At 66.1% G+C, this 222,802-nt stretch carries 213 protein-coding genes and 1 other RNA gene (1 of these 214 running past the window's edge); 103 read left to right on the forward strand and 111 right to left on the reverse strand.

What is annotated here, in order from left to right; translation table 11 throughout:
- Together PJW05_RS25435 and gshA are read left to right on the forward strand one after the other, a co-directional pair.
- On the forward strand, positions 1 to 161 hold the final stretch of the coding sequence (locus PJW05_RS25435; RefSeq protein WP_271409697.1) for a PaaI family thioesterase. Its footprint begins 223 nt before the window's first position; the window shows 161 of its 384 coding nt (coding positions 224-384); the start codon falls outside the window, past its left edge; the stop codon is at positions 159 to 161.
- A 148-nt stretch (positions 162 to 309) separates the two neighbouring features.
- Entirely contained in the window at positions 310 to 1,896 is a 1,587-nt protein-coding gene (gene gshA, locus PJW05_RS25440; protein ID WP_271409698.1) for a glutamate--cysteine ligase, read from the forward strand.
- A 170-nt stretch (positions 1,897 to 2,066) separates the two neighbouring features.
- Here gshA and argA read toward each other — a convergent pair whose 3' ends face one another.
- Together argA and argE are read right to left on the reverse strand one after the other, a co-directional pair.
- Positions 2,067 to 3,365, reverse strand: a complete 1,299-nt coding sequence (gene argA, locus PJW05_RS25445; protein ID WP_271409699.1) for an amino-acid N-acetyltransferase — start codon at positions 3,363 to 3,365, stop codon at positions 2,067 to 2,069.
- A 110-nt stretch (positions 3,366 to 3,475) separates the two neighbouring features.
- Positions 3,476 to 4,633, reverse strand: a complete 1,158-nt coding sequence (argE, locus tag PJW05_RS25450) for an acetylornithine deacetylase (RefSeq protein ID WP_271409700.1) — start codon at positions 4,631 to 4,633, stop codon at positions 3,476 to 3,478.
- 135 nt (positions 4,634 to 4,768) lie between these two features.
- On the opposite strand from argE, the gene PJW05_RS25455 reads away from it, so the two are divergent.
- Both PJW05_RS25455 and PJW05_RS25460 read left to right on the forward strand, forming a co-directional pair.
- A complete protein-coding gene (locus tag PJW05_RS25455) occupies positions 4,769 to 6,133 on the forward strand; it encodes a CYTH domain-containing protein (protein ID WP_271409701.1) in 1,365 nt (454 codons plus the stop codon).
- Positions 6,134 to 6,158: 25 nt separating this feature from the next.
- Positions 6,159 to 6,845, forward strand: coding sequence for a DUF502 domain-containing protein (locus PJW05_RS25460; protein WP_271409702.1), 687 nt, complete (start codon positions 6,159 to 6,161; stop codon positions 6,843 to 6,845).
- 110 nt (positions 6,846 to 6,955) lie between these two features.
- Here PJW05_RS25460 and PJW05_RS25465 read toward each other — a convergent pair whose 3' ends face one another.
- Positions 6,956 to 7,429 (reverse strand): Lrp/AsnC family transcriptional regulator, encoded by a 474-nt coding sequence (locus tag PJW05_RS25465; protein WP_271409703.1) that lies wholly within the window; start codon positions 7,427 to 7,429, stop codon positions 6,956 to 6,958.
- A gap of 126 nt (positions 7,430 to 7,555) precedes the next feature.
- On the opposite strand from PJW05_RS25465, the gene PJW05_RS25470 reads away from it, so the two are divergent.
- The 6 genes from PJW05_RS25470 (at position 7,556) to PJW05_RS25495 (ending at position 14,090) form a co-directional block, all read left to right on the forward strand.
- Positions 7,556 to 7,870: a hypothetical protein gene (locus PJW05_RS25470; protein WP_271409704.1), complete on the forward strand. Its 315-nt coding sequence runs from the start codon at positions 7,556 to 7,558 to the stop codon at positions 7,868 to 7,870.
- 103 nt (positions 7,871 to 7,973) lie between these two features.
- Positions 7,974 to 9,758: a GspE/PulE family protein gene (locus PJW05_RS25475; protein ID WP_271409705.1), complete on the forward strand. Its 1,785-nt coding sequence runs from the start codon at positions 7,974 to 7,976 to the stop codon at positions 9,756 to 9,758.
- Positions 9,759 to 9,825: 67 nt separating this feature from the next.
- Complete coding sequence (locus PJW05_RS25480) at positions 9,826 to 10,746, forward strand: SPFH domain-containing protein (RefSeq protein ID WP_271409706.1); 921 nt, start codon at positions 9,826 to 9,828, stop codon at positions 10,744 to 10,746.
- 4 nt (positions 10,747 to 10,750) lie between these two features.
- Entirely contained in the window at positions 10,751 to 11,197 is a 447-nt protein-coding gene (locus tag PJW05_RS25485; RefSeq protein WP_271409707.1) for an NfeD family protein, read from the forward strand.
- Between the two features lie 167 nt (positions 11,198 to 11,364).
- The gene (locus PJW05_RS25490; RefSeq protein ID WP_271409708.1) at positions 11,365 to 13,677 is read left to right on the forward strand and encodes a tetratricopeptide repeat protein; all 2,313 of its coding nucleotides are present in this window, start codon (positions 11,365 to 11,367) and stop codon (positions 13,675 to 13,677) included.
- Between the two features lie 104 nt (positions 13,678 to 13,781).
- Positions 13,782 to 14,090 (forward strand): DUF2388 domain-containing protein, encoded by a 309-nt coding sequence (locus PJW05_RS25495; RefSeq protein ID WP_271409709.1) that lies wholly within the window; start codon positions 13,782 to 13,784, stop codon positions 14,088 to 14,090.
- Positions 14,091 to 14,351: 261 nt separating this feature from the next.
- Here PJW05_RS25495 and gcvP read toward each other — a convergent pair whose 3' ends face one another.
- The 9 genes from gcvP to PJW05_RS25540 form a co-directional block, all read right to left on the reverse strand.
- The gene (gcvP, locus tag PJW05_RS25500; protein ID WP_271409710.1) at positions 14,352 to 17,228 is read right to left on the reverse strand and encodes an aminomethyl-transferring glycine dehydrogenase; all 2,877 of its coding nucleotides are present in this window, start codon (positions 17,226 to 17,228) and stop codon (positions 14,352 to 14,354) included.
- Positions 17,229 to 17,312: 84 nt separating this feature from the next.
- On the reverse strand, positions 17,313 to 17,702 hold the full coding sequence (gene gcvH / locus PJW05_RS25505; RefSeq protein ID WP_271409711.1) for a glycine cleavage system protein GcvH: 390 nt from the start codon (positions 17,700 to 17,702) through the stop codon (positions 17,313 to 17,315).
- A gap of 43 nt (positions 17,703 to 17,745) precedes the next feature.
- Positions 17,746 to 18,828, reverse strand: a complete 1,083-nt coding sequence (gene gcvT / locus PJW05_RS25510) for a glycine cleavage system aminomethyltransferase GcvT (protein WP_271409712.1) — start codon at positions 18,826 to 18,828, stop codon at positions 17,746 to 17,748.
- A 217-nt stretch (positions 18,829 to 19,045) separates the two neighbouring features.
- Entirely contained in the window at positions 19,046 to 20,665 is a 1,620-nt protein-coding gene (locus PJW05_RS25515) for an ABC transporter permease (RefSeq protein WP_271409713.1), read from the reverse strand.
- 73 nt (positions 20,666 to 20,738) lie between these two features.
- Entirely contained in the window at positions 20,739 to 21,740 is a 1,002-nt protein-coding gene (locus tag PJW05_RS25520; RefSeq protein ID WP_271409714.1) for an extracellular solute-binding protein, read from the reverse strand.
- Between the two features lie 98 nt (positions 21,741 to 21,838).
- Positions 21,839 to 23,053, reverse strand: coding sequence for a 2-octaprenyl-3-methyl-6-methoxy-1,4-benzoquinol hydroxylase (locus PJW05_RS25525; protein WP_271412303.1), 1,215 nt, complete (start codon positions 23,051 to 23,053; stop codon positions 21,839 to 21,841).
- A 49-nt stretch (positions 23,054 to 23,102) separates the two neighbouring features.
- Positions 23,103 to 24,287, reverse strand: coding sequence for a 2-octaprenyl-6-methoxyphenyl hydroxylase (gene ubiH, locus PJW05_RS25530; RefSeq protein WP_271409715.1), 1,185 nt, complete (start codon positions 24,285 to 24,287; stop codon positions 23,103 to 23,105).
- 1 nt (position 24,288) lies between these two features.
- The gene (gene pepP, locus PJW05_RS25535) at positions 24,289 to 25,623 is read right to left on the reverse strand and encodes a Xaa-Pro aminopeptidase (protein WP_271409716.1); all 1,335 of its coding nucleotides are present in this window, start codon (positions 25,621 to 25,623) and stop codon (positions 24,289 to 24,291) included.
- A gap of 38 nt (positions 25,624 to 25,661) precedes the next feature.
- Positions 25,662 to 26,216: a UPF0149 family protein gene (locus tag PJW05_RS25540; RefSeq protein ID WP_271409717.1), complete on the reverse strand. Its 555-nt coding sequence runs from the start codon at positions 26,214 to 26,216 to the stop codon at positions 25,662 to 25,664.
- Positions 26,217 to 26,420: 204 nt separating this feature from the next.
- Between PJW05_RS25540 and PJW05_RS25545 the strand changes: the two genes are divergently transcribed.
- From PJW05_RS25545 to PJW05_RS25560, 4 genes are all read left to right on the forward strand, one after another.
- On the forward strand, positions 26,421 to 26,630 hold the full coding sequence (locus PJW05_RS25545) for a TIGR02449 family protein (RefSeq protein WP_271409718.1): 210 nt from the start codon (positions 26,421 to 26,423) through the stop codon (positions 26,628 to 26,630).
- A complete protein-coding gene (locus tag PJW05_RS25550) occupies positions 26,627 to 26,941 on the forward strand; it encodes a cell division protein ZapA (protein ID WP_271409719.1) in 315 nt (104 codons plus the stop codon). The genes PJW05_RS25545 and PJW05_RS25550 overlap by 4 nt, the downstream gene beginning before the upstream one ends.
- A 102-nt stretch (positions 26,942 to 27,043) precedes the next feature.
- A non-coding RNA gene (gene ssrS, locus PJW05_RS25555) (6S RNA) lies at positions 27,044 to 27,223 on the forward strand.
- 9 nt (positions 27,224 to 27,232) lie between these two features.
- Entirely contained in the window at positions 27,233 to 27,829 is a 597-nt protein-coding gene (locus tag PJW05_RS25560; RefSeq protein ID WP_271409720.1) for a 5-formyltetrahydrofolate cyclo-ligase, read from the forward strand.
- Between the two features lie 49 nt (positions 27,830 to 27,878).
- Here the strand turns inward: PJW05_RS25560 and PJW05_RS25565 are convergent, their stop codons facing one another.
- Positions 27,879 to 28,010, reverse strand: a complete 132-nt coding sequence (locus PJW05_RS25565) for a hypothetical protein (protein ID WP_271409721.1) — start codon at positions 28,008 to 28,010, stop codon at positions 27,879 to 27,881.
- Between the two features lie 206 nt (positions 28,011 to 28,216).
- Between PJW05_RS25565 and PJW05_RS25570 the strand changes: the two genes are divergently transcribed.
- Positions 28,217 to 28,666, forward strand: coding sequence for an EVE domain-containing protein (locus tag PJW05_RS25570; protein WP_271409722.1), 450 nt, complete (start codon positions 28,217 to 28,219; stop codon positions 28,664 to 28,666).
- A 51-nt stretch (positions 28,667 to 28,717) separates the two neighbouring features.
- Positions 28,718 to 30,562 carry a sensor domain-containing diguanylate cyclase gene (locus tag PJW05_RS25575; RefSeq protein ID WP_271409723.1) on the forward strand — a complete coding sequence of 615 codons (1,845 nt, stop codon included), beginning with the start codon at positions 28,718 to 28,720 and terminating at the stop codon, positions 30,560 to 30,562.
- Here the strand turns inward: PJW05_RS25575 and PJW05_RS25580 are convergent.
- Positions 30,553 to 30,969, reverse strand: a complete 417-nt coding sequence (locus PJW05_RS25580) for a flagellar basal body-associated FliL family protein (RefSeq protein WP_271412304.1) — start codon at positions 30,967 to 30,969, stop codon at positions 30,553 to 30,555. The two genes, PJW05_RS25575 and PJW05_RS25580, sit on opposite strands and share 10 nt — an antisense overlap.
- A gap of 164 nt (positions 30,970 to 31,133) precedes the next feature.
- On the opposite strand from PJW05_RS25580, the gene PJW05_RS25585 reads away from it, so the two are divergent.
- On the forward strand, positions 31,134 to 32,111 hold the full coding sequence (locus PJW05_RS25585) for an NADPH:quinone oxidoreductase family protein (RefSeq protein WP_271409724.1): 978 nt from the start codon (positions 31,134 to 31,136) through the stop codon (positions 32,109 to 32,111).
- Between the two features lie 199 nt (positions 32,112 to 32,310).
- On the opposite strand, the gene PJW05_RS25590 is transcribed toward PJW05_RS25585, so the two are convergent.
- The 4 genes from PJW05_RS25590 to trxA form a co-directional block, all read right to left on the reverse strand.
- The gene (locus tag PJW05_RS25590; protein ID WP_271409725.1) at positions 32,311 to 33,276 is read right to left on the reverse strand and encodes a CDP-6-deoxy-delta-3,4-glucoseen reductase; all 966 of its coding nucleotides are present in this window, start codon (positions 33,274 to 33,276) and stop codon (positions 32,311 to 32,313) included.
- On the reverse strand, positions 33,276 to 34,742 hold the full coding sequence (ubiD, locus tag PJW05_RS25595) for a 4-hydroxy-3-polyprenylbenzoate decarboxylase (RefSeq protein ID WP_271409726.1): 1,467 nt from the start codon (positions 34,740 to 34,742) through the stop codon (positions 33,276 to 33,278). Before ubiD ends, PJW05_RS25590 begins: the two co-directional genes overlap by 1 nt.
- Before the next feature lie 130 nt (positions 34,743 to 34,872).
- Complete coding sequence (gene rho / locus PJW05_RS25600) at positions 34,873 to 36,132, reverse strand: transcription termination factor Rho (RefSeq protein ID WP_271409727.1); 1,260 nt, start codon at positions 36,130 to 36,132, stop codon at positions 34,873 to 34,875.
- A gap of 269 nt (positions 36,133 to 36,401) precedes the next feature.
- Positions 36,402 to 36,728 (reverse strand): thioredoxin TrxA, encoded by a 327-nt coding sequence (gene trxA / locus PJW05_RS25605; RefSeq protein WP_003457525.1) that lies wholly within the window; start codon positions 36,726 to 36,728, stop codon positions 36,402 to 36,404.
- 359 nt (positions 36,729 to 37,087) lie between these two features.
- Here trxA and ppx point away from each other — a divergent pair, with 359 nt between their 5' ends.
- Positions 37,088 to 38,590: an exopolyphosphatase gene (gene ppx / locus PJW05_RS25610; protein WP_271409728.1), complete on the forward strand. Its 1,503-nt coding sequence runs from the start codon at positions 37,088 to 37,090 to the stop codon at positions 38,588 to 38,590.
- 55 nt (positions 38,591 to 38,645) lie between these two features.
- Here ppx and ppk1 read toward each other — a convergent pair whose 3' ends face one another.
- Together ppk1 and hemB are read right to left on the reverse strand one after the other, a co-directional pair.
- Positions 38,646 to 40,871 (reverse strand): polyphosphate kinase 1, encoded by a 2,226-nt coding sequence (ppk1, locus tag PJW05_RS25615; RefSeq protein ID WP_271409729.1) that lies wholly within the window; start codon positions 40,869 to 40,871, stop codon positions 38,646 to 38,648.
- 20 nt (positions 40,872 to 40,891) lie between these two features.
- The gene (hemB, locus tag PJW05_RS25620) at positions 40,892 to 41,905 is read right to left on the reverse strand and encodes a porphobilinogen synthase (RefSeq protein ID WP_271409730.1); all 1,014 of its coding nucleotides are present in this window, start codon (positions 41,903 to 41,905) and stop codon (positions 40,892 to 40,894) included.
- A gap of 179 nt (positions 41,906 to 42,084) precedes the next feature.
- On the opposite strand from hemB, the gene PJW05_RS25625 reads away from it, so the two are divergent.
- Complete coding sequence (locus tag PJW05_RS25625) at positions 42,085 to 42,663, forward strand: DedA family protein (protein ID WP_271409731.1); 579 nt, start codon at positions 42,085 to 42,087, stop codon at positions 42,661 to 42,663.
- On the opposite strand, the gene PJW05_RS25630 is transcribed toward PJW05_RS25625, so the two are convergent.
- Positions 42,649 to 43,887 carry a sterol desaturase family protein gene (locus PJW05_RS25630; RefSeq protein WP_271409732.1) on the reverse strand — a complete coding sequence of 413 codons (1,239 nt, stop codon included), beginning with the start codon at positions 43,885 to 43,887 and terminating at the stop codon, positions 42,649 to 42,651. The two genes, PJW05_RS25625 and PJW05_RS25630, sit on opposite strands and share 15 nt — an antisense overlap.
- Before the next feature lie 177 nt (positions 43,888 to 44,064).
- Here PJW05_RS25630 and PJW05_RS25635 point away from each other — a divergent pair, with 177 nt between their 5' ends.
- The 3 genes from PJW05_RS25635 (at position 44,065) to PJW05_RS25645 (ending at position 46,172) form a co-directional block, all read left to right on the forward strand.
- Positions 44,065 to 44,898, forward strand: a complete 834-nt coding sequence (locus PJW05_RS25635; RefSeq protein WP_271409733.1) for a dienelactone hydrolase family protein — start codon at positions 44,065 to 44,067, stop codon at positions 44,896 to 44,898.
- 13 nt (positions 44,899 to 44,911) lie between these two features.
- Positions 44,912 to 45,568, forward strand: coding sequence for an isoprenoid biosynthesis glyoxalase ElbB (gene elbB, locus PJW05_RS25640; RefSeq protein ID WP_271409734.1), 657 nt, complete (start codon positions 44,912 to 44,914; stop codon positions 45,566 to 45,568).
- 133 nt (positions 45,569 to 45,701) lie between these two features.
- Positions 45,702 to 46,172, forward strand: coding sequence for a thioesterase family protein (locus PJW05_RS25645; RefSeq protein ID WP_271409735.1), 471 nt, complete (start codon positions 45,702 to 45,704; stop codon positions 46,170 to 46,172).
- Between the two features lie 142 nt (positions 46,173 to 46,314).
- Here PJW05_RS25645 and PJW05_RS25650 read toward each other — a convergent pair whose 3' ends face one another.
- The 5 genes from PJW05_RS25650 to PJW05_RS25670 form a co-directional block, all read right to left on the reverse strand.
- Entirely contained in the window at positions 46,315 to 46,767 is a 453-nt protein-coding gene (locus PJW05_RS25650; protein WP_271409736.1) for a YaiI/YqxD family protein, read from the reverse strand.
- 56 nt (positions 46,768 to 46,823) lie between these two features.
- On the reverse strand, positions 46,824 to 48,713 hold the full coding sequence (locus tag PJW05_RS25655; protein WP_271409737.1) for an FTR1 family protein: 1,890 nt from the start codon (positions 48,711 to 48,713) through the stop codon (positions 46,824 to 46,826).
- Between the two features lie 162 nt (positions 48,714 to 48,875).
- Positions 48,876 to 49,508: a homoserine/homoserine lactone efflux protein gene (gene rhtB / locus PJW05_RS25660; protein WP_271409738.1), complete on the reverse strand. Its 633-nt coding sequence runs from the start codon at positions 49,506 to 49,508 to the stop codon at positions 48,876 to 48,878.
- Positions 49,509 to 49,582: 74 nt separating this feature from the next.
- A complete protein-coding gene (locus PJW05_RS25665) occupies positions 49,583 to 50,122 on the reverse strand; it encodes a mechanosensitive ion channel family protein (protein ID WP_271409739.1) in 540 nt (179 codons plus the stop codon).
- Positions 50,122 to 52,032 (reverse strand): ATP-binding cassette domain-containing protein, encoded by a 1,911-nt coding sequence (locus tag PJW05_RS25670; protein WP_271409740.1) that lies wholly within the window; start codon positions 52,030 to 52,032, stop codon positions 50,122 to 50,124. The genes PJW05_RS25665 and PJW05_RS25670 overlap by 1 nt, the downstream gene beginning before the upstream one ends.
- Positions 52,033 to 52,082: 50 nt before the next feature.
- On the opposite strand from PJW05_RS25670, the gene PJW05_RS25675 reads away from it, so the two are divergent.
- Positions 52,083 to 52,547 (forward strand): TIGR02444 family protein, encoded by a 465-nt coding sequence (locus tag PJW05_RS25675; RefSeq protein WP_271409741.1) that lies wholly within the window; start codon positions 52,083 to 52,085, stop codon positions 52,545 to 52,547.
- On the opposite strand, the gene PJW05_RS25680 is transcribed toward PJW05_RS25675, so the two are convergent.
- The 3 genes from PJW05_RS25680 to PJW05_RS25690 all read right to left on the reverse strand — a co-directional run bounded on the left by PJW05_RS25680 (position 52,544) and on the right by PJW05_RS25690 (position 55,185).
- Entirely contained in the window at positions 52,544 to 53,656 is a 1,113-nt protein-coding gene (locus tag PJW05_RS25680) for an AlgP family protein (protein WP_271409742.1), read from the reverse strand. The two genes, PJW05_RS25675 and PJW05_RS25680, sit on opposite strands and share 4 nt — an antisense overlap.
- Positions 53,657 to 53,909: 253 nt before the next feature.
- Positions 53,910 to 54,380, reverse strand: a complete 471-nt coding sequence (gene rsd, locus PJW05_RS25685; RefSeq protein ID WP_271409743.1) for a sigma D regulator — start codon at positions 54,378 to 54,380, stop codon at positions 53,910 to 53,912.
- A 313-nt stretch (positions 54,381 to 54,693) separates the two neighbouring features.
- Complete coding sequence (locus tag PJW05_RS25690; RefSeq protein WP_271409744.1) at positions 54,694 to 55,185, reverse strand: disulfide bond formation protein B; 492 nt, start codon at positions 55,183 to 55,185, stop codon at positions 54,694 to 54,696.
- Between the two features lie 109 nt (positions 55,186 to 55,294).
- Between PJW05_RS25690 and PJW05_RS25695 the strand changes: the two genes are divergently transcribed.
- Positions 55,295 to 56,392 (forward strand): PQQ-dependent sugar dehydrogenase, encoded by a 1,098-nt coding sequence (locus tag PJW05_RS25695; protein WP_271409745.1) that lies wholly within the window; start codon positions 55,295 to 55,297, stop codon positions 56,390 to 56,392.
- Between the two features lie 34 nt (positions 56,393 to 56,426).
- Here the strand turns inward: PJW05_RS25695 and PJW05_RS25700 are convergent, their stop codons facing one another.
- The 6 genes from PJW05_RS25700 to PJW05_RS25725 all read right to left on the reverse strand — a co-directional run bounded on the left by PJW05_RS25700 (position 56,427) and on the right by PJW05_RS25725 (position 62,491).
- The gene (locus PJW05_RS25700) at positions 56,427 to 57,677 is read right to left on the reverse strand and encodes a heme biosynthesis HemY N-terminal domain-containing protein (RefSeq protein ID WP_271409746.1); all 1,251 of its coding nucleotides are present in this window, start codon (positions 57,675 to 57,677) and stop codon (positions 56,427 to 56,429) included.
- Positions 57,674 to 58,807, reverse strand: coding sequence for a uroporphyrinogen-III C-methyltransferase (locus PJW05_RS25705; protein ID WP_271409747.1), 1,134 nt, complete (start codon positions 58,805 to 58,807; stop codon positions 57,674 to 57,676). Before PJW05_RS25705 ends, PJW05_RS25700 begins: the two co-directional genes overlap by 4 nt.
- A gap of 16 nt (positions 58,808 to 58,823) precedes the next feature.
- Entirely contained in the window at positions 58,824 to 59,591 is a 768-nt protein-coding gene (locus PJW05_RS25710; protein WP_442969198.1) for a uroporphyrinogen-III synthase, read from the reverse strand.
- Entirely contained in the window at positions 59,591 to 60,532 is a 942-nt protein-coding gene (hemC, locus tag PJW05_RS25715) for a hydroxymethylbilane synthase (RefSeq protein WP_271412305.1), read from the reverse strand. Before hemC ends, PJW05_RS25710 begins: the two co-directional genes overlap by 1 nt.
- Positions 60,533 to 60,665: 133 nt before the next feature.
- On the reverse strand, positions 60,666 to 61,412 hold the full coding sequence (locus PJW05_RS25720; RefSeq protein WP_271409749.1) for a LytR/AlgR family response regulator transcription factor: 747 nt from the start codon (positions 61,410 to 61,412) through the stop codon (positions 60,666 to 60,668).
- Positions 61,409 to 62,491 (reverse strand): sensor histidine kinase, encoded by a 1,083-nt coding sequence (locus PJW05_RS25725; protein WP_271409750.1) that lies wholly within the window; start codon positions 62,489 to 62,491, stop codon positions 61,409 to 61,411. Before PJW05_RS25725 ends, PJW05_RS25720 begins: the two co-directional genes overlap by 4 nt.
- Before the next feature lie 218 nt (positions 62,492 to 62,709).
- Here PJW05_RS25725 and argH point away from each other — a divergent pair, with 218 nt between their 5' ends.
- The 5 genes from argH to PJW05_RS25750 all read left to right on the forward strand — a co-directional run bounded on the left by argH (position 62,710) and on the right by PJW05_RS25750 (position 68,277).
- Positions 62,710 to 64,104, forward strand: coding sequence for an argininosuccinate lyase (gene argH / locus PJW05_RS25730; protein ID WP_271409751.1), 1,395 nt, complete (start codon positions 62,710 to 62,712; stop codon positions 64,102 to 64,104).
- 13 nt (positions 64,105 to 64,117) lie between these two features.
- Positions 64,118 to 64,738 (forward strand): adenylate kinase, encoded by a 621-nt coding sequence (locus PJW05_RS25735; protein WP_271409752.1) that lies wholly within the window; start codon positions 64,118 to 64,120, stop codon positions 64,736 to 64,738.
- Positions 64,735 to 65,013, forward strand: a complete 279-nt coding sequence (locus tag PJW05_RS25740; RefSeq protein ID WP_271409753.1) for a hypothetical protein — start codon at positions 64,735 to 64,737, stop codon at positions 65,011 to 65,013. Before PJW05_RS25735 ends, PJW05_RS25740 begins: the two co-directional genes overlap by 4 nt.
- Positions 65,014 to 65,091: 78 nt before the next feature.
- Positions 65,092 to 65,334, forward strand: a complete 243-nt coding sequence (locus PJW05_RS25745; RefSeq protein ID WP_271409754.1) for a TIGR02647 family protein — start codon at positions 65,092 to 65,094, stop codon at positions 65,332 to 65,334.
- Positions 65,335 to 65,439: 105 nt separating this feature from the next.
- On the forward strand, positions 65,440 to 68,277 hold the full coding sequence (locus tag PJW05_RS25750; RefSeq protein WP_271409755.1) for a class I adenylate cyclase: 2,838 nt from the start codon (positions 65,440 to 65,442) through the stop codon (positions 68,275 to 68,277).
- Between the two features lie 83 nt (positions 68,278 to 68,360).
- Here the strand turns inward: PJW05_RS25750 and rnk are convergent, their stop codons facing one another.
- The 4 genes from rnk to PJW05_RS25770 all read right to left on the reverse strand — a co-directional run bounded on the left by rnk (position 68,361) and on the right by PJW05_RS25770 (position 70,480).
- Complete coding sequence (gene rnk, locus PJW05_RS25755) at positions 68,361 to 68,768, reverse strand: nucleoside diphosphate kinase regulator (RefSeq protein ID WP_271409756.1); 408 nt, start codon at positions 68,766 to 68,768, stop codon at positions 68,361 to 68,363.
- A 140-nt stretch (positions 68,769 to 68,908) separates the two neighbouring features.
- Positions 68,909 to 69,112, reverse strand: coding sequence for a DUF1289 domain-containing protein (locus PJW05_RS25760; RefSeq protein WP_271409757.1), 204 nt, complete (start codon positions 69,110 to 69,112; stop codon positions 68,909 to 68,911).
- Positions 69,093 to 69,425: an iron donor protein CyaY gene (cyaY, locus tag PJW05_RS25765; protein WP_442969199.1), complete on the reverse strand. Its 333-nt coding sequence runs from the start codon at positions 69,423 to 69,425 to the stop codon at positions 69,093 to 69,095. The genes PJW05_RS25760 and cyaY overlap by 20 nt, the downstream gene beginning before the upstream one ends.
- 5 nt (positions 69,426 to 69,430) lie before the next feature.
- Positions 69,431 to 70,480, reverse strand: a complete 1,050-nt coding sequence (locus PJW05_RS25770) for an AraC family transcriptional regulator (RefSeq protein ID WP_271409758.1) — start codon at positions 70,478 to 70,480, stop codon at positions 69,431 to 69,433.
- Between the two features lie 140 nt (positions 70,481 to 70,620).
- Here PJW05_RS25770 and lptM point away from each other — a divergent pair, with 140 nt between their 5' ends.
- The 6 genes from lptM to PJW05_RS25800 are packed head-to-tail and all read left to right on the forward strand — an operon-like array spanning position 70,621 to position 75,186.
- Positions 70,621 to 70,761 carry an LPS translocon maturation chaperone LptM gene (lptM, locus tag PJW05_RS25775; RefSeq protein WP_151138324.1) on the forward strand — a complete coding sequence of 47 codons (141 nt, stop codon included), beginning with the start codon at positions 70,621 to 70,623 and terminating at the stop codon, positions 70,759 to 70,761.
- Positions 70,762 to 70,775: 14 nt separating this feature from the next.
- Positions 70,776 to 72,023: a diaminopimelate decarboxylase gene (gene lysA, locus PJW05_RS25780; RefSeq protein WP_271409759.1), complete on the forward strand. Its 1,248-nt coding sequence runs from the start codon at positions 70,776 to 70,778 to the stop codon at positions 72,021 to 72,023.
- Positions 72,024 to 72,033: 10 nt separating this feature from the next.
- The gene (gene dapF / locus PJW05_RS25785) at positions 72,034 to 72,864 is read left to right on the forward strand and encodes a diaminopimelate epimerase (protein ID WP_271409760.1); all 831 of its coding nucleotides are present in this window, start codon (positions 72,034 to 72,036) and stop codon (positions 72,862 to 72,864) included.
- Entirely contained in the window at positions 72,861 to 73,562 is a 702-nt protein-coding gene (locus PJW05_RS25790; RefSeq protein WP_271409761.1) for a DUF484 family protein, read from the forward strand. Before dapF ends, PJW05_RS25790 begins: the two co-directional genes overlap by 4 nt.
- A 26-nt stretch (positions 73,563 to 73,588) precedes the next feature.
- Complete coding sequence (gene xerC, locus PJW05_RS25795) at positions 73,589 to 74,485, forward strand: tyrosine recombinase XerC (protein ID WP_271409762.1); 897 nt, start codon at positions 73,589 to 73,591, stop codon at positions 74,483 to 74,485.
- Positions 74,482 to 75,186 carry an HAD family hydrolase gene (locus PJW05_RS25800; RefSeq protein WP_271409763.1) on the forward strand — a complete coding sequence of 235 codons (705 nt, stop codon included), beginning with the start codon at positions 74,482 to 74,484 and terminating at the stop codon, positions 75,184 to 75,186. Before xerC ends, PJW05_RS25800 begins: the two co-directional genes overlap by 4 nt.
- 226 nt (positions 75,187 to 75,412) lie before the next feature.
- On the opposite strand, the gene sutA is transcribed toward PJW05_RS25800, so the two are convergent.
- The 4 genes from sutA to glnK all read right to left on the reverse strand — a co-directional run bounded on the left by sutA (position 75,413) and on the right by glnK (position 78,060).
- Positions 75,413 to 75,727 (reverse strand): transcriptional regulator SutA, encoded by a 315-nt coding sequence (sutA, locus tag PJW05_RS25805; RefSeq protein WP_271409764.1) that lies wholly within the window; start codon positions 75,725 to 75,727, stop codon positions 75,413 to 75,415.
- Positions 75,728 to 75,803: 76 nt separating this feature from the next.
- Positions 75,804 to 76,229, reverse strand: coding sequence for a secondary thiamine-phosphate synthase enzyme YjbQ (locus tag PJW05_RS25810; protein ID WP_271409765.1), 426 nt, complete (start codon positions 76,227 to 76,229; stop codon positions 75,804 to 75,806).
- Between the two features lie 138 nt (positions 76,230 to 76,367).
- Positions 76,368 to 77,687 (reverse strand): ammonium transporter, encoded by a 1,320-nt coding sequence (locus PJW05_RS25815; RefSeq protein ID WP_271409766.1) that lies wholly within the window; start codon positions 77,685 to 77,687, stop codon positions 76,368 to 76,370.
- A 34-nt stretch (positions 77,688 to 77,721) separates the two neighbouring features.
- A complete protein-coding gene (glnK, locus tag PJW05_RS25820; protein WP_003457590.1) occupies positions 77,722 to 78,060 on the reverse strand; it encodes a P-II family nitrogen regulator in 339 nt (112 codons plus the stop codon).
- Between the two features lie 410 nt (positions 78,061 to 78,470).
- On the opposite strand from glnK, the gene PJW05_RS25825 reads away from it, so the two are divergent.
- From PJW05_RS25825 to PJW05_RS25835, 3 genes are all read left to right on the forward strand, one after another.
- Complete coding sequence (locus PJW05_RS25825; RefSeq protein WP_271409767.1) at positions 78,471 to 78,734, forward strand: accessory factor UbiK family protein; 264 nt, start codon at positions 78,471 to 78,473, stop codon at positions 78,732 to 78,734.
- A 38-nt stretch (positions 78,735 to 78,772) separates the two neighbouring features.
- Complete coding sequence (locus PJW05_RS25830) at positions 78,773 to 80,269, forward strand: YifB family Mg chelatase-like AAA ATPase (protein WP_271409768.1); 1,497 nt, start codon at positions 78,773 to 78,775, stop codon at positions 80,267 to 80,269.
- Between the two features lie 409 nt (positions 80,270 to 80,678).
- Positions 80,679 to 81,491 (forward strand): TlpA disulfide reductase family protein, encoded by an 813-nt coding sequence (locus PJW05_RS25835; protein ID WP_271409769.1) that lies wholly within the window; start codon positions 80,679 to 80,681, stop codon positions 81,489 to 81,491.
- A 288-nt stretch (positions 81,492 to 81,779) separates the two neighbouring features.
- Here the strand turns inward: PJW05_RS25835 and PJW05_RS25840 are convergent, their stop codons facing one another.
- The gene (locus tag PJW05_RS25840) at positions 81,780 to 82,094 is read right to left on the reverse strand and encodes a hypothetical protein (RefSeq protein ID WP_271409770.1); all 315 of its coding nucleotides are present in this window, start codon (positions 82,092 to 82,094) and stop codon (positions 81,780 to 81,782) included.
- Positions 82,095 to 82,213: 119 nt separating this feature from the next.
- On the opposite strand from PJW05_RS25840, the gene PJW05_RS25845 reads away from it, so the two are divergent.
- The 4 genes from PJW05_RS25845 to PJW05_RS25860 all read left to right on the forward strand — a co-directional run bounded on the left by PJW05_RS25845 (position 82,214) and on the right by PJW05_RS25860 (position 87,204).
- Positions 82,214 to 82,789, forward strand: coding sequence for a fimbrial protein (locus tag PJW05_RS25845; RefSeq protein WP_271409771.1), 576 nt, complete (start codon positions 82,214 to 82,216; stop codon positions 82,787 to 82,789).
- Positions 82,790 to 82,847: 58 nt separating this feature from the next.
- Positions 82,848 to 83,567 (forward strand): fimbrial biogenesis chaperone, encoded by a 720-nt coding sequence (locus PJW05_RS25850; protein ID WP_271409772.1) that lies wholly within the window; start codon positions 82,848 to 82,850, stop codon positions 83,565 to 83,567.
- Positions 83,568 to 83,660: 93 nt separating this feature from the next.
- Positions 83,661 to 86,183 (forward strand): fimbria/pilus outer membrane usher protein, encoded by a 2,523-nt coding sequence (locus PJW05_RS25855; RefSeq protein ID WP_271409773.1) that lies wholly within the window; start codon positions 83,661 to 83,663, stop codon positions 86,181 to 86,183.
- A gap of 10 nt (positions 86,184 to 86,193) precedes the next feature.
- Complete coding sequence (locus PJW05_RS25860) at positions 86,194 to 87,204, forward strand: fimbrial protein (protein WP_271409774.1); 1,011 nt, start codon at positions 86,194 to 86,196, stop codon at positions 87,202 to 87,204.
- 174 nt (positions 87,205 to 87,378) lie between these two features.
- Here the strand turns inward: PJW05_RS25860 and PJW05_RS25865 are convergent, their stop codons facing one another.
- Positions 87,379 to 88,296 carry a LysR substrate-binding domain-containing protein gene (locus PJW05_RS25865; RefSeq protein WP_271409775.1) on the reverse strand — a complete coding sequence of 306 codons (918 nt, stop codon included), beginning with the start codon at positions 88,294 to 88,296 and terminating at the stop codon, positions 87,379 to 87,381.
- Between the two features lie 136 nt (positions 88,297 to 88,432).
- On the opposite strand from PJW05_RS25865, the gene PJW05_RS25870 reads away from it, so the two are divergent.
- Positions 88,433 to 89,830: a NorM family multidrug efflux MATE transporter gene (locus PJW05_RS25870; protein WP_271409776.1), complete on the forward strand. Its 1,398-nt coding sequence runs from the start codon at positions 88,433 to 88,435 to the stop codon at positions 89,828 to 89,830.
- A 604-nt stretch (positions 89,831 to 90,434) separates the two neighbouring features.
- On the opposite strand, the gene PJW05_RS25875 is transcribed toward PJW05_RS25870, so the two are convergent.
- A complete protein-coding gene (locus tag PJW05_RS25875; RefSeq protein WP_271409777.1) occupies positions 90,435 to 92,108 on the reverse strand; it encodes a putative bifunctional diguanylate cyclase/phosphodiesterase in 1,674 nt (557 codons plus the stop codon).
- 253 nt (positions 92,109 to 92,361) lie between these two features.
- Here PJW05_RS25875 and rep point away from each other — a divergent pair, with 253 nt between their 5' ends.
- The 3 genes from rep (at position 92,362) to PJW05_RS25890 (ending at position 96,372) form a co-directional block, all read left to right on the forward strand.
- A complete protein-coding gene (gene rep, locus PJW05_RS25880; protein WP_271409778.1) occupies positions 92,362 to 94,374 on the forward strand; it encodes a DNA helicase Rep in 2,013 nt (670 codons plus the stop codon).
- A gap of 45 nt (positions 94,375 to 94,419) precedes the next feature.
- Positions 94,420 to 94,992, forward strand: a complete 573-nt coding sequence (locus tag PJW05_RS25885) for a xanthine phosphoribosyltransferase (RefSeq protein WP_271409779.1) — start codon at positions 94,420 to 94,422, stop codon at positions 94,990 to 94,992.
- Positions 94,993 to 95,295: 303 nt separating this feature from the next.
- Positions 95,296 to 96,372: a fimbrial protein gene (locus PJW05_RS25890; RefSeq protein WP_271409780.1), complete on the forward strand. Its 1,077-nt coding sequence runs from the start codon at positions 95,296 to 95,298 to the stop codon at positions 96,370 to 96,372.
- 150 nt (positions 96,373 to 96,522) lie between these two features.
- Here PJW05_RS25890 and PJW05_RS25895 read toward each other — a convergent pair whose 3' ends face one another.
- The 5 genes from PJW05_RS25895 to dadA form a co-directional block, all read right to left on the reverse strand.
- A complete protein-coding gene (locus PJW05_RS25895) occupies positions 96,523 to 96,945 on the reverse strand; it encodes a c-type cytochrome (RefSeq protein WP_333908713.1) in 423 nt (140 codons plus the stop codon).
- A 133-nt stretch (positions 96,946 to 97,078) separates the two neighbouring features.
- Positions 97,079 to 97,627 (reverse strand): cupin domain-containing protein, encoded by a 549-nt coding sequence (locus PJW05_RS25900; protein ID WP_271409781.1) that lies wholly within the window; start codon positions 97,625 to 97,627, stop codon positions 97,079 to 97,081.
- A 200-nt stretch (positions 97,628 to 97,827) separates the two neighbouring features.
- Positions 97,828 to 98,895 carry an alanine racemase gene (alr, locus tag PJW05_RS25905; protein WP_271409782.1) on the reverse strand — a complete coding sequence of 356 codons (1,068 nt, stop codon included), beginning with the start codon at positions 98,893 to 98,895 and terminating at the stop codon, positions 97,828 to 97,830.
- A 68-nt stretch (positions 98,896 to 98,963) separates the two neighbouring features.
- Positions 98,964 to 99,317 (reverse strand): RidA family protein, encoded by a 354-nt coding sequence (locus PJW05_RS25910; protein ID WP_271409783.1) that lies wholly within the window; start codon positions 99,315 to 99,317, stop codon positions 98,964 to 98,966.
- Positions 99,292 to 100,590, reverse strand: coding sequence for a D-amino acid dehydrogenase (dadA, locus tag PJW05_RS25915; protein WP_271409784.1), 1,299 nt, complete (start codon positions 100,588 to 100,590; stop codon positions 99,292 to 99,294). Before dadA ends, PJW05_RS25910 begins: the two co-directional genes overlap by 26 nt.
- 158 nt (positions 100,591 to 100,748) lie before the next feature.
- On the opposite strand from dadA, the gene dadR reads away from it, so the two are divergent.
- Positions 100,749 to 101,237 carry a transcriptional regulator DadR gene (dadR, locus tag PJW05_RS25920; protein WP_271409785.1) on the forward strand — a complete coding sequence of 163 codons (489 nt, stop codon included), beginning with the start codon at positions 100,749 to 100,751 and terminating at the stop codon, positions 101,235 to 101,237.
- A gap of 99 nt (positions 101,238 to 101,336) precedes the next feature.
- Positions 101,337 to 102,659, forward strand: coding sequence for an NAD(P)/FAD-dependent oxidoreductase (locus tag PJW05_RS25925; RefSeq protein WP_271409786.1), 1,323 nt, complete (start codon positions 101,337 to 101,339; stop codon positions 102,657 to 102,659).
- Positions 102,660 to 102,763: 104 nt separating this feature from the next.
- Here PJW05_RS25925 and PJW05_RS25930 read toward each other — a convergent pair whose 3' ends face one another.
- Together PJW05_RS25930 and PJW05_RS25935 are read right to left on the reverse strand one after the other, a co-directional pair.
- Positions 102,764 to 103,915: an MFS transporter gene (locus PJW05_RS25930; RefSeq protein ID WP_271409787.1), complete on the reverse strand. Its 1,152-nt coding sequence runs from the start codon at positions 103,913 to 103,915 to the stop codon at positions 102,764 to 102,766.
- Positions 103,916 to 104,045: 130 nt separating this feature from the next.
- The gene (locus tag PJW05_RS25935) at positions 104,046 to 105,539 is read right to left on the reverse strand and encodes an aldehyde dehydrogenase (protein ID WP_271408604.1); all 1,494 of its coding nucleotides are present in this window, start codon (positions 105,537 to 105,539) and stop codon (positions 104,046 to 104,048) included.
- Between the two features lie 230 nt (positions 105,540 to 105,769).
- Between PJW05_RS25935 and PJW05_RS25940 the strand changes: the two genes are divergently transcribed.
- Together PJW05_RS25940 and PJW05_RS25945 are read left to right on the forward strand one after the other, a co-directional pair.
- Positions 105,770 to 107,110 (forward strand): aspartate aminotransferase family protein, encoded by a 1,341-nt coding sequence (locus tag PJW05_RS25940; protein ID WP_271409788.1) that lies wholly within the window; start codon positions 105,770 to 105,772, stop codon positions 107,108 to 107,110.
- A 14-nt stretch (positions 107,111 to 107,124) separates the two neighbouring features.
- Entirely contained in the window at positions 107,125 to 107,490 is a 366-nt protein-coding gene (locus tag PJW05_RS25945) for a cupin domain-containing protein (protein ID WP_271409789.1), read from the forward strand.
- Between the two features lie 220 nt (positions 107,491 to 107,710).
- Here the strand turns inward: PJW05_RS25945 and rpmG are convergent, their stop codons facing one another.
- Positions 107,711 to 107,866, reverse strand: a complete 156-nt coding sequence (rpmG, locus tag PJW05_RS25950) for a 50S ribosomal protein L33 (RefSeq protein ID WP_003457707.1) — start codon at positions 107,864 to 107,866, stop codon at positions 107,711 to 107,713.
- Between the two features lie 10 nt (positions 107,867 to 107,876).
- Positions 107,877 to 108,113, reverse strand: a complete 237-nt coding sequence (rpmB, locus tag PJW05_RS25955) for a 50S ribosomal protein L28 (protein ID WP_271409790.1) — start codon at positions 108,111 to 108,113, stop codon at positions 107,877 to 107,879.
- Positions 108,114 to 108,470: 357 nt separating this feature from the next.
- Here rpmB and PJW05_RS25960 point away from each other — a divergent pair, with 357 nt between their 5' ends.
- Positions 108,471 to 110,045 (forward strand): ABC transporter substrate-binding protein, encoded by a 1,575-nt coding sequence (locus PJW05_RS25960; protein ID WP_271409791.1) that lies wholly within the window; start codon positions 108,471 to 108,473, stop codon positions 110,043 to 110,045.
- Between the two features lie 54 nt (positions 110,046 to 110,099).
- On the opposite strand, the gene radC is transcribed toward PJW05_RS25960, so the two are convergent.
- The gene (gene radC, locus PJW05_RS25965) at positions 110,100 to 110,774 is read right to left on the reverse strand and encodes a RadC family protein (RefSeq protein WP_271409792.1); all 675 of its coding nucleotides are present in this window, start codon (positions 110,772 to 110,774) and stop codon (positions 110,100 to 110,102) included.
- Between the two features lie 138 nt (positions 110,775 to 110,912).
- Between radC and coaBC the strand changes: the two genes are divergently transcribed.
- The 5 genes from coaBC to PJW05_RS25990 are packed head-to-tail and all read left to right on the forward strand — an operon-like array spanning position 110,913 to position 116,647.
- Complete coding sequence (coaBC, locus tag PJW05_RS25970) at positions 110,913 to 112,121, forward strand: bifunctional phosphopantothenoylcysteine decarboxylase/phosphopantothenate--cysteine ligase CoaBC (RefSeq protein ID WP_271409793.1); 1,209 nt, start codon at positions 110,913 to 110,915, stop codon at positions 112,119 to 112,121.
- Between the two features lie 6 nt (positions 112,122 to 112,127).
- Positions 112,128 to 112,583, forward strand: coding sequence for a dUTP diphosphatase (gene dut, locus PJW05_RS25975; protein ID WP_271409794.1), 456 nt, complete (start codon positions 112,128 to 112,130; stop codon positions 112,581 to 112,583).
- Positions 112,584 to 112,621: 38 nt separating this feature from the next.
- Positions 112,622 to 115,216, forward strand: a complete 2,595-nt coding sequence (locus PJW05_RS25980) for a phosphomannomutase/phosphoglucomutase (RefSeq protein WP_271409795.1) — start codon at positions 112,622 to 112,624, stop codon at positions 115,214 to 115,216.
- Between the two features lie 21 nt (positions 115,217 to 115,237).
- Entirely contained in the window at positions 115,238 to 116,143 is a 906-nt protein-coding gene (gene argB / locus PJW05_RS25985) for an acetylglutamate kinase (protein ID WP_271409796.1), read from the forward strand.
- Positions 116,144 to 116,203: 60 nt separating this feature from the next.
- A complete protein-coding gene (locus PJW05_RS25990) occupies positions 116,204 to 116,647 on the forward strand; it encodes an acyl-CoA thioesterase (RefSeq protein ID WP_271409797.1) in 444 nt (147 codons plus the stop codon).
- Between the two features lie 22 nt (positions 116,648 to 116,669).
- Here PJW05_RS25990 and PJW05_RS25995 read toward each other — a convergent pair whose 3' ends face one another.
- Entirely contained in the window at positions 116,670 to 117,260 is a 591-nt protein-coding gene (locus PJW05_RS25995) for a DUF4124 domain-containing protein (protein WP_271409798.1), read from the reverse strand.
- A gap of 21 nt (positions 117,261 to 117,281) precedes the next feature.
- On the reverse strand, positions 117,282 to 117,923 hold the full coding sequence (gene pyrE, locus PJW05_RS26000) for an orotate phosphoribosyltransferase (protein ID WP_271409799.1): 642 nt from the start codon (positions 117,921 to 117,923) through the stop codon (positions 117,282 to 117,284).
- Positions 117,924 to 118,003: 80 nt separating this feature from the next.
- Here pyrE and PJW05_RS26005 point away from each other — a divergent pair, with 80 nt between their 5' ends.
- Positions 118,004 to 118,783, forward strand: a complete 780-nt coding sequence (locus tag PJW05_RS26005) for an exodeoxyribonuclease III (protein WP_069086259.1) — start codon at positions 118,004 to 118,006, stop codon at positions 118,781 to 118,783.
- Between the two features lie 52 nt (positions 118,784 to 118,835).
- Here the strand turns inward: PJW05_RS26005 and PJW05_RS26010 are convergent.
- The 3 genes from PJW05_RS26010 to rph form a co-directional block, all read right to left on the reverse strand.
- Positions 118,836 to 120,057 (reverse strand): IS3 family transposase gene (locus tag PJW05_RS26010; protein ID WP_271408853.1). Its coding sequence is split into 2 segments (ribosomal slippage): positions 118,836 to 119,703 and positions 119,702 to 120,057, totalling 1,224 coding nucleotides; the frame shifts between segments, so codons are not numbered across the junction.
- Positions 120,058 to 120,164: 107 nt separating this feature from the next.
- On the reverse strand, positions 120,165 to 120,530 hold the full coding sequence (locus tag PJW05_RS26015) for a DUF4870 domain-containing protein (RefSeq protein WP_271409800.1): 366 nt from the start codon (positions 120,528 to 120,530) through the stop codon (positions 120,165 to 120,167).
- A 29-nt stretch (positions 120,531 to 120,559) separates the two neighbouring features.
- Positions 120,560 to 121,279, reverse strand: a complete 720-nt coding sequence (gene rph, locus PJW05_RS26020; protein WP_271409801.1) for a ribonuclease PH — start codon at positions 121,277 to 121,279, stop codon at positions 120,560 to 120,562.
- A gap of 137 nt (positions 121,280 to 121,416) precedes the next feature.
- Here rph and PJW05_RS26025 point away from each other — a divergent pair, with 137 nt between their 5' ends.
- From PJW05_RS26025 to PJW05_RS26050, 6 genes are all read left to right on the forward strand, one after another.
- Positions 121,417 to 122,280, forward strand: coding sequence for a YicC/YloC family endoribonuclease (locus PJW05_RS26025; RefSeq protein WP_271409802.1), 864 nt, complete (start codon positions 121,417 to 121,419; stop codon positions 122,278 to 122,280).
- A 12-nt stretch (positions 122,281 to 122,292) separates the two neighbouring features.
- Positions 122,293 to 122,913, forward strand: coding sequence for a guanylate kinase (gene gmk / locus PJW05_RS26030; protein WP_271409803.1), 621 nt, complete (start codon positions 122,293 to 122,295; stop codon positions 122,911 to 122,913).
- A 178-nt stretch (positions 122,914 to 123,091) separates the two neighbouring features.
- The gene (gene rpoZ / locus PJW05_RS26035) at positions 123,092 to 123,355 is read left to right on the forward strand and encodes a DNA-directed RNA polymerase subunit omega (RefSeq protein ID WP_271409804.1); all 264 of its coding nucleotides are present in this window, start codon (positions 123,092 to 123,094) and stop codon (positions 123,353 to 123,355) included.
- Between the two features lie 60 nt (positions 123,356 to 123,415).
- The gene (gene spoT / locus PJW05_RS26040; RefSeq protein ID WP_271409805.1) at positions 123,416 to 125,524 is read left to right on the forward strand and encodes a bifunctional GTP diphosphokinase/guanosine-3',5'-bis pyrophosphate 3'-pyrophosphohydrolase; all 2,109 of its coding nucleotides are present in this window, start codon (positions 123,416 to 123,418) and stop codon (positions 125,522 to 125,524) included.
- Between the two features lie 27 nt (positions 125,525 to 125,551).
- Positions 125,552 to 125,932: a RidA family protein gene (locus tag PJW05_RS26045; protein WP_077524919.1), complete on the forward strand. Its 381-nt coding sequence runs from the start codon at positions 125,552 to 125,554 to the stop codon at positions 125,930 to 125,932.
- 56 nt (positions 125,933 to 125,988) lie between these two features.
- Positions 125,989 to 126,723 carry a hypothetical protein gene (locus tag PJW05_RS26050; RefSeq protein ID WP_271409806.1) on the forward strand — a complete coding sequence of 245 codons (735 nt, stop codon included), beginning with the start codon at positions 125,989 to 125,991 and terminating at the stop codon, positions 126,721 to 126,723.
- Positions 126,724 to 126,821: 98 nt separating this feature from the next.
- On the opposite strand, the gene PJW05_RS26055 is transcribed toward PJW05_RS26050, so the two are convergent.
- The 3 genes from PJW05_RS26055 to PJW05_RS26065 form a co-directional block, all read right to left on the reverse strand.
- Positions 126,822 to 127,448, reverse strand: a complete 627-nt coding sequence (locus PJW05_RS26055; protein WP_271409807.1) for a LysE family translocator — start codon at positions 127,446 to 127,448, stop codon at positions 126,822 to 126,824.
- Positions 127,449 to 127,517: 69 nt separating this feature from the next.
- Entirely contained in the window at positions 127,518 to 128,318 is an 801-nt protein-coding gene (locus tag PJW05_RS26060) for an AraC family transcriptional regulator (RefSeq protein WP_271409808.1), read from the reverse strand.
- A gap of 2 nt (positions 128,319 to 128,320) precedes the next feature.
- The gene (locus tag PJW05_RS26065; RefSeq protein WP_271409809.1) at positions 128,321 to 129,178 is read right to left on the reverse strand and encodes an NAD-dependent epimerase/dehydratase family protein; all 858 of its coding nucleotides are present in this window, start codon (positions 129,176 to 129,178) and stop codon (positions 128,321 to 128,323) included.
- A gap of 211 nt (positions 129,179 to 129,389) precedes the next feature.
- Here PJW05_RS26065 and exbB point away from each other — a divergent pair, with 211 nt between their 5' ends.
- The 6 genes from exbB to PJW05_RS26095 all read left to right on the forward strand — a co-directional run bounded on the left by exbB (position 129,390) and on the right by PJW05_RS26095 (position 136,144).
- Complete coding sequence (gene exbB, locus PJW05_RS26070) at positions 129,390 to 130,388, forward strand: tonB-system energizer ExbB (protein WP_271409810.1); 999 nt, start codon at positions 129,390 to 129,392, stop codon at positions 130,386 to 130,388.
- A gap of 3 nt (positions 130,389 to 130,391) precedes the next feature.
- Positions 130,392 to 130,817, forward strand: coding sequence for a TonB system transport protein ExbD (gene exbD, locus PJW05_RS26075; protein ID WP_271409811.1), 426 nt, complete (start codon positions 130,392 to 130,394; stop codon positions 130,815 to 130,817).
- Complete coding sequence (locus PJW05_RS26080; RefSeq protein ID WP_271409812.1) at positions 130,814 to 131,548, forward strand: energy transducer TonB; 735 nt, start codon at positions 130,814 to 130,816, stop codon at positions 131,546 to 131,548. Before exbD ends, PJW05_RS26080 begins: the two co-directional genes overlap by 4 nt.
- A gap of 87 nt (positions 131,549 to 131,635) precedes the next feature.
- Entirely contained in the window at positions 131,636 to 132,574 is a 939-nt protein-coding gene (locus tag PJW05_RS26085; protein WP_271409813.1) for a hydrogen peroxide-inducible genes activator, read from the forward strand.
- The gene (gene recG / locus PJW05_RS26090; protein WP_271409814.1) at positions 132,571 to 134,646 is read left to right on the forward strand and encodes an ATP-dependent DNA helicase RecG; all 2,076 of its coding nucleotides are present in this window, start codon (positions 132,571 to 132,573) and stop codon (positions 134,644 to 134,646) included. The genes PJW05_RS26085 and recG overlap by 4 nt, the downstream gene beginning before the upstream one ends.
- Before the next feature lie 91 nt (positions 134,647 to 134,737).
- The gene (locus tag PJW05_RS26095) at positions 134,738 to 136,144 is read left to right on the forward strand and encodes an HDOD domain-containing protein (RefSeq protein WP_271409815.1); all 1,407 of its coding nucleotides are present in this window, start codon (positions 134,738 to 134,740) and stop codon (positions 136,142 to 136,144) included.
- A gap of 68 nt (positions 136,145 to 136,212) precedes the next feature.
- On the opposite strand, the gene PJW05_RS26100 is transcribed toward PJW05_RS26095, so the two are convergent.
- The 5 genes from PJW05_RS26100 to PJW05_RS26120 form a co-directional block, all read right to left on the reverse strand.
- Positions 136,213 to 136,605, reverse strand: coding sequence for a helicase (locus tag PJW05_RS26100; RefSeq protein WP_271409816.1), 393 nt, complete (start codon positions 136,603 to 136,605; stop codon positions 136,213 to 136,215).
- A 136-nt stretch (positions 136,606 to 136,741) separates the two neighbouring features.
- On the reverse strand, positions 136,742 to 137,014 hold the full coding sequence (locus tag PJW05_RS26105) for an HU family DNA-binding protein (protein WP_016495401.1): 273 nt from the start codon (positions 137,012 to 137,014) through the stop codon (positions 136,742 to 136,744).
- 188 nt (positions 137,015 to 137,202) lie between these two features.
- Entirely contained in the window at positions 137,203 to 138,351 is a 1,149-nt protein-coding gene (locus tag PJW05_RS26110) for an NAD(P)/FAD-dependent oxidoreductase (protein ID WP_271409817.1), read from the reverse strand.
- Positions 138,352 to 138,424: 73 nt separating this feature from the next.
- Positions 138,425 to 138,592, reverse strand: a complete 168-nt coding sequence (locus tag PJW05_RS26115; protein WP_271409818.1) for a rubredoxin — start codon at positions 138,590 to 138,592, stop codon at positions 138,425 to 138,427.
- Positions 138,593 to 138,742: 150 nt separating this feature from the next.
- Positions 138,743 to 138,910 (reverse strand): rubredoxin, encoded by a 168-nt coding sequence (locus PJW05_RS26120; protein ID WP_271409819.1) that lies wholly within the window; start codon positions 138,908 to 138,910, stop codon positions 138,743 to 138,745.
- Positions 138,911 to 139,083: 173 nt separating this feature from the next.
- Between PJW05_RS26120 and PJW05_RS26125 the strand changes: the two genes are divergently transcribed.
- Together PJW05_RS26125 and ubiA are read left to right on the forward strand one after the other, a co-directional pair.
- Entirely contained in the window at positions 139,084 to 139,638 is a 555-nt protein-coding gene (locus PJW05_RS26125; protein WP_271409820.1) for a chorismate--pyruvate lyase family protein, read from the forward strand.
- A 27-nt stretch (positions 139,639 to 139,665) separates the two neighbouring features.
- Positions 139,666 to 140,556 (forward strand): 4-hydroxybenzoate octaprenyltransferase, encoded by an 891-nt coding sequence (ubiA, locus tag PJW05_RS26130; RefSeq protein WP_271409821.1) that lies wholly within the window; start codon positions 139,666 to 139,668, stop codon positions 140,554 to 140,556.
- A 37-nt stretch (positions 140,557 to 140,593) separates the two neighbouring features.
- Here the strand turns inward: ubiA and PJW05_RS26135 are convergent, their stop codons facing one another.
- A complete protein-coding gene (locus PJW05_RS26135; RefSeq protein ID WP_271409822.1) occupies positions 140,594 to 140,980 on the reverse strand; it encodes a COG4315 family predicted lipoprotein in 387 nt (128 codons plus the stop codon).
- 262 nt (positions 140,981 to 141,242) lie between these two features.
- On the opposite strand from PJW05_RS26135, the gene phoB reads away from it, so the two are divergent.
- The 3 genes from phoB (at position 141,243) to PJW05_RS26150 (ending at position 144,690) form a co-directional block, all read left to right on the forward strand.
- Positions 141,243 to 141,932, forward strand: a complete 690-nt coding sequence (gene phoB, locus PJW05_RS26140) for a phosphate regulon transcriptional regulator PhoB (RefSeq protein ID WP_028626921.1) — start codon at positions 141,243 to 141,245, stop codon at positions 141,930 to 141,932.
- A gap of 36 nt (positions 141,933 to 141,968) precedes the next feature.
- Positions 141,969 to 143,273, forward strand: a complete 1,305-nt coding sequence (gene phoR / locus PJW05_RS26145; protein ID WP_271409823.1) for a phosphate regulon sensor histidine kinase PhoR — start codon at positions 141,969 to 141,971, stop codon at positions 143,271 to 143,273.
- 76 nt (positions 143,274 to 143,349) lie between these two features.
- A complete protein-coding gene (locus PJW05_RS26150) occupies positions 143,350 to 144,690 on the forward strand; it encodes a hemolysin family protein (protein ID WP_271409824.1) in 1,341 nt (446 codons plus the stop codon).
- Between the two features lie 76 nt (positions 144,691 to 144,766).
- Here PJW05_RS26150 and PJW05_RS26155 read toward each other — a convergent pair whose 3' ends face one another.
- The 7 genes from PJW05_RS26155 to PJW05_RS26185 all read right to left on the reverse strand — a co-directional run bounded on the left by PJW05_RS26155 (position 144,767) and on the right by PJW05_RS26185 (position 153,896).
- A complete protein-coding gene (locus PJW05_RS26155; protein ID WP_271409825.1) occupies positions 144,767 to 145,663 on the reverse strand; it encodes a peptidoglycan DD-metalloendopeptidase family protein in 897 nt (298 codons plus the stop codon).
- A 104-nt stretch (positions 145,664 to 145,767) separates the two neighbouring features.
- Entirely contained in the window at positions 145,768 to 146,676 is a 909-nt protein-coding gene (locus PJW05_RS26160; protein ID WP_271409826.1) for a response regulator, read from the reverse strand.
- 161 nt (positions 146,677 to 146,837) lie between these two features.
- Entirely contained in the window at positions 146,838 to 147,584 is a 747-nt protein-coding gene (gene phoU / locus PJW05_RS26165) for a phosphate signaling complex protein PhoU (RefSeq protein WP_271409827.1), read from the reverse strand.
- A gap of 142 nt (positions 147,585 to 147,726) precedes the next feature.
- Positions 147,727 to 148,560, reverse strand: a complete 834-nt coding sequence (pstB, locus tag PJW05_RS26170) for a phosphate ABC transporter ATP-binding protein PstB (RefSeq protein ID WP_271409828.1) — start codon at positions 148,558 to 148,560, stop codon at positions 147,727 to 147,729.
- Positions 148,561 to 148,629: 69 nt separating this feature from the next.
- On the reverse strand, positions 148,630 to 150,300 hold the full coding sequence (gene pstA, locus PJW05_RS26175; RefSeq protein ID WP_271409829.1) for a phosphate ABC transporter permease PstA: 1,671 nt from the start codon (positions 150,298 to 150,300) through the stop codon (positions 148,630 to 148,632).
- A gap of 120 nt (positions 150,301 to 150,420) precedes the next feature.
- A complete protein-coding gene (locus PJW05_RS26180) occupies positions 150,421 to 152,406 on the reverse strand; it encodes an ABC transporter permease subunit (RefSeq protein WP_271412308.1) in 1,986 nt (661 codons plus the stop codon).
- Positions 152,407 to 152,924: 518 nt separating this feature from the next.
- On the reverse strand, positions 152,925 to 153,896 hold the full coding sequence (locus PJW05_RS26185; RefSeq protein WP_271409830.1) for a phosphate ABC transporter substrate-binding protein PstS family protein: 972 nt from the start codon (positions 153,894 to 153,896) through the stop codon (positions 152,925 to 152,927).
- Between the two features lie 159 nt (positions 153,897 to 154,055).
- On the opposite strand from PJW05_RS26185, the gene PJW05_RS26190 reads away from it, so the two are divergent.
- Entirely contained in the window at positions 154,056 to 155,360 is a 1,305-nt protein-coding gene (locus PJW05_RS26190; protein WP_271409831.1) for a PQQ-dependent sugar dehydrogenase, read from the forward strand.
- A gap of 159 nt (positions 155,361 to 155,519) precedes the next feature.
- Here PJW05_RS26190 and PJW05_RS26195 read toward each other — a convergent pair whose 3' ends face one another.
- Entirely contained in the window at positions 155,520 to 156,809 is a 1,290-nt protein-coding gene (locus PJW05_RS26195) for an MFS transporter (protein WP_271409832.1), read from the reverse strand.
- Positions 156,810 to 157,081: 272 nt separating this feature from the next.
- On the opposite strand from PJW05_RS26195, the gene PJW05_RS26200 reads away from it, so the two are divergent.
- Positions 157,082 to 157,489, forward strand: coding sequence for an acyl-CoA thioesterase (locus PJW05_RS26200; RefSeq protein WP_003457836.1), 408 nt, complete (start codon positions 157,082 to 157,084; stop codon positions 157,487 to 157,489).
- Between the two features lie 198 nt (positions 157,490 to 157,687).
- Here PJW05_RS26200 and PJW05_RS26205 read toward each other — a convergent pair whose 3' ends face one another.
- The 5 genes from PJW05_RS26205 to PJW05_RS26225 all read right to left on the reverse strand — a co-directional run bounded on the left by PJW05_RS26205 (position 157,688) and on the right by PJW05_RS26225 (position 163,401).
- On the reverse strand, positions 157,688 to 158,881 hold the full coding sequence (locus tag PJW05_RS26205) for an ABC transporter permease (protein ID WP_271409833.1): 1,194 nt from the start codon (positions 158,879 to 158,881) through the stop codon (positions 157,688 to 157,690).
- The gene (locus PJW05_RS26210; RefSeq protein WP_271409834.1) at positions 158,881 to 160,092 is read right to left on the reverse strand and encodes an ABC transporter permease; all 1,212 of its coding nucleotides are present in this window, start codon (positions 160,090 to 160,092) and stop codon (positions 158,881 to 158,883) included. The genes PJW05_RS26205 and PJW05_RS26210 overlap by 1 nt, the downstream gene beginning before the upstream one ends.
- Complete coding sequence (locus PJW05_RS26215; protein WP_271409835.1) at positions 160,092 to 160,778, reverse strand: ABC transporter ATP-binding protein; 687 nt, start codon at positions 160,776 to 160,778, stop codon at positions 160,092 to 160,094. The genes PJW05_RS26210 and PJW05_RS26215 overlap by 1 nt, the downstream gene beginning before the upstream one ends.
- Complete coding sequence (locus PJW05_RS26220; protein ID WP_271409836.1) at positions 160,775 to 161,929, reverse strand: efflux RND transporter periplasmic adaptor subunit; 1,155 nt, start codon at positions 161,927 to 161,929, stop codon at positions 160,775 to 160,777. Before PJW05_RS26220 ends, PJW05_RS26215 begins: the two co-directional genes overlap by 4 nt.
- A 377-nt stretch (positions 161,930 to 162,306) precedes the next feature.
- Positions 162,307 to 163,401: a TRAP transporter substrate-binding protein gene (locus PJW05_RS26225; protein ID WP_271409837.1), complete on the reverse strand. Its 1,095-nt coding sequence runs from the start codon at positions 163,399 to 163,401 to the stop codon at positions 162,307 to 162,309.
- A 191-nt stretch (positions 163,402 to 163,592) separates the two neighbouring features.
- Between PJW05_RS26225 and PJW05_RS26230 the strand changes: the two genes are divergently transcribed.
- The 3 genes from PJW05_RS26230 to PJW05_RS26240 all read left to right on the forward strand — a co-directional run bounded on the left by PJW05_RS26230 (position 163,593) and on the right by PJW05_RS26240 (position 166,512).
- The gene (locus PJW05_RS26230) at positions 163,593 to 164,138 is read left to right on the forward strand and encodes a TRAP transporter small permease subunit (protein WP_271409838.1); all 546 of its coding nucleotides are present in this window, start codon (positions 163,593 to 163,595) and stop codon (positions 164,136 to 164,138) included.
- On the forward strand, positions 164,131 to 165,507 hold the full coding sequence (locus PJW05_RS26235; RefSeq protein ID WP_271409839.1) for a TRAP transporter large permease: 1,377 nt from the start codon (positions 164,131 to 164,133) through the stop codon (positions 165,505 to 165,507). The genes PJW05_RS26230 and PJW05_RS26235 overlap by 8 nt, the downstream gene beginning before the upstream one ends.
- A gap of 105 nt (positions 165,508 to 165,612) precedes the next feature.
- Positions 165,613 to 166,512, forward strand: a complete 900-nt coding sequence (locus PJW05_RS26240; RefSeq protein ID WP_271409840.1) for a D-hexose-6-phosphate mutarotase — start codon at positions 165,613 to 165,615, stop codon at positions 166,510 to 166,512.
- A gap of 42 nt (positions 166,513 to 166,554) precedes the next feature.
- Here the strand turns inward: PJW05_RS26240 and PJW05_RS26245 are convergent, their stop codons facing one another.
- The 5 genes from PJW05_RS26245 to PJW05_RS26265 all read right to left on the reverse strand — a co-directional run bounded on the left by PJW05_RS26245 (position 166,555) and on the right by PJW05_RS26265 (position 170,239).
- Complete coding sequence (locus PJW05_RS26245; RefSeq protein WP_271409841.1) at positions 166,555 to 167,091, reverse strand: DUF3299 domain-containing protein; 537 nt, start codon at positions 167,089 to 167,091, stop codon at positions 166,555 to 166,557.
- An 89-nt stretch (positions 167,092 to 167,180) separates the two neighbouring features.
- The gene (locus tag PJW05_RS26250; protein ID WP_271409842.1) at positions 167,181 to 167,426 is read right to left on the reverse strand and encodes a GlsB/YeaQ/YmgE family stress response membrane protein; all 246 of its coding nucleotides are present in this window, start codon (positions 167,424 to 167,426) and stop codon (positions 167,181 to 167,183) included.
- 95 nt (positions 167,427 to 167,521) lie between these two features.
- Positions 167,522 to 168,607 (reverse strand): 5-(carboxyamino)imidazole ribonucleotide synthase, encoded by a 1,086-nt coding sequence (locus tag PJW05_RS26255; RefSeq protein ID WP_271409843.1) that lies wholly within the window; start codon positions 168,605 to 168,607, stop codon positions 167,522 to 167,524.
- Between the two features lie 4 nt (positions 168,608 to 168,611).
- Entirely contained in the window at positions 168,612 to 169,103 is a 492-nt protein-coding gene (purE, locus tag PJW05_RS26260; protein WP_271409844.1) for a 5-(carboxyamino)imidazole ribonucleotide mutase, read from the reverse strand.
- Positions 169,104 to 169,330: 227 nt separating this feature from the next.
- Positions 169,331 to 170,239: a LysR substrate-binding domain-containing protein gene (locus tag PJW05_RS26265; protein ID WP_271409845.1), complete on the reverse strand. Its 909-nt coding sequence runs from the start codon at positions 170,237 to 170,239 to the stop codon at positions 169,331 to 169,333.
- Between the two features lie 180 nt (positions 170,240 to 170,419).
- On the opposite strand from PJW05_RS26265, the gene PJW05_RS26270 reads away from it, so the two are divergent.
- The gene (locus PJW05_RS26270; protein ID WP_271409846.1) at positions 170,420 to 171,844 is read left to right on the forward strand and encodes an aspartate ammonia-lyase; all 1,425 of its coding nucleotides are present in this window, start codon (positions 170,420 to 170,422) and stop codon (positions 171,842 to 171,844) included.
- Between the two features lie 183 nt (positions 171,845 to 172,027).
- On the opposite strand, the gene pdxR is transcribed toward PJW05_RS26270, so the two are convergent.
- Complete coding sequence (gene pdxR / locus PJW05_RS26275; protein WP_271409847.1) at positions 172,028 to 173,494, reverse strand: MocR-like pyridoxine biosynthesis transcription factor PdxR; 1,467 nt, start codon at positions 173,492 to 173,494, stop codon at positions 172,028 to 172,030.
- Positions 173,495 to 173,594: 100 nt separating this feature from the next.
- On the opposite strand from pdxR, the gene PJW05_RS26280 reads away from it, so the two are divergent.
- Genes PJW05_RS26280 through PJW05_RS26290 form a run of 3 tightly spaced genes read left to right on the forward strand, consistent with a single transcriptional unit; the run spans position 173,595 to position 175,380 of the window.
- Complete coding sequence (locus PJW05_RS26280; protein ID WP_271409848.1) at positions 173,595 to 174,227, forward strand: FMN-binding negative transcriptional regulator; 633 nt, start codon at positions 173,595 to 173,597, stop codon at positions 174,225 to 174,227.
- 19 nt (positions 174,228 to 174,246) lie between these two features.
- Positions 174,247 to 174,699 carry a GNAT family N-acetyltransferase gene (locus PJW05_RS26285; RefSeq protein ID WP_271409849.1) on the forward strand — a complete coding sequence of 151 codons (453 nt, stop codon included), beginning with the start codon at positions 174,247 to 174,249 and terminating at the stop codon, positions 174,697 to 174,699.
- A gap of 12 nt (positions 174,700 to 174,711) precedes the next feature.
- A complete protein-coding gene (locus PJW05_RS26290) occupies positions 174,712 to 175,380 on the forward strand; it encodes a GNAT family N-acetyltransferase (RefSeq protein WP_271409850.1) in 669 nt (222 codons plus the stop codon).
- A gap of 118 nt (positions 175,381 to 175,498) precedes the next feature.
- On the opposite strand, the gene PJW05_RS26295 is transcribed toward PJW05_RS26290, so the two are convergent.
- Entirely contained in the window at positions 175,499 to 176,317 is an 819-nt protein-coding gene (locus tag PJW05_RS26295; RefSeq protein ID WP_271409851.1) for a helix-turn-helix transcriptional regulator, read from the reverse strand.
- Between the two features lie 185 nt (positions 176,318 to 176,502).
- Here PJW05_RS26295 and PJW05_RS26300 point away from each other — a divergent pair, with 185 nt between their 5' ends.
- Together PJW05_RS26300 and PJW05_RS26305 are read left to right on the forward strand one after the other, a co-directional pair.
- The gene (locus tag PJW05_RS26300) at positions 176,503 to 177,945 is read left to right on the forward strand and encodes an alanine/glycine:cation symporter family protein (RefSeq protein ID WP_271409852.1); all 1,443 of its coding nucleotides are present in this window, start codon (positions 176,503 to 176,505) and stop codon (positions 177,943 to 177,945) included.
- A gap of 96 nt (positions 177,946 to 178,041) precedes the next feature.
- Positions 178,042 to 179,025 (forward strand): asparaginase, encoded by a 984-nt coding sequence (locus tag PJW05_RS26305; protein WP_271409853.1) that lies wholly within the window; start codon positions 178,042 to 178,044, stop codon positions 179,023 to 179,025.
- A gap of 178 nt (positions 179,026 to 179,203) precedes the next feature.
- Here PJW05_RS26305 and PJW05_RS26310 read toward each other — a convergent pair whose 3' ends face one another.
- From PJW05_RS26310 to PJW05_RS26325, 4 genes are all read right to left on the reverse strand, one after another.
- Complete coding sequence (locus PJW05_RS26310) at positions 179,204 to 180,019, reverse strand: EAL domain-containing protein (protein WP_271409854.1); 816 nt, start codon at positions 180,017 to 180,019, stop codon at positions 179,204 to 179,206.
- Between the two features lie 109 nt (positions 180,020 to 180,128).
- Complete coding sequence (locus PJW05_RS26315; protein ID WP_271409855.1) at positions 180,129 to 180,569, reverse strand: CBS domain-containing protein; 441 nt, start codon at positions 180,567 to 180,569, stop codon at positions 180,129 to 180,131.
- Between the two features lie 354 nt (positions 180,570 to 180,923).
- On the reverse strand, positions 180,924 to 182,729 hold the full coding sequence (oadA, locus tag PJW05_RS26320) for a sodium-extruding oxaloacetate decarboxylase subunit alpha (RefSeq protein ID WP_271409856.1): 1,806 nt from the start codon (positions 182,727 to 182,729) through the stop codon (positions 180,924 to 180,926).
- Between the two features lie 16 nt (positions 182,730 to 182,745).
- Positions 182,746 to 184,161, reverse strand: a complete 1,416-nt coding sequence (locus PJW05_RS26325) for an acetyl-CoA carboxylase biotin carboxylase subunit (protein ID WP_271409857.1) — start codon at positions 184,159 to 184,161, stop codon at positions 182,746 to 182,748.
- A 201-nt stretch (positions 184,162 to 184,362) separates the two neighbouring features.
- Here PJW05_RS26325 and PJW05_RS26330 point away from each other — a divergent pair, with 201 nt between their 5' ends.
- A complete protein-coding gene (locus PJW05_RS26330) occupies positions 184,363 to 185,310 on the forward strand; it encodes a LysR family transcriptional regulator (protein ID WP_271412309.1) in 948 nt (315 codons plus the stop codon).
- Here PJW05_RS26330 and PJW05_RS26335 read toward each other — a convergent pair.
- Positions 185,252 to 185,473, reverse strand: a complete 222-nt coding sequence (locus PJW05_RS26335) for a PA3496 family putative envelope integrity protein (protein ID WP_271409858.1) — start codon at positions 185,471 to 185,473, stop codon at positions 185,252 to 185,254. The two genes, PJW05_RS26330 and PJW05_RS26335, sit on opposite strands and share 59 nt — an antisense overlap.
- A gap of 180 nt (positions 185,474 to 185,653) precedes the next feature.
- On the opposite strand from PJW05_RS26335, the gene PJW05_RS26340 reads away from it, so the two are divergent.
- Complete coding sequence (locus tag PJW05_RS26340; protein ID WP_271409859.1) at positions 185,654 to 186,034, forward strand: thioredoxin family protein; 381 nt, start codon at positions 185,654 to 185,656, stop codon at positions 186,032 to 186,034.
- A gap of 19 nt (positions 186,035 to 186,053) precedes the next feature.
- On the opposite strand, the gene hexR is transcribed toward PJW05_RS26340, so the two are convergent.
- Positions 186,054 to 186,920, reverse strand: coding sequence for a transcriptional regulator HexR (hexR, locus tag PJW05_RS26345; RefSeq protein ID WP_271409860.1), 867 nt, complete (start codon positions 186,918 to 186,920; stop codon positions 186,054 to 186,056).
- Between the two features lie 196 nt (positions 186,921 to 187,116).
- Here hexR and zwf point away from each other — a divergent pair, with 196 nt between their 5' ends.
- Positions 187,117 to 188,541, forward strand: coding sequence for a glucose-6-phosphate dehydrogenase (gene zwf / locus PJW05_RS26350; protein WP_271412310.1), 1,425 nt, complete (start codon positions 187,117 to 187,119; stop codon positions 188,539 to 188,541).
- A gap of 27 nt (positions 188,542 to 188,568) precedes the next feature.
- On the opposite strand, the gene PJW05_RS26355 is transcribed toward zwf, so the two are convergent.
- A complete protein-coding gene (locus PJW05_RS26355; RefSeq protein WP_271409861.1) occupies positions 188,569 to 191,454 on the reverse strand; it encodes a putative bifunctional diguanylate cyclase/phosphodiesterase in 2,886 nt (961 codons plus the stop codon).
- A gap of 202 nt (positions 191,455 to 191,656) precedes the next feature.
- Between PJW05_RS26355 and uvrD the strand changes: the two genes are divergently transcribed.
- The 3 genes from uvrD to PJW05_RS26370 all read left to right on the forward strand — a co-directional run bounded on the left by uvrD (position 191,657) and on the right by PJW05_RS26370 (position 195,541).
- Entirely contained in the window at positions 191,657 to 193,837 is a 2,181-nt protein-coding gene (gene uvrD, locus PJW05_RS26360) for a DNA helicase II (RefSeq protein WP_271409862.1), read from the forward strand.
- A 145-nt stretch (positions 193,838 to 193,982) separates the two neighbouring features.
- Positions 193,983 to 194,558, forward strand: coding sequence for a TetR/AcrR family transcriptional regulator (locus tag PJW05_RS26365; RefSeq protein WP_271409863.1), 576 nt, complete (start codon positions 193,983 to 193,985; stop codon positions 194,556 to 194,558).
- Between the two features lie 125 nt (positions 194,559 to 194,683).
- Positions 194,684 to 195,541 carry a Tim44 domain-containing protein gene (locus PJW05_RS26370; RefSeq protein WP_271409864.1) on the forward strand — a complete coding sequence of 286 codons (858 nt, stop codon included), beginning with the start codon at positions 194,684 to 194,686 and terminating at the stop codon, positions 195,539 to 195,541.
- Between the two features lie 133 nt (positions 195,542 to 195,674).
- Here PJW05_RS26370 and PJW05_RS26375 read toward each other — a convergent pair whose 3' ends face one another.
- Together PJW05_RS26375 and PJW05_RS26380 are read right to left on the reverse strand one after the other, a co-directional pair.
- Positions 195,675 to 196,139 carry an aminoacyl-tRNA deacylase gene (locus tag PJW05_RS26375; RefSeq protein WP_271409865.1) on the reverse strand — a complete coding sequence of 155 codons (465 nt, stop codon included), beginning with the start codon at positions 196,137 to 196,139 and terminating at the stop codon, positions 195,675 to 195,677.
- 134 nt (positions 196,140 to 196,273) lie between these two features.
- Positions 196,274 to 196,726, reverse strand: a complete 453-nt coding sequence (locus tag PJW05_RS26380) for a GNAT family N-acetyltransferase (RefSeq protein ID WP_271409866.1) — start codon at positions 196,724 to 196,726, stop codon at positions 196,274 to 196,276.
- Positions 196,727 to 196,857: 131 nt separating this feature from the next.
- On the opposite strand from PJW05_RS26380, the gene PJW05_RS26385 reads away from it, so the two are divergent.
- The gene (locus PJW05_RS26385) at positions 196,858 to 197,265 is read left to right on the forward strand and encodes an SMI1/KNR4 family protein (protein ID WP_271409867.1); all 408 of its coding nucleotides are present in this window, start codon (positions 196,858 to 196,860) and stop codon (positions 197,263 to 197,265) included.
- A 54-nt stretch (positions 197,266 to 197,319) separates the two neighbouring features.
- On the opposite strand, the gene PJW05_RS26390 is transcribed toward PJW05_RS26385, so the two are convergent.
- Positions 197,320 to 197,982 carry a GntR family transcriptional regulator gene (locus tag PJW05_RS26390; RefSeq protein ID WP_271409868.1) on the reverse strand — a complete coding sequence of 221 codons (663 nt, stop codon included), beginning with the start codon at positions 197,980 to 197,982 and terminating at the stop codon, positions 197,320 to 197,322.
- Positions 197,983 to 198,251: 269 nt separating this feature from the next.
- Between PJW05_RS26390 and PJW05_RS26395 the strand changes: the two genes are divergently transcribed.
- From PJW05_RS26395 to PJW05_RS26410, 4 genes are all read left to right on the forward strand, one after another.
- A complete protein-coding gene (locus PJW05_RS26395; RefSeq protein ID WP_271409869.1) occupies positions 198,252 to 199,643 on the forward strand; it encodes an aspartate aminotransferase family protein in 1,392 nt (463 codons plus the stop codon).
- A gap of 42 nt (positions 199,644 to 199,685) precedes the next feature.
- On the forward strand, positions 199,686 to 201,053 hold the full coding sequence (locus PJW05_RS26400; RefSeq protein ID WP_271409870.1) for a glutamine synthetase family protein: 1,368 nt from the start codon (positions 199,686 to 199,688) through the stop codon (positions 201,051 to 201,053).
- Positions 201,054 to 201,153: 100 nt separating this feature from the next.
- A complete protein-coding gene (locus PJW05_RS26405; protein WP_271409871.1) occupies positions 201,154 to 201,948 on the forward strand; it encodes a substrate-binding periplasmic protein in 795 nt (264 codons plus the stop codon).
- Positions 201,949 to 202,039: 91 nt separating this feature from the next.
- A complete protein-coding gene (locus tag PJW05_RS26410) occupies positions 202,040 to 202,522 on the forward strand; it encodes an acyl-CoA thioesterase (protein ID WP_271409872.1) in 483 nt (160 codons plus the stop codon).
- Between the two features lie 1,237 nt (positions 202,523 to 203,759).
- On the opposite strand, the gene PJW05_RS26960 is transcribed toward PJW05_RS26410, so the two are convergent.
- The 4 genes from PJW05_RS26960 to PJW05_RS26430 form a co-directional block, all read right to left on the reverse strand.
- Positions 203,760 to 203,846 carry a mannan-binding protein gene (locus PJW05_RS26960; protein WP_442969278.1) on the reverse strand — a complete coding sequence of 29 codons (87 nt, stop codon included), beginning with the start codon at positions 203,844 to 203,846 and terminating at the stop codon, positions 203,760 to 203,762.
- Positions 203,847 to 204,001: 155 nt separating this feature from the next.
- Positions 204,002 to 204,472: a copper chaperone PCu(A)C gene (locus tag PJW05_RS26420; protein ID WP_271409874.1), complete on the reverse strand. Its 471-nt coding sequence runs from the start codon at positions 204,470 to 204,472 to the stop codon at positions 204,002 to 204,004.
- Between the two features lie 102 nt (positions 204,473 to 204,574).
- Positions 204,575 to 205,948, reverse strand: a complete 1,374-nt coding sequence (locus PJW05_RS26425; RefSeq protein WP_271409875.1) for a PepSY-associated TM helix domain-containing protein — start codon at positions 205,946 to 205,948, stop codon at positions 204,575 to 204,577.
- A gap of 91 nt (positions 205,949 to 206,039) precedes the next feature.
- Complete coding sequence (locus PJW05_RS26430) at positions 206,040 to 206,423, reverse strand: DUF2946 domain-containing protein (RefSeq protein ID WP_271409876.1); 384 nt, start codon at positions 206,421 to 206,423, stop codon at positions 206,040 to 206,042.
- A 262-nt stretch (positions 206,424 to 206,685) separates the two neighbouring features.
- Here PJW05_RS26430 and PJW05_RS26435 point away from each other — a divergent pair, with 262 nt between their 5' ends.
- Entirely contained in the window at positions 206,686 to 207,090 is a 405-nt protein-coding gene (locus PJW05_RS26435; protein ID WP_271409877.1) for a DUF3301 domain-containing protein, read from the forward strand.
- A gap of 111 nt (positions 207,091 to 207,201) precedes the next feature.
- On the opposite strand, the gene PJW05_RS26440 is transcribed toward PJW05_RS26435, so the two are convergent.
- Positions 207,202 to 208,080: an alpha/beta fold hydrolase gene (locus tag PJW05_RS26440; RefSeq protein ID WP_271409878.1), complete on the reverse strand. Its 879-nt coding sequence runs from the start codon at positions 208,078 to 208,080 to the stop codon at positions 207,202 to 207,204.
- Positions 208,081 to 208,257: 177 nt separating this feature from the next.
- Here PJW05_RS26440 and PJW05_RS26445 point away from each other — a divergent pair, with 177 nt between their 5' ends.
- The 3 genes from PJW05_RS26445 (at position 208,258) to PJW05_RS26455 (ending at position 212,895) form a co-directional block, all read left to right on the forward strand.
- Positions 208,258 to 209,952 carry an ATP-binding protein gene (locus PJW05_RS26445; protein ID WP_271412311.1) on the forward strand — a complete coding sequence of 565 codons (1,695 nt, stop codon included), beginning with the start codon at positions 208,258 to 208,260 and terminating at the stop codon, positions 209,950 to 209,952.
- Complete coding sequence (locus tag PJW05_RS26450; protein WP_271409879.1) at positions 209,949 to 211,289, forward strand: sigma-54-dependent transcriptional regulator; 1,341 nt, start codon at positions 209,949 to 209,951, stop codon at positions 211,287 to 211,289. Before PJW05_RS26445 ends, PJW05_RS26450 begins: the two co-directional genes overlap by 4 nt.
- A gap of 298 nt (positions 211,290 to 211,587) precedes the next feature.
- Positions 211,588 to 212,895, forward strand: coding sequence for an MFS transporter (locus tag PJW05_RS26455; protein WP_271409880.1), 1,308 nt, complete (start codon positions 211,588 to 211,590; stop codon positions 212,893 to 212,895).
- Positions 212,896 to 213,074: 179 nt separating this feature from the next.
- Here the strand turns inward: PJW05_RS26455 and PJW05_RS26460 are convergent, their stop codons facing one another.
- A complete protein-coding gene (locus PJW05_RS26460) occupies positions 213,075 to 214,067 on the reverse strand; it encodes a CobW family GTP-binding protein (protein WP_271412312.1) in 993 nt (330 codons plus the stop codon).
- 79 nt (positions 214,068 to 214,146) lie between these two features.
- On the opposite strand from PJW05_RS26460, the gene PJW05_RS26465 reads away from it, so the two are divergent.
- A complete protein-coding gene (locus PJW05_RS26465) occupies positions 214,147 to 214,500 on the forward strand; it encodes an NADH:ubiquinone oxidoreductase (RefSeq protein WP_271409881.1) in 354 nt (117 codons plus the stop codon).
- A 33-nt stretch (positions 214,501 to 214,533) separates the two neighbouring features.
- On the opposite strand, the gene PJW05_RS26470 is transcribed toward PJW05_RS26465, so the two are convergent.
- Both PJW05_RS26470 and zigA read right to left on the reverse strand, forming a co-directional pair.
- Positions 214,534 to 215,178: a DUF1826 domain-containing protein gene (locus tag PJW05_RS26470; protein ID WP_271409882.1), complete on the reverse strand. Its 645-nt coding sequence runs from the start codon at positions 215,176 to 215,178 to the stop codon at positions 214,534 to 214,536.
- Positions 215,178 to 216,389, reverse strand: coding sequence for a zinc metallochaperone GTPase ZigA (zigA, locus tag PJW05_RS26475; RefSeq protein WP_271409883.1), 1,212 nt, complete (start codon positions 216,387 to 216,389; stop codon positions 215,178 to 215,180). Before zigA ends, PJW05_RS26470 begins: the two co-directional genes overlap by 1 nt.
- Before the next feature lie 182 nt (positions 216,390 to 216,571).
- Here zigA and folE2 point away from each other — a divergent pair, with 182 nt between their 5' ends.
- Positions 216,572 to 217,462 carry a GTP cyclohydrolase FolE2 gene (gene folE2 / locus PJW05_RS26480; protein ID WP_271409884.1) on the forward strand — a complete coding sequence of 297 codons (891 nt, stop codon included), beginning with the start codon at positions 216,572 to 216,574 and terminating at the stop codon, positions 217,460 to 217,462.
- Here the strand turns inward: folE2 and cfaB are convergent.
- The 3 genes from cfaB to PJW05_RS26495 all read right to left on the reverse strand — a co-directional run bounded on the left by cfaB (position 217,450) and on the right by PJW05_RS26495 (position 221,427).
- Positions 217,450 to 218,637 (reverse strand): C17 cyclopropane fatty acid synthase CfaB, encoded by a 1,188-nt coding sequence (cfaB, locus tag PJW05_RS26485; RefSeq protein ID WP_271409885.1) that lies wholly within the window; start codon positions 218,635 to 218,637, stop codon positions 217,450 to 217,452. The genes folE2 and cfaB overlap by 13 nt on opposite strands.
- Before the next feature lie 906 nt (positions 218,638 to 219,543).
- A protein-coding gene (locus tag PJW05_RS26490; RefSeq protein WP_271408042.1) for an IS3 family transposase occupies positions 219,544 to 220,766 on the reverse strand; the annotation gives its coding sequence in 2 pieces (ribosomal slippage) (positions 219,544 to 220,421 and positions 220,421 to 220,766; 1,224 coding nt in all).
- 67 nt (positions 220,767 to 220,833) lie between these two features.
- Positions 220,834 to 221,427: a helix-turn-helix transcriptional regulator gene (locus PJW05_RS26495; RefSeq protein WP_271409886.1), complete on the reverse strand. Its 594-nt coding sequence runs from the start codon at positions 221,425 to 221,427 to the stop codon at positions 220,834 to 220,836.
- A gap of 357 nt (positions 221,428 to 221,784) precedes the next feature.
- Here PJW05_RS26495 and PJW05_RS26500 point away from each other — a divergent pair, with 357 nt between their 5' ends.
- A complete protein-coding gene (locus PJW05_RS26500; protein WP_271409887.1) occupies positions 221,785 to 222,675 on the forward strand; it encodes a hypothetical protein in 891 nt (296 codons plus the stop codon).
- Positions 222,676 to 222,802: the final 127 nt, after the last annotated feature.

Below are 222,802 nucleotides of genomic sequence, written 5' to 3' on the forward strand. Positions count from 1 at the left end.
TGGAATGCAAGATCAACTACATCCGCCCGGTGGCGGAGGGCGAAGTGATCTGCAAGGCACGGGTGCTGCACGCCGGCAAGCGCACCCTGGTGGTGGAAGCGGATGTGCTGCAGGGCGACAAGCTGGTCGCCAAGGGACAAGGCACCTTCGCTCAGCTGTAACAGCGGGGGTGCGACGACGCTCTATTCTGGACGAAGCGAAAACCTGGGCCGGCGGCGGAAAAGTATTTCGGCCGCCGGCGAACCCGCCTCTTGTAGACAGCTCGGTCCACCCCCATATTGGGGCGACTGACGCGTGAAGGATTCCAAATTGAGCGATCTTCTTTCCCGCCGCCTGGCCTTGCTCGGCGAGCGCGCCAACCTGCCCCTGCTCACCCGCTGCCTGCACGGCATCGAACGTGAATGCCTGCGGGTGGATGGCAACGGCCAACTGGCGCTGACGCCGCACTCCCCGGCCCTGGGCTCGGCCCTGACACATGGGCAGATCACCACGGACTACTCCGAGTCCTTGCTGGAGTTCATCACGCCCGCCGAGGTCGATGCGGCGCAGACCCTGGCGGACCTGGAGAAGGTCCATCGCTTCACGGTCAGCCAACTGGGCGACGAACTGCTCTGGAGCCCGTCGATGCCCTGCCGCCTGCCGGCGGAGGAAGACATCCCGATCGCGCGCTACGGCAGCTCGCCCATCGGCCGCCTGAAATACGTCTACCGCAAGGGCCTGGCCATACGCTACGGCAAGACCATGCAGTGCATCGCCGGCATCCACTACAACTATTCCCTGCCCGAGGCGCTCTGGCCGCTGCTCAAGCAGGCTGAAGGCGATCCGCAGAACGAACGCGACTACCAGTCGGCGCGCTACATCGCGATGATTCGCAACTTCCGCCGCTACAGCTGGCTGCTGATGTACCTGTTCGGCGCCGCGCCCGCCCTGGACAAGAGCTTCCTGCGCGACCGGCCGCACGACCTCGACAGCCTGGGCGCCGACACGCTCTACCTGCCCTATGCCACCAGCCTGCGGATGAGCGACCTGGGCTACCAGAACAACGCCCAGGCCGGCCTCACCCCTTGTTACAACAGCCTCGACAGCTACCTGGCGAGCCTGCGCCAGGCGGTGTCCACGCCCTACCCGCCTTATGTCGAGATCGGCACCAAGAAGGACGGCAAATGGGTGCAACTGAACACCAACGTGATCCAGATCGAGAACGAGTACTACTCGAGCATCCGCCCCAAACGCGTCACCCACACCGGCGAGCGCCCGATCCAGGCGCTGACGGCCCGGGGCGTGCAGTACGTGGAAGTGCGCTGCCTGGACATCAACCCCTACCTGCCGCTGGGGATCGACCTGGCCGAAAGCCGTTTCCTTGACGCCTTCCTGCTGTTCTGCGCGCTGCAGGACAGCCCGCCGATGAGCGGCGAGGAATGCCGCTGCGCCACCGACAACTTCCAGCGCGTGGTCAAGGAAGGCCGTCGTCCCGGCCTGCAGCTGCTGCGTCATGGCCAGCCCATCGGCCTGAGCGAATGGGCCGATGACCTGCTCGACCGCATCGGTCGCACCGCCGAACTGCTGGACGCCGCCCAGGGCGGCCAGGAACACGCCGAGGCCCTGGGAGCCCAGCGTGCCAAGGTCACCAACCCGGAACTGACCCCTTCGGCCCGGGTGCTGGCCGAACTGCGCGAACGCAACGAAAGCTTCAGCCAGTTCGCCCTGCGCTACAGCCGCCAGCATGCCGAGTACTTCCGCAGCCAGCCGCTGAACGCGGAAGACCAGGCCCGCTTCGAAGCCATGGCCCGTGAATCCCTGGAGGAACAGACGCGCCTGGAAACCGAGCCGGAAGTGGACTTCGACAGCTTCGTCGCCGCTTACCAGGCCAGCATCCTGGGGCTGATCAGCGACTGATCGGAATGGCTCTCGCAACGGCGTGATCCTGTAGGAGCGAATTCATTCGCGAAGGGCCGCAGCGCGGCCCCGATGCCTGGTCAGGCAGCCCTTCGGGCTGCTTCGCGAATGAATTCGCTCCTACAGGAAAGCAGTCCTCGCCACATGAAGGCGAGGTGCCCGGACGAGAATCAGAGCACCTTCTCGAATATCTGCGAATTGCGCTGGTAGTTGTACAGCGACGCCCGCGCCGCCGGCAGGCGCTCGACGCCGCTGGGCTGGAAGCCGCGCTCGCGGAACCAGTGGGCCGTACGGGTGGTGAGGACGAAGAGGTGCTTCAGGCCCTGGGCACGGGCACGCGCCTCGATGCGCTCCAGCAGCTCGTCGCCACGGCCGCCATGGCGGTACTCGGGATTCACCGCCAGGCAGGCGAGCTCGCCGGCGTCGGAATCGGCGATGGGATAGAGCGCCGCGCAGGCGATGATCAGGCCGTCGCGCTCGACAATGGTGAACTGCTCGATTTCCCGCTCCAGCACCTCGCGGGAACGGCGCACCAGGATGCCCTGATCCTCCAGCGGTGTGATCAGGTCGATCAGGCCGCCGACGTCGTCGATGGTGGCCTCGCGCAGGGACTCGAACTGTTCCTGGTCCACCAGGGTGCCGCCGCCGTCGCGGGTGAAGAGTTCGGTGAGCAGCGAGCCGTCTTCGGCGTAGCTGACCATGTGGCTGCGCTTGACCCCGGCACGGCAGGCCTGGGCGGCGGCATCCAGCAATTCGGCCTGGTAGTTGTTGCCAAGGCGGCTCAGGTGCGCCGGCACCTGCTGCGGACGCAGCTCACGCACCAGCTTGCCGGACTCGTCGATCAGCCCGCGCTCGTTGCCAAACAGGATCAGCTTGTCCGCGCCCAGGTCGATGGCCACGCGGGTGGCCACGTCCTCGCAGGCGAGGTTGAAGATTTCCCCGGTGGGCGAATAGCCGAGCGACGAGAGCAGCACGATGGTGCGCTCGTCCAGCAGCCGGCCGATGCCCTTGCGGTCCACCCGGCGCACTTCGCCGGTGTGGTGGTAATCGATACCGTCGACGACGCCGATGGGGCGCGCGGTGACGAAGTTGCCGGTGCTCACACGCAGGCGCGAGCCCTGCATGGGCGAGGCGGCGATATCCATGGACAGGCGTGCCTCGATGGCGATGCGCAACTGGCCGACGGCATCGATCACGCACTCCAGGGTGGGACCGTCGGTGATCCGCAAATCGCGATGGAAGTGCGGCGTCAGCCCACGGGCGGCCAGGCGCGCCTCGATCTGCGGGCGCGAGCCGTGCACCAGCACCAGGCGCACGCCCAGGCTGTGCAGCAGCACAAGGTCGTGGACGATATTGCCGAAGTTCGGGTGGGCGACGCCCTCGCCGGGCAGCATGACGACGAAGGTGCAGTCCCGGTGGGCGTTGATGTAAGGAGACGCGTGGCGCAGCCAGTTGACGTAATCGGGCATGGTTCCGTGAGCCTGAAAATGTGGCGAATTGACGAATGCGGAGCTCGGCCGGCGAGCAGTGGGGCGGCGCGTTATCGTCGTCGCAAGAGCATCAACGGAAACCCTCCCGGTCAGGCTGTGCTGGTGGATTGCAGGCAGTAATGCTGGATGAGCTGGCGCAATAGCGCAACGGTAGGCTCGATCCGTGACAGTTCGAGGTGCTCATCCGGCTGGTGGGCGCAGGCGATGTCGCCGGGGCCGAGCACCAGCGTCTCGCAACCGAGCTGCTGAAGATACGGCGCTTCGGTACCGAAGGCCACCGCCTGCGCGGTATGCCCGGTGAGACGCTCGGCCAGGCGCACCAGATCACTGCCTGGCGCCTGCTCGAAGGGCGGCACCGCCGGAAACAGCGGCTTGAAGTCGATCTGCACCTGATAATGCTCGGCCACCGGTCGCAGGCGCTGGCGGATGACCGCGCGCAGAGTGTCGGGGCTCATCCCCGGCAACGGCCGCAGATCGAACTCCAGGCTGCACTGGCCGCAGATGCGGTTGGGGTTGTCGCCGCCGTGGATACAGCCGAAGTTCAACGTGGGTTGCGGCACGCTGAACTGCGAGTTGCGGAATTCCTGCTGCCACTCGCCACGCAGTTCGAGCAGGTCGCTCATCACCGCGTGCATGGCTTCCAGGGCGCTGTGGCCGAGGCTGGGATCGGAGGAATGGCCGCTCTGCCCGAGGATGTCGATGCGCTCCATCATCACCCCCTTGTGCAGACGGATGGGCTTGAGCCCCGTCGGCTCGCCGATCACCGCCGCGCGCCCCAGCGGCCTGCCGGCCTCGGCCAGGGCGCGCGCGCCGGCCATGGAGCTTTCCTCGTCGCAGGTGGCGAGGATGATCAGCGGCTGGCGGAACGGCTGGTCCAGCAGGCCGCGCACAGCCTCGATGGCCAGGGGAAAGAAGCCTTTCATGTCGCAGCTGCCCAGGCCGTACCAGCGGTCGCCCACCTCGCTGAGCGCCAGCGGGTCGGTTTTCCACAGCGCGGCGTCGAAGGGCACGGTGTCGCTGTGGCCGGCCAGCACCAGGCCGCCGGGGCCGCTGCCGTAGGTGGCCAGCAGGTTGGCCTTGCCCGGCGCCACCTGCTGGACTTCGCAGCGGAAGCCGAGGTCGCCGAGCCAGGTGGCCAGCAAGTCGATCACCGCCTGGTTCGACTGGTCCCAGTTGGGCTGGGTGCAGCTCACCGAAGGCGCGGCGATCAGCGCGGCGAACTGCGATTTCAGGTCTGGAACAGGCATCGGGACCTCCACGAATGAGCAACCATCATAGGCCCAGCCCGCGCGAGGCGAAACCGCTGCGGCACGGCGCGGACCTGTCCTGTAAACTTCACCGCCCTGGCAGCCGCCCCTGGCTGCGCCTGAAAGACCCCGGCGATGAACAAAGAGACCGAAATCAAGCTTCGCGCCAGCCGCGAGACCCTGGAAGCCTTGCGCGACCACCCGCTGCTGAAGAAGCGCAACAAGTCCGGCTGGGAACGCCGCGAGCTGTTCAACCAGTACTTCGACACCCCCGCGCGCGACCTCGCCAAGGCCCGAGTGGCCCTGCGCCTGCGCCGCGACGGCGAGCAGTTCATCCAGACCCTCAAGACCCGCGGCCAGAGCGTGGCCGGGCTGTCCGAGCGCAACGAATGGGACTGGTACCTGACCCGCGCCAAGCTGGACCCGAAGAAGCTCACCGACGATTGCTGGCCGGCCAGCCTGGCCGAGCTGGACAAGAACCAGTTGGCGCCCATCTTCACCACCGACTTCCATCGCGACCGGGCGGAAATCGCCTGGGGCCGGGGCAAGGCCAAGGTGGTGATCGAAGCCGCCCTGGACCAGGGCAAGGTGATCGCCGGCAATCAGGAAGAAGACATCTGCGAACTGGAGCTGGAACTGCGCCAGGGTGAGCCCGAGGCCCTGCTGGAGCTGGCCGCCGAACTGGCCGCCGACCTGCCGCTGATGCCCTGCGACATCAGCAAGGCCGAGCGCGGCTACCGCCTGTACGACGCCAACAGCTACCACCTGAGCCTGCCGGCCCCGGCGCTGGCCGTCGACATGCCGCTGGACGACGCCTTCGCCGCCCTCGCCTGGCACCTGCTGGGCGCCAGCCAGCGCCTGGCCGAGCAGTACCGTTTCAACAACCACTGGAAGCTGCTGGTGGACTGGCTGCAGCAACTGGTGGAACTGCGCGCCTTGCTCGGCAGCCTTGGCCAGGCCGCGCCGCGCGCCAGCAGCCACGACCTGCGCGAAGCCCTGGACGCCCTGCTCGAGGACTGGCGCCCGCGCATCCAGGCCGGCGAACAGGATGAAGCGGCGCGCCATGCCGCGCCGCAACAGTTCGCCGACGAGCTGGCCGGAACCCGCTGGGGGCTGTTCTCCCTCAGCGCCTCGCGCTGGCTGCTGACCCGCGCCTGGATCGTCGAGCGCAACGCCCGCGGCACCCGCCAGGGCCAGGCAGCGCTGGGCAACTGGCTGCCGCGGTTCCTCGCCGAAGAAGGCCAGGCGCTGAAGCCGGAACTCTACAAGCGCCAGCCGGAAGACCTGGGCGAGCAGTTGCCGCGCCTGGAGCGTCTGCTGGTCTGGCTGCGCCTGGCCCGCCAGGCGCTGGACGTGGTGGAAATCGACCGCGCCTACGGTGAACTGGCCAAGTTCGCCGAGCTGGCCGGCCGGCCGCTGGATGCCGAGAGCCTGGCCGCCCGCAGCGAACAGGCGCAGACGCTGATCAGCCTGCGCGGCTGGAAGGCGCTGACCCGCTGACGCGACGCCGCCGAGGAGCCCCGCCATGTTCAAGCAAAGCTTCCGCTCCGTGGTCACCACCTGGCTGACCGGCCTGCTGGCCCTGCTGCCACTGGTGCTGACCCTGGCGCTGCTGGCCTGGCTGGTCAGCCTGCTGAACCGGCTGGTGGGGCCTTCGACGGTGATCGGCCAGCTCCTCGGCGCCCTCGGCCAGCCCTTCGCCAGCAACCCGGCGCTGGCCTACCTGGTCGGCACCCTGGTGCTGCTGGGCTGCCTCTACCCCCTCGGGCTGGCGGTGCAGCTCGGCCTGCGCCGGCCGCTGGCCTGGCTGCTGGACACGACCCTGCGCCGCGCGCCGCTGGTCGGCAGCCTGTACAGCCTGGCGGACCGCTTCGTCGGCCTGCTGGACCGCAGCAAGAATGCCGATATCGCAGCCATGAGCCCGGTGTGGTGCATCTTTGGCGGCGAAGGCGCGGCGGTGCTGGCCTTGCAGCCGAACCCGACGACCGTCGAGCTGGACGGCCGGCAATACTGCGCCATCCTGGTCCCCACCGCGCCCATCCCGGTGGGGGGCGGGCTGATCTATGTGCCGGTGGAATGGCTGCGCCCGGCGGAGATGGGCGTGGAAGGGCTGACCGGCATCTACCTGTCCATGGGCCTCACCCCGCCCCATCAGGCAGGCAAGCTGGCGAAGAAGCCGGTGGTGCTGACGGACGACCACAAGGCGTCCTGACCTTGTAGGGGCGAATTTATTCGCCAAGCGGGCCGAAGGTCCGCCATTCCGCTTAACCAGACAGAGCAGCTGCGCTGCCCCTGGCGATTGAAATCGCCCCTACAAGCCTTTTACCCCTGATCGACGGGCAGGCTGGTGGTGGACTTGATCTCCGACAGCGCGACGATGGAGTTCACCTCCTGGATGCCCGGCACCAGCGACAGCTTCTCGAAGAAGAAGCGCTCGTAGGCCTCGATATCGCGGGTGACGATGCGCAGCATGAAATCCACCGCCCCCATCAGCACATGGCACTCCAGCACCTCAGGAAACTCGCGCATGGCCTCGGCGAATTCGGTGAGGTTGGAGCGGCCGTGGGCGTTGAGTTTCACCTGGGCGAAGATTTGCGCGTTGAGGCCCACCTTGCGCCGGTCCAGCAGGGTGACCTGGCGGCGGATCACCCCTTCATCCTTGAGCCGCTGGATGCGCCGCCAGCAGGGCGACTGGGACAAGCCCACGCGCTCGGCGATCTCGGCGGTGGACAGGCTGGCGTCTCCCTGCAGCAGTTCGAGGATACGTTTGTCGTAGTTATCCAGGGTGACGGACATAAAATTTCCCTGCTTTGGCGAGATGCAGGAAAGTCTATCCAAAGATCTCGCCGTTTCCCTGCAATCAGGCAGAAAAATCCCCCGACAGGCTGGAAAACTATCGGCGTCCCCACCGAGGAATCCTTCATGCTCAGCCTCCAGCCCGCCCCCACCCTGCGCGACGACCACTGGCACCCGCACGCCGCCCGGCACCAGGCCCACGAAATGCAATTCGCCATCCTCGCCGAAGCGGAGGCAGACGTGCTCGGCCGCCTGCTCGGCTTCTTCGCCCAGCTGCAACTGGTGCCGCGCTGGCTGGAAGTGCACCAGTTGGGCGACAACCTGCTGGTGCAACTGCGCCAACCGGGCCTGACCCCGCATCGCGCCGAGGTCATCGCGCAGAAGATGCGTTCGCTCGTCAGCGTCGCCTCGGTGGAGCTGGAGCACGCCTCCGTTCCTTGACCCATGGCTTAGTCGGGCCCGCGCATTTCGGGCATGCTTGTCGTTCCGCGTGAAGAGCGATTGACTACTCTTCCAGACTGAGATGCGTGACCGAGGAGCTTGCATGTCCGCCTTTGCCTCACCCGCCCAGGACCGTTGGCTGGACCTCAACGACCTGATGCGCGAACTGGTGGCCCAGGGTCGTCTGAGCCAGGACCAGGCCGAGCACTGCCTGGCCATTCGCCGTAGCGCGGTGAACAACCAGCAGCACCCCCTGGAGTTTCTCGCCTGCCAGCAGGTCGACGACCTCAAGCGCCCCGGCAAGAAGCTCGACCTGGAAACCCTCAGCCACTGGCTGGCCGAGCACGCCGGCCAGCCCTACCTGCGCATTGACCCGCTGAAGATCGACGTCGCCGCCATCACCCCGCTGATGTCCTACGCCTTCGCCCAGCGCCACAAGATTCTCGCCGTGGCCGCCGACAGCGAAACGGTGACCATCGCCAGCGCGCAGCCCTTCGTGCACAGCTGGGAGGGCAACCTGACCCATGTGCTCAAGCGCCCGATCAAGCGGGTGGTGGCCAACCCGGTGGATATCCAGAAGTTCACCCTGGAGTTCTACCGCCTGGCCAAGTCGGTCAGCGGCGCCAGCGCGGTGGACCAGAAGATCAGCGGCGTGGGCAACTTCGAGCAGTTGCTCAGGCTCGGCGCCACCGACCAGGAACCGGACGCCAACGACGCGCACATCGTCAACATCGTCGACTGGCTGTTCCAGTACGCCTACCAGCAGCGCGCCAGCGACATCCACATCGAGCCGCGCCGCGAACAGGGCACGGTGCGCTTTCGCATCGACGGCGTGCTGCACAACGTCTACCAGTTTCCGCCCCAGGTCACCATGGCGGTGGTCAGCCGCCTGAAGAGCCTCGGGCGGATGAACGTGGCGGAGAAGCGCAAGCCGCAGGACGGCCGGGTCAAGACCAAGACCCCGGACGGCGGCGAAGTGGAACTGCGCCTGTCGACACTGCCCACCGCCTTCGGCGAGAAGATGGTGATGCGGATCTTCGACCCCGAGGTGCTGCTGAAGAGTTTCGACCAACTGGGCTTCTCCGCCGACGACCTGCGCCGCTGGCAGAGCATGACCAACCAGCCCAACGGCATCATCCTGGTCACCGGCCCCACCGGTTCAGGCAAGACCACCACCCTCTACACCACCCTCAAGCAACTGGCCACCAGCGAGGTGAACGTCTGCACCATCGAAGACCCCATCGAGATGATCGAAGGCGCCTTCAACCAGATGCAGGTCCAGCACAACATCGACCTGACCTTCGCCAGTGGCGTCCGCGCGCTGATGCGGCAGGACCCGGACATCATCATGGTCGGCGAGATCCGTGACCTGGAAACCGCCGAGATGGCCATCCAGGCCGCCCTCACCGGCCACCTGGTGCTCTCCACGCTGCACACCAACGACGCCCCCAGCGCCATCACCCGCCTGCTGGAACTGGGCGTGCCCTACTACCTACTGCGCGCCACCCTGCTGGGCGTCATGGCCCAGCGCCTGGTACGCACCCTCTGTCCGCACTGCAAGGCCCCCATGGAGCTCGCCGAGGACGACTGGAGCGGCCTGACCAAGCCCTGGAGCGCGCCGATGCCCACCGGTGCCCACCGCGCCGTCGGCTGCCTGGAATGCCGCGACACCGGCTACCGCGGCCGCGCCGGGGTGTACGAGATCATGCTGCTGTCCGACGGCATCAAGCCGCTGATCACCGCCGACACCGACCTCATCGCCCTGCGCCGCGCGGCCTTCAAGGAAGGCATGCGCAGCCTGCGCCTGTCCGGCGCGCAGAAGGTCGCCAGCGGCATGACAACCATCGAAGAAGTGCTGCGGGTCACGCCACAAAGCGAACAGAAATGAAATGCTTGGCGGCTGGGGCGAGGGGCCCCGGACGCCAGGACAACAGCCAGCAAACGGAGTCTTTCCCATGGAAATCGGCAGTGTCGTCATTCTTTTCGTCGCCCTTGCGATCGCGATCGTCTTCATGGGCTTCAAGGTGGTGCCCCAGGGCTTCGAGTGGACCGTGGAACGCTTCGGCCGCTACACCAACACCCTCACGCCGGGCCTGAACATCATCGTGCCGGTGATGGACCGCATCGGCCGCAAGCTCAGCGTCATGGAAAGCGTGCTGGACATTCCGCCGCAGGAAGCCATCAGCGCCGACAACGCCATCGTCACCATCGACGCCGTGTGCTTCTTCCAGGTGGTCAACGCCGCCCAGGCGGCCTACGAGGTCAACGACCTGGAGCACGCCATCCGCAACCTGGTGATGACCAACATCCGTACCGTGCTCGGTTCCATGGAGCTGGACGCCATGCTCAGCCAGCGCGACGCCATCAACGAGCGCCTGCTGCGCACCGTGGACGAAGCCACCGCGCCCTGGGGTATCAAGGTCACCCGCATCGAGATCAAGGACATCAGCCCGCCGGCCGACCTGGTGGAGGCGATGGCCAGCCAGATGAAGGCCGAGCGCCTGAAGCGCGCGCAGATTCTCGAAGCCGAAGGCCGCCGCCAGGCGGAAATCCTTACCGCCGAAGGCGAGAAGCAGGCCCAGATCCTCAAGGCCGAGGGCCAGCGCCAGGCTGCCTTCCTCGAAGCCGAGGCCCGCGAACGCGCCGCCCAGGCCGAAGCCGAGGCGACCCGCATGGTGTCCAACGCCATCGCCCAGGGCAACGTGCAGGCGGTGAACTACTTCGTCGCGCAGAAATACGTCGAGGCCCTGGGCAAACTGGCCAGCGCCAACAACAGCAAGGTGGTGCTGATGCCGCTGGAAGCCAGCCAGGTGATCGGCGCCGTGGGCGGCATCGGCGAGATCGTCCGCGCCACCTTCGATGGCAAGAAGGGCTGAGGCCATGTGGAACTACCTGCAGCACCTGACCTACTGGGACTGGCTCGCCCTCGGCACCCTGCTGCTGATCCTCGAAGTCTTCGGTGCCGGCGGCTACCTGCTGTGGATCGGCGTCGCCGCCGCCTGCGTCGGGGTACTCACCTTCATTGCCCCGGAGCTGCACTGGGCCCTCCAGTTCCTGCTCTTCGGCGTGCTGTCGGTCTTCACCGCGGTGTACTGGTGGCGCCGCCAGCGCAGCGCCGCCAAGCCCTCCGCGCAGCCTGGCCTGAACCGACGCGGCTACGAGTTCATCGGCCGCCAGTTCGCCCTGCATGAAGCCATCAGCGACGGTCGCGGCAAGATCAAGGCCGGCGATTCGGTCTGGCTGGTGAGCGGTCCCGACCTGCCCATCGGCAGCCAGGTCAAGGTGATCGGCCAGGACGGCGTGCTGCTCAAGGTCGAGCCGGTCTGACCGGCTCGCCTCGCCCCTCGCGGGTCAACCCTCCGCCCGCACGCTCAAGGGCACCGTCATCCGGCCTCGCCGAGCCAATCGCGACATGCAGCCTTGACGGCCTCCGGGGCATTCACGGAACCTGCACGCCACCCTGAGGCACGCTCGCCAGCACAGCGGATGTCTGCATGTCGAAGCACCACAAGCCCGCTTCCGAGGCCCGCTCTTCCGTCCGGCGCCCTGTCTACCCCGTCCTCGCGGGGCTGCTGCTCTTGATCGGCCTGGGCGCCTGGTGGTTCGTCAAGGGTGGCACTGGCGCCCTGCTGGATGGGGCTCCGGCACAGGCCAATGCCCAGCCGGCGAGCCTGGTGGACGAGCGTACGTGCGCCGGCTGCCATGCCCAGCAGGTCCGGGACTGGCGAGCCAGTCATCACCGCTTGGCGATGCAGGACGCGACCGAGACCAGCGTGCAGGGGAACTTCGACGACGCGCGCTTCCAGGATGATGCCGGAGCCGCCCGCTTCTTCCGCCGCGACGGCGCCTTCTGGGTCAACGCGCCCGGCGCCGATGGCAAACCGGCGGACTTCCGCGTCGCCTACACCTTCGGCGTGGCACCCCTGCAGCAGTACCTGGTGGAAGGTTCCGGCGGACGCCTGCAGGCCCTGGACCTGGCCTGGGACGTGAACCAGCGCAGCTGGTTCCGGCCACCCGCGAGTCAAGGCCCGCAGGCCGGGGATGCGCAACACTGGGCCCGGCCGCAGCAGAACGCCAACGCGCAGTGCGTGGAATGCCACAGCACCGGCTTCCAGCGCCACTACGACCCGGCCACCGACCACTACGCGAGCCGCTGGAACAGCCTGGGCGTCGGTTGCCAGGCCTGCCACGGCCCGGCCTCCCGCCACCTCGACTGGGCGGCGAAGCAGTACAGGGCAGCCAATGCCGGATTCGCCCTCGACCTGGCCCGGGCGGATCGGATTCGCGCGGTGGAAACCTGTGCCCGTTGCCACGCCCGCCGCGTTCCGCTGGACGACGACTCTCACCACGGCCAGCGGCTGATGGACGACTACCTGCCCAGCACCCTCACCCGTGAGCTCTACGAGCTGGACGGCAAGATCAAGGGCGAGGTGTACGAGTACGGCGCCTTCACCCAGAGCCGCCTATACGCCAAGGGGGTGCGCTGCAGCGATTGCCACAACCCCCACAGCACGGCGCTCAGAGCGCCGGGCAACGGTGTCTGCCTGCGCTGCCACAACCCGTCGGGCCAGGCCGAGGTCGAGGGCATCGATGACCGGGGGCTGACGGCGAAGAACTACGACAGCCCCGAGCACCATCACCATGCCCAGGGCCAGGCCGGCTCGCAGTGCGTGGACTGCCACATGCCAGGCAAGACCTTTATGGGCAACGACGTGCGCCACGACCACGGTTTCAGCCTGCCCAACCCGGCGCGGGCCTTGAAGCTGGGCACTCCCGACGCCTGCCTTGGCTGCCACCGTGAGCAGCCCGGGGACCAGGTGGCCGAACAGTTCCGCCTCTGGTACGGCGAGGACAAGGCCACCGCGCCGCGCTACGACGAAAGCCTGTGGCTGATCCGCCAGGGCCGGCCGGGCGCCTCACGGGCACTCTTCCAGCAACTGGAGTCCCGCGAACTGCCGGCGATCCGCCGCGCCACCCTGCTGGCCGAACTGCCCACCTACCCCAGCGAGCGCGCCCTGAACGCCGCCGCGCGGCACCTGACCCATCCCGCGCCGCAGGTACGTGAGACCGCCGTCCGAGCAGTGGCCGCCCTGGTTCCCCCGGAACAGCGCCGCAACCTGCTGGCGCCGCTGCTCACCGACCCGGTACGCGCCGTGCGCATCGCCGCCGCCCACGAACTCCTGGGCTTGCGCGCCACCGGCCTGGGCAACTACGAGCAGAGCTGGAACGAGGCCATCGCCGAATACGAGGCGGTGCTACTCAGCCAGCAGGATCGCGCCGAGGCGAACCTCAACCTGGCGCGGCTCTACCAGGCCAACGGCCGCGCCGATGCCGTGGAAGCGCGCCTGCGGACGGCGCTGCGGCGTGACCCGGATTACCTGCCGGCGCGGGTCGCCCTGGTGCAGTGGCTGGACGGCAACTTCCGCTGGGAAGAAGGCCGCGCCCTGCTCGAACAGGCCCTCACGGAGCACCCCCGGGCGGCCCTGCTGCGGCATGCCAACGGCCTGATGCTACTCCGCAAGGGCGACCTGCCGGGCGCCCTCGAAGCCTTCGCCGAAGCCGTCCGGCTGGAACCGGACAACCCCCTGTATGGCTACGCCTATGCGGTCGCCCAGCATGACAGCGGCCAACTGGAAGAGGCCGGTCATCGCCTGGAAGCCTTGCTGGAGCGCGACCCCGCCAACCGCGAGGCACGCCTGGCGCTGATCCGCTACTGGCGCGAGGCCGGACAGATCCAGAAAGTCCAGGCGCTGTTCGCCGAACTGGAACAACAGAACCCGGACGATCCCGCGTTGCGGCGGGAATGAGGGGAGGCGGCCGGCGTACGTGACCGGTGGGCAGCCGGGTGGAACTTGCTGGAGCGCCGCCGAATCTGACGTTTCAGGCCCACCGCGATACGGAGTACCAGACCATGCGCACCCGCCTGTATGCAGCAGCTCTCGCAATCGCCGCCCTGCCCGCTGGCTCGGCCATGGCCGACAGCGATTTCTGGCGCGATGTGATTTCCTCCGGCGCCACCACTGCGTCCACGTACCTGACCTTCAAGGACGACAAGCTGATGGTCGCGGCCCGCGACGACGCCAGCAGCTTCGTCGCCAGTGGCGGTGAAATCCGTGGCCCCTACCTGGAAGCCGCGCTGCAGCGCATCCGCAGCGAACACCCCGGGCTCAAGGCCAGCGACAGCGAACTGGCCAGCGCGATTCTCGCCACGGAAGAGTGAGATACCGCGAGTAAACGTCCACGTTCGTAGAACGTGGACTTGCTGTCGGCTCCCTCGGACTCTGCAGGCCGGTGCCGAGCGCCCAACGCAGCCAGGTGGCCTGGAAATGTTGGGCTTAGCAGGCTCGGCGCCAGCCTACGAAATGCCTTTGCATAGGTCTTGCAGCCCGCAAGCGTCGCAACTCATGACAATGAATCCGCGCCCGCAGGCCAGCCCTGGCAGGGGCGACTTCGTTCGCGATGCGGGCACGGGCCATCCCCTCTACTCCCGATAATCCTCCAGCGGCACGCAGGCGCAGAACAGGTTGCGGTCGCCGTAGACGTTGTCCACCCGGTTCACCGTCGGCCAGTACTTGTGCGCGCGGGTGTGTTCGCTGGGGGTGACGGCTTCCTCGATGCTGTAGGGCCGTTCCCAGTGGCCGATCACGTCGGCCAGGGTGTGCGGGGCGCGCTTGAGGGGGTTGTCCTCGGCCGGCCAGTCGCCCGCCTGCACCTTGGCGATTTCCGCGCGGATGCTCAGCATGGCCTCGATGAAGCGATCCAGTTCGTGCTTGTTCTCGCTTTCGGTGGGCTCGACCATCAGCGTGCCGGGCACCGGGAAGCTCATGGTCGGGGCGTGGAAGCCGTAATCCATCAGGCGCTTGGCCACGTCCTCCTCGGTGATCCCGGTTTCCGCCTTGAGCGGGCGCAAGTCGAGGATGCACTCGTGGGCCACCCGGCCGTTGCGACCGCTGTAGAGCACCGGGTAGGCGTCGCCCAACTGCCGGGCCAGGTAGTTGGCGCCGAGGATGGCCACCTCGGTGGCATCGGCCAGGTCCGGCCCCATCATGGCGATGTACATCCAACTGATCGGCAGGATGCTCGCGCTGCCCCAGGGCGCCGCGCTCACCGCGCCGTTCTCCGGGTTCGGCCCCTTGAGTTCGATCACCGGGTGGTTGGCGACGAAGGGCGCCAGGTGCGCGCGCACGCCGATCGGCCCCATGCCCGGCCCGCCACCGCCGTGGGGGATGCAGAAGGTCTTGTGCAGGTTCATGTGGGAAACGTCGGCGCCGATGTCCGCCGGCCGCGCCAGCCCCACCTGAGCGTTGAGGTTGGCGCCGTCCATGTAGACCTGGCCGCCGTGGCTGTGGATAACCTCGCAGATCTCGCGGATGCCCTCCTCGTAGACGCCGTGGGTCGAGGGGTAGGTGGCCATCAGGCAGGACAGTTGCCCACCGGCCTCGGCCGCTTTGCGCTTGAGGTCCTCCAGGTCGACGTTGCCGCCCTCGTCGCAGTCGACGATGACCACGCGCATGCTGGCCATCTGCGCCGACGCCGGATTGGTGCCGTGGGCCGAGGCCGGGATCAGGCAGATGTTGCGATGCCCCTCGCCACGGCTCTCGTGGTAGCGACGGATGGCCAGCAGCCCGGCGTACTCGCCCTGGGCGCCGGAGTTGGGCTGCATGCTGATGGCGTCGAAGCCGGTGATGGCGCAGAGCCAGGCTTCCAGTTCGTCGATCATCAGCTTGTAGCCCAGCGCCTGTTCGCGGGGTGCGAAGGGGTGCAGGCTGGCGAACTCCGGCCAGGTGATGGGGATCATCTCGCTGGTGGCGTTGAGCTTCATGGTGCAGGAGCCCAGCGGGATCATCGCCTGGTTCAGCGCCAGGTCCTTGTTTTCCAACTGCTTGAGGTAGCGCAGCATCTCGGTTTCGCTGTGGTGGGCGTTGAACACCGGATGGCTCAGGTAGCCGCTGCTGCGCTGCAGATCGGCGGGAATGCCCGGCACCCGCACCGCCTCATCCAGTTCGGCCAGCGACAGGCCGTGATCGGCGCCGAGGAAGATGCCGAACAGTTGCTCGACGGTTTCCGCCGTGCAGGTTTCGTCCAGGCTGACCCCCAGCTTGCCGCGCCCGAGAATGCGCAGGTTGACGCGCGCCAGCTTGGCCGACTCGATGACGGCGTTCTGGCTGCCGCCCACGTCCAGGGTCAGGGTGTCGAAGAAATACTGGTTGTCGCGCTGCACCCCCTTGCGCGCCAGGCCTTCGGCGAGGAGGGCGGTGAGCCGGTGGACGCGCTGGGCGATGCGCTTCAGCCCCTCCGGGCCGTGGTAGACCGCGTAGCAACTGGCGATATTGGCCAGCAGCACCTGGGCCGTGCAGATGTTGGAGTTGGCCTTCTCGCGACGGATGTGCTGCTCGCGGGTTTGCAGGGCCATGCGCAGGGCCACGTTGCCACGGGCGTCCTTGGACACCCCGATGATCCGCCCCGGCATGGCGCGCTTGAACTCGTCGCGGGTGGCGAAGAATGCCGCATGGGGGCCGCCGTAGCCCATGGGCACGCCGAAGCGCTGGGCCGAACCGAAGACCACGTCGGCCCCCAGTTCGCCGGGCGGCGTGAGCAGCAGCAGGCTGAGCAGGTCGGTGCCGACGCAGGCCAGGGCCTGCTGGCCATGCAGGTGCTCGATCAGCGGCCGCAGGTCGCGGATTTCGCCGTGGGTGTCCGGGTATTGCAGCAACGCGCCGAAAACCTGGTGCCGCGCCAGGTTATCCACATGATCGACCACCAGATCGAAGCCGAAGGCCTGGGCGCGGGTCTGCACCACCGAGATGGTCTGCGGGTGGCTGTCTTCGTCGACGAAGAACAGGTTGCTCTTCGACTTGGCCACCCGCTTGGCCAGGGCCATGGCTTCGGCGGCGGCGGTGGCTTCGTCGAGCAGGGAGGCGCTGGCCAGGTCGAGGCCGGTGAGGTCGATGGTCAGTTGCTGGAAATTCAGCAGAGCCTCCAGCCGGCCCTGGGCGATCTCCGGCTGGTAAGGGGTGTAGGCGGTGTACCAGCCGGGGTTCTCCAGCACGTTGCGCAGGATCACCGTGGGCGTGATGGTGCCGTGGTAGCCCATGCCGATCAGGCTGGTCCACAGCTGGTTCTGCTCGGCGTAGCCGCGCAACTTCGCCAGGGCCTGCTGCTCGTCCAGCGCCGGCGGCAGCTCCAGAGGACGGTTGAGGCGGATCGCCGGAGGCACCGTCTGCACGATCAGCTCGTCACGGCTGGCGAGGCCCAGGACCTCGAGCATGGCCCGCTGTTCCGCCTCGTCCGGCCCCAAATGGCGGCGGAGGAAGGCGTCGGGCTGTTGGAGCTGGGACAGCGAGGGCATCTGGGACATGGGCGGGACCTCGTTTGGCCTCTGCGGAAAAGCAAAAAGCCTCGACTAGCGAGGCTTTTTGCTTTTTCAAGGATAGCGGGTGAATCAGCTATCGGCGTCGGCGCTCGCCTTGTAGGCGGCGGCGTCGAGCAGCTTGTCCAGCTCGGCGGCGTCGCTCGGCTTGAGCTTGAAGAACCAGGAGCCGTAGGGATCGCTGTTGACGCTCTCGGGGGCGTCGCTGACGGCTGTGTTCACGGCGACCACTTCACCGCCGATCGGCGCGTAGATGTCGGAAGCGGCCTTCACCGACTCCACCACGCCGGCTTCCTGACCGGCGGCCAGGGTCTTGCCGACTTCCGGCAGTTCGACGAAGACCACGTCGCCCAGGGCTTCCTGGGCGTGGTCGGTGATGCCCACGGTGACGGTGCCATCGGCTTCCAGACGGGCCCACTCGTGGCTGGGGGCGTAACGCAATTCGGCGGGGATGTTGCTCATGTCGAGTTCCTCAGAGACTGTGGCGGATGGCCCGCCTGAAAATTTAGATCAAGGCCTTGCCATTGCGCACGAAGTTCGGCCGCACGACGCGAACCGGGAACCACTTGCCGCGGATTTCCACTTCGGCACGCTCGCCGGTGGCCATCGGCACGCGCGCCATGGCAATGGATTTGTTCAGGGTCGGGGAGAAGCTGCCGCTGGTGATCTCGCCCTCGCCCACGCCCTCCACCCGCACCACTTGGTGGGCGCGCAGCACGCCGCGCTCCTCCAGCACCAGACCGACCAGCTTGCTGGCCACCCCGGCGGCACGTTCGGCTTCCAGGGCCTGGCGGCCGATGAAGTCGCGGGTCTCGGGTTCCCAGGCGATGGTCCAGGCCATGTTGGAGACCAGCGGAGAAATGTCCTCGGCCATGTCCTGGCCATAGAGGTTCATTCCGGCTTCCAGGCGCAGGGTGTCGCGGGCGCCGAGACCGATGGGGGCGATACCGGCGCCCACCAGTTCATTGAAGAAGCCAGCGGCCTGATCGGCGGGAAGCATGATTTCCAGGCCGTCCTCGCCGGTGTAGCCGGTACGGGCGATGAACCAGTCACCGTCGGGCAGCCCCTGGAAGGGCTTGAGTTCGTGGATCAGCGCGGCGCGCTCGGTACTCACCAGCTCCGCCAGCTTGGCACGGGCGCTGGGGCCCTGGATGGCGAGCACGGCCAGGTCGGCGCGCTCGTTCAAGCGGACCTCGAAACCCTGGCTGCGGGCCTGCATCCAGGCCAGGTCCTTGTCGCGGGTGGCGGCGTTGACCACCAGGCGATAGCCGAATTCGGTGAGGTAGACGATCAGGTCGTCGATCACCCCGCCACGCTCGTTGAGCATGGCGCTGTAAAGCGCCTTGCCGGGGACCTGCAGACGTTCGACGTCATTGGCCAGAAGCTGCTGGAGCCAGGCCTTGGCCTGACTGCCCGCGACATCCACCACCGTCATGTGGGAGACGTCGAAGACGCCGCAGTCGCGGCGCACCTGATGGTGCTCCTCGACCTGGGAGCCGTAGTGCAGGGGCATGTCCCAGCCGCCGAAATCCACCATCTTGGCTCCCAGTGCCAAGTGCTGGTCATGCAGTGGAGTGCGCTGTCCCATGGGTTTCTCCTTCCGGGCTTGGCGAGGATGCGGCGGGTCGGCGGCGTGGGATCGCCCACCGCCGCGACAGGCCGGCCGCAACGAATGGCGCGCATTGTAGCCGCAAGGTCGAACCCTGGACACTCCGGCGAATGGGGGGTGCCGATGACCGTCAGGCACGGGCGGAACGGCCCGGAGCCCTGCCCACTGAGCCCGGCGGGGCGTCCTCCGATCGTCGTCAGTGGCCGATCCGGCGTGCCGAACGGCGGATCAGGCCGATCACCGGCAGCAGTCCGACCAGCACCAGGGTCAGGGCGGGCAGCGCGGCGCGGGCCCATTCGCCTTCGCTGGTCATTTCGAAGATACGCACTGCCAGCGTGTCCCAGCCGAAGGGACGCATCAGCAGGGTCGCGGGCATTTCCTTGAGCACGTCGACGAACACCAGCAGCGCGGCACTCAGGGTGCCCGGCAGCAGCAGTGGCAGGTACACCCGGCAGAACAGCGCCGGCCCGCCCACGCCGAGGCTGCGGGAGGCTTCCGGCAGCGACGGGCGGATGCGCGCCAGGCCGTTCTCCAGCGGGCCGTAGGCCACCGCCATGAAGCGCACCAGGTAAGCCAGCAGCAGCGCGCCGAGGCTGCCCAGCAGCAGCGGTTTGCCGGCGCCACCGAGCCAACTGGACAGCGGGATCACCCACTGGCGGTCGAGGTAGCTGAAGGCGAGCATGATCGACACCGCCAGCACCGAGCCCGGCAGCGCATAACCGAGGTTGGCCAGGCCCACCGCCGCGCGCACCGGCCGGGTCGGCGCCAGGCGCCGGGCGAAGGCCAGCAGCAGGGCCACGCAGACGGTGAGCAGCGCCGCTATGCCGCCCAGGTAGAGGGTATGCAGGATCAGCCCGGCATAACGTTCGTCGAGGTCGAAGCGGCCGCGCTGCCAGAACCACACCAGCAGTTGCAGCATGGGGATGACGAAGGCGCAGGCGAATACCAGGGAACACCAGAAGGTCGCGGCCAGGGCCTTGATCCCATGCAGGTGGTAGAGCGCCTTGCCCCGCGGCCGTTCGCTGGCCGGGCGACTGGCGCCACGGGCACGGCGCTCCCCATAGAGCACCAGGCAGACGCCGAGCAGCAGCAGGCTGGCCAGTTGGGCCGCGCTGGACAGGCTGAAGAAGCCATACCAGGTCTTGTAGATGGCCGTGGTGAAGGTGTCGAAGTTGAACACCGCGACCGCGCCGAAATCGGCCAGGGTCTCCATGATCGCCAGGGCCAGGCCGGCGCCGATGGCCGGTCGCGCCATGGGCAGTGCCACCCGCCAGAAGGCCTGCCAGGGCGATTGGCCGAGCACCCGCGCGGCCTCCATCAGGCCCTTGCCCTGGGCCAGGAAGGCGGCACGGGCCAGCAGGTAGACGTAGGGATAGAACACCAGCACCAGCACCAGGATCACCCCGCCGGTGGAGCGCACCCGGGGCAGCCGCAGGCCACTGCCGAACCAGTCCCGCAGCAGGGTCTGCACCGGCCCGGAGAAATCGAACAGGCCGATGAAGACGAAGGCCAGCACATAGGCCGGAACGGCGAAGGGCAACATCAGCGCCCAGTCCAGCCAGCGCCGGCCGGGGAATTCGCAGAGGCTGGTGAGCCAGGCCAGGCTGACACCGAGCAGGGTCACCCCCACCGACACACCGGTCACCAGTACCAGGGTATTGCCCAGCAGGCGCGGCATCTGGGTGTCCCAGAGGTGGGACCAGATCTCCCTGTCCACCTCGCCCCAGGACAGCAACAGGACGCTCAGGGGCAGCAGCACCAGGATGGCGACGGCAAAGCTGATGGGGTACCAGCGGCGCTGGGCGGGATGGGCCACGCAAACCTCTCGGGGATCTAAACGGAACGCCCCGGACTGGCCGGGGCGTCGAGTATAGCGGCAGAGCGGCGGATCAGTTCCAGCCGACCCGGTCCATCATCCGGATGGCTTCGGCCTGACGCTTGCCGGCCACTTCCACCGGAATGGTGTCGGCCTTGAAGCTGCCCCAGGCGGCGACCTCGTCCGAGGGTTTGACCTGCGGGTTCGCCGGGAACTCCTGGTTGATGCCGGCGAACAGGCCCTGGGCCTCGTCGGTGGTCATCCATTCCACCAAGGCCTTGGCGGCCTCGGGATGCGGCGCGTGCCGGGTCAGGCCGATGCCCGACAGGTTGACGTGCACACCGCGATCCGCCTGGTTGGGCCAGAAGATCTTCACCCGCAGGTCGGGGTTCTCCTTGTGCAGTCGGCCGTAGTAGTAGGTGTTGACGATACCCACGTCGCACTGCCCGGCGTCCACCGCCTGGATCACGGCGTTGTCGTCGGCGAACACGTCGGTGGCCAGGTTGTTGACCCAGCCCTTGAGGATTTCCTCGGTCCTGGCCGCGCCATGGGTCTCGATCAGGGTGGCGGTCAGCGACTGGTTGTAGACCTTCTTCGCCGTGCGCAGGCACAGGCGGCCTTCCCAGTTCTTGTCCGCCAGCGCCTCGTAGGTGGACAGCTCTTCCGGCTTCACCCGCTCGGTGGAGTACACGATGGTCCGCGCGCGCAGCGACAGGCCGGTCCAGGCGTGGCTGGCAGCGCGGTACTGGGACGGGATGTCGGCGTCGATCACGGGCGAGGTGAAGGGTTGCAGGATACCCATCTGCTCGGCCTGCCAGAGGTTGCCGGCATCGACCGTGAGCAGCAGGTCGGCCACGCCGTTCTCGCCCTCGGCCTTGATGCGCTGCATCAGCGGGGCTTCCTTGTCGGTGATGAACTTGATCTCGACGCCGGTCTTGGCGGTGTAGGCGTCGAATACCGGCTTGATCAGTTCGTCGATGCGCGAGGAGTAGACCACCACTCCATCGGCGGCCTGGACTGACGTGACGGCGGCGGACAGCGCGAGGAGCGCAAAAAGGGACTGACGTACCCGCATGGCTGGAGCCTCTTGATAGCGACAAAGGCTGAATGATAGTCAACCTCAGTTGCGAACTGTAGGTGTTTTTATGTCGGAGTGTGTACCGGCGCGGCCGCTCAGGCGCGCGCCAGGTCGGGAAGGTCGCCGGAGAGGCCGAGGGCCTGGCGCACGAACAGCGCCTTGGCCTCGGGCATCCCGTCGACCCACTTCAGGCCGCTGTTGCGCAGCCAGCGCAAGGGCAGCGGATCGGCCTGGAACAGGCGCTCGAAGCCTTCCATCGCCGCCATCATCGCCAGGTTGTGGGGCATGCGCCGGCGCTCGTAGCGGCCCAGCACGCGCTCGTCGGCCAGGCGTTCGCCACGCCCGTTGGCGCGCAGCAGGACCTCGGCCAGAACCGCGGCGTCGAGGAAGCCGAGGTTGACCCCCTGCCCCGCCAGCGGGTGGATGGTGTGGGCGGCGTCGCCGATCAGCGCCAGGCCTTCTTCCACATAACGCTTGGCGTGGCGCTGGCGCAGCGGGATGCACAGGCGCGGATCGGCGCCGAGCACTTCGCCCAGGCGCCATTCGAAGGCGCGGCCGAGTTCGTTGCAAAAGCCCGCATCGTCCAGCGCCATCAGGCGTTCGGCCTCGGCCGGGGTCACCGACCAGACGATGGAACACCAGTGTTCGCCGTCCCGCTCCAGGGGCAGGAAGGCCAGCGGACCGTCGTCGGTGAAGCGCTGCCAGGCGGTGCGCTGGTGCGGCTTCGCGCAGCGCACACTGGTGACGATGGCGTGGTGCAGGTAATCCCATTCACGGGTGGCGCAGCCGGCCAGGCGGCGCACCGCGGAGTTGGCGCCGTCAGCGGCCACCAGCAGCGGCGCGCGCAGTTCGCGGCCGTCCACCAGGGTCAGCAGCCAGTCATCGCCGGAGCGGCGCAGGCGCTCCAGGCGCGCGCCGGGCATCAGGCCGATGCCGCTGTCGTGCAGCGGTTCCATAAGGGCATCCTGAATCACGCGGTTCTCGACGATGTGGCCGAGCACCTCGGCATGCACGCTCGACGCGCAAAAGTGGATCTGTCCGGTACCGGAGCCATCCCAGACGTGCATCTCGGAGTAGGGGCTGCTGCGCCGCGCGAGGACGCCGGGCCAGGCCCCCAGGCGCAGCAGGACGCGCTGGCTGGCGACGGACAGGGCGCTGACCCGGGGTTCGAAGGCGGCGGCCGGATCGAACGGCTTGACGCTCAGCGGGCTGCCGTCGATCAGCAGGATATCCAGGCCGCTGTCCTTCAGCGCCAGTGCCAGGGCGCTGCCGACCATGCCGGCGCCCACGATGATCAGATCCGCGCGCAGTTCCATATCAGGCCTTGAGGCTCCCTGTATTCGTGTGAGGCACGCCCGGTCAGTCCGGACGGGTGCCCAGGCCCATGGCCTGGCGGGCGAACCAGCGCTTGGCCGGCGGCAGCAGGTCGAGGCCGAGCAGGCCCAGGTTGCGGCCGGCGGTCAGCAGCGGTTCGGCGTTGGAGAAGAGGCGGGTCACGCGGTCGGAGAAGCCCACGGTGAGGTTCTGGTCCAGGCGCTGGCGCTGCAGGTAGCCCTGCAGGGTTGCGAAGTCGCCCGGCGTCCTGTCGCTGGCCAGCAACGCCTCGGCCAGGGCCTGAGCGTCGCGCAGGGACAGGTTGTAACCCTGGCCGGCGATGGGGTGCAGGCTGTGGGCGGCGTTGCCCAGTACGACCAGGCTGGAGCGTACCTGCTCCTCGGCTTCCACCAGTTCCAGCGGGTACAGGTGCCGTGCGCCGACCTGCTGGAAGGCCCCCAGGCGGTAGCCGAAGCTGTCCTGCAGCTCATCCAGGAAACGCCGCTCGTCCAGGTGCGCCAAGCGCTCGGCGTCGTCGCCGGGGCGGCTCCAGATCAGCGCGCAGCGGTTCTCCGGCAGCGGCAGCAGGGCCATCGGGCCCTCGTCGGTGAAGCGTTCGAAGGCCTGGCCACGATGGGCCTCCAGCGGACTGACATTGGCGATCAGCGCGGTCTGCCGGTAGGCGGTGCGGTGCACGCCGATGCCCAGTTGTTCGCGCAGGCCGGAGCGGCCGCCATCGGCCAGCACCGCCAGGTCGCAGTCGAGCTGGGTCTCGTCGTCAAGGGTCAGGCGATAGCCGCCTTCCAGCGCCTGCATGCCGACCACTTCGGCCGGGCAGTGCCAGGTCACGACCTCCGCGTCCAAGGCCTGCCACAGGCACTGGCCGAGCCAGGCGTTCTCCACCACGTAGCCCAATGCCGGCACGCCTTCTTCCAGCGCGGCGAGGCGGGCGGCGCCGAAGCGCCCGCGGTCGGAGACGTGGATCTGCAGGATCGGCTCGGCACGCCGGGCGATGGCCTGCCACAGGCCCAGGCGCTCGTAGATCTGCCGGCTGCCGAAGGACAGCGCTGAAGAACGGGCGTCATAGCTGGGCTGGAAGCTGTTGCCGGGAGCGAAGGGCTCGATCAGGACGATCTTCCAGCCCCGCGCCCGCGCGCCATCCTGCAGCGCCAGGGCGAGGCTGGCGCCGACCAGCCCGCCACCGATGATCGCGACTTGGCTGCGCTGCATGTCAGGCGGCCTGGCTGCGCGCGGCGGCCATCAGCGCCTCGATCTCGTCCACGGTCTTGGGCACGCCGCCGGTGAGAATGTCGCAGCCGCTTTTCGTGACCACCACGTCGTCTTCGATGCGCACGCCGATGCCGCGCCACTTCTTCGCCACGTCCTGGTTGTCGGCGCCGATATAGATGCCGGGTTCGACGGTCATGGCCATGCCGGGCTCCAGCACGCGCCACTCGCCGCCGACCTTGTATTCGCCGACATCGTGCACATCCATGCCCAGCCAGTGGCCAGCGCGGTGCATGTAGAAGGCCTTGTAGGCCTCGGAAGCGATCAGCTCGTCGACCTCGCCCTTGAGCAGGCCCAGGTCCACCAGGCCGGCGGTGATGACCCGCACCGTGGCTTCATGGGCTTCGTTCCAGTGCTTGCCGGGGGCGATTTCCTCGAAGGCGGCTTCCTGGGATTTCAGCACCAGCTCGTAGATGGCCTTCTGCTCGGGGCTGAATCGGCCGCTGACCGGGAAGGTGCGGGTGATGTCGCTGGCATAGCAGTCCAGCTCGCAGGCGGCATCGATCAGCACCAGGTCGCCGTCCTTCAACGGTGCGTCGTTTTCACGGTAGTGCAGGATGCAGGCGTTCTTGCCGGCAGCCACGATGGAACCGTAGGCCGGCATCTTCGCGCCACCCCGGCGGAACTCGTATTCCAGCTCGGCTTCCAGGTGGTACTCGTAGAGGCCGGCGCGAGCGGCCTGCATGGCACGTACGTGGGCGCGGGCGGACACCTCGGCGGCCTCGCGCATGACCTTCACTTCCGCCGCCGACTTGTACAGGCGCATGTCGTGCAGCAGGTGATCGAGGGCGACGAATTCCTTCGGCGGCTGGGCACCCTGGCGGGCCTTGGAGCGGATGGTGTTGACCCACTCCATCAGGTGCTGGTCGAACTCGGTGTTGGTGCCGATGGAGTAGTAGACGCGACTGCGCCCTTCGATCAGGCCGGGGAGGATGTCGTCGATATCGCCAATGGGGAAGGCATCGTCAGCGCCGAAATCACGGATGGCACCGTCCTGGCCGGCACGCAGGCCGTCCCAGAGTTCACGCTCCGGATCGCGCTCGCGGCAGAACAGCACGTATTCGCCATGCTCGCGGCCGGGAATCAGCACCAGCACCGCTTCCGGCTCGGGGAAGCCGCTGAGGTACTGGAAGTCGCTGTCCTGGCGGTAGACGTGCTCGACGTCGCGGTTGCGGATGCACACCGGCGCGGCGGGCAGGATGGCGATGCTGTTGGCTTCCATCTGCGCCATCAGCGCCTTGCGGCGGCGGGCGTATTCGGCCTTGGGGATTCGGGTCATGCGCGCTCCTTCAGGGCGGGGGGCGCCCGCCACTCGGGTCAATGCAACGAGGGTTTGGCGGCTGGCGCGGCGGGCCTGGCGCACTCGGCGAACAGCAGCAGGGGGGCGACGCGCAGGTACTCCATCACCTCCATGTAGTCGCTCTCGCCGTCGGCCGAATCTTCCAGGGCGCTCTGCACCTGGGCAATGGACGCGAGGTCCTGGAGCACTTCGACGGCTTCGCCGGACAATGCGCCTTCGCGGGCGGTCAGGCCGAAACCGCCGAGGAAGCCCTGGCACCATTGGCCAAGGGCGGCGGCGCGTTCGGCCAGCGGCGAATCGTCGCCGGGCAGCAGCAGGACCACGGCCATCTCGCTGCCGGTCAGCTCGCCTTTGACCATTTCCTGCAGGCCGATCAGGGCCTGGCGCAAGCTGTCCTGCGGGGCGCTGCCGAGCAGTTCGGCGGCGTCCTCCAGCCAGGGTTCCGGGTCGAAGCCGGCGCCGGCGCAACTGCGGCCGAGCAGCAGGCCGTGCAGTTCGGCGGGGGAAACCGGCTGGCCGGCGGAGGCAAGAAGAGCGGCGAAGGCGCTATAAGGAGAATTCGAACTGGACATAGGGATGGCTAGGCGCCAGAGGGCGCAATCACTAGAATGACGGCCTCGTATCCTAGCAGCCTGGCGCAGTGAAGGCAGCATTGGCCTCCGGCCACGAGGCCCGATCCTCGGACATGCGACAATTCGCGCCGGCGCCTGCAGGTTTGACCCTTCCCCGCGACGGTCCTATATAGTCCCGGTCACTCCCCACCAAGTAGACAGCCCATGGAAGACGCCGAACTGCATGCACTGACAGCCAGGCTGGAACTGCTGATCCAGCGCGTCGAGCAGCTCAAGGCCCAGAACCGGCTCCTGCTTGCCGGTGAAAAGGCCTGGCGTGAAGAACGCGCTCATCTGATCGAAAAGAACGAAATGGCCCGGCTCAAGGTCGAAGCGATGATTTCGCGCCTGAAAGCCCTGGAGCAGGATTCATGACCCAGTCCAACACCGTCACCGTCCAAATCCTCGATAAGGAATACTGCATCGCCTGCCCCGCGGACGAGCGCGCCAACCTGGAAAGCGCCGCCCGTTACCTGGACGGCAAGATGCGTGAGATTCGCCACAGCGGGAAAGTCATCGGCGCCGACCGCATCGCCGTGATGGCCGCGCTGAACATCACCCACGACCTGCTGCACAAGCAGCAGCGCCTGGACCAGGAAGCCACCTCCACCCGCGAGCGGGTCCGCGACCTGCTCGAGCGCGTCGACCACGCCCTCGCCGCCGACCCGGACAGCCAGCAGGCCTGAGCCCGTCCGACCGCGACAAAGTGACGCTCTGTGTCGACCTTTGACGCAGCCGGACCGACGCACAGCAGTTTCCTTAACGGTTCTTGGGGTATACTCGCCGCCAGCTCCCTGGTGTGTTGGCCAGTCGGTGATGTCCCTGAGCCGATACATGCAACCACGGGGGTTGCAAGTCGAGGCCGGTGTGCATGTCCGCCTGACGGAAAGCCTTAACGCCTCCTGCAGCCTCCACCTTGAACTTTCGGGTTCAAGGGCTAACCCGACAGCGGCACGACCGGGGAGTCTATTTTCTTCATGATCTGCGCCGGATCCCATTCCCGCCAGAGCCTGCGCCGCCTGCTCCGCCAGGCCCGCCGCGCCCTCAGCCCCTTCCAGCAGAAACAGGCCGCCCGAGCGCTCTACCGCCAGCTCGCGCAGGACCCGTTGTTCCGCCGCGCCCGGCACGTTGCCCTTTACCTGCCCACCAACGGCGAGATCGACCCACGCCCACTGCTGCGCGAAGCCCAGCGCCGGGGCAAGCATGCCTACCTGCCGGTGCTCAACGCCTGGCCACGAGAAAAGATGGTGTTCCAGCGCCTGCGGCCGGGCGAGCGGCTGCAGAAGAACCGTTTCCGCATCCTCGAACCTCGCGCCAATACGGCGCAGCAGCGCAAGGTCTGGGCACTGGACTTGGTCATGCTGCCGCTGGTGGGCTTCGATGAGTACGGCGGACGCCTGGGAATGGGCGGCGGCTTCTATGACCGCAGCCTCGCCTACCTGGCCCGCCGGCGGCAATGGCGCAAGCCGACCCTGCTGGGCCTGGCGCACGAATGCCAGAAGGTGGACCGACTGGAACTGGCCAGTTGGGATGTGGCGCTGCAGGCGACCGTAACGGACAAGGGCTGGTACTGAGACAACTGACGGCGGCACCGCGATCCCTGCGGTGCCGGTCGGTGCGGGATCAGGGCTGCTGGGTCAGATTGACGTGCGCGTTGCTCTGGCGTTCCCACAGGCTCTGCGTGTAACCGGTAGTAACCACTCCGAGGCCGAAAATGATTACCAGTACCCAGAGAATGTCTGGCTTGCGTTTCATTGATTGCCTCCCCCTTGCAGGCAAACTTCGCGCGACAACCGATGGCGAGTTGTAGTTCTGATTGTGGACCGAACGGCGGCAGCAGCTTAAAGCGCGGCATTTTCCGGCAACGTGAGCGAACACGCAATTTATGACGCCAACCGGCCGTCGGCCGGTCTCCAAGCCTGAATGCCCCGATTGAGGACGAACGTACAGGAGCAAAGTTCATGCCTTTCTGGCTGATGAAATCCGAACCCGACGAACTTTCCATCCATGACCTGCAGCGCCTGGGCAAAGCTCGCTGGGACGGCGTGCGAAATTACCAGGCACGCAATTTCATGCGCGCCATGCGCCCGGGGGAGCTGTTCTTTTTCTACCACTCCAGTTGCCCTGAGCCGGGCATCGCCGGGGTTGCGCGAATCGCCGGGGAAACCTACCCGGACCCCACCGCACTGGACCCGCAAAGCCACTACCATGACCCTAAGGCGAGCCCGGAGAAAAATCCGTGGAGCGCCCTCGACGTGGAGTTCGTCGAAGCCTTCCCCCGGGTCATCCCGCTTGGCCTGCTACGCGAGCAGACCGTGCTGTCCGGCATGCCCCTGGTACAGAAAGGCAGTCGCCTGTCGGTGATGCCGGTGACCGAGGAAGAATGGAACGGAGTGCTCGCCCTGCGTTGAGTCAGGGGTGGCACTGTGCTATGAGGGAAAGGAATCCCCCGGGGTGCATTCATGTCCCACTCTCACTCCACCTGGTTGGCCCGAACGGTGCTCGTGCTGTTCTTCCTGGCATTGTGCGGCACCAGCCTGTGGCTCTGGAAACAGTTGGAGAATGGCCAGCAGGAGCGCGTCCGCGAACGCGTCGACTATCAGGCGGGCGCCCTGGCCACCGAGCTGAAGAACAACCTGCTCGATGAAGTCGCAGCCCTGCGCCGCATGGCCTTGTCGTGGAACCATCAGGGCCGGATTCCCCGGGACGAATGGACCTTGCAGGCGAATTTCGCCCTCGCGCACTTCCCCGGCTACCAGTCGATCCAGTGGATGGGCGCCGATCTGCGCATGCGCTGGGTGCTGCCCGAAAAGGGCAACGAAGCCGCGTTCGGCTTCCGCCTGACCCGCAGCCATCCCAACTTCAACCTCGCCATGCAGGCCAAGGCCAGCGGCCAGGCCCAGATGTCCAATAGTTTTTCCCTGGTCCAGGGTGGGCGCGGCTTCGTGCTCTACACGCCGCTGTACATCCGTGACGAACAGAGCGACCGCACATTCGACGGTTTCCTGCAGGGCGTGTTCCGGGTCGAAACGCTGATGGACGAGCTGCTCGCCGGCCTCGACAGCCAGCACTTCAGCGTCCTGTTGCTGGAGTCTGGCCGGCCCATCTACCACCGGGAACAGCCTGATAGCCTGCCGTCTCTCAGCAAGCGCATTCCGCTGCACCTGCTCAACAACAGCAACTTCGTCCTGCAGCTTGCGCCGACTCGCAAGCTGGTGGAGCAACTCAGCTCGCCGCTGCCCCAGGTGGTCCTCGGCGCCGGCCTGCTCACCAGCCTGCTGCTGGTCGCGGCCCTTGCCCTGGCGCTGGATAACGCCCGCCGCGCCAGCGCCCTGCAAGCGAGCAACCAGCGCCTCAACGACGAGGTCCGCCAACGCGAGGGCGCCGAGCAGGACCTGCGGGAGAGCCGCGAACGTCTGCAGCTGGTGCTCGACCTGACCGATTTCAGCCAGGACGGACTGTTCATCGTCGACCTCGCCAGTCGCGACATCCTGCACATGAACCAGGCCACCTACGCCGGCCTGGACTACAGCGCCGATGCCTTCCGCACACGGATGAAGGAAGACCCCGAGCAATTGCTACCCGGTTTCCACGCCTGGCTGGAGCTGATCCGCCAGGCGCACCGGGATGGCGATTCGAGCATCTTCCAGCGGCAGCTGCGCCGCGCCGACGACAGCCTGCAGGCAGCGGAGATCAGCGCCCAGTTGGTCACGCTCAACGGCCGCGACTACCTGATCGGCGTCTCCCGCGACAACCGCGAACGCTTGGAACTGGAGGCGCGCCTGCAGCGGCTGTCCCATCAGGATGGCCTGACCGGGCTCTACAACCGGCGCTATTTCGATCGCCAGTTGAGCGGCGAGTGGCGGCGCCTGCGCCGACTCGGTGCACCCTTGGCGCTGCTGATGCTGGACGTGGATCACTTCAAGGCATTCAACGACCGACTCGGCCACCAGGCCGGCGACGACGCCCTGCGCCGGGTCGCCCAGTCGCTCCAGGAGAGCCTGCGCCGCGAGGGTGACGTGGCCTGCCGTTATGGTGGCGAGGAATTCGCCATCATCCTCGCCAACACGGCCGAAGAGGGTGCGCGGCATGTGGCGGCGCGGGTGATGGAAAAAATCGCGGCGCTGGCCATTGAACACCCCGCCAGTCCGGAGGGGCGGCTGACCCTGAGCATCGGCATCGCCATTTCCGACCCGGCGCGCGAGGAGCAGCCCGACAGCCTGGTATCACGCAGCGACGCCGCGCTCTACCGGGCCAAGCATGAAGGGCGCAACCGCACCTGTCTGTGGGAAAAAAGTCAGGGCTGAATAATCAGGTTGTTGAACAGCAGATCGTCCACCAGCGACTGGCCTTCCTCGCTGTGCAGGACCTGCTGCACCTGCTTGAGGGCTTCCTGGCGAAGCGTCTCCTTGGACTCGGCGGCGCCCAGGGATTCGTCGGTCTGCTGGGCGAAGAGCATCACCAGTTGATTGCGGATCAGCGGCTCGTGGCGGGTGACCTTTTCCTGGGCCTCGGGGCCGCTGACCCGCAGGGAGATATCGGCCTTGTAGTACTTCAGCCGTGGGCCGGAGCCGTAGTTGCCGACCAGCGATGGCACCAGGTCGACATAGGCGACCTTGGGCGCCTCGCCTTCCTTGGGTGCCTCCTCGGCCATGGCCAGCAGGGGTAGGGTCAGGGCCAGCAACATTGCAGTCAGTCTTTTCACCGGGATCATCCTCAGCACGAATGGCGCCTAGCATAGCCACAGCCGCGCCCGCCCCCAAGACCTCCTTATGCCGGCCCATCAGGCACAGCCATGCTGATTGACCGTCGGGGTCCCCCACCTACACTGCAAGGCCACATGCCCGGGGCCAGCGCCCCACGCCAAGGAGCCCCGTGATGAAAGCCGTCCTGTGCAAAGCCTTCGGTCCCGCCGACACCCTGGTGCTGGAAGAAGTCGCCAGCCCCGAACCGAAGAAGAACGAGGTCCTGATCGACGTACATGCCGCGGCGGTCAACTTTCCCGACACCCTGATCATCGAAGGCAAGTACCAGTTCAAGCCGCCCTTCCCCTTCTCGCCCGGTGGCGAAGCGGCCGGCGTGGTCGCCGCGGTGGGCGAGAAGGTCAGCCACCTCAAGCCCGGCGACCGGGTGATGGCGCTGACCGGCTGGGGCAGCTTCGCCGAGCAAGTGGCCGTGCCGGCCTACAACGTGATGCCGATTCCCAAGGGCATCGAGTTCAACTCCGCCGCCGCCTTCGGCATGACCTACGGCACCTCGATGCACGCCCTCAAGCAGCGCGCCAACCTCAGGGCCGGCGAGACCCTGCTGGTGCTCGGCGCCTCCGGTGGCGTCGGCCTGGCGGCGGTGGAGATCGGCAAGGCCATGGGCGCGCGGGTGATCGCCGCCGCCAGCAGTGCCGAAAAACTGGAAGTGGCCAAGGCCGCAGGCGCCGACGAACTGATCAACTACAGCACGGAAAGCCTCAAGGACCGGGTCAAGGAACTCACCGGCGGCCAGGGTGCCGACGTCATCTACGACCCGGTGGGCGGCGACCTGTTCGATGCTGCCATCCGTTCGATCAACTGGAACGGCCGCCTGCTGGTCGTGGGTTTCGCCAGTGGCCGCATCCCCGAACTGCCGGTGAACCTGGCCCTGCTCAAGGGTGCCTCGGTGGTGGGCGTGTTCTGGGGATCCTTCGCCCAACGCCAGCCCCAGGACAACCTGGCCAACTTCCAGCAGCTGTTCGCCTGGTACGCCGAAGGCAAGCTGAAGCCACTGGTATCCCAGACCTTCCCGCTGGAACGCGCTGCCGACGCCATCAACGCCCTGGCCACCCGCCAGGCCGTGGGCAAGGTGGTGGTGGAAGTCCGCTAAAGGCTGGAGGCTGGAGGCTGGAGGCTGGACAGGATTTCGCGCGCCCATCGGCACGTCCGCCGTGTAGGTTGGGCTGAGCCGGCGAAGCCCAACGGACGGACTACCCGCCGCGACGCAGGGCCTCGCTTCGCGAGGCGCCAGCCTACGGCCACACGGCATTCCTTTGTCCAGCCTTCAGCGCGCTTGATCGGCTCTTTTTCTAACGCGGCGCGTAGGCGAACACGTCGGCGCGCATCTGGTGGGCATCCATCCCCGCCGCTACCAGGGCATCGAGGGTGGCGTAGACCATGGCCGGCGAACCGCTGGCGTAGACCCGCAGCGACTTGAGGTCGGGGAAATCCTCGCATACCGCCTCGTGCAGCATGCCACAGCGCCCCTGCCAGGCATCCCCGTCGCTGACCACCTTGTGCAGGATGAGGTTGTCCAGGCTTTGCCAGGCATCCCAATGGGCCAACTGGTAAAAGTCTTCCGGCTGGCGCACGCCCCAGTACAGATGCACCGGGTGCTTGAAGCCGCTGGCGCGGCAATGCTCGATCAGGCTGTGCATCTGGCCCATGCCGGTGCCGGCGGCGATCAGCACCAGCGGCCCGTCGGGCAGTTCCGCCAGGTGGGTATCGCCGAAGGGCATCTTCACCTTGGCCATGCGGGTGCGCTGAAGCTGTCCGAGCAGGGCGATGGCGCTGTTCTCGCGGGCCAGGATATGCAGCTCGATATCCCGCCCGGCACTGGGCGCCGAGGCCATGGAAAAGGCCGAGGACTCGCCGTCGTCACGCTCGATCAACAGGTATTGCCCCGCGTGGTAGCGCGGCGGCTTGCCGGCCGGGGCGCGCAGGCGCACGCGCCAGACATCGCCGCCCACCGGCGTGCATTCACTGACCTGGCAGCTCAAGCTGCGTACCGGCAGTTCGCCCGGCGCCAGCACACCATCCCAATGCAGCACGCAATCTTCCAGCGGCTCGGCCAGGCAGGTGAACAGCTCACCCTGACTCAGCTCGGCGCCGTTCTGTCGCACCCGCCCCTCCACCAGCAGCGCCGCACAGACGTGGCAGTTGCCATTGCGACAGCTCTGCGGGCACTCATAGCCGAGGCGGCGCGCCGCATCCAGGATGCGCTCGCTGGGAGCCGTCTGGATGACCGCGCCGGAGGGTTGCAGGGTGACACGCATCAGTCGATTCCCAGAGAAGACCAGAGCTCGTCGACGCGGCGCTTGACCGCGTCGTCCTGGACGATCACCCGGCCCCATTCGCGGTTGGTCTCGCCTGGCCACTTGTGGGTGGCATCCAGGCCCATCTTCGAGCCGAGGCCGGAGATGGGCGAGGCGAAGTCCAGGTAGTCGATCGGCGTGTTGTCGATCATCACCGTGTCGCGCTTGGGGTCCATGCGCGTGGTGATGGCCCAGATCACATCGTTCCAGTCCCGCGCATTGACGTCGTCGTCGGTGACTATGACGAACTTGGTGTACATGAACTGTCGCAGGAACGACCAGACACCCAGCATCACGCGCTTGGCGTGGCCCGGGTACTGTTTCTTCATGGTCACCACCGCCATGCGGTAGGAGCAGCCCTCCGGCGGCAGATAGAAGTCGACGATCTCGGGGAACTGCTTCTGCAGGATGGGTACGAAGACTTCGTTCAGCGCCACGCCGAGGATGGCCGGCTCATCCGGCGGCCGGCCGGTGTAGGTGCTGTGGTAAATGGGTTTCTGCCGACGGGTGATGCGCTCGACGGTGAATACCGGGAAACGATCCACCTCGTTGTAGTAGCCGGTGTGGTCGCCGTAGGGGCCTTCATCGGCCATCTCGCCGGGATGGATCACCCCTTCGAGGACGATCTCGGCACTGGCCGGCACCTGCAGGTCGCTGCCACGGCATTTCACCAGCTCGGTGCGATTGTCCCGCAGCAAGCCGGCAAAGGCGTACTCGGAAAGGGTATCCGGCACCGGCGTGACGGCGCCGAGGATGGTCGCCGGATCGGCGCCCAGGGCCACCGCCACCGGGAAGGGCTGACCGGGGTGCTTGTCGCACCACTCACGGTAGTCCAGCGCGCCACCGCGATGACTGAGCCAGCGCATGATGACTTTGTTACGGCCGATCACCTGCTGGCGATAGATGCCGAGGTTCTGCCGTTCCTTGTTCGGGCCACGGGTGACTGTCAGGCCCCAGGTGATCAGCGGGGCGACATCGCCGGGCCAGCAGGTCTGCACCGGCAGCTTCGACAGGTCGACGTCGTCGCCCTCCTCCACCACTTCCTGACAGGGGCCGTCTTTCAGCACCTTGGGCGCCATGGCGATGACCTTCTTGAAGATCGGCAGCTTGGACCAGGCGTCCTTCAAGCCCTTGGGCGGCTCGGGCTCCTTGAGGAAGGCCAGCAGCTTGCCGATCTCGCGCAGTTCGCCGACATCCTCGGCGCCCATCCCCAGGGCCACGCGGCCGGGGGTGCCGAAGAGATTGCCGAGCACGGGGATGTCGAAGCCGGTGGGCTTTTCGAACAGCAGCGCCGGACCCTGCCTGCGCAGGGTGCGGTCGCAGATTTCGGTCATTTCCAGCACGGGCGACACCGGGGTGGCGATGCGCTTGAGCTCGCCGCGCTGTTCCAGGCCGCTGATGAATTCGCGCAGATCGCGATACTGCATGCGTGAGCCTCTCGAGGCGTGCAGGTCGGGGCGCAAATTTTAGCGCCGAACCGGGTTATCCAGAAGGACAAAAGGCCAGTACAGAAATGCAAAAGCCGGGTTTCCCCGGCCTTTGCGGCAACGCCAAGACTTACTTGCGCTTCATCGACATGAAGAATTCGTCGTTGGTCTTGGTGTCTTTCAGCTTGTCGAGCAGGAACTCGATGGCGGCGATCTCGTCCATCGGGTGCAGCAGCTTGCGCAGAATCCACATGCGCTGCAGCTCGTCGTCGGCAGTCAGCAGCTCTTCGCGACGGGTACCGGACTTGTTGATGTTGATGGCCGGGAACACACGCTTCTCGGCGATGCGGCGGTCCAGCGGCAGCTCCATGTTGCCGGTGCCCTTGAACTCTTCGTAGATGACTTCATCCATCTTCGAACCGGTTTCGATCAGCGCGGTGGCGAGGATGGTCAGCGAGCCGCCTTCCTCGATGTTGCGCGCAGCACCGAAGAAACGCTTGGGCTTCTCCAGGGCATGGGCGTCGACACCGCCGGTGAGCACCTTGCCGGAGCTCGGGATCACGGTGTTGTAGGCACGGGCCAGACGGGTGATGGAGTCCAGCAGGATGACCACGTCCTTCTTGTGCTCGACCAGGCGCTTGGCCTTCTCGATCACCATCTCGGCGACCTGCACGTGGCGGGTCGGCGGCTCGTCGAAGGTGGAGGCGACCACTTCGCCGCGCACGGTGCGCTGCATCTCGGTCACTTCTTCCGGGCGCTCGTCGATCAGCAGGACGATCAGGTGGCACTCGGGGTTGTTGCGGGTGATGTTGGCCGCGATGTTCTGCAGCATGATGGTCTTGCCCGCTTTCGGCGGGGCGACGATCAGGCCGCGCTGGCCCTTGCCGATCGGCGCGCAGAGATCGATCACGCGGCCGGTGAGGTCTTCGGTGGAACCGTTGCCGGCCTCCATCTTCAGACGCTCATTGGGGAACAGCGGCGTGAGGTTCTCGAACAGAATCTTGTTCTTGGCGTTCTCGGGACGGTCGAAGTTGATGGAGTCGACCTTGAGCAACGCGAAATAACGCTCGCCTTCCTTCGGAGGACGAATCTTGCCGACTATGGTGTCGCCGGTACGCAGGTTGAAGCGGCGGATCTGGCTCGGGGAAACGTAGATGTCGTCCGGGCCGGCCAGGTAGGACGAGTCGGCGGAGCGCAGGAAGCCGAAGCCGTCCTGGAGAATCTCCAGCACACCGTCACCGGAAATCTCCTCGCCGCTTTTCGCGTGCTTCTTAAGCAGGGCGAAGATGATGTCCTGCTTGCGCGAACGGGCCATGTTCTCGAGGCCCATGGCTTCGGACATTTCCAGAAGTTCGCCAATCGGCTTTTGCTTGAGTTCGGTCAGATTCATAGGAATGACGTTGGTAGAAATGAAGAAGGGAAGCGTTGAGCTTTTTGGGCCGCGCCGCAGAGAAGGCGACAGGATCGCTGTGCTTATTCGAATTAGGAGTGCGTCGGCGACGGCGTGGAGGGCTGCAAGAACGAGCAGCGGTCCGAATGTAACACCGGCACAACGGGGAGTCCAGTCCCGGCAAATGAAAAAGCCCCGCGATTTGCGGGGCTTCTTCAGACGCTTCTAATGCCGGTCCGGCGGCACTGGAGGCCGCGCGGAATCGACGATCAGATGTTGGCGTCGAGGAAAGCGGCCAGCTGGGACTTCGACAGGGCACCGACCTTGGTGGCCTCGACGTTGCCGTTCTTGAACAGCATCAGGGTCGGGATGCCACGCACGCCATACTTCGGCGGGGTGTCCTGGTTTTCATCGATGTTCAGCTTGCAGACTTTCAGTTTGCCCTGGTAGTCCTTGGCGATTTCGTCGAGGACCGGAGCAATCATCTTGCACGGACCGCACCACTCGGCCCAATAGTCGACCAACACCGCGCCGTCGGCCTTGAGCACGTCCTGCTCGAAGCTGGCATCGGTGACGTTGGTGATGAATTCGCTCATGGAAGTATCTCCGTGGTTCGGAAGCAAAAAAGTGGAGCCATCATAGCCCGGCTTTTCCGGGACCGAAAGCCAAGGGCGATTGAGCTTCGCTATAGGATGACGGGGCAAAACTGATGGATGGACGCCGCGACGTCAATCCACAAGCCGCTCCGCGAGCCGGCGAGGCGGACCACCGGCCGGACGACGCGCGCCTGTCATATCCCGCCTATAGTGTGCACAGCCAGCCTTTCGCCAGAAAACCGCCCCCGGCGCCACGATTCAGGGCCCGAGCCAGCCTGGTACGAACGTACCGCAATTCGCATTGGCTCGACCGGACAACCGTGGCAGGATTGCGCGGTTCAGCTTCGAGACTCGAAACCATGCCGCAAAAGCCCGCCGAAATCCCGTCCCTTATCGCCGCAATCGACCTGGGCTCGAACAGTTTCCACATGGTGGTGGCGAAGGCCGACCATGGCGAGATCCGCATCCTGGAACGGCTCGGTGACAAGGTGCAGCTGGCGGCGGGCCTGGATGAGGCACGCAACCTCAGCGAAGAATCCATGCAGCGCGGCCTCGACTGCCTGCGTCGCTTCGCCCAGATGATCGCCGGGCTGCCCGAAGGCGCGGTGCGCATCGTCGGCACCAATGCCCTGCGCGAGGCCCACAACCGCGCCGAGTTCATCCGCCGCGCCGAGGAGATCCTCGGGCATCCGGTGGAGGTCATCTCTGGCCGCGAAGAGGCGCGCCTGATCTACCTGGGCGTCTCCCATACCCTGCCTGACACCCCTGGCCGCCGCCTGGTGGCGGACATCGGCGGCGGCAGTACCGAATTCATCATCGGCCAGCGTTTCGAATCGCAATTGCGGGAAAGCCTGCAAATGGGCTGCGTCAGCTACACCCAGCGCTATTTCCGCGACGGCAAGATCACCCCGGCGCGCTATGCCCAGGCCTACACCGCTGCACGCCTGGAGCTGATGGGCATCGAGTACAGCCTGCGCCGACTCGGCTGGCAGGAAGCGGTGGGCGCCTCCGGCACCCTGCGCGCGGTGGGCCTGGCGATCCAGGCCGCCGGCCTGGGCAACGGCGAGATCAACCCGGAGGGCCTGGCCTGGCTCAAACGCAAGCTGTTCAAGCTGGGGGACGTCGAGAAGCTCGACCTGGATGGCATCAAGCCGGACCGCCGCCCCATCTTCCCGGCCGGCCTGGCGATCGCCGAAGCGATTTTCGAGGCTCTCGAACTCAAGCGCATGACCCACTCCGAAGGCGCCCTGCGCGAAGGCGTGCTCTATGACCTGCTGGGTCGCCATCACCACGAAGACGTGCGCGAACGTACGCTGGGCGCGCTGATGGAGCGTTGCCACGTGGATCTGGAACAGGCCGCGCGAGTCGAGGCCAAGGCCTTGTCGGCCCTGGAGCAAGTGGCCGACAGCTGGGGCCTGGACGACGACTGGCACCGTGACCTGCTGCTCTGGGCCGCGCGCGTCCACGAAATCGGCATGGACATCGCCCACTATCACTACCACAAGCACGGCGCCTACCTGATCGAACACTCCGACCTGGCCGGCTTTTCCCGCCAGGACCAGTTGATGCTCGCCCTGCTGGTGCGCGGCCACCGCCGCAACATCCCCAAGGACCGCTTCGCCGAGTTCGGTGAGGAAGGAGTGAAGCTGCTGCGCCTCTGCGTCCTGCTGCGCTTCGCCATTCTCTTCCACCATATCCGGGGCACCTCGGCGATGCCCAAGGTGCGGCTCAAGGCTTCCAACAACAGCCTGGAAGTGGAATTCCCGAAAGGCTGGCTCGAGGAAAACCCGCTGACCCAGGCGGACTTCGAGCAGGAAGCGGGCTGGCTGAAACGCATCGACTTCGAGCTGAAAGTGGGCTGAAGCTCCTGGGAAAGAAAACGGGGCCCGCAGGCCCCGTTTTTCATGGCTGCGCCATTCAGCGCACGATTGCAGGCAGGTTGGTCAGCTTGTCCAGCAGCGTGGCCTGGGCATTGCGCGAGTTCTGGTTGCCGCTCGGGCTGTTGCGCAGGTAGCGGCCGTCCGGCTGCAGCACCCAGCTCTGGGTGTTGTCGCTGATATAGGCCTCCAGCTCCTTCTTCACGCGGGTCAGCAACTTCTTGCCCTCCACCGGGAAGCAGGTTTCGACGCGCATATCGAGGTTGCGCTCCATCCAGTCGGCACTGGAAAGGTACATCTTCTCGTCGCCGCCATTGAGGAAGTAGTAGATGCGGCTGTGCTCCAGGAAGCGGCCGATGATCGAGCGCACCTGAATGTTGTGCGACACGCCGGGAATGCCCGGGCGCAAGCAGCACATGCCGCGCACCACCAGGTCGATGCGTACGCCGCTCTGACTGGCCTTGTACAGCGCGCGGATGACCTTGGGATCGGTCAGCGCGTTGACCTTGACCATGATGTGCGCCGGCTTGCCGTCACTGGCGTGCTGGGCCTCGCGGGCGATCATGTCGAGCAGGGTCTTCTTCAGGGTGAAGGGCGCATGCAGCAGCTTCTTCATGCGCAGGGTCTTGCCCATGCCGATCAGCTGGTTGAACAGCTTGTGCAGGTCCTCGCAGAGCGCGTCGTCAGCGGTGAGCATGCTGTAGTCGGTGTACAGGCGCGCGTTGCCGGCGTGGTAGTTGCCGGTGCCCAGGTGGGCGTAGCGGCGCAGCTCGCCGTTCTCGCGGCGCAGGATCAGCATCATCTTGGCGTGGGTCTTGAAGCCCACCACGCCGTAGATCACCACGGCGCCGGCCTGCTGCAGGCGGCTGGCCAGTTGCAGGTTGGACTCTTCGTCGAAGCGCGCGCGCAGCTCGATCACCGCGGTGACTTCCTTGCCGTTACGCGCCGCCTCCACCAGGGAGTCGACGATTTCGGAATTGGCGCCCGCGCGGTAGAGGGTCTGCTTGATGGCCAGGACGTTGGGGTCCTTGGCGGCCTGGCGCAGGAAGTCCACCACCGGGGTGAAAGACTCGAACGGGTGCAGCAGGAGGATGTCCTGCTTGCCCACTACGCTGAACAGGTTCTCGGCCTTTTGCAGGAGCTTCGGAATCACCGGCGTGAAGGACGGATGCTGCAGTTCCGGGTGGCTTTCCAGGCCGGTGATGCTGAACAGGCGGGTCAGGTTCACCGGGCCGTTGACTTGGTACAGCTCGCTTTCGGTCAGGCCGAACTGCTTGAGCAGGTAGTCCGAGAGGTGCTTCGGACAGGTGTCGGCCACCTCCAGGCGCACCGCGTCGCCGTAGCGGCGCGAGAAGAGCTCGCCGCGCAGGGCGCGGGCCAGGTCGTCGACGTCCTCGGTGTCCACCGAGAGGTCGGCGTTACGGGTCAGGCGGAACTGGTAGCAGCCCTTCACCTTCATGCCGGGGAACAGGTCGTCGGCGTGGGCGTGGATCATCGATGAGAGGAAAACGTAGTTGTCCCCCGCACCACCAATGTCCTCGGGCACGCGGATCACCCGGGGCAGCAGGCGCGGCGCCGGGATGATCGCCAGGCCGGAATCACGGCCGAACGCGTCCACGCCTTCCAGCTCGACGATGAAGTTCAGGCTCTTGTTCACCAGCAGCGGGAAGGGGTGCGTCGGGTCCAGGCCGATGGGGGTGATGATCGGCGCGATTTCGTCACGGAAGTAGCGGCGCACCCAGCTTTTCAGCTTGGTGGTCCAGTAGCGGCGACGGATGAAGTTGACCTGGTGCTTGGCCAGCTCCGGCAACAGGATGTCGTTGAGGATGTTGTACTGGCGGCTGACCTGTTCGTGCACCACTTCGCTGATGCGCGCCATGGCCTGGTGCGGCAGCAGGCCGTCGGCGCCGGCCTGTTCGCGGGCGAAGGTGATCTGCTTCTTCAGGCCGGCGACGCGGATCTCGAAGAACTCGTCGAGGTTGCTGGAGAAGATCAGCAGGAATTTCAGACGCTCGAGCAACGGATAGGACTCATCCAGCGCCTGCTCCAGCACGCGGATGTTGAACTGCAGCTGGGACAGCTCACGGTGGATGTAGAGGCCGCTGTCATCCAGGCTCGGGACCACCAGCGGCGCGGCAGCCGGCGGCGGGGCGACCACCACTTCGGCGGCGGGTGCCTCGGGGGCCGGCGGCGGGGTCACCGGCACTTCGGCGGCCTCCTTCAGGGGGTCGAGCAATGCGCTGGGGTTGAGTCCTTCGGTGTTCATCTGCAGTTCCTGGGGGGAGGTCAGGCTCCCGTCTTGAGCATTTCTGCGGCGCGTACGGCAAAGTACGTCAGGATGCCATCGGCGCCGGCGCGTTTGAAGGCCACCAGGGATTCGAGGATGACTGCGTCGCTGAGCCAGCCGTTCTGGATGGCCGCCATGTGCATGGCGTATTCGCCACTGACCTGGTAGACAAAGGTCGGCACGCGGAATTCATCTTTCACCCGACGAACGATGTCGACGTAAGGCATGCCCGGCTTGACCATCACCATGTCGGCGCCTTCGGCCAGGTCGGCGGCCACTTCGTGCAGCGCTTCGTCGGTGTTGGCCGGGTCCATCTGGTAGCTGGCCTTGTTGCCCTTGCCGAGGTTGGCGGCGGAGCCGACCGCGTCACGGAAGGGACCGTAGTAGGCGCTGGCGTACTTGGCCGAGTAGGCCATGATGCGTACGTTGGGGAAGTCGGCCAGTTCCAGGGCTTCGCGAATGGCCTGGATACGGCCATCCATCATGTCCGACGGGGCCACCACCTGGGCGCCGGCTTCGGCGTGGGACAGGGCCTGCTTGACCAGCGCATCGACGGTCACGTCGTTCTGCACGTAGCCGTTCTCGTCGAGGATGCCGTCCTGGCCATGGGTGGTGAAGGGATCCAGGGCCACGTCGCTGATCACCCCCAGTTCCGGGAAACGGTCACGTAGCGCGCGGATGGCGCGCTGGGCAATACCGTCCGGGTTCCACGCCTCGGCGCCGTCGAGTGACTTCTTCTCCAGCGGCGTCACCGGGAACAGCGCCAGTGCCGGGATGCCCAGCGCGACCCAGGCCTCCGCCTCCTTGAGCAGCAGGTCGATGGACAAGCGCTCGACGCCCGGCATGGAGGGCACGGCTTCACGGCGGTTCTCGCCATCCAGCACGAACACCGGGAGGATCAGGTCGTTGACGGTCAGGACGTTCTCGCGCACCAGGCGGCGGGAGAAATCGTCACGGCGGTTGCGGCGCAGGCGAGTTGCGGGGAACAGGCGGTTGGCGGGGGTAAGGCTCACAGCAGACTCCAGGGCCCGGTACGGACGCAGTGTGACAAATATAAGGGCCGATTATGACCGAATGGTAACAACGCGCGACAGCGACCCGTGGTCGCGTCGGCCGGCGGTGCGCGGGCCGAGCTTTCCCCGGAACGCCATCCCGGTTAGGCTGCGCGTTCCTTTCGCTGCGCACCCCGACCATGCTGCAACAATTTCTCCAGGATTTCGGCTACTTCGCCCTCTTCCTCGGCACCTTCTTCGAGGGTGAGACGATCCTGGTCCTGGCCGGATTCCTCGCCTTCCGGGGCTACATGGACATCAACGCAGTGGTGGCCACGGCGTTCTGCGGCAGCTATGCCGGCGACCAGCTCTGGTACTACCTGGGCCGCCACAAGGGCCGCCAGATCCTCTCCCGCAAGCCACGCTGGCAGGCCATGGGCGACAGGGCCCTGGACCACATCCGCCGCCATCCGGACACCTGGGTGCTGAGCTTCCGCTTCGTCTATGGCCTGCGCACCGTGATGCCGGTGGCCATCGGCCTGTCCGGCTACCCGCCGCTGCGCTACCTGTTCCTCAACGGCATCGGCGCCATCGTCTGGGCCCTGGCGCTGGGCTTCGCCGCCTACCACTTCGGCGCAGTGCTCGAAGGCATGCTGGGCAACCTCAAACGCTACGAACTGATGGTCCTCGGCGGCCTGCTGGTGATCGGCGGCATCCTCTGGCTGAGACGCCGCCTGCGCAATGGCAGAAACGCCAGGAACGGCTCAACGGAGAGCTAAGGCAGTCTCGCGACGTGGCAGGCCGAGCAGCGCCATCCCGCTGACCAGGCTGTAGAGCGCCAGCAGCCCCCAACCCAGCGCATCCATCGGCAGCAAGCCCTGCGCCGCCAGCGCCCAGAACGCCGGCCAGTTCAGTACCAGTCGCGCCAGCTCCAGGGCGCGCGCCCAGGGGCGGTTTTCCAGCCAAGCGCCGATCGCGTAGAGACCAAAGGCCATCCAGCCCCAGGCCAGACAGAGGCTCACCAGCGAGGCCTGCTCGCCAGTTCCCAGCAGCCAGGTTCCCGCCACAACGTAGCCGGCGAACTGCACCCCGGCGTACCACGTCTGCGCCCGGCCCAGCGGCACCTCGAACTTGACGAAGCGCGACAGGTCCGGCTTGGCCTGTGGATAACGCGCGGCCACATCCGCTGGACGCCAGCCGGTGCGCATGAACCAGATGCGCAGCTTGTCCCACCAGGACTCGGCACGCACCGCATCGCGCCAGAGCTGCACATAGAACTGCAGGTTGGCCCAGAGCGGGTTCCAGCTGGCCAGCGGGGTGGTCACGCCGAAGATCACCGGCTCCTCGTCCAACTCCTCCTGGAATGAGCCGAACAGGCGATCCCAGAGGATGAACACACCGCCGTAATTGCGATCCATGTACACCGGATTCTGCGCATGGTGAACGCGATGGTTCGACGGCGTGATGAAGACCCATTCGAACCAGCCCAGCTTGGGCACGTGGCGGGTATGGACCCAGAACTGGTACAGCAGGTTCATCGCGCCGACGCTGAAGAACACCAGGGGCGGCACGCCGGCCACCGCCATCGGCAGGTAGAAGATCCAGCCGAAGAGAAAGCCGGTGCTGGTCTGGCGCAGGGCGGTGGAGAGGTTGTACTCCTCGCTCTGATGGTGCACCGAATGGGCCGCCCAGAGTACGTTGCGCTCGTGGCCCAGACGGTGGTTCCAGTAGTAGCAGACGTCATAGAAGACGAAGGCCGCCAACCACACCCAGAGGCTCGACGCCGACAGCTCGAGCAGCGCCAGGTGCTGCCAGGCGAGGGTGTAGGTCAGCAGCCCCACCGCCTTGGTCAGCAGGCCGCTGGTGGTGGACAGCACCCCGGCGCTCAGGCTGTTCAGGGCATCGGCGGTGCGGTAGCTGCTCATCCCGCGCCAACGGTCGGCGATCAGCTCGATGCCGATCAGCAGGAAGAAGAAGGGCACTGCAAAGAGGACGTAGTTCATGGGGAGCCTTGTGGTCGTTCCTGTCCGGTGGCCGACGGGCAGCGAGCGGGATGGCGCGGTGCTCGCGGCCCGATTCCCCGGCCTGCTAGGATTGCTCGTCAGTACCCGGATGCTACTCCTGCAGCCGGCCCGGCTTCCCGGCACGGCGTGCCATCCCAAGCGGCATATGACGACAGCATGCGCACACTCCTGAAACCCGCCCTGATCGCCCTGCTCCTGCTGGCTTGCGCCGCCCTGCTCGGACTCTACCCCTATCGCGACGCCCTGCTGCCGCCGGCGATCTCCGACCTGCCCGCGGCGGAGCAGCGCCTGGCGCCCCACCTCAGCCTGTTCACGCCGGAAGGCGCCGGCCCCTTCCCCACCGTGCTGGTGTTCCACGGCTGCAGCGGCCAGAGTCCGCTGTTCGTACGCAATGTGAAGAGCTGGCTGCTGTCCGCCGGCTACGCAGCGCTGTTCGTCGACAGCCATGCCGCGCGCGGCATCGAGGACTGGCGCCCGGTATGCGACGGCAAGCGCCTGTGGGGCAACGAGCGCGCCATCGACGTCTATGCCGCCCTGGCCCTGGCGCGGAAGGTTCCTGCCATCGATGGCAGCCGCCTGGCCCTGCTCGGCTACTCCCACGGCGGCTGGACGATACTCGACGCGCTGTCCTACGACGGCGCCGCCGGCCATGGCTTTCCGGCCACCGGCAAGGGCGCGCTGGCCGGCGTGCGCGGGGTGATCGCCTACTACCCCTACTGCGGCTTCCCCGCCCACCTGCGCGACGGCCTCGGCCACGACACACCGGTGCTGATGTTTCTCGGCGGCCAGGATCACATCACCGACCACCGCCAATGCGTCTCGGCCCTCGGCAGCCTGGGTGGCCAGCGCCTGGAACTGGTGCAATACGGAAACGCCGACCACGTCTTCGACCAGCGCAGCGACCTGAATACCTACCAACCCGACCTGGCCGAGGATGCCCAGCGACGCGCCCTGGCGTTCCTGCGCGACAACCTCGCACCGGTCCATTGACCTGGAGATGTCCATGACCAAGAAAGTTGCCGTGATCCTGTCCGGCTGTGGCGTTTACGACGGCGCGGAAATCCACGAGAGCGTCATCACCCTGCTACGCCTGGACCAGCGCGGCGCGAAGGTCCAATGCTTCGCCCCGAACATTGCACAGCACCATGTGATCGACCACACCACCGGCGAGGAAATGCCGGAAAGCCGCAACGTGCTGGTGGAGTCGGCGCGCATCGCCCGTGGCGAGATCCGCGACGTGAGCGAACTGGACGCCGCCGAATTCGATGCCCTGATCGTCCCCGGTGGATTCGGCGCCGCGAAGAACCTTTCCGACTTTGCCCTCAGTGGCGCCAACTGCAGCGTGCAGCCCGACGTGCTCGCCGCCGCGCGCGGTTTTGCCGGGGCCGGCAAGCCGGTGGGCCTGATCTGCATCTCCCCGGCCCTGGCGGCGAAGATCTACGGCGAAGGCGTGACCTGCACCATCGGCAACGACGCGGGCACCGCCGCCGCCCTGGGCGAGATGGGCGCCCAGCACGTGGAGTGCGAGGTCGGCGAAATCGTCGAAGACGGGAAGCGCAAGCTGGTGACCACCCCGGCCTACATGCTGGCGCAATCCATCAGCGAAGCCGCCTCCGGCATCAACAAACTGGTGGACCGGGTACTGGAACTGGCGCACTGACGCGCCCGTGCGGGCGACACAGGCCGCCCGCCCTGTGCCAATCCGGCCAATCCGCCCGCCTCTCCGGCCGCCCCACTTGGCACCCGGTCCAGCATGCGGCAGCGTCGAGCCATCGATGCATCCAGGAGGCGCCATGACCCAGACCGATTTCGTCCTCACCCCTGAACTGCGGGAGGCCGTCGCCGGCTTCTTCGAACGCATCCCCTTCAACCGCATGCTGGGCATCCAGCTCGGCGAGATGAGCACTGAGAAAGTGCTGATGCACCTGCCGATGAAGGACGAGCTGATCGGCAATTTCGTGCAGGGCATCCTCCACGGCGGTGTGATCTCCAGCCTGCTGGACGTGGTGGGCGGCGCCATGGCGCTGATCGGCGCCTTCGAGCGGCACCAGCACCTGTCCACGGCCGAGCGCATGGCGCGGCTGTCCAAGCTCGGCACCATCGACCTGCGCATCGACTACCTACGCCCAGGCCGCGGCCGGCACTTCACCGCCACCGCCGTGCTGCTGCGTTCGGGCAACAAGGTGGCGGTGGTGCGCTCGGAACTGCATGCCGACGACGGCACCCTGGTGGCGGTGGGCACCGGCACCTACCTGTGCGGCTGAGTGGACCCGGACGGGCAACCCCGCCTGAGGGCTGGCACTGAGCCTGCGAAGACCAGCGCTCACATGATCAGATGAGCGTCGTCGGGCCTCGCGGCGCGCGGCGCCAACCTGCGGGATGCAGGTTGGTGACCGCAGCCAGCGATCAGCTCCGGCTCAGCTTCGTCAGCAGCCGGTCCAGGGAGTTGGCGAATGCCTGGCGATCCTTCTCGCCATAGGCGGCCTGGCCACCCCCCATCTGCCCCTGGTCGCGCAGGTCGGTAAACAGATTGCGCACCGCCAGGCGTTCGCCCATGTTGCGCTCGTCGAATTCGCGGCCCCGCGGGTCCAGCGCCGCCACGCCCTTTTTCACCAGGCGGTCGGCCAGCGGCACATCGCTGCAAATCACCAGCTCGCCAGGTACGGCGTTCTCCACCAGATAGTCGTCGGCCGCGTCCGGGCCGCTGGGCACCACCACCAGGCGTACACAAGCGAAGGCCGGCTTGACCTGGCTCTGCCCGGCTACCAGCACCACCTCGAATTTGCGCTTCAGGGCGAACTTGATCACCTGATCCTTGGCCGCCCGTGGGCAGGCATCGGCATCGATCCAGACGCGCATGGCATTTCCTTCCGGATAAGAAAAAGGGCGAGGAGTTTACACCCCTCGCCCCCAACTCAGGCCTGTACCGCGCGGCGTTCCCGCAACCAGCTGCGACTGTAGAGCGCGGCGATGGCCAGCAGGGCGAGCCCCTGGGCCGACAGGGTGTAGGCATCGGGGCGGATACCCAGCCAGTCGAACTCGAAGAACGGCACTGGACGGGTGCCCAGCACTCCGGCTTCCTGCAACGCCGCCACGCCATGGCCGGCGAAGACCACCGACAAGGCACAGAGAAGAATAGCGTTGGCGCTGAAGAAGGTGCCCAGCGGCAACCTGGCCGAGCCGCGCAGGATGATCCAAGCCAGGCCCACCAGCAGCACCAGGGCGGCCACCGCGCCGGCGACGACCATGCTGTGACCGGCAGCGCCGGCCTGTAGCCAAAGGGTTTCGTAGAACAGGATGACTTCGAACAGTTCGCGGTACACCGAGAAGAACGCCAGGGTGGCGAAACCGAAACGGCCACTGTTGCTCAGCAGGTGCTCCTTGATGTGGCGCTGCCAGGCGGCCGCATGGCGACGGTCATGCATCCATACGCCGAGCCAGAGCACCATGACGCAGGCGAACAGCGCGGTGAAGCCCTCCATCAGCTCGCGCTGGGCGCCGCCGACATCGATCAGGAAGGCCGCCACGGCCCAGGTGGCGAAACCGGCGACTATGGCCAGGCCCCAGCCGACGTGGACGCTGCGCACGGCATGCTCCTGGCCGGTCTTGCGCAGGAAGGCGAGGATCGCCGCCAGCACCAGGATGGCTTCCAGGCCTTCCCGCAGGAGAATCAGCAGGCTGGAGATGAAGCTCAGGGAACCGCTCAGACCGTCGCTACCCAGCAGGTCGGCGGACTTGTCCAGCTCGGCCTTGGCCCGCTCCAGCAACTGTGCCGCTTGCCCCAGGGACTGGCGGTCCTGCAGGGCTTGCCGGTAGGCCATCAACGCACGCTCCGTGGTCTTGCGCTGTACCGCGTCGAGGTTGTCGAGGGAGCTTTCCACCAGCTCGAAGCCTTCCAGGTAGGCGGCTACCGAGAGGTCATAGGCCTGGTCCGCATCACCCTCGCGGTACGCCTTCAGGCTCTGCTCCAGGGTGGCACGGGTGTGGCCGATCAGCTCCTTCGGCCCGCGCTGCTGCAACGGCGGCTGGGCGCGCTGGGCACGGAACCGTGCCTGGGCGGCGGCGCCCTGGCTGGCGCCGACCTCTTCCGGGGTGCGGCCGGCCAGCTCACCCAATGGGATCGCCTCGCCCTTCACCGCCGCGTCGGCACTGAACCCGGCGATGTAGCTGGCCAGGTCCCAGCGCTGGCGGTCGTCCAGCTGGTCGGCGAAGGCTGGCATATCGGTGCCTTCGACGCCCAGACCGACGGTGTTGTAGAGGTCGTAGAGGCTCATCCGGTCCATACGCGCCCGTTCGCGGAGGTTCGCCGGCGGCGGCTCCAGGCCCATGCCCGCCGGGCCGTCACCGGCGCCGGCATCGCCGTGGCAAACGCTGCAATGCTGGGCATAGAGCGGCGCACCGCGTGCGGGGTCGGGGGTGATGAGCGGCGCCTGGCTGACCTCGTAGGTCGCCGCCAGCCGGGTGGCCAACTGGCGGGCCTGGCGAGCCACGGCGGCGCCGTCCTGCTTGCTTTCGACGGCCTGCTGCAGGCTGGCGACGCCCTGCTCCAGGTCCTTGCGGCCATCGCGCGCCGGCAGGGCGACGATCAGGCCCTGTAGCACACCGAGGAATTCGATCTGTTCGCGGTATTCGCCGGCATCGATGACCTTGCCGTCGACCACGGTGGCGGGGTAGTCGGCCCCGATGTAACTGAGCAGATGCAGCGCCTGGGCGGCGCCATCGGCGGGGTCGGCCAGCAGGCTGAAGCTGCAGAACGCCATCAGCGGCATCAGGAGCCAGCTGAGCAATCTCGGAATGGGGAACATGAGTCAATCTCAAATGAGAATGGGGGACAGAATTGTTACCCCCCTAACGATCCAGCTCAACCCCGGTCGTTCACTTACCCTGCGTCAGCTTGCCGCACGTAGCCAACCGCCGCACTGCAACGAAAAAAGGCGGCCCGGAGCCGCCTTTCGCATGGATGGGCACTACACCGGCGCGCGGCGCACCGTGGCCAGCAGCGCCGCCGCCCCGACGAACAGCGCGGCAAAGCTGCGGTTCATCACCCGCTGCTGGCGCGGCGTGCGCAGCAGGCGCAGGACACGGGCGGCGAGGCCGGTGTAGCCGGCCATGACGATCAGGTCGACGGTGATCATGGTCGCGCCCATCACCAGATACTGCTCCACCAGCGGCGCGTGGGGATCGATGAACTGCGGCAGCACCGCGAGCATGAAGACGATCGCCTTGGGATTGCTGAAGTTCACCAGGAAGCCGCGCAGGACCAGGGTGAGCGGCCGGCCGATGGGACGCTCGGCGGAATCGCTGGCCATGTCGCTGGGCAACGCCTTCCATTGCCTGACCGCGAGGTAGACCAGGTACACCACCCCGAACCACTTGATCAGGGAGAATGCCAGGGCGGAGGTGGCGAGGATGGCGCCGACGCCAGCGGCGACGATGGCGATCTGCAGGGCCAGGCCGATCTGCAACCCCAGGGCGTTCCAGTAACCACGCAGGAAGCCGTACTGCAGGCCGGACGACATGGAAGCGATGGCACCGGCACCCGGTGACAGGCTGATCACCCAACAGGCGACCAGAAAAGCGAGCCAGGTCTGAAGTGCCACGGCATGTACCTCGGAAACCAAAAAAGGGGCAGGCCGCAGAGCCTACCCCTTCGTCCGACCGCTGCCCAGTACCGTCAGCGCCAGCGGCGCACCGCTTTCTGGAAGAACAGGCTGTTGGGCACTTGCACCAACGCGCCCTGGTTCTCTTCGCTGACATCTTCGAGGGTGGTGTAGAACAGGTTGATGGCGATCACTCGCCCCTTCACCCCCTGCTTGTCGGCGCTCTCCACCACCTCCACCTTGTCGCCCATGCGGAAGGGGCCAAGGGAGAAGATCAGCACCGCGCAGAACATGTTGGACAGCACGCTCCAGATGGCGAAGAAGGCCACCGCGGCAACGGCGGTGAAGCCGGTCAGGGCGGCCCAGAGGACTTCCGCCGACACACCGAAGCGCTCCAGTACCAACATGAAGGCGCTGCCAAGGATCATCCAGCGCATCAGGCCACGCAGCGGCAGCAGCAGCTCCTTTGGAAGCTGTGGATAACGCTCGCCGAGACGACTGATGCCACGGGTGACGATGCGCTGCACCAGCCAGGCCAGCAGGATGACGAGCAGCACCTGGGCGGCGCGGAGCAGCGGTTCGCTCCAGGCGGTGAGCAGTTGCAGGTCATCCATCAGTCCGCGGCCTCCAACTGCCGCTGCAACGCCTCCAGGGCTTCCAGGGCCAGGAGCCAGGCCTCTTCCAGTTCGGCCTCGCGGCCTTTCAGGCGCGCCTGTTCGGCCAGCAGATCGCGCAGTTCATCCTTGCGCGCCGCCTCGTAGAGAGCAGAATCGCCCAGGCGCGCCTCGACGCCGGCCAGTTGCTCATGCAGCTTGCCGAGGTCTTTCTCCAGCTTCTCGGCTTCCCGCTTGTGCGGCGCCAGTTGCTGGCGCAGGGCGGCGGCGGCCTGGCGCTGGGCACGCTTGTCGGTCTTGTCCGGGTTCACCGGCGCGCTGGCCACGGGCGCCTGGCGCGCACGGTAGTCCACCAGCCAACGCGCATAGTCGTCGAGGTCGCCATCGAAACCCTGGACGCGGCCGTCGGCCACCAGCAGGAACTCGTCCGTGGTGCTCTTGAGCAGGTGCCGATCGTGGGACACCACCAGCACGGCGCCGGCGAAGTCCTGCAGGGCCATGGTCAACGCCAGGCGCATTTCCAGGTCGAGGTGGTTGGTCGGCTCGTCCAGCAGCAGCAGGTTGGGCTTCTGCCAGGCGATCAGGGCCAGGGCCAGCCGCGCTTTCTCGCCACCGGAGAAATTGGCCACCGCCTCGTCGCAACGATCCCCCCGGAAATCGAAGCCGCCGAGGAAGTCGCGCAGGGTCTGCTCGCGTTCGCTCGGCGCGATGCGCTGCAGGTGCAGCAACGGGCTGGCCTTCGGATCGAGGGCATCCAACTGGTGCTGGGCGAAGTAGCCGATGGCCAGGTTCTCGCCACGGGCGAGGCGACCGCCGAGGGGGTCGAGGTCGCCGGAAAGGGTCTTGATCAGCGTGGACTTGCCGGCGCCATTAGGACCCAGCAGGCCGATGCGGGCACCCGGCGCCAGTTGCAGCTTGACCTGCTGCAACACGGCCTTGTCGCCATAGCCGAGGCGGCCTTCGGACAGATCCAGCAACGGGCTGGAAATCTTGTCGGCCTCGCGGAAGCTGAAGTCGAACGGCGAATCCACATGGGCAGGCGCCAGCTCTTCCAGGCGCTCCAGGGCCTTGATCCGGCTCTGTGCCTGGCGCGCCTTGGTGGCCTTGGCCTTGAAACGGGCGATGAAGCTTTCCATGTGCGCCCGCTGCGCCTGCTGCTTCTCGTAGGCCTGCTGCTGCTGCGCGAGGCGCTCGGCGCGGGTGCGTTCGAAGGCCGAATAGCCGCCGCGATAGAGGGTCAGCTTGCGCTGCTCCAGATGCGCCACGTGGTCCACCACTGCATCGAGGAAGTCGCGGTCGTGGGAGATCAGCAGCAGGGTTCCAGGGTAGCCCTTGAGCCACTCCTCCAGCCAGAGGATAGCGTCGAGGTCGAGGTGGTTGGTGGGCTCGTCCAGCAGCAACAGCTCGGATGGGCACATCAACGCCTGGGCGAGGTTGAGGCGCATGCGCCAACCGCCGGAGAAGTCGCCGACACGACGGTCCATCTGCTCGGCGGTGAAGCCCAGGCCGGCCAGCAGCTTGCGCGCACGCGCATCGGCCGTGTAGCCGTCGGCGCTGTCGAGCTCGATGTGCAGGCGGGCGATGGCGCTGCCGTCGTGACCCGCCTCGGCGGCGGCGAGGTCGCGCTGCACCTGGCGCAGGTGCTGGTCGCCATCGAGCACGTAGTCCACCGCCAGGCGCTCAAGGTTGTCCACCTCCTGACGCATGTGCGCGATACGCCAGTCAGCGGGCAGCTGGCAGTCGCCGGCATCCGGCCCCAGCTCGCCACGCAGCAGGGCGAACAGACTGGATTTGCCGGCGCCGTTGGCACCGATGAGGCCGACCTTCTGGCCGGCGTGCAGGGTCAGCTCGGCGCCTTCTAGCAGGCGCTGGGGACCACGCTGTAGAGTGAGATTTTGCAGTCGGATCATGATGGCGGCGGAGTTTATCAGCTTCGCTGCGCCGTCGCCCGGGGAGCACCATGCCTTCAGACCTGTGGACCTTTGCCCTGCGCCTCTATGCCGAACCCGGCGTCGAGCAGGCCTGCCTGCGCCTCCAGGACCAGGGCGCCGATGTGTGCCTGCTGCTCACTGCCTGCTGGCTGGGACGACGCGGCATGACCGTCGACGCAGCGCGCCTGGACACCCTGAAGCGCGTTTGCGAACCCTGGCAGACCGAGGTGGTGGAACCCTTGCGTGCGCTGCGCAGAAACTGGAGCGCGCAGGCCCGGGATGATCCAGCGCTGGCAGGGCTGCGGGAGCAGATCAAGGCGCTGGAACTGGAAGCGGAACGCAAGCTGCTGGCGCGACTGGAAGTCACTGCCGACGGCTGGGATGCAGGAGGGCTGGAACAGGTCGAGGCATGGCTGCTGGGCTGTGCCCCGCTGCGGGAGAGCCTGGACCGCGATGCGCTGGATCAACTGCGCATCGCGGCCCTGGCACTTTAGTTCGACGGCGAAGTCGGCGCGGCGCCGTTGCTGCTGGCAGGCGCGACGCTGGCCACCGGAGTGGCTGCCGGAACAGCCGGGGCGGTCGGCGCGGTTACGGCCGGCTTGGCGGCGGGTGCCGGAGCAGCCGGTTTCGCAGTGGCAGGCTTCGCGGCCGGCTTGGCCGGAACGGCTCTCTTCACTGCCGGTTTGGCGGCGGGTTTCTTCGCGGCGGGCTTGGCGGCGGGCTTCGCAGCGGCGGCCGTAGCAGGCTTGGCGGCAGGTTTCGCAGCCGGCTTGGCAGCGGGCTTCGCAGCGGGTTTGGCAGCAGCGGTCTTCGCGGCAGGCTTGGCGGCAGCAGGCTTAGCAGCGGGTTTGGCGGCCGGCTTGGCCGCTGCAGTTTTCGCGGCGGGTTTGGCGGCAGTCTTCACGGCCGGTTTCGCAACAGGCTTCGCGGCAGCCTTCACGGCCGGTTTCGCAACAGGCTTCGCGGCAGCTTTCACGGTCGGTTTCGCAACAGGCTTCGCGGCAGCTTTCACGGCCGGTTTGGCGGTAGGCTTGGCAGCCGGCTTAGCCGCGGGTTTGGCAACCGGTTTCGCAGCAACTTTCGCGGCAGGCTTGGCGGTCGGCTTCGCAGCGGGCTTGGCGGCAGCGGTTCTTGCTGCCGGCTTCGCGGCGGTCCTGGCGACCGGTTTAGCCGCCGGCTTAGCGGCTGCGGCGGGTTTGGCCTCGCGGATGCTGAGCGCCTTGCTGGCGGCTTCACGTACTTTGCCGACACCCTGGGCGAGCTTCAGGCTCTCCTGGGAATCACGCTTGAGCTGGGCGATATAGGTGCGGGTTTCGGCCTGGCGATCTTTCAGGGTATCCAGCAGGGCTTCGAGGTCGTCGATGCTGGACTTGGCCTTGGCCTGCGCCTTGGCCTTGCCGGCCTTGGCTGCGTCTTGCAGCTTGGTGCGGGCGGCGTGGAGCTTTTCCTGGGCCTTGCCGCGTTGCTTCTCCAGCTTGGTCAGTAGTTTTTCAGCGTCGACCGCGGCTTGAGCGCAGGCTTTTTCGAGGTGTTCGAGCAGGCTGTGGGACAGCTGTTGCAGCAGGTGCAGCGGGGTGCTTACGGGCTTCTTCTTGGCCGACATGGTATGCCTCCTGGCGGGCGTTATTTGGCCCATACTAGTCGCCTGTTTCGCGAGTCGCCAGAGGCCGCGCAATTCCGCCCGCCCAGGCCTTGCGACTGATTGCCGGTCCGGGGGGTTCGCGGCGTGATCCGAACCTGGAATAGGGAGGCCGAACAGCCTTCTCCGAACCGGTAGCTGGGCAACGCCAGGGAGGCTCTGGAATCAGGGAAGGTCGCATGCTTGCTCCCACGATCCCAGTACCGGCAGAAAACGATCAGGCTGGTTGCGAAGCCTGGCCCTGGTGGGCGTTGTGCAGCACTTCGATCAGGCAGTCTTCCAGCTCGAAGCGTTCGTGGAGCAACTGCCCGAGATTCTTCAGTTCGGTGGTCAGGCAGATGTCACGGCAATCGCCATTGTCGCAACGGTCGTTGAAGGCCAGGGCGACCTCGGTGATGGCTTCGATGCGCGGATAGATTTGCTTGGCGAGGTCGAGACCACGTTGATCGCCGAAAGCTTTCGCCTCGTTGAGCAGTTGCTCGTAGACCTCGAAGTGTCCTGCGGAAACGTAGTCCAGCAGAACCTCACAAAACCTTTGCAGCCCTTCTGCATTGGCGCTGGGTGCCTGGGGCTTGTTGCTCAGCGAGCTGTACACGCGAACCAGCTCATGGCGCTCCTGCAACCAGCGGTCGATCAGCTGGTGCACGCCACCCCAACGTTCCTGAGCGTTCTGGCAACTTTCGAGCATGGTGACGACCTCACTTCCCTAATTCGGTAATGCCGTTATACGTCCGCTCCGAGACGGTTTTTTGTCGACCGGTGCAAGATCCTGGGAAGGCGCCGCCAAAACGGCAATATTCCGGCGGCGCGTGCGGGCCAGATTATGCCCGCCGGGGTCGTGCCATCAAGGCGCTGCCAGGAAAAAATTCATACGAGCGTTTAATCGACAGGCCGCGGCCCGCCTGGGGGATTCCTTGCGGCCTGCGTGACAGACCGGCGCAGCGGAAACAGGCGGGAAACGGGAGGGCGAAGGGTGCACGGACACGCCGCACACCCTTCGATCAGGCGCGGCGCAGCAGTTGGAAGAGGGAGAACGCGATACAACCGGCGAAGGCCAGCAGGCTCCACTCCGGGATGCTCATGCCGAACAGTGTCCAGGTCACTGCCGCGCAATCGGCGGTGCCGTGGAGCATGGTCTTGAGGATATCCAGGAACGGCCACGCCTCGATCATGTAGTCGAAGCTCGGCAGGCAGGCGGGCAACTGATCGGCCGGCACGCTCTGCAGCCAGATCTGGCGGCCGGCGGCAGCACCGCCGGCGCCGGAGAACAGCAGTGCCAGCACCGCGTAGACACGACGGCCGGTACGCTCGGGGCCATGCAGCGCGGCGATCAGGCAGATGATGCCGAAGGCGACGATGAACACCCGCTGGACGATGCACAGCGGGCAAGGTTCGAGACCCAGGATGTGCTCGAGATACAACGCGCCGCCCATGACGGCGACGCAACCGAGGAAGGCGAACAGAAACAGCGAACGCGGGCTTGCCAGGGACATGGCGGCTCCGTTGGGTTATCGGAAAGGGCGTTACGGTAGTGGAAAGCACCTCGGCCTTTCAAGGCGACCGTCTAGGCTGGAAGAGGTTGCCTATCCGGAGAACGCTGCCATGCATCGGCTGCTCATGCTTACCCTGCTCCTCCTTCCCGGACTGGCCGATGCCACGTTGCCCCTGGAGCGCATCAGCCTGCCCGAGGGCTTTCGCATCACGCTGGTGAGCGACCGCGTGCCCAACGCCCGGGAAATGGCCTGGGGTGAACGCGGCACCCTGTTCGTCGGCAGCAACTCGGCGGGAAAGGTGTATGCGCTGGACCCCACCAGCGGCAAGGTCCGCACCATCGCCAGCGGCCTACAGCTGCCTGTTGGCGTCGCCTACAAGGGAGGTGACCTTTATGTCTCGGCGGTCAGCCGAATCCTGCGCCTGCGCGACATAGAGTCTCACCTCGATTCCCCACCCGAGCCCGAGGTGGTTTATGACAAGCTGCCGACCGAGACCCACCACGGCTGGAAATTCATCGCCTTCGGTCCCGACGGCAAGCTCTACGTTCCCATTGGCGCCCCCTGCAATGTCTGCGACGAGGACCCTGACCTCTATGCCGCCATCCACCGCATGAACGCCGATGGCAGCGGCCTGGAACTGGTGGCGCGCGGTGTGCGCAACACCGTCGGCTTCGACTGGCATCCGCAGACTGGCGAACTCTGGTTCAGCGACAACGGCCGCGACCTGATGGGCGACGATGTACCGGACTGCGAGCTCAACCGCCTGGAGCGGGCCGGCCAGCATTTCGGCTTCCCCTACTGTCACGCGGGCGACGTGGCCGACCCCCGGTATTCCGGGCGCCCCTGCAGCGACTTCATCGCACCGGTGGCCAAGCTGGGCCCCCACGTGGCGCCCCTGGGCCTGCGCTTCTATAGCGGCCGGCAGTTCCCGGCGGATTACCGGAACAACCTGTTCATTGCCGAGCACGGTTCCTGGAACCGCAGCGAGAAGATCGGCTACCGCATCAAGCGCGTCGAGTTGAACGAAGACGGCAGCCTGAAACGCCAGAGCGTGTTCGCCGAGGGCTGGCTGCGGGATGGCACGGTCTGGGGACGCCCGGCAGACGTACTGGTGACACCGGACGGCGCCCTGCTGGTCAGCGACGACCGCGCCGGGGCCATCTACCGCATCGACTACGTGGGGGATGGTCCAACCAGCCAGCCATGAAGAAGGCCCGGGGGGTTCCCGGGCCTTCTTCGCATCAGGCGATTCTCTCCGTCGGCAGCGGCAAGGCCGGCAGGCGCTGGTCGAGCAGGCCGAGGCCTTCCTGGAACAACTGGTTGCTGCGCTCCACTTCGCCCAACTGCGCCAGCAGGCGGGCCAGCTCGGCGCAGGTTTCGGGGTCGCGACGGAAGCTCAGGCTGCTGTCGAAGTACTCGCGCGCCTTGCCCCAGAGGCGATTGCGCAGGCACAGGCGGCCCAGGGTGAGCAGCAATGTGGCATCGCTGGGATGCTCCTTGAGCCACCCTTCGGCCGTTTGCAACTGGCGGGCCGGGTCGCGGCCACGCAGCAGGCCATAGAGGCGCACCAGGGCATCGTCATGGCCGCGCTTGATGGCACCGCGCACAGCCTCCTCGGCTTCTTCCTCGGCGCCCAGGCGGCGCAGTTGTTCGGCGAACGCCAACACCAGACGCGGTTCGTTGCGCTGGGCGGAGGAAAGTTGCTGCCAGGCACGGGTCAGGGGCTGCAGTGCGGTTTCGCCCTGGTTCAGGCCTTCTTCGCCAGCCTGGTGCAGGCGGGCGCTCCAGACGCGCAACTCCAGCTCCACCAGTTGGCTATCCGACAGCGCCTTTTCCTTGCGCAGAGTGGGTAGCAGCCCGACCAGGGAGGACCAGTCACCACGCACTTCATGCAGGTGCAGCAGTTGGCGCAGTACCTGGTGATGGCGCGGATGACGCTCATGCACGGCCTTGAGGGTGTCGAGCGCGGCCGTCGCATCGCCACGGTCCAGTTGGAGTTCGGCGTGGGCCAGCGCGATGGCCAGCTCGGCCTGCGGCTGGCGTTCCAGGGCCCGCTCCAGCAGCTGCTCGGCTTCGTCGGTCTGGCCGATCTTCTGCGCGGCGCGGGCTGCACCGAGGTAGTAGATCAGTGGCTGTGGGTCCGCCTCGGCGGCACGCTTCAGATGGCGCAGGGCACGGGCCCAGCGACCTTCGGCGAGGTCCAGCAGGCCCTGCTCGGACGCCAGTCGCGCCCGGCGCCGAGCATTGCGCCGCGACCAGGGATTGACCACGCCACCGGAAACCACCGCCAGCCGCAACAGGTAGCGCAGCACGACGAACAACAGCCAGAGCACCGCCAGCAGGGCCAGGGTCGCCCAGAGCGTGGACTCGTAGCGGAAGCCCTTGTAGGCCACCAGCACATAGCCCTTGTGCTGGGCCACAGCCATGCCGATCAGGGTGGCGGCCGCGCCGATCACCAGGAGAATCAGCAGTACCTTGAGCAGGCGCTTCATTGGCCGGCCTCCTCGGCCGGATCAGCGGTGCCAGGCTCCTCGGCTGCGGCGGCCGCCGCTCCCGGAGTGCGTTGCAGGTAGGCCTGCAGGGCGCTCAGGGCAGAGGCGAGGTCAGGTGTCTGGACTTCCACCGGCTGGCCGGCGAGCTCGTCGAGTCGCGCCAGCAGGGCACGGCTGTCCGGGTTCTCGCCATTGAAGTGGCTGTCCAGGATCTCACGGGCCTGGCGTAGCGACTGCTGGTAGACCTGGGTCTGGCCGTGCAGCGCGCCCCACTGGGCCTGCTCCAGGGCCAGCGAGAGGGCCAGGCGGACGCGGGACAGCTGCTGCCCGGCCAGGAGCGGCTTGATGTCCTGATCGGCATTCAGCTGGATACGGAAGTAGTGCGAGAGTCTTTCCAGCCACTCAGCCCAGGCGTTGCCGCCGTCGCCATCGGCGGCCAGGTCGAGCAGCACGCCGCCCTTGTCTTCGAAGGCCGGGACCAGCGGATCCAGCTGGGCCGACTGATCGCGCAACGCGCCAAGCTGCAGGAACAGGCCGGTGCGGTCCGGCTGGGCAGTGCCGCGCAGGGCCGCCAGGCTCTTGGCCAACTGTTCACGGGCGGCATAGGCGCTGGGGTCGTTCTGTTCCCGAAGGATGTCATCGGCGGCCTGCACCAGCGCGGTGGCGCTGTGGATGTCCTGCAGCGCGGAGAGACGCAGGGAGGCCAGGCGCAGCAGGTGTTCGGCTTCGGCCAGGCGCCAATCCTTGCGGCTGGCACCGAGGATGGTTTCCAGGCGCTGGCGCAGTTGCTGTTGATCACCCTGCAGGTCCGTCAGCAGACGGCGGCGCTCATCCAGCTCGGCGGCCGTGGGCAGCGCCTCCAGGCGTTCGGTGAGCTGCTGCTCGCGCTGGGCCAGGGCACGGGTTTGGCCACGGGCCTCTTCGACCATGCTGAGCTGCTGCTGATCACGGGCCTCCAGGCTGCGCACCTGCCAGAGGCCCCAGCCCCCCACGGCGATGCCGGCGGCACCCAGCAACAGGGCGAACAGGGCCAGGCCATTGCCCCGCGACGCAGACGGGGCGCGCGCCGGAGCGGCGGGTTCGGCGGCTAGGGTGTGTTGCTCTGGTTTGGGGGATTCTGCTTCGCTCACGTATCCATCCTTCGCTTCAAGGGGCCGGCGCCGGATACTGCCTGAGCGCCGCCAGCAAGGCCGCGGCGCTGGCGCCACGGCAATCCACAACATTCTTCGCGCCCGCCAGGGCGGCCTGCTCGGCCACCCGAGGGCTGGGTACGAACAGGGTCAGACCGGCCAGTTCGGACCAGGCATCGCCAGCCAGGCGCTGGAGGTTTTCCAGGCCCTGGCCGCTGCTGATCACCAGGCCGTTCAGGTGTTCCGACTCGACGCGCTGCAACAGGGTGCCCACCGGATACTCCGGCAGGCAACGCCGGTAGAGTTCCAGATAGTCGACCGCGACACCTTGGCCGCGCAAGCGCTCAGCCAGGAATTCTCGGCCACCCTCACCGCGCATGATAAGGACCTTTGGATCGGGAACCGCCAACGCATCGGAAAAGGCTGACAAAGCCAGTAGAGCCTCACTGTCATCCCCGTTGCCCGGCCAGGCCGCGTGCAAGCCGTAGGCGTCGAGCACTGCCCCGGTGGCGGCGCCAACGCTGAACCAGCGCTGCCCCGCCGGCGGCTGCGGCCAGTAGCGATCGAGCAACTCGAGACCGAGACGCGCCGCCGGCTTGCTGACCACCACCACGGCACAGTAGCGGTCGAGGTCAAGGATGACGCCGCGTTGCTCAGGCGTTTCCTCCAGAGGTTCGATGGCCAGCAGCGGCAGGCTGCTGCTGAAGACCTGCTGTTCGGCCAGGGTCGCGGCCAGGGCCTCGCACTCCTCGCTGGGGCGTGTCAGCAGCAACCGCCAGCCCATCACGGGTGACCGGCCTCGCCGTAGACGGCCTTGAGGATGTCCCCGGCGCCCAGTTCCAGCAGCTCATCGGCGACCCGGACACCCAGGGCCTCGGCATCGGCGACAGCGGCGCGGCCTTCGGCGCGCAGCAGTTGGCCGCCATCGGGCTGGCCCACCAGACCGCGCAGCCAGAGCTGCTCGCCTTCCAGCACCGCGTAGCAGGCGATGGGCACCTGGCAGCCGCCGTTCAGGCGCTTGTTCAGGGCGCGCTCGGCGGTGACGCGCAGGGCGGTGGCCGGGTGGTGAAGGGGGGCCAGCAGGGCATGGATTTCGCGGTCGGAAGTGCGGCACTCGATGCCCACGGCCCCCTGACCGCCCGCCGGCAGGCTGTCCTCTACGCTGATGGAAGAGCGGATGCGATCCTCGAAACCGAGGCGGATCAGGCCGGCGGCGGCGAGGATAATGGCGTCGTACTCGCCGGCATCCAGCTTGGCCAGGCGAGTGTTCACGTTGCCGCGCAGGAACTGGATTTTCAGGTCCGGCCGGCGAGCCAGCAACTGGGCCTGGCGGCGCAGGCTGGACGTCCCCACCACGCTGCCGGCAGGCAGGGCGTCAAGGCTGTCGAAGCGGTTGGAGACGAAGGCGTCGCGCGGGTCCTCGCGCTCGCAGATGCAGTACAGGCCAAGGCCTTCGGGGAAGTCCATGGGCACGTCCTTCATGGAGTGCACGGCGATGTCGGCCTCGTTTTCCAGCAAGGCGGTTTCCAGCTCCTTCACGAACAGCCCCTTGCCGCCGATCTTCGCCAATGGCGCATCGAGCAGCTTGTCGCCCTTGCTGACCATGGGCACCAGGCTGACCACGAGACCGGGATGGGCCTCCTCGAGACGGGCTTTGACGTATTCGGCCTGCCACAGGGCCAGGGCACTCTTGCGGGTGGCGATGCGGATCTCGCGGGACATGATCACTTCCGGAAACGGTAATGCCCGGAATCATAACAGGCCCGCGCACGGCAAGGGCGCGGGCGGTTGTCGCGGAGCGACACGGGTTGTCGAAGAAACGCAGCGGGCTGTCGCCAAGGCGTTCGCCGGCAGCCGGTCAGAGGTTGTTCATCAGTTTCCGCACGCCGGCGACATGACGGCGGCTGACAGTCAGGGCGTCGCCATTGAGACCCTTCAGGTACAACTGGAAGTGGCCCAGCGGCGTGCGCTGCAGGCGCTCGATACGCTCGCGGGCCACCAGCGCATTGCGGTGGATACGCACGAAACGGTCGCCGAACTCGTCCTCCAGCGCCTTCAACGGCTCATCCAGCAGCACTTCGCCATGCTCATGGCGCAGGGTCACGTACTTGTGGTCGGCGATGAAGAAGATCACCTGGTCCAGCGGGATCAGTTCGATGCCTTTCCGGGTACGGGCGCTGATGTGACTTCGGGGACCGCTCCCGCTGACCGCGGCAGGACGGGTCAGCGCAGCGAGTTGCACACGGTTGGGTCGCTCGGCCTTCTTCAGCGCCTCGGCCAGGGACTCGGAGCGCACGGGCTTGACCAGGTAGCCCACGGCGCTGACCTGGAAGGCCTCCAGGGCGAACTCGTCATGGGCCGTGCAGAAGATCACCGCCGGCGGCGCCTCCTTCTCGCAAAGCCTGGCGGCGACCTGCAGCCCGTCCAGGCCGGGCATGCGAATGTCGAGCAGGACGACGTCCGGCTTGAGGCTGTCGATCAGGGTGAGCGCCTCTTCGCCGTTGCTGGCGGCAGGCTCCAGGACACGGTACCCCTCGAGATCACCGACCAGACGGCTGAGGCGCTCGCGGGCAAGGGGTTCATCGTCGACGATCAGGACATTCATATCGCACGGGCTTCCTGCGTGAGTCTCGCACAAGGATAGCGTAGACAGGTGAAGTGGCGGCCGTCACGGCGCTCCACGCTGAGACTCGCCCGCGGCCCGAAAAGTGCCGTCAGGCGCGCATCGATATTGCGCAGAGCCTGCTGGGTTCCGCGCGATGGCGACTGTCCCTGGACCTCTTCGTACGGGTTGCTCACGCAGAGCCGGAACATGCCATCGCGGTAATCCGCTTCGATCCGGACCAGCCCCCCTTCGATGCGCGGCTGGATGCCATGGATCAGGGCATTTTCCAGCAAGGGCTGCAGCGTCAACTGGGGGATGGGCAGATCGTCCGGTACTTCATCCACCTGCCAATCCAACTGTAGCCGTTCTCCGAGACGATATTGCTCGATCGAAAGATATCGTTTCGCCAGCTCCAGCTCCTCGCCCCAATCCACCAGGGTTCCGGGCTTGGCCAGGCTGGCACGGAAGATGTCCGACAGGTCGAGCACCGCCTGCTCGGCCTTGTCCGGGTCGATCACCACCAGGCTGGCGATGCTGTTCAGGCTGTTGAACAGAAAGTGCGGGCGGATGCGCGCCTGCAGCGACTCGATGCGCGCCTTGAGCTCGGCCTGCTGTTGCTTGCGCCACTGGCTCTGCAGGTAGAAGTAGCGCAGCAGCAGGGCCGACATGATCAGGCTGATCAGGCCATGGCGCAGGTAGAGGTTGACCTCACCATCGCGCGGCAACGGCCCGCCGAGGTCGAAGTAGTCGGCCACGGCGGTGCCGGCCAGGGTCAGGCCCACCACCAGGGCGCAGCAGAGCCCTCCCGCCAGCGCTGCGCGCAGGCGCGCCAGGAGCGGTCGGAGCTGGCACAGCAGCGCGGCGGAGAGCAGCACGATCCATTGCACGAAAAGGGAGGTCAGGGCCAGGCGCACCCAGTTGAAGCTGGGCAGCATGGGCTCGGCCAGCACCAGCACCAGTACCAGCAACTCCGCCAGCAGCACCAGGCCGAGCAGGGCTTCGGGCAGGCAGAGTTCCGGCAGGAAGAAATCGTCGTTGGCGGTACTGGATCGCGCTTTCTTTTTCAGGCGCTTCGGCATCCCGGACATATCCCCAATGGCCCGGCAGGCGACTAGCCGGGGTCGCCGGGCAAAAGCCTGTACTTAACCATCAATCCCGCGACGCTTCCGTGAAGGCCACGGCAAACTGCCCACCCCCCGACCGGACAGGCCGCGCCGGTTTTTCCGGCAACACTGTTATTATCGACGGTATTTTCCGGCCCATCGGCTTTCTTTCACCATCCGCACCGAGTGAACCCATGAGCACCGACAAGACCAACCAGTCCTGGGGCGGCCGCTTCAGCGAGCCCGTCGACGCCTTCGTCGCCCGCTTCACCGCGTCCGTAGACTTCGACAAGCGTCTGTACCGCCACGACATCATGGGTTCCATCGCCCATGCCACCATGCTGGCACAGGTCGGTGTCCTCAGCGAGGCGGAGCGCGATGCCATCATCGACGGCCTGAAGCAGATCCAGGGCGAGATCGAGGCCGGCAGCTTCGACTGGCGCGTGGACCTGGAAGACGTGCACATGAACATCGAGGCGCGCCTGACCGACCGCATCGGCGTCACCGGGAAGAAACTGCACACCGGCCGCAGCCGCAACGACCAGGTGGCCACCGACATCCGCCTGTGGCTGCGCGACGAAATCGACACCATCCTCGGCGAAATCACCCGCCTGCAGCAGGGTCTGCTCGGCCTCGCCGAAGCGGAAGCCGACACCATCATGCCCGGCTTCACCCACCTGCAGACCGCCCAGCCGGTGACCTTCGGCCACCACCTGCTGGCCTGGTTCGAAATGCTCAGCCGTGACCATGAGCGCCTGGTGGACTGCCGCAAGCGGGTCAACCGCATGCCGCTGGGTTCGGCCGCCCTGGCCGGCACCACCTACCCGATCCAGCGCGAGATCACCTGCCAGTTGCTGGGCTTCGACGCCGTCGGCGGCAACTCCCTGGATGGCGTGTCCGACCGCGACTTCGCCATCGAATTCTGCGCTGCCGCGTCCCTGGCGATGATGCACCTGTCGCGCTTCTCCGAAGAGCTGGTGCTCTGGACCAGCGCACAGTTCCAGTTCATCGACCTGCCCGACCGCTTCTGCACCGGCTCCTCGATCATGCCGCAGAAGAAGAACCCCGACGTGCCCGAGCTGGTGCGCGGCAAGTCCGGCCGGGTGTTCGGCGCCCTCACTGGCCTGCTGACCCTGATGAAGGGCCAGCCGCTGGCCTACAACAAGGACAACCAGGAAGACAAGGAGCCGCTGTTCGACGCCGCCGACACCCTGCGCGACAGCCTGCGCGCCTTCGCCGACATGGTTCCGGCGATCAAGCCCAAGCGCGAGATCATGCGCGAGGCCGCCCGCCGCGGATTCTCCACCGCCACCGACCTGGCCGACTATCTGGTGCGCAAGGGCCTGCCTTTCCGCGACTGCCACGAGATCGTCGGCCACGCGGTGAAGTACGGCGTCGATAGCGGCAAGGACCTGGCCGAGATGAGCCTCGACGAGCTGCGCCGGTTCAGCGACCAGATCGATGACGACGTCTTCGCCGTGCTGACCCTGGAAGGCTCGGTCAACGCCCGCGACCACATCGGCGGCACCGCACCGAACCAGGTGCGCGCCGCCGTCCAGCGCGGCAAGGACCTGCTCGCCGCTCGCTGAGGAACCACAGGCCATGGACTGGCAGCATGACTGGCCGGGTACGCCCGGCCAGCGCATTTCCATCGTCGGCTGCTCCGGCGCCGGCAAGACCACCCTCGCACGGCAATTGGCCCACCTGCTCGACCGGCCCCACATCGAGCTCGACGCCCTCTTCCACCAGCGCGACTGGCAACCACTGCCCAGGACTGAGTTCCGCAGCCGTGTCGTCGACGCCCTGGCCGGCGAGTGCTGGATTGTGGAAGGCAGCTACGGCGCCGTGCGTCCGCAGGTGCTCGCCCGCGCCGACACCCAGATCTGGCTCGATCCGCCACGCGCCGAAGTGATGCGTAACCTGGTGCTGCGCAGCTTCGGCCGCGTGGTGCTGCGCCGGCGTCTGTGGAACGGCAACCGCGAGCGGCTCCGCAATCTCCTCAGCCTGGACCCCGAGCGCTCCATCATCCTCTGGGGCTGGACCCGTTTCGCCACCTACCGCGAACGCTTCCGCGTGGAGCACGAGAATCCGGAACTGGCGGGCATCCTCCGCATACGCCTGGGTTCGCGCCGGGAAATCCGCGCCTTCCTGGACGAACTGCGGAAGCAGGCCGCCATCGGGCATGGCACACTCCCGCCATCGCAACCGGAAGACACCCCATGACCGACGACATTGATGACGGCGAAGAGGCCTTCGCCGAAGCCACGCTGATCCAGGCCATCGAAAACCAGATCGAAGCCGACGAGCCGCCCGCCGCCCGCGCCACCTTCAACAAGCTGACCCTGGTGGGTTACGAGCGCGAGGAAATCCTCCAACTGATGGCCCTGGTGCTGGCCCACGAAATCGACGCCATGCTCGCCGCCGACCGTCCCTTCGACGGCGAATGGTACGAAAGGGCCTTGCGGGCACTGCCGGACCTGCCCGAAGATCAGGCCTGACCTCGCCTACACTCCGTAGACTCCAAACTTCGGCCGGCCCCGCCGGTCTTTGCGGTACAACAAGAACAAGGAGCGACCATGGTCTTCACCCCCGAACTCATCGCCGAATTCGAACTGCTGGCCCTGTTCAACCTGGACAACACCCAGGAAGGCATCAAGGTGCACAACTCCGCCAACCCCAGATCCCAGGCCGCCGTCATGCGACTGCACGAGAAAGGCCTGATCACCCAGCCCGATGGCGGCTACCTGACCAGCCTCGGCCTGGATGCCGCCGAACACGTCCAGGCCTTGCGCACCATCCTCCTGCCCCAGCACGCCTGACGCGGTTGCCGCTCAAGTCGGCAACCCCGCGGGCGATACAATGCGGATGCCTGCCGGCAGTGAAGGCTGCCGGCCAGGCCACCAGCCTCGGGACATGAGCAGAGCATGACGCGCACCCAGGAAATCCGCCCGGACATCGACGACGGCATCGACCGCAAGGTCCTTGCGCAACTGCGCGCGCGCTTCCTCAAGGTCAACGACGGCCGCCTGAGTCGCGCCATGCAGGTACTGTCCACGCGCCAGCAACTGGTCCTGAAGCTCCTGCCGCTGCTGTTCCACGTCAACCACCCGCTGTTGCCCGGCTATGTCTCCGGCACCACGCCGGCGGGGGTCGCCGCCTACGAACCGGATGACGAACTGCTGGCCGAAGCCCAGCGCCTGACCCGTTCCTTTTCCTACAAACCACGCCGTGGTCCACAGCCGGCGCCCATCCACGGCCTGTTCCTGATGGGCAGCCTGGGCACCATCGCCCAGGCCGAGCAGAGCGACATGGACATCTGGGTCTGCCATGCGCCGGAGCTTGATGCCGCCGCCATTGCCGAACTGCAGCGCAAATGCACGGCCCTGGAAGCCTGGGCGGACAGCCAGGGCGCCGAAGCGCACTTCTTCCTCATCGACCCGGCGCGCTTCACCCAGGGCGACCGCGAAACCCGTCTGACCTCCGACGACTGCGGCACCACCCAGCACTATCTGCTGCTGGACGAGTTCTACCGCACCGCCATCTGGCTCGCCGGGCGCACCCCGCTCTGGTGGCTGGTGCCGGTGTACGAGGAAGCGCGTTACGCCGACTACACCTGCACCCTGCTGTCCAAGCGTTTCATCCGCGCCGAGGAGGTGCTCGACCTCGGCCACCTGGCGCACATCCCGCCCGGCGAATTCATCGGCGCCAGCATGTGGCAGCTCTACAAGGGCATCGAGTCGCCGTACAAATCCGTGCTCAAGCTGCTCCTGACCGAGGTCTACGCCAGCGAACACCCACAGGTGTCCTGCCTGTCCCTGCGCTTCAAGGAGGCGGTCTACGCCAACCGCCTGGACCTGGACGAACTGGACCCGTACATGGTCGTCTACCGCCGCCTGGAGGAATACCTGCGCGGGCGCAACGAGACGGAGCGGCTGGAACTGATCCGTCGCTGCCTCTACCTGAAGGTGAACAAGAAACTCAGCCGGCCACCGCGCAACCGCAGCAAGAGCTGGCAGCGCCTGCTGCTGGAGCGCCTGACCGCCGAGTGGCACTGGCCGCAGCGCCAACTGACGATGCTCGACAGCCGCAGCCAGTGGAAGGTGCGCCAGGTGCTGGCCGAGCGCCGCGCGCTGGTCAACGAGCTGACTTACAGCTACCGCTTCCTGGCCCAGTTCGCTCGTAGCGAGCAGGCCAGCGGCACGCTCAGCAGCCGCGACCTGGGCGTCCTCGGCCGACGCCTCTATGCCGCCTTCGAACGCAAGGCGGGCAAGGTGGAGTTCATCAACCCGGGTATTGCCCCGGACCTTGCCGAGGACACGCTCACCCTGGTGCAGCACCCCAGCCCGGACAGCGTGGACGAGACTCAATGGGCGCTGTTTTCCGGCAGCCTGAATGCCCTGGAATGGCAGGACTTCGCACCGCTGAAGCGCAGCCGCGAACTGCTTCCCCTGCTCGCCTGGTGCCACCGCAACGGCGTGATCGACGCCGGGACCCGCCTGTCCCTGCATCCGGGCAGCAGCGACCTGACCGAATTCGAGCTGTCCAATCTGCTGGCCAGTCTGCAGCAGGCCTTCCCCCAGCCCCAGGGCCAGGTGGATGAGAACGCCCTGCTGAGGGCCGGCGTGGCGGCTGAAGTGCTGTTGCTGGTGAACGTCGGGATCGATCCACTGAAGCAGCACAGCCAGAAGAACGTCCACCTGACCAGCGAACGCACCGACGCCCTGGGCTATTCCGGGGTGCGCGAAAACCTGGTGGTGACCATCGATCAGGTGACCCTCAACAGCTGGAACGAAATGCTGGTCAGCCGCTACGAAGGGCCCGACGCCCTGCTCGCCTGCCTGCGCGATTACCTCAACGCCCTGCCCGCCGCAGGTGCCCGGCCCGGCCTGCGGGTCCGCTGCTTCTGCCGCAATCGTGCCCAGGCGATCGGCCAGCGGGTGGACGAGTTGTTCGGCGACGCCCAGGAGATGCTCGGAACGGCCGGCGTACCGCGCTTCCTGCTGCAAGTGCAGCAGCGCTTCCACGTGCTGCAACTGGAACCGGGACAGGTCAGCCATGCCAGCCTGGCGGACCTGCCGGCGCTAGTGGAACACCTGGGGCGCGACCTGCCGGGCTACAGCCCGTTGCAACTGGACCGACGCGCCCTGGAGGACCAGGACCTGGCGGCTATCCTGCCGCTGGGCCGACCGAACTGCATTCAGGTGTTCTATCGCCAGGAGGGCGACAGCGCCGAAATCAACCTGCTGGACGAACACAACGCGCTCTGGCGCCAGCACCTGCCCTTCCACGACGAACAGAGCCTGTTGACGCCACTGCACCGCTTCCTGCAGTCGCTGCTCTATCGGCGCAATGCCCTGCTGCCGCTGGACAGTCCGCAAACCGTACCGCTGTCGGAAATCATCTATTACGAGGTGACGGGCCAGGGCCGCCGACTGGAACGCCGCGCGGCACCTTCGGCGGCCGTCAGCCACCCCTTCTATGACGTGCAGGCGATTGTCGAACCGGCCGAACACGGCATGGTCCGCGTGACCCTGTACTGCAACCACCGGGAGTTTTCCGAACTGGAATACGGCGCCGGCCTGTTCAACGCGGTGGCGAAGCATATCCTCGCCCAGCGCCGCGAGCCGGAACGCTACCCCTGCTACATCACCGACCTCGACCTGTCGCGGATACCCGGCAAGGGGCAGGCGCAGACCGTGCACTACCTGCGCTACAAGGTCGAACTGGAAGAAAGGTTGAACCGGGCGCTGCGCGCAGGTTGATGCAACAACCCGTCCGGCTCGCTATCCCGCGGGAGCGGTCTCAATCGCGAGTGAATTCGCTCCCGCGGCATGCGTCGCGTGGATCAGCGGGCGTATTCGCCAGCCGCCTCGGGCTGGTATTCGACATCCAGCAGGGTCAGTTGGAGGGTCTTGCCGCCAGGCACCGGCCAGTCGATGTGCTGACCGACGGACAGGCCGAGCAGCGCACTGCCCACCGGCGCGAGGATGGAGACCCGCCCTTCGCCACCCACATCCTCCGGGTAGACCAGGGTCAGGTGATAATCCTTGCCGCTGCTCTCTTCGCGGCAATGGACGCGCGAGTTCATGGTGACGACGCCCGGCGGTACCTCATCATGGCCCACCACCTGGGCGCGAGCCAACTCGCGCTCCAGCGCCTCGGCGGCGGGGCCGAATTCCTCCAGGCTATCGAGCAGGCGCTCCAGGCGTTGCAGGTCGAGACGGGTAATGGTGATGGGCGGGTGGGTGTTCATGGCGAACGCGCGACTCCTTGTGCAGATGGCGAAAAAGCGAAACCCCGCCCGAAGGCGGGGTTTCAGATTTTGTCTGGCCGGACAAGATGCCCGGAAGCCCGACAGTACGTCAGGGCACAGGCCTTGGCAAGACCGGTCGGTCAGCCCGGTGGAAGCCGCCTCCGCTGCAGGGCGGCGGCGCAGATTTCACGGCGGCGCAGGTCGCTGGCCTGGTTCCACTCGCAGATTTCCGCCAGGGTGCGGCCGCAGCCTACACAGACGTCGGCATCGTCCAGACAGCAGCGTCGGACGCAGGGCGACGGGTGGCGGGCCGCAGGCGCACGGTCAGAGTTCGTCGAACTCAATGTCTTCACCCGCCTGCTCGCGGGTCACCCGATTGAGCAACTCGCCCAGGGGCTCCTCGCTGCTGTCGCAGATCCAGCGGCCGCTGGCTTCGTCATAGTCGAAGTGGAAGCCCCCCGAGCGCGCCGCCACCCAGAGCTGGCGCAGCGGTTCCTGGCGGCTGAGGATCACCTGGCTGCCGTTCTCGAAGCGCACGGTTAGCACGCCGCCACTGTTTTCCAGATCCAGGTCCAGGTCGCTGTCATCGAATACGTCTTCCACGCGTTCCTGGACCTCATCGACCAGATCGTGGAATCGGGCTTCGCTCAAACTCATCAGGTTTACCTCAGGGCATAGGGGGGTGAAGGGCGACGGTACTCGCCGAGGCTCTGTCCGGTCCAGCGGCGGAAAGCACGGCCCAGGGAACCGGGCTCGCTGAAGCCGACCAGAAAGGCGATGTCGGCCAGATCCAGGTTGGGGTCGCGCAGATGGTGCAGCACCAGTTGCTGGCGCGTCTCATCCACCAACCGGCTGAAGGATAACCCGGCCTCGCGCAAGCGGCGTTGCAGGGTACGCGGACTCAACGCCAGGGCGTCGGCCAGGCGCTCCAGGTCCGGCCCGTCGGCGGACAGCTGGGCGGCCAGCAGTTCACGGGTACGGTCCAGCACGCTGTGGCCCTGGCGCAGCTCGCCGAGCAGGCGCTCGGCATAGTCATCGAACAATCGGCGCACCTCCGCATCGGCCTGGCCGAGCGGCGTTGCCAACAGGCGCCTGGGGAAAACCAGGGCGTTGTCCGCCTGGCTGAACAGCACAGGGCAGCGGAATATCCGCTGGTGTTCGGAGGTGTCGGCCGGTGCCGGATGCTGGAAACGCACCTCGGTGGGCGGGATGTCCAGTCCCGTGATCCAGCGACCGAAAGTCACCCATCCCGACAGCGTCTCCTCCGCCAGCACCGCGCGCTGTTGTGGAAAGCGGGATTCCCAGCTGTGCGCCACCTGTGGCTCCAGTCCCTCCCGGCACGGCTCATCGGCCAGTTCGACCTGGCCCAGGTTACCCACCAGCGCCGCGTAGCGCGCCTGGCGGTGCAGCGCGTCGGCCAGGGTGGCGCAGCTCATCAGCAGAAAACCCAGCACCCCGTAGTGGCCGGGACGCACCGCCTCGCCCAGGTGCAGCCCGAGGTGCGGGTCGCCGGACAGCCGCGCGGCATGGCCGAGCAAATCCAGATAAGCGCTGGCGGCCACGCGCTGGTCGCGCTGGGCAAGGATCGCGGGTGTCAGCTGGACAAGGCCGAGCAGCTCGGCCGGGGTCACGCCAAATGGCTCGACCCGCTCGAGCAGCCCCTGCAGATAGGCAACCGAGACCGAGCCGGCAAGGGATGCGGCATTGTCCATGGGTTCTCCTTTTTTCAGCCGCCAATGCTAGCCCCGCACCGGCCCGCAAGCCACGCCAGACGGGAATTTCACTGAATAGGCAAGGCGTCGGGGGGTCGGTATACTCCGGAACAATTCACGTTTTCTGCAAGGACTCCGTCATGAAGCGACTCCACGCCCCCTTCGTCGCCCTGCTCGCTGTCGCCTGCCTGCTGGCCGGCTGTGGCCAGAAAGGCCCGCTCTACCTGCCTGACGACGAAAAAGCAGCGAAAGAACACCAGAAAGACGTGTACATTCGCTGATCGGGAGAGCAGTCATGGACGCTTTCACGTACCGCGACGGAGAGCTGTTCGCGGAGGGCGTAGCGTTGTCCAATATCGCCGCCCGTTTCGGCACACCCACCTACGTCTATTCCCGTGAAGCCATCGAGGCCGGCTACAAGGCCTATGCCGATGCCCTGACCGGTACGCCGGGCATGGTCTGCTATGCGGTCAAGGCCAACTCCAACCTGGGGGTGCTGAACCTGCTGGCGCGCCTCGGTGCGGGCTTCGACATCGTTTCCAGCGGCGAGCTGGAACGCGTGCTGGCCGCCGGCGGCGACCCGTCGCGTATCGTTTTCTCCGGCGTCGGCAAAAGCCGCGACGACATGCGCCGCGCCCTGGAAGCCGGCGTGCACTGCTTCAACGTCGAGTCGCGCAACGAGCTGGAGCGCCTGCAGAACGTGGCGGCGGCCATGGAGGTGAAGGCCCCGGTGTCCCTGCGGGTCAACCCGGACGTGGATGCCGGCACCCATCCGTACATCGCCACCGGGCTGAAGGAAAACAAGTTCGGCATTGCCATCGACGAAGCCGAGGCCGTGTATGCCCAGGCCGCCAGCCTGCCGAACCTCGACGTGATCGGCGTCGATTGCCATATCGGTTCCCAGCTCACCAGCCTGGAACCCTTCCTCGACGCACTCGACCGCCTGCTGGCCCTGATCGACCGCCTTGCCGAGCGCGGCATCGCCATTCGCCACCTCGACCTCGGCGGCGGCCTTGGCGTGCGCTATCGCGACGAGCAGCCGCCGCAACCCGGTGACTACATCCAGGCCGTTCGCCAGCGCCTCCAGGGCCGCAACCTGGAACTGCTGTTCGAGCCAGGCCGCTCCATAGTCGCCAACGCCGGTGTCCTGCTGACCCAGGTGGAATACCTCAAGCACACTGAACACAAGGATTTCGCCGTGATCGACGCGGCCATGAACGACCTGATCCGTCCGGCCCTGTACGAGGCCTGGATGGACGTGGTGCCGGTAGCGCCCCACGCTGGCATCGAGCGGACCTACGACCTGGTCGGCCCAATCTGCGAAACCGGTGACTTCCTCGCCCGCGAGCGCAATCTGGCGCTGGCCGAGGGCGATCTGCTGGCAATCCGCTCCGCCGGCGCCTACGGTTTTGTAATGAGTTCGAACTACAACACCCGTGGCCGCGCCGCCGAAGTGCTGGTGGATGGCGAGCAGGCTTTCGAAGTCCGTCGCCGCGAAACCATCGAAGACCTTTATGCCGGCGAAAGCCTGCTGCCGCAGTGAGGGCGCAACCATGCTATTGCGCTTCACCAAGATGCACGGCCTCGGCAACGATTTCATGGTCCTCGACCTGGTCAGCCAGCACGCCCATATCCAACCCAAGCACGCCAAGCAGTGGGGCGACCGCAACACGGGCATCGGTTTCGACCAGTTGCTGATCGTCGAGGCACCGACCAATCCGGATGTCGACTTCCGCTACCGCATCTTCAATTCCGACGGCTCGGAAGTGGAACAATGCGGCAACGGTGCACGCTGCTTCGCCCGTTTCGTCATCGACAAGCGCCTGACGGTGAAAAAGCGCATCCGCGTGGAAACCAAGGGCGGCATCATCGAGCTGGATGTCCGGCCCGACGGCCAGGTCACCGTGGACATGGGTCCGCCGCGCCTGGACCCGCAGCAGGTGCCCTTCATCGCCGACACCGAAGCGCTGAGCTACCCGGTCGAGGTCGATGGCCAGAGCGTCGAACTGGCCGCCGTCTCGATGGGCAACCCCCATGCGGTGCTGCGCGTCGATGACGTCGCCAGCGCACCGGTACGCAGCCTGGGCCCGATACTGGAACACCATCCGCGCTTCCCGCAGCGGGTGAACGTCGGCTTCCTGCAGGTGATCGACCGCAAGCACGCGAAGCTGCGCGTCTGGGAACGTGGCGCCGGGGAAACCCTGGCCTGCGGTACCGGAGCCTGTGCCGCCGCGGTGGCCGCCATCCGCCAGGGCTGGATGGACTCGCCGGTACTGATCGACCTGCCGGGTGGCCGGCTCTCCATCGAGTGGGCCGGTCCGGGGCAACCCGTGATGATGACCGGACCCGCCGTCCGCGTATTCGAAGGACAGGTTCGCCTATGACCGACCAGCACCAGGACCAGCCGCAGCACCTCGACGCCGAGACGGTGGCCGCCTACCTGCGGCTCCATCCGGAGTTCTTCGTCCAGCACGAGGAGCTGATACCCGAACTGCGCATCCCCCACCAGCCCGGCGAAGCGGTGTCGCTGGTGGAGCGCCAGGTGAAACTGCTGCGCGAGCGCAACATCGAGATGCGCCATCGCCTGTCGCAGCTGATGGACGTCGCGCGGGAAAACGACCGGCTGTTCGACAAGACCCGGCGCCTGGTGCTCGACCTGCTCGACGCCGCCAGCCTGGAAGAAGTGGTGGGCACGGTGGAAGACAGCCTGCGTCACGAGTTCCAGGTACCCTTCGTCAGCCTCATCCTGTTCAGCGACAGCACCCTGCCGGTGGGCCGCAGCGTCAGCGCGGCCGAGGCGCACCAGAGCATCGGTGGCCTGCTGGTCGGCGGCAAGACCATCTGCGGCGTACTGCGCAGCCACGAGCTGGAGTTCCTGTTCGGCACCGAAGAGCGCGACCAGGTCGGCTCCGCGGCCGTGGTCAGCCTGACCCATCAGGGCCTGCACGGCGTGCTCGCCATCGGCAGCCCGGACCCGCAGCACTACAAGAGCTCCCTCGGCACCCTGTTCCTCGGGTATGTCGCTGAAGTCCTGGCCCGGGTGCTGCCGCGCTTCGCCACCCCCCTGCGCTCGGTGAGATAGCCCGCACCGCGATCCAAGGAAGTCCCATGCAAGCCGACCTGGACGCCTACCTGAACCACCTGCGCAGCGAGCGACAGGTTTCGGCCCACACCCTGGACGGCTACCACCGCGACTTGCTCAGGGTCCGCGCACTCTGCGACAAGTTCGGCATCGCCGAGTGGAAGGACCTGGACGTGCGCAGCCTGCGTGGCTTCATCGCCCGGCTGCACGCGGATGGCCTGTCCAGCCGCAGCCTGGCCCGCCTGCTCTCGGCCGTGCGAGGCCTCTACCGCTACCTGATCCGCGAAGGCCGCTGCCGCCACGACCCGGCCAACGGGCTCGCCGCACCCAAGGGCGCCCGCCGCCTGCCCCGCGCGCTGGACGCCGACCGCGCCCAGCAGTTGCTGGACGGTGCCGTGGAAGACAGCTTCATCGCCCGTCGCGACCAGGCCATGCTGGAACTGTTCTACTCCTCCGGACTGCGCCTGTCCGAACTGGTGGGCCTGGACCTCGACGGCCTCGACCTCGCCGCCGGCCTGGTGCGGGTTCGCGGCAAGGGCAACAAGACCCGCGAACTGCCGGTGGGCAGCAAAGCCCGCGAAGCGCTGGAGCGCTGGTTGCCCCTGCGAGCCGCGGCCAACCCCGGCGAACGCGCGGTGTTCATCAGCCAGCAAGGCCGCCGCCTGACACCCCGCGCCGTCCGCCTGCGGGTGCGCCAGGCGGGCGTTCGTGAACTGGGCCAACATCTGCACCCGCACATGCTGCGGCATTCCTTCGCCAGTCATATGCTGGAGTCATCCCAGGACCTGCGGGCGGTTCAGGAACTGCTCGGCCATGCCGATATCTCCACCACGCAGATCTACACCCACCTGGACTTCCAGCACCTGGCCTCGGTCTACGACCAGGCCCATCCGCGGGCCAAACGACGGGGAGCAGACGAATGAGCATCCAGCTGATCACTTTCGACCTGGACGACACCCTCTGGGACAACCGCCCGGTGATCGAGGGCGCCGAAGCGGCCATGCGCGACTGGCTGATGGAACACACCCCGGCCCTGGGCACCCTGCCGGTGGAGCACCTCTGGGCCATTCGCGGCGAGGTCCTGGCCGCCGAGCCCAGCCTCAAGCACCGCCTCAGCGAACTGCGCCGCCGCACCCTGCGCCGTGCGCTGGAAGGCGTCGGTTACTCCGCCGAGGACGCCGTGGACCTGGCCGAGGGCGCCTTCCAGGCCATGCTCCAGGCCCGCCACCGCATCACCTTCTACGCCGATACGGTGCCTACCCTGGAACGCCTGGCCATCCGCTACAGCCTGGGCGTCATCACCAATGGCAACGCCGATGTACGCCGCCTGGGCCTGGCCGACTACTTCAAGTTCGCCCTGTGCGCCGAGGAACTGGGCATCGGCAAACCGGACCCGATGCCCTTCCTCGAAGCCCTGAAACGCGCAGGCGTCAGCGCCGGGGAAGCCGTACACATCGGCGACCACCCGGCCGACGACGTCGAAGGCGCCCGCCGCGCCGGCCTGCGCGCGATCTGGTTCAACCCACAGGGCAAGGAATGGAGCGGCGAACAGCTGCCAGACGCGGAGATCACTAGCCTGGCCGAACTGCCCGACATGCTCGCACGTCTCGCCCGTTGGCATTGAAGGAAGCGTTTCTCGCCTAGGGTGGATCACGCTTCACCGATCCACCATCGGTGCCCGGGCCCGTCTCGATGGGTGGGCGTAAAGGCGACACCCACCCTACGCCTGGCTCGGCATTGGAGCGATTTCAATCACGAATGAATTCGCTCCCGCAAGAGTCCTCCCCATCCCGTGTCCATCGCCCATGAAAAAGCCCGCCAATGGCGGGCTTCTTCGACGGGTGCCGGCCTCAGATGGGGCGGCTGCCGTACTTGCTGTCCGGCTTCTTTGGCGGGTCGGCTACCACGTTGGGCTCGACCTCCTGCACTTTGCCACCACGGGCCAGGAACTCTTCCATGGCCTTGGCCAGGGCATCACGCTCTTTCTGCTTGGCCTCGATGCTGGGCATCTCCTCGACCTCGACGGCGGCCTTGGCCTTCTTGCCCGCAGGGGCGGCGGCCTCGCCATCGTCGTCGCTGTCGGAATCATCGGCTGCAGCCAGTTCCTCGCCTTCGTCCTCGTCGGCCGATTCCAGCTCGTCTTGTTCCAGTTCTTCGTCGCTCATGTTCTACCTCATGCCTTGCCAAAGCAGGTTAGTTATAGCCCAGCTGCGCCAGCTTTCTAACGCTGCCGGAAAAAATTCAGGGCGACTCGCCGTGCAAGGTCGCCAACACCCGGCGGGCACCGCCCTGGTCGCGGTGTTCCCCCAGGTAGATACCTTGCCAGGTGCCCATTGCCAGTTGTCCGTCGCGGACCGGCAGGCTCACCTGGCAGCCCAGCAGACTGCCCTTGAAGTGCGCGGGCAGATCGTCCGGCCCTTCATCATCATGTTCATAGTCGCTTTCACCCTGGGGCACCAGGCGATTGAAGAACCGCTCGAAGTCCCGCCGCACGGCCGGGTCGGCGTTCTCATTCACCGTCAGGGAAGCCGACGTGTGCTGCAGCCAGAGGTGCAACAGACCGACGCGGTAACGCCGCAGTTCCGGCAACGCTGCGAGGATTTCCGCGGTGACCAGATGGAAGCCACGCGGCCTCGGACGCAAGGTGATCAGGGTCTGCCGCCACATCCGCCACTACCTGTCTCGGCTCGTACGGGCGGCATTCTAGCGCGGCCGATGAAAAAGCAAAGGGCGCCTTGCGGCGCCCTTTTCGGCTTTTCCACCGACATCCCCGCCGGCAACTGCCGAGCGGGGAATTCATCGGGATCAGAGGTTGTAGCCGCGCTCGTTGTGCTGGGCCAGGTCGAGGCCGACAGTCTCTTCCTCTTCGTTGACACGCAGGCCCATGACCACGTCCAGCACCTTCAGGATCACGAAGGTCACGATACCGGTGTAGACCACGGTCACGACCACGCCCTTGAGCTGGATGAAGAACTGGGCGCCGATGTCGTCCACGCTGCCGAAGCCACCCAGGGCCGGCGCGGCGAAGATACCGGTCAGCAGGGCGCCGACGATGCCGCCGATGCCGTGCACGCCGAAGGCGTCCAGGGAGTCGTCGTAGCCCAGCTTGCGCTTCAGGCTGGTGGCGCAGAAGTAGCAGATCACGCCGGCGACCAGGCCGATGATCAGCGCCCCCATCGGGCCGACGGTGCCGGCAGCCGGAGTGATCGCAACCAGGCCGGCGACCACACCGGAGGCGATACCCAGGGCGCTCGGCTTACCGTGGGTCAGCCACTCGGCGAACATCCAGCTCAGGGCCGCGGCGGCGGTGGCGATCTGGGTCACCAGCATGGCCATGCCAGCGGTGCCGTTGGCGGCGATGGCGGAGCCGGCGTTGAAGCCGAACCAGCCGATCCACAGCATGGCGGCGCCGACCAGGGTGTAACCCAGGTTGTGCGGAGCCATCGGGGTGGTCGGATAGCCCTTGCGCTTGCCCAGCACCAGGCAAGCCACCAGACCGGCCACACCGGCGTTGATGTGCACCACGGTGCCACCGGCGAAGTCCAGCACGCCCCAGTCCCACATCAGGGCGCCGTCGCCGCTCCACACCATGTGGGCGATGGGCGCATAGACCAGGGTGAACCAGACGGCCATGAAGATCAGCATGGCGGAGAATTTCATGCGCTCGGCGAACGCACCCACGATCAGGGCCGGGGTGATGATGGCGAAGGTCATCTGGAAGGTGATGAACACGCTCTCGGGGAACGCCGCTACGAGGCTGTCCACACCCACACCGCTGAGGAAGGCCTTGGAGAAGCCACCGAAGAAGGAGCTGAAGTTGACTACCCCCTTCTCCATGCCGGTGGTATCGAACGCCAGGCTGTAGCCGTAGAGCACCCAGAGGATGCTGATCAGGCCAGTGATGGCGAAGCACTGCATCATCACCGACAGAACGTTCTTGGAACGCACCATGCCGCCGTAGAACAGCGCCAGGCCGGGAATGGTCATGAACAGCACCAGCGCGGTAGCGGTCAGCATCCACGCCGTGTCACCGCTGTTCAGCGCAACCTCGTCGGCGGCCATGGCCAGGCCGGGGGTAACGAGGGACAAAAGGGCTCCTAGCCCTGCGGCTTTACGCAGAGTCATGTTGTTTTCTCCTGGGGCGTTGGGGTTCGGCGGCTTAGATCGCGTCTGTGCCGGTTTCGCCGGTACGGATACGGATAGCCTGTTCCAGATTGACGACGAAAATCTTGCCGTCACCGATCTTGCCGGTATTGGCTGCCTTGGTGATGGCCTCGATCACGCGGTCCAGTTGATCGTCGGCGATGGCGACGTCGATCTTCACCTTCGGCAGGAAATCGACAACGTACTCAGCGCCACGGTACAGCTCGGTGTGGCCCTTTTGCCGCCCGAAGCCCTTGACCTCGGTGACCGTAATGCCCTGCACGCCGATCTCCGACAACGACTCGCGCACGTCGTCGAGCTTGAAAGGCTTGATGATGGCGGTGACTAGCTTCATGAAACTCTCTCCCGTGTTTGGTTGACTTGCCCCAGGGAAAACGCGAACCCGGCTCAAGTCTAAGCGCAGTGTCTGGCTTTTGTAACGCGTCGGCCCGCCCACGCACGGCACCCCCGACGCCAACCAACCGCTTCTGGCGAAACACTCCCCCGCCTCGCCCGGTGCACCGGAACTGCATCGGTGCATGCGTCACCCAGCTCCAAGCAGAAATCTTGCCAGCTCCGGACAAAGTGCGTTTTTTCAAGCAGATAGAGGCCTGGTACCGTTTCGGCACAGGGGTCCCGGCCCCTCTATCGCACCAAATCGGTGCGCAACGCCCCAGGGCGCCGCTCAAAAAGTGTGCAACCTGCGCGGCCCGACACGCGGAAACCCCGTGATAGACTCCGCCCATTCACTGACGGATACCCACCATGCTGCCGCCCAAAGCCCTGCTCGATACCCTCGCCTCCACGGCCTCGCGCCTGTTCAGCAGCGACAGTCCGCTGCCCCGCGCTGAAGTCGAGACCCAGTTCAAGGCGCTGCTGCAGAGTGCCTTCGGCAAGCTCGACCTGGTCAGCCGCGACGAGTTCGACAGCCAGATGGTGGTCCTCGCCCGTACCCGCGCGCGCCTGGAAGCGCTGGAGGCAAAGGTTGCGGAACTGGAAGCCAAGCTGAACCCGCCGCCGGCGGAGTGATCCCGCTCCGGCCCGGCGGACCGATCAAGGAGTGATCAATGTCCCTGGCCATCGTCCACAGTCGCGCGCAGGTCGGCGTCGAAGCCCCTGCCGTGACCGTCGAAGCCCACCTCGCCAACGGTTTGCCGTCCCTGACCCTCGTGGGCCTGCCGGAGACCGCCGTGAAAGAGAGCAAGGACCGCGTGCGCAGCGCGATCCAGAACAGCGGTTTCGACTTCCCACCCCGCCGCATCACCCTCAACCTCGCCCCGGCGGACCTGCCCAAGGATGGCGGTCGCTTCGACCTCGCCATCGCCCTCGGCGTGCTCGCCGCCAGCGGCCAACTGCCGGCCAGCGCCCTGGAAGAGATCGAATGCCTGGGCGAGCTGGCCCTCTCCGGCGCCCTGCGCCCGGTGCAGGGCGTACTGCCCGCCGCACTGGCCGCACGCGCCGCCGGGCGCACCCTGGTGGTGCCACGGGAAAATGCCGAGGAGGCCAGCCTGGCCAGTGGCCTGAAGGTGCTGGCCGCCGGGCACCTGCTGGAACTGACCGCGCACTTCGCCGGGCACACGCCCCTGGCCCCCTACGCCGCGACGGGTCTGCTGCAGGAACGCCCGCCCTACCCCGACCTGGCCGACGTCCAGGGCCAGGCCGCCGCCAAGCGTGCCCTGCTGGTCGCCGCGGCCGGCTCCCACAACCTGCTGTTCTGCGGGCCGCCGGGCACCGGCAAGACCCTGCTCGCCAGCCGTTTGCCCGGCCTGCTGCCGCCCCTGGAAGAACAGGAAGCCCTGGAAGTGGCCGCCATCCATTCGGTGGCCAGCCACGCACCGTTGCAGGCCTGGCCGCAACGGCCGTTCCGGCAGCCGCATCACAGCGCCTCCGGCGCCGCGCTGGTGGGCGGCGGCAGTCGCCCAAAACCCGGCGAGATCACCCTGGCCCACCAGGGTGTTCTGTTCCTCGACGAATTGCCGGAGTTCGATCGCAAGGTGCTGGAAGTTCTTCGCGAACCCCTGGAAAGCGGCGAAATCGTCATCGCCCGTGCCCATGACAAGGTGCGTTTCCCTGCGCGCTTCCAACTGGTCGCGGCCATGAACCCCTGCCCCTGTGGATATCTCGGCGACCCCGGCGGACGCTGCCGCTGCACCCCGGAGCAGATCCAGCGCTACCGCACCAGGCTGTCTGGCCCGCTGCTGGATCGCATCGACCTGCACCTGACCGTCGCCCGCGAAGCCACCGCCCTGGAGCCGCCCGCCAGTACCGGCCCCGGCAGCGCGGAAGCGGCCGCCGAAGTGGCGCGGGCGCGGCGTGTGCAGCTCCAGCGCCAGGGCTGCGCCAATGCCTTCCTCGACCTCAAGGGCCTGCGCCAGCATTGCGCCCTGGCCAGCGCCGACCGCCTCTGGCTGGAACAGGCCTGCGAACGCCTCAACCTGTCCCTGCGCGCCGCCCATCGACTGCTTAAAGTGGCGCGCACCCTGGCCGACCTGGAGCAGGTCGAGCGGATCGCCCGCCATCACCTGGGAGAAGCCCTGCAATATCGGCCCGAGCCCCAGCCTTGAGCAGGCGCAGCCCACGCCCCGCAGGCAGGGGAGTGCCGCGTTCGACAAGCAAATAAAGCTATCAAGACTTCGGCCGCAATAGAGCTACCCAATATTCAGTCGTCGCGATACACCCTCAACCCGCCGGCTCTCTTCCGCTCCGCGGTGCTCGATAGCGCCCCGGCCCGCAACCGGGCCCAGGCGCTGTTCGGGCAGATTCCGTCCTGAATCCCGCAAAACGCCAGCCGGCTCTACGTCCTGCCGCGCTTCGCCAACCACGAGGGTGTGATCGGCGACCTCCTCGACCAATACGAGAACCACCTGCCCCTTGTGCGTTGACGGCTGCGAACGGAAACATTTATCCACAGCCCGGCCGCGCCGCACCGGCGTCGGGCTGCGATACTTGCCGCCTCGTTTCCCGGAGTCCGGCATGACCAGCCTCAACCTCGGCCCATTCGCCATCCCCACCCAGCACGCGCTGCTTTACCTCGGCTTCTTCGCGGCCCTGTTCGCGGGCTGGCTGGCCGGCCGCAAGCGCAAGGCCAATCCCGAGGGAGCGCTGTTCGCCATGCTGATAAGCGGCCTGCTGGCGGCGCGACTGGCTTTCGCCGGGAACTACTTCGAGCACTACAGCGCGGCGCCGCTGAGCCTTGTGGATATCCGTGACGGCGGTTTCCTGCCCTGGCCGGGACTGGTCGTCGCGGCCCTGGTGGGCGCCGGGCTCGCCTGGCGCAATCCGGGCCTTCGCCATTCGCTGGCCATCGCCCTGCTGGTGGGTGGCGGCCTGTGGGGAGGCGCCCAGGCGATGGTCTCGGCGCTGGAGCGCAGTCGGGAACTTCCGGCACTGAGCCTGATGGACCTGCAAGGTCGGCCGGTGGCGCTGCGTGAGCTGGACGGCCGCCCGCTGGTGATCAATCTCTGGGCCACCTGGTGCCCGCCGTGCCGCCGCGAAATGCCCGTGCTGGAGGCCGCGCAAAAGGCCCATCCGGACGTGCGCTTCCTGCTGGTCAACCAGGGCGAATACGCCGACGTGGTGACCCGCTACCTCACCGGACAAGGCCTGGCCCCCAGCGGCGTGCTGCTGGACAGCGGCAACCGACTGGGCCAGGCCACAGGTTCCTTCGGCCTGCCCACCACGCTCTTCTATGACCCGGACGGCCGGCTACAGCACAGCCACATGGGGGAGCTTTCCAGCGCCAGCCTCACCCATGGCCTGCGGCAACTGGCCGATAAACAGCCCTGAGGCACATCGAGCGGGGCCGCGCCGGATAAGGCGCTGTACGCGATCACTTACTTCACGGCAGTTCGCCAAACTGCCAACCGATCCCGAGTCGCATGCCGGAAGGCATGACAACCATGAGCGTCCGCCATCTGCCGGAACAGCGCGGTTTGGCCGCTGAGCGCCTACCTGCGCAACTGTGGTGGAAACTTTCACCCTCTTTATCACGGGCCGTGATATCAATTAATGAGGCGTTGAGCACACATAAGACCTGACCTCACAAACTTCATGAAATTTCCTACAACCAGAACTTCAGCCCGATTGGCAACCACCAATAAGAGCAGACTCTCGCAATGCAATGACGCGAATCAATGAAGAAAGAACCCCTTCTTCATAATGAAGTTCACCCACAACTCCCAGAAAACCTAAAAACATCGCAAGCCCCGCAAAAGTCGCTCTAGCAGAGGCCCGCCGCGATAAGCCGGCCAGACAACACATAAGAATCAATTCAAATACCGTCGCGCGCGGGCTGCCTGTCTTTATATAGACGAACGCAGCGGACTCTCCCGCGCCATGAATTGCAATTTGGCCTGCTGTATGAATTGCCCTACAAATCCGTAAGCACATTCACCCCCACCCTGCGGACTTGTATTAATTGATGCCCCTTTCAACTTCCTTGAGAATTTCCGAGTGCTCAACAGAGCGCAATCACGCAACGCCCTAATTAGCAAAAAGGAAGCTTTATAGTGAATATCTCCATGAAAGGCCTGCTGGCCGCAGCCGTATCCTGTGTACTGGCAAACAGCGCAATGGCTGCCGACGGCACCATCAACTTCACCGGTGAAATCACCGCCGCCTCCTGCAGCATGACCGGCACCGGCGTAGGTGGCAGCCAGGGCAACCAGACCATCGCCGTCAACCTGGGCAAGGTCTCCATCGACTCCCTCGGCGGCACCGCCGGCGGCGGTGTCACCGCTGCTACTGACATCAACCTGAGCCTGGACTGCGGCAACACCGGCACCGGCCTGAACACCGTCAGCCTGCGTTTCGACCCGAAAACCGGCTCCGGCATCGACGCCAACAACGTCAACCTGCTGAAAACCAACGGCACCGCCACCGGCGTTGGTATTGGCCTCTACGACAGCAACAACAAACTGCTGAACCTGACCGCCAACGAAACCATCGATGCCCCGTTGACCCAGAGCGGCTCCAACTTCAGCGCCAAGCTGGACTTCCGCGCTGGCTACGTGAAGTCCGGCTCCGCCACCCCCACGGCCGGTACCGCCAATGGCACCCTGCCGTTCACCCTGACTTACAAGTAAGTCAAGCCGTAAACAGAGGGGTATTTCCATACCCCTCTTCTCCAGACGCGAGATCAACATGAAACTACTGTCATCCAGAACTCTCTGGGCCGGCCTCCTGTTGCTGTCTTCCGGCCTGGCCAACGCGGGTATCACGCTGGGCGGCACCCGTGTCGTGCTGCAGGCCCCCGCCAAGGAAGCGTCGATCCTGGTGAAGAACCAGGCCCCCCAGGACGTCATGATCCAGTCCTGGATAGAAGCCGAAAGCGCCGCTGTCACCGCGGAAGTGCCCTTCGCCATCACCCCGCCCCTCAGCCGACTGGGGGCCAACAAGCAGCAGACCTTGCGCATCCTGTTCCAAGGCCAGGGCCTCCCGACGGACCGCGAATCCGTGTTCCGCCTGAACGTCCAGGAAATTCCGCAGAAATCGAAGTCCGACAACTCCCTGCAGATCGCCTTGCGCCAGCGCATCAAGGTGTTCTACCGCCCGGTCGGCTTGCCGGGGGCCGTCGCCGATGCGCCCAAGGAACTGCAATGGCGCCTGACCCGGCAAGGCGGAAAGGCCATGGTGGAAGTGACCAATAACTCGGCCTTCCATGTGTCTTTCGCCAGTGTGAAGTTACAGAACGGCAGCAAGTCCTACGACGTATCGGCGGATATGGTCCCGCCCAAGTCGAAGCAAAGCCTCGATATCAAAGGACTGCCCGCCAATGTTTCGGCCGGCGGTATGAAGGTTGAATTCCAGAACGTAAATGATTACGGCGCAACCGAAACGCACTCCAGCCCCCTGACTAACTGAGAAGTACCCGCAAGGCAAATCAGCCCGCGCTTACCCAGATACGAAAAGTTCTTCTCAGGTGAAGCCTGAGAAGTTAACCCAAGGAATAAACTCGTGGCCATTTTCCGGAAAAAGTTCAACTTCAAGATTGCCGCTTATTCCGGGCCATCCTGCTTAATGGCTCTGGGACTCGCACTTCCCTATATAACCCAGGCCGCGGAGTTCAACGACGAATTCCTGATTAGAAGTGGCACTCCGGTCGATCTCAAGTACTTTGAACAGGGCAGTTCGATACTGCCCGGTTCATACAGCGTCGACATCTACCTGAACCAGAGGATGTCCCGGCGCCAAGACGTCAATTTCAGCGCAAGCCCCGAAACCGGTGAAGTCCGCCCGGTCATTCAAGTGGGGATGCTCAGGGACCTCGGCGTCGACGTGCCCAGACTGATGCGGGACAACCTCATCCCGGCCAATCTCGATAACAACACGCCGCTGGACATCGCCGCACTGGTGCCCGGCGCCTCGGTGGAATTCGACGTCAACAACCTGGCCCTGCTGGTCAGCATCCCGCAGATGTACGTCCAACGGCAGGCTCGCGGTTATGTCGACCCGTCCCTCTGGGATGACGGCGTTACGGCCTTGTTCACCAACTACCAGGCCAACTTCAGTCACAACAGCAATCATGGCCAGACCAGCGACTACCGCTACATCGGCCTGCGCAACGGCCTGAACCTGTTCGGCTGGCGCCTGCGCAACGACTCGTCGCTGAGCGGCGGCACCGGCATGAAGAACAAGTTCACCAGCAGCCGCACCTTCCTTGAGCGCGATATCCGCCGACTGAAGGGCACGCTGTCCCTGGGCGAGCTGTATACCCAGGGCGACATCTTCGACAGCGTCCGCATGCGCGGCGTACAGCTCAAGTCCGACATCGGCATGCTGCCCGACAACGAGATCGGCTACGCGCCGGTGGTGCGTGGCATCGCCGAAACCAATGCCACGGTGGAAGTGAGCCAGAACGGCTACGTGATCTACTCCACCAGTGTGTCGCCGGGCGCTTTCGAGATTACCGACATCTACCCCAGCGGCTCCAATGGTGATCTGGAAGTGAAGATCATCGAATCCGACGGCCGCGAACGGACCTTCAAGCAGTCCTACTCCTACCTGCCGGTGATGACGCGCAAGGGCAGCCTGCGCTACGCCTTCTCGGCAGGCGAGTACCACACCGACGATCAACCCTCGCCCAAGTTCGTCCAGGGCACCACCGTCTACGGCTTGAGCGACAACGTCACCAGCTACGGCGGCCTGCTCGCGGCCGACAAATACAATGCGGTCAACGCCGGCGTGGGCCTCAACACGCCCTACGGCGGCGTGTCGGGTGACATCACCCACAGCCAGTCGGATACCCGCCGGGGCGGCAGGAACCAGGGCCAGAGTATTCGCTTCCTCTACTCCAAGACCATCAATGCCACCGATACCAACTTCACCATGGTTGGCTACCGCTATTCGACCGAGGGTTACCGCACCCTCAGCCAGCACGTCGAAGACCTGTCATCGCCCGAATACCTGAGCGGCCTCAGCTTGGGACGGCAGAAAAGCCGCCTTGACCTGACGGTGAACCAGACCCTTTTCCGCCGGAGCTCGATCTACCTCAGCGCGGGCGAAACCACCTATTGGAACCGCCAGGGCAACACTCGCCGCTGGCAGTTCGGCTACAGCGGCAGCGTGAAGGACGCCAGCTACAGTCTGGCCGTATCCCGTACCCAGGACACCGGTCCGGTGGGTCAATCCGACACCCAGTTCACCGCATCCATCAGCATTCCCCTGGGCAGCTCGCGCCGTTCGCACCGCGCCTTTGCCAGCGCCATCTCCTCGCAGCACGGCGACTCCAGCCTGCAGAGCGGCGTGTCTGGCTACCTGGATGAACAGAACACGGTCAACTATTCCGCCCAGACCAGCTACAGCAAGGACAATGGCGGCTCGGGCAGCCTCGGCCTCGGCTGGGACACCGCCAAAGCCTCCTTGAGCGCCAACTACAGCCAGGCACGGGACAACAAGCACATGGACCTGGGTGCCAGCGGCTCGGTAGTGCTCCACAGCGGCGGCGTCACCTTCGGCCAGCAGGTGGGTGAAACCTTCGCCCTGGTGGAAGTCCCGGACGTCGGCGGCGTCGGCCTCGACAGCTACAGCGCAATCCGTACCGACAGTCGTGGCTACGCCGTGGTGCCCTATGCCCAACCTTACCGCTACAACTGGGTGAACCTGGACACCACCACCCTGGGCACCGACACCGAGATCACCGAGAACTCCCAGATGATCGTGCCCACCCGTGGCGCCGTGGTGAAGAGCCGCTTCACCGCCGTCACGGGCCGCCGCCTGCAGTTCGAACTGGCCCTGGACAACGGCAAGAAGATCCCCTTTGGTGCCCAGGCCTTCGACGAGGAAGGCAAGAACCTCGGCATCGTCGACAACCTCTCGCGCCTGCTGGTATTCGGTGTCAAGGATGCGGGGCGGATAGACGTGCGCTGGGACAGCAGCACCTGCTCGGCCAGCTATAGCCTGCCGCCGGCGAACAAGGACCTGGCCTACGAACGGGTCGTCGCAGCCTGCCGCCAGTCACCCGCCAAGCCACCACTCTGACCAAGCCATCATGACCCGCAACGTTCTGAACAAATTGCTCCTGAGCAGCCTGGCCCTCACCGCCAGCCTCGCCTGGACAGACGCATTCGCCTCCCGAGCCAACTTCCCGAAATACTGCATTCAGAGGTCTCCCCACCCAACGGAGAAATTCGTCACGCTGCCCCCCCGTATCACCCTGGACGCTGCCCCGGTAGGCGGCGTGCTTGCAACGATTACGATACCCACTGGCTGGACGGAGAACGACCGCTTCTGGTGTTACGGCGGTCCACTGATAATGGTAGAGGTCGAAGGACTGAACCTGATCAAGAAGGATGACTTCTTCGAGACCAACATACCGGGCATCGCGCTCAGGACCGGATTAACGTTTACTGCAGATACCTACGTCGTCTACGCTCCCAGGGGTGTTTACCCAGTAGGGTCGAACGACTACAGCGTGCGCACCCTGACCATCCAACTCGTTCGCACCGATACCTCCGTATCCTCCGGAACCTTGCCCACCAATTTCAAGGTGAAGCTGAGCACGCGGGGCGACCCTACTCTACAGTACACCGTCACAGTTGGGGGCAACTCGGAGGTGATAAGCGAGTTGTTCAGCAGTTGCTCGGCGGTCAATGCCGTAGTGGATGTGCAAATGGGCAAAGAAAGCATCGAGAACCTCACGTCGGGCCGTGCCACCGAACGGCCATTCAATTTCGACGTGCGCTGTGAAGGCCTGAAACCCACCACCCCTCCCCCGGTGAGGGTCTATTTCGAGGGCAATTCCAGCGCCGACGGAATGCTCGCACTCTCCGGCGCGGGGACGCCGGGCGTGGCCAGCGGCATAGGCATTTCCCTGGTGGACAACAAGGGCGTCAAGCTACCCTTCGCCAAGGCGCGCCAGATCAAGATCGATCACCTGCGATCGGAACCACAAGGCGAGGTATACCGCTTCTCCGGCACCGCCAAATACGCCCTGACCTCCGGGCAAGTCAAGCCGGGCAAGGCGAATGCCACCATGACCTATGTGATCGAGTACAACTAGGCCGCCTGTAGGACTACGAGGTTGCTCACCTTGCAGGGGCGAATTCGCCCCCTGCAGCCGATCATGCAGCCAAGCCACTCCACTCGAAACCCGAGTGGTAGCCCGGATGGAGTCCGGGAAAAGCCCCACCACCGCTCCCGGATTTCATCCGGGCTGCGACTCCAAGCCCGGTTCCTAGCCCAACAGCTCCACCTCCGGCAACTGCATGGCCGCCACTTCCGCCTGGAGGAAGTCCCGCAGTCGACGCAGGCGATCCTGACCGCTGCGGGCGCGGGGCCAGACCAGGTAGTAGCTGTCGCCACTGGCCACCGCCGTGGGCCAGGGCAGGCCGATGCGCCCCTCGACCACGTCCTCGGCCACCATCACCAGATCACCGATGGACACGCCGTAGCCCCGGGCAGCGGCCACGATGCCCAGTTCCAGGGTGTCGAACACCTGGCCGCCCTTGAGCGACACCGCCTCTCCCAGGCCCATGCACTGTAGCCAGCGGCGCCAGTCGCGGCGGTCCGGCGTGGGGTGCAGCAACTCCGTAGTCTGCAGGCGCTCGATCGTCCAGGGCTCGGCAGCGGCCTTGGGCTCGCAGACCGGAATCAGCCATTCGCTGAACAGCAGCGTCACTTCCCAGTCCTGATGAAAGTGGCCGTCGCTGAGCAATACGGCGCAATCGAAGGGCTCGTGCTGGAAGTCCACCTTGTCCACATCCATCCAGGCGCTGGTGAGCTGCACTTCGATGTCGTCGTGCAAATGACGGAAGCGTGACAGCCGCGACAGCAGCCAGCGCATGGTCAGGGTGGAAGGCGCCTTCAGCCGCAGGGTGGCGTCATCCACGCGCAGGGTGATACACGCCCGCTCCAGGGCATCGAAGCCGTCACGCAGGCCGGGCAGCAGCATCCGCGCCGGTTCGGTGAGCTGCAGGCTGCGGCCCTGGCGCTCGAACAGGCGGCAGGAGAAATGCTCTTCCAGGGTGCGGATATGTCGGCTCACCGCGCTCTGGGTAATGGCCAGCTCCTCGGCGGCACGGGTGAACGAGGCGTGGCGGGCGGCGGCCTCGAAGGCACGCAGGGCGTAAAGGGGCGGCAGGCGTCGGGACATAAAGCCATCCATGAGTCAAAGTCATGCGTGGCATCATTTTTTTCCTTTTGTGCCCCTTGTTCAAGGCTCGGAAAATTGGCGAATCCCAAGCCGGTAGAGGGTATTCGCCGGCTCTCCAGGAGAGTGAGCCTTACTCATGCCGCAACGCATACGCAATGAACTGCTGGCCATCCTGCGCCTGGCCGGCCCACTGATCGCGGCCCAGTTGGCCCACGTGGTGATGGTTTTCACCGATACCGTGATGATGGGTCTGATCGGCCCCCAAGCACTGGCCGGGGGCGGTCTCGGCGCGGCCAGCTATTCCTTCGTGTCGATCTTCTGCGTCGGGGTGATCGCCGCCGTGGGCAACCTGGTCGCCATTCGCCAGGGCGCGAACGACAAGGCCGGCGCCACCCGGCTGACCCAGAGCGGCCTCTGGCTGGCCTTGGGCATGGCGCTGGGCGCCGGCCTGCTGCTGTGGAATCTGAAACCCCTGCTGCTCGCGTTCGGCCAGGCGCCGGAAAGCGTCGAGGGTGCCATGCAGTTCCTCTCCACCCTGATCTTCGCCCTGCCCGGCTACCTGGGCTTCATGGCCCTGCGCGGTTTCACCAGCGCCATCGACCGCCCGGGGCCGGTGATGGCCATCAGCATCGGCGGCGCCCTGGCCAACTTCCTGCTCAACTATGCGCTGATCCACGGCCTGTTCGGCCTGCCTCGCCTGGGCCTGGCCGGCATCGGCCTGGTGACCGCGGTGGTGATGAACGGCATGGCGTTGCTGCTCGCCTGGCATATCCTGCGCAACCCGGCCTATGTCGCCTATCCGTTGCTCAAGGGGTTGCTGCGGCCGTCCCGCGAGGCGCTGGGGGAACTGCTGCGCCTGGGGCTCCCCATCGGCGGCACCTACGCGGTGGAGTCCGGCCTGTTCGCCTTCGCCGCCCTGTGCATGGGCGCCCTGGGCAATGCCCCGCTGGCGGCCCACCAGATCGCTATCCAGTCGGTGTACGTAGCCTTCATGGTGCCGGTGGGGATTTCCTACGCGGTGACCTTTCGCATCGGTCAGCACTTTGGCGCCGGCCGGCTGGAAGACGCGCGCCGCGCCGGGCGCCTGGGTATCGGGTTCGGCGCGGGCTGCATGCTCGCCTTCGCGATGCTGTTCTGGGTTGCGCCGGAGCGGGTGGTCGGGTTGTTCATCGACCATGAGGCCGAGGAATTCCAGGGCATCGCGCAACTGGCCGTGAGCCTGCTGGCAGTGGCTGCCTGGTTCGAACTGTTCGACGGGACCCAGACGATCGCCATGGGTGCCATCCGTGGCCTCAAGGACGCCAAGACCACCTTCCTCGTGGGCCTTGTCTGCTACTGGCTGATAGGCGCACCGGCGGCCTGGCTGCTGGCCTTTCCCCTCGGCTGGGGCGCCGAAGGCGTGTGGTGGGGCCTGGCACTGGGTCTGGCCTGCGCGGCGCTGGGGCTGGCCCTGGGCTTCGAGTGGAAGACGGCGCGGTTGTTGCGGCCAGTGGACATGGGCACTCCAGCAAGGAGCCTGGCCGCTCGCTCCTGACTGTGGGGGCGATTTCAATGGCTATGTTCGCGTTAGCTGTTGTGGTTTCAGACGGAGGGCTCTAGCGCGGTTCGTTCAGGCCTCCGCGCCAGCCTGACACAGCCCTCACCCCCCGCCCCTCTCCCAGAGGTAGAGGGGTGACTCGCGCTGGCGAGGCACAAACAGTCCTGAAGCCACCAGCGGTCTGACACCAAGCAGAGAAAGGTGGGGCAGCGACCCCGCCCCTTCAGGAGGCCGAGCGGAATCGTTGCAGAGGGGGACGAGCGGCATGGATGCCGCGAGAGGCGTGCGGGGCCATGGATGGCCCCTCACGCCGTGCCCCCGGCGCAAGGATGCAGCGAGGGCACCCGACGCAGTCGGGCCGGATGCAGGGGCAAGCCATTTGGTTACTTTCGGCGACTGAGAAAGTGACTCGTCCGGGGGGACGAAACCAGAAACCTCAGCGGAACTCGGAAATCAGCTAGGCGCCAGAGCTGCTAGCAACACTTAACGCAGACAGAGCCATTTCAATCGCCAAGCGGACCGTAGGTTCGCCCCCCAAACCCGATGGGGACAGCTGTGCTGTCCTTCGCGAATGAATTCGCCCCCACAGACGAAGAGAGATTCAAGGCTCCTGGCTGGCGAACAGCGCCTGGCGCGAGCCGAACACCAGGAAACGCGCCAGCTCGGCCAGGGGCAGCGGGCGGCTGATCCAGTAGCCCTGGGCCTGGTCGCAACCGAACTGACGCAGCAGCGAGAGTTGCTCGGTGTTTTCCACACCCTCGGCCACCACTTCCAGCTTGAGGTTCTGCGCCAGGTTGATCATCGCCTTGACCAGTTGACGGTTTTCCGGCCGTTCGTGCATGCCGCCGACGAAGCTCTTGTCGATCTTCAGCAGGGCGATGGGCAGGCTGTTGAGGTGGACGAAGGAGGAGAACCCGGTGCCGAAGTCGTCCAGGGAGAAACGCACGCCCAGTTGACCGAGGGCGTCCATGGTCTGGCGAACCTGTTCGCTACGGCGCATCACGGCGGTTTCGGTGAGTTCGAACTCCAGCCAACGGGCGTCGACGCCGCGCTCGTGGATCAGCCGGCTGAGGGTGGACAGCAGTTGGCTGTCCTGAAACTGCCGGAACGACAGGTTCACCGCCATGTGCAAAGGCGGCAGGCCGCGCCCACGCAGCCACTGCATGTCGCGCAGCGCACGAGAGATCACCCAGTAGCCGAGCGGCACGATCAGGCCGCTTTCCTCCGCCAGGGGCACGAATTCGTTGGGGGTGAGCAGGCCGCGCTCGGCATGGCGCCAGCGCACCAGGGCCTCCAGGCCGAGGATAGTGCCGCTCTTCAGGCACAGCCTGGGCTGGTAATGCAGTTCCAGCTCGTCGCGACGGAGCGCCCGGCGCAGTTCGCTTTCCAGGTCGGCGCGGCTGCGGGCGCTGCGGTTGATGCGCTCGTCGAAGATGTGAAAGGTGCAGCCCTGGCTGGCCTTGGCCTGCTGCATGGCGATATGGGCATGCCACATGAGCGGGTCGGCGCCTTCGCTGGCCCGGGAGTGGGCGATCCCCAGGCTGCAGCCGAGCAGCAGGCTTTCGCCGTCCACCTGGTAGGGCTCGGCCAGGGCTTCGGCGATGCGTTCGGCCACCCGCTCGGCGCGGGCCAGGTCGCGGCGGGTATCCAGCAGCAGGGCGAACTCATCGCTGCCCAGGCGTGCCAACTGGTCGCCGGCACGCAGTTGCGCCTTGAGACGCGCCACCACCTGCAGGATCAGGCGGTCGCCGGCCTGGTAGCCCAGGGCGTCGTTGGCGTGACGGAAGTTGTCCAGGTCCAGGTGACCCAAGGCCAGGCCGCGCCCCTGGTACTCCACCAGGCGCGCCGCCAGCAGGGTCTGGAATCCCTGGCGGTTGGCGACGCCGGTGAGCGGGTCTTGCTCGGCCAGGCGTTCCAGCGCGCGCTGCAGGTTCCACCGCTCGCGGACATGGCGCACGGTGCGACGCAGGGTGTCGACACCGAGGTGTTCGCGCACCAGCCAGTCGCTGACGCCCTGGGGCGCTTCGACGGGTTCTTCCTCCAGCAGCAGGATGACCGGCAGCGGACAGCGTCCGGCAGCGGGCAGCAGTCGCGGGGTGCAGAAGAGCAGGGCACAGTCCAGGTCGTCCGCCAGGTTGCCGGCGGCGTCCCAGGATGCGGCGGTGATCAGGGGGGATGCGCTGCCCATCGCGGCCAGGCGTTGGCGGAGCAGTTCGGCCCAGGCCGGCGACTCTGCCAGCAGGAGCATGCTCACGGGCTCTTCGAGCGCAGACAAACGACCCCCTTGGTCGGATAAGGCGGCACTTTCGCGCCAGTTTGCGCCGTTTTTGGCGTCGTTCTCACCACGCATCCCTGTGCGGCCTTCCCCGATTCGCGGGTGGAGGCGAAACCATCGTACCGACTGTGCGGAATTTTCCAAGCGCAACCCGCCTGCAACAGGGGTTGCATCACAGTTGCCCGGAGGTACTTCGGTACGGCCGGGCCGGCCTGCTAGAATGCGCGGCCATTCGCCTTGATCCAGCCCCAGCATGTCCCGACTCAATCCTCGGCAGCAGGAAGCCGTGAACTATGTCGGTGGTCCGCTATTGGTGCTCGCCGGCGCAGGCTCCGGCAAGACCAGCGTGATTACCCGCAAGATCGCCTACCTGGTGCAGCAGTGCGGAATCCGCGCGCAGCACATCGTCGCGGTGACCTTCACCAACAAGGCGGCGCGCGAGATGAAGGAGCGCGTCGGCACCCTCCTGCGCGGCAGCGAAGGCAAGGGCCTGACGGTGTCCACCTTCCACAACCTCGGCCTGAACATCATCCGCAAGGAGCACACGCGCCTGGGCTACAAGCCGGGGTTCTCCATCTTCGACGAGTCGGACATCAAGGCGCTGCTGACCGACATCATGCAGAAGGAGTACGCCGGGGACGACGGCGTCGACGAGATCAAGGGCTACATCGGCAACTGGAAGAACGACCTGATCCTACCGGAAGAGGCGCTGGCCAAAGCGCGCAACCCGAAGGAGCAGACCGCCGCCGTGGTCTACATGCACTACCAGCGCACGCTCAAGGCGTACAACGCGGTGGACTTCGACGACCTGATCCTGCTGCCGGTGAAGCTGTTCCAGGACAACCCGGACATCCTCGAGAAGTGGCAACACCGTGTGCGCTACATGCTGGTGGACGAGTACCAGGACACCAACGCCAGCCAGTACCTGCTGGTGAAGCTGCTGGTGCAGCACCGCGCGCAATTCACCGTGGTCGGCGACGACGACCAGTCGATCTACGCCTGGCGCGGCGCACGCCCGGAAAACCTGATGCAGCTCAAGGACGACTTCCCTTCGCTGAAGGTGGTGATGCTGGAGCAGAACTACCGCTCCACCAGCCGCATCCTCAAATGCGCCAACATCCTCATCGCCAACAATCCCCACGTGTTCGAGAAGCAATTGTGGAGCGAGATGGGCGTGGGCGATCCGATCCGGGTGATCCGCTGCCGCAACGAGGATGCCGAGGCCGAGCGCATCGCCATGGAAATCCTCACCCTGCACCTGCGCACCCAGCGGCCCTACAGCGAATTCGCCATCCTCTACCGGGGCAACCACCAGGCCAAGTTGATGGAGCTCAAGCTCCAGCACCACCAGGTGCCCTATCGCCTGTCCGGCGGCACCAGTTTCTTCGGCCGCCAGGAAGTGAAGGACCTGATGTCCTACTTCCGCCTGCTGGTGAACCCGGACGATGACAACGCCTTCCTGCGGGTGATCAACGTGCCGCGCCGGGAGATCGGCTCCACGACCCTGGAGAAGCTCGGCAACTACGCCACCGAGCGCGGCATCTCGATGTATGCCGCCAGCGACGAGATGGGCCTGGCCGAGCACCTGGACAGCCGCTTCACCGACCGCCTGCAGCGCTTCAAGCGCTTCATGGACACCGTGCGCCAGCAATGCGCGCAGACCGATCCCATCGCCGCCCTGCGCAGCATGGTGATGGACATCGACTACGAGAACTGGATTCGCCAGAACGCCTCCAGCGACAAGGTCGCGGACTTCCGCATGGGCAACGTCTGGTTCCTCATCGACGCCCTGAAGAACACCCTGGAGCGCGATGAAGAAGGCGGCATGACGATCGAGGAAGCCATCGCCAAGCTGGTGCTGCGTGACATGCTCGAACGCCAGCAGGAAGAGGAGGAAGGCGCCGAAGGCGTACAGATGATGACGCTGCACGCCTCCAAGGGCCTGGAGTTCCCCTACGTCTTCATCATGGGCGTGGAGGAGGACATCCTCCCCCACCGCTCCAGCATCGAAGCCGACACCATCGAAGAAGAACGCCGCCTGGCCTACGTGGGCATCACCCGCGCGCGGCAGAACCTGGCCATGACCTTCGCCGCCAAGCGCAAGCAGTACGGCGAGATCATCGAATGCTCCCCCAGTCGCTTCCTCGAGGAACTGCCCCAGGAAGACCTGGAATGGGAAGGCATGGAAGATGCCCCGGTGGAAGTGAAGGCCGCTCGCGGCAACACGGCCCTGGCGGACATCCGTGCCATGCTGAAAAAGTCGTAATCAGAAAATCCCGGCGCAGACCGGGCCACTAAAGAGGGTAAGGGCGTGGAAGCGCTGAAACAGAAGATTCGTGACGAGGGCATCGTACTGTCCGACCAGGTACTGAAGGTCGATGCCTTCCTCAACCACCAGATCGACCCACGCCTGATGCAGCAGGTGGGTCATGAGTTCGCCGAACGCTTCCGCGGCCAGGGCGTCACCAAGATCGTCACCATCGAGGCCTCCGGCATCGCGCCGGCGGTCATGGCCGGCCTGGAACTGGGGGTGCCGGTGATCTTCGCCCGCAAGTTCCAGTCCCTGACCCTGAAGAGCGATCTGCTGATCTCCAAGGTGTTCTCCTTCACCAAGCAGACCGAAAGCACCATCGCCATCTCGGCCCGCCACCTGAGCGCCGCCGACAAGGTGCTGGTGATCGACGACTTCCTCGCCAATGGCCACGCCGCCAAGGCGCTGATCGACCTGATCCAGCAGGCGGGCGCCAGCGTCGCCGGCCTGGGCATCGTGATCGAGAAATCCTTCCAGGAAGGCCGCGCCCTGCTGGAAAGCGAGGGTTACCGGATCGAATCCCTGGCCCGCGTGGCCTCCCTGGCCGACGGCAAGGTGACCTTCCTCGACTGACCGCCCTTTCCCGTCCGGGGCTCACCCTTCGCCCCGGACACACAGCCCCCCGATCCGCGACCGCACTTCGGCGGAATCCGCAGCTACAGAGCGCCGGGCAGTCGTGCCTCCACCTCACCGCAGGCGGTGTCTTCCTGCGGCCGGTCAGCGCCTCCCCACCCAGGAACCAAGCCGGGGCGCGCATAGCCATCGCCCATGCAAGAGAGAAAACTGACAAGCCTGAAGGACGCTTCCTACAAAAAATATGGGGAAAAGAAAATAAAATAGGGAATCTTCTTTTAACTTCCCTGAAATTCTTACTCTATGAAATCGACAGACGACAGAAGTGCCAAAACACGGATTCGTTTTCCCACCAAGCCCGTGAGTCTGGGGACAGCATTTGTCCTCACGATGTTCGCGTCGGTTTACACATACGCTGCCTGCAATCCCTCGGGCGCCCTAACCGGCGGCGGTACAACGGACGGCAAGAACTACTACTACGCGACGATCAATGGTTTCAGTCCGCCGCCTTTCAGCCCCGGGGACACGCCCATTGGCGGCGTCATCTATGAAGCGACGGGAACCATAGCATTCCAGAATGCCAAGAAACTTCCGCCAGAAACCTCTTGCTCATGGTTCACATCTACCTATGTTTCCGGTATTGGCGTGCCGGATGCGAATAACGTCTACCCCACCGGCATAGCCGGAGTCGGCATGCGAATTATCGATTCGGACTCGAAGACGCCCTGGCCGTACAAAGCCAGCAGTTCCTGGCTCTCGACTAGCTGGAAACCCGACTACAAGCCAACGATCCAACTGGTCAGGACCGGAGAAATTACCGCTCACGGCACGCTTAGCGGAGCCTTCGGTCGTTACACCGCGAACACGGCATCCGGCGATCTTCTGGTCGAATACCGATTCGCCTCACCGGTCAGCGTCCTTCCCAGCGTTCCAACCTGCGAAGTTGGCACAACGAAAATCGACGTGCCGATGGGACGTGTGGTTTCCTCGACCACTTTCAGCGGGGTTGGCTCCACATCGCCCACCCAGCAGTTCGAAATCGCGTTGCGCTGTTCGGGAGGCGACCCCCAGACCGCGAGCCGGGCCTTTGTAACGCTGACGGATGCTGCGTCGCCGGGAAATACATCGAACCGACTGTCACTCTCCGGCGACTCGACAGCAAAGGGCATCGCAATCCAGATTCTCAAGGACAGTACAGTCCTGAGCTACGGCCCGGACTCCAGCGCCGCCGGCAATACCAACCAGTGGAGCGCCGGGACGATCAACCAGGGGCAGGCCGGCTTTCGCATTCCATTGGAGGCCCGCTATGTGCAGACGGAACCGGAGATCACGGCCGGCAGCGCGAATGCGAGCGCGACCTTCACCATGAGCTATCAGTAGGTCTCGCGCGCCAGGGAGCGATTCAATTGCAAACGAGCTCACGCCGACAGCTGCAGGTCAGCCTGCAAGGCATGGACTGCGACAACAGGTCGCAGCGAGCGGGCATGAAAAAGCCGCCCTCGGGCGGCTTTTTCGTCGATGACGACGCGGTTACAGGCCGGACATCTTCTTGATGGCGCCTTTCAGCTCATCATCGGTGCAGTCCGCGCAGGTGCCCTTCGGCGGCATGCTGTTGATGCCGGTGATGGCCTTGGCCAGGATACCGTCGAGACCGCCCTGGTGGTCGGCGCGCTCTTTCCAGGCAGCGGTGTCGCCGATCTTCGGCGCACCCAGGACGCCCGCGGTGTGGCAGGCGCCACAGTGCTTGGCGATGATGTCGTCCGGCGTGCGAGCACCGCCGCCAGCAGCGGCTGCTACGGCGCCAACGCCCTTGCATTCCTGACCCTGTACGCAGACCTCACCCACCGGCTTGAGGCGCTCGGCAATGGCGTCGTCGGTCGCGGCCTGGGCGCTAACAGCCCACAGGGCCAATACGGCAGCATGGGCCGCCAGCATCTTCTTGATTAGGTTCACCCTTACACCCTCATCGTGGCTAGTATCGCCCGCGGCCACGGTTTCGCGGGCGGGCGCAAGTATATACGGTTAGTCCGTCGCGCTGAAACAACCCAACTTGTCGCAGGGAAATGACCGTGGCGGCGGTGGGAACTCAGAAATTCGCCGGCGTGGTGGCGCTGATCAGGCGTGCCGGAGCGTCGAACGGGTTGCGGAAACGATGCGGTTTGCTGCTTTCGAAGTAGTAACTGTCGCCGGGCTCGAGGATGTACACCTCGCTGCCGATGGTCAGTTCCAGGCGGCCTTCCACCAGCATGCCGGCCTCTTCGCCGTCATGGGCGTACATCTCGTCACCGGTGTCGGAACCGGGCGGATAAGTCTCGTCGAGGAACGCCAGGGCGCGGCTGGGATGGGCCTTGCCCACCAGTTTCATGGTGACGGCGCCGCTGCAGATATCGGTGAGTTCGGAAGCCCGATAAACCACCTGGACCTGGTTTTCCTGCTCGAGATCGAGGGAGAAGAACTCCACCAGCGACATGGGAATGCCACCCAGCACCTTTTTCAGCGAGCTGATGGAAGGGCTGACACTGTTCTTCTCGATCATGGAAATCGTGCTGTTGGTGACACCCGCGCGCTTGGCGAGCTCACGCTGGGACAGGCCTTTCAGCTTACGGATGGCTTGCAGTCGAACACCGACGTCCAATGGCGGGCTCCTCCTTGGGGATCAGGGGTGGTCACGGTCGCCGTATCATGGCAACAGCGTTCAGTATTTACAACACGTGGGCTGTCGATACTGCGTGAACTTTCCCCGTCCCGAGAAATATCCCAGTAGAAGTAATGACTTGCCAGATAACGTCGGCGAAATGATCGATTTCCTGATCACTCCGCCATCAATCGGGCTGATCAGACGTAGACGAGCGGCACCCGGCGCAGGTTGCAGAAGATCTGGTAGGGAATGGTGCCGGCCGCGGCGGCCACGTCGCTGGCCAGTACCGCGTTGCCCCAGAGTTCCACGCGGCTGCCGAGACCGGCCTCGGGCAGGTCGGTGAGGTCGACCGTGAGCATGTCCATGGACACGCGGCCGATCAGCCGGCTCGGTCGACCGTCGATGCTCACCGGCGTACCGGTGGGCGCGTGGCGCGGGTAGCCATCGGCATACCCCATGGCGACCACGCCGACGCGGGTCGGGCGTTCGGTGACGAACTTGGCGCCATAGCCCACCGGCTGGCCGGCGGGCAGCTCGCGCACGCTGATGATCTTCGATTCCAGGGTCATCACCGGCTTCAGGCGTTCCGCCAGCGGCTGGGCCTGCTCGAAAGGCGTGGCGCCGTAGAGCATGATGCCGGGGCGCACCCAGTCGCTCGGCACCTGCGGCCAACCGAGGACGGCAGGCGAATTGCGCAGGCTGACTTCGGCTTCGAGCCCGGCGCGGGCCTGCTCGAAGACGGCGACCTGCTCGACGCTGCTGGCGCAATCCAGCTCATCGGCCCGGGCGAAGTGGCTCATCAGCACGATCTTCTCGACCTTGCCGCCGGCCAGCAGGCGCTGATGGGCGTCGCGGTACTCGGCCGGGTGCAGGCCGACGCGGTGCATGCCCGAATCCAGCTTGAGCCAGACGGTCAGCGGCTTACGCACGGCAGCGCGCTCGATAGCCTCCAGCTGCCAATTGGCGTGCACGACCGTCCAGAAGTCGTGTTCCTGGATCAGTTCCAGTTCATCGGCCTCGAAGAAGCCTTCCAGCAGCAGCACCGGCTTGCGGATGCCCGCCGCGCGCAGTTGCAGCGCTTCCTCGATGCAGGCCACGGCGAAACCATTGGCCTCGGACTCCAGGGCCTGGGCACAGCGCACGGCACCATGGCCGTAGGCGTCGGCCTTGACCACGGCGAGGGCCTTGGCGCCGCTGACTTCGCGGGCGAGGCGGTAGTTGTGACGCAGGGCTTCGAGGTCGATCAGGGCACGGGCGGGACGCATGGCGAGGGCTTCTTCTCGTTTGATCGGGCGGAAAAAACCCGGTGCGAACACCGGGCTGAGCAAAAAACTTAAGGCAGTGCGGCGATGACCGTCATTTCCACCAGCACGTCGGGCGAATACAGCTTCGCCTCGACACAGGCACGGGCCGGGGCGGCGCCCTTCGGTACCCAGGCGTCCCACACCGCATTCATCGCGGCGTAGTCGGCTTCCATGTCCTTGAGGTAGATGGTCACCGAGAGGATGCGGCTCTTGTCGGTGCCGGCCTCGGCCAGCATCGCATCGATGGCGGCCAGGGTCTCGCGGGTCTGCTGGCCGACACCCTCGCTGTGCTTCTCATCCAGTTGGCCGGCCAGGTAGACGGTGCCGTTGTGGATGACGATTTCGCTGTAGCGGGTTTCAGTGCGCAGGCGCTGGATTGACATTGTTCGGGGTCTCCTTGGAATTGCCATAACGGAAGATGTCCAGGCCTTCGGCGCTGATCTGCGGACGCTTGCGCGCCATCAGGTCGGCGAGCAGGCGGCCGGAACCGCAGGCCATGGTCCAGCCAAGGGTACCGTGCCCGGTGTTGAGGAACAGGTTGCGGAACGGCGTTGCCCCCACGATCGGCGTGCCGTCCGGGGTGGCCGGGCGCAGGCCGGTCCAGAAATTGGCCTGGGACAGGTCGCCACCCTCCGGGTAGAGGTCGGCGGTGATCATTTCCAGGGTGTCGCGGCGAGCCGGGTTCAGGTCCAGATTGAAGCCGGTGATCTCGGCCATGCCGCCCACGCGGATGCGCTTGTCGAAACGGGTGATGGCGACCTTGTAGGTCTCGTCGAGAATGGTCGAGGTCGGAGCCATGGCCGGATTGGTGATCGGCACGGTCAGCGAATAACCCTTGAGCGGATAGACCGGGGCCTTGATGCCCAGCGGCTTGAGCATTTGCGGGGTGTAGCTGCCGAGGGCCAGCACGTAGCGATCGGCGGTTTCCAGCTTGCCGTCGATCCACACGCCGTTGATGCGATCGCCGGCGAAGTCCAGGCGCTCGATGTTCTGGCCGAAGCGGAATTCCACGCCCAGTTTCACCGCCATTTCGGCGAGGCGGGTGGTGAACAGCTGGCAGTCGCCGGTCTGGTCGTTGGGCAGGCGCAGGGCGCCGGCCAGCTTGTGCTTGACCTTGGCCAGGGCCGGCTCGACGCGGGCAATACCCTCGCGGTCGAGCAGTTCGTAGGGCACGCCGGAGGCTTCGAGCACGGCGATGTCCTTGGCTGCGGCATCGACCTGAGCCTGGGTGCGGAACAGCTGGGTGGTCCCGAGCGCGCGGCCTTCATAGCTGATGCCAGTTTCAGCGCGCAGCTCGTCGAGGCAGTCGCGGCTGTACTCGGACAGGCGCACCATGCGCTCCTTGTTCACCGCATAGCGGGCGGCGGTGCAGTTGCGCAGCATCTGCGTCATCCACAGGTACTGGTCGATGTCGCTGGTGGTGCGAATGGCCAGCGGCGCGTGCTGCTGCAGCATCCACTTGACGGCTTTCAGCGGCACGCCGGGGGCGGCCCAAGGCGAGGCGTAGCCCGGGGAAACCTGGCCGGCGTTGGCGAAGCTGGTTTCCATGGCCACGGCGTTCTGGCGGTCGACCACGACCACCTCGAACCCTGCCTGGGCCAGGTAATAGGCGCTTGTCGTACCGATCACACCACTGCCAAGGACCATCACTCGCATGTCTGTCTCCAGTCGCGACGGGGAATCCGCTGCGTTTGTTATTTTGAGCGTTACTGGCGCGAAGTATAGGGAGACAGCACCAGTGATATTCACTATATAGAAAGCTATATTTGGCGATAATTCTCGGCAGAATACGCTCCAGCGGAGGGGCATCCACCATGCGCACCCAGCATCAGTCCCGGCGTGAACTGGACAAGATAGACCGGAATATTTTACGAATCCTGCAGGAGGACGGCCGCATCTCCTTCACCGAACTGGGCGAGCGCGTCGGGCTTTCCACCACACCGTGCACCGAGCGCGTCCGCCGTCTGGAGCGCGAGGGCATCATTCTCGGCTACAACGCCCGGCTCAATCCGCAGCACTTGAAGGCCAGCCTGCTGGTGTTCGTCGAAATCAGCCTGGACTACAAGTCCGGCGACACCTTCGAGGAGTTCCGCCGCGCCGTGCTCAAGCTGCCCCACGTGCTGGAATGCCACCTGGTGTCGGGCGACTTCGACTACCTGGTGAAGGCGCGGATCAACGAGATGGCGTCCTACCGCAAACTGCTCGGCGACATCCTGCTGAAGCTGCCCCACGTGCGCGAATCCAAGTCCTACATCGTCATGGAAGAAGTGAAGGAATCACTGAACCTGCCGATTCCGGACTGATTTGTTACGAGCGTTCCGAACCCCTTGGCAGGCTCGGGGGGTTCGCCTTATCCTGCCCGGGCGTTAAATTTTCCAAACAATAAAATCAGGATTTCGCACATGAACGCCCGCGTTCGCCTCCCGGTGCACACCGAACATCACGCCCCCTCCTATTACGCCGCGACCGCCAATCGGCGCATCGACTACCCGCCCCTGGCGGGCGAGGAGCTGGCCGACGTGTGCATTGTCGGTGGCGGCTTCTCCGGGCTGAACACCGCGATCGAGCTGGCCCGGCGCGGCCGTTCGGTGGTGCTGCTGGAGGCCCGGCAAATCGGCTGGGGCGCCAGCGGGCGCAACGGCGGGCAGTTGATCCGCGGCGTCGGGCATGGCGTCGAACAGTTCGAGTCGGTGATCGGCGCCGACGGCGTACGTGCCCTCAAGCTGATGGGCCTGGAAGCGGTGGAAATCGTCCGCCGCCGCGTCGAGGAATTTTCCATCGACTGCGACCTGACCTGGGGCTACTGCGACCTGGCCAACAAGCCCAGCCATCTCGCCGGCTTCGCGGAAGACGTGGAAGAGCTGAAAAGCCTCGGCTACCGCCACGAGCTGCGTCTGGTGCAACCCGGCGAGATGCGCAGCGTGGTGGGCTCGGACCGATACGCCGGTGGCCTGATCGACATGGGCTCCGGCCACCTGCACCCTCTCAACCTGGCCCTCGGCGAGGCGGCCGCGGCGCAGTCCCTCGGCGTGCGCCTGTTCGAGCATTCGGCGGTCAACCGTATCGACTACGGCGCGGAAGTGAAGGTGCATACCGCCCAGGGCCAGGTTCGCGCCAAGACCCTGGTGCTGGGCTGCAACGCCTACATGAACGAGCTCAACGCCACGCTCGGCGGCAAGGTGCTGCCGGCCGGCAGCTATGTGATCGCCACCGAGCCGCTGCCCGCCGACCTCGCCCATGAGCTGCTGCCGCAGAACATGGCGGTCTGCGATCAGCGCGTGGCACTGGACTACTATCGCCTCTCCGCCGACAACCGCCTGCTGTTCGGCGGCGCTTGTCACTATTCGGGACGCGACCCGGCGGATATCGCCGCCTACATGCGGCCGAAGATGCTCAAGGTTTTCCCCAGGCTGGAGAGCGTCCGCATCGACTACCAGTGGGGTGGCATGATCGGCATCGGCGCCAACCGCCTGCCGCAGATCGGCAGGCTGCCGGACCAGCCCAACGTCTACTTCGCCCAGGCCTATTCCGGCCACGGGGTGAACGCCACCCACTTGGCCGGCCAGTTGCTGGCCGAGGCCATCTGCGGCGAGCAGGGCAGCGGCTTCGACATCTTCGCGCGGGTGCCGCACATCACCTTCCCCGGTGGCCGTCACCTGCGTTCGCCGCTGCTGGCGCTGGGCATGCTCTGGTATCGGATGAAGGAAGCGGTGGGGGTCGTCTGATCCCCTTTGGTGGAAATCCGTCACACGGATTTCCACCCTACGATTGCGCCCCGGCCACGTTGATGGGTTTCGCAGGCTCTACCCATCCTACCTGGGCACGAATTTTAATCGGGAATTGCCTCGGCGCCGTCCTCGAATAGCTCACGGGTCCAGGCCAGCCAGACGAAGCCGGCGGCGCCGAGGGCCATCATCAGCGGCAGCGCATGGCCGGTGGCCCACTGGCTCACGGCGCCGGTCACCAGCGGCCCCACCAGGCAGCCGATCCCCCAGAGCTGGGCGATGTGGGCATTGGCCCGCACCAGTTCATCATCCCGGTAGCGCTCGCCGATCAGGATCAGCGCCAAGGTGAACAGACCACCCGCACTGGCGCCGAACAGCACCCAGACCGGCCAGATCAGCGGTGTGTGCAGCAGCAGCGGAATGGCCAGGCTGCTCACCAGCAGCAGGACGCCACAGGCGCGGAACAGATTCAGCCGCGACAGGCGATCGGCCAGCCAGCCGATGGGCAACTGCAAGGCGGCATCGCCCACCACCACCACGCTGGCCATCAGCAGCGCGACTTCCTGGGTGAAGCCCTGGCGCAAGCCATAGATCGGCAGCAGGGTCAGCATCATGGCCTCGAAGGCGGCGAACAGCACCACCGCCCAGGCGATGGTCGGCAGCCGCGCGCAGAAGGACCAGAGCCCGCGCCCCGAGGCGCTGTGGGCATCGACCCTGGGCGCACCGGTACGGCCGAGCAGCAACAGGGAGCCCCCGACCAGCAGGCCGGTGCCGGTCCAGAAGCCCGAATCGTTGCCGGTGCCGAGGGCGCTCAGCAGCAGCGGGCCACAGAGCTGGCTCAGGGCATATCCGGTGCCATACAACGCCACCAGCCGGCCACGCCACTCCTCCACGGCCAACTGATTGATCCAGCTCTCGCCAAGGATGAACACCACGGTCAGGGCGATGCCGATCAGCAGGCGCAGCACCAGCCAGACCGGGTAGGACTGCACCAGCGCCAGCAGGGCCACCGACAGAGCGCCCACCAACAGGCACAGCTGCATCAGGGTGGTGGTCCCCAGGCGGGCCGCGAGGCGCCCGGCCAATACGGCACCGAGCAGCACGCCGACGGCCGGCGTCGCCGCCATCACGCCGATGGCGAAGGTGTCGTAGCCCCAGCCTTCCAGGCGCAACGACACCAGCGGCATGGTCACGCCCAGCGCGAGGCCAATGCTGATGACGGCGCCGCAGACCGCGAAATAGGTTCCCCAACGCATGGCCGATGTCCTCCCGTTCCGTGTGGGGCTACAAAGCAAAAAGGCCGGGTTCCAAAAATGGAAACCCGGCCGCAGGCGTGGCTCGTAGAGCCGGCCCCTCGCACTGCGAGGGGCGGACCTCAGTGTGGAATCAGAGCTTGATCCAGGTGGCTTTCAGCTCGGTGTACTTGTCGAACGCGTGCAGCGACTTGTCGCGGCCGTTGCCGGACTGCTTGAAGCCGCCGAAGGGCGCGGTCATGTCGCCGCCGTCGTACTGGTTGATCCAGACGCTGCCGGCGCGCAGGGCCTTGCCAATCAGGTGGGCGCGGGACAGGTTGCTGGTCCACACCGCCGCGGCCAGGCCGTAGATGGTGTCGTTGGCGATGGCGACCGCTTCGGCGTCGCTGTCGAAGGCGATCACCGACAGCACCGGGCCGAAGATTTCTTCCTTGGCGATGCGCATGGCGTTGTCCACGCCGTCGAAGATGGTCGGCTCGACGTAGGTGCCGCCGGTTTCTTCCAGCACGCGCTTGCCGCCAGCCACCAGCTTGGCGCCGTCGTCATGGCCGGCCTGGATGTAGGACAGCACGTTGTTCATCTGGGTGGTGTCCACCAGGGCGCCGACGTTGGTCGCCGGGTCCAGCGGGTTGCCCGGTTTCCAGGCCTTGATTGCTTCGACCACCATGGGCACGAACTTGTCCTTGATGGAGCGCTCCACCAGCAGGCGCGAACCGGCGGTGCAGACTTCGCCCTGGTTGAAGGCGATGGCGCCCGCAGCGGCTTCGGCGGCGGCCTGCAGGTCAGGGGCGTCGGCGAAGACGATGTTCGGGCTCTTGCCGCCGGCTTCCAGCCAGACGCGCTTCATGTTGGACTCGCCGGCGTAGATCATCAGTTGCTTGGCGATCTTGGTGGAGCCGGTGAAGACCAGGGTGTCGACGTCCATGTGCAGGGCCAGAGCCTTGCCCACGGTGTGGCCGAAGCCCGGCAGCACGTTGAACACACCGGCCGGGATGCCGGCTTCGATGGCCAGTTGGGCGATGCGGATGCCGGTCAGCGGCGACTTCTCGGACGGCTTGAGGACGATGGAGTTGCCGGTGGCCAGGGCCGGACCGAGTTTCCAGCAGGTCATCAGCAGGGGGAAGTTCCACGGCACGATGGCGGCGACCACGCCCACCGGCTCGCGGGTCACAAGGCCCAGCTCGTTGTGCGGGGTGGCGGCGACTTCGTCGTAGATCTTGTCGATAGCCTCGCCGCTCCAGCGGATGGCGCGGGACGCAGACGGGACGTCGACACTCAGGGAATCGCCGATCGGCTTGCCCATGTCCAGGGTTTCCAGCAGGGCCAGCTCCTCGGCATGGGCGTCGATCAGCTCGGCGAAGCGGATCATCACCGCCTTGCGCTTGACCGGTGCCAGGCGCGACCACACGCCGGATTCGAACACCGCGCGGGCATCCTTCACCGCCAACTCGGCGTCGGCCAGGTCACAACTGGCGACCTTGCCCAGCAGGCGGCCATCGACCGGGCTGATGCAGTCGAAGGTCTCGCCGGAAACGGCGTGGGTGTACTCGCCATGGATGAAGGCGCGGGTCTCGATCTGCACGGACTTGGCGCGTTGTTCCCAGTCAGCACGGGTCAGGGTGGTCATGGAGCTTTCCTCTTATTAGAAAGAGTGCCGCCAGCTCAGGGCATGCACTGTCAAAAATTCTGCAAGGCCTACCTACGCATGGCCATCCTCGCAACCCTAAACCAGACGGGCCAGCCTTTTCAATATATTTTACAGATGACCACTAAACACCCTTGTCATGTTCGTTATATTAAACATAGACTCCGGCGAAATCACTACGACACCTTACCTCGCCTTTTCTGGTAGCCCCGATGACCAACGCCAATTCACCACAACCGGGCAGAATATCCAACAGCCTCGATGACTTCTGGATGCCCTTTACCGCCAACCGCCAGTTCAAGGCCAATCCGCGCCTGCTGGAAAGCGCCGAAGGGATGTATTTCACCAGCAGCGACGGTCGCCAGGTGCTGGATGGTACCGCCGGCCTCTGGTGCTGCAACGCCGGCCACGGCCGCCGGGAGATTACCGAAGCGGTGAGCCGGCAGATCGCCAAGCTGGATTTCGCCCCCACCTTCCAGATGGGCCACCCGCTGCCCTTCGAGCTGGCCGAGCGCCTGGCCGACATCGCCCCCAAGGGCCTGAACAAGGTGTTCTTCACCAACTCCGGTTCGGAGTCGGCGGACACCGCCCTGAAGATCGCTCTGGCGTACCAGCGCGCCATCGGCCAGGGCACCCGCACCCGTCTGATCGGCCGCGAACTGGGCTACCACGGCGTCGGCTTCGGCGGCATCTCGGTGGGTGGCATGGTCAACAACCGCAAGGCCTTCCCCGCCCTGCTGCCGAACGTGGACCACCTGCCGCACACCCTGGACATCCAGCGCAATGCCTTCAGTCGCGGCCTGCCGGAATTCGGCATCGAGAAGGCCGATGAGCTGGAGCGCCTGGTCACCCTGCACGGAGCGGAGAACATCGCCGCCGTGATTGTCGAGCCCATGTCCGGTTCGGCCGGGGTGATCCTGCCGCCCGTGGGCTACCTGCAGCGCCTGCGCGAAATCACCCGCAAGCACGGCATCCTGCTGATCTTCGACGAAGTCATCACCGGCTTCGGCCGCGTCGGCCAGGCCTTCGCCGCCCAGCGCTGGGGCGTCCCCCCAGACCTCATCACCTGCGCCAAGGGCCTGACCAACGGCGCCATCCCCATGGGTGCGGTGTTCGTTGCCGAAGAAATCTACCAGGCCTTCATGCAGGGACCGGAAAGCGCCATCGAGTTCTTCCACGGCTATACCTATTCCGGACACCCGGTGGCCTGCGCCGCCGCGCTGGCGAGCCTGGACCTCTACCAGGGCGAGCGCCTGTTCGAGCGCGCCATCGAGCTGGAAGACTACTGGCAGGATGCGCTGCTGAGCCTGAGAGACATGCCCAACGTGATCGACGTCCGCGCGGTGGGCCTGGTAGGCGGCGTGCAGTTGGCGCCGAGCGCCGAAGGCGTGGGCAAGCGCGGCTTCCAGGTCTTCGAGCAGTGTTTCCGCGATGGCGTGATGGTGCGCGTCACCGGCGACACCATTGCCATGTCGCCGCCGCTGATCGTGGAAAAGGAACAGATCGACATTCTCGTCGGCACCCTCGCCGACGCCATCCGCAAGGCCGCCTGAACAGGGACCGCACCATGAACATCCAGCAGATCGTCGACTTCGCCCAGGCCACCACCGCCCCGGAACACTATCGTCCGGCACCCGAGAAGGTCCTCAAGGGCGACCCCGAGCAAAGCGTGCGCAACCACTACGGCAGCCCTTGCGGGCAGTTCAATGTGGGCATCTGGGAGGGCGCCGTGGGCCATTGGACCGTGAGCTACACCGAGCACGAGTACTGCGAAATCCTCCAGGGCGTCTCGGTGCTCCGCGACGCGGACGGCAACGCCAAGACGGTCCGCGCCGGCGATCGCTTCGTCATCCCGGCCGGCTTCTCCGGCACCTGGGAAGTGCTGGAGCCCTGCCGCAAGGTCTACGTGATCTTCGAACAGGCCGCTTCCTGAACCTGATCGTCCCCAATGCTTGTCACCCTTCAGCCCGCCTCTGGCGGGCTTTTTTATGGACCTGGGCGAGAGACCAGCCCTTGTACTCCGTGCGATACCCATGCTGCCGCGTGAAGATCGATGAGTATCGCCAGCTCCCCCCATCCTGCGACTCCACGGCACGAATCGCAGGCATGAAAAAGCCCGCACTGGGCGGGCTTCTTCGCAAGGGCCGGATCAATTACTTGATCTTGGCTTCCTTGTAGATCACGTGCTTGCGCACAACCGGATCGAATTTCTTGATTTCGATCTTGTCGGGAGTGGTGCGCTTGTTCTTGTCGGTGGTGTAGAAATGGCCGGTACCGGCACTGGACACCAGACGGATCAGTTCACGCATGATTAGCTCCTTAAACCTTTTCGCCGCGAGCACGCAGCTCGCTCAGCACGGCATCGATACCGCGCTTGTCGATGATACGCATGCCCTTGGCGGAAACGCGCAGACGCACGAAGCGCTTCTCGGACTCGACCCAGAAGCGATGGTGCTGCAGATTCGGCAGGAAACGACGACGGGTTTTGTTGTTTGCGTGGGAAATGTTGTTCCCAGTAGCCGGACCCTTACCGGTTACTTGACAGACTCTCGACATGCCTCAGCCCTCTAAACCACATGCCCAACCCGGCATGGGTTGGCCGCTTGAACTCTCAGATTATGGGCGCTGAAGCGCCCGTCTCGTCAGGGTCTTACCGGCCGCACAAAGACTGCGAAAGACCGGGCCCCCAGAAAAGAGCGCTGCTTTATATCAGAAAGCCCCTAGTGCAGCAAGGGCCGTAGCGTTTTACCCACAGGCCCGGCAGCGCCGCAATGGCGCCCACGCCGCCGCTGCGGGGCGGCTGCGACGGCGCGACCACTCGTCGCCAACCGTGCATTGTTCACCAGCCGGCCTTGGTCTAGGGTAAGGCCTTTGGCCCGCCATGGGTCACCCGCCATCGCAAAGGAGCCCGCCATGCGTCTTGCCGCCCTTCCGCTGCTGCTCGCCCCCCTGCTCGCCCAGTCCGCCACCCTGAGCGTCTGCACAGAGGCCAGCCCCGAGGGCTTCGACGTGGTGCAGTACAACTCCCTGACCACCACCAATGCCTCGGCCGACGTGCTGATGAACCGCCTGGTGGAGTTCGACGCCCGGAACAGCCAGCTGGCGCCGAGCCTGGCGGAACGCTGGGAGATCGCCGCCGACGGTCTCTCCTACACCTTCCACTTGCGCCAGGGCGTGACCTTCCACAGCACCGACTGGTTCAAGCCCGGCCGCGCCTTGAATGCCGATGATGTGGTGTTCAGCTTCCAGCGCATGCTGGACCCGGCCAACCCCTGGCACAAGGTGGCCCAGAGCGGCTTCCCACATGCCCAGTCCATGCAGTTGCCGGCGCTGATCAAGCGCATCGAGAAACTCGACGAGCATCAGGTGCGCTTCACCCTGAACAAGCCGGACGCCACCTTCCTCGCCACCCTCAGCATGGGCTTCGCCTCCATCTATTCGGCCGAGTACGCCGACCAATTGATGAAGGCCGGCACCCCCGAGAAGCTCAACGCCCAGCCCGTCGGCACCGGCCCCTTCGTGCTGCGCCGCTTCCAGAAGGACGCCGCCGTGCGCTATGCCGCCAACCCGGACTACTTTGCCGGCAAACCCGGCATCGACGGCCTGGTCTTCGCCATCACTCCCGATGCCAACGTGCGCCTGCAGAAGCTGCGGCGCGGCGAATGCCAGATCGCCCTGTCGCCCAAGCCGCTGGACGTGAGGTCCGCCGCCACCAACCCGGACATCCGGGTGATTCAGACCCCGGCGTTCATGACCGCCTTCGTCGGCATCAACAGCCAGCACCCGCCGCTGGACAAGCCGGAGGTGCGCCAGGCGATCAATCTCGCCTTCGACAAGCCGAGCTACCTCAAGGCCGTGTTCGAGGACAGCGCCAGCGCCGCCGACGGTCCCTACCCGCCGAATACCTGGAGTTACGCCAGCCAGTTGCCGGCCTACCCCCACGACCCGAAGAAAGCCAAGGCACTGCTGGCCGAAGCCGGCTTCAAGGATGGCTTCAAGACCACCATCTGGACCCGCCCTTCCGGCAGCCTGCTGAACCCCAACCCGAGCCTCGGCGCCCAACTCCTGCAAGCCGACCTGGCCGAGGTGGGCATCCAGGCGGAAATCCGCGTGATCGAGTGGGGCGAGCTGATCCGTCGCGCCAAGGCCGGCGAGCATGACCTGCTGTTCATGGGCTGGGCCGGCGACAACGGCGATCCGGACAACTTCCTCACCCCGCAGTTTTCCTGCGCCTCGGTGCAGTCCGGGCTCAACTTCGCGCGCTATTGCAACGCCGAACTCGACAAGCTGATCGCCGACGGCAAGACCCACACCGATCAGGATGAACGCACCACGCGCTACCGGCAGGCCCAGCAGATCATCCGCGAACAGGCCCTCTGGCTACCGCTCGCCCACCCCACCGCGTTCGCCCTGACCCGCGCCAACGTCGAGGGTTACCAGGTCAATCCCTTCGGCCGACAGGACTTCTCCAGGGTGAAGCTGGACTAGCGGGCCGTTGAAACACCAGGACGATGGCAACGCAGGTAGCCCTTCGACGACCGGCTAGACCCAACCGCGCTCCGCCATCGACAGCGGCTCTCCATCGCCAACGACGAAATGGTCGAGCACCCGCACGTCGATCAGCGCCAGCGCCTCCTTGAGACGCTGGGTCAGCTGGCGGTCGGCCTCGCTGGGCTCGGCGATTCCCGAAGGGTGGTTGTGACTGAAGATGAGCGCCGCCGCGTTGTGCGCCAGGGCGCGCTTGACCACCTGCCGCGGGTAGACGCTGGCACCGTCGATGGTGCCGTGGAACAGCACCTCGAAGGCCAGCACACGGTGCTTGGCATCGAGGAACAGGCAGGCGAACTGCTCGTGCTGGCAATGGCGCAACTGCGCCTTGAGAAAATCGCGCACCGTCTGCGGACTCTCCATGGCCGAATCACGGCGCAATTCCTCGGCCAGGTGACGGCGGGCCATTTCCAGCACCGCCTGCAATTGGGCGAACTTGGCCGGACCGAGGCCGAGGTGTTGGCTGAACTCCTGCAGCCCGGCTTCCAGCAGGGCGCGCAGGCTGCCGAAGTCGTTGAGCAGGTGGCGGGCGAGGTCGACGGCGCTACGTCCCGCCACCCCGGTACGCAGGAAGATCGCGAGGAGTTCGGCGTCGCTCAGGGCCGCCGCACCCAGTGTGAGAAGCTTCTCCCGCGGACGCTCCGCCGCGGGCCAATTGCGGATGCTCATGACACCTCCATGATTGAGCCGCGCCGCTGTTCCAGTGCGGTCGCTGTGCTATCTTAACCCACCTTTTTTGCGCGGCGATCGGCCTGGGGAGGCGCCTTCGCCGCAGCGCATCTTCAACCTTATAAAAAGGCAGGCCTAATGCAGCGGCTCTATCGGAAACGCATCCTTCTGGGCGTGGGCGGCGGCATTGCCGCCTACAAGAGCGCCGAACTGGTTCGCCGCTTGCGCGATCAAGGCGCCGAGGTCCGTGTCGTGATGACTCAGGGCGGCCGCGAGTTCATCACCCCCCTGACCCTCCAGGCCCTCTCGGGGCACCCCGTCCACCTTGACCTGCTCGACCCCGCCGCCGAAGCGGCCATGGGCCACATCGAGCTGGCCCGCTGGGCCGACCTGGTGCTGATCGCCCCGGCCACCGCCGACCTGATGGCGCGCCTGGCCCAGGGTGTGGCGGACGACCTGCTGACCACCCTGGTGCTGGCCACCGATGCGCCGGTCGCCCTGGCTCCGGCGATGAACCAGGCCATGTGGCGCGACCCGGCCACCCAGGCCAACCTGGAAATCCTCTCCAAGCGCGGCCTGCGGCTGTTCGGCCCGGCCGCCGGCAGCCAGGCCTGCGGCGACGTCGGCCTCGGCCGCATGCTGGAGGCCGAGCAATTGGCCCAGCTCGCCGCCGACTGCTTCGAGCACCGCGCGCTCACCGGCCGGCATGTGCTGATCACCGCCGGCCCGACCCAGGAAAACATCGACCCGGTGCGCTACATCACCAACCACAGCTCAGGAAAGATGGGCTTCGCCCTGGCCGAAGCAGCGGTGGAAGCGGGCGCCAAGGTGACCCTGATCACCGGCCCGGTACACCTGCCGACGCCGGACCGGGTCAATCGCATCGACGTCGTCAGCGCCCGCGACATGCTCGCCGCCTGCGAAGCGGCCATGCCCTGCGACCTGCTGATTGCCGCCGCCGCCGTGGCCGACTACCGCCCGGAAGTGGTCGCCCCGCACAAGATGAAGAAGGACCCGACCAGCGGCGAAGGCCTGCTGCTGCAGCTGGTACGCAACCCCGATATCCTCGCGACGCTCGCCAGCCGGCCCGACCGCCCCTTCAGCGTGGGCTTCGCCGCCGAGACCGAGAACCTGCTGGAGTACGCCTCGCGCAAGCTCAAGGACAAGAACCTCGACCTGATCGTCGCCAATGACGTGGCCAACCCCAGCATCGGCTTCAACAGCGAAGAGAACGCCATCACCGTCATCGACCGCGAGCTGGCCCAGTCCAGCTTCGCCCAGACCAGCAAGGGCAAGATCGCCCGCCAGCTGATCACCTTCATCGCCGACCGCCTCAACCGGGCCTGAGACTCCATGCACTCACTGCAAGCCAAGATCCTCGATTCCCGCCTTGGCAGCGAATTCCCGCTGCCGCAATACGCCACGCCGGGCTCCGCCGGCCTCGACCTGCGCGCCATGCTCAAGGAGGAAATCGTCCTCGAGCCGGGCCAGACCGTCCTCATCCCGACCGGCCTGTCGATCCACATCGCCGATCCGGGCCTGGCCGCGCTGATCCTGCCCCGCTCGGGCCTGGGCCACAAACACGGCGTGGTGCTGGGGAACCTCGTCGGCCTGATCGACTCCGACTACCAGGGCGAACTGATGGTGTCCTGCTGGAACCGTGGCCAGACCGCCTTCCGCATCGCCATCGGCGAGCGCATCGCCCAGTTGGTGCTGGTGCCGGTGGTCCAGGCGCACTTCGAACTGGTCGACGAGTTCCACGAAAGCCAGCGCGGCGCCGGCGGCTTCGGTCACACCGGCAGCCACTGACAGCCCCGAACCAGGACGAACCGCCCAGGAGACGTTCAGTGAAACTCTTCAAGCGCAGCAGCAAGGACGCCGCCCATAACGGATCGAACGGTCGGGCGTCCGCAACCAGGTCCGGCCAGCGGGCCGCCGACGACCTGCTCCCCGGTGCGCTGGCCGCCTTCGTGGGGATCGCCGCGGCCGGTGCCCTGCTCTGGTTCGGCGCCCTCGGCCCGGCCAAGCAGCATCAGGTCGAGCAGCTCAGCCAGGCCTGGGGCGGCAGCCAGGCCGCGACCCTGCGCCAGACCATCGGCCAACTGCAGGCCGATACCGCGGCGGCGGCCCATGACCCCAGCCTGATCGCTGCCCTCCAAAGCGGCGACATCGGCCAACTGATGGCCGCCGAACGCGGCCTGGGCTACCGCGATGGCGTGGTCGACGCACACCTGAACCTGCCCGGCCAGGCCCAGCAGAACAGCCAGCGCGCCGCGCCGATGAACTTCGCCGCGCTGGACATGCTGCGCCGCCTGGAAAACGGCCAGAAACCCAGCCCGGAAGCCTACAAGGTGGGCGAGCGCTGGCTGGTCTACAGCGCCGCGCCACTGCGCCTGAACGAACAGAGCGCGCCCCAGGGCACCCTGTTGCTGGTGTTCGACCTGGAACGCCTGCTGCGCAGCCTGCCGCCGCTGCCGGCGGATATCGGCCAGCTGCAGCTGACCCAGCAATTCAGCAACGCCCCGGCCCAGATCCTGAGCCAGCGCGGACAGGCCGCCAGCGATGCTCCCATCGCCCTGGACAGCGGCAACCCGAACTGGAAGCTCAGCTTCACGCCGGGACCCGCTTTGACCCAGAGCGCCTTTTCTCCGCTGGTACTGGCCCTGGCCGCCCTGCTCGCCCTCGGTGGCGCCCTGCTCGGCCTGAAGCTCAGCCAGGGCGCCCTGCAACGCAAGCTGCGTGAAGACGCCCAGCAGCTCAACCAACTGCTGCAAGAACTCTCGAACGGCAAGAGCGTCAAAGCCTTCAGCCTGCGCCTGCCGGCGCTGGACAGCCTGGCCCAGGCGCTCGCCCGCCAGACCCGGCGAAAACCCGAACCGACGCCAGGCAATGGCGCGGGCCTGACGGCCAGCGGCAACCCCACTGCCCCGACATCCGCCCGCCCGGCCGAATTGGCCAGCCCGCTTTTCCAAGATACCGACATCCTCGATATCGACATCCTCGACGAAGACCAGGACCTCCTGGGATTGGAGCAAGCCCCTGCGATGACCAGCATCGAACAAATCGCCCCCAACCTCCCCGCCAGCATCTTCCGCGCGTACGACATCCGCGGCGTGGTCGGCGATACCCTCACCACCGAAACCGCCTACTGGGTCGGCCGTGCCATCGGTTCCGAGAGCCTGGCCCGTGGCGAACCCTGCGTCTCGGTCGGTCGCGACGGCCGCCTCTCCGGTCCCGAGCTGGTGCAGGCGCTGATCCAGGGCCTGCTGGACTGCGGCTGCCAGGTCAGCGACGTCGGCATGGTGCCGACCCCGGCGCTCTACTACGCCGCCAACGTGCTGGCCGGCAAGTCCGGCGTGATGCTCACCGGCAGCCACAACCCGCCGGACTACAACGGCTTCAAGATCATGGTGGCCGGCGAAACCCTCGCCAATGAGCAGATCACCGCGCTGCACACCCGCATCCAGAACAACGACCTGGCCAGCGGCGTGGGCAGTGTCGAGGCGGTGGACGTGCTCGACCGCTACTTCCAGGAAATCCGCGACGACATCGCCATGGCCAGGCCCATGAAAGTGGTGGTGGACTGCGGCAACGGCGTGGCCGGCGTGATCGCCCCGCAACTGATCGAAGCCCTGGGCTGCACCGTGATCCCGCTCTACTGCGACGTCGACGGCACCTTCCCCAACCACCACCCGGACCCGGGCAAGCCGGAGAACCTGGAAGACCTGATCGCCAAGGTGAAGGAAGAGAAGGCCGACCTCGGCCTGGCCTTCGACGGCGATGGCGACCGCGTCGGCGTGGTGACCAACGAAGGCACCATCATCTACCCCGACCGCCTGCTGATGCTGTTCGCCAAGGACGTGGTTTCCCGCAACCCGGGCGCCGACATCATCTTCGACGTGAAGTGCACCCGCCGCCTGACCGCCCTCATCAGCGGCTACGGCGGCCGCCCGGTGATGTGGAAGACCGGCCATTCGCTGATCAAGAAGAAGATGAAGGAAACCGGTGCCCTGCTGGCCGGCGAGATGAGCGGACACATCTTCTTCAAGGAGCGCTGGTACGGCTTCGACGACGGCATCTACAGCGCCGCCCGCCTGCTGGAGATCCTCAGCCAGGACAAACGTGACGCCGAACTTGTGTTCTCGGCCTTCCCGAAAGACGTCTCCACTCCGGAAATCAACATCACCGTCACCGACGAGAGCAAGTTCCGCCTGATCGAGCGCCTGCAGCGCGAGGCCAACTGGGGCGAAGCCAACCTCACCACCCTCGATGGCGTGCGTGTCGATTATCCGAAGGGCTGGGGCCTGTGCCGCGCCTCCAACACGACGCCCGTGCTGGTGCTGCGCTTCGAGGCCGACACCGAGGAAGAGCTGGAGCGCATCAAGCAGGTGTTCCGCAGCCAGCTCACCCTCATCGCCCCCGAACTCAACCTGCCGTTCTGATCCGATTCACTGGAGCCCAGCATGACCCTCAGCCTCGACGCCGCTTCCCAAGTCGCCCAGGTCCTGTCCGAAGCGCTGCCCTATATCCGCCGCTTCGTCGGCAAGACCCTGGTGGTCAAGTACGGCGGCAACGCCATGGAAAGCGACGAGCTGAAGGCCAGCTTCGCCCGCGACGTGGTGCTGATGAAGGCCGTCGGCATCAACCCGGTGGTGGTGCATGGTGGCGGTCCGCAGATCGGTGACCTGCTCAAGCGCCTGTCCATCGAGAGCCACTTCGTCGACGGCATGCGCGTGACCGACGCACAGACCATGGATGTGGTGGAAATGGTCCTGGGCGGCCAGGTGAACAAGGACATCGTCAACCTGATCAACCGCCATGGCGGCAGCGCCATCGGCCTGACCGGCAAGGACGCCGAGTTGATCCGCGCGAAGAAGCTCACCGTCACCCGCCAGACCCCGGAGATGACCCAGCCGGAGATCATCGACATCGGCCACGTGGGCGAGGTCGCCAGCGTCAACACCGACCTGCTGGACATGCTGGTCAAGGGCGACTTCATCCCGGTGATCGCCCCCATTGGCGTCGGCGCCAACGGCGAGTCCTACAACATCAACGCCGACCTGGTGGCCGGCAAGGTGGCCGAGGCGCTGAAGGCCGAGAAGCTGATGCTGCTGACCAACATCGCCGGCCTGATGGACAAGCAGGGCAAGGTGCTCACCGGCCTCTCCACCGAGCAGGTCAACGACCTGATCGCCGATGGCACCATCTACGGCGGCATGCTGCCGAAGATCCGCTGCGCACTGGATGCGGTGCAGGGCGGCGTGAATGCGGCACACATCATCGACGGCCGCGTGCCCCACGCGGTGCTGCTGGAGATCTTCACCGACAGCGGCGTCGGCACCCTGATCACCAACCGCAAGCGTCACTGAGCGGAGCCACACCAGACAGGCCGGAGCGATCCGGCCTGTTGTCTTTCAGGAGGCGACAACATGGCCAAGCTGTCCCGCGACGACTTCCGCTTCTTCCACGCCCTGCGAGTGCGCTGGGCCGAGGTGGACCCGCAAGGCATCGTCTTCAACGGCAATTACCTGACCTATGCCGACGTCGCCATCACCGAATATTTCCGTGCGCTGGAGGTGGCCTACCCGGCCGACCTGCTGAAAGACGGCGGCGACTTCTTCGCCGTGAAAACCTTGTTGGAGTACCTGGCGCCGGCTCGCTTCGACGATTCGCTGGAAATCGGTGTACGGGTCAGCCGCCTGGGCGGTGCCAGCATGGCGTTCGAGCTGGGCATCTGGCGGAACGAGGAGCAGCTGACCTCCGGCGAAGTGGTCTACGTGCACGCCGATGCCGCCAGCCGCAAAAGCGCGCGACTGCCGGACTGGCTGAGGGAGCGGGTGGGCGCTTTCGAGCGGGTCGCCCCGGCCGACTGAAACGCCGGGCCGGGCGTGGCCCCTAGCGGGAGCCGCCGAGGAGTTCGGCTAACCGCGCACGGTCCGCGGCAAAGCTTGCCTTGGCCGCTTCACGGTTCTTCTGGTAGCGCGCGATGTCCCGCTCCAGTCCCTTCTGCTGCTCGCGCAGGCTGTCGATCTGCTCCACCAAATGCACCGGAACCTCACGCCCGGCGCGTTCGCTTTCCGCCGCCTGGCTCTGCAGGTTGGCCTGCTGGGTACGCAGGGATTGCTGGTTGCCCCGTGCGACGCCGATCAGCCCGTCCAGTTCGGCCAACTTGCGCTCCAGGGCCCGGTCCACGTCCTCGACGCCGGTGTACAGGCGCAGCAACCGCGCATCGGAGCTGGCGCGTGCCTTCTCGTCCAGCCGGCGCTGCATCTCTTCGCGACTGGGTGCCGGCGGAATCACGCGAACGACCCGCCCCTGCTCGTTGAGCACCTCATAGCCCTTGCCGATGTACTCCGGCGGAACGCCCTGGCGATCCAGCACGGTCACGCCCTTGTCATCGACATAGCGATACAACTCCGCCGCCCCGGCCAGTGCCGGCAGCAGCAGAACCAGCGAAAGGCCCCGGCGCAATGGCGACTTCAGCATGAGGACTCCCAGCCCCGAAGATCAGATACCGAAATTGGCGCGATAGGCTTCCACAGCCGGCAGGTGCTGCTTCAGCTCGGTGTCGCCGGCCAGGTATTCCAGAACCTGTTCCAGGGACACGATGCTGACCACCGGCATGCCGAAGTCACGCTCCACTTCCTGTATAGCCGAGAGCTCGCCCTGACCGCGTTCCTGACGGTTCAGCGCGATCAGCACGCCGGCCGCCTGGGCGTCCTGCGCCTGGATGATCTGCATCACTTCGCGGATCGCGGTGCCGGCGGTGATCACGTCATCGATGATCAGCACGCGACCGGCCAGCGGTGCGCCGACCAGGGTGCCGCCTTCGCCGTGGTCCTTGGCTTCCTTGCGGTTGAAGCACCAGGGGATATCGATCTGGTGGTGCTCGGCCAACGCCACGGCAGTTGCCGCCGCCAGGGGAATGCCCTTGTAGGCCGGGCCGAACAGCACATCGAAAGGAATGCCGCTGTCCACCACGGCGGCCGCATAGAATCGGCCGAGCTGGGCGAGGGCCAGGCCGCTGTTGAACAGACCGGCATTGAAGAAATAGGGGCTGGTACGCCCGGATTTGAGGGTGAACTCACCGAAACGCAGAACTCCGCGCTCGATGGCAAAGCGAATGAAATCGCGCTGGTACGCCTGCATGAAAAGCCTCGGACGGCACGGATTTAGCTAAAAAGAAAGAGCTCGGGTATCATACACGCACGTGTTTTTGGGGGCCATTTATGCGGATCATCAGTGTGAACGTGAATGGTATTCAGGCGGCAGCCGAGCGAGGTCTCCTCAGCTGGTTGCAAGCCCAGAATGCCGACGTGATCTGCCTGCAAGACACACGTGCCTCCGCCTTCGACCTGGACGACCCTGCCTTCCAACTGGATGGTTATTTCCTCTACGCCGGCGATGCCGAAGTGCCTGCCCAGGGTGGCGTGGCGCTCTATTCGCGGTTGCAACCCAAGGCGGTGATCTGGGGGCTCGGCTTCGAGTCCTGCGATCGGTACGGACGCTACTTGCAGGCTGATTTCGACAAGGTAAGCATCGCCACCCTGCTGCTGCCTTCCGGGCAAGGCGGGGACGAGAACCTGAACCACAAGTTCAAGTTCATGGACGACCTCACCCATTATCTGAACAAGCAGCGCCGCAAGCGCCGCGAGTACATCTACTGCGGCTCGCTCTACGTCGCCCACCAGAAGCTGGACGTGAAGAACTGGCGCGACTGCCAGCAGATTCCCGGCTTCCTGGCGCCCGAGCGGGCCTGGATGGACGAAGTGTTCGGCAACATGGGCTATGTCGATGCTTTGCGCGAAGTCAGCCGCGAAGGTGACCAGTTCAGTTGGTGGCCGGACAGCGAGCAGGCCGAGATGCTCAACCTCGGCTGGCGTTTCGACTACCAGGTGCTGACCCCGGGCCTGCGCCGCTTCGTGCGCAGCGCCAAGCTGCCGCGCCAGCCGCGCTTCTCCCAGCATGCGCCGCTGATCGTCGACTACGACTGGCTGCTGAGCGTGTGACCCATGTCTAGTCCTGAAATAGGTTTACACCTATCAGGCCAGGATCCAGACCTCAAAACGCCCGATGCACCGCATCGGGCGTTTTGTATTTCAGGGCTTGGTGAGGGCGTTCCCGGTTATAGATGTCCACGGCCTCGCGCACCATCCGGCGGGCTTGTACCAGGTTCGCTGGAGTCTGGGTCAGCAGTTCGTTCTTCAGGATGCCGTTGACCCGCTCGGCCAGGGCGTTCTGGTAGCAGTCATAGCCATCGGTCATCGAGCAGGTAATGCCGTGCTGGGCATGCAGGCGTTGGTAATGCGCCGAGCAGTACTGGATGCCACGGTCCGAGTGATGCACCAGGGGCTGGCGCGTCCGGCGCCGCTGCAAGGCCAGGCTAAAAGCCCGGGCAACCGACTCGGCATGCAGCCCTTCATGGACATGGTGCCCCACGATCTTGCGCGAGTAGGCATCGGTGACCAGGCTCAGGTACAACGGGCCGCTTTGGCTGGGCAGGTAGGTGATGTCGGCGACCCAGACCCGTTCCGGCGCGTCGGGCTGCACTTGCTGCGGGCCGGGCTTGAGCAGATTGGGGTGGCGATAGAAGCGGTGAAAGCTTTGAGTGGTCTTGTGATACGCCCGCTTGGGCAAGATCAGCAGCCGGTGCTCGGCCAGCACGCGAAACAGGCGATCCCGCCCGACCCGCAGCCTCGGGTCGGCCTGACGCTGAAGCACGAAATGCAGTTTCCGTGTGCCCAGGCGCGGCTGACGCATCCGCAGGTGCCGCACGAACTGGGCGACCTGTCGATCCTGATGGCCGCGGCGATCCGCCGTCCGGTTGCGCTGGTAATAGGCCTGGCGACTGATGCCCATGAACTGGCAAGCCCTGCTAACGCTCAGCCCTTGGACTTGCCTTTGCGTGAGGACTTGCCGGTACGCTTTTTACGATGGAAACGCCGTAGTCGTTCTTCAGCACATCCACCACGGCCTCAAAGAACTGGGCCTTCTGGTTGGCTAGCTCCAGCTGCTGCTCCAGTTCCTTGATGCGTTGCTCGGGGGTCAAGGGTCGATCGGGCTCGGACACGGAAAGGCTCCTTGCGGTACGGATGGACGCCCCCTGGCTCCAATCCTGCCGACCGTGCTTGCGTAACCACACCAACACCGTCGACCGACCCTGGATGCCATAACGGGCCTGAGCCTCCTTGTAACTCATTTCGCCCTTTTCGACCTGGTCGACGACCGCCAATTTAAAAGCCAGCGTGTAATCGCGCTGGCTACGTCGTACACCTTGCGCCATGGGACGCTCCTGAAAACAAAGGCCAAGGTGTAAACCTTATTCAGGACGGGACACCAGGCAGAAAAAAGCCGGCTTTCGAGCCGGCTTTTTCTTGCCCGCGTTTCGGCCTACTTCACCAGCCGCCAGCAGAAGGGGTAGCGATAGGCCTGGCCTTCGTTGGCCTTGATGCCGGCGATGATGGTCAGCACCAGGGCGCCGATGCTCACCAGCCCCAGCAGCGGAAAGCCGATCACTATCAGCATCAGCAGGAAGCACAGCACCACCGCCAGCGCCACGGTGATCTGGAAGTTCAGCGCTTCCTTGCCCTGGGCATCGACGAAGGGATCGAGATCCTTCTTGATCTGCCAGACGATCAGCGGCCCCAGCAGGTTGCCGAAGGGAAACACCAGGCCGAGGAAGGCGGAGAAGTGGCAGAACATCGCCCATTGCCGCACTTCCCGGCTCGGCTCCTGATAGTGAGTGGGCTCGTCCATTCCTACGCTCCTCGTGCGGATGGGGGATGTCAGTCGGCCAGGGCCGCGCGCTGCAGCTCGAACAGCTCGTTCAAGCCCTTGCGCGCGAGGTCCAGCATGGCGGTCAGCTCTTCCGGCTGGAAGGGCGCACCCTCGGCAGTGCCCTGGACCTCGATGAAGCCGCCGGCATCGGTCATGACCACGTTCAGGTCGGTCTCGGCAGCGGCGTCTTCCAGGTAGTCCAGATCCAGCACCGGCTCGCCCTGATAGATGCCCACGGACACCGCGGCGACCATCTGCTTCAGCGGCTCGCCTTTCAGCGCACCGCGCTTCTTCAGCACCTTCAGCGCATCCACCAGGGCCACCATCGCACCGGTGATGGAGGCGGTGCGGGTGCCGCCGTCGGCCTGGATCACATCGCAATCGAGGTAGATGGTGTTCTCGCCCAGCTTGCTCATGTCCAGTGCGGCGCGCAGCGAGCGGCCGATCAGCCGCTGGATCTCCAGGGTGCGGCCACCCTGCTTGCCACGGCTGGCCTCGCGCTGGTTACGCTCGCCGGTCGCGCGCGGCAGCATGCCGTACTCGGCGGTCAGCCAACCCTGGCCCTGGCCCTTGAGGAAGCGCGGCACGCCGGATTCGACGCTGGCCGTGCAGATCACCTTGGTATCCCCGAATTCCACCAGTACCGAGCCTTCGGCGTGCTTGGTGTAGTTGCGGGTGATGCGGATCGGACGCAGCTGTTCGGCCGCGCGGCCACTGGGACGTTTCATCGGGGCTTACCTGTTCGGGAGAAATCTGCCCGCCATTATAGAGGCCCTGCGCCACGGGGGACATCGCTGCGTTGGGAGGCGTGGGCGCGCTGGGCTACAATCCTCTCCTTTGATCGTCGAAACCGAGAGGACACCCCATGGTGCACAGCATGACCGCCTTCGCCCGCGTCGAACGGGCCGGCCCCCACGGCACCCTGAGCTGGGAACTGCGCTCGGTCAACCACCGCTACCTCGAACCGCACCTGCGCCTGCCGGAAGCCTTCCGCGACCTCGAAGGCCCGGTACGCGACGCCCTGCGCCAGGGCCTGTCGCGCGGCAAAGTCGAATGCACCCTGCGCCTGGCCGAAGAAACCGCCGGCAAGCCCCTGCAGGTCGACCGTGAGCGCGCCGGCCAGTTGATCCAGGCCGCCGAGAGCGTCGCGGCACTGATCCAGCAGCCCGCCCCGCTCAATCCCCTGGAAGTCCTCGCCTGGCCGGGTGTACTGGTGGCCGACGCCGCCGATCCCCAAGCCCTGAACGCGGCCGCCATGGAAGCCTTTGCCCAGGCCCTCGGCGAACTGAAGAACGGCCGCGCCCGCGAAGGCGCCGAACTGGCCCGGCTGCTCAACGACCGGCTGGATGCCATGCAGGAGGAAGTCGCCGCCCTGCGCACCCTGGTGCCACAGATGCTGGCCGCCCAGCGGCAGAAAATCCTCGACCGCTTCAACGAGTTGAAGGCCGAGCTGGACCCGCAGCGCCTGGAACAGGAAATGGTCCTGCTGGCACAGAAGAGCGACGTGGCCGAGGAACTGGACCGCCTCGGCACCCACATCGGCGAAGTCCGCCGCGTGCTCAAGGCCGGCGGCGCCGCCGGTCGCCGCCTGGATTTCCTGATGCAGGAACTCAACCGCGAAGCCAACACCCTCGGCTCCAAGGCCTTCGACCCGCGCAGCACCCAGGCCGCGGTCAACCTCAAGGTGCTGATCGAGCAGATGCGCGAACAAGTCCAGAACATCGAGTAAGAGACTGCCTCCATGACCGCCACCCCCGGCACCCTGTACATCGTTTCCGCCCCCTCCGGCGCCGGCAAGACCAGCCTGGTCAAGGCGTTGATCGACGCCGAGCCGAACATCCGCGTCTCGGTGTCCCATACCACCCGCGGCATGCGCCCGGGCGAAGTGGACAGCGTGAACTACCACTTCGTCAGCCGTGAAAAGTTCGTGCAGATGCTCGAACACGGCGACTTCCTCGAACACGCCGAGGTCTTCGGCAACCTCTACGGCACCTCCCAGAGCCGCGTGCTGCAAACCCTGGCCGAAGGCCATGACCTGATCCTCGAGATCGACTGGCAGGGCGCCCAGCAGGTCCGCCACCTGATGCCCCAGGCCAAGTCCATCTTCATCCTGCCGCCGAGCCAGGAAGCCCTGCGTCAGCGCCTGGACAACCGTGGCCAGGACAGCGACGAAATCATCGAGCGCCGCATGCGCGAAGCGGTCAGCGAGATGAGCCACTATGTCGAATACGACTACCTGGTGATCAACGACGACTTCGCCACTGCCCTGGACGATCTCAAGGCGATCTTCCGCGCCAACCAATTGCGCCACGGCCCGCAACAGGTCCGCCATGGCGCCTTGCTGGCACAGCTGCTCGCCTGAGCCAGAGCCGCTCTATCGCCCCGATAGCTGGCCTTCGGACCCGCCATGGACCACACTCCGGGCAGGGAAGCGCCGAAAATCGGCGCTTCCCTATTTGGTGGCGATTTTTTAGACTATTCAGTCCGCTCGCCCATTCGGGCAAAGCATCAGCCATTCATTTCGTGCTACGAGGAACACCATGGCCCGCGTTACCGTTGAAGATTGCCTGGACAACGTCGACAACCGCTTCGAGCTGGTCATGCTCGCTACCAAGCGTTCCCGTCAGCTGGCCACCGGCGGCAAGGAGCCGAAGGTAGCCTGGGAGAACGACAAGCCGACCGTAGTCGCCCTGCGCGAAATCGCTGCCGGCCTGGTCGACCATGAAGTCGTCGCCCAGGAAGACATCGTCGAGGAAGAGCCGCTGTTCGCCGTATTCGAGGACGAGGCCAACGAGGCCCTCTGAATCCATGCCTGGTCGACGTCGCACGGCGCAGGGTAACCAAGGCCGGCAAGGAGACAGATCTTGCCGAGCATAGACGTCCTCGCCGAACGACTTTCGACCTACCTCGGCGCCGACCAGGTCAACCTGGTGCGCCGAGCCTACTTCTACGCCGAGCAGGCCCACGACGGACAGCGCCGCCGCAGCGGTGAGGCCTACGTCACCCACCCGCTCGCCGTCGCCAACATCCTCGCCGACATGCACATGGACCATCAGAGCCTGATGGCCGCCATGCTGCACGACGTGATCGAGGACACCGGCATCGCCAAGGAAGCCCTCAGCGCCCAATTCGGCGAGACCGTCGCCGAGCTGGTGGACGGGGTCAGCAAGCTGACCCAGATGAACTTCGAGTCCAAGGCCGAGGCCCAGGCCGAGAACTTCCAGAAGATGGCCATGGCCATGGCCCGCGACATCCGCGTGATCCTGGTCAAGCTGGCCGACCGCCTGCACAACATGCGCACGCTGGAAGTGCTGTCCGGTGAGAAGCGCCGGCGCATCGCCAAGGAAACCCTGGAAATCTACGCCCCCATCGCCAACCGGCTGGGCATGCACAGCATGCGCGTGGAATTCGAGGACCTGGGCTTCAAGGCCATGCACCCGATGCGCTCCGAGCGCATCCGCACCGCCGTGCGCCGCGCCCGTGGCAACCGCAAGGAAATCGTCAACAAGATCGAAGAGTCGCTGACCAACTGCCTGCGCCGCGAAGGCATGGAAGGCGAAGTCATCGGACGCGAGAAGCACCTCTACAGCATCTACAAGAAGATGCGCGGTAAACGTCGGGCGTTCAACGAGATCATGGACGTCTACGCCTTCCGCATCATCGTCGACAAGGTCGACACCTGTTACCGCGTACTCGGTGCCGTGCACAACCTGTACAAGCCGCTGCCCGGCCGCTTCAAGGACTACATCGCGATTCCCAAGGCCAACGGCTACCAGTCGCTGCACACCACCCTGTTCGGCATGCACGGCGTGCCCATCGAGATCCAGATCCGCACCCGCGAGATGGAAGAGATGGCCAACAACGGCATCGCCGCCCACTGGCTGTACAAGTCCACCGAGGACGACCAGCCCAAGGGCACCCACGCCCGCGCCCGCCAATGGGTCAAGGGCGTGCTGGAACTGCAGCAGCGCGCCGGTAACTCCCTGGAATTCATCGAGAGCGTGAAGATCGACCTCTTCCCCGACGAGGTCTACGTCTTCACGCCCAAGGGCCGGATCATGGAGCTGCCGAAGGGCTCCACCGCCGTGGACTTCGCCTACGCGGTGCACACCGATGTCGGCAACAGTTGCATCGCCTGCCGTATCAACCGCCGCCTGGCGCCGCTGTCCGAACCGCTGCAGAGCGGCGAGACGGTGGAGATCGTCACCGCGCCCGGCGCCCGGCCGAACCCGGCGTGGCTCAACTTCGTGGTTACCGGCAAGGCCCGCACCCATATCCGCCACGCCCTCAAACAGCAGCGTCGCTCCGAGTCCATCAGCCTCGGCGAGCGCCTGCTGAACAAGGCCCTGGCCGGCTTCGAGAGCCACTTGGAGAAGATCAGCCCCGAGCGCATCCAGGCCGTACTCGGCGAGTACCGCCTGGACGTGATCGAAGACCTGCTGGAAGACGTCGGCCTCGGCAACCGCATGGCCTATGTGGTCGCCCGCCGCCTGCTGGCCAGCGACGGCGAGCAATTGCCGAGTCCGGAAGGCCCGCTGGCGATCCGCGGCACCGAGGGCCTGGTGCTGAGCTACGCCAAGTGCTGCACGCCGATCCCCGGCGACCCCATCGTCGGCCACCTGTCCGCGGGCAAGGGCATGGTGGTGCACCTGGAAAGCTGCAAGAACATCGGCGAAATCCGGCACAACCCGGAGAAGTGCATCCAGCTGTCCTGGGCCAAGGACGTCGCCGGCGAATTCAACGTCGAGCTGCGCGTCGAGCTGGAACACCAGCGCGGCCTGATCGCCCTGCTGGCCAGCAGCGTCAATGCCGCAGACGGCAACATCGAGAAGATCAGCATGGACGAGCGCGATGGCCGCATCAGCGTGGTCCAGCTGGTGGTCAGCGTGCATGACCGCGTGCATCTGGCCCGTGTGATCAAGAAGCTGCGTGCGCTCAAGGGCGTGATCCGCATCACCCGCGTGCGCGCGTAGCCGATCCTCAAGACCCAAGGAGTTCTCATGAGCAAGACCGTTATCAGCAGCGACAAGGCCCCCGCCGCCATCGGCACTTATTCCCAGGCCATCAAGGCCGGCAACACCGTCTACATGTCCGGCCAGATCCCGCTGGACCCGAAGACCATGGAGCTGGTGGAGGGCTTCGAAGCCCAGACCGTGCAAGTGTTCGAGAACCTGAAGGCCGTGGCCGAAGCCGCCGGCGGCTCCTTCAAGGACATCGTCAAGCTGAACATCTTCCTCACCGACCTGTCCCACTTCGCCAAGGTCAACGAAGTCATGGGCCGTTACTTCGAGCAGCCCTACCCGGCCCGTGCCGCCATCGGCGTCGCCGCACTGCCACGCGGCTCCCAGGTGGAAATGGACGCCATCCTGGTCCTCGAATAAGACCACACCCTGCCACGGGCCATCCGGCCCGTGGCATCGTCCGGAAGGAATCCGCCATGCGCCACACCCTCCCCCTGCTGCTCTGCGCGGCCATTCTCGGTGGCTGTACCAGCGCCCCCAAGGACCCCAGCGGCATCTGGATCAACCAGGCGGCGATCAACGCCGCAGCCAAGGAGGGCAAGCTGCGCGAATCCCTGCTCGCCTACGGCCCGAACCTGGAGTGGCAGATCGACCAGAAGTCCGGGGAAGCCCACTACAGCAATGGATTCGAACTGGGTGAAGGGCGCCTCGCCGCCCAGGCGGACGGTAACTGGCGGGTGGATTTCTACGGCGATTACCACGAAGTCCTGAACCTGGACGGCCAGGAACTGGTCCAGCAGGCCAGCGAAAACCTCCCCGAGCAACGCTTCGTCCATCCGGAGAAGACTCCTGCCGAAGGCGCCCCGCCGGGCAGCGCCTTCGAGCACGCACTCTATGCCGCTTACCTGGGCGGCACCTGGAAGATCGTCGAAGGCCAGGGCCAGGGCGGCCTGGTCAGGTTCAACCCAGACGGCAGCCTGGAAGGCCTGCCGGGCGCCGACCGCTATGCGCTCTGCCTGGCTGGCGACTGTGCCGCCATGAGCGGTGAAAGCGACAGCATCTGGCTACAGCAAGGCAACCAGGGCGCGGCCTGGATCTTCGTCCACGACGGCGACGAACTGGAAATCCTCGAAGCCCGAAACCGTGCACAGATCGACGAGATGCCGGAGTACTTCCCCGGCAAGCGCGCCTGGCTGCTGGAGCGCGACTGAGCGCAACGGCCACGGTAGGTTGGGCTGAGCCTGAGAAGCCCAACGCGCCGTCCTCCTTGTGACCGCGAGGTACCGGGCTTCGCGCGCCACGCGCCAAGCTAGGAAAGAGCAAGCGCCCCGACCGCCAGCGAGATTCCGAGCGCCAGCAGCAGCGCTCCGCACAGGCGATCCAGTGCCCTGACCCGCCGCTGCAGCCAAGCGCGCCAGCGCGGATGGCCCAGCAGCCGCACCAGGGCCATGTCCCAGATCAGCACCACCGCCGTCATCCAGGCCATGCTCAGGGCCAGCCCCCAGCCGGGCATCGCCGTATGGCGCAGCACACCGAACAGCCCCGCGTAGAAGATCGGCAGCTTGGGATTCAGGCTACTGGCCAGCAGCCCCTCGGAAAACCCTTGCCGCCAGGCGCCGGGCACTCCCGCCTCGGCCTCCGGCAGCGCCAGCTCGCGGCGCGCCAACAGCGCCTGGACGCCGATCCACACGAAGTACGCGCCACCGGCCAACTGCAGCGCGTGCCAGAGCGGGCCGCCGGCGGACGGCAGCAGGCCGAGTGCCAGCAGCACCAGCAACATGCTCAGCAGGTTGGCCAGGGCGATACCTGCCGCACAGCCGTCGGCGTGGCGCAGCCCCTTCACCAGCCCGGCGCGCAGCAGCAGGAAGAAATCCGGCCCTGGCGACAGCAGGGCGGCGAAATGGGTACTGGCGACCAGCAGAAACAACGCGAGCATGGCATCGGGCCTCCGTGAAACACGGCGACCAGTGTCCAGGCCAGGCAAGCCGGCGGTCTTGGAGAAAACTCAGGTGCGGGCGGCGCGGCGGAACTGTCCGGGCGTCACCCCGGTGAAGCGCTTGAAGGTGCCGGAGAAGTGCGCCTGATCGTAAAAGCCGAGGGACAGCGCCACCCCTAGGGGAGGCAGGTCATCCAGCAGCAGGCGCTTGGCCTCACGCACCCGGCGTTGCAGCAGATAAGTATGTGGCGGCACCCCGTAGGCGCGGCGAAACGCCTCGATAAGGTGGCGGGGATGGCGCTGGACCAGACCGGCCAACTGCTCCAGGCTGACCGCTTCCGCGTAGTGCGCTTCCAGATAGTCGCGGAGAAACGCGGTAATTCCGCCATCCCGCGCAGCCGGAGCCGCCGCGCGCAAGCCGCCATGGCGCACGAATACCCGCTCCAGCACCTCCAGCAATTCGCTTTCCAGCGCCAGTGCATCGCCGCGCTCGAATTCGACTGCCAGCCGTGCGAGCCCCGCCGCCACCCGGCCATCGTCCGCCGGATTCAATTCGCGGAAGCCGCCAGGCAGGCGCTTGCGCCCGAGCAGCGCGGGCAGGCGCGATTCCTCGACATAGAGCATGCGATAGACCAGCCGCGCCGACTCGGCATGACCGGTATGGGGCTCCTCCGGATTCATCAGCGACAGCGTGCCGGCCGGCAAGGCATGGCGTGCCCCCCGACACTGGTAGCCGCCGACGCCCTGGAGGATGGCGCCGATGGCGAAGGCATCATGGCTGTGGCGACCGAAGGGCTGGCCGGAAAAATCTGCATGGAACAATTCCACCCCCGGCAGCCAGGGGCGGGCGAGCATCCGATTGGCGTCCACCGTCAGGCCTCGTCCAGGATGGCCGCGTAGCCCTCGCGGTAACTGGGATAACGCGGTGCCCAGCCCAGGGCGCGCGCGCGCGCATTGCTGCAGCGCTTGCTGCCGGAGCGGCGCACGGCGGACTCCTCGGACCAGCCGGTGACACCCATCCGCTCGCGCAGCCAGGCCACCACCTCGTGCAGCGCCGCCGGATCGTCGTCGACCCCGATATAGCAGTCGTCCAGCGCCACACCGCCGGCATCCGCCCGCAGCAAATGGGCCAGCAAGCCCGCGCAATCGTCCACATGGATGCGATTCGCGTACAGCGGCGGCTCGCTGACCACCCGGTAGCCCATGCGCACCTGCTTGAGCAGCCATTCGCGACCCGGTCCGTAGATGCCGGTCAGGCGCACGCAGGTCGCCGGCAGGCCGCTGCCCAGGGCCAAACGCTCCGCCTCCCGCATCAACTGGCCGGAATAGCTCTCGGCCACGGCGGGGGCGGTTTCGTCGATCCACTCGCCATCGCGCTGGCCATAGACCCCGCTGCTGGACACGAACAGCAGGCGACGCGGCTTCTGGCCGTGCGCGGCGAGCCAGGCGAGCACGTGGCGCAAGCCGTCGACATAGGCGGCGCGATAACCGGCGGCGTCATGCTGAGTCGCCGCCGCACAGTAGACCAGGTAGTCCAGCGGGCCCTCCGGCCACTGCAACGGGCAGCCAGCCTGCTCCAGATCCCCCGCCACTGGCAGGACGCCGGCAGGGAGCGCTGCGACAGTGCGCCGCAGGCCGTGAACCGTCCAGCCGGCCTGCAGCATTCGTTGCGCCAGACGACTGCCGACATCGCCGCAGCCGGCGATCAGAAGGGAAGCGGTATCGGACATCAGGGAAGGCTCCGAAAAAGTTGTCAGGATAGGGGGATGGCCGGTGATCGCCAAATCCCGCCGGCCGGGAAAAACGACGGGCGTTCGTATGATTGTTATTCAGTCACTTTTACAAACAAGAATTACTTGCAATAATGTAACCCCTTCGGTCCAGGCCGACGCTCCAGCGCCGACGGACGAAACCGCTTCCTTTTCTTCAGGTCCGGCCAGCATGAATCCCAACGCCCGCAACGCCCAGCCCCATATCGCCTCCCGCCCGCCACGCCTGCTGGCAGCCCTGTTGATCAGCCTGATGCTGACGCCCAACGCCTCCTTCGCGGAAGAGCCGACCGCCCAGTCCGTACCCGCACCTGCCAGCCAGGCGGCAGCCCCGGCTCCCATCGATACGGCCAATGCGCCCGCTCCGGCTGCCGACGGCGCCGTCGTACCGGCCGATGCCGCCGCCCAGGACCCGAACGCCCTGCCGGCCGATCCGCTGGCCGCCGAGGTGAAAGGCGAGCAGATGCTGGCCCATGACCTGTCCCCCTGGGGCATGTACCAGAATGCCGACATCGTGGTGAAAGCCGTGATGATCGGCCTGGCCCTGGCTTCGGTCCTGACCTGGACCGTGTGGATCGCCAAGGGCTTCGAGCTGCTGGCCGCCAAACGCCGGCTGCGCCGCGAGCTGGCCAGCCTGAAGGGGGCCCGCAGCCTGAGCGAAGCCGGCGAGAAGGCCGGCAGCGGCAACTGCGTCTCCCACCTGCTGGTACAGGACGCCCAGGAAGAGATGAAACTCTCCGCCAATACCCGCGAGAAGGAAGGCATCAAGGAGCGCGTCAGCTTCCGCCTGGAGCGCCTGGTCGCCGCCAGCGGCCGGCAGATGAGCCAGGGCACCGGCGTTCTCGCCACCATCGGCTCCACCGCGCCCTTCGTCGGCCTGTTCGGCACCGTCTGGGGCATCATGAACAGCTTCATCGGCATCGCCAAATCCCAGACCACCAACCTCGCCGTCGTCGCCCCCGGCATTGCCGAAGCCCTGCTGGCCACCGCCCTGGGCCTGGTCGCAGCGATTCCGGCCGTGGTGATCTACAACGTCTTCGCCCGCTCCATCGCCGGTTACAAGGCCCAGGTGTCCGACGCCTCGGCCCAGGTCCTGCTGCTGGTCAGCCGCGACCTCGACCATCACACGGCCGACCGTGGCCAGTCTCCGCACATGGTGAAAGTAGGCTGAGTCATGGGAATCCATCTGAACGATGGTGGCGATGATCTCCAGGAAACCCACGAGATCAACGTCACCCCCTTTATCGACGTGATGCTGGTGCTGCTGATCATCTTCATGGTCGCAGCCCCCCTGGCCACGGTCGACATCAAGGTCGATCTGCCGGCCTCCACCGCCAAGCCTGCCCCCAGGCCGGACAAGCCGATCTACCTGAGCATCAAGGAAGACAAGAGCCTGTACCTGGACAACGAGCAGGTCACCGAAGAGCAGTTGCCGGGCGTGCTGGACAAGCTGACCAACGCCGACAAGGACAAGACCATCTTCGTCCGTGGCGACAAGGTCGTGGAGTACGGCCGCCTGATGGAGGTGATGGACGCCCTGCGCGGCGCCGGCTACCTGAAGATCGGCCTGGTAGGACTCGAGACGGTCGGTACGCAATGAGCCAGGGCAAACGCAAGCTGTCGCAATGGGGCGTCAGCCTGGTCGTGGTGCTCGGCCTGCACATCGGCCTTGGCCTCTGGGCGCTCTATTGGCGCCCACAGGCTGCGCCGATCGAGCTGCCGCCCGCAGCCATGGTGGTGGAGCTGGAGCCGCTGCCGGCCCCCGCGCCCAAACCGGCACCACCCCCGCCGCCCCAGGTCGAGCCGGAGCCCGAACCGCTGCCCAAGCTGGTGGAAGCGCCGAAGCCGAAGATCGCCATCGCGCCCAAGCCGAAACCCAAGCCCAGGCCGCCGAAGCCCAAACCACCGGAACCCAAGCCGGAAAAGCCGCGGGAAACCGAAAGCGTGAAGGAAAGCGTCGCCGCGCCGACCGTCGCGCCCATCGACAGCAAGCCCGCCGCCCAGCAGCAGGCCGCCGCCAGTGCCCCGTCGGACGCCAAGCCGACCTGGCAGAGCAAGCTGCTCAGCCACCTGGCCCGCTACAAGCGCTACCCGGAAGACGCCCGCCGCCGTGGCTTCGAAGGCGTCAACCGCCTGCGTTTCGTGGTGGATGGCGAAGGCAAGGTGATCGCCTATTCCCTGGTGGGCAAATCCGGCAGCGCCTCGCTGGACCGCGCCACCCTGGAGATGATCCGCCGCGCCCAGCCGCTGCCGCCGCCCCCGCCGGAACTGCTGAACAACGGCTCCCTGGAAGTGGTCGCGCCCTTCGTCTACTCCCTGGACCGCCGCTGATCCCAAGCGCCCGCACCGCCCCGGCGCGGGCGCTTGGTTCCATTGACTCCAGCCGCTATGCTTGCCGGACTTCAATGGAAAAATGCTATGACCCTCACCGAACTGCGCTACATCGTCACCCTCGCCCAGGAACAGCATTTCGGCCGTGCCGCCGAACGCTGCCACGTGAGCCAGCCGACCCTGTCGGTCGGGGTGAAGAAGCTGGAAGACGAACTCGGCGTCCTCATCTTCGAGCGCAGCAAGAGCGCCGTGCGCCTGACGCCGGTGGGTGAGGGCATCGTTACCCAGGCGCAAAAGGTGTTGGAACAGGCCCAGGGCATCCGTGAAATGGCCCAGGCCGGCAAGAACCAGTTGGCCGCGCCGCTCAAGGTGGGTGCGATCTACACCGTCGGCCCCTACCTGTTTCCGCACCTGATTCCACAGTTGCATCGGGTCGCCCCGCAGATGCCGCTGTACATCGAAGAGAACTTCACCCACGTCCTGCGCGACAAGCTGCGCACCGGCGAGCTGGACGCGATCATCATCGCCCTGCCCTTCGCCGAAGCCGACGTGCTGACCAAACCGCTCTACGACGAACCCTTCTACGTCCTGCTGCCCACCGGCCACCCCTGGACCGCGCGCGAATCCATCGACAGCGAGATGCTCAACGACAAGAGCCTGCTGCTGCTGGGCGAAGGTCACTGCTTCCGCGACCAGGTGCTGGAAGCCTGCCCCAGCCTGCGCAAGGGGGGCGAGGACAGCGCCAAGCACACCACGGTGGAATCCAGCTCCCTGGAAACCATCCGCCACATGGTGGCCTCCGGCCTCGGCGTGTCGATCCTGCCGTTCTCGGCGGTGGACAGCCACCACTACGCCCCCGGTGTGATCGAGATCCGTCCGCTGACGCCGCCGGTGCCATTCCGCACCGTGGCCATCGCCTGGCGGGCCAGCTTCCCGCGCCCGCGCGCCATCGAAGTACTGGCGGACTCCATCCGCCTCTGTTCCGTGGCCCACTCGAAAACCCAGGGCGAACCGCAGCCGGCATGACCGAGCTGGCGCAAGTCCCGGTCACCGCGCTCAAGGGTGTGGGCGCCGCCTTGGCGGAAAAGCTCGCCAAGGTCGGCCTGGAGAACCTGCAGGACATCCTCTTCCACCTGCCGACCCGCTATCAGGACCGCACCCGCATCACCCCCATCGGCGAGCTGCGCCCGGGCCAGGACGCGGTGGTGGAAGGCATGGTCGGCGGTGCCGACGTGGTCATGGGTCGCCGCCGCAGCCTGCTGGTGCGCCTGCAGGACGGCAGCGGCACCCTCAGCCTGCGATTCTTTCACTTCAGCCAGGCGCAGAAGGAAGGCCTCAAGCGCGGCACCCAGTTGCGCTGTTACGGCGAGGTTCGCCCCGGCGCCACCGGCCTGGAGATCTACCACCCGGAATACCGAGCCCTCAGCGGCGATGAACCGCCGCCGGTGGAACAGACCCTGACACCCATCTACCCCACCACCGAGGGCCTGACCCAGCAGCGTTTGCGCAGCCTCAGCCAGCTCGCGCTGGCCCGCCTCGGCCCACACAGCCTGCCCGACTGGCTGCCCAGGGAACTGGCCCGCGACTATCACCTGGGCTCCCTGGACGAAGCCATCCGCTACCTGCACCGGCCCCCGCCGGATGCCGACCTGGACGAGCTGGCCGAAGGTCAGCACTGGGCGCAGCAACGCCTGGCCTTCGAGGAACTGCTGACCCACCAGCTGTCGCTGCAACGCCTGCGTGAACAAGTTCGCGCCCAACAGGCGCCGCAGCTACCACCGGCGCGCAAGCTGCCGGCCAAGTACCTGGCCAACCTTGGCTTCCAGCCCACGGGCGCCCAGCAGCGCGTCGGCGCCGAGATCGCCTACGACCTGGCGCAGTCCGAACCCATGTTGCGCCTGGTGCAGGGCGACGTCGGTGCCGGCAAGACGGTGGTCGCCGCCCTGGCTGCGCTCCAGGCCCTCGAAGCCGGCTACCAGGTGGCGCTGATGGCGCCGACGGAAATCCTCGCCGAACAGCACTTCCTCAACTTCAGCAAGTGGCTGCAGCCGCTGGACATCGAAGTGGCCTGGCTGGCCGGCAAGCTCAAGGGCAAAGCCCGCGCCACGGCGCTGGAACAGATCGCCGGCGGCGCGCCCATGGTGGTCGGCACCCACGCGCTGTTCCAGGACGAGGTGAAGTTCAAGCGCTTGGCCCTGGTGATTATCGACGAGCAGCACCGCTTCGGCGTCCAGCAGCGCCTGGCCCTGCGCCAGAAGGGCATCGACGGCCGCCTCTGCCCGCACCAGTTGATCATGACCGCCACGCCCATTCCGCGAACGCTGGCCATGAGCGCCTACGCCGATCTGGACACCTCCATCCTCGACGAGCTCCCCCCCGGCCGCACGCCGGTGAATACCGTGCTGGTGGCCGACAGCCGCCGCGTCGAGGTGATCGAGCGAGTCCGCGCGGCTTGCCACGAAGGCCGCCAGGCCTATTGGGTCTGCACCTTGATCGAAGAATCCGAGGAACTGACCTGCCAGGCCGCGGAAACCACCTTCGAAGAACTCTCCTCGGCCCTGGGCGAGCTGCGCGTGGGCTTGATCCACGGGCGCATGAAAGCCGCCGAGAAGGCGGCGGTGATGGCCGAATTCAAGACCGGCGCCTTGCAACTGCTGGTCGCCACCACCGTGATCGAAGTCGGCGTCGACGTGCCCAACGCCAGCCTGATGATCATCGAGAACCCCGAACGCCTCGGCCTGGCCCAGTTGCACCAGCTGCGCGGTCGCGTCGGCCGGGGCAGCGCCGCCAGCCATTGCGTGCTGCTCTACCATGCACCGCTCTCGCAGCTCGGTCGCGAGCGACTGGCGATCATGCGCGAAACCTGCGACGGCTTCGTCATCGCCGAGAAGGACCTGGAGCTGCGCGGTCCGGGCGAAATGCTCGGCACCCGCCAGACCGGTCTGCTGCAGTTCAAAGTGGCTGACCTGATGCGCGACGCCGACCTGCTGCCGGCCGTTCGCGATGCCGCGCAGGCCCTGCTGGCCCATTGGCCACAGCATGTCAGTCCACTATTGGAGCGCTGGTTGCGTCACGGCCAACAGTACGGTCAAGTGTGATGCAGTTCACAGCGCAACCGTCGCCTCGCGCCGACCTCTTACGACCTGCTCGTTATACTCCGGGCAGAAAAAATCAAAGCTGGATGCTGCCATGACCGAAGTCGCCCTCGTCCCGGATTCCTCGCCACAACCGCCCGAAGTGATAGCGCAGCTGCTCGAGAAGCTCGGGCTGGCCTTCCAGGCACGCCTGGAGCATCCGGGCCTGCCGGCTGCCCGGCGGGTCCAGGCGGTGTTGCTGGAGGACGCCGTCGGCGCCCTGCTGGTGCTCTTTCCGCGCGATCAATTGCTGGATCTCAACCGCCTTGCCGAACTCACCGGCCGCAAGCTGGTGGCGGTCAAGCCGGAGCGCCTGGAGCGCATGCTCGGCAAGCACCAGCTGGGCACCCTGCCGGGCCTGCCGCCCCTGACCAGTTCACCCTGCCTGTATGACGAGCGCCTGCTGCAGGAACCGCGCCTGCTGGTGGAGTCGGGCCAGCCGGGGGTGCTGCTGGAACTGGCCAGCGAGGACTACCGCAGCCTGCTGGGCAAGGCCAGCGCCGCACGTTTCGGCGAACCGCTGTCGGGAATCCGCCCCAACCTCGATCGCCCGGCCGACGACCGCGCCGAGATCACCCAGGCCGTGCAGGCCTTCACCGCCCGGCGCATCCAGCAGCGCCTGGAGGAGACCATCGAAATCCCGCCGCTGGCAGAATCGGCGCAAAAGATCATCAAGCTGCGGGTCGACCCCAACGCCACCGTCGAAGACATCACCGGCGTGGTGGAAACCGATCCGGCCCTCGCAGCCCAGGTGGTCAGCTGGGCTGCGTCGCCCTACTACGCCGCCCCCGGCAAGATCCGTTCGGTGGAAGATGCCATCGTCCGCGTGCTGGGCTTCGACCTGGTGATCAACCTCGCCCTGGGCCTGGCCCTGGGCAAATCCCTCAGCCTGCCGAAGGACCAGCCGCAGCAGGCCACACCCTACTGGCAGCAGGCGATCTACACCGCCGCGGTGATCGAAGGGCTGACCCGCGCCATGCCCCGCGCCCAGCGCCCCGAAACCGGACTGACCTACCTCGCCGGCCTGCTGCACAACTTCGGTTACCTGGTCCTGGCCCATGTCTTCCCGCCGCATTTCTCGCTGATCTGCCGGCATCTGGAGGTCAACCCGCACCTGCCCCACAGCTACATCGAGCAACACCTGCTGGGCATCACCCGCGAGCAGATCGGCAGCTGGCTGATGCGCTTCTGGGACATGCCGGAAGAGCTCTCCGACGCCCTGCGCTTCCAGCACGACCCGGATTACCAGGGCGACAACGCCGCCTACCCCAACCTGGTGTGCCTGGCGGTCAGCCTGCTGCGCAACCAGGGCATTGGTTCAGGCCCCGAAGTGGTGATTCCCGACGACCTGTTCGAGGCGCTCGGTCTGACCCGCGAGAAGGCCGATGATGCGGTGAACAAGGTGTTGCAGGCCGAGGCGGCGCTACGCGAACTGGCTTCCCAGTTCAATGCGCCGCACTGATCGGCCGGCATGACAAAGGGGCGCCAGCGGCGCCCCTTTTTTGTCGCGTCTGCAGCCAGGTACGAGCCTCAGGCCGCTTTCTTCTCGACGGCCTTCTTCCTCGGCACCAGGTGCTTGGTCAGGCCCTGGAACCAGATCACCAGCGCCGGGTTGCCCTGGATCTGGATGTCCTTGTTCTGGATGCCCTGCATGAAGGCCAGTTGCTTGTTCTTCGCGCTCATGGTGGCGAAGCCGTAGGCGCCGTCCTTGAAGCCGATGGCAAAGGACGGCGCGCTGGCCGGACCGCGTTTGCTCAGCACACGCTGGTCCTTGACGATGAAGTGACGGGCGATCTTGCCGTCCAACGTATGCAGCTGGAACACCAGGTCCTTGCCCGCCAGCTGCTGCTGGAACTCGGCGTTGTCACGGCTGGCCTTGGCCATCAGGCGGCCCAGCATCCAGAGAAGAAAGCGGAATTTCATGCGCGCACGGTCTCGAAGGGTTGAGAAAGCGGCGCATTGTAGCGTTTTGCCGGCGGGACTACAGCCAGCCAAAGGTGGGGACGGAGGGATTGCGGGTGAACTGCCCGGAACCTCCCCGGTTCCGGGCAGAAGAAGCTCAGTTCACGGCTTCTTTCAGGGATTTTCCCGGTTTGAAGGCAACGGTGTTGCTGGCCTTGATCTTTACCGGCTGGCCAGTCTGCGGGTTCTTGCCGGTGCGTGCACCACGGTGACGTTGCAGGAAAGTGCCGAAGCCCACCAGCGTCACGCTGTCCTTGCGGTTCAGCGCGTTGGTGATTTCTTCGAGCACCGCATTGAGTACGCGATTGGCCTGATCCTTGGTGAGATCGGCCTTTTCCGCGATAGCGGCGGCGAGTTCCGGTTTACGCATAAATGCCTCTTTGACGGTTTGTTGTTTTTGTGTCCGTGCTGTCCTTCCAGAACAGCGCCCAAGGCGCCGCAACGGCTCTGCGCTGCGGCAGACCACGGGGAGGATGGCACGCCGATGGGCACTCCGCCAGTGTCCTCTAAGGGAAATCCGAAAGAACCGAAGGTTTAATCCGACAGAAGGGCTGACATTTATGCCAAAAGCGGCGGCAGCTCACGATTCAGCGCCAGCTTTTCATGCACGGCGGCCCCCGTCAGCGCATAGCCGAGCAGGCGTCCGCCGGCGTCGCGGCAGAGCGCCTTGATGTCCGCCCCGGAACCTTCCACCGTCCAGCTGCCTTCCATGCCCCGGGGCGGCGGCGACACCACCAGCGGGCACACCGGCGTTTTCACCGTCACCGGCATGGCCCCATAGGTCACCGCCGTGGGCTTGCCCGCGAGGGTCTGCGCCAGGGCGCGGGCACAGGCCATCAGCGGCATCACGTAGAGCAGGTTGAGGCCATCCACCTCGGCGCAATCGCCAAGGGCGTACACATGGGCGTGGGAGCTGCGCAGCTCGCGGTCCACGACCACGCCGCGGTTCACGGCCAGGCCCGCGGCGGCGGCCAGTTCGGTGCGCGGGCGCAGGCCCACGGCGGAAACCACCAGGTCACAGGCTATCCGGGTGCCGTCGGAAAGCAGCGCCTCCAGGCCCTCGCGGGTGCGATCCAGGCGTGCCAGTACCGGTCCCAGGTGGAAGCGCGCGCCGAGGCTTTCCAGCCCGGCCTGCACCGCGCCGGCGGCCGCCGCGTGCAACAGCCCCGGCATCACCTGGTCGCAGGGTGCCACCAGCTCCACCTGCAGGCCGCCCAGGCTGAGGTCGTTGGCGAATTCGCAGCCGATCAGGCCGGCGCCGAGGATCAGGACGCGCCGCTTGCCGGCGGCAGCGCTGCGAAAGCGCGCATAGTCCTCCAGGTCGTTGATGGGAAAGATCGCGTCCTGGGCGTCGCCTTCCACCGGCACACGGATGGTATCCGCGCCCCAGGCCAGCACCAGGTCGCGGTAGGGCACGGCTTCCTCGCCTATCCACAGGCACTGGTGGGCCGGGTCGATGCCGGTGATGCGGGTATGGGTGCGGATTTCCGCCTTCAGTTGCTCGGCCATGGCGCCGGGCTCGGCCATGGCCAGGCCATCGGCATCCTTGTTCTTGCCAAAACCGGTGGAGAGCATGGGCTTGGAGTAGGAGCGGCCGTCGTCGGCGCTGATCAGCAACAGCGGCGTTTCACTGTCCAGTTTGCGAAACTCCTTGGCCAGGTTGTATCCGGCCAGGCCGGTGCCGACTATCACCACGGGTGCACTCATTGCTCACTCCTGCTCGTGAAACGACGCGACGGCCCAAGGGCCGTCGCTTGAATGGGGTTGGATGGCGGATGGATCAGGCGATCTCGATCATCTCGAAATCGATCTTGCCAACGCCGCAGTCGGGACAGACCCAATCCGGCGGAATGTCTTCCCAGCGCGTCCCGGGCGGGATCCCTTCCTCGGGCAGCCCTTCGGCCTCGTCGTAGATGAACCCGCAGACGATGCATTGCCACTTGCGCATGACCACCTCCGCCGGCGCGCAGAGCCGTGCTGAACCTACTCCAGGAGACCGGCGACCGCCAAGCGCCGCCGGACCACTCCAGACAGAGGATAGGCCTTTGTGCGCCCCACAAAAAAGCCGGCGCGTGGCCGGCCTTTCCCCCGCGGACGATCAGTTGATCTCGATCATCTCGAAATCCAGCTTGCCCACGCCGCAATCCGGGCAGAGCCAGTCTTCCGGCACGTCTTCCCAGCGGGTGCCGGCGGCGATGCCGTCATCCGGCCAGCCCTGGGACTCGTCATAGACCAGGCCACACACCACACATTGCCACTTCTTCATCACTCAGTTCTCCACGATCAGGCGTTCCCGACCGGCTGCCTCTGCGGGACGCTTGCGGTCGGTTCAGGGACTCAGGGCCGTTTTGTACTGGTTCACCCGCCAGCCGGCAAGAGGCAGCCGACCGGCATCGACCGTGATAATCTGCGCCGTCTTCCACCGCCCAAGCCCCGCCCGTGCCACACGCCGCCCTCGCCCATCCGCCCCGCTGGCTGACCGCCGCCCAGCTCCACCCCGCGCCCGCCACCGGCATCCGCGACTGGTTGTTCGACCAGGGCTCGCTGACCCGCCGGCTCACCGCGCTTTCGGACAACGCCTTCAGCGTCGCCCCGCTGGAGGAAGGCTGGCAGAGCCTGCGCGCCGACGAGTGCTGCGCCCTGGGCATTCCCGCCGGCAGCCAGGGCTGGGTGCGCGAGGTGTTCCTGCGTGGCCATGGCGAGACCTGGGTGTTCGCCCGTAGCGTGGCGGCCCGCCAGGCCCTGGAAGGTTCGGGGCTGGACCTGCACCAGCTCGGCAGCCGCTCCCTGGGCGAGCTGCTGTTCAGCGACCGCGCCTTCGAACGCGGCGCCATCGAGGTCACCCGCTACCCCGCCCCGCTGCTGCCACCGGACGTGCGTGGCGAACGACTCTGGGGCCGCCGCTCGTGCTTCTCCCGTGGAGACCTGAAGGTGCTGGTGGCGGAGATCTTCCTGCCCGCGCTGTGGCGCCAGGCGGGTATCGAGACCGTATAATCCGGCTCTTCCTAGGGAGAGCCGCCGATGTACCTGACCCTGCTGCAGTCACTCAACCGCCTGCATCCCCGTGCCATGGACTTCATCCAGCTGACCCGGCTGGACAAGCCCATCGGCATCTACCTGCTGCTCTGGCCCACGCTCTGGGCGCTGTGCATCGCCGGCGAAGGCAGCCCGAGCCTGGCCAATCTGGTGATCTTCATCCTCGGCGTGAACCTGATGCGCGCCGCCGGCTGCGTGATCAACGACTACGCCGACCGCAACTTCGACGGCCACGTCAGCCGCACCCGCGCCCGGCCCCTGGCCAGCGGCCGCATCACGCCGCGCGAGGCACTGGTGTTCTTCTTCATCCTGCTGGCGGCGAGCTTCGTGCTGGTGCTGTTCACCAACGCCGCCACCATCTGGCTGTCCTTCGGCGGGCTGCTGCTGGCCGCCTGCTACCCCTTCATGAAGCGCTACACCTACTACCCGCAGGTGGTGCTGGGGGCGGCCTTCTCCTGGGGCATGCCCATGGCCTTCACTGCCGAGACCGGCGAATTGCCGGCGGCAGCCTGGCTGCTGTACATCGGGAACCTGCTGTGGACGGTGGCCTACGACACCTACTACGCCATGACCGACCGCGACGACGACCTGAAGATCGGGGTGAAATCCACCGCCATTCTCTTCGGTGACGCCGACCGCCTGATCATCGCCATCCTCCAGGGCCTGGCGCTGCTCTGCCTGTTGCTGGCGGGCAACAAGTTCGAGCTGGGACTGTATTTCCACCTGGGCCTGGTGGCCGCGGCCGCCTGCTTCGTGTGGGAGTACCACAGCACCCGCACGCGGGACCCGCAGGCCTGCTTCAAGGCCTTCCTGCACAACCACTGGGCGGGCCTGGCGATCCTCATCGGCATCGTCGCCGACTACGCGCTGCGCTGAAGCGCAGCGCGCAGCAAGGCACCGTCCCAGGGACGACTCAGTAGGCCTCGGGCTTGGCTACGTGCCAGACCCCCATCTTGCCGTCGCCAGTGACATCCCCGGCCTTCTTGTCCATGACGAAGGTATACAGCGGCTTGCCGTCGTAGGCCCACTGCATGGAGCCGTCATCGCGCGTGACCAGGCTCCATTCGCCCTCGGCCTTGGCGTCGGCTTCGGCCATCAGTGGCGGCCAGTTTTGCGCGCACTGGCCGTTGCAGGCCGACTTGCCGCCTGAATCCTTGTCGTAGGTGTAGAGCGTCATGCCATTGGCATCCACCAGCATGCCGTCTTTCTCCATCGCCGGCTCGGCCGCCAGGCCCGCCAGTGGCCAGCTGAGCAAGGCACCGGCAAGCAGCGGAACGAATCGGGGGACAATACGTTTCATTTTTCTAGCCTCTCCTCGGAATGGACAGCGACAGCCTGGCGGCAGCTGGATCACGGCGTGTGGTCGCAGCCATGCGAGATGCAACGGGGTCCACGCCCCGTGCCAGGCTCCGGGCCGCCGCCGGGCTGGTGGCGGCCTCATTGAGCATAGACGAGGGCAGGACACCATCGGTTCCCGGAATCGGGATGTCACATCCCTGCAATAATTCCGTTATCTAATGCGGCGCAATCAGTCATACACGCGACCTTTTTGAGGCTTGAACATGGTTGGCAAGAACATCCTGATCGTCGACGACGAAGCACCGATCCGCGAAATGATCGCCGTCGCCCTCGAGATGGCCGGCTACGACTGCCTGGAAGCCGAGAACACCCAGCAGGCCCACGCCATCATCGTCGATCGCAAACCCGATCTGATCCTCCTCGACTGGATGCTGCCCGGCACCTCCGGGATCGAGCTGGCCCGCCGCCTGAAGCGCGACGACCTGACCAGCGACATCCCGATCATCATGCTCACGGCCAAGGGCGAAGAGGACAACAAGATCCAGGGCCTGGAAGTCGGCGCCGACGACTACATCACCAAGCCCTTCTCCCCCCGCGAGCTGGTGGCCCGCCTGAAAGCCGTGCTGCGTCGCGCCGGCCCCAGCGACAGCGAAGCGCCGATCGCCATCGGCGGCCTGCTGCTGGACCCCATCAGCCACCGTGTGACCATCGACGGCAAGCCCGCCGAGATGGGCCCCACCGAATACCGCCTGTTGCAGTTCTTCATGACCCACCAGGAGCGCGCCTACACCCGCGGCCAGCTGCTGGACCAGGTCTGGGGCGGCAACGTCTACGTCGAGGAGCGCACCGTCGACGTGCACATCCGCCGCCTGCGCAAGGCCCTCGGCGAGGTCTACGAAAATCTGGTTCAGACTGTTCGCGGCACCGGCTATCGTTTCTCCACCAAAAGCTGAACCCGGCCCCCAAGGGCCCGCACAAGGACGCGATAGGTGAATCAAGACTGGCGCGGCGTAGTCATCCGCCGCCTGCTTCTGCTGATCGGTGCCTGCCTGCTGGCGGGCCTGGCCACCGGCCAATACGCCTGGGCGCTGGTCATCGGCCTCGGCGCCTACCTGGGCTGGACCCTGGCGCAGTTGCTGCGCCTGTACAAATGGCTCAAGGAGCACCAGCCCGACGAGCCGCCGCCGGACGGCTACGGCCTCTGGGGCGAGGTGTTCGACAGCATCTATCACCTGCAGCGCCGCGATCAGCGGGTGCGCGGTCGCCTGCAAGCGGTGATCGACCGCGTGCAGGACTCCACCGCCGCCCTCAAGGATGCGGTGGTGATGCTCGACAGCGACGGCAACCTGGACTGGTGGAACCGCGCCGCGGAAACCCTGCTGGGGCTGAAGACCCCGCAGGACAGCGGCCAGCCGGTGACCAACCTGATCCGCCACCCACGCTTCAAGGAATACTTCGAGCGAGGCCAGTACCACGAGCCGCTGGACCTGCCCTCGCCGGTCAACGATCGCCTGCGCCTGCAGTTCCACATCACCCAGTACGGCAACAGCGAGCACCTCATGCTGGTGCGCGACGTCACCCGCCTCCACCAGTTGGAACAGATGCGCAAGGACTTCGTCGCCAACGTCTCCCACGAGCTGCGCACCCCGCTGACGGTGATCGCCGGCTATCTGGAGACCCTGCTGGACAACGTCGAGGATGTGAACCCGCGCTGGACCCGCGCGCTGCAGCAGATGAGCCAGCAGGGCAAGCGCATGCAGAACCTGCTCAACGACCTGCTGCTGCTGGCCAAGCTGGAAGCCACCGACTACCCCTCGGACAGCCAGCCGGTGGCGGTGGACCTGGTACTGCTGCAGATCAAGGCCGACGCCATCGCCCTGTCCGGCAACCGCCACCACCGCATCAGCCTGGAAGCCGACCACAACTTCAAGCTGAAAGGCAGCGAGGCGGAGCTGCGCAGCGCCTTCTCCAACCTGGTGTTCAACGCGGTGAAATACACCCCGGACGAGGGCGAGATCCGCATCCGCTGGTGGGGCGACGAAGCCGGGGCGCACCTCAGCGTGCAGGACAGCGGCATCGGCATCGAGGCCAAGCACCTGCCGCGCCTGACCGAACGCTTCTACCGCGTGGATTCCAGCCGCAACAGCAGCACCGGAGGCACCGGCCTGGGCCTGGCCATCGTCAAGCATGTGCTGATCCGCCATCGCGGGCGCCTGGACATCAGTTCCGTGCTGAACCAGGGCAGCACCTTCACCTGCCATTTCCCCACCCCCCAGGTGGTTCAGCGCAGCTGACCGCCCTCGCACCCCGACTTGCAAACTCGGGGTGCAGCCTTCACCCTTAGCCGGTCATTTTCAAGCCAAAACCCCCATGGACCCTTCCCCCAGTACCAGCTTCTTCACCTATTTCGCCGATTTCGGCCTGATTCTCTTCGCCCTCTTCCTCGTGCTGCTCAACGGCTTTTTCGTGGCCGCCGAGTTCGCCATGGTCAAGCTGCGCGCCACCCGCGTCGAAGCCATCGCCGACCAGCACGGCTGGCGCGGCCGTATCCTGCGCACCGTGCACAACCAGCTGGATGCCTACCTCTCCGCCTGCCAGCTGGGCATCACCCTGGCCTCCCTCGGCCTGGGCTGGGTTGGCGAGCCGGCCTTCGCCCATCTGCTGCAACCCTTGCTGGAATACATCGGCATCGATTCGGAGAAGCTGATCCACGGCATCGCCTTCTTCACTGCCTTCTTCATCATTTCCTATCTGCACATCGTGGTCGGCGAGCTGGCGCCCAAGTCCTGGGCCATCCGCAAGCCCGAGCTGCTCTCGCTGTGGACCGCCGCGCCGCTGTACGCCTTCTACTGGCTGATGTACCCGGCCATCTGGCTGCTCAACGCCAGCGCCAACACCATCCTGCGCATTGCCGGCCAGGGCGAGCCCGGCCCGCACCACGAACACCATTACAGCCGCGACGAGCTGAAGCTGATCCTGCACTCCAGCCGCGCCCGCGACCCCAGCGACCAGGACATGCGCGTGCTGGCCTCGGCGGTGGAAATGGGCGAGCTGGAAGTGGTGGACTGGGCCAACTCCCGCGAGGACCTGATCTACCTGGAGCATGACGCGCCGCTGGCGGACATCCTCTCGGTGATCCGCCGCCACAAGTACAGCCGCTACCCGGTACACGATGAGCAGAAAGGCGAGTTCATCGGCGTGCTGCACATCAAGGACCTGCTGCTGGCCCTGGCCGCCCTCGACAGCCTGCCGGAAACCTTCGACCTGGCCGAACTCTCCCATCCGCTGGAACGGGTCACCAAGCACATGCCGCTGTCGCGCCTGCTGGAGCAGTTCCGCCAGGGCGGCGCGCACTTCGCCGTGGTGGAAGAAGCCGACGGCAAGGTGGTGGGCTTCCTGACCATGGAAGACGTGCTGGAAGTGCTGGTGGGCGATATCCAGGACGAACACCGCAAGACCGAACGCGGCGTGCTCGCCTACCAGCCGGGCAAGCTGCTGGTGCGCGGCGATACTCCGCTGTTCAAGGTGGAGCGCCTGCTCGGCATCGACCTCGACCACGTGGAAGCCGACACCCTCGCCGGGCTGATCTACGAAACCCTCAACCGCGTGCCGGAGGAGGAGGAAGTCCTGGAAACCGACGGCCTGCGCATCATCGTGAAGAAGATGAAGGGCCCGAAGATCATCCTGGCCAAGGTGCTCAAGCTGGACTGAGCAGCCTGGCTTCCCTACCCGCAGAATGGGTCGGGCGACGTACTCGGCAGCAGGGGACTCCCCCATTCCCGCCGCGCTACTCCCCGCCCACCGCGAAGTTCGGCAGGGTATCCACCGGCTGGGCGAACTGGAACGGAATGGACTCCAGCGCCAGGCCTACATTGCGCTGAATGACGAAGTGCAGGTGCGGGCCGGTGCTGTTGCCGGTGTTGCCGGAGCGGGCGATGCGCTCGCCGAGGGCCACGCGCTGGCCTTCGCGCACCTGCACCGAGCCGCGCATCAGGTGCAGGTAGACGCCCATGGTGCCGTCGTCATGCAGGATGCGCACGAAGTTGCCCGATGGGTTGTTGCCGCGGCCACTCTGCTGGTTCTCGATCTTCACCACCATCCCCGACCGCGCCGCGACGATCGGCGTGCCTTCGGGCATGGCGATATCCAGGGCGTAGCGCCCCTTGGGGGTGAAGTGGCTGTAACGGCCGTTGGCGCCCTGGGTCAGGCGGAAGGGGCCACCCATCCACGGCAGCGGGTAGCGGTAGAGCACCGGCTGCAGGCGCGGATCGCCCATGGCGTAGCGCAGCTTGGGCGTGTAGCGCATCGGGCGGGCGGGATCGGTCGGCGCCAGGGTGACCATGCGCATGCTGCTGCGCGGTGCCAGTACCCAGCGGATCGGCTGGTCGGGTGCGCCGCTGACGTTCTCGGCGTCCTGGATGCGCAGCTCCACTTCCACCGGCGCGAAGAGTTCGTTGCGCAGCTGCAAGGTCTCGCCGGCGTCGTGCTTCTTGGTTTCCAGCTTCACCGACAGTTCCAGCCGCTCGACCATACGATCACGGAAGACGAACACTTGCGCCCCCGCCACCGCCTGGTCGGTGTAGGTCACCACACCGTTGGCGTCGGTGTACTTGTAGATGGTCAGCGCCGCCGCCGGCAGCCCAAGGCCGGACAACAGCAGCAGAAAAAGAAGTCGCCCCAGCATGTCGGCCCGTTGTTCTTCTGTGCTCCGTGTCAGCGAAGACTAGCAGTGCCCCCGGCACTGGGCGAGGCATTCGCCGCCGGGCTGTGACGGGGTTGGCTGGACGGTCAGGCGCCGGGGACGAAATGCTTCTGCGCGGTGCCACGGGCGATCAGGCGGGACAGGTAGTCGAGCTTCTGCGGGTCGCGGTCGACGAAGCGGAAGGTCAGCTGCAGCCACTCGCTGTCGGGATTGGGCTCCAGGGCCGCGACGGCGTGCAGGTAGCCGTTGAGCCGCGCCACCTCGCCGCCTTCGCCCTGTTCCAGGTCGAGTACCGCGCTCTCCAGCACCTGCGGCAGCAGCTCGCCACGGCGCACCACCAGTTGCGCATCCTTCAGGCTCAGCGCCTTGATCACGCAGGCCAGCAGGCCGCCGGGCAGGCGCAGTTGAGCCTGGCCACGGCCGCCAGGGGCCTGGGCGGCGGACTTCGCCGAGGGAGTCGGCGCGGCAACAGGCCGGGCAACGGTCGCGGCGGGTGCCGGCGCGGGGCGCACCACCTCGGCCTTGCCACCGGTGAGCGCCGCGAGGGAGTCGTTGGCGAAACCACCGGCGCCGGGCAACCGGACCGGCGCGGCAGCCATCAAGGCTTCCAGCTTGCCGGTGCGAGCCAGGGCCTTCTTCACCTTGGTGACCAGTTGGTCGTTGGAGAAGGGTTTGCCGATGTAGTCGGAGACGCCGGCCTGGATGGCCTGGATGACGTTCTCCTTGTCGCCACGGCTGGTGACCATGATGAAGGGGGTGGTTTTCAGGTGGTCCTGCTCCCTGCACCAGGTGAGCAGTTCGAGGCCCGACATTTCGGGCATCTCCCAGTCGCAGAGGATCAGGTCGACAGCGGTGCGGGCGAGTATCTGCTGGGCCTTGCGCCCGTTGATCGCTTCGTCGATCTGGATGCCGGGGAAATTGTCACGCAGCCCCTTCTTCACCAGATCGCGAATAAAGGATGCATCGTCCACCACCAGCACATTGACCTTGCCCATCGACTACTCCTTGAAAACCGGACTAAGGATAGCCTTGGCTGATAGCCAATTGCCAAGCCTGTTTTGCAACACGGCGCCCGTCCTCGACCGACGGGTCGATCCCGGCACCGGAAAGCAAAACGCCCGGCGCGGGGCCGGGCGTCTCTTGGGGGGGAGGCGAATCAGCCCTTGGTGGAGCCCGTTTCGCCGCCGTTGCCCTGCACTTCCTCGGCCATGCGCGCCAGGCCCAGGTGACGGACGTCGGTGCCGCGTACCAGGTAGATCACCAGCTCGGAGATGTTGCGTGCATGGTCGCCGATGCGCTCCAGGGAACGCAGGACCCAGATGACGTTGAGCACACGGCTGATCGCGCGCGGGTCTTCCATCATGTAGGTGACCAGTTCGCGCAGGGCGGTCTTGTACTCGCGGTCGATGTTCTTGTCGTACTGGGCCACCGACAGGGCCAGGTCGGCGTCGAAGCGGGCGAAGGCGTCCAGGGCTTCCTGGACCATCTTGCGCACCTGGTCACCGATGTGACGCACCTCGACGTAGCCACGCGGGGCAACGCCCTCCTCGCAGAGCTGGATGGCCCGGCGGGCGATCTTCGAGGCTTCGTCGCCGATGCGCTCCAGGTCGATCACCGACTTGGAGATGCTGATGATCAGACGCAGGTCCGACGCGGCAGGCTGGCGGCGGGCGAGGATGCGCACGCACTCTTCGTCGATGTTGCGTTCCATCTCGTTGATCTGGTCGTCGATCTCGCGCACCTGCTGGGCCAGGCCCGAGTCGGCGTCGATCAGCGCGGTGACCGCGTCGTTGACCTGTTTCTCGACCAGGCCGCCCATCGCCAGGAGGTGGCTGCGCACTTCCTCCAGCTCGGCGTTGAACTGCTGGGAGATGTGATGGGTGAGGCTGTCTTTGTCGATCATTTTCTAACCCTTGTTAAGCCGAATGTTCTTCCAGGTTGCCGTGGCCGTAGACCAATCGTGTCGGGCAAGGAGGCGAAGCGCAGACAGTGCGAGAGGCACGGCAAGCTTCGCCGACGCAGTCCGGCGCGATTGGGATCGGTCACTAGCCGTAGCGACCGGTGATGTAGTCCTCAGTCTGCTTCTTGTCCGGATTGGTGAACAGGGTATCGGTGTCGCCGAACTCGATCAGCTTGCCCATGTACATGAACGCGGTGTAGTCGGAAACGCGCGCCGCCTGCTGCATGTTGTGGGTGACGATGACGATGGTGTACTTGCTCTTCAGCTCGTAGATCAGCTCTTCCACCTTCAGGGTGGAGATCGGGTCCAGGGCCGAGCAGGGCTCGTCGAGCAGCAGCACTTCCGGCTCCACCGCGATGGTGCGGGCGATCACCAGACGCTGCTGCTGGCCGCCGGAGAGGCCGAGGGCGGATTCGTGCAGGCGGTCTTTCACTTCGTCCCACAGGGCGGCGCCCTTCAGCGCCCACTCCACGGCCTCGTCCAGCACGCGCTTCTTGTTGATGCCCTGGATGCGCAGGCCGTAGACCACGTTCTCGTAGATGCTCTTGGGGAACGGGTTGGGCTTCTGGAACACCATGCCCACGCGGCGGCGCAGCTCGGCCACGTCTTCGCCCTTGCGGTAGATGTTGCTGCCGTAGAGGCGGATCTCGCCGTCGACGCGGCAGCCGTCCACCAGGTCGTTCATGCGGTTGAAGCAGCGCAGCAGGGTCGACTTGCCGCAGCCGGACGGGCCGATGAAGGCGGTCACGCGCTGTTTCGGGATGTTCATGCTGACGTTGTGCAGAGCCTGCTTCTCGCCGTAGAACAGGGACAGGCCGGGCACTTCGAGGGCCACGGTCTCATCGGCCAGGCTCAGGTTCTGCTTGTCGCGGCCAAGGGCGGAAATGTTGACGCCGTGGCTGTGGGTTTCGTGTTGCATGTGTTCACTCCGTTCGTAGCTTCGCGCTACAAGCTGTAAGCCTCAGGCAATTCGGGCGGTGCTGGACGATCAGCTGTCCAGCGCCTTGTATTTCTCGCGCAGGTGGTTACGGATGGCGACGGCCGAGAAGTTCAGCAGGGCGATCACCAGCACCAGCAGCAGCGCGGTGGCGTACACCAGCGGGCGCGCGGCCTCGACGTTGGGGCTCTGGAAGCCGACATCATAGATGTGGAAGCCCAGGTGCATGATCTTCTGATCCAGGTGCAGGTAGGGGTAATTGCCGTCCACCGGCAGGCTCGGCGCGAGCTTCACCACGCCCACCAGCATCAGCGGCGCCACTTCGCCAGCGGCGCGGGCCACGGCGAGGATCAGGCCGGTCATCATCGCCGGGCTGGCCATGGGCAGAACCACCTTCCACAGGGTCTCGGCCTTGGTCGCACCAAGGGCCAGGGAGCCTTCACGCACCGCGCGCGGGATACGCGCCAGGCCTTCTTCGGTGGCCACGATCACCACCGGTACGGCGAGGATCGCCAGGGTCAGGGACGCCCAGAGCAGGCCCGGGGTGCCGAAAGTCGGCGCCGGTGCGGCCTCGGGGAAGAACAGGCGGTCCAGGGAACCGCCCAGCACGTAGACGAAGAAGCCCAGGCCGAACACGCCGTAGACGATCGCCGGAACGCCCGCCAGGTTGTTCACCGCAATGCGGATCACGCGGGTCAGCGGCCCCTGCTTGGCGTACTCGCGCAGGTAGATGGCGGCGATCACGCCGAAGGGGGTGACGATCACGGCCATGATCAGGGTCATCATCACGGTGCCGAAAATGGCCGGGAAGATACCGCCCTCGGTGTTCGCCTCGCGCGGGTCGTCAGCGAGGAACTCCCACAGCTTGGCGAAGTAGAAGCCGAGCTTGTCGAACAGGCCCATGGCGTTCGGCTGGTAGGCGTGGACCACCTTGCCGAGGCTGATTTCCTGCTCGCGGCCGCCGGCTTCGCGGACCACCACGCTGTCGCGGTTGAATTCCTGGTGCAGCCCCATCAGGCGCTCTTCCAGGCCCTTGTAGCGGGCATCCAGCTCGGCGCGCTGGGCGGCGATGTCGGCCTGGGCCTCGGCGGTCAGGGCATCGTTCAGCTCCAGCTTGCGGGTCTGCAGGCGCAGGCGCTCGAGGCCGTGGTTGATGCTGCCGATGTCGCCCTTCTCCAGTCGGTAGAGCTGCTCGTAGAGGGCCGTGACGCGCTCCAGGCGCTTCTCCAGCTCGGCCATGGCGGCCTCGCCTTCAGCCACCACCTGGCCGTTTTCCTTCACCGCCACCAGGCGACCATAGAAGTTGCCCCACTCGCGGCGTTCCAGCGCCAGCAGCTCGGTCGGGTACTTCTGGTCCTGCAGCCAATCACCCACTACCCAGGTGAAATCGCTGCCGTAGACGTCGCGGTTGCCCACCTTGAGCAGCTCGCGAGTCATGAACTCCGGTCCCTCTTCCGGCACCGGCAGGCCGGCGCCCTTCAGGCGCGCACGGGACACTTCCTCGATCTGCACCGCTTCGCCGATCACCGGCTTGGCGGTCTGGCCGGGCACGCTGTACTGCGCCTCCACCAGGTCGGCCGGCCAGAAGTGGGCCAGGCCGCGGACGGCGATCACCGCGAGCAGGCCGAGGGTCATGATGACCGCGATGGACACCGCGCCACCGCTTATCCAGACGCCTGGCGCACCGCTCTTGAACCAGTTCTTCAGGGAAACCTTTTTCACGGATTTCTCCACCGCTTGAGTCTTTCATTTCCTCCCGCCGCGAGGCCGGAGGTTTCGTGTTTTTACGCCCTCTCCCCTCCGGGGAGAGGGTCATCAGATGCGTCTCTACGAGACGCGCCCTTAAAGCGACGCGTATTTCTTGCGCAGGCGCTGACGGATCAGCTCGGCCAGGGTGTTCATGATGAAGGTGAAGGTCAGCAACACCAGGGCCGAGAGGAACAGCACCCGGTAGTGGCTGCCGCCGACTTCCGACTCCGGCATTTCCACCGCGACGTTGGCGGCCAGGGTGCGCATGCCTTCGAAGATGTTCACTTCCATCACCGGGGTGTTGCCGGTGGCCATCAGCACGATCATGGTCTCGCCCACAGCACGGCCCAGGCCGATCATCAGCGCCGAGAAGATGCCCGGGCTGGCCGTGAGAATGACCACGCGGGTCATGGTCTGCCAGGGCGTGGCGCCCAGGGCCAGGGAGCCGTAGGTAAGGCTCTTCGGCACGCTGAACACCGCGTCCTCGGCGATGGAGAAGATGTTCGGGATCACCGCGAAGCCCATGGCCAGGCCGACGATCAGGGCATTGCGCTGGTCGTAGGTGATGCCGAGGTCGTTGCTGATCCACAGGCGCATGTCGCCGTCGAAGAACCAGCTTTCCAGCAGCGGGCTCATGCCCAGGGCGAACCAGGCGGTGAGACCCACCACCGGGATCAGGATGGCCGCTTCCCAGCCATCCGGCACGCGCAGGCGGACGGACTCCGGCAGGCGGCTCCAGACGAAGCCGGCCAGCAGGATGCCGAAGGGGGTCAGCAGCAGCAGGCTGAAGATGCCCGGCAGGTGGCCTTCCACATAGGGCGCCAGGAACAGACCGGCGAAGAAGCCGAGGATCACCGTGGGCAGGGCTTCCATCAGCTCGATCACCGGCTTGACCTTGCGGCGCATGGCCGGGGCCATGAAGTAGGCGGTGTAGATGGCGGCGGCGATGGCCAGCGGGGCGGCCAGCAGCATGGCGTAGAAGGCGGCCTTCAAGGTACCGAAGGTCAGCGGCGCCAGGCTCAGCTTGGGCTCGAAGTCGGTGTTGGCGGCGGTGGATTGCCAGACGTACTTGGGTTCGTCATAGCTCTCGTACCAGACCTTGCCCCACAGCGCGCTCCAGGAAACCTCGGGGTGCGGGTTGCTGAGGCGGAAGGGCATGAACTGGCCACCCTCTTCCACCACCACGCGGTTGGCGCGCGGCGACAGGGCCAGCAGGCCGGACGCATCGGCCACCGGCTCCACCAGCAGGGTGCGGTGGGCGGTGCTGTGGAACACGCCCAGGTGGCCGGACGCATCCAGGGCGACGAAGCCCTTGCGGCGCTCCTCGGGGGTGATCTGCACCACCGGGGCGTTGCCCAGCTGGAAGTCGCGGATGCGCTTGAGGTGCGAGGAACCGTCGGGATCGCGGGCCATGAACCATTGGGCGATGCTGCCCTTGGAGTCGCCCACCATCAGCGAGATGCCGCCCAGCAGCATGCCGCTGGCGGTGACTTCGCGCTCGCCGTCTTCCAGCAGTTTGTAGCGGCCGACCAGGGTGTGTTCGCGCAGGCTGAACACATCGGCGTGGGCGCGGCCGTTGAGGACGTAGAGCCACTGCTGACGCGGGTCGATATAGATGGCCTTGATCGGTTCGCCGATCTGCGGCAGCTCGACGCTGCTCTGCTCCTGGGTGGTCTCGCCGGTCAGCATGTTCTCTTCGCTGACGACCTGCTGCACGTGCAACTGGGTGCCCGTGGAGCCGGCGATCATCAGGGTTTCGTCATTGACGTTCAGCGCCACGTGCTCCAGGGCGCGACCCTGGACGTCCAGCACCATGGGCTGCTCGCCATAGGGGAAGCTGACCTGGGGTGCAATGGCCTTCTTGTTGTCCGGGTAGGTGACCTTGTAGCCGTGCTTGAAGAGCAGCGCCTGACCGTTGGACAGGCCGAGAACCACCAGCGGGCTGCCGGGCTGGTCCTGGCCGATGGAGACCACACTGGCACCGGCCGGCAGCGGCAGTTGCTGGCGCTGCAGCAGGCTGCCGTCCTTCACCGCGAAGAACTGCACTTCACCCGTGTCGGCGACGCGCATACCCACCATGTTCTGTTCTTCCAGGGCCAGCAAGAGCGGCTTGCCGGCATCCTGCTGCAGCCAGGCGGGGGCCTGCACCTTGCGGGCGGTCAGTTCGGCGCCCTGGAACAGCGGCAGCACCACATAGGCCAGGTAGAAGAAGATCAGGGTGATGGCCGCCAGCACGGCGAGGCCGCCAACCAGCACATACCAGCGGGTCAGGCGGTCCTTCAGCGCACGCATCTTGCGCTTGCGCACCAGCGCCGGCGTATTGAAATCGATACGCTCGGGCGGATTCTTCGAGGCAGTCAGGGAGTTGGCCAGGTCAGTCATGGATTCGGGCTCTTGCCACAGGAGGCTTGCACAGGCTTTTACGATGGGCGCACAGCCTACGGCCTTCGTGTGACAGAAAAATTACAGCGAGTTGACGTGGCGAAGCCCACCCAGAGGAGACCTCGGGCGGGCTTCATGCGACAGGGGTCTCCCGTCGCCCTTGCGTCCTTGCGGAGCGGCGCACACAGGGCCGCCACTCCCTTATCCGGCCTGGATTACAGGCCCAGTTCCTTCAGGGTCTTCTCGGCCACCTTGGCCGGAACCGGGATGTAGCCGTCCTTGACGACAACTTCCTGGCCTTGCTTGGACAGCACCATCTTCACGAACTCGGCTTCCAGGGGAGCCAGCGGCTTGTTCGGCGCCTTGTTCACGTAGACGTAGAGGAAGCGGGACAGCGGGTAGGTGCCGTTCAGGGCGTTCTGCTCGTTGTCTTCAACGAACTCGCCGCCTTCCTTCTTGGCCAGGGCCACGGTCTTCACGCTGGAAGTCTTGTAGCCGATGCCGGAGTAGCCGATGCCGTTGATCGACTGGCTGATGGACTGAACGACGGAAGCGGAACCCGGCTGCTCGTTCACGTTCGGCTTGAAGTCGCCTTTGCACAGGGCTTCTTCCTTGAAGTAGCCGTAGGTGCCGGATACGGAGTTACGGCCGAACAGCTGGACCGGCTTGGAAGCCAGGTCGCCGGTCACACCCAGGTCGCCCCAGGTCTTCACGTCGCTCTTGCCGCCGCACAGGCGGTTGGCGGAGAAGATCGCATCGACCTGCTGCATGGTCAGGCCTTTGATGGGGTTGTCCTTGTGCACGAAGACCGCCAGGGCGTCGACGGCCACCGGAACGGCGGTCGGCTTGTAGCCATACTTCTCTTCGAAGGCCTGCAGCTCGACGTCCTTCATCTTGCGGCTCATCGGGCCCAGGTTGGCGGTGCCTTCGGTCAGAGCCGGCGGCGCGGTGGAGGAACCGGCAGCCTGGATCTGGATGTTCACGTTCGGGTATTCGCGCTTGTACGCCTCGGCCCACAGGGTCATCAGGTTGGCCAGGGTGTCGGAACCAACGCTGGACAGGTTGCCGGAAACACCAGTGGTCTTCTGGTAGGCCGGAATGGCCGGATCGACGGCGGCTACTGCGCTGGCGGTAGCGACGCCGGCGGCGACGAAGGTCAGGGCCGCCATCAAACGCTTCAGTTTCATGCCTTGCTCCTAAGCAGGACGAGGGGGTTGAATGCAACGGGGGCCAGTATCGAGAGGCCGTATGACCACTCTATGAACCGATTGTGACAATTGGATGAATGGCCATCATCGCGTGTCCAACCGGGTTCAATGCCCGAGCAACCACCTGGAGACAGCCCCATGACGCCTTATCCCCTGCTCCCCCTCGCCCTCCTCGCCCTGTGCACGGCGTGCAGCGAACAGGCCACTCTGCGAGTAGAGGAAGGCATCGGCCCGAACCCACGGTTGCCGGCACCGAACAGAACCCTCATTCCTACCGTCAACATCGCCCCCGCCACCGGCTGGCCCCAGGGCGCCAAGCCCGTGGCGGCCGCCGGCACCCAGGTCGTCGCCTTCGCCGAGGGACTGCAACACCCGCGCTGGCTCTACGTACTGCCCAATGGCGACGTGCTGGTGGCCGAGAGCGCCGCGCCGGTCGCCGACAAGCCGGCCGGCCTCAAGAACTGGGTGGCCGGCTGGTTCATGGAGAAAGCCGGCTCCCGGGTGCCCAGCGCCAACCGCATTTCCCTGCTGCGGGACATCAACGGCGACGGCGTGGCCGACCTGCGCAGCACCTTCCTCCAGGGCCTCAACTCGCCCTTCGGCATGACGCTGGTGGGCAAGGACCTCTACGTCGCCAATACCGACGCCCTGCTGCGCTTCCCCTATATAAAGGGCGCCACCGAGATCAGCGAGCCGGGCACCAAGGTCACCGACCTGCCGGCCGGCCTCAATCACCACTGGACCAAGAACGTCATCGCCAGCCGCGACGGCCGCAAGCTCTACATCACGGTCGGTTCCAACAGCAACGTGGGCGAGAACGGCATGGAGGTGGAGGAAGGCCGCGCGGCGATCTGGGAGCTGGACCGCGCCAGCGGCAACAAACGCCTCTTTGCCACCGGCCTGCGCAACCCCAACGGCCTGGCCTGGGAACCGCAGACCGGCAAGCTGTGGACGGCGGTGAACGAACGCGACGAACTGGGCAGCGACCTGGTGCCGGACTACATCACGTCGGTGAAGGACGGCGGTTTCTATGGCTGGCCCTGGAGCTACTTCGGCCAGCACGTGGATGAGCGGGTGCAGCCACCACGGCCGGACAGAGTGGCCAAGGCCCTGGTCCCCGACTACGCCCTGGGCGCACACACCGCCTGTCTCGGCATCACCTTCGCCAAGGGCAGCACGCTGCCGAACCTGCAGAACGGGCTGTTCGTCGGCCAGCACGGTTCCTGGAACCGCAGGCCCCACAGTGGCTACAAGGTGATCTACGTGCCCTTCAAGGCCGGCAAGCCCAACGGCCAGCCGGTGGACGTGCTGACCGGCTTCCTCGACGAACAGGGCAACGCCCGGGGCCGCCCGGTGGACGTCAAGCTCGACGGCAAGGGCGCGCTGCTGGTGACCGACGACGTGGGCAACAAGGTCTGGCGGGTGAGCGCGGCGAAGAAGTGAGGCTCTCGTAGGATGGCGTAGAACGACGTGAAACCCATCACTGCGGATCGATGGGTTTCGCGGGCTCTACCCATCCTGCGAACTGCGCAGAATTGGCAGTGAGTGCCAGGCGCGAGTCCCCCTCTCCTCGTCAGAGAGAGGAGCCGGGGGATACAGGGCTCAGCGCTTCCTGGCGATCAGGAACAGGCCGATCAGCATCGCCACGCCGCACAAGGCGGCGACGTAATAGGCCGGGCCGAGGCTGTCCCACTTCATCAGCAACGACACCACCATCGGCGTCAGGCCGCCGAAGATCGCATAGGCCAGGTTGTAGGAGAACGACAGGCCGGAGAAACGCACCACCGGCGGGAAGGCCTTGACCATCACATAGGGCACGGCGCCGATGGTGCCGACGAACAGGCCGGTCAGCGCATAGAGCGGGAACAGCCAGTCCGGGTGGGCCTTGAGGCTGGTGTAGAAGGTCCAGGAACTGATCGCCAGCAGCAACCCGCCCACCAGGAAGGTGCGGCCGGCACCGATGCGGTCGGCGATGGCGCCGGAGGCCACGCAACCGATGGAGAGCAGCACGATGGCCAGGCTGTTGGCCTTCAGCGCGGTGGCGGCATCGAAGCCGTACACGGTCTGCAGCAGGGTCGGGGTCATCAGGATCACCACCACGATGCCGGCCGACAACACCCAGGTCAGCAGCATGGACAGCGCAATGGCGCCACGATGCTCGCGCAGCACCGCCTTCAGCGGCACTTCCTCGGCCAGCGCCTTGCGCTGCTGCATCTCGGCGAACACCGGGGTCTCGTGCAGCCAGCGGCGCAGGTAGACGGAGAACAGGCCGAACACACCGCCGATCAGGAAGGGCACACGCCAGGCCCAGTCCTGGACTTCCGCCGGGGTATAGAGGGTGTTGATCAGGGTCGCCATCAGCGAGCCCAGCAGGATGCCGGCGGTCAGCCCCGAGGTCAGGGTCCCACAGGCGTAGCCGACATGGCGGCCCGGCACGTGCTCAGCGACGAAGACCCAGGCGCCGGGCACCTCGCCACCGATGGCGGCGCCCTGGATGACGCGCATCAGCAGGAGCAGCAGGGGCGCCCAGATGCCGATCTGCGCGTAGGTCGGCAGCAGGCCCATGATCAGGGTCGGCACCGCCATCAGGAAGATGCTCAGGGTGAACATGCGCTTGCGGCCGAGCAGGTCGCCGAAGTGCGCCATGACGATGCCGCCCAGGGGACGCGCCAGGTAGCCGGCGGCGAAGATGCCGAAGGTCTGCAACTGGCGCAGCCATTCCGGCATCTCGGCGGGGAAGAACAGCTTGCCCACCACGGCGGCGAAGAACACGAAGATGATGAAGTCGTAGAACTCCAGGGCACCGCCGAGGGCGGAGAGCGACAGGGTCTTGTAGTCGCTGCGGGTCAGCGGGCGCGAGGCAGGCGCCTCGGTGGCAAGCACGGATGACATGTGGGGATTCTCGTTTGAGGGCGCAGGGCGTCCGCCGCTACGTCGGCGGCGAATCGCCAGCGAACATATCAAAAAGCGTCAAATGTACACAGTCTCAGCCACAAAACCCGCCGCCGCCGCGCTGTGACGGTCGTCTGCCGCCTCCTCGTGGCGATATACTGCGCGCTGTTCAGCGCAGGTCGGCATGCAGTGGGTCGGCGGCGCACAGGGAAGGAAGGGAACGAACCCCTTCCAGGCATTGGCGCCACACACACGAAACAGGCAGTTCCGGCATGATCGAGATCGAAGAAGAAGAAAACCTCACCCCGCAAGGCGACCTCGCCCTGCAGATCACCGCGCTCCCACGGGAAACCAACGGCTTCGGCGACATCTACGGCGGCTGGCTGGTCTCCCAGATGGACCTGGCCGGCACCGCCATGGCCAGCAAGGTGGCCGCGGGCCGCGTGGCCACGGTGGCCATCGACCGCATGGCATTCCTCGTACCGGTGGCGGTGGGCGCCCAGCTCTCCTTCTATACCCAGACCCTGGAGATCGGCCGCAGCTCGATCCAGATGCTGGTGGAAGTCTGGAGCGACGACCCGCTCTCCAGCGAATGGCGCAAGGTCACCGAAGCGGTGTTCGTTTTCGTCGCCATCGACGGCAGCGGCCGCACCCGCCCCGTCCCGCCACGCCGGGGTTGAGCGACACCAGGGAAGGGCCGCGGAAGCGGCCCTTTTTCATGGGGCGACGCCCACATGCCAGTCATCGCGGGGCTTCGCAGGCTCGGCACCCGCCTACGAATTGCCTTTGGCCCAGCCTTTTCATCCACCTTGCAGCCAGCACGCGTCACCACGCCCTGGGGACGTGGCGTCCACGTTCACGTGAATTCGCTCCGCAGGTCAGAGACGCAGCGCCTCCACCGGGCGCAACTTCGCGGCGCGACGGGCCGGCGCCAGGCCGGCCCCCATGCCCACCAGCGCCGACAGCAGCAGCGCCAGCAAGACCAACGGCGGACTCAGGCTGAGCGGCAACCCCGGCACCAGCCAGTGCAGCATCCCGAGCAGCACCGCCACCAGCAACAGGCCCAGCGCGCCGCCCAGCAGCGAGAGCAGGGTCGCTTCGGCAAGGAACAGCACCAGCACCTGCCGTGGCGCGGCGCCAACGGCGCGCAGCAGGCCGATCTCGGCGGTGCGCTCGCCGACGGTGGTGGTCATGATGGTGAGAATGCCCACCGCCCCCACCACCAGGGAGATACCCCCCAGGGCCGCGACGCCCAGGGTGACGAGGCCGAGGAGACGGCTCAGGCTGCCCAGCAGGTCGTCCTGGGAGGTCATGCGGAAGTCCTCGCGCCCATGCCGCTCCACCAGCAACTGGCGCACGGACTCGGCGAAGGGTTCCGGCGGGGCGCGCTCGTCGAACAGCACATGCACCTTCACCAGGCCCTCGCGGTTGAACAGGCTTTCCGCCCAGTCCACCGGGATGTAGGCGATGTCGTCGAGGTCGAAGCCCAGCAGGTTGCCCTTGCTTTCCATCACGCCGATCACCCGGAAACTCATGCCCCCCACCCGCACCCGCTGGCCCACCGGGCTGGCGCCGGCGAACAGCTCGACGCTCAGCTTCGCGCCCAGCACCACGTAAGGCGGCGTGCGGCCGTCCCGCGATGGCGGCAGGAACTGCCCAAGGGCCATGCGCACCCGCCAGGCAGCGGCCAACTGGGAGCCGGTACCGAGGATATCCACCCGCCGCTGGCGGCCGCCGGCGCGGATATCGCCGTTGCCCTGGATGATCGGCACCACGGCTTCGGCATGGGGCAGCCGCCCCAGGGCATCGGCATCGGCGAGGGTCAGCGGCCGCGCACTGGCGAGCATTCCACCAAGGCCACCGCTGGACAGCGTGCCGGGGCGCACCGTGACCACCCGCGTACCGAACTGCGCGAAACTGTCCAGCACCCGGTTGCGCAGCCCTTCGCCCATGGCCGTGAGCAGCGCCACCGCGGCGATGCCGATGGCCACCCCGAGCAGGGTCAGCAGGCTACGCAGAGGCTGGCTGCGCAGGGCCGAGCCACACAGGCCGAGGCCGTCGCGCCAGCGCATCAGCCGCCACCCCGCGGATGCAGGGCCTGCAGTGGAGGCTGGGCCGCGGCATGGCTGGCCGGCAGCCAGGCGAACAGCAGCGCCGCCGCCACGGCCAGGGACGGCGCGCCAAGCCGCGCCCACCAGGGCGCGTGCAGCGGCAGGCCGCTGGCCAGCCGACCCAGCCACAGCAGCAGTTCGCCCAGGGCCAGTCCGGCGGCGGCGGCGAGCAACGCCAGCAGCGCCGCCTCGCCGAGGAACAACAGGCGCACCTGCGCCGAACTGGCGCCCACTGCCTTGAGCAGGCCGATTTCGGCGGTGCGCTGCAGCACGGCGATCCAGGTGACGTTCATGATCAGGATGCCGGCCACCAGCAGGCTGATGGCGGCAATGCCGGCCAACGCCAGGGTCAGGCCGCCGAGAATGCCGTCGAAGGCGGCGAGCATGGCGTCCTGGCTGAGCAGGGTGACGTCTTCCTCGCCCTGGTGACGCTCGGTCAGGGTCGCCAGCACCTGCCGGCGGGCGCTGTCCAGGTAGCTGGGCCCCCGGACTTCGACGAACACGCGGGACAACCCTTCGCGATCGAACAGCGCCTCGGCGTTGGCCACCGGGACGATCAGTGCCTCGGAAAAGTCCATGCCCAGGGATTCGCCGCGCTCGTCGAGCACCCCGATCACCCGCATGCGCCGGTCGCCGGCGCGCAGCCACTGGCCCAGGGCCGGGGCACTGCCGAACAGGTCGCGGCGCAAGCGGGCACCGATCACGCAGACCTCATCCGCCTGCCCCGGCTCCAGCTCCGGCAGCGATCGGCCTTGTGCCAGGCGCAGTTGGCGAATGGCGAAGAAGTCGCGGGTGGTGCCCAGGGTCAGGGCCTCGCGGTGGCGGTTGTCGTGGCTGATCTCTAACTGCCCGACATGCAGCGGCGCCACCCGACGCACCGTCGGCAGGCGGCGGAGGGCGGCGGCATCGGCCTGGGTCAGCGGGCGCGGCGCCATGCCGGTGATGGGCGGCATGCCGCCGGTGGTTTCATTGCGTCCCGGCAGGACGATGAGGAGATCGCGCCCGAGCAGGGCGAACTCCCCCAGCACATAGGCCCGCGCGCCCTCTCCCAGGCCACCCAGCAGGGTCACGAAGAACACCCCCACGGCCATCGCCAGCGCCAGCATGAGGCTGCGCGAACGGTGCCCGCGCAAGGCGCCAAGCCAGAAGCGGCAGGCGTCCAGCGGGGCCATCAGGCCAGCGCTCCCTGGCGCCGGTCACTGAGGATGCAGCCGTCGCGCATCTGGATCCGGCGGCGAGCGCGGGCGGCGTGCTGGGCATCGTGGGTCACCAGGATCAGGGTCAGGCCTTCGTCATTCAGCTCCTCCAGCAAGTCCACCACCTCGGCGCCGGACTGGCTGTCCAGGTTGCCGGTGGGCTCGTCGGCCAATAACAGGCGCGGCTGCATCACCATGGCGCGGGCGATGGCGACCCGTTGGCGCTGGCCGCCGGAGAGTTCCGCGGGGTGATGCCGCAAGCGTTCCAGCAGCCCCAGCCGTTCGGCCAGGCGCAAGCTGCGGCGACGGCGCTCGGCGGGTTCCACGCCGGCCAGCAGCATGGGCAGCTCGATGTTCTCCAGGGCGGTGAGGCGCGGTATCAGGTGGAAGGACTGGAAGACGAAACCGATCAGGCGGCTGCGCAAGGCCGCGCGGCGTTCCTCATCCAGACAGGCGGTGGGCTCCTCGTCCAGCCAGAACTCGCCGCTGTCCGGCGCGTCCAGCAGGCCGAGGATGTTCAGCAGCGTGGACTTGCCCGAGCCGGACGCCCCGGTGATCGCCAGGTACTCGCCATCGGCCACCTCCAGGTCGAGGCGGTCAAGGCCGCGTACCCGCTGCTCGCCCAGCTGGAAGCAGCGGCTGACCTGGTGCATGAGGATCATGGCCGCGCCTCCCCGGCGTCGCCCCTGGGGCTGACCACGCTGCCGTCGGCCAGGCCCTCGTGCTGCAGGCTCGGCAGGATGCGGTCACCGGCGGCCAGCCCGCCCTTCACTTCGCTCCAGCGCCAGTTGGCCAGGCCGATCTCCACCTTCTGCTCACGCAGGTGGCCGTTGCTCGGGTCGTAACGCAGCACCTTGCCCCCCTCCAGCAGGCTTTCGGTGGGCACCCGCAGGGTCTGCTCGCGCTGCGCCAGAAGGATTTCCACATCGGCGCTGTAGCCGCTGAGCAGCATTAGGTCCGGCGGTACCCGCTGGAACTTCACCTCCACGTCCACCGTCCGCGCCTGTTTTTCCAACTCGCGGACGAAGGGCGCGATGCGGGTCACCTGCCCCTCGAAGCTGCGCCCACGGAAGGCGTCGAGGGTGATGCGCACCGGCATGCCCGGACGCACCAGGGCCGCATCCACCTCGTCGATGGGCGCCTCGACATACAGGCACTGGTCGTCGATCAGGTCCACCGCCGGCGGCGTCGGGATGCCCGGGGGTGAGGGGGTCACCACCTCGCCCAGCTCGCCGTTGATCTCGGCGACTATGCCGGCGAAGGGCGCGCGCAGGGTGGCCTGGTCCAGTTGCGCCAATTGCAGTTCCAGGCTGGCCTCGGCCTCGCGGATGCTCGCCTCGCCGCCGCTGCACAGGAGCTGCGACAGCCGCGCACGGGTGGCGCTCTGGTCCAGCAGGTCCTGGGACGCCAACTTGCGCTCGGCCAGACGTTCCAGGCGATGCTGGTCGCGCTGGTCCTGGCTGGCCTGGCGGCAGCTCTGTTCACGCCGGTTGCGCTGGGCATCGAGCCGTGCACGGGCCTCGTCCACCCGCGCCTGCAGGTCGTCCTGGCGCAGGCGCATCAGCACGTCGCCGGCCTGTACCCGCTGCCCGGCGTGAATCAGCAGCTCGCTCACCTGGCCGCCGGTCTTGAACGACAGGTGCGCACGTCGGCAGGCCTTCACCGTTCCCGCCCGGGTATTGGCGACCAGGGTTTCCACCTCGCCCTTGGCCACCTCCACCAGTTGCACAGGGACGGGATCGGGGCGCGCCCAGAACCCCGCCAATGCCACCAGGGAGGCAAAAATAGGAATAATTATCAGTAGCTTATGCATGCTGGCGCTCTCCCGTTGTCGGGACTCAAGCTGAGTCTAGGTCGACAGCACCACCCCTCTCCGACGCCCTGGGCGAGGCGTGAACACGGGGGAGCGTCAGGAGGGAGACAAAAAATCCCGTCGATTCAATGCACGAGCCGATCGAGCCCGCGGCGCGGCACGCCGGGTAGGCCGGAAAAGCGCGCGACCACGTGGGGAGAAAAGCCGACAAAAGGGCCGAAGGATACCGCTGCCCACGGGGAAATCCCTGTCAGATCAACAGGAAAATGGCACCACGGTACCGCTCGCGGGGGTGTGCCGGGAAACTGACGGAGCGCCCAGGCCGGGCGAAATGAACGACGCCGGCAGCACAACTGCCGGCGTCGGGGAGCGGCAGGTCAGCCGCGGATGTTGTAGATCAGTTTTTCGTTGTCTTCGGCGTAGGTGCGCAGGCGTTCCAGGTAGGCCTTCTGCTGCTGCCACACCTTGCTCGCCGCCGGGTCCGCCGCCGCGCTGGCTTCGACGACCTCGGAGGCGACCTCCTTGAGTCTCGCCAGCACCGGCTCGGGCAGGCGACGCACCTCCACACCCTCGGCCTTGAGCTTTTCCATGGCCTCCATGTTTCGGGCGTTGTAGTCATCCAGCATGTCGCCGTTCACGTCACGCGCAGCCGCACGGATGATGGCCTTGAGGTCGTCCGGAAGGCTTTCCCAGGCCTTGAGGTTGACGTCCAGCTCGAAGGTCACGTTGGGCTCCTGCCAACCCGGCGTGTAGTAGTACTTGGCCGCCTTGTGCAGGCCGAGCGCCAGGTCGTTGTACGGACCGATCCACTCGGTGGCATCGATGGCGCCGGTCTGCAGCGCGGTGAAGATCTCACCGGCCGGCAGGTTGACCACGGTGCCGCCCATCTTCGTCAGCACCTCGCCGCCCAGCCCCGGGGTACGCATCTTCAGGCCGCGGAAATCCTCGACGCTGTTGATTTCCTTGTTGAACCAGCCGGCTGTCTGCACGCCGGTGGCGCCGCAGGCCATGGGCAGGACGCCAAAGGGCTTGTACACCTCCTCCCAGAGTTCCAGGCCGCCGCCCTTGTGCAACCAGGCGTTCATTTCCTGGGCGTTGGGGCCGAACGGCAGGGCGCAGAAGAACTGCGCGGCAGGCACCTTGCCCTTCCAGTAGTAGGGCGCCCCGTGGCCCATCTCGGCCGTGCCGCGGGACACGGAGTCGAATACTTCCAGCGCGGGGACCAGCTCACCGGCGGCGTAGACCTTGATCTTCAGGCGGCCGCCGCTCATTTCCTCGACCAGTTTGGCGAAGTTCTCGGCACCCACACCGACGCCTGGGAAGTTCTTCGGCCAGGAGGTGACCATCTTCCAGTTGAAGGTTTGCGCTTCGCTCTGCGGCCCCGATGCGGCCTGCTCCTTCTTATCGCAACCGGCCAATGCGGCAGCCGCCAGGCCCACCCCTGCGGCGGCGATGATTTCACGACGTTTCATGCAGTACTCCTTATTGTTGTAACGGTCTTTTCAGGCTTCTACATGCTGCCCCGCCAGATTGCCTGAACATGGGCATCAGATCAGCAACCAGCCTAGCCTGCTGGACTAAAGTTGTAGCGTTCTGTCCAAGCGAGCGCCGACCTGATAGAAATCAGCGGCCCGTCCCCCTCCAATAATGATAAGGACCTGCGATGACCGCAAAAACACCCTCCTTGCTGGGCGTTGCACACGCTCTGGATGCGTTGAACGCCCTATTCGGCCGGGCCTGCGCCTGGCTCACCCTGTTCCTGGTAGTCGGCACCGCCGTGGTGGTGGTGCTGCGCTACGGCTTCGGCATCGGCGCAATCGCCCTGCAGGAGTCGGTGATGTACGCCCACGCCCTGGTCTTCATGGGTGCCGCCGCCTGGACCCTGCACCGCGAAGGCCACGTCCGCGTCGACATCTTCTACCAGAAGTTCTCCGGCCACCGGCGTGCCCTCGTGGACATGCTCGGCACCCTGCTGTTCCTGATCCCGGTTTGCCTGTTCCTCGGCTGGAACAGTTGGGACTACGTCAGCGCCTCCTGGTCGACCCTGGAGAAATCCAGCGAGTCCGGCGGATTGCCCCTCGTCTACCTGCAGAAAAGCATCATCCTGGTATTGGTGGTGAGCCTGCTGCTGCAGGGCGTGGCCATCCTCATCAAGTGCGGCTACCTGATCGGCGGCCGCCTGCCGGAGCAGGAGAAGAAACATGGCTGAGCTCATGGCGATCCTGCTCTTCGTCGGCATCTGCATCGCGCTGATGGCCGGCTACCCGGTGGCCTTCACCCTGGGCGGCATGGCCCTGGCATTCGCCGGTATCGGTGTGCTGACCGGCACCTTCGACCCCAGTTTCCTTCACGCCCTGCCGAACCGCCTCTTCGGCATCATGAACAACCAGACCCTGCTCGCCGTGCCGCTCTTCGTCTTCATGGGGGTGATGCTGGAAAAGAGCCGGGTAGCCGAAGACCTCCTGGAGTCCATGTCGCGCCTGTTCGGCACCTTGCGCGGCGGCCTGGCGATCTCCGTGTGCCTGGTGGGCGCGCTGCTCGCCGCCAGCACCGGCATCGTCGGCGCCACGGTGGTGACCATGGGCCTGCTGGCCCTGCCGACCATGCTGCGGCGCAACTATGACCCGGCCATCGCCACCGGCACCCTCGCGGCCACCGGCACCCTCGGGCAGATCATCCCGCCGTCGATCATCCTGGTGTTGCTGGGCGACGTGATGTCCAGCGCCTACCAGCAGGCCCAGCTGAAGATGGGCATCTACTCGCCGAAAACCGTCTCCGTGGGCGACCTCTTCGTCGGCGCCCTGATTCCGGGGCTGGTCCTGGTCGGGCTGTACATCCTCTACCTGGTCGCGGTCGCCATCCTGCAACCGAAGAAGCTGCCCGCCCTGCCCCAGGAAGAACTCGGCCCCATCGAGTGGGGCAAGCTGGTCAAGGCCCTGCTCCCGCCGCTGTTGCTGATCGGCGCGGTGCTGGGTTCGATCCTCGCCGGCCTGGCCACCCCCACCGAGGCGGCGGCGCTGGGCGCGCTGGGCGCCATGCTGCTGGCGCTGGCAAAGGGTAAGTTCAGCCTGGGCCAGTTGCGCGAAGTCGCCTACGGCACCACCGAGATCACCGCCATGGTGTTCCTGATCCTGATCGGTGCCTCGCTGTTTTCCCTGGTGTTCCGCGGGTTCGGCGGCGAAGTGCTGATCGAGGACCTGTTCACCCAGTTGCCGGGCGGCGTGCTGGGCGCGTTCTTCGTGGTGATGCTGGTGATCTTCCTGCTGGGCTTCATCCTCGACTTCATCGAGATCACCTTCGTGGTGGTGCCCATCGTCGGCCCCGTCCTCCTCGCCATGGGCCTGGACCCGGTGTGGCTCGGCGTGATGATCGCCCTCAACCTGCAGACCTCGTTCCTCACCCCGCCCTTCGGCTTTTCGCTGTTCTACCTGCGCGGTGTGACACCGGCCTCGGTCTCTACCAGCACCATGTATCGCGGCGTCATTCCCTACATCGCGATCCAGTTGCTGATGCTGATAGTCGCCTACGTGTTCCCGCAGCTGATCACCTGGCTGCCAAACCAGCTCTACGGGCAGTGACACCATCGGCGACGCCCGTCCCTGACGGGCGTCGTCCCACTCCCCCCTTGGAAAACCCGCCCTGGCGCGGTCCAATGGATCAAACGCCCCGAGGAGGAGCCTCTGATGCCCAGTCCCCTGGTTGAACGTACCGAACTCGACGAACTCACCTGTTGGCGCGTGCGCACGGACAGCGCCGAACTGCTGGTCGCCCAGCAGGGTGCCCAGGTCCTCAGCTATCAGCGCGACAACGAACCGCCGCTGATCTGGCTCAGCGACCAGGCGGCGTACCAGAAGGGCACGGCCGTGCGCGGCGGCGTACCGGTGTGCTGGCCGTGGTTCGGCGACCTGCGGCGCAACCCGGCCGAAATCCAGGGCATGCACCAGGGCGGCCCGATCTGCCCGGCCCACGGCCTGGTGCGCGAGCGCGACTGGACCCTGCTGGGCATCGACAGCCAAGGCCCGGCCGTGCGCCTGGAGTTCGCCCTGGATACCGCCAGCGAACCCCTGCCCGGCTGGCCCCATGCCGCCGAGCTGAAGCTGACCATCCTGCTGGGCGAGCGCCTGCAACTCAGTCTCTCGACCCGCAACAGCGGCGACACCCCACTGGCCTTGAGCCAGGCACTGCACAGTTACTTCGCCGTCGGCGATATCCGCGAGGTGGAACTGCAAGGCCTGGACGGCTGCCGCTACATCGAAACCCTGGAAGACTGGCAACTGCGCAAACAGCAGGGAAACCTCGATTTCAGTGGCGAAACCGACCGCATCTACCTGGATACGCCAAAGCGCATGGCCCTGGTCGACCGCGCCTGGAAGCGCCGTATCGAACTGGACATCGAAGGCTCCTCCTCGGCCGTGGTCTGGAACCCATGGATCGACAAGTCCAGGCGCCTGTCGCAATTCGCCGAAGACGCCTGGCAGGGGATGCTCTGCATCGAGACGGCGCGGGTGATGGGCGACATGCTCGTACTCAAGCCGGGGGAGGAGCAGCGGGTGGTGGTCAGCATCACCAGTGAGCCGCTGTAAGCCACGGCGAACAAGGCCGCCGCCGGGACTCGGCCGGCCAGCCTACAGATCCTCTTCCTCCACCAGGCGCACGCTGCCGGCGTCCATCGCGTAGGCAGCGTCGGCCAGGTCGTTGCTGACCGGCTCTACCCTGAGGGTGCCGTCGACCCAGATGGGCGCATAGATGTCGTCGAGCTGGATGCCCCTGGGGTAGCGCACCAGCACGATCTGGTTCGGCGGAGGCGGCGGCACGTGGATGCAGGCGCCGGGGTAGGGCACCAGGAAGAACAGCGTACTGCGGCCCTTGGCGTCGCTTTCCAGCGGCACCGGGTAGCCGCCGATGTGGATCGTCTTGCCGTCCAGCGCGGCCACGGTCTTCGCCGAATACATCACCGCCGGCAGGTTCTTGTCCTGCTGCTTGAGGCCGCCTTTCTGGCCGAAGGTGCCGTCAAGCTCAGGGCTGTCGTGGCTGATTTCCGGCATGTCCTCAAGGGCCTTGCGGTCCTCGGGCGGCATCAGTTCCAGCCAGTCGGTTTCGGGAAGCTCGGCACGGACGAGGGTGCAGCAGAACAGCAGGAGCAGGCAGGCGAGACGGCGCATGGGAAGACTCGTGAATCGGGCTGGAAGCGACAGGCGCTAAGACTAAAGCCTCGCCGTGCCGGTTCCCAGCCCTGCCGAAAGGCGGCTCGCTAGCTCTTCTTCACCAGTCCGTAGATCACCAACAACACCACCGCGCCCACCACCGCGCCGATGAAGCCCGCCACCTGGCCGGCCTGGTAGATGCCGATGGCCTGGCCGCCATAGGTGGCCAGCAGCGAACCGCCGATGCCGAGCAGGATGGTCATGATCCAGCCCATGCTGTCGTCGCCGGGCTTGATGAAGCGTGCGACCAGGCCAACGATCAGCCCGATGAAGATGGTGCTGATGATCCCCATGACATGCCCTCCGAAGGTAGTTGAGGCATGCCTGAGCCTAGTTGTCCGCGAGGCGGCTCGCCATCGGCCGCCCCTTGCGGGGCGGCCGCGGCCCGTCAGGCCTTGGCGATCAGGGCTTCGACAGCGGCGATCTGCCGGTCGAGGGTGGCGCGGTCGGCGCTGCGCAGGGTGGCGTGACCCACCTTGCGGCCGGCCTTGAAGGCCTTGCCGTAGTGGTGCAGGTGGCAGTCGGTGATGGCGACCACCTTCTCCACGGCCGGTACTTCGCCGATGAAGTTGAGCATGGCGCTCTCGCCCAGCTTGGCGGTGGAGCCCAGCGGCAGGCCGGCGACGGCGCGCAGGTGGTTCTCGAACTGGCTGCACTCGGCGCCTTCGATGGTCCAGTGGCCGGAGTTGTGCACGCGCGGGGCGATTTCGTTGGCCTTCAGGCCGCCGTCCACCTCGAAGAACTCGAAGGCCAGCACGCCGACGTAGTCGAGCTTCTCCAGCACGCGGCCGACGTAGTCCTCGGCCAGGGTCTGCAGCGGATGGTCGCTGCTGGCGATGGACAGGCGCAGGATGCCGTTCTCGTGGGTGTTGTGCACCAGCGGGTAGAAGCGGGTCTCGCCGTCGCGGGCGCGCACCGCCACCAGGGAAACTTCCCCGGTGAACGGCACGAAGCCTTCGAGGATGCAGGGCACGCTGCCCAGTTCGGCGAAGGCGCCGACGACGTCCTCGGGCTTGCGCAGGACCTTCTGGCCCTTGCCGTCGTAGCCCAGGGTGCGGGTCTTGAGCACGGCCGGCAGACCGATATCGGCCGCCGCGGCGTCGAGGTCGGCCTGGGACTGGATGTCGGCGAATTCGGGGGTGGGGATGCCGAGGTCCTTGAACATGGACTTCTCGAACCAGCGGTCGCGGGCGATACGCAGGGACTCGGCGCTCGGGTAGACCGGCACGAACTGCGAAAGGAAGGCCACGGTTTCGGCCGGCACGCTCTCGAACTCGAATGTCACCAGGTCCACTTCATCGGCCAGTTGGCGCAGGTGGTCCTGGTCGCCGTAGTCGGCGCGGATGTGCTCGCCGAGGGCGGCGGCGCAGGCGTCCGGCGCCGGGTCGAGGAAGGCGAAGTTCATGCCCAGCGGAGTGCCCGCCAGGGCCATCATGCGGCCCAGCTGGCCGCCACCGATTACGCCGATTTTCATGGGGTCAGGCCTCGCGCGGATCCGAGTTGTCGAGGACCATGTCGGTCTGCTCGCGGCGGAAGTCCTTCAGCGCGACGTGGTACTTGGGGTACTTGCCGCCGAGGATGCTGGCCGCCATCAGCGCCGCGTTGATCGCGCCGGCCTTGCCGATGGCCAGGGTGCCGACCGGAATGCCGGCGGGCATCTGCACGATGGACAGCAGGGAATCGACGCCGGAGAGCATGGACGACTGCACCGGCACGCCGAGCACCGGCAGGTGGGTCTTGGCGGCGCACATGCCCGGCAGGTGGGCGGCACCGCCGGCGCCGGCAATGATCACCTCGATGCCACGGCCTTCGGCCTCTTCGGCGTACTGGAACAGCAGGTCCGGGGTGCGGTGGGCGGAAACCACCTTGACCTCGTAGGGAATGCCCAGCTTGTCCAGCATGTCGGCGGTGTGGCTGAGGGTGCTCCAGTCGGACTTGGAGCCCATGATCACGCCTACCAGTGCGCTCATCGTCGTGCCTCGTCAAAGTGCGCCGGTTGGCGCGACCAAAAACCAACAAGCCACGCGATGGCGTGGCTTGTCTGCGATGTGGGCCGGGACGCGGGGCGCGCGGCCGGCCGAAGGCCGCGCAGTATAACGCAAAGCCACGTCCGGCGGGCATTGGCCCTTACCGCTCGTCCAGAGCCCGGCGCGACGGCGCTAACTGGCGATGGCGCGGTGCCGGCAGGCGCGCCGACTCAGCCTTCGCTGCCCATCCCGCCCTCCAGCTTGCGCCAGAGCAGGCGCACCGCCGCCTTGCGCACCAGGGCGCAGCGGTACAGGCGGATCTCCAGCGGCACATGCCACTGGTTGCCACCGCACACCACGAGGTCGCCACGGGCCAGCTCGGCCTGGGCGCTGAAATGCGGTACCCAGGCCACGCCCAGCCCCTGCAGGGCCATGCTCTTCAGGCTGTCGGCCATGGCCGTCTCGTACACGGTGGTGGAACGCAGCGCGCGCTGGCGCAGCAGCAGGTTCACCGAACGGCCGAGGAAGGCGCCGGCGCTGTAGGCCAGCAACGGCACGCTCTGGCCGCTGTCCAGTTCGTAGAGCGGCTTGCCGGCGCCATCCACCGCGCACACCGGCAGCATCTCGGTACGCCCCAGGTGCATGGAGGGGAAGATTTCCGGGTCCATCTGCAGCGCCGCGTCCGGGTCGTAGAAGGCCAGGATCAGGTCGCAACCGCCTTCGCGCAGGGAATGCACCGCCTCGCCCACGTTGGTGGCGATCAACCGGCTGGCGATGCTCAGTCCCTCGGCCCGCAGCCGGGCGATCCATTGCGGGAAGAACCCCAGGGCCAGGGAGTGGGCGGCGGCGAACTGCAACACCTCGCCCTGCTGGCCTTCCAGGTGATGCAGATGACGCACCACCTCGCCCAGTTGATCCACCAGGCTGCGCGCGGTCACCAGGAACAGCTGGCCCGATTCGGTGAGCTCCACCGGCGTGCGCGAGCGGTTCACCAGGGTCAGCCCCAGCGCCGCCTCCAGGCTGCGGATACGCCGGCTGAAGGCCGGCTGGGTGACGAAGCGCCGCTCGGCGGCCTGGGAGAAGCTGCGGGTATTGGCCAGGGCGACGAAGTCTTCCAGCCACTTGGTTTCCAGGTTCATCGGTGTTTTCCGGCAATGCTCGATTTTGGTGCGCACGTCCGCAGGCGAAGCCGCGTCACGTTGGCATTATGCCGATTGTGCATGACCCAGCGAATAACAGCATTGGCCGACAAACGGCCAGAGGCCTAGATTATTGGGCATCGCGGCACTGGCCGTGCTCCCCCAGAGATGAATAGCATCATGTCCTCCGCTGCATCCTTCCGCATCGAAAAAGACCTGCTCGGCACCCTCGAAGTCTCCTCCGAGGCCTACTACGGCATCCAGACCCTGCGCGCGGTCCACAACTTCCGCCTGTCCGGCGTGCCGCTGTCGCACTACCCGAAGCTGGTCGTTGCCCTGGCCATGGTCAAGCAGGCCGCCGCCGATGCCAACAAGCAGCTCGGCCACCTCGACGCTGAAAAGCACGCCGCCATCAGTGAAGCCTGCGCACGCCTGATCCGCGGTGATTTCCACGACCAGTTCGTGGTGGACATGATCCAGGGGGGCGCCGGCACCTCCACCAACATGAACGCCAACGAGGTGATCGCCAACATCGCCCTCGAGGCCATGGGCAAGCAGAAGGGTGAGTACCAGTACCTGCACCCGAACAACGACGTGAACATGGCGCAGTCCACCAACGACGCCTACCCCACGGCGATCCGCCTGGGTCTGCTGCTGGGTCACGACGCCCTGCTGGCCAGCCTCGACAGCCTGATCCAGGCCTTCGCCGCGAAGGGCAAAGAGTTCGCCGGCGTACTGAAGATGGGCCGTACCCAGCTGCAGGACGCGGTGCCCATGACCCTCGGCCAGGAATTCCACGCCTTCGCCACCACCCTGGGCGAAGACCTCGATCGCCTGCGCCGCCTGGCGCCCGAACTGCTCACCGAAGTGAACCTCGGCGGCACCGCCATCGGTACCGGCATCAACGCCGACCCGGGCTACCAGCACCTGGCCGTGGAGCGCCTCGCCGCCATCAGTGGCCAGCCGCTGAAACCGGCCGCCGACCTGATCGAAGCCACCTCCGACATGGGCGCCTTCGTGCTGTTCTCCGGCATGCTCAAGCGCACCGCGGTCAAGCTGTCGAAGATCTGCAACGACCTGCGCCTGCTCTCCAGCGGCCCGCGTACCGGCATCAACGAGATCAACCTGCCGCCGCGCCAGCCGGGCAGTTCGATCATGCCGGGCAAGGTCAACCCGGTGATCCCGGAAGCGGTCAACCAGGTGGCCTTCGAAGTCATCGGCAACGACCTCGCCCTGACCCTGGCGGCCGAAGGCGGCCAGCTGCAGCTGAACGTGATGGAGCCGCTGATCGCCTACAAGATCTTCGACTCGATCCGCCTGCTCCAGCGCGCCATGGACATGCTGCGCGAGCACTGCATCGTCGGCATCACCGCCAACGAAGCCCACTGCCGCGCCCTGATGGAGAACTCCATCGGCCTGATCACCGCGCTGAACCCCTACATCGGCTACGAAAACGCCACCCGCATCGCCAAACAGGCCCTGGAAAGCGGCCGCGGCGTGCTGGAACTGGTGCGCGAAGAGAAGCTGCTGGACGAATCCATGCTGGCCGACATCCTCCGCCCGGAAAACATGATCGCGCCGCGCCTCGTGCCGCTGAAGGCCTGATCAGGCAAACGAACTCACCAGGAGGGGCCTTGCCCCTTCATCCTTCGAGGATGGCGCCAGCCATCCTTTTTTTTGCCTGTGGAAAAGTGGCCAAGCCCCCCACGCGGAGGCTGATTCAACCCTAGGGTGGATAGCGCTCTTCTATCCACCAGCGGAGCCGGGCCGAATCCCGATAGATCCGGGCTACAGATCCCAGGCCCTGCTCAGCGCCCGGATCGCCTCGGCGATCTGCGCTTCCGGCACCGCGGCAAAGCCCAGCACCAGTCCCGCGCGGTTATCCACAGGCTCGGCGCTGTTCTCCAGCCAGTATTCGCTCAACCCGTTCATTTCCACCCCGGCTGCGCGGGCGGCGGCCAGCAGTTCGCGCTCGCGCGCCAGGCTCTCCACCCGTATGCAGAGGTGCAGGCCGGCCTCCACCGGGGGCATCGGCGCGCAGCCGGGAATGGCCGCCGGCCAGTCGCGCAAAAGCGCATCACGCCGGGCACGGGCAGCCTGGCGCATGCGCCGTACATGGCGCTGGAAGTGGCCGGCGGCGATGAACTCGGCCATCACCGCCTGGGTGCCGATCTCGGAGTGGCGCATGTCCAGGGCGCGGCGGCGGGCGAAGGCTTCCGCCAGGGTCGGCGGCAGCACCATGTAGCCCAGGCGCAAGGCCGGGAAGGCGATCTTGCAGAAGGTGCCGACATAGATCACCCGCCCCTGCCGGTCCAGCGCCGCGAGGGGTGCCAGCGGAGTTCCGCTGTAGCGGTATTCGCCGTCGTAGTCGTCCTCGACTATCCAGCCGCCCTCGCGCTCGGCCCATTCCAGCAGCTCCAGGCGCCGCGCCAGCGACAGGGTCACTCCGCTGGGGTACTGGTGCGAGGGCGTGACGTAGGCCAGCCGGCAATGCTCCAGCCGCGCCAGCGCCGCGCAGTCCAGGCCATCGTTATCCACAGGTACGCCGCAGAGTTCGGCACCGGCCACGGCGAAGGCATGGCCGGCGGCGCGGTAACCGGGGTTCTCGATGGCCACGCGGTCACCGGGCTGCACCAGCAACTGGGCGCAGAGGCTGATCGCCTGCTGGGCACCGCAGGTGATCACCACCTGCGCCGGGTCGCAGGCCAGCCCGCGGCTGCTGCGCAGGTAGGCGGCCACCAGCTCGCGCAGGCCCCAGTCCCCCGCCGGATCACCGTAGCCCAGGCGCGCCAGCGAGGGCTTGCGCCAGAAGCGTGCCGAGAGCCGCGCCCAGGTTTCGAAGGGAAACAGGTCGAAGGCCGGCACGCCGATGCGGAACGCCCGTGGCGCACCGCTCACGGGCGGCGGCAGGTGATGGTTGTGCAGGCGTTCCAGCGCCGGCCCTGCCGCCGCGCCGGCAGCTGTCGGCTGGGGCGCCGGCCGCGCTGTGGATAACTCGGCCACGTAGGTGCCGTCGCCGACCCGGCCTGCCACATAGCCTTCGGCGTAGAGCTGGTCGAAGGCGCGCGTCACGGTATTGCGGGAAATCCCCAGCAGCACCGCCAGGTCGCGGGTCGCTGGCAGTCGCGTGCGGCTGCCCAGGCGGCCATCGAGGATGCGTTCGCGCAGGGCCTGGTAGAGCTGGCGTGCCAGGCCCCGGCCCGGGTCCAGGCGAATTCCGGAAAGGTCGACGGGAAGGGGAGGCGTGGCAGGCATGCTGGACCTCTTATTGGCTCTATCAAACTGGCGGGAAATGGATCTTACAACAGTCCAATATCCTGCCTAGCATGAAGCCATGCCACCAGGAGACGCCTTCATGTACATCCCCGCCGCTTTCCGCCAGGACGACCTTGCCCAGCTCCACGGGCAAATCCACGCCACCGGCCTCGCCCTGCTCACCAGCGCCGGGGGCAAAGGGCTCATGGCCAGCCACCTGCCCCTGCTGCTGGAGCCCGGCGAGGGCGAATTCGGCACGCTCTACGGCCACTTCGCCCGCGCCAATCCGCACTGGCGCGACCTGGCCGACGGTGCCGAGGCGCTGGTGGTTTTCCAGGGACCGGACGCCTACGTCAGCCCCGGCTGGTACCCGGCCAAGGCCGAGCACGGCAAGGTGGTGCCGACCTGGAACTACATCGCCGTGCACGCCTGGGGGCAGGCCGAGGTATTCGACGACGCCGAGCGCCTGCTGACCCTGGTGGGCCGCCTGAGCCAGCGCCACGAATCCGGACGCCCACAGCCCTGGGCGGTGGAGGAGGCGCCACGCGACTACCTCGACGCCATGCTCCGCGCCATCGTCGGCTTCGCCTTGCCGATCCGCCGCCTGGAGGGCAAGTGGAAGCTCGGCCAGAACCGCTCCGCCGCCGACCAGGCCGGGGTGCGCGAGGGCCTGGCCGCCTCGGCCAACCCGCGCGACCGCGAGCTGGCCGCGCGCATGCCCCTCACCGACTGATCCCACGCAAGGAACCGCCATGTCCGCCGCACCGCTCGACATCCGCCCGGTCAGCGCCACCGACCATGCCGCCTGGCTGCCCCTCTGGCAGGGCTACCAGCGCTTCTACCAGACCGAGATTGCCGCCATGACCAGCGAAACGACCTGGCAACGCTTCCTCGATCCGGCCGAGCCGATGCACGCGGCGCTGGCCTGGCAGAACGGCAAGGCCGTGGGGATGGTGCACTACCTTTTCCACCGCAGTTGCTGGACGCTCGGCGACTACGTCTACCTGCAGGACCTGTACGTCGTCGAAGGGCTGCGCGGCGGCGGCATTGGCCGCCAGTTGATCGAGCACGTCTACGCCCAGGCCCGCGACGCCGGTGCTGCGCGGGTGCATTGGCTGACCCATGAAACCAATAGCGACGCCATGCAGCTCTACGACCGCATTGCCGAGCGTTCCGGCTTCGTCCAGTACCGCAAGATCCTCTGACCGGAGAGCGCCATGATCGACCTCAGCCACTGGCAGCCCCGCCCTGCCCCCGACCACGGTCCGCTGCCGGGGCGCTTCGTGCGCCTGGAAGCGCTGGACGCCCCGCGCCACGGCGACGACCTCTGGCAAGCCCTGCAGGGCCCGGACCCGGCGCTCTGGGATTACCTGCCCTACGGGCCCTTCGCCAGCCGTGCGCCATTCGACGCCTGGCTGGCCGGCAACGCGGCGAGCCGCGACCCGCTGTTCTACGCGGTGATCGACCTGGCCAGCGGCCGCGCCCTGGGCCTGCTCAGCTACCTGCGCATCGCGCCGAAGGACGGCGTCATCGAAATCGGCCATATCGCCTTCGGCCAGGCCATGCAGCGCACACCGGGTTCCACCGAGGCGGTCTGGCTGCTGGCCCGGCATGCCTTCGACGACCTGGGCTATCGCCGCCTGGAGTGGAAGTGCAACGCCAGCAACGCCCGCTCCATGCGCGCCGCCGAGCGCCTCGGCTTCCGCCATGAAGGGCTGTTCCGCCAGCACATGATCGTCAAGGGCCGGAACCGCGACACGGCGTGGTTCTCCATCATCGATGGCGAATGGCCGAGATGCCGGGACGCCTTCGAGCGCTGGCTGGCTGTGGATAACTTCGACGGCGATGGGCGCCAGCGCCAATCCCTGGAAGGGTTCAGGGGCTGAGCCGCGGGGACCGCTACGTGGTCCTTTCGCGACTGAAGTCGCTCCTACAGGGTAGGAGCTGCCTTTGCTGTGGGAGCGAATTCATTCGCGATGCAGGCCGCAGGCCTGCCCCACCCCCTCACTCGATCTCGAACAACCCATTCCTGAGCGGCGCCACATCCAGGCGCTGGCGCACGTCGTCGTCGATACGCGGGTCGTCCGGGCGGTAGAGCTTCACCTGGCGATAGGCGGCAACGCGGTTGATCTCCGGGCCCAGGTATTCCCAGACCACGCGGGTGCAGGCCGGGTTGCGCCGGTCGCCGCTGGAGACGCCGGTCTTCAGGCCGTTCAAGCGGGTGATGCGGCTCTTGTAGCTGGGAATGAGGATGGTCTGGCTCATCTCGTTGAGGGTGAGGGACTCGTAGTCCATCAGGAACAGGCGGTCCTGCAACTGGAACGCCGCGCCCAGGTAGCGGCAGCGCACCCAGTCCTCGGCCTGCGAGTCGGGACCGCCTGCGCGCTCCTGGCGTTCCTGGCGCTCGAAGAGGAAGTTGCCGTCGTCCTCCCACAGGCGCACCAGGGACAGCAGGACGGTGCCGGGCACCGACATGCAGTTGGAGTATTCGAAGTAGAAGCCGCAATAGCGCGCCAGGTTGCCGGACTGGGCCCGTAGCGGGTCGAGCAGTTCCAGCAGCGGATCGTTGCGGCCGGCGGCGACCTGGTCCGGCGCGCGGGTCCCGAGCAGGCGGGCGAACTGCTCCGGCGGCATGGCGATCTCGAAGTCCTCGACGCCGAAGAAGTCGCAGATGCGCTTCAGGTTGTAGGCCGTGGGACGGCTCTGGCCGCTGAGGTACTTGTTGAACTGGGCGCGATTGATCGACAGCTTGCGGCACACCTCCGCGATCGATCGGTAATGACTGCAGAGCAGCTTGAGGTTGTTGCCGAGATACTCCGCCATGCCACGGCCCTGCCTGATGCGAGTGGCGCGATTATAGCGTCAACTCGCATCAATTTGGTGCAACCTGCGAAATTGCCCCGATGCCGCCCTTGCTCAACCATGCGCAACCTTCCCGGCGCGGCGGCTCGCTCCCTGTCCGCTACGCTGAATCCCCAACAACAACAAACTGGATCAGGTGAATCGCCATGCTCGATCTTCTCAATGACCTCCTCTGGAGCAAATTGCTGATCGTGGTCCTCGTCGGACTCGGTCTTTTCTTCTCCATCAGCTCCCGTTTCGTCCAGTTCCGCTACTTCAGCGACATGTTCCGCATCTTCGGCCAGGCGCTGCAGCGCAAGGAAGGCCAGCTCAGCTCGTTCCAGGCCCTGATGCTCTCGGTGGCCGGGCGCGTGGGCGCGGGCAACATCGCCGGCGTGGCCGTGGCCATCATGCTCGGCGGCCCGGGCGCGGTGTTCTGGATGTGGATCGTGGCGCTGCTGGGCATGGCAACCAGTTACTTCGAGTGCTCCCTGGCCCAGCTCTACAAGCGCCGTGAGGCCGATGGCACCTACCGCGGCGGCCCGGCCTTCTACATCCTCCACGGCCTTGGCCAGCGCTGGCTGGCGGTGATCTTCTCGATCCTGCTGCTGGTGACCTTCGGCTTCGGCTTCAACGCCGTGCAGTCCTTCACCGTGGCCACCTCCCTGCACGACACCTTCGGCCTGCCGACCTGGATCAGCGGCGTTGCCCTGGTCGGTGTGATCGGCCTCATCGTGTTCGGCGGCATCAAGCGCATCGCCGCCATGGCCGACGTGCTGGTGCCAATCATGGCGGGGACCTACATCCTGATGGCGCTGACGGTCATCGGCATGAACATCACCGAAGTGCCGGCCACCCTGGCGCTGATCGTGAAGAGTGCCTTCGGCCTGGAACCGGCCTTTGCCGGCGGCATCGGCGCCGCGATCCTGATGGGCGTCAAGCGCGGCCTGTTCTCCAACGAAGCGGGCCTGGGCAGCGCGCCCAACGTGGCCGCCGTCGCCGAGGTGAACCACCCGTCCGCCCAGGGCATCGTGCAGTCCCTCAGTGTGTTCATCGACACCCTGCTGGTGTGCACCAGCACCGCGCTGATCATCCTGCTCTCGGGCGTCTACCAGCCCGGCAGCGAGATGGCTGGCGTGGTCCTGACCCAGACCGCCCTGGCGGCCGAGGTCGGCGAATGGGGCCGCATCTTCGTCAGCATGGCGCTGCTGCTCTTCGTATTCACCACCCTGGTGTACAACTACTACCTGGGTGAGAACGCGCTGAGCTTCTTCAGCACCAAGCGCTCGCTGCTGCAGGGCTACCGCGCGCTGGTGATGGCGCTGGTGCTCTGGGGCTCCATGCAGGACCTGTCCACCGTGTTCGGCTTCGCCGACGTGACCATGGGCCTGCTGGCGCTGGTGAACCTGGTGGCCATCGCCCTGCTGTTCAAGGTGGGCATGCGCCTGATGCGCGACTACGACGCCCAGGTGAAGGCCGGCGTCGAGAACCCGGTGTTCGATGCCGGCAAGTTCGCCGACCTGGACATCGACCACGCCGCCTGGCCGCAGAAGTCCGCCGCCGGCAGCGCAGCGCCGCTGTCCGACAGCCTGGCGCAAAACCACCGCTGATCGCGCGTTCCGCTGGTACCGGGTGCCGCTCCTCCGCTGATGCGGGGAGCGGCACCGTCGCATCTGCGCCCCGCCTTTTCGGAGTGATCCAGACCCATGAATGCTGTGAAGAACCTCTTCGTGCTCTACACCGGCGGCACCATCGGCATGCTGCAGACCTCCGAAGGCCTGGCCCCGGCCAGCGGCTTCGAAGCACGCATGCGCGAGCAGCTGGACGACCAGGGACTGGCATTGACCTGGCATTTCCAGGAACTCCTGCCGCTGATCGACAGCGCCAACATGCGCCAGGCCAATTGGCTGGCCATGCGCGACGCCGTGGTCGAGGCGGTGGAGCGCGGCCACGACGGCGTGCTGCTGCTGCACGGCACCGACACCCTGGCCTACAGCGCGGCGGCTCTTAGTTTCCTGCTGCTCGGCCTGCCGGTGCCGGTGGTGCTGACCGGCGCCATGCTGCCGGCCGGTGGCGAAGGCAGCGATGCCTGGCCGAACCTGCTGGGTGCGATCCGCGCCCTGCAGAAGGGCGTCGCGCCCGGCGTGCACCTGTTTTTCAATGGCGAGCTGCTGCATGGCGCCCGCGCCAGCAAGTTGCGCTCGGAGGCGTTCGACGCCTTCGTCGCGCTGCCGCGCCGGCGCGACGGCGAGCGCGCCGCCACGCTCCCCGCAGGGCTCGATTACCGCACCTCGCGCCAGCCGGTGAACCTCGTCGTGCTGCCACTGTTCCCCGGCCTGCAGGCCGCCCATGTGGAGGCGCTATTGGCCAGCGGCGTGGCGGGCCTGGTGCTGGAGTGCTATGGCAGCGGCACCGGCCCGTCGGACGACAAGGCCCTGCTGGACGCCCTGCGTGGTGCCCACGAACGCGGCGTGGTGCTGGTCGCCACCAGCCAGTGCCCCGCCGGGCATGTCCAGGCGGGCGTCTACGCCGCCGGCAGCCAGTTGCTCGCCACCGGCCTGGTGCCCGCCGGCGGCATGACCCGCGAGGCGGCCCTGGGCAAGCTGTTCGCCCTGCTCGGCGCCGGCCTGCGACGGGAAGAAGTGGAACAGTGGTTCGCCGTGGACCTGTGTGGGGAACTGGCAGACTGAGTCGGCGGCTACGGGAAGCACCGGGTGCGGGGGAATGGCTGGCAAATCGAAGCCCGGATAAACGCCGGTCGCAGCGCCTGGGATTTCCCGCGGTTTTCGCCGGGCCATCGGCTCCCGGCCCCGTGGCGACGGGAGGTGGGCTGATCGCCCCGGCTTGGGCGGCGCACGCCGCCGGCCGTCAAGCCCGCGACGGGCGTCCGAGACGATAGCCCTGGAACAGCTTGAACGGGAGGCCGCTGACGACCTCGTGCTGCCACTCGGTTTCGACCTTTTCGGCGACGAGGTCCACCTGGTAGCGGTGGATGAACGCGTACAGCTTCTCGCCCAGCACGGCGTACCGGTCGGCCATGAAGGCGCCATCCTCGTGCAGGGGGACGCCGAGCGCCGGAAGGTCGAGCTTCACGAAATCGCACAGGCCCAGATCGAGTTCCCAGTGAAACGGACCGTCGATGTCGTAGTCGTCCAGCGCAACCAGCAGCCCCTCTTGTTTCAGGCGCATGAGCCCCTGCAGGTAGGACCTGAAGCCGTCGAACGAATCCACCGGCCGCTCCGTGACCTCGACGACCAGCAGGACGCCGGAGCTGCGCAGGTCAACCGCACTGTCGATGATCTCCTCGACCAGGTCCGGCTCGGCCAGGCTCCGTTTCTCGATATTGACGAAATGCCGCACGGCCTGACGGTCGCCCTGCGAACTGTTCAGTCGATTGGCGTAGCTCCGGTCGAGCATGCAGCGAATCCGCAGGCCCAGCAGCAGTTCACGGGTGAGTCGCTGCAGGTCGTCCACCGACAGGCTGGCGATGGCGTCCTCGGTGCTACCGACGAACGCATCGAAGACGAACCGGGCCAGGTTCTCGAATCCGATGATGCGTTCGCGCCTGTCCATGATCGGCTGCAGCCGGACCTCGGACATCCGCGCCCCAGTCATCGGACGACTCTGGCCAGCGGCGCGGCCTCGGTGAACGGGCAGCGCCTGGCGAAGTGAATGAAGCGGCATGGACGGACTCCCGCGACTCGAAGGAGCCCACAGGCTAGGTGTCCGCCCGCCATTGATGGAAATCAGAAATTGTCATTGCGCCCGCCCACCGAGCCGGCGGACGCCGGCATCAGGCCACTTCGCCACGGATGTACTGCTCCAGGTGCAGGATCAGCGCGTCCTGTTCGGACATGGCTTCCTTCACCAGGTCGCCGATGGATAGCAGGCCGACCAGATAGCCGTTTTCCACCACCGGCAGGTGGCGCAAGTGGTGCTCGGTCATCAGCGACATGCACTCGCGGATGCTTTGCTGCGGCGCCACCGTCAGCACCGGTTCAGTCATGAACTCGCGCACGGGTGTGGCCACTGACGAACGCCCCTGCAGCACGCCCCGGCGCGCGTAGTCACGCTCGCTGACGATGCCCAGCAGGCTGCGACCGCGCGTCACCGGCAGTGCGCCGATGTTCTGCCGGGCCATCAACCGCAGCGCGTCCAGCATGGGCGCATCGACATCGATGGTATGAACGTTCTGCCGTGACTTGGCATCGAGCAGCTGGGCGACGGTTTTCATGGCGGATCTTCCCCTGGCGGCGTTGAGTGGAAGGCCAGAATGCGCGCGGCCATGCACCCAGCGCCAAGTAGGGTTTTGAATGGCCACTATTGAGAAAATCATTGGTTGTCAGGCCGCGCCGGGCCCGTGCCACGTTCTGATCGCTTCGCGTTTGGGGCGTTCATCTGCACCGCCAGCGGTGGCTACGTGCATCCTGATGATTCGACAGCATGGGTTTCGTGCCTCACGGAGCGCCGCCCGCCCCATCCTACGGGGTCCTCAGCATCCTGAAGTTACAACGGGCCTGACATTCAGCTCCATGCGCGCAAAAAAAGGGAGCCTTTCGGCTCCCCACGGGGACTTCCGTTGCAGCGATCAGGCGATCTCGATCAGCACCTCGCCCGGGTTCACGCGATCGCCCTTGGCGACATGGACGGCCTTGACGGTACCGGCGATGGGCGCCTGCACCTCGGTTTCCATCTTCATCGCTTCGGTGATCAACACGGCCTGTCCGGCTTTCACCTGGTCGCCTTCCTTCACCAGCACGTCGACGATGTTGCCCGGCATGGTGGTGCTGACATCGCCCGGCGCGCTGGCGCTCTTGCGCTTGTTGCCGGCACCGCCGATGAACGCGTTGAGCGGCTCGAACACCACCTCTTCCGGCATGCCGTCGATGGACAGGTAGAAGTGACGCTTGCCGTCGGTCTTGACGCCCACACCGGTGATGTCGACGCGGTAGCTCTCGCCGTGCACGTCCACCACGAACTCCGTGGGCACGCCTTCGCCGCCGACCGGGGCTGCGCCCTGGCCGCTGGGGATTGGCAGCAGCTCTTCGGGCTTGAGGGTGCCGGCGGCGCGCTCCTCGAGGAACTTGCGGCCGATGTCCGGGAACATGGCGAAGGTCAGCACGTCCTCCTCGCAGGTGGCCAGGCTGCCGATGTCGGCGCGCAGCTTGTCCAGCTCAGGCTTGATCAGGTCGGCCGGACGCACGTCGATGACTTCTTCGTTGCCGATGGCCTGGCGGCGCAACTGCTCGTTGATCTCGCCCGGCGCCTTGCCGTAGCGGCCCTGCAGGTAGAGCTTCACTTCGTTGGTGATGGTCTTGTAGCGCTCGCCGGCCAGCACGTTGAAGAACGCCTGGGTGCCGACGATCTGCGAAGTCGGGGTCACCAGGGGCGGGAAGCCGAGGTCGGCGCGCACGCGCGGGATTTCTTCCAGCACTTCCGCCATGCGGTTGAGAGCGCCCTGCTCCTTCAACTGGTTGGCCAGGTTGGAGATCATGCCGCCCGGTACCTGGTTGACCTGTACGCGGGTATCGACGCCGGTGAACTCGCTCTCGAACTGATGGTACTTCTTGCGCACGGCATGGAAGTACATGCCGATTTCCTGGATCAGCTCCAGGTCCAGGCCTGTGTCGTAGGGGGTGTTGCGCAGGGCCGCGACCATGGATTCAGTGCCCGGGTGGCTGGTGCCCCAGGCCATGCTGGAGATGGCGGTGTCGATGCGGTCGGCGCCGTTCTCCACGGCCTTCAGCTGGCACATGCTGGCCACGCCGGCGGTGTCGTGGGAATGCACCACCACATCCAGCGGCAGGGCGTCCTTCAGCGCTTTCACCAGGTCGCCGGTGGCGTAGGGCGTCAGCAGGCCGGCCATGTCCTTGATGGCGATGGAGTCCACGCCCATGGCGGCCATGGTCTTGGCCTGGCTGACGAAGGCGTCGATGGTGTGCACCGGGCTGGTGGTGTAGCAGATGGTGCCCTGGGCGTGCTTGCCGGCGGCCTTCACCGCTTCGATGGAGACGCGCAGGTTACGCACGTCGTTCATCGCGTCGAAGATACGGAACACGTCGATGCCGTTGACTGCCGCCTTGGCGACGAAGGCGCGCACCACGTCGTCGCTGTAGTGGCGGTATCCCAGCAGGTTCTGGCCGCGCAGGAGCATCTGCAGGCGGGTGTTGGGCAGCGCGGCTTTCAGTTTGCGCAGTCGCTCCCACGGGTCTTCCTTGAGAAAGCGGACGCAGGCGTCGAAGGTGGCGCCGCCCCAGACTTCCAGCGACCAGTAGCCGACTTTGTCGAGCTTGTCGCAGATCGGCAGCATGTCTTCCAGGCGCATGCGGGTGGCCAGCAGGGACTGGTGCGCATCGCGCAGGATGGTATCGGTGATCGAGATTTTCTTGCTCATGTTCTGAATCCTTCCCCTACAGGCCGGCGTGGGCGGCGATGGCGGTGGCGATGGCGATGGCCAGGTGCGACGGGTTGCGCTTGATGGAGTACTGGGTCAGCTCCGGATGGCTCTCGACAAAACTGGTGTTGAACTCGGCACTGCGGAACTCGGGATTGCGCAGGATTTCCTGATAGTAGGGCGCGGTGGTCCGCACACCTTGCACGCGCATGTCGTCGAGGGCGCGCAGGCCACGGTCCAGGGCTTCTTCCCAGGTCAGTGCCCAGACGATCAGCTTCAGGCACATGGAGTCGTAGTACGGCGGAATGGTGTAGCCGGTGTAGATCGCGGTGTCGGTGCGCACACCGGGGCCGCCGGGGGCGTAGTAGCGGGTGATCTTGCCGAAGGACGGCAGGAAGTTGTTCTTCGGGTCTTCGGCGTTGATGCGGAACTGCAGGGCGAAGCCGCGGTGGATGATGTCGTCCTGCTTGACCGACAGCTCCAGGCCCGAGGCGATGCGGATCTGCTCGCGAACCACGTCGATGCCGGTGATTTCCTCGGTGATGGTGTGCTCCACCTGCACCCGGGTGTTCATCTCCATGAAGTACACCTCGCCCTCGGCGAGCAGGAACTCCACGGTGCCGGCGTTCTCGTAGCCCACGGCCTTGGCCGCGCGCACGGCGAGGTCACCGATATAGGCACGCTGCTCGGGGGTGAGCTGCGGGCTGGGGGCGATCTCGATGAGCTTCTGGTTGCGGCGCTGGATGGAGCAGTCGCGCTCGAACAGGTGCACGGTGTTGCCGAAGGAGTCGGCGAGGATCTGCGCCTCGATGTGCTTGGGGTTGACGATGCACTTCTCGAGGAAGACTTCCGCCGAACCGAAGGCCTTGGTCGCCTCGGAAATCACCCGCGGGTACGCCTGTTCCAGTTCTTCGCGGCTGTTGCAGCGACGGATGCCACGACCGCCGCCGCCGGAGGTGGCCTTGAGCATCACCGGGTAACCGATGCGGTCGCCTTCGCGCAGGGCCTCGGCGAGGTCGGCGACGTTGCCTTCGGTACCGGGGGTGACCGGCACGCCGGCCTTGATCATGCTGCGGCGGGCTTCGGTCTTGTCGCCCATGCGGCGGATCACGTCGGCGGAGGGGCCGATGAATTTGATTCCGCGTTCGGCGCAGATGTCCGCCAGCTCGGCGTTTTCGGAAAGGAAACCGTAGCCCGGGTGCAGGGCGTCGCAGCCGGTCTCGACCGCCAGGTTCACCAGTTTGCGCGGGTTCAGGTAGCCGGCCAGGGGGTCGGCACCGATGCTGTGGGCTTCGTCCGCACGCTTGACGTGCAGGGCGTGCCGGTCGGCATCGGAGTAGATGGCCACCGAGCGGATGCCCATCTCGGCGCAAGCGCGCACGATGCGGACAGCGATCTCGCCACGGTTGGCGATCAGGATTTTCTTGATCACGAGTTTTCCCTCGACCAAGTGAACAGGCGAACGGCTGGGCCGGTCGTTGAGTGACCGCAGATCGTGTAGCGGTCGCGCCATTACCCTACGCCGCGAATGGGAATAACCCCAATCAATAATTATTGGGATATCCATTAGGATCAGCTTATAGTCAGCCATCCCCCCAGTTCCGCGAGGCCGAAACCAATGCGCAAGACCTTGCTGCGCATGACCCTGCGCCAGCTCCAGGTGTTCCGGGCCGTGTTCGAAAGCCGTTCCTACAGCCGCGCAGCCGAGGAGATGGCGCTGACCCAGCCGGCCGTCAGCCTGCAGATCCGCCAGCTCGAGGAACTGGTGGGCCAGCCCCTGTTCGAGTACGTCGGCAAGAAGCTCTACGTGACCGATGCCGCCGAGGCGCTGATGCGTGCCAGCAGCGACATCTTCCAGCGCCTGGCCAGTCTCGACATGCAGCTCTCGGACCTCCAGGGCTCACTGCAGGGCCAGCTCAACCTGGCGGTGGAGTCCAGCGCCAAGTACTTCGTCCCGCACCTGTTCGCGGCCTTCCGCGAGCAGCACCCGGATGTGAGCCTGCACCTGGTGGTGACCAACCGCGCCCAGGTGATCAAGCGCCTCTCGGACAACCGCGACGACCTGGTGATCATGTCCCTGGTCCCGCAGGACATGGCCCTGGAATTCCTGCCGTTCCTGAACAACCCGATCGTCGCCGTAGCGCCGCCCAGTCACCCGCTGTGCAACGCCGCGAAACTGGCTTTGAAGGACCTGGAACCCTACACCCTGCTGGTGCGCGAAGCCGGCTCGGGCACCCGCAAGGCCTGCGAGGAATACTTCCAGCAGAAGCGCGCGCACTTTGCCCAGACCATGGAGGTGGCGTCGCCGGATGCGCAGAAGGAATGCGTGGTGGCGGACCTCGGCATCGCCCTGATCCCCCGCCATGCGGTGAGCCTGGAACTGGCGACGGGGTTGTTGCGCGAACTGCCGGTGGAGGAGTTGCCGCTGTACCGCAGTTGGTGCGCGGTGCACGCCAAGGGCAAGCGGCTGTCGCCGGTCGCCCAGGCGTTTCTAGGCTTTATCCGCGAAGAACGCGCACAGATCAGTGCACTTTCCCACCGTTTCTCCGGCGCGCTGCCTTTGACGACAACAGGTAGTTAGCGGCGATCAATTCCGGATAGGGATAGTCCGAACACTCCATCTGCAGGCGGCGTTGCTCGGCGTGGTCTTCGATGGCGCGGCGGAACTGCATGCGCCGCTGATCCTCCAGTTTGCGCCGGGTCTTGCTGTCCAGATGGGCGGTATCATCGTGAAAGCGCTGCATGGCATCTCTCCCTGGGTCGGGTCCGGTAGGCGCAGCATCGCCCCCGCCTGTGACGCTTTCGCGAAGGCCCGGTGAATCTGTGGTGAAGCGCGGGTTTCAGGTAATCGGGGCGATAGCTGGACAGACCGGCGGCCTGGGACTTTGCTCAGCAATGTCCCGGTCACGCCGCTGGAGGACGTCATGAGCAATGCCGTCGAGTTTTTCCAACGCTTTCCGATCCAACGGGTGCGCGCCAGCATCCTCGACGACGTACTGGCCAGCGAACGCCAGCGTCTGGTGCTGCTCTACCTCTGGCAGGACGACTGCCCCCTGTGCGATGTGGCCAAGCACGACCTGCTGCGCACCCAGGACCGCTGCCAGTGGCCGCAGGTGCGCTGGCTGCACGACGAGGTGGAAGAAGACCCGGCGCTGGCGCTGCGCTTCGGCCTCCACGGGGTTCCCACCTTCATCGCCCTCTACCGCGGCAGGCCGCTGGGGCGAATCACCAGTTGGCCGGGCAGCGGGCCCTTCATTGAGGCGATCGAACGGCTACTGGTCAGGCAGGGACTGGCGCAGAGCTGAGAAGCCCCGCGCCGGGGCCTCAGTCCTCGGCGCTTTTCACCGACTTGGGCGACAGACGCAGGCTGCGCAAGCTGCGCTTCACGCTCTTGAGGTGGTTCACCAGGCTCGGACCGCGCGCCATGGCCACGCCCATGGCCAGTACGTCGATCACCACCAGGTGGGCGATGCGCGAGGTCAGCGGGGTATAGATCTCGGTGTCTTCCTGCACGTCGATGGCGAGGTTCACCGTGGCGAGATCGGCCAGCGGGGTCTGGCTCGGACACAGGGTGATCAGGGTGGCACCGGCCTCGCGCACCAGGTTGGCGGTGATCAGCAGGTCCTTGGAACGGCCCGACTGGGAAATGCAGATGGCCACGTCCGAGGGCTTCAGGGTCACCGCCGACATCGCCTGCATGTGCGGGTCGGAATAGGCCGCAGCGGTGAGCAGCAGGCGGAAGAACTTGTGCTGGGCGTCGGCCGCCACCGCGCCGGAGGCGCCGAAGCCGTAGAACTCCACGCGCTGGGCCTGGGCGCAGGCGCCGATGGCTTGCTGCAGGGCGTGCGGATCGAGCTTCTCGCGGACTTCCATCAGGGTGTGCAGGGTGGTGTCGAAGATCTTCAGGCTGAAGTCCGCCACCGAGTCGTCCTCGTGGATCGCGAACTGGCCGAAGCTGGCGCCGGCGGCCAGGCTCTGCGCCAGTTTCAGCTTGAGGTCCTGGAAGCCGCCGCAGCCGATGGCGCGGCAGAAGCGCACGATGGTCGGCTCGCTGACCCCGACGCCCTGGGCCAGGTCGGCCATGGAGCTGTGCATGACCGCAGCGGGATCGAGCAGAACGTGGTCGGCGACTTTCAGTTCCGACTTGCGTAGCAGATGACGCGACTGGGCGATATGTTGCAGCAGGTTCACAGGGCGGGCTCTGTCTGGAATGGAGGTTTCGCCGGTTTCTTCCGTCATGCAACGGGCCTCGACTCGGTTATGATCGGCGGAAGCAGGCTGTAGTGATCTTGTAGTTATACTACATGCGCTGCTTTTCCGCCCAGTTGAACCACTCATTCTCCGCGTGCAAGGAAGGGAGAGCGCATCCTTGGCCAACTCCTGCGACATGCTTGTCTTCGGCGGCACCGGCGATCTCGCCCTGCACAAGCTGCTGCCGGCCCTCTACCATCTGCACCGCGAAGGGCGCCTGCATCCGCGGATGCGCATCCTCGCCCTGGCCCGCAACGCCCTCGATCGCGACGGCTACCGGGCCCTGGCCGAGCGCCGCTGCCGGGCCCAGGTGGCCCGTGCCGACTTCACCACCGAGGCCTGGCGCGACTTTTCCGAGCGCCTCGACTACTTCGCCATGGACGCCTCCCAGAGCGCCGACTTCGTCCGCCTGGCCCGTCATCTCGGCCCCGACCCCGACTGCGGACGGGTCTACTACCTGGCCACCGCGCCCGACCTGTTCGAAGACATCGCCGCGCACCTGGCCATCGCCCGCCTGGCCACCCCGCGGTCGCGCATCGTGCTGGAAAAGCCCATCGGTCATTCGCTGGACTCGGCGCGCGCGATCAACGCCGCCATTGGCAAGGTGTTCGACGAATCCCAGGTGTTCCGCATCGACCACTACCTGGGCAAGGAAACCGTGCAGAACCTCATGGCCCTGCGCTTCGCCAACGGCCTGTTCGAGCCGATCTGGCGCGCCGGGCACATCGACCACGTGCAGATCAGCGTCTGCGAGACCCTCGGGGTGGAGAACCGTGGCGCCTACTACGACCGTTCCGGGGCCATGCGCGACATGGTGCAGAACCACCTGCTGCAGCTGCTCTGCCTGGTCGCCATGGAGGCGCCGGTTCGCTTCGACGCCGAGGCGGTGCGCAACGAGAAGGTGAAGATACTCGAAGCGCTCAAGCCCGTTTCCGGGCAGGACGTCCGCGACAAGACCGTGCGCGGCCAGTACAGCGCCGGCAAGATCGGCGGCCAGGAAGTGCCGGCCTACTACTTCGAGAAGAACGTCGACAACGACAGCGACACCGAAACCTTCGTCGCCCTGCAGGCGGAGATCGACAACTGGCGCTGGGCCGGCGTGCCCTTCTACCTGCGCACCGGCAAGCGCCTGGCGCGCAAGTACTCGGAGATCGTCATCCAGTTCAAGCCGGTGCCCCACCGCCTGTTCGCCGATGGCGAGGCCAACCGCCTGCTGATCCGCCTGCAGCCGGAGGAGCGCATCAGCCTGCAGCTGATGGCCAAGACACCGGGCAAGGGCATGAACCTGGAAGCCGTTGAGCTGGACCTCAACCTGGCGAAGGCCTTCAGCCACCAGCGTCGCTGGGACGCCTACGAGCGCCTGCTGCTGGATGTGATCGAAGGCGATTCCACCCTGTTCATGCGCCGCGACGAGGTGGAAGCCGCCTGGCGCTGGGTCGACCCGATCCTCGAAGGCTGGCACGAGTACTACCAGAGCCCGCGCCCCTACCCCGCCGGCTCCACCGGCCCGGAGCAGGCCCACAGCCTGCTGGAGCTGCACGGTCGCGCCTGGCACGACTGAGCCCGAACCGCTGCGACCCGGCTCGTCTCACCGCCAGAGTTCCGCGGCCTGCTCCTTGAGCAGCCGGGCGAACTGCGGCGCCTCCACCGGCGGGCTGATCAGGTAACCCTGGATTTCATCGCAGCGCTGGCTGCGCAGGAAGTTCAGCTGCTCGCGGTTCTCCACGCCCTCCGCCACCACCTTCAGCTCCAGGCTGTGGGCCATGGCGATGATGGCGCGGGTGATGGCGGCGTCCTCGCTGCCGGCGGACAGGTCGCGGATGAAGGTCTGGTCGATCTTCACGTAGTCCACCGGGAAACGCTTGAGGTAACTCAGGGACGAATAGCCGGTGCCGAAGTCGTCGATGGCCAGCTTCACGCCGATCTGCCGCAACTGGTGGAAGGTGGCGATGACGTTCTCGACATTCTCCAGCAGGTGGCTTTCGGTCAATTCCAGCTCCAGCAGGCGCGCCTGCAAGCCGGTTTCCTCCAGGACCTGGCGCACCAGGCTGACCAGGTTGCCCTGGCGCAGCTGGTGCATCGACAGGTTCACCGAGACGCGGATGTCCGCCAGCCCCTGGCACTGCCATTCGCGGGCCTGCAGGCAGGCCTGGCGCAGCACGAATTCGCCGATGGGCGCGATCAGCCCGGTTTCCTCGGCCAGGCCGATGAAGTCCCCCGGCGGCACCAGCCCCTGTTGCGGATGGCGCCAGCGCACCAGCGCCTCGGCAGCATTCAGGCTGTCGTCGGCCAGGCCCAGCTTGGGCTGGTAGAACACCTCCAGTTGACCCTCTTCGATGGCCTTGCGCAGCTGGTTCTCCATCTGCAGCCGCTCCAGGGTGCAGGCCTGGAGGTTGTCGGTGAAGAACTGGAAGCTGTTGCCGCCCAGGTGCTTGGCGTGCTGCATGGCCATGTTGGCCTGGCTGATCAGGGCGGAAATGTCGCGGGCGTTTTCCGGCAGCAGGCTGATGCCCAGGGAGCCACTGATCACCAGTTCGTGGCCCCCCACGGTCATCGGCATGCGCAACTTGCCAAGCAGTCGGCTGGCCTGGCGCGCCAGGCTGGCGAGGCTGCCATAGGCATCGAGGATCACCGCGAACTCGTCGCTGGACAGCCGTGCGATGGTGTCGGCCTCGGGCACCGCCTGGGTCAGGCGACGGCTGACCTGGCGCAGCAACTGGTCGGCGACGTCATGGCCAAGGCTGTCGTTGAGCACCTTGAAACGGTCCAGGTCGATGTGCAGCAGGGCCAGGCTGCGGCCGCTCTGGCGCGCCCGCTGGCTGGCCTCGTGGAGGCGGTCCTTGAACAGCGTGCGGTTGGCCAGGCCGGTGAGCTCGTCGTAATTGGACAGGTAGCGCAGGCGTTCCTCGGCCTCGCGGCGGGCGGTGAGGTCGGCGAAGAAGCCGACGATATGGCTGACGTTACCCCTGGAGTCGCGCACCACGTTGAGCTGCAGCCACTGCGGGTAGAGTTCGCCGCTTTTGCGGGTGTCCATCAGTTCGCCCTGCCAACTGCCGCTCTGCTCCAGCTCTTCGCGGATCAGGTGGTAGCGACGGCGGGCTTCGCGGCTGCCGATCAGCGTGGCGACGCTGCGGCCGAGGACCTCTTCCGCCCGGTAGCCGGTCACCTGGCTGAAGGCGGCGTTGGTCTGGATCACCCGGTACTCCGGATCGAGGATGATGATGCCCTCGCTGGCGGCCTCGAATACCGTGGCCGCCAGCCGCTGCTCCTCATCGCGCACCTTGCGTGCGGTGATGTCGCAGCGGGTGCCGAGCATACGCAGCACCTTGCCGGCCGGGTCACGCTCCACCACCCGGCCACGGTCCTCCACCCAGACCCAGTGGCCGTCGCTGTGGCGCACCCGGTAATGCACCGAATAGCCGTCGGTGAGGCCCTTGATGTGCTCCACCAGGGCGCGGCGCAGCAGCGGCAGGTCGTCCGGGTGCAGCCGCGGCTTGAGGTCGCTGAGCACGCGGGTGACGTCCTCGGCCTCGATGCCGAAGATGGCCTTGAGCTGGGAATGGTGGACTTCGTCGGTTTCCAGGTTCCAGTCCCACAGGCCCAGTTCGCTCGCCTCCAGGGCCAGGGCCAGGCGCGCTTCGCTCTTGGCCAGGGCATGGCTGGCATCGGCCAGCTCCAGGGTGCGCTGGGCCACGCGCATCTCCAGTTCGCCATGGGCGCGACGCAACTCGCGTTCGGCGCGGCGGCGCTGTTCCACTTCGTGGGCCAGCTCCTCGTTGAGGCCCTCGGCGCGGCCCTTGGCCTGCTCCAGGTGGCTGATCAGCGCCTGGTTCTGGAAGCGCTGCAGCAGGCTGCGCTGCACCAGCCGGTTGATCTGCCAGGCCACCACCATGAGCGAGGCGGCGAGTATCACCCCGAGCACACCCCAGCCGCGCAGCAGCGGCGTGTCGCCCAGCAAGAGCCAGGTGATGGAGGGCAGCAGGCAGGGCAAGGCGAAGGTGAGGAAGGCCGAGAGGCTGACGGCATAGGCGACGCTGGCGGACAGAATGGCCGCGGCCACCAGGCCGTAGACCAGCGCCTGGGTGAGGAAGGCGTCCGGCGGCACCAGCGCCACGGCGGCGAAGGCCAGGGTCAGGCCGGAAACGCCGGCGCCCAGCAGGAAGGCACGGCGCCAGCGCGGGTGGGCCTGCTGCGACGGCAGCGCCTTCTTGAACGCGGCCACCTGGGTCAGGCGCAGGATGGCCAGCAGCACCAGCCAGGCCAGCCAGCCGCCGAGCAGCAGGCTGTTGGCCGGCCCCCAGAGCAGATAGGCGCAGGCCAGGCCGTTGAGCAGCATGAACAGGGTGGGAACCTGGGAACCCTGGTAGAGCAGGCGCGTGCGTTCGGCCGCAATGTCGGTGGCGAACAGCTGGCGGATTTCGCGGCTGTCAGCCAGGGACGGCGTGTGGCCGGAAGGCCTTGGATTGACGGTCATAGGCGCGTTTTTTTGTAGTGGTCTGCCTAAGCGAGCCCGGAGCTTACCCGAGCGGGAAGAAGCTGCAACAGCTTTATGTGCGAGGTTCCGGACGGGCGTCCCCCAACTTTCGGCGGGTCTCTGGCACCGGGCTTGGCGACCGTCCGGCCGACCATCCGGTCATCGGTTTGCCCTCCCCTGGCGGCGCCCCTAGAATGCCGCGATGCATGACGATCTCTCCCTCCTCCTGAACTCCCTCAACGACGCTCAACGCCAGGCCGTGGCGGCCTCGCTGGGGCGTCAACTGGTGCTCGCCGGCGCCGGTTCCGGCAAGACCCGCGTGCTGGTGCACCGCATCGCCTGGCTGATCCAGGTGGAGCAGGCCTCGCCGCACTCGATCCTGTCGGTGACCTTCACCAACAAGGCCGCGGCCGAGATGCGCCAGCGCATCGAGCAACTGCTGGGGATCAACCCGGCGGGCATGTGGGTCGGCACCTTCCACGGCCTGGCCCACCGCCTGCTGCGCGCCCACTGGCAGGAAGCGGGCCTGGCGGAGAATTTCCAGATCCTCGACAGCGACGACCAGCAGCGCCTGGTCAAGCGGGTGATCCGCGACCTCGGTCTCGACGAGCAGCGCTGGCCGGCACGCCAGGCCCAGTGGTTCATCAACGGTCAGAAGGACGAAGGCATCCGCCCGCAGCACATCCAGGCCGGCGGCGACCTGTTCCTCGGCACCATGCTGAAGATCTACGAAGCCTACGAGGCCGCCTGCGCGCGCACCGGGGTGATCGACTTCTCCGAGCTGCTGCTGCGCGCCCTCGACCTCTGGCGCGACCGCCCTAGCCTGCTCGAGCACTACCAGCGACGCTTCCGCCATGTGCTGGTGGACGAATTCCAGGACACCAACGCCGTGCAGTACGCCTGGCTGCGCCTGCTCGCCAAGGGCGGCGAGAGCCTGATGGTGGTGGGCGACGACGACCAGTCCATCTACGGCTGGCGCGGCGCGCGGATCGAGAACATCCAGCAGTTCTCCAGCGATTTCGCCGACACCGAGGTGATCCGCCTGGAGCAGAACTACCGCTCCACCGCGGGCATCCTCAAGGCCGCCAACGCGCTGATCGCCAACAACCAGGGACGCCTCGGCAAGGAGCTCTGGACCGAAGGCGAGGACGGCGAGCCCATCGGCCTCTACGCCGCCTATAACGAGCACGACGAAGCCCGCTACGTGGTGGAAAGCATCGAGAGCGCGCTGAAGGACGGCATGGCACGCAGCGAGATCGCCATCCTCTACCGCTCCAACGCCCAGTCGCGGGTGCTGGAAGAGGCCCTGCTGCGGGAGAAGATTCCCTACCGCATCTACGGCGGCCAGCGCTTCTTCGAGCGCGCGGAGATCAAGAACGCCATGGCCTACCTGCGCCTGCTCGATGGACGTGGCAACGACGCCGCGCTGGAGCGGGTGATCAACGTGCCGCCACGCGGCATCGGCGAAAAAACCGTGGAGAGCATCCGCGAGTTCTCCCGCGTGCATCAGGTGTCCATGTGGGAAGCGATGCACCTGATGATCGCCAACAAGGCCCTGGCCGGACGCGCCTCCAGCGCCCTGGCGGCCTTCATGGAGCTGATTGAGAACCTCACCGCCAAGGTGCTGGACATGCCCCTGCACCTGATGACCCAGACCGTCATCGAGCAGAGCGGCCTGGTGGCCTACCACAAGGACGAGAAAGGCGAGAAAGGCCAGGCCCGGGTGGAAAACCTGGAGGAACTGGTCAGCGCCGCCCGCGCCTTCGAAAACGAAGAGATCGAGGAAGACCTCACCCCGCTGCAGGCCTTCCTCAGCCACGCCTCGCTGGAGGCCGGCGAAACCCAGGCCGACGCCTTCGAGGACAGCGTACAGCTGATGACCCTGCACAGCGCCAAGGGCCTGGAGTTCCCCCTGGTGTTCCTGGTGGGCATGGAAGAAGGCCTGTTCCCCCACAAGATGAGCATGGAAGACCCGACCCGCCTGGAGGAGGAACGCCGCCTGGCCTACGTCGGCGTCACCCGCGCCATGCAGCGCCTGGTGCTGACCTACGCGGAAACCCGCCGACTCTACGGCAGCGAGACCTACAACAAGGTCTCGCGCTTCGTCCGCGAGGTGCCGCCGCAACTGATCCGCGAAGTACGGCTGAACAACAGCCTCAGCCGGCCCATGGGCGCCGGCAGCCGCCACGGCTCCCTCTTCGACGGCGCCGCGGTACCGGAAACGCCCTTCTCCCTGGGCCAGCGGGTGCAGCACGCGTTGTTCGGCGAGGGCACCATCCTCAACTTCGAAGGCGCCGGCGCCCAGGCGCGGGTGCAAGTGAAGTTCGAAAGCGAAGGCAGCAAGTGGCTGATGCTGGCCTACGCCAAGCTGCAGGCGCTCTGAAGCGGGCTCCATCTTTCCCCTGATCGGAGGAGCGAATTCATTCGCGAATGAATTCGCTCCTCCAAGGGCATGCCCTCCCCTCCGCCTGTCCGATCCGGCCTTTAGTCCCACGAGCTTGGCCATACTCAGTGGCGGAGGTATTTCCATGCCCCGCTCGCCCAGCGCCCAGCAGATACTCGATTGCGCCCTGAACCTGGCCGATGCCTGTGGCTGGGAACGGCTGCACCTGTTCGAGGTCGCCCAGCAACTCGGCGTCGACCTCGACGCCATCGCCCTCCACTACAAGCAGAAGGACGACCTGGTGGAAGCCTGGTTCGACCGCGCCGACCAGGCCCTGCTGGCGCGTTGCAAGAACGGCGACCTGGCGGCGCTGGATGCGGAGAAACGCCTGGAAGAACTGCTGATGGCCTGGCTCGGCGCCCTGGCGCCGCACCGCGCGGTGACCGGGCAGATGCTCCTCTACAAGCTGGAGCCCGGGCATGTCCACCTGCAGGTACTGGGCCTCCTGCGGGTCAGCCGCACCGTGCAGTGGTGGCGCGAGGCGGCGCAACGGGAAACCCTGCACCTGTGCCGCATTGCCGAAGAAAGCCTGCTCACCGGCGCCTACCTGCGCACCTTCATCCACTGGCTGCGCCACCCCCTGGAAGACGAAGCCGACCTGCGCGCCCTGCTGCGCCGGCAACTGCGCTGCGGCCCCCTGTTTTTCCTGCTGCGCAGATGAACGGCATGGCCGGAAAGGGCCTACAGACCTATCCGACAAAATTCCGAAACACTCTGCCCCTAGCCATTGTCTGGCCGACTGTGCAGCATGGCGCGCGTGGATTCATAACCGAGAGAAGCCCCCTGATGCGCCGATTCCTCAGTATTGCCCTGGCCCTCTGCGTCGGCCTGACGCTCAGCCTGGATGTCAACGCCGCCAAGCGTATGGGCGGCGGCAAGTCCTTCGGTTCCGCGCCGACCCACCAGACCCGCCAGGCCGCACCCGCCCAGCAAACCCCCAATGCCGCAGCCCCCGCGACCGCCGGCAAGGCCGCCCCCGCCGCCAGCGGCGCCTCCCGCTGGCTCGGCCCGCTGGCCGGCATCGCCGCCGGTGGCCTGCTTGCCTCCATGTTCATGGGCGACGGCTTCGACGGCATGCAAATCTTCGATTTCCTGATCATCGGCCTGATCGCCTTCCTGATCTTCCGCTTCCTGGCCGCCCGCAAACGTGCCCAGCAGCAGGGTCAACCGGCCATGGCCGGCCACGCACCGTTCCAGCGTGAAATGCCGCAGATGCCGCAGCAGGCGCCGATCTTCGGCAGCACCGCGGCGACCGCCCAACCGGCCTTCAATGCCCCGAGCTGGTTCAACGAGCAGCGCTTCGTCGAAGCCGGCCGCGAGCACTTCATGGCCCTGCAGCAGCACTGGGACGCGGCCGAGATGGACAAGATCGCCGAGTTCGTCACCCCGCAGATGCTGAGCTTCCTGAAGGAAGAACGCGCGAGCCTGGGCGACGCCTACCAGTCCACCTACATCGACAACCTGCAGGTGCAGCTGGACGGCATCGACGAGCTGGCCGACAAGACCGTCGCCACCCTGACCTTCAACGGCGTCTCCAAGTCCTCGCGCTTCGACCAGGGCGAGGTGTTCAGCGAAAGCTGGCGCATGGAGCGCGTGAACGGCGACAACCAGCCCTGGCTGGTGGCCGGCATCCGCCAGAACTGATCGGCGCTGCACTGAAGAACCCCGGGCCTGTCCCGGGGTTTTTCATTGGCGCCGACCGCCACCCCGCCGCCAGCGGCGGCGGGCGATGGAGCGGCGAAACCAGAACGGCGGCGGTGTGGGCGGCCGCCGGGGCTCAATGGCAGAGTTCGCAGACTTCCGCATCGGGCACCAGCTTCAGGTAGTCATCCATGCGCAGATGCACCAGGCTCTCGTGGTCGCCCGCTTCCAGGTAGATGTCCCGTTGCCGGGTCAGTTGCGGGTCCACCAGCATGTTCATGCCGTAGGCTTCTCCCAGTGCGGGCACCGCACCGAGTTCACAGTCCTTGAACAGGCGCGCCAGGTCGGCTTCGTGGGTGAGTTGCCAGAGCCTCGCATCCTTGCGCACCTTGCCCACGTCCAGGTGGCGGCTGGCGGGCACGACCGCCATGAGGAAGTGCCCCTCGCGATCGTCCAGTATCACCGGTTTGGCCATACGCTCCGCCGGCACGTTGGCCACCCGCGCCGACTCCAGGCTGGTGGCCGAATGCGGATGCGGCACCAGGTCGTAGCGGGCATGGGCACGCTCCAGGCTGCTTTGCAGGGTTGCGGCCATTCGCATGATGCACCTCCCGTGGATTGCAGGGGTTGGGGCTGCCCCGGGGCAGCCGGACAAGTGCTCAAAGTTTAGTCAGCCCATTCCGGGCGGACTGAAGCAGTTGGTTCTGAGCCGGCGCCTGCAAAGCAGCCCTCGGCCTAAGCGCGACGCATGCCGATGTGCGGAATACCGTCGTCGAGGTAAACCTCGGTGACCGCCGTGAAACCATAGCGGCCGTAATAGCCCTGCAAGTGTGCCTGGGCCGAGAGATAGACCGGCATGCCCGGCCAGCGCGTGCCGGCCTCTTCCAGGGCGCGTTCCATCAGCCCGTGCCCCAGACCCCGTCCGCGCGCCCCGGCGGCGCTGACCACCCGCCCGATCACCACGTCGCCGCCCTGGGTGGTGGGGTCCAGCAGGCGCAGGTAGGCCAGCAGCCTGCCGTCCTCCCAGGCCATCACATGGCAGGTATCGGCCTCCAGGTCCTGGCCGTCGACATCCAGGTAGGCACACTGCTGCTCCACCACGAACACCTGGCAGCGCAGCGCCAGGAAGGCGTAGAGCTCCCGGGCGTCGAGTTCACGGTGGTGCTTGCAGGTCCAGGCAATGGTCATGGCGGGCTCCTCTGAAAAGGTTCGAGCTTAACGCGTCGCGAACCGACAGGTGCCCGGCTCGACAAGACCTTTTTTCTTCCAATCCCCGGCTACTGTATAAAGCGCCTCCCAATGCATGAGGGCCTGTCGCCATGGAAGAAGTCATCGAACAGCTGCGCGAACTCAACGAGCCGGTACCGGTCCCCCTGGAGCTGCCGGACGAAGAACTGCTGGTGGAGATCGAGGAGCAGTTGCTGATCAACCTGCCCTTCGAGCTGCGCGAATTCCTGCTCAAGGTCAGCGACGTGATCTATGGCCGCCTGGAGCCGGTCACCGTCACCGACCCGCAGTCCCACACCTTCCTGCCGGAGGTCGCCGCCGTCGCCTGGGACCTCGGCGTACCGCGCGACCTGGTGCCGCTGTGCCAGGACGGTCGCAACTACTACGTGGTCGACGGCGAAGGCGAGGTGCTGCTGTGGGACGGCGACGAGGCCGAACTCACCGACGAAAGCTGGGACTCGGTCTGGCACTGGGCACGGGACGTGTGGCTCGCCAACTGAGTTCCGCCCATCCGCGGCGGGAGCGAGGCCGGCTCGCTCCCGTGGAGGTCGCGATCAGCCGTTGCGGGCCTGGGCGACGTCCAGCTCCAGCAGGTTGAGGAGGAACTGGCCGAAGTAGGAAAGATCCTGTTCGATGGCCACGCGCGCGGCCTTGCCGTCGCCGGCCAGCAGCGCCTCGAAGGCGTCCTCGTGGAAGTCGTTGAGGCGCAGCGACAGGTCCGCCTCGGTGAACAGGCGGTTGAAGAAGGGGCCGACCTGCAGCCAGAGGGTTTCGATGGTGCGCAGCAGGACCGGATTGCCGCAGGCGCCGTAGAGCACCCGGTGGAAGCGGCTATTGTCACTCAGGTAGCCCTGGACATCGCGCCGCTCGATGGCGGTCTCCATGCCCTCCATGCAGCCGCGCAGAATGTCCAGTTCGGCGCTGGACAGGCGCTCCGTCGCCGCCTCGACGGCCATGCCCTCCAGCGCCATGCGCACCTGGAAGATCTGCTTGAAGCGTTCGCGGGTCATCGGCGGCACGCGCACCGAGCGCTGTGGCTCGCCCTCCAGGGCACCTTCGGCCACCAGGCGCTGCAAGGCGGCGCGCACGGGCATCGGGCTGGTGCCCCAGGCGGCGGCGAGATCGCGGATCTTCAGGCGCTCGCCGGGTTTGAACTGGCCTGCCAGCAGGCCCTCGCGTAGTCGTTGGTAAAGCTGTTCCTGCAGGTTCTCGGCCATGGGCAAATCACCGTGCAAGGGCCGGCGGCGCCGGCAACTGGTTCAGGGTCAGACTGCAGTTACGCATGGTTCTGGTCGCCTTCTGTCATGGAGTGGATAAGCGTGCCACGGGAAAATCCGCGTCAGCGGAGGTGTTCCATCTGGAATCTGGTTCGATCCTGTGATCACAAATTGGATTCTATGTTAATTTTCAGCGCCATTCTCTGCAAGCCTTGACAGAATTGTGATCACAAAACACGATGTGCAGAAATTTGAACGAGGTGTTCAGCATGACTGCCAGTGGCATCCAGCAAGCCGCCGTGGAAACCTTTGCCGCCCGCGAGCGCGAGCGCTTCCTGCAGCGCAACCCGAAATCCGTCGCCCTCGCCGAACGTGCGCGCAAGTCCCTTTACGCCGGCGTGCCGATGCACTGGATGGCCGACTGGTCCACGCCCTGTCCGCTGTTCGTCGAGCGTGCCAAGGGTGCCCGCTTCTATGACGTGGACGGCCACGAATACATCGATTTCTGCCTGGGCGATACCGGCACCATGTTCGGCCATTCGCCGGACCCTGTCGCCAGGGCCATCGCCGAGCAGGCCAACAACGGCCTGACCACCATGCTGCCGGGCGAGGACGCAGTGGTCTGCGGCGAACTGCTGGCCCAGCGCTTCGGCCTGCCCTTCTGGCAGGTGACCGCCACCGCCACCGACTCCAACCGCTACGTGCTGCGCTGGGCGCGCGCCGTCACCGGGCGCAAGACCCTGCTGGTGTTCGACGGCTGCTACCACGGCACCGTGGACGACGTGATGGTGCGCTACCGCGACGGCCAGACCGTGCCCCGCTCCGGCCTGGTGGGCCAGGCCTACGACCTGACCCAGTACAGCCGCTCCATTCCCTTCAACGACGTCGAGGCGCTGGAAGCCGCGCTGGCCCAGGGTGACGTCTGCGCCCTGCTCTGCGAACCGGCCATGACCAACATCGGCATGGTCCTGCCCGATCCGGGTTTCATGCAGAAGTGCCGCGAACTGACCCGCCAGTACGGCAGCCTGCTGATCATCGACGAGACCCACACCATCTCCACCGACATCGGCGGCTGCACCCGGCTGTGGAACCTCGACCCGGACTTCTTCGTGGTCGGCAAACCCATCGCTGGCGGCGTGCCCTGCGGCATCTTCGGCTGCAGCGCGGAGATGGCCGAGCGCATGCTCGCCTCGCGCCAGAAGGCCCAGGAAGACAGCCATGGTCACGGCCACAGCGGCATGGGCACCACCCTCTCGGCCAACGCCCTGGCCATGCACTGCATGCGCGCCAACCTCGAACAGGTGATGACCCAGGCGGCCTACGACCACATGCTGCCCCTGGCCAAGCGCCTGGCCGATGGTTTCCGCGGCCTGATCGCCAAGCACGGCCTGCAGTGGTCGGTGACCGAACTGGGCGCACGCAGCGAGTTCCAGTTCTGCGCAGTATCGCCGCGTAGCGGTGCCGAGGCCGAAGCGGCCTTCCACGACGAACTGCAAATGGCCCTGCACCTTTACCTGATCAACCGCGGCATCCTGATCACCCCCTTCCACAACATGACCCTGTGCTGCCCGGATACCCGCGCGGCGGACGTGGACAAGCTGATCGCCACCCTGGACGAGGGCATCACCGAGCTGCTGGCCATCCCCGGCGCGCGGCTCTGATCCAGGCCCCTCCCATTTAGGCCCTTCCGCCGAGACATGACCATGCAATTCGCCGATCCCCAGGAAGCCCGCGACTTCCTCGAACGCCACCCCGAAGTCCGCAGCATCGAGCTGATGCTGATCGACGCCAACGGCATCCCACGCGGTAAGCTGCTGCACCGCGACGAGCTGCTACCGATTTTCGAGAACGGCCGCCCGCTGCCCAGCTCCATCCTCTCCCTGACCATCCAGGGCGAAGACGTGGAAGCCAGCGGCCTGGTCTGGGAAGTGGCCGACGCCGACTGCTGGACCTACCCGGTGCCCGGCTCGCTGAGCCTGCAACCCTGGCGCGCCACCCCCACCGGCCAGGTGCAGGTGAGCATGCACCCGACCCAGGGCCTGCCGGCCACCCCCGGCGACCCGCGCCACGTGCTCGCGGGCGCCATCGACCGCCTCAAAGCCGACGGTTACCACCCGGTGATGGCCGTGGAGCTGGAGTTCTACCTGCTGGACAAAAAGCGCGACGCCAACGGCCGACCACAGCCCGCCCTGCAGATGAACGGCGTGCGCCCTCAGGCGCCGCAGGTCTACGGCGTCTACGAACTGGAGCAGTTGCAGCCCTTCCTCGACGACCTCTACGCCGCCTGCGAAGCCCAGGGCCTGCCGGTGCGCACCGCCATCTCCGAGTACGCCCCCGGCCAGCTGGAGCTGACCCTGGAGCACCGCTTCGACGCTCTCCAGGCGGTGGACGAGGGCATCCGCTACAAGCGCCTGGTCAAGGGCGTGGCCAATAAGCATGGCCTCATCGCCTGCTTCATGGCCAAACCCTTCGGCGATCTGGCCGGCAGCGGCCTGCACCTGCACGTGAGCCTGGCCGACGAGCAGGGCAACAACCTGATGGCCAGCGATGATCCGCACGGCACGCCGCTGCTGCGCCATGCCATCGGCGGCATGATGGCCACCCTGAACGACGCGCTGGCGATCTTCTGCCCCAACGCCAACTCCTACCGCCGCTTCCAGACCAACAGCTACGCGCCGCTGGCCAAGAGCTGGGGCGTGAACAACCGCACCGTGTCCTTCCGCGTACCCGGCGGACCGGCGAAGAGCCGCCACGTGGAACACCGCATCTGCGGCGCCGATGCCAACCCCTACCTGGCCGCCGCGGCGATCATCGCCGGCATCCACAAAGGCCTCCGCGAACAGATCGATCCGGGCGCACCCATCATCGGCAACGGCTACGAGCAGGCCCGCGAAACCCTGCCCACCGACTGGTTGACCGCCCTGCGCAACCTGGAACAGTCGACCTGGGCGCGAGAGGCCCTGGGCGAGGACTTCCTGAAAATCTTCCTGGCGATCAAATGGGAGGAGTTCCGTCAGTTCGTCAGCGAAGTGGGCGAGCAGGATTGGCGCTGGTACCTGACCCACGCCTGATGGCGGAAGGGCCGCCGGCCACAGTGCCAGGCCGGGAGCTGAAGAACCCTGCCGCGCCTGCTAGGCTCTGTGACATCCCCACCCCTTCCAGGCCCGTCCGATGAAGGCTGCGATACTCGCGCTGCTGTTCCTGGTCCTCGGCGTCTGCCAGGCGGAGCCATTGCGCGTCGGCCTGGAAAGCCAGGATTACCTGCCCTATTACCGCGCCCTGCCCGGCAAGCCCGCCGAGGGCTATGCCATCGCCCTGCTGCAACGCTTCGCCGTCAGCCAGGGCATGGCGCTGGAGCTGGAGGCCCTGCCGATCAACCGCCTGCACCGCAGCCTGCAGACCACCGACCGGCTGGTGATGGTGTTCCCCGACAACCCCGCCTGGTCGCGCCAGCTCAAGGGCGACACGCGCCTGCACTACAGCCGCCCGGTGATCCGCATCATCGATGGCAGCCTGGTGCTGCGCGAACACCTCGGCCGTGGCGCCGACGCGGTGCGCCGCCTCGGCACCGTGCGCGGCTTCACCCCCGAGGCGTGGCAGGAACGGCTGCAGCGCGGCCAGGTACACCTGGTGGAGGCCAGCGACATCGGCAGCCTGGTACGGATGCTGCTGCGCCTGCGCATCGATGCCATCTACGCCAATCCGGAAGTGCTGCGTCACTACCTGGAAACCAGCACCGACCTGGGCGGCGACCGCCTGCTGCTGGACCCGGAATTACCGCTGGCGCGAACCGCCTTCCACGCCAGCAGCCTGCTACACCCGGAAGTCCTCGATGCGTTCGACCGCTTCCTGACCGAGCAGCGCGAGGCGCTGGCGCAGCTGCGCCGCCAGCACGGCCTGGCCTGCGGCCCCAGTGACCTGGTGGAAGAGCGCCCGGCCTGCCAGGAGCCCGCCGAAGCGCCCTGAGCCCGCCCGCCGCTGTTTCGGCACCGCCGGCTGTAGCGCCCCGGCGCCCACCTGCGTCTATCCCAGACACCCCCATCGCGAAGAGGCCAGCATGGAACCCGGAACCGCACAACTGTCGATGACCGTCCTAATGACCCCGGACATGGCCAACTTCTCCGGCAACGTCCACGGCGGCACCCTGCTCAAGTACCTCGATGAAGTCGCCTATGCCTGTGCCAGCCGCTACGCAGGCCGCTACGTGGTGACCCTTTCGGTGGATCAGGTGATCTTCCGCGAGCCGATCCACGTCGGCGAACTGGTCACCTTCCTCGCCTCGGTGAACTACACCGGCAACACCTCCATGGAAGTGGGCATCAAGGTGGTCACCGAGAACATCCGCGAGCGCTCGGTGCGCCATACCAACAGCTGCTTCTTCACCATGGTCGCCCTGGACGACGAGCGCCGCCCCGCGCACGTGCCGCCGCTGCAACCGGAAACCGCCGACGAGAAACGCCGCTTCGCCCAGGCCCAGCAACGCCGGCAGATCCGCCAGGAATTGGAGAAGCGCTACCAGGAAATGCGCGAGGGCGCCTGAGCCCTCGTTTGCACACTGTTCCCCAGAGTCAGTGGAAGCTCCTGTGGATAAGGTGTAGACCGACCTTGCAGCCCCGCACGCCGCGGGGCTTCCCGTAGGCTGGTGATTTTCTGAGCGTTTTCAATCACTTGGCTTACGCATTGCGCACAGATACTGTGCAGCAGCTTGTGGATAAACTGTTCGAATAGCGCCAAGGCCGGCGCCGGCCGGGGCTTTCGCGGGTCTGTTCAACTTCTGACCAGCCTTCTGCCTCCCACCGCGCCGCCATTCCGCACGTCCAACGGTAACGCCCGTTACAGAGCCTTTTCCCCCATTTCCCGTGGATGGCCCTGTGAATAAGTTGTCCATGGATGCGTGAAACGCAGACAGGCCGCAGGTTTCCACCGCTCGTACATTTTTCGAGCAAAATCATAGGGATAACTTCCATTTTTCGCACAGTATCTGTGAGGACATCTGTGGATAGCTTGTGCGGACAACGCGCCAGGCCAGGGCTGGCGCGGCCGGCAGAAGATTGATCAGTTTATCGCCACTCCCTGCTGCTGACCGGTAGCTGTGCATAACAGCGCGCCCCTGTCTGCGCGCGGGCGCGACCCCACCCCCGAAAGAAAGTCCGGCCGGGGATCGTGGGACTCGCGCCGCCCCTGCCATCGGCAGCGGAACACCTCGCTCTTGGTGACTCATGCACAGCCCGGCAAGGCTTTTGCCCAAATCCCGTGGATGTCCCTGTGGATAAGCTGTAGTTCGAGCGCCAGGCGGCAGGCACACCGCGGACTTCCGGCTTTTGCTTATTTTTCGTTCTTATTCAATCGCTTAGATCACATTATCGGTGCAAGCATCTGTGCATAAGCTGTTGGGCCATGGCTGAAGTCCAGGCAACACGCGGACTCCGCCGTACTGACTACTCCTTGACCAATCTGCCGGTCCCCAGGGCGAGCCTAGCCAGGACCAGCCACCTCCAGCGCCGATACCCACAACCCCGGTGGACGAAATCCGCACTTGTGCCCAATTTGCGTGGATGGCGCTGTGCATAAGTTGTCCATGAATGGCCGTAACCCGCGCCCTGCACGGCTTCCCAAAAAATGGATATTTTTCGAGCAATATCAACGGGTTATATAGCCGGATGCACACAGAATCTGTGCAGCCGGCTGTGGACAGCTTGTGCATGCCACGCTACACCCCAGGCACCACGAGGCCTCCACGATGTTGGTCAACAAATGAACAGGCGCGTGAAAGCCGGTTACCTGCCGCAGCAACTGCAGACCGACATGCCGCCCGGCTCGGTGGGCTTCCAGTTGCCGTTCCAGCCACCCTTGTCGCTGCACACTTGCGGACAGGCCTGCGCGGCCTGACGGCGTGTGCGCCTTGGGATGGCGTCCAGCTAGAAGAGGGGGCACGGCCCGGCAAACCACGCCGCCGAGCGATGGTTGTGGATAACCGTTGGGGAACCGCGCGGAGCCAGGACGGCCCCGCGCAGCGGCATCAGTGCTGGTGTACGGCTGCGCCGGAGGGCGCCGCCTTCTGCACCTGGATTTCCACTTCCAGATCACCCGCCTTCTGGAAGTGCAGGGTCATGGGGAACCTGTCGCCATCGTTGAGCGGCTGCTTCAGGCCGAACATCATCAGGTGGTAGCCGCCCTGCTCCAGGCGCGCTTCGCCGCCGGCGGGAATCTCCAGGCCGCCCGGCATCTGCTGCATCTTCATCAGGCCATCCTTGTGCAGGTGCTCGTGGATCTCGGTCTTGCCGGCACGGGCGGTGTCGGCGCCGAGCAGTTTGTCGGCCTCTCCGCCCTTGTTGTGGATAACCAGGTAAGCGGCGCCGTTAGGCGATACCGCGGGCACGGCCATGGCCCAGGGGTGCTCGATGTGCAGCGGACCCAGGTCGTAGTCGTGGGCGGCCAGCGTGCCGGAAAAACTCATCAGGGCCCCCAGGGCCAGCAATGTCTTGCGCATGTTGGAACTCCATTCGTTCGTTTGAGTGGCGCCCACCCCCGGCAGACGCCACGTGCTGTCCATCGCGGACGCGGCGAAGGCGCCGCGCCTGCATCCCCCGGCCTAGCCGGCCACCACTTTGCCGCCACCGATGCGCGACAGCACCAGCCAGTCCAACGCCCAGATGGCCAGCAGGGACAAGCCGACCAACGGGAAGGCGATGCCGAGGCCGATCATGATTACCACCGCGGTTTTCCACAACGGCAGGTCATGGCGCAGCGGCGGCACGCCGAAGCGTCCCTGTGGACGGCGCTTCCACCACATCACCAGGCCGCTCACCGAACTGAGCAGGATCAGCAGGCAGACGCCAAGCATCAGCAGTTGGTTGGCCAGGCCGAAGAGCTTGCCCTCGTGCAGCACGACGCCCATTTCCACGCTCTTGGCTACCACCCCGTAGTCCTGCCAGCGGATATCGGCCAGCACCTTGCCGCTGTACTGGTCCAGGTGCAGGGTGGCGTCGTTGCGCGGGTCGTCGGCGAACACGGCGATGCTGTAGACCCCCGAGGCACCGGCCGGCAGGGTAATGCTGTAGCCCGGCACCACGCCACGTTCGTCGGCGGTGTCCACCACCCGGTGCAGGCTCACCTGGCCGGGGGCTTCGGTCATGCCGGCCGCACTCTGGCCCTTGTGCGCGGCATGGGGGTCGGAGGCCGGCAGCGGGGTGTTTTCCACCGCCCAGGCCACGGTCTGGTCTTCGGCGGTATTCAGGCTGCGGGCCTGCTGGTCGGACGTGGGCACTTCGTTCCACATCGCCGCCGGGAAGCGGTTCCAGACATCGGCGAATTTCTCGCCCCAGAACCCCGTCCAGGTCATCCCGGTGAGCAGCATGAACAGCAGCAGCAGCGAGCCCCAGAACCCGGTCACTGCATGCAGGTCGCGCCAGAACAGCCGCCCGCGACTGGCCAGGCGCGGCCAGAGCACGCCGCGTATGCCTTGCCCGCGCGGCCACCAGAGGTAGAGCCCGGACACCACCAGGACGATGGCCCAGCCGGCAGCCAACTCGATCAGCCGGTCGCCCAGGGTGCCCACCAGCAGGGTCCCGTGCAGAGAGCGGGCGACTGCCTGCAGGTTGTTCTGCGCGTCCTGGGTGCCCAGCACCCGTCCGCTGTAGGGGTCGAGGAACAGATTGGTCTTGCGCCCATCGAGGACGGCCACGAACTGAGCGCTGTGCTCGGCGTCCACCGGTGGCAGGTACTGGCTGACCGCCGCCTGTGGATAAGCCTGGCGGAGTTTGTCCAGTTGCTGGTCGGCGCTGAGCGCCTGGCCGCTCGGGTGGACCCGCATCAGGTCGCCATAGAGCAGGGTGTCCAGTTGCGGTTTGAACAGGTAGATGCCGCCGGTGACCGCCAGCATGATCATGAAGGGGATGACGAACAGCCCGGCATAGAAATGCCAGCGCCACGCCAGGTTGTAGAAGGAGACAGTGTTCTTCGACATTGTCGTGCTCCCTGATGAACCGGTGATCCGCACGCGCATGCGGCGAGCCAGCCGGCCCGGTGCGCAATGCGGGAAAGGGGGGTTGCGTGGATCAGGCGAACGCGACGGGGGGAGCGCGGGTCAGGGCGCCGGGGAAGACCGCCCGGGCGCCATGGCCGGCCTGGGTGGCCACAGGCGGCGGCGGACTGGCGAGGTCGCTCGGGAGCAACCCGTGCAGCGCGGTGGAGCCGAGGGCCGGCGAGTTGAACAGGAGGGTACAGTAGCCGCACTTGGCCCAGGCCATCTCGTGGCTGGGCATGGACGGCGCATCGCCGTTCGCGCGCGGGTCGGCGGCGCAGGCCAGCTCGCCCATCCAGGCCGGCACCCCACCCGGTGCCAGGTCGCGTGCCTGGGACACCAGCGGACCGACGAACAGCAGCAGCATGGCCAGAAGGCCAAGCCAGGCGCCGCGCTGTCGTGCTCTGCCGTCGCTCACAGGGAAGGCTCCATGCCGGTGGGTTGGGGGGCGCCTATGCTAGCCAAGCGCTTTCTCGGGTTGAAGACTAGGCGCTGGGGCAGAAGGCCGCAGGCCGGACGCACGGGAAATCCAACCGTTCGGCCGCGAGGCCGCGCCGACGCGCCAGGAAGGCCGTCGACGAAAACGCCGCGCCGGCTGGCAGCGGCGAAATCACCTCGCTCCCGCCCACTGAAAACCTCCGCGGATGGTTTAAGCTTGGGCCTAAGATTCCGGAGTGATCATGCTGAGCCTGGCCGACGTTTTCCTGCTGATGTTGTTCGCCGCTGGCGCAGCCTGGCTGTGGCGCGGCCATGGCGTGCGCGAGCGCGCCCTGGTGCTGGCCAAGCAGCACTGCGCGCGCCTCGATGTAGAACTGCTGGATGGCAACGTCGCGTTCCGCCGCCTGGCGGTGGTGCGTGACGGCAAGGGCCACCGCCGCCTGGCGCGCCTCTACGACTTCGAGTTTACCGTCACCGGCGAGCAACGCCTGACGGGGAGCATCCAGATGTTCGGCAACCACCTCGGGCGCATCGAGATCGAAGCCCACCCGTTCCTCGCCGATTCCCACCAGGACGACAAGGTTATCCACATGAGTGCATGGCGGCGCAGCCACCCCAAGCCGGACGAACAGCGCCGCGTGGACTGAACCGCCTCGCTCAGCCCTCATCCTCGCTCAGGCGTTCCAACCTGTGGATAAGCGGTTTCCACGTCCCGCACCGGTCCGGGCCATCGGCCGCCGCGTTATGACGGCGATCGTTCATGGCGCGCGGAGCAGGAACTCGGCGGTGCGCTGGGCGCTGGCCTGTGGATATTCCTGCATGAAGCAATGGCCGCCCTCCACCACCTGGGCGCTGGCATGGCCGTTGAGGGCGGTCAGGCGCGCCACCGCCTTAGCCACGAAGGGGTAGCTGTGCTGGCCGTGGAGGATCAGCGTCGGCGTGACGATGCGCCCCAGGGACGGCCACAAGCGTTTCGGGAAGGAACTGAAGACTTCCGCTTCGCGACTCGGCCTGCACTTCAGTTCGACACCGTTATCCACAGCCTTGATGGCGTGATCCACATAGCCCTGCAGGGCGTCCTCGGTCCAGCCCTTGAAGATGCCGCGCCCGTGCAGGGCGTTCCACGCCGCCTGGCGGTCGGCCCAATGGCTGCGCCGGGCCCGTGCGCGGCTGGCCATGGTGGTCCGGCGATGCAGGCCGAGCACCTCGGAAAAGGCCATCACGCCAATCATCGCCGGGGTGAAGATCACCGGGTCGAGCAGCACCGCGCGACGGAACAGGTCCGGATGGCGCGCCAGGATCAGGCTGCTCAGTACGCCGCCGAAACTATGTCCCACCGCCATCCGCGGCACCTCGCCGAAGAGACCGCGCCCGGCTTCGAAGGCCTCCACCGCCAGCTCGGCATTGCGGTTCCAGCCAAGGAAGCGGCCGCCATGGTCGCTGTCGCCGTGGCCCTGGATATCACAGAGCCAGAGGTCGAAATGCTCGGCCAGAGCCTGCAGCAGCGGCGTATAGGTGCGGCCGCAGAAACCGTTGCCGTGGAGGAAATGCAGGAGCGGTTTGCCGGATGCCGGGGTGTGCCAGCCGCGCAAGGTGAATCCGGCGGAAGTCGAATGGGACCAGGGGAGCAATTGCATCGAACGTGCCTCGAATTGTCTGCGCGCAGTGTATCCGCTGGCATCCCTCGGAAGCAGCCTCCAGGCCCGGCCGTGATATCGTCGCCACCCCCGCTCCGTGGACGTTACGCCTTGAATGCCCGCTACCTGCGCATCGCCCTGCTGATCCTGCTGCCGTTCGCCGGCCTGTTCCTGGCGATGCACCTGGCCGGCCGCCAGGCCGAGCGCCAGGCCTGGCGCGCCGAAGGCGAGCAGGCCCGCGAACAGCTGACGCTCTATGCCGGCAGCCTGCGCACGCTGATCGATCGCTTCCGCGCCCTGCCCGCCGTGCTGGCGCTGGACCCGGAACTGCGCGCCGCACTCCAGAGACCTGTGGATAACGACCAGCAGCAGTGGCTCAACCTCAAGCTGGAACAGATGAACCGCGCGGCCGGCTCCACCACCCTGGAACTGCTGGATCGCGACGGCCTGGCCGTGGCCGCCAGCAACTGGCGCCTACCCACCAGCTTCGTCGGCCACAACTATGGCTTCCGCCCGTATTTCGCCGAGGCCCGCCGCCTGGGCAGCGGGCGGTTCTACGCAGTGGGCGTGACCAGCGGGATTCCTGGCTACTTCCTCGCCAGTGCCGTGGGCGGCCCCGGGGAAGCCTTCCTCGGCGCCATCGTGGTGAAGCTGGAATTCCCCGAACTGGAGCAGGAATGGGGACAGCGCGCGGACATCATCCTGGTCAGCGACGCCCGTGGCGTGGTGTTCATCGCCAACCAGCCAGGCTGGCGCTACCGCGAGCTGCAGCCCATCTCCGTCGAAGGCCGGGCCGAACTGGCCGCCACCCGCCAGTACGACCGGCAGCCCCTGGCGCCCCTTGTGCACAACACGCGGATCGATTTCGGCGACGGCAGCCGGCTGGTTCAGGTGGAGGGGCCGAACGGGCCGGCCGACTACCTCTGGGAAAGCCTGCCGTTGCCCGGCGAAGGCTGGACGCTGCACCTGCTGCGCGCGCCGCAGGAAGCCGTCAGCAGTGCCCGTGCCGCCAGCCTCGCCGCTGGCGGGGCCTGGCTGGCGTTGGTCTTCCTAGTTCTCTTCCTGCACCAGCGCTGGCGCCTGGCGCGCATCCGCCAGCGCAGCCGGGAAGAGCTGGAGCAACTGGTGGAACAGCGCACCGCCGCCCTGCGCACCGCCCAGGACGGGCTGATCCAGGCGGCGAAACTCGCCGCCCTGGGACAGATGTCCACAGCCCTCGCCCACGAGATCAACCAGCCGCTGACCGCCCTGCAGATGCACCTGGCCAGCCTGCGCCTGATGCTCGACAACGGCCAACTGGAGCAGGCGCGCAAGGCCCTGGGGCGGCATGACGAGCTGTTGCAGCGCATGGCGGCCCTCACCGGCCACCTCAAGACCTACGCGCGCAAGACGCCCGGCGGCCTGCGCGAATGCCTGGAACTCGGCGGCGTTGTGGATAAATCCCTGCAACTGCTGGCACCCAACCTGCGCGACGCCAAGGTGCGGATCAGCCAGGAGCTGAGTGTGCCGGCCTGGGTTTCCGGCGACGCCATCCGCCTGGAACAGGTGCTGGTCAACCTGCTGCGCAATGCGCTGGACGCGCTGGCCGGCAAGCCCGGGCCGACATTGTGGATAACCCTGCAGCGCGAAGACGAGCACTGGTTGCTCGAAGTGCTCGACAACGGCGGCGGCATCGATGAAGCCGACCTGCCACGGGTATTCGACCCCTTTTTCACCACCAAGCCGGCGGGTGCCGGCCTGGGAATCGGACTGGCGGTGTCCTACGCCATCGTCCACGAACTGGGTGGCACCCTGGGTGCCGCCAACCGGGACGGCGGCGCGGTGTTCAGCCTGCGCCTGCCTGTGGATAAGAGCAGAGAGGAACAGCCATGACAGCCCAGGTGATTTTCGTCGACGACGAAGCGGCGATCCGCGAAGCCGTGCGCGAGTGGCTGGAACTCTCCGGCTTCGAGGTCCGGGTGGAATCCAGCGCCGAGGACTGCCTGAAGGGCCTCGACCGGGACTTCCCCGGCGTGATCGTCAGCGACCTGCGCATGCCCGACATGGACGGCATGGCCCTGCTCAGCGCCGTACAGGCGCTCGACCGCGAGCTGCCGTTGCTGATGGTCACCGGCCACGGCGACGTGCCCCAGGCGGTGGAAGCCATGCGCCTGGGCGCCTACGACTTCATCGAGAAGCCCTTTACCGCCGAGCGCCTGCTGGACAGCCTGCGCCGTGCCCTGGAGAAGCGCCGGCTGGTGCAGGAGAACCGCCGCCTGCGCGTCCAGGTGGAGCTCAAGGACCAGCTCGACGGCCGTCTGCTCGGGGTTTCCCGGCCCATGGCACAACTGCGCCGCCAGGTGCTGGACCTGGCCACGACGCCGGTGAACATCCTGCTGCGCGGCGAAACCGGCGCGGGCAAAGAGATGGTCGCGCGCTGCCTGCACGACTTCGGCCCGCGCGCCGGCAAGCCCTTCGTGGCGCTGAATTGCGCGGCCATTCCGGAGAACCTGTTCGAGAGCGAGCTGTTCGGCCACGAGAGCGGCGCCTTCACCGGGGCCCAGGGCAAACGCATCGGCAAGATCGAACACGCCCACGGCGGCACCCTGTTCCTCGACGAAATCGAGAGCATGCCCCTGGCGCAGCAGGTGAAGCTGTTGCGGGTGCTGCAGGAACAGCGCCTGGAGCGACTGGGTTCGAACCAGAGCATCGCCGTGGACATCCGCGTCGTCGCCGCCACCAAGCCAGACCTGCGCGACGAGGTCCGCGCCGGGCGTTTCCGCGAAGACCTGCTCTATCGCCTGAACGTGGCCGAGTTGCAACTGCCCGCCCTGCGCGAACGACGCGAGGACATTCCGCTGCTGTTCGAACACTTCGCCCGCCAGGCCAGTGAACGCCTGGGCCGGCCGCAGCCCAGCCTGACCCCGGCGGAACTGGCCCGCTTGCTGGCCCACGACTGGCCGGGCAACGTGCGGGAGCTGGCCAACGCCGCCGAACGCCATGTGCTGGGGTTATCCACACGCCGGACCGAATGCAGCGACGACGAACCCTCCCTGGCGGAGCTGATGGAAACCTACGAGGCCCAGTGCCTGCGCCAGGCCCTGGCGCGCTGCCAGGGCGACATCAAGGCGGTGATGGACCTGCTGCGCCTGCCGCGCCGCACCCTCAACGAGAAAATGGCCCGCCATGGCCTGACCCGCAGCGAATTCCTGCCGGGCGAGGATGATTGACGGCGCCAACGCTGTCGTAGCGTGGCGCTGGGCGACGCGAAGCCCAACATTCCCGCCAGGGTTTCCCCGTTGAGCCTCGCAGGCTCCGCACCAACCTGCATGAGCGCCCGGCATCGGCGGAATTTTGCTCATCGCTTTCCCGGCGTCGGCAGGTTTCCGCGCATGATCGCCACGAATTCCCGCTGAAACCCCTCTATTCCGGGCATCTGCTCCCCTGGCACAGCTCCTGCTAAGTGCTCGGCGCACTTGCGCGGCTTCGGCCCGCGCCACAACAACAACTAAGCGTCGAGGAAAGATGATGGATAGCTCCAGCACCCTGACTGCCTCTGCAACACCCCGCAGCACATCGCAACGCATCAAATCCATTTTCAGCGGCTCGGTCGGCAACCTGGTCGAGTGGTACGACTGGTACGTGTACGCGGCCTTCTCGCTGTACTTCGCCAAGGCTTTCTTCCCCCAGGGCGATATGACGGCGCAGTTGCTCAACACTGCCGCGATCTTCGCCGTGGGCTTCCTGATGCGCCCCATCGGCGGCTGGCTGATGGGCATCTACGCCGACCGCAAGGGCCGCAAGGCTGCATTGCTGGCCTCCGTCCTGCTGATGTGCTTCGGCTCGCTGATCATCGCCCTGACCCCCAGCTACGAGACCATCGGCGTCGCCGCGCCAGTCCTGCTGGTGGTCGCGCGCCTGCTCCAGGGCCTGTCGGTCGGCGGTGAGTACGGCACTTCGGCCACCTACCTGTCGGAGATGGCGACCAAGGAACAACGCGGCTTCTTCTCCAGCTTCCAGTACGTGACCCTGATCTCCGGCCAGCTCATCGCCCTGGCGGTGCTGATCGTGCTGCAGCAGACCCTGACCACCGAGCAGCTGGAAAGCTGGGGCTGGCGCGTGCCCTTCGTGATTGGCGCCCTGTGCGCGGTCGTGGCCATGTTCCTGCGCCGTGGCATGGAAGAGACCGATTCCTTCACCCAGAAGAAGGACAAGCCGAAGGAAAGCCTGCTGCGCACGCTGTTCCGTCATCCGAAGGAAGTGCTGACCGTGGTTGGCCTGACCATGGGCGGCACCCTGGCCTTCTACACCTACACCACCTACATGCAGAAGTACCTGGTGAACACCGTGGGCATGAGCAAGTCCGACTCGACCATGATCTCGGCGGCCACCCTGTTCCTCTTCATGCTGCTGCAACCCATAGTCGGCGGGCTTTCCGACAAGATCGGCCGCCGCCCGATCCTGATCGCCTTCGGCGTCATGGGCACCCTGTTCACCTACCCGATCCTCAGCACCCTGCACAGCATCGAGACCTGGTGGGGCGCGTTCTTCCTGATCATGGCGGCGCTGATCATCGTCAGCGGCTACACCTCGATCAACGCCGTGGTGAAGGCCGAACTCTTCCCCACCGAAATCCGCGCCCTGGGCGTGGGCCTGCCCTACGCGCTCACCGTGTCCATCTTCGGCGGCACCGCCGAGTACGTGGCCCTGTGGTTCAAGAGCATCGGCATGGAGAGCGGCTTCTACTGGTACGTCACCGCCTGCATCGCCTGCTCGCTGCTGGTGTACGTGTTCATGAAGGACACCCGCACCCACTCGCGGATGAACCAGGACTGATTCCGCATCAGGATCGACACCAGACGGGCCCTTCGGGGCCCGTTTTCGTTTGTGGGTGTTGCGGGGCATCTACGCCGCCCGGTCAATCCGCGGTTGGGCCTCGTTTCGCGAGGCACCAACCTACGGGACAGCCTCGTCCTGCACAGCCCGTAGGATGGCGTAGAGCGAAGCGAAACCCATCACCTTGATAGTCCGCCCGGGCCATCCTCCGAAAGCCTGCACGCTGCCATTCCCGCCTTCAGCGCCGCCTCGTCCTGGGGTCCGGCGAAGATCAGTTCCAGACGCGAATCCTTGCGCCATTCACTGGCTTGCCAGTGGACCGGCGCGCCGTCCAGGGCATTGGCGGAAACCCAGCCAGCGCCGGTCTGCAGCACCAGCTTGGCACGGCGCCAAGGCAGGCTGGAAAGCCACGCCTGCAGGCGAATCGGGTCGAACTTCTGGCTGGGGTGCCAACGCCACCCCATGCTCCAACCCTCGTCATTGGACTGGATCTGGCAGATGGGTTCGTGCGGGTTCCTCCACAACACCGGAGGTTTATCCACACCTGTTGGTAAGTCATTGATACCAACAGCTTTTCCAGAATGTGAATGAATGCCCGGAAGCGCCCGGATATCCAGCTTTCCCTGTGTCGTCCACAGCCGGGGGACAGGCGGCAGATTTGCGACCAGTTGTTCACAAGTGACCGAGTCAAGCCCTTCGGCCTTGTTTAATAGCACCAGGCCAGCATCCAAAAGCGCCTCCCGCTGGCTGTCTGGCAGTAGCTGGCCGCTGGCCAGGGCCGCCGCATCGAGCACCATGACGCTCGGCTGTAGCGCCAGCACACCCTCCCAAGGGGGTTCGCGTAGCTGCCTCAGTAGCTCGACCGGGTGTCCGAGTCCGGAGGGCTCGATCAGCAGCCGGTTCGGCCGTGCCTTGCGCAGTAGCCGGCCAAGGCCGACCTGGAAGGGCGCGCCGTTGACGCAACAGACGCAGCCGCCCGCCACCTCGGCGATGGCGATGCCGTCGTCGCTGCCGGTCAGCAATACCGCGTCCAGGCCGATCTGGCCGAATTCATTGATAAGTACCGCCCAGCGTTCGTGGGCGGGCCGTTGCGCCAGCAGCTGACGAATCAGGCTGGTCTTTCCGGCGCCCAGGGGGCCGGCGATGAGATGGGTCGGGATATGGGTCAGCATCTGGCTATGGTGCTGCTTCACATACGCCTTGGAAATGGCCGTGTTAGAGTCGCTGCCTTCATTGCCTGGAAGACCTGCGATGCGCGCCTGGTTGCTGCCTCTGCTGCTGTTGCTGTCCATCGACGCCCGCGCCGAGGCCTGCCTGGTACACAGCCAGGGTGATGGGCTGGACGTGAAGCTCTGCCAGGAAAACCGTAGCATCCCGGCGCAGCTCTTTCGTGACGGTTTCTGCAAACCGGCAATGAAAGGCCAGAAGGTGGAGGTGAGCTTTGTGGATAACTGCCCTTCCGGCGCCTTCGGCGTGTGCCGCAACGCCAAGGTCAGCAACCAGCTCTATCGCCAGGACATCCACTATTACGGCGTCGCCAGCGATGCCCGCTACCTGAAGCCCTTCTGTGAAGGGCAAAGCCAGGGTGAGTGGGAGCAACGGTAATCCCCGCCCTGGCTGCAAGGCGAGGTCAGGAGCCTATTCCAGCCAATCCAGTGTGAGCAGTAGCCGACCCTCGCCCGCACCGGGTCGTGGCGACCTGTGGATAATTCCCCGTCCTTCATTGCCCGACCATCTTTCACCCTTGAACAGCGCCACATGGCCGGCGGCCAGTTGCTGGTTATCCACAACCCGCTCCGGTTCGGCGGCCGGGTCCCCCAGGCGCGGGCGCGACATCTCCCCTTCCCGCAGCCACTGGCTGCCGACGCCGACGTAGGTGGTGATCAGCCGCAGGGGCACCTGGTCGACGTGAAACCGCGGGCACATGGCCTTGTCCAGACGGCGCAGGCGCAGGCCAACGCGCCGGGCCCCCACCAGGCAGGCGAAGGCGCGCACCAGCCAACCGACATCGGCCACGAAGCCCGCATGCCCTTGCAGATCGGCGAAACCGGCTGCCAGGCCGACTATATCGGGCTCGCCCTCCGCGTCGGCCAGTTCCAGGGTCAGGGATTCGGCCAGCGGTTCGCCCAGGGCCAGCAACCCGCTGGCGAAGTCCTGGATATGCAGGGGCAGGCGGCGTTCCCAGATAGCCAGGTTGACGCCGTCCCGCAAGGCTTCTGCCAGCACGTCGGGGCTTTCGCCGCGAACCTGGCGGGGCGACGGCTCCACACGCGACGCAAGCATCAGTCGGACGCCCCATCGTCGTGCCAGGGGCCGAAGGGGTCGGCGAATTCCGTCCAGGCTTCCACGCCGAGCGCCATTTCCCGGTCGTCCAGCAGGCAGGCGTTCAGCTCGGCATGCAGGCGGGCGAAATCGATCCCCTGGCCGATGAACACCAGTTCCTGGCGGCAATCGCCCACATCCGCGACCCAGTGCTGCAACACCGTTTGCAGGCCTTCGCGGTCCTGCGGCCAACGTTCACGGGGAACGAAGCGCCACCAGCGCCCCGCCAGACTGTGGCGCATCAGACCGCCGGCCTGGGACCAACCGCCCGCCTCGCGATAGCGGCTGGCCAGCCAGAAGAAGCCCTTGGAGCGCAGCAGGCGGCCATTGCACCACTCGCGGTTGAGAAAACTGAAGAAGCGTTGTGGGTGGAAAGGGCGGCGCGCCCGGTAGGCGGTCGAGGCGATGCCATACGCCTCGGTTTCCGGCAGGTGTTCACCGCGCAGCTCCTTGAGCCAGCCTGGCGCACGGGCCGCGCGCTCGAAGTCGAAGCGGCCGGTATCCAGAATCTGCCTCAGCTCGACCTGGCCCATGACCATCGGCAGCACCTGCGCGTCGGGGTTCAGGCGCTGGAGGATGGCGACCAGCTCCTCGCGCTCGGCGCTGGAGATCAGGTCGCATTTGCTGATCAGCAGCACATCGGCGAACTCCACCTGTTCGATCAACAGATCGGTGATGGATCGCTCGTCCTCCTCGCCCAGCGTCTCGCCTCGGCTGGCCAGGCTCTCGGCCTCCTGGTAGTCGCGCAGGAAGTTCACCCCGTCCACCACGGTGACCAGGGTATCCAGCCGTGCCAGGTCGGACAGGCTCTGGCCCTGCTCATCGCGAAAGGTGAAGGTCTCGGCCACCGGCAACGGCTCGGAAATGCCGGTGGACTCGATCAGCAGGTAATCGAAGCGCCCTTCGCGGGCGAGACGGCTGACCTCTTCCAGCAGGTCTTCGCGCAGGGTGCAGCAGATGCAGCCGTTGCTCATCTCCACCAGGCGTTCCTCGGCGCGGTTCAGGCTGACGTCGCGCTGCACCTCGCTGCCATCGATGTTGATTTCGCTCATGTCGTTCACGATGACCGCCACGCGCAGTTGCTCGCGGTTCCTCAGTACGTGATTGAGCAGGGTGCTCTTGCCCGCGCCGAGGAAGCCGGACAGCAGGGTGACGGGTAAACGTGGGTCCATGGGGGTTCCTCTCGAGGCGGCGCTTCCCGCGGTGCTCCGGCCGGCTGCGGAAAAGGGCGGCCGGGCCTCGACAGGTTGGACGAGGCGTTCTTCGCGGTTGAGCAGATGACTGACGTGGAGCGATTCTTTCAAGCTAAATTTGTTATAACATAACACTCACCACCAGTTTCAAGAGTCCGCCGATGAATGCCATTCACCTCCCGGATGTGGCCGCCCAAACCGCCACCCTCAACCTGCCCCTGGACTGGGTCGGCATGTGCGACATCGCCCAGTCCTTGACGCTGGAGGGCCAACGCATTTCCGCCCGGGCGGATGCCGGCGTCAGCCTGGACGATGCCGGCGCCCGAGGTATCCACATGTCGCGGCTCTACCTGGCGCTGGCGGAACTGGAGCAGGAAGAACTGTCCGCCGATCTGCTGCGCCAGGTCCTGGCGCGCTTTCTCGACAGCCATCGGGACTTGTCCAGCAGTGCCAGCCTCCGCTTGCGCGGGGAGCTCCTGTTAAAGCGGTCGGCGCTGGTCAGCCCCCTCGCCGGCTGGAAGGCCTACCCTTGGGAAATCCATGCACGCCAGGATCCATGGGGGTTTCACGTGGAACTTCAATTGGAAGTGGCCTATTCCTCCACCTGTCCATGCTCCGCCGCGCTCGCCCGCCAGCTCATTCAGCAGCGCTTCGCCGAAGAATTCGCCGACCGTCCCCTGGAACGGCATCAGGTACTGGCCTGGCTAGGCAGCACCCGGGGGATAGTCGCCACGCCCCACAGCCAGCGCAGCAGCGCCCGGCTCTGGGTGCGCCTGGGTGGATGCACGCAAATTCCGGTGCGCCATCTCGTGGACATGACCGAACAGGCCTTGGGTACTGCGGTACAGACGGCAGTGAAGCGCGCCGATGAACAGGCCTTCGCCCTGGCCAACGGCCAGAACCTCATGTTCTGCGAGGATGCCGCACGGCGCGTCGGTGGCGCCTTGCGGGGAGAGGAATGGCTGGAAGGTTTCAAGCTCCGGGTCGTGCACGCGGAAAGCCTCCACGCGCACGACGCCGTTGCCGAATATGCCTGGCGTTATCCGCTATAGAGGTCCGCCCGGCTCCAGGGCAGCTCATGGGAGCCATCCCGATGAGGCTTGGTGGCGAGTATCTGGTGCAGGTTGATCCACCCCTTCTGGAAGGCATGGGAACAGCCGGCCAGATACAGCCGCCAGATTCGCAGCGCCTGTTCGGGCACCAGGCTGGCGGCCCTGGCCAGGTTGGCTTCCAGGTTGCCGCTCCAGAACGCCAGGGTGCGCGCATAGTGCAGCCGCAGGCTCTCCACATCCACCACTTCCAGGCCAGCCAGGCTCAGCTCGCTCACCATGGTGGCGAGGTGCGGTAACTCACCATGGGGAAACACATAGCGGTCGATGAAGTCACCCGCGCCACGGCCCACCGGCCGGCCATCCGGGTGCCGCGCGGTGATGCCATGGTTCATCACCAGACCGCCGGCGCGCACCGCGCCGAACAGGCGCTGGCAATAGACCGCCAGGTTGGCGTGGCCAACATGCTCGAACATGCCAACGCTGACCACCTTGTCGAAACGGCCATCCTGCGGCAGGTCTCGGTAGTCCAGCAGTTGCAGCTCGACACGATCCTCCAGTCCTTCAGCCTTTACCCGCTCCCGTCCAAGCGCCAGTTGTTGTTGGCTCAGGGTAATACCGAATACCCGCGCACCGTACTCGCGAGCGGCGAAGCGCGCCAGGCCTCCCCAGCCACAGCCCACATCCAACAGGTAATCACCGGGTTTCAGCCGCAGTTTGCGGCAGAGATGGTGCAGCTTGGCCTGCTGGGCGTCGTCGAGGTCCTCGCTACCCGTCGGGTAGTACGCGCAGGAATAGACCATGTCGCGGTCAAGCCACAGGGCGTAGAAATCGTTGGACAGGTCGTAGTGGTAGGAGATGGCCGCGGCATCGGTGGCCTTGTCGTGGGACTGGCGTTCGGGCGCCGCCTCGTCCGCCTCACCGATCAGTGCCTCGCTCAGGGCATCCCCGATGCGAATCACGTCGAGGATCGGCCCTTCCAGCTCCAGACGCCCTTCCACATAGGCGGTCCCCAGCGTGTCCAGGCTTGGACGGGTCAACAGCGACACCACGCCGGAGTCCTTCACCGTCATGGTCACGGTCGGGTTCGGGCCGAGGTCGATCTCCGTGCCATCCCACAGCCGCAGGCGCAGCGGCAGTTTCAGATCGCGCAGGACCGGTGGAAGTTGCGCAAGCATAGAAACCCCTCCTTGACCAAGGACACTGGAAAGGTAGACCAATCCGGACAGTTGTCAGGCTATCCATTCGATAGGATTCACTCAATCTCGAGGACCTTCCAGCCCACCTGATTATTTGACCACTGTCCGTGGTCAACGGCTCACCCTTTCAGGTCGTTTCAGGCGGACGCGCCCTGGTAATCACCGAAACCGGGCAGCGGCACAGGGCGCGCCATCGGCCTGCAGGAGCCGCTCAGCTACTGGCAGCATTCATGAAACGCAGGATCCTCACTCACCCAGTCGCTGGATGACTCGCTTGGAACATCCCGGCTTGCATCGTGGCGTATGCCCCATGAGGAGCATCGCCAACCAAGAGGAGAGCTCCGCTGTGCGAGTTCGCAAAGCGGGGCATGGTGGAGACAAGGTCACACCCTCGTAGCGTGATTGCGAACGAGGGGAAGTCGCCACGACCGCATTCCCGACGTAGGGACGGCCGTAACAGTCCTTGTTGACTCGGGACGAGCTCTATTTATTTCAGACAGCTCTGATCTTAGAGAATAAAGTCCGTCGCGCCTTTGCCGTCGCCAGCCCTAGTGCCCCGTGACCCCGTCTATACAATAGTGTGCATCTAAAGTCCGTCGCGCCCCCTCGAAATCATAGAAACCAGGGAACAGCTAAAGAATAAAGTCTGTCGCGCACTCAGACGCTCGCCTATGTGGAATGTCCCGAGTCGGCAAGTGAGAGACGCCCGCACAACTCAGCGAAGGTTACAGACCAAGCAGACATTACCGGTTAGAAGCCGGTGTCGACTGCGCAGACAATTTAATCCGAGGGATCAATGTAAGGCTTGAAGACGTTGAATGGGTTAGGCAACACCAAGTGAATTCGACTGGACTTGCCCCTATCAAACCGGACACCGGCACCCCGTTAAGTTGATGCCTCAGCCAAGCGCCTGAACTCGCGAGGCGAGCGGTAGTTCAGTGCGCTGTGCGGATGTTCCTCGTTGTAATGCTCGAAGGCGATGGCCAGGTTGCGCAGGGCCGTCGCCCGATCGGGCTTGGGCATGTGGCGGATGTAGTCGCGCTTCATTGTCTTCACGAAGCTCTCCGCCATGCCGTTGCTCTGCGGGCTGCACACCGGGGTTGTCAGGGGCAGCAAACCGATCTGTCGGGCAAAGGCCCGGGTCTGTTCGGCGGTATAGGCCGAGCCGTTATCGCTCAGCCATTGCACCGGCGACGCCGGCAGCTCGCTACCGAAGCGTTGCTCGATGGCTTCCAGCATCACGTCGCGGACATCGTCGCCACTGTAGCCGTTTGGGCTGGCTACCCAACTGATGGCCTCGCGGTCGCAGCAGTCCAAGGCGAAGGTCACGCGCAGTTTTTCGCCGTCCTCGCAGCGGAACTCGAATCCATCCGAACACCAGCGGGTGTTGCTCGTGTCCACGGCAACACGACCTTCGTGACGCCGCGCTACACCCGGCTGTTTACGCCGCCGCTCTAGCAACAGATCGTGGTCACGCATGACGCGGTAAACCCGCTTCACATTGACCGGTGGCTGGGCCTGCTGCTCATGCTGCCGACGCAACAGACCCCAGACCCGGCGATAGCCGTAGCTGGGCAACGTGCCGACGGCCTGCTTGATCTGCTCGACCAGGGCCGCATCGTTGAGCGTCCGGCGACGACGCGGCTGCAGCCCCGGAACAGGCTGTTTGAGTCGAGCCGTCAATTGCGAGCGCGCCACACCGAGACTCTCACTGACCGCTTTCACTGGTCGTCCCCCGGCAACAAGGGTGAGTGCGCAATCCATTTTCGCGAGCGGGCGATCTCCACCGCTTCCTTGAGTATCTCGGCTTCCATGGTTTTCTTGCCCAGCATCCGTTGCAGTTCGCGGATCTGCTTAAGGGCATCGGCCAGCTCGGAAGCAGGCACCACCGCTTCACCGGCACTGACCGCCGACAGGCTGCCGTCCTGGTAGAGCTTGCGCCAATGGAACAGCTGGTTGGGATTGATGCCGTTGCGCCGGGCCACCACCGAGACACTTTGTCCGGGCTCCAGGCTCTCGCGCACCATAGCCAGTTTCTCCTCGACGCTCCAGCGGCGCCGCCGCTCCTGGCCGAGCACTTCGATGGTCTTGTCTTTGCTGGTAGTCATAAACACAGTCGTTTGCCTATCCCTTATGGTAAGGGGGAAACGGTGTCCTGTGTTTCAAGGGGCTCGTTCATCGACGACTGACCCCCAGCTTGCCGTAGATATGATTCAGGTGAACCTTGACTGTCTTGTCACTGATCCCGAGGTGTCGCGCGGTTTCCTTGTTCGACATGCCGCGCCGAATGCAGGCGATTATTTCTGACTCACGCGGTGTCGGCTTATTTGTTTGCATGAGGGCGCGGGAAGCTCCTTCCTGCAGCAGAGAGATTTCCAAAGTTCGACGTTCAAGCCAAAGGCCGCCGCAACTCACGACGCGAACAGCCTTTGCAAGCAGCCGCAGCTCATGCCCAGCCGACAAGAGCCCCCGTACCCCCATTGGAACCAGTTGCAGCAAGGCCACACCATCGAGCGACTGGCCATTGAAGATCAATATGCGGGTCGTTGAGTGAGCTGAAAAGGCACCGAGCAATGCAACTGGATCTGCGGCAATCAGGCTCTCATCCAGGAGCAATACATCGGAGAGCACTTTTTCTGCCAGTTGAATTGCGTGCTCGCCGGTGGCCAGGCCAAGCACGCTCAGGTCGTCTTCCTCGCCGAGCAGGAGCAGCAGTTCGCTCCAGGACGCATTGATTCCAGCCGCGATGAAGACGCTGATCTTCGCCATTGAGTTCGTCCCAGCGCACTTTGTCCGGCGCGCCTTAGAGGGGGGTGAAACTCAATATAGAAGGCCGACTACTGCCCCGAACAGCCAGTCGTACCCCCGCCTAAGCCACGTGTCCGATCCTAAGCCACGTGGCCTATCTCAAAGACTCCACTAGGCCCTCTGACCGATATCGTGGCGTTTTGCCTGCTGCCATAGTGCGTTAACCGTCCCTGTCTCCAGCGCTCTCACAAGGCAGGTTCGGAAGCCCGAATATTCAAAAAACGGTAATTCGGCCGGAGCGTTACAGGAGCTGTGAAGTTGCTGCTTGGGAATGATTTCACCGGAGAAACGCCGCGCAAATCCTTATGAGGTATATCCATGAACGCAAAGAAAATCATGCTGGCGTTCGCCCTGGCCACTGGGCTTTTGTCTGCAATAAGCAGCACATTCGCGCACCATGAAGTCGGCAAAACCAGCTACCTTTCCGACACCAACTACATCACATCCGTGCCAGGCAACTTCGTCGCCGAGGATGATGATCAGATTTGCTACAACGTGTTTGGCGACCTAGGCCTGGGCGAGCTCCGCGGTTTCAAGATTGATCCTCCCGTCGCGGGAACCTATGACGCGATAACAGTGACTTTGAGCAATGGAAAGTATTTGGCATGGAGCGCACCCAGTAGCCTCAACGTGCTGGCCGTGGTGGTAAAAGGGGGGCCGAATTACACGTTGTACGATTACCTGCATGCTTCACTCGACGCCAGCATACAAAAACCAATTCCGAGTCAAGACCTGTGGCTGCATTCTCCACTGCACAAGGGGAAGATTCCTGACATCAGTCACTTCAACTTCTGCTACCAAGTGAAGGCTCCCGGAGACCAAGGGTGCACACCAGGGTATTGGCGTAACCATGCTGACCGTTGGACTGGCGCTCTCCCATCGGACTATTTCGACACCACGTTCAATGTGACGAGTGGCCTCGGCGCCACTTATACCCTAGGCCAGGCCGCCTGGGCAGCTGGTGGTGGGGTTCTGGCGTTGGCGCGGCACGGTACGGCGGGCCTGCTCAATGCCTATGGCGGCGTCCCCAATGGTGACGGAACGACCGTTGCCTACGCCTACACGGTCGCTGAAGTCCTTTCCATGGTGAAGACTGCGATCGACAGTGGTGATCCCGCTTTGATCGAAAGCACTAAGGACTTGTTGGCTGCGGCCAACGAAGCTGGTTGCCCGTTGAACGGAACGAGCGCGAACCCTGCACCGCATTGACCACACGGCCAACCTATCTTCCCGAAAGAGGGGTTGGCACAGCTGTGTCCAACATCCAGATCAGATAAGCATTGGATAGATTAAGCGTACGGAAGAGAAGGCAGACGTGGACGGCGCTGGGATGCAC

Origin of the sequence: Pseudomonas sp. Q1-7 (genome assembly GCF_028010285.1) — a bacterium.
GTDB lineage: Bacteria > Pseudomonadota > Gammaproteobacteria > Pseudomonadales > Pseudomonadaceae > Metapseudomonas.

Bases quoted from the DNA above. Each gene is read 5' to 3' on its own strand.
- argA (WP_271409699.1), bottom strand. From the start codon at position 3,365: ATGCCCGATTACGTCAACTGGCTGCGCCACGCGTCTCCTTACATCAAC.
- argE (WP_271409700.1), bottom strand. From the start codon at position 4,633: ATGCCTGTTCCAGACCTGAAATCGCAGTTCGCCGCGCTGATCGCCGCG.
- PJW05_RS25455 (WP_271409701.1), top strand. From the start codon at position 4,769: ATGAACAAAGAGACCGAAATCAAGCTTCGCGCCAGCCGCGAGACCCTG.
- PJW05_RS25460 (WP_271409702.1), top strand. From the start codon at position 6,159: ATGTTCAAGCAAAGCTTCCGCTCCGTGGTCACCACCTGGCTGACCGGC.
- PJW05_RS25465 (WP_271409703.1), bottom strand. From the start codon at position 7,429: ATGTCCGTCACCCTGGATAACTACGACAAACGTATCCTCGAACTGCTG.
- PJW05_RS25470 (WP_271409704.1), top strand. From the start codon at position 7,556: ATGCTCAGCCTCCAGCCCGCCCCCACCCTGCGCGACGACCACTGGCAC.
- PJW05_RS25475 (WP_271409705.1), top strand. From the start codon at position 7,974: ATGTCCGCCTTTGCCTCACCCGCCCAGGACCGTTGGCTGGACCTCAAC.
- PJW05_RS25480 (WP_271409706.1), top strand. From the start codon at position 9,826: ATGGAAATCGGCAGTGTCGTCATTCTTTTCGTCGCCCTTGCGATCGCG.
- PJW05_RS25485 (WP_271409707.1), top strand. From the start codon at position 10,751: ATGTGGAACTACCTGCAGCACCTGACCTACTGGGACTGGCTCGCCCTC.
- PJW05_RS25490 (WP_271409708.1), top strand. From the start codon at position 11,365: ATGTCGAAGCACCACAAGCCCGCTTCCGAGGCCCGCTCTTCCGTCCGG.
- PJW05_RS25495 (WP_271409709.1), top strand. From the start codon at position 13,782: ATGCGCACCCGCCTGTATGCAGCAGCTCTCGCAATCGCCGCCCTGCCC.
- gcvP (WP_271409710.1), bottom strand. From the start codon at position 17,228: ATGTCCCAGATGCCCTCGCTGTCCCAGCTCCAACAGCCCGACGCCTTC.
- gcvH (WP_271409711.1), bottom strand. From the start codon at position 17,702: ATGAGCAACATCCCCGCCGAATTGCGTTACGCCCCCAGCCACGAGTGG.
- gcvT (WP_271409712.1), bottom strand. From the start codon at position 18,828: ATGGGACAGCGCACTCCACTGCATGACCAGCACTTGGCACTGGGAGCC.
- PJW05_RS25520 (WP_271409714.1), bottom strand. From the start codon at position 21,740: ATGCGGGTACGTCAGTCCCTTTTTGCGCTCCTCGCGCTGTCCGCCGCC.
- ubiH (WP_271409715.1), bottom strand. From the start codon at position 24,287: ATGCAGCGCAGCCAAGTCGCGATCATCGGTGGCGGGCTGGTCGGCGCC.
- pepP (WP_271409716.1), bottom strand. From the start codon at position 25,623: ATGACCCGAATCCCCAAGGCCGAATACGCCCGCCGCCGCAAGGCGCTG.
- PJW05_RS25540 (WP_271409717.1), bottom strand. From the start codon at position 26,216: ATGTCCAGTTCGAATTCTCCTTATAGCGCCTTCGCCGCTCTTCTTGCC.
- PJW05_RS25545 (WP_271409718.1), top strand. From the start codon at position 26,421: ATGGAAGACGCCGAACTGCATGCACTGACAGCCAGGCTGGAACTGCTG.
- PJW05_RS25550 (WP_271409719.1), top strand. From the start codon at position 26,627: ATGACCCAGTCCAACACCGTCACCGTCCAAATCCTCGATAAGGAATAC.
- PJW05_RS25560 (WP_271409720.1), top strand. From the start codon at position 27,233: ATGATCTGCGCCGGATCCCATTCCCGCCAGAGCCTGCGCCGCCTGCTC.
- PJW05_RS25565 (WP_271409721.1), bottom strand. From the start codon at position 28,010: ATGAAACGCAAGCCAGACATTCTCTGGGTACTGGTAATCATTTTCGGC.
- PJW05_RS25570 (WP_271409722.1), top strand. From the start codon at position 28,217: ATGCCTTTCTGGCTGATGAAATCCGAACCCGACGAACTTTCCATCCAT.
- PJW05_RS25575 (WP_271409723.1), top strand. From the start codon at position 28,718: ATGTCCCACTCTCACTCCACCTGGTTGGCCCGAACGGTGCTCGTGCTG.
- PJW05_RS25580 (WP_271412304.1), bottom strand. From the start codon at position 30,969: ATGATCCCGGTGAAAAGACTGACTGCAATGTTGCTGGCCCTGACCCTA.
- PJW05_RS25585 (WP_271409724.1), top strand. From the start codon at position 31,134: ATGAAAGCCGTCCTGTGCAAAGCCTTCGGTCCCGCCGACACCCTGGTG.
- PJW05_RS25590 (WP_271409725.1), bottom strand. From the start codon at position 33,276: ATGCGTGTCACCCTGCAACCCTCCGGCGCGGTCATCCAGACGGCTCCC.
- ubiD (WP_271409726.1), bottom strand. From the start codon at position 34,742: ATGCAGTATCGCGATCTGCGCGAATTCATCAGCGGCCTGGAACAGCGC.
- rho (WP_271409727.1), bottom strand. From the start codon at position 36,132: ATGAATCTGACCGAACTCAAGCAAAAGCCGATTGGCGAACTTCTGGAA.
- trxA (WP_003457525.1), bottom strand. From the start codon at position 36,728: ATGAGCGAATTCATCACCAACGTCACCGATGCCAGCTTCGAGCAGGAC.
- ppx (WP_271409728.1), top strand. From the start codon at position 37,088: ATGCCGCAAAAGCCCGCCGAAATCCCGTCCCTTATCGCCGCAATCGAC.
- ppk1 (WP_271409729.1), bottom strand. From the start codon at position 40,871: ATGAACACCGAAGGACTCAACCCCAGCGCATTGCTCGACCCCCTGAAG.
- PJW05_RS25625 (WP_271409731.1), top strand. From the start codon at position 42,085: ATGCTGCAACAATTTCTCCAGGATTTCGGCTACTTCGCCCTCTTCCTC.
- PJW05_RS25630 (WP_271409732.1), bottom strand. From the start codon at position 43,887: ATGAACTACGTCCTCTTTGCAGTGCCCTTCTTCTTCCTGCTGATCGGC.
- PJW05_RS25635 (WP_271409733.1), top strand. From the start codon at position 44,065: ATGCGCACACTCCTGAAACCCGCCCTGATCGCCCTGCTCCTGCTGGCT.
- elbB (WP_271409734.1), top strand. From the start codon at position 44,912: ATGACCAAGAAAGTTGCCGTGATCCTGTCCGGCTGTGGCGTTTACGAC.
- PJW05_RS25645 (WP_271409735.1), top strand. From the start codon at position 45,702: ATGACCCAGACCGATTTCGTCCTCACCCCTGAACTGCGGGAGGCCGTC.
- PJW05_RS25650 (WP_271409736.1), bottom strand. From the start codon at position 46,767: ATGCGCGTCTGGATCGATGCCGATGCCTGCCCACGGGCGGCCAAGGAT.
- PJW05_RS25655 (WP_271409737.1), bottom strand. From the start codon at position 48,713: ATGTTCCCCATTCCGAGATTGCTCAGCTGGCTCCTGATGCCGCTGATG.
- PJW05_RS25665 (WP_271409739.1), bottom strand. From the start codon at position 50,122: ATGGATGACCTGCAACTGCTCACCGCCTGGAGCGAACCGCTGCTCCGC.
- PJW05_RS25670 (WP_271409740.1), bottom strand. From the start codon at position 52,032: ATGATCCGACTGCAAAATCTCACTCTACAGCGTGGTCCCCAGCGCCTG.
- PJW05_RS25675 (WP_271409741.1), top strand. From the start codon at position 52,083: ATGCCTTCAGACCTGTGGACCTTTGCCCTGCGCCTCTATGCCGAACCC.
- PJW05_RS25680 (WP_271409742.1), bottom strand. From the start codon at position 53,656: ATGTCGGCCAAGAAGAAGCCCGTAAGCACCCCGCTGCACCTGCTGCAA.
- rsd (WP_271409743.1), bottom strand. From the start codon at position 54,380: ATGCTCGAAAGTTGCCAGAACGCTCAGGAACGTTGGGGTGGCGTGCAC.
- PJW05_RS25690 (WP_271409744.1), bottom strand. From the start codon at position 55,185: ATGTCCCTGGCAAGCCCGCGTTCGCTGTTTCTGTTCGCCTTCCTCGGT.
- PJW05_RS25695 (WP_271409745.1), top strand. From the start codon at position 55,295: ATGCATCGGCTGCTCATGCTTACCCTGCTCCTCCTTCCCGGACTGGCC.
- PJW05_RS25700 (WP_271409746.1), bottom strand. From the start codon at position 57,677: ATGAAGCGCCTGCTCAAGGTACTGCTGATTCTCCTGGTGATCGGCGCG.
- PJW05_RS25710 (WP_442969198.1), bottom strand. From the start codon at position 59,591: ATGGGCTGGCGGTTGCTGCTGACACGCCCCAGCGAGGAGTGCGAGGCC.
- PJW05_RS25720 (WP_271409749.1), bottom strand. From the start codon at position 61,412: ATGAATGTCCTGATCGTCGACGATGAACCCCTTGCCCGCGAGCGCCTC.
- PJW05_RS25725 (WP_271409750.1), bottom strand. From the start codon at position 62,491: ATGCCGAAGCGCCTGAAAAAGAAAGCGCGATCCAGTACCGCCAACGAC.
- argH (WP_271409751.1), top strand. From the start codon at position 62,710: ATGAGCACCGACAAGACCAACCAGTCCTGGGGCGGCCGCTTCAGCGAG.
- PJW05_RS25735 (WP_271409752.1), top strand. From the start codon at position 64,118: ATGGACTGGCAGCATGACTGGCCGGGTACGCCCGGCCAGCGCATTTCC.
- PJW05_RS25740 (WP_271409753.1), top strand. From the start codon at position 64,735: ATGACCGACGACATTGATGACGGCGAAGAGGCCTTCGCCGAAGCCACG.
- PJW05_RS25745 (WP_271409754.1), top strand. From the start codon at position 65,092: ATGGTCTTCACCCCCGAACTCATCGCCGAATTCGAACTGCTGGCCCTG.
- PJW05_RS25750 (WP_271409755.1), top strand. From the start codon at position 65,440: ATGACGCGCACCCAGGAAATCCGCCCGGACATCGACGACGGCATCGAC.
- rnk (WP_271409756.1), bottom strand. From the start codon at position 68,768: ATGAACACCCACCCGCCCATCACCATTACCCGTCTCGACCTGCAACGC.
- cyaY (WP_442969199.1), bottom strand. From the start codon at position 69,425: ATGAGTTTGAGCGAAGCCCGATTCCACGATCTGGTCGATGAGGTCCAG.
- PJW05_RS25770 (WP_271409758.1), bottom strand. From the start codon at position 70,480: ATGGACAATGCCGCATCCCTTGCCGGCTCGGTCTCGGTTGCCTATCTG.
- lptM (WP_151138324.1), top strand. From the start codon at position 70,621: ATGAAGCGACTCCACGCCCCCTTCGTCGCCCTGCTCGCTGTCGCCTGC.
- lysA (WP_271409759.1), top strand. From the start codon at position 70,776: ATGGACGCTTTCACGTACCGCGACGGAGAGCTGTTCGCGGAGGGCGTA.
- dapF (WP_271409760.1), top strand. From the start codon at position 72,034: ATGCTATTGCGCTTCACCAAGATGCACGGCCTCGGCAACGATTTCATG.
- PJW05_RS25790 (WP_271409761.1), top strand. From the start codon at position 72,861: ATGACCGACCAGCACCAGGACCAGCCGCAGCACCTCGACGCCGAGACG.
- xerC (WP_271409762.1), top strand. From the start codon at position 73,589: ATGCAAGCCGACCTGGACGCCTACCTGAACCACCTGCGCAGCGAGCGA.
- PJW05_RS25800 (WP_271409763.1), top strand. From the start codon at position 74,482: ATGAGCATCCAGCTGATCACTTTCGACCTGGACGACACCCTCTGGGAC.
- sutA (WP_271409764.1), bottom strand. From the start codon at position 75,727: ATGAGCGACGAAGAACTGGAACAAGACGAGCTGGAATCGGCCGACGAG.
- PJW05_RS25810 (WP_271409765.1), bottom strand. From the start codon at position 76,229: ATGTGGCGGCAGACCCTGATCACCTTGCGTCCGAGGCCGCGTGGCTTC.
- PJW05_RS25815 (WP_271409766.1), bottom strand. From the start codon at position 77,687: ATGACTCTGCGTAAAGCCGCAGGGCTAGGAGCCCTTTTGTCCCTCGTT.
- glnK (WP_003457590.1), bottom strand. From the start codon at position 78,060: ATGAAGCTAGTCACCGCCATCATCAAGCCTTTCAAGCTCGACGACGTG.
- PJW05_RS25825 (WP_271409767.1), top strand. From the start codon at position 78,471: ATGCTGCCGCCCAAAGCCCTGCTCGATACCCTCGCCTCCACGGCCTCG.
- PJW05_RS25830 (WP_271409768.1), top strand. From the start codon at position 78,773: ATGTCCCTGGCCATCGTCCACAGTCGCGCGCAGGTCGGCGTCGAAGCC.
- PJW05_RS25835 (WP_271409769.1), top strand. From the start codon at position 80,679: ATGACCAGCCTCAACCTCGGCCCATTCGCCATCCCCACCCAGCACGCG.
- PJW05_RS25840 (WP_271409770.1), bottom strand. From the start codon at position 82,094: ATGTGCTTACGGATTTGTAGGGCAATTCATACAGCAGGCCAAATTGCA.
- PJW05_RS25850 (WP_271409772.1), top strand. From the start codon at position 82,848: ATGAAACTACTGTCATCCAGAACTCTCTGGGCCGGCCTCCTGTTGCTG.
- PJW05_RS25860 (WP_271409774.1), top strand. From the start codon at position 86,194: ATGACCCGCAACGTTCTGAACAAATTGCTCCTGAGCAGCCTGGCCCTC.
- PJW05_RS25865 (WP_271409775.1), bottom strand. From the start codon at position 88,296: ATGTCCCGACGCCTGCCGCCCCTTTACGCCCTGCGTGCCTTCGAGGCC.
- PJW05_RS25870 (WP_271409776.1), top strand. From the start codon at position 88,433: ATGCCGCAACGCATACGCAATGAACTGCTGGCCATCCTGCGCCTGGCC.
- rep (WP_271409778.1), top strand. From the start codon at position 92,362: ATGTCCCGACTCAATCCTCGGCAGCAGGAAGCCGTGAACTATGTCGGT.
- PJW05_RS25890 (WP_271409780.1), top strand. From the start codon at position 95,296: ATGAAATCGACAGACGACAGAAGTGCCAAAACACGGATTCGTTTTCCC.
- alr (WP_271409782.1), bottom strand. From the start codon at position 98,895: ATGCGTCCCGCCCGTGCCCTGATCGACCTCGAAGCCCTGCGTCACAAC.
- PJW05_RS25910 (WP_271409783.1), bottom strand. From the start codon at position 99,317: ATGTCAATCCAGCGCCTGCGCACTGAAACCCGCTACAGCGAAATCGTC.
- dadA (WP_271409784.1), bottom strand. From the start codon at position 100,590: ATGCGAGTGATGGTCCTTGGCAGTGGTGTGATCGGTACGACAAGCGCC.
- dadR (WP_271409785.1), top strand. From the start codon at position 100,749: ATGCGCACCCAGCATCAGTCCCGGCGTGAACTGGACAAGATAGACCGG.
- PJW05_RS25925 (WP_271409786.1), top strand. From the start codon at position 101,337: ATGAACGCCCGCGTTCGCCTCCCGGTGCACACCGAACATCACGCCCCC.
- PJW05_RS25930 (WP_271409787.1), bottom strand. From the start codon at position 103,915: ATGCGTTGGGGAACCTATTTCGCGGTCTGCGGCGCCGTCATCAGCATT.
- PJW05_RS25935 (WP_271408604.1), bottom strand. From the start codon at position 105,539: ATGACCACCCTGACCCGTGCTGACTGGGAACAACGCGCCAAGTCCGTG.
- PJW05_RS25940 (WP_271409788.1), top strand. From the start codon at position 105,770: ATGACCAACGCCAATTCACCACAACCGGGCAGAATATCCAACAGCCTC.
- PJW05_RS25945 (WP_271409789.1), top strand. From the start codon at position 107,125: ATGAACATCCAGCAGATCGTCGACTTCGCCCAGGCCACCACCGCCCCG.
- rpmG (WP_003457707.1), bottom strand. From the start codon at position 107,866: ATGCGTGAACTGATCCGTCTGGTGTCCAGTGCCGGTACCGGCCATTTC.
- rpmB (WP_271409790.1), bottom strand. From the start codon at position 108,113: ATGTCGAGAGTCTGTCAAGTAACCGGTAAGGGTCCGGCTACTGGGAAC.
- PJW05_RS25960 (WP_271409791.1), top strand. From the start codon at position 108,471: ATGCGTCTTGCCGCCCTTCCGCTGCTGCTCGCCCCCCTGCTCGCCCAG.
- radC (WP_271409792.1), bottom strand. From the start codon at position 110,774: ATGAGCATCCGCAATTGGCCCGCGGCGGAGCGTCCGCGGGAGAAGCTT.
- coaBC (WP_271409793.1), top strand. From the start codon at position 110,913: ATGCAGCGGCTCTATCGGAAACGCATCCTTCTGGGCGTGGGCGGCGGC.
- dut (WP_271409794.1), top strand. From the start codon at position 112,128: ATGCACTCACTGCAAGCCAAGATCCTCGATTCCCGCCTTGGCAGCGAA.
- argB (WP_271409796.1), top strand. From the start codon at position 115,238: ATGACCCTCAGCCTCGACGCCGCTTCCCAAGTCGCCCAGGTCCTGTCC.
- PJW05_RS25990 (WP_271409797.1), top strand. From the start codon at position 116,204: ATGGCCAAGCTGTCCCGCGACGACTTCCGCTTCTTCCACGCCCTGCGA.
- PJW05_RS25995 (WP_271409798.1), bottom strand. From the start codon at position 117,260: ATGCTGAAGTCGCCATTGCGCCGGGGCCTTTCGCTGGTTCTGCTGCTG.
- pyrE (WP_271409799.1), bottom strand. From the start codon at position 117,923: ATGCAGGCGTACCAGCGCGATTTCATTCGCTTTGCCATCGAGCGCGGA.
- PJW05_RS26005 (WP_069086259.1), top strand. From the start codon at position 118,004: ATGCGGATCATCAGTGTGAACGTGAATGGTATTCAGGCGGCAGCCGAG.
- PJW05_RS26015 (WP_271409800.1), bottom strand. From the start codon at position 120,530: ATGGACGAGCCCACTCACTATCAGGAGCCGAGCCGGGAAGTGCGGCAA.
- rph (WP_271409801.1), bottom strand. From the start codon at position 121,279: ATGAAACGTCCCAGTGGCCGCGCGGCCGAACAGCTGCGTCCGATCCGC.
- PJW05_RS26025 (WP_271409802.1), top strand. From the start codon at position 121,417: ATGGTGCACAGCATGACCGCCTTCGCCCGCGTCGAACGGGCCGGCCCC.
- gmk (WP_271409803.1), top strand. From the start codon at position 122,293: ATGACCGCCACCCCCGGCACCCTGTACATCGTTTCCGCCCCCTCCGGC.
- rpoZ (WP_271409804.1), top strand. From the start codon at position 123,092: ATGGCCCGCGTTACCGTTGAAGATTGCCTGGACAACGTCGACAACCGC.
- PJW05_RS26045 (WP_077524919.1), top strand. From the start codon at position 125,552: ATGAGCAAGACCGTTATCAGCAGCGACAAGGCCCCCGCCGCCATCGGC.
- PJW05_RS26050 (WP_271409806.1), top strand. From the start codon at position 125,989: ATGCGCCACACCCTCCCCCTGCTGCTCTGCGCGGCCATTCTCGGTGGC.
- PJW05_RS26055 (WP_271409807.1), bottom strand. From the start codon at position 127,448: ATGCTCGCGTTGTTTCTGCTGGTCGCCAGTACCCATTTCGCCGCCCTG.
- PJW05_RS26065 (WP_271409809.1), bottom strand. From the start codon at position 129,178: ATGTCCGATACCGCTTCCCTTCTGATCGCCGGCTGCGGCGATGTCGGC.
- exbB (WP_271409810.1), top strand. From the start codon at position 129,390: ATGAATCCCAACGCCCGCAACGCCCAGCCCCATATCGCCTCCCGCCCG.
- exbD (WP_271409811.1), top strand. From the start codon at position 130,392: ATGGGAATCCATCTGAACGATGGTGGCGATGATCTCCAGGAAACCCAC.
- PJW05_RS26080 (WP_271409812.1), top strand. From the start codon at position 130,814: ATGAGCCAGGGCAAACGCAAGCTGTCGCAATGGGGCGTCAGCCTGGTC.
- PJW05_RS26085 (WP_271409813.1), top strand. From the start codon at position 131,636: ATGACCCTCACCGAACTGCGCTACATCGTCACCCTCGCCCAGGAACAG.
- recG (WP_271409814.1), top strand. From the start codon at position 132,571: ATGACCGAGCTGGCGCAAGTCCCGGTCACCGCGCTCAAGGGTGTGGGC.
- PJW05_RS26095 (WP_271409815.1), top strand. From the start codon at position 134,738: ATGACCGAAGTCGCCCTCGTCCCGGATTCCTCGCCACAACCGCCCGAA.
- PJW05_RS26100 (WP_271409816.1), bottom strand. From the start codon at position 136,605: ATGAAATTCCGCTTTCTTCTCTGGATGCTGGGCCGCCTGATGGCCAAG.
- PJW05_RS26105 (WP_016495401.1), bottom strand. From the start codon at position 137,014: ATGCGTAAACCGGAACTCGCCGCCGCTATCGCGGAAAAGGCCGATCTC.
- PJW05_RS26110 (WP_271409817.1), bottom strand. From the start codon at position 138,351: ATGAGTGCACCCGTGGTGATAGTCGGCACCGGCCTGGCCGGATACAAC.
- PJW05_RS26115 (WP_271409818.1), bottom strand. From the start codon at position 138,592: ATGCGCAAGTGGCAATGCATCGTCTGCGGGTTCATCTACGACGAGGCC.
- PJW05_RS26120 (WP_271409819.1), bottom strand. From the start codon at position 138,910: ATGAAGAAGTGGCAATGTGTGGTGTGTGGCCTGGTCTATGACGAGTCC.
- ubiA (WP_271409821.1), top strand. From the start codon at position 139,666: ATGTACCTGACCCTGCTGCAGTCACTCAACCGCCTGCATCCCCGTGCC.
- PJW05_RS26135 (WP_271409822.1), bottom strand. From the start codon at position 140,980: ATGAAACGTATTGTCCCCCGATTCGTTCCGCTGCTTGCCGGTGCCTTG.
- phoB (WP_028626921.1), top strand. From the start codon at position 141,243: ATGGTTGGCAAGAACATCCTGATCGTCGACGACGAAGCACCGATCCGC.
- PJW05_RS26150 (WP_271409824.1), top strand. From the start codon at position 143,350: ATGGACCCTTCCCCCAGTACCAGCTTCTTCACCTATTTCGCCGATTTC.
- PJW05_RS26155 (WP_271409825.1), bottom strand. From the start codon at position 145,663: ATGCTGGGGCGACTTCTTTTTCTGCTGCTGTTGTCCGGCCTTGGGCTG.
- PJW05_RS26160 (WP_271409826.1), bottom strand. From the start codon at position 146,676: ATGGGCAAGGTCAATGTGCTGGTGGTGGACGATGCATCCTTTATTCGC.
- phoU (WP_271409827.1), bottom strand. From the start codon at position 147,584: ATGATCGACAAAGACAGCCTCACCCATCACATCTCCCAGCAGTTCAAC.
- pstB (WP_271409828.1), bottom strand. From the start codon at position 148,560: ATGCAACACGAAACCCACAGCCACGGCGTCAACATTTCCGCCCTTGGC.
- PJW05_RS26180 (WP_271412308.1), bottom strand. From the start codon at position 152,406: ATGGTGGGTATGCGCGTCGCCGACACGGGTGAAGTGCAGTTCTTCGCG.
- PJW05_RS26185 (WP_271409830.1), bottom strand. From the start codon at position 153,896: ATGAAACTGAAGCGTTTGATGGCGGCCCTGACCTTCGTCGCCGCCGGC.
- PJW05_RS26190 (WP_271409831.1), top strand. From the start codon at position 154,056: ATGACGCCTTATCCCCTGCTCCCCCTCGCCCTCCTCGCCCTGTGCACG.
- PJW05_RS26195 (WP_271409832.1), bottom strand. From the start codon at position 156,809: ATGTCATCCGTGCTTGCCACCGAGGCGCCTGCCTCGCGCCCGCTGACC.
- PJW05_RS26200 (WP_003457836.1), top strand. From the start codon at position 157,082: ATGATCGAGATCGAAGAAGAAGAAAACCTCACCCCGCAAGGCGACCTC.
- PJW05_RS26205 (WP_271409833.1), bottom strand. From the start codon at position 158,881: ATGCGCTGGCGCGACGGCCTCGGCCTGTGTGGCTCGGCCCTGCGCAGC.
- PJW05_RS26210 (WP_271409834.1), bottom strand. From the start codon at position 160,092: ATGGCCCCGCTGGACGCCTGCCGCTTCTGGCTTGGCGCCTTGCGCGGG.
- PJW05_RS26215 (WP_271409835.1), bottom strand. From the start codon at position 160,778: ATGATCCTCATGCACCAGGTCAGCCGCTGCTTCCAGCTGGGCGAGCAG.
- PJW05_RS26220 (WP_271409836.1), bottom strand. From the start codon at position 161,929: ATGCATAAGCTACTGATAATTATTCCTATTTTTGCCTCCCTGGTGGCA.
- PJW05_RS26225 (WP_271409837.1), bottom strand. From the start codon at position 163,401: ATGAAACGTCGTGAAATCATCGCCGCCGCAGGGGTGGGCCTGGCGGCT.
- PJW05_RS26230 (WP_271409838.1), top strand. From the start codon at position 163,593: ATGACCGCAAAAACACCCTCCTTGCTGGGCGTTGCACACGCTCTGGAT.
- PJW05_RS26235 (WP_271409839.1), top strand. From the start codon at position 164,131: ATGGCTGAGCTCATGGCGATCCTGCTCTTCGTCGGCATCTGCATCGCG.
- PJW05_RS26240 (WP_271409840.1), top strand. From the start codon at position 165,613: ATGCCCAGTCCCCTGGTTGAACGTACCGAACTCGACGAACTCACCTGT.
- PJW05_RS26245 (WP_271409841.1), bottom strand. From the start codon at position 167,091: ATGCGCCGTCTCGCCTGCCTGCTCCTGCTGTTCTGCTGCACCCTCGTC.
- PJW05_RS26250 (WP_271409842.1), bottom strand. From the start codon at position 167,426: ATGGGGATCATCAGCACCATCTTCATCGGGCTGATCGTTGGCCTGGTC.
- PJW05_RS26255 (WP_271409843.1), bottom strand. From the start codon at position 168,607: ATGAAAATCGGCGTAATCGGTGGCGGCCAGCTGGGCCGCATGATGGCC.
- purE (WP_271409844.1), bottom strand. From the start codon at position 169,103: ATGAGCGCACTGGTAGGCGTGATCATGGGCTCCAAGTCCGACTGGAGC.
- PJW05_RS26265 (WP_271409845.1), bottom strand. From the start codon at position 170,239: ATGAACCTGGAAACCAAGTGGCTGGAAGACTTCGTCGCCCTGGCCAAT.
- PJW05_RS26270 (WP_271409846.1), top strand. From the start codon at position 170,420: ATGTCCTCCGCTGCATCCTTCCGCATCGAAAAAGACCTGCTCGGCACC.
- pdxR (WP_271409847.1), bottom strand. From the start codon at position 173,494: ATGCCTGCCACGCCTCCCCTTCCCGTCGACCTTTCCGGAATTCGCCTG.
- PJW05_RS26280 (WP_271409848.1), top strand. From the start codon at position 173,595: ATGTACATCCCCGCCGCTTTCCGCCAGGACGACCTTGCCCAGCTCCAC.
- PJW05_RS26285 (WP_271409849.1), top strand. From the start codon at position 174,247: ATGTCCGCCGCACCGCTCGACATCCGCCCGGTCAGCGCCACCGACCAT.
- PJW05_RS26290 (WP_271409850.1), top strand. From the start codon at position 174,712: ATGATCGACCTCAGCCACTGGCAGCCCCGCCCTGCCCCCGACCACGGT.
- PJW05_RS26295 (WP_271409851.1), bottom strand. From the start codon at position 176,317: ATGGCGGAGTATCTCGGCAACAACCTCAAGCTGCTCTGCAGTCATTAC.
- PJW05_RS26300 (WP_271409852.1), top strand. From the start codon at position 176,503: ATGCTCGATCTTCTCAATGACCTCCTCTGGAGCAAATTGCTGATCGTG.
- PJW05_RS26305 (WP_271409853.1), top strand. From the start codon at position 178,042: ATGAATGCTGTGAAGAACCTCTTCGTGCTCTACACCGGCGGCACCATC.
- PJW05_RS26310 (WP_271409854.1), bottom strand. From the start codon at position 180,019: ATGCCGCTTCATTCACTTCGCCAGGCGCTGCCCGTTCACCGAGGCCGC.
- PJW05_RS26315 (WP_271409855.1), bottom strand. From the start codon at position 180,569: ATGAAAACCGTCGCCCAGCTGCTCGATGCCAAGTCACGGCAGAACGTT.
- oadA (WP_271409856.1), bottom strand. From the start codon at position 182,729: ATGAGCAAGAAAATCTCGATCACCGATACCATCCTGCGCGATGCGCAC.
- PJW05_RS26335 (WP_271409858.1), bottom strand. From the start codon at position 185,473: ATGCAGCGCTTTCACGATGATACCGCCCATCTGGACAGCAAGACCCGG.
- PJW05_RS26340 (WP_271409859.1), top strand. From the start codon at position 185,654: ATGAGCAATGCCGTCGAGTTTTTCCAACGCTTTCCGATCCAACGGGTG.
- zwf (WP_271412310.1), top strand. From the start codon at position 187,117: ATGCTTGTCTTCGGCGGCACCGGCGATCTCGCCCTGCACAAGCTGCTG.
- PJW05_RS26355 (WP_271409861.1), bottom strand. From the start codon at position 191,454: ATGACCGTCAATCCAAGGCCTTCCGGCCACACGCCGTCCCTGGCTGAC.
- uvrD (WP_271409862.1), top strand. From the start codon at position 191,657: ATGCATGACGATCTCTCCCTCCTCCTGAACTCCCTCAACGACGCTCAA.
- PJW05_RS26365 (WP_271409863.1), top strand. From the start codon at position 193,983: ATGCCCCGCTCGCCCAGCGCCCAGCAGATACTCGATTGCGCCCTGAAC.
- PJW05_RS26370 (WP_271409864.1), top strand. From the start codon at position 194,684: ATGCGCCGATTCCTCAGTATTGCCCTGGCCCTCTGCGTCGGCCTGACG.
- PJW05_RS26375 (WP_271409865.1), bottom strand. From the start codon at position 196,139: ATGCGAATGGCCGCAACCCTGCAAAGCAGCCTGGAGCGTGCCCATGCC.
- PJW05_RS26380 (WP_271409866.1), bottom strand. From the start codon at position 196,726: ATGACCATTGCCTGGACCTGCAAGCACCACCGTGAACTCGACGCCCGG.
- PJW05_RS26385 (WP_271409867.1), top strand. From the start codon at position 196,858: ATGGAAGAAGTCATCGAACAGCTGCGCGAACTCAACGAGCCGGTACCG.
- PJW05_RS26390 (WP_271409868.1), bottom strand. From the start codon at position 197,982: ATGGCCGAGAACCTGCAGGAACAGCTTTACCAACGACTACGCGAGGGC.
- PJW05_RS26395 (WP_271409869.1), top strand. From the start codon at position 198,252: ATGACTGCCAGTGGCATCCAGCAAGCCGCCGTGGAAACCTTTGCCGCC.
- PJW05_RS26400 (WP_271409870.1), top strand. From the start codon at position 199,686: ATGCAATTCGCCGATCCCCAGGAAGCCCGCGACTTCCTCGAACGCCAC.
- PJW05_RS26405 (WP_271409871.1), top strand. From the start codon at position 201,154: ATGAAGGCTGCGATACTCGCGCTGCTGTTCCTGGTCCTCGGCGTCTGC.
- PJW05_RS26410 (WP_271409872.1), top strand. From the start codon at position 202,040: ATGGAACCCGGAACCGCACAACTGTCGATGACCGTCCTAATGACCCCG.
- PJW05_RS26420 (WP_271409874.1), bottom strand. From the start codon at position 204,472: ATGCGCAAGACATTGCTGGCCCTGGGGGCCCTGATGAGTTTTTCCGGC.
- PJW05_RS26425 (WP_271409875.1), bottom strand. From the start codon at position 205,948: ATGTCGAAGAACACTGTCTCCTTCTACAACCTGGCGTGGCGCTGGCAT.
- PJW05_RS26435 (WP_271409877.1), top strand. From the start codon at position 206,686: ATGCTGAGCCTGGCCGACGTTTTCCTGCTGATGTTGTTCGCCGCTGGC.
- PJW05_RS26440 (WP_271409878.1), bottom strand. From the start codon at position 208,080: ATGCAATTGCTCCCCTGGTCCCATTCGACTTCCGCCGGATTCACCTTG.
- PJW05_RS26445 (WP_271412311.1), top strand. From the start codon at position 208,258: ATGCACCTGGCCGGCCGCCAGGCCGAGCGCCAGGCCTGGCGCGCCGAA.
- PJW05_RS26450 (WP_271409879.1), top strand. From the start codon at position 209,949: ATGACAGCCCAGGTGATTTTCGTCGACGACGAAGCGGCGATCCGCGAA.
- PJW05_RS26455 (WP_271409880.1), top strand. From the start codon at position 211,588: ATGGATAGCTCCAGCACCCTGACTGCCTCTGCAACACCCCGCAGCACA.
- PJW05_RS26460 (WP_271412312.1), bottom strand. From the start codon at position 214,067: ATGCTGACCCATATCCCGACCCATCTCATCGCCGGCCCCCTGGGCGCC.
- PJW05_RS26465 (WP_271409881.1), top strand. From the start codon at position 214,147: ATGCGCGCCTGGTTGCTGCCTCTGCTGCTGTTGCTGTCCATCGACGCC.
- PJW05_RS26470 (WP_271409882.1), bottom strand. From the start codon at position 215,178: ATGCTTGCGTCGCGTGTGGAGCCGTCGCCCCGCCAGGTTCGCGGCGAA.
- zigA (WP_271409883.1), bottom strand. From the start codon at position 216,389: ATGGACCCACGTTTACCCGTCACCCTGCTGTCCGGCTTCCTCGGCGCG.
- folE2 (WP_271409884.1), top strand. From the start codon at position 216,572: ATGAATGCCATTCACCTCCCGGATGTGGCCGCCCAAACCGCCACCCTC.
- cfaB (WP_271409885.1), bottom strand. From the start codon at position 218,637: ATGCTTGCGCAACTTCCACCGGTCCTGCGCGATCTGAAACTGCCGCTG.
- PJW05_RS26495 (WP_271409886.1), bottom strand. From the start codon at position 221,427: ATGGCGAAGATCAGCGTCTTCATCGCGGCTGGAATCAATGCGTCCTGG.
- PJW05_RS26500 (WP_271409887.1), top strand. From the start codon at position 221,785: ATGAACGCAAAGAAAATCATGCTGGCGTTCGCCCTGGCCACTGGGCTT.